We start from the raw sequence: 230,686 nt of genomic DNA on the forward strand, positions 1-230,686 counted from the left end.
CCCACGGCGAGTGGTGTGGGGTGCTCGGGATTCGTCACGTCATAGAGATTCATGCCGCCGAAACCTGCTTTGTCCTTGCACTTCTCGTTGTTGGTGACGAGCACGTCGCCGGTAAAGGCTGGCGTATCGAGTTGAAGGGTCTGGACACCCTCGCCCGGGTAGCTGCCCTCCTTGGACTGGATAAACGCGACCTCCTTCGGCTTCGCGGGGTCCTTGATATCCACGACGTGCACCCCGTTGTAGGTGCACGATACGACGCCCCACGCAGCAAGGTAGGCATAATCCTTAAAGACGCCCACGTCGGCGATCTTTTCAGGCACCGCGTTCTTCATCTTCAGTTTGGAGATTACGTTGACATTGGACTGTGTTGCCGGCAGATGACCGGCCGTTCCACCGTGCTGGTGGGCGTCGCGAGCGCCGTCGGCGGTCGATAGCGAGCCGTCGTCCCCGGGTCGGGCCGATGCAACGGATGTTGTGGCGAGGATCAACGCTGCGACGGACACCAGCGTCAGTCCAGCGCGAATGGCAGGTGATTTGACCATGACACTCCTTCGGTGCGGAATTTTGAATCGAACGTTCGAACCGTAGTCCGCCCTTACACACTTTGGCAAGGAAGTACAAATCGAACAGGGTGTGGCCGCCATGGCGATGCGGTGCGCATGCGTCGCCATGGCCCACCCCTCGCGGTGGATTTCGAACCGAATTCTCTGTCGGGCGATGAACTGCGCCTCGCGGAAATCACTCCTCGCCGCGGGCCGTGTGCATCGAGCGCGATGGGGACGCTTTTGGGGGTCTTGGCTATGGACGGGAGGGTTTATAGCGGGTGATTCTCTACGATCCGACGAGCATCATGCAGGCGCTTCGTTTTGCTCGAGCGTGGCTTCCGGTCGACGATGTGTGCTCGCTGCCGTGCGTACGGCTGGATGCCCTGAACGGGCGCGGCCGGTAGACCGCGGGGTTACGTGCGCCGGGACTCGTGGTGCCAGCGGCACAGGGTTTCGATCCATTCCTCTGACCAGTCGATCGTGCCCGGGGTACGGCCGCAGCGCTCATAGGTGATTGGTGAGCGCGTCTGTGCTCGGGACACAGCTTCGCGGGTTGCGGGGGAGGGGCTGTCACGCTGTCGGCGGGTTCGAGTGTGACTCGGAACTCACCGAATTTCTGCCGGACGCGATTGTTAATCGCAAGCGTGGGTCAACGGACAGCAGGATGGCCGAGATCGCGACCAGCACCCGTGGGGGAAGGTCCTCTCCTCGACACCTTCGTTACCCTGGCCGACACACTCGACGCCGACTATGATGTCGTCTACCTCTTGCACACCCTGGTTGAGAAATGCGCCGCCCTGCTGGAGGCTTCGGTGGCGGGCATCATCCTGTCGGCCGGTGACGGCGAGCTGGAAGTCATGGCGTCGACCAACGAACGCAGCCGCTTAGTCGAAATTCTGCAGTTGCGAGCCGGGAGCGGCCCGTGCGTTGAAAGTTTCACCTCCGGGCTGGCCGTCGCCGTTCCCGACATCGACAGCACGGGCGATAAATGGCCCAAGTTTCGCCAGGGGGCACTCGCCCAGGGCTTCGCCTCGATGCACGCCGTACCGCTGCGCCTGCGGGCAACGACCATCGGCTCACTCAATCTGTTCTGGGATCGCACCGGCGGGTTGAGTACGGCGGACACCAACACGGTGCAGGCACTCGCGGATGTCGCGACCATCGGCATCCTGCAGGAGCGCGCTATTCGCGAAAGCGACATCGTGCGCCAGCAACTTCAGCACGCGCTGAGCAGTCGAGTGTTGATCGAACAGGCCAAGGGCGTCGTGGCGTACACCCACGGGGTGCACATGGGCGATGCCTTCGACAAGATTCGCGAGTATGCCCGTTATAACGGTCTTCCGCTGGCCGATGTGGCCGACCGCATCATCAATCGCGTACTGATCCTCTAGCGTTCCAGCGTAAGCCGCGACTAGTTGCGAACTAGTCGAGACTTACCTCCTGTTTAAGCTGGGCGGGCATATACTGCTTTTGGCCGCCCCGGACCCTGGCAGCACACGCACTAAACGTGAGCTTGCGAGGGAGATCATGAAACGTATATTTCACCCCGGTGGGTCAGTGATTACCGGCAGCGATCTGGCTGATGCGGTCTTGCTGTATGCCGAGGCACTGTGTAACCGTCGACAAGTCGACGTCGTTGACATACCGGTCATGGGCGACGGCGGCATTCTCCTTCGTGCTCAGTTTTTGATCGGTTCCGCGAGTCAGCTGGTCAGCGTCACCGCCGACAGTCTGTCGCCAGAACTGGTCGAACCGGAAACCACGGACTTTCTGCACCGCAAGGCCCAAACCGGAGCCATGATTCCGGCGGCGTGGACCCGAGAGGAGTCGGCTGCCGCGCAGTTCGACGAGTTCGACTACTGACCTATCTTTTGCGGACCCGACGCATCGGGTTGCGTCGTGTCCGCGAAACCTTGGCACCGGTCGCCCGGTAGGCTGGACGGGTGCCATTCTCGCTCGCCGACGTTACCCGCGTCGCCCATACCCTCTGGCCCCCGGGCGGTGCCGAAGCGTGGGATGCACCGGGGCTGGTCAGTGGCGATCCGAACGGACCGATTCGCAGCATCCACTTGGCCGTCGATACCGTCGCCGACACGGTCGACGAGGCCATTGCGGCCGGCGTCGACCTGTTGCTGACGCATCATCCGTTGCTGCTGCGCGGTGTCACGAGCATCGCCGAGGACACCTACAAGGGCGCACTGCTCAGCCGGCTGATTCGCGCCGACTGTGCCCTGCTGGCCGCCCACACCAACGCAGACGTGGTCGCTGACGGCGTGTCCGACGTGATCGCCAATCGGCTGGGGCTGATCGACGCACTGCCCATCACGAGTGGCGCTGTGCCGGGCACCGGCATCGGACGGGTTGGTCGTCTGCCGAAACCGACCACGCTCGGACACCTGGCACACACCGTGCTGGCCCTATTGCCGGCCACGGCTTCCGGGGTTCGCGTCGCTGGCGACTATGCGGCCCCGATCACGACGGTTGCTCTCTGTGGCGGTGCCGGTGATTCCCTGCTTCGCAATCCGCAGGTGCTGGCAGCGGATGTCTACATAACCTCCGATCTGCGCCATCACCCGGCGCAGGAGGCGCGCGAGCAGGCGCTCTGCGTCGGCGGACCTGCCCTCATCGACGTCGCACATTGGGCCAGCGAATGGCTCTGGCTGGAGCCGGCGGCCGTGCAGTTGCGGGCGACCCTGCCGGGGGTGTCGGTCACGGTGAGTGAGTTGAACACCGACCCGTGGGATTTTTCCGTCGTACACTAATTCTTTTTTCTTTCGTCAGTACAACTCAATTCCAGCGTTAGGTCAGGACATCGTGAAGGCATCACCACTCCAGCAGAAAGAACTTCTGCGGCTTCAGGCCCTCGACATCAAAGTTCTTCAGCTCAGCCACCAGTCAAAATCACTCGCGGCGCACACTGAGCTTGCCGCGCTCAACCGGGAGGCTGAGGCCAGCCGTATGAAGCTGCTCGGCCGGTCCGGCGAGCTCGACGATGTGTGCACCGAATTGGGACGCATCGAGAGCGACGTTGAGGTCGTCGAGAAGCGCATTGCCCGCGATACCGACCGCCTGCAGCACACCTCATCGATCAAGGACATCCAGGCCCTGGACTCGGAGGTGGCCTCACTCAAGAAGCGCCTGTTCGATCTCGAGGAGATTGAGATTGCCGTGCTTGAGCGCCAGGAGGAGCACGAGGCGGCCGTCGCCGTGGTGGAGCAGGAACGCGACGCCATCGCCGAGCGGGTCGCCGCGACCGAAGCCGTTCGGGATGAGTCGCTGGTCGACCTCACCCGTCAGCTCGGCGAGTTGACCCGTGATCGCGCGACGATCGCGGCTACCATTCCCGATGACCTCGCTGCCCTGTACGAGCGCCTGCGCATCAGCGGCCACGGCAACGCCGCGGCGCTGCTGCGTGCCCGTACCTGCAGCGGATGCACGATGACCCTGACCGGGAGCGACCTCGCTGATGCCCGTCAGTCTCCGGCGGACGAGGTCATCTTCTGCCCCGACTGTGGCGCCGTGCTGGTGCGCACCGAAGAGTCCGGAATCTAGCGCCGGTTCGCACGTTGCCTGCCCGCCCGGTAGGCTTTGTTCTCGGAATGGGTCGGCAAGACGGTCGCGTCATTCGGGAGATCTTCGGGTCAAGCGGGTGCCGAGGAACGTCCGGGCTCCATAGAGCAGGATGGTGGGTAACACCCACCCGGGGTAACCCGCGAGACAGTGCCACAGAAAGTAGACCGCCACCAGCGCGAGCTGGGGGTAAGGGTGAAACGGTGGTGTAAGAGACCACCAGAGGCCAGGGTGACCTGGTCGGCTCGGTAAACCTCGTCCGGAGCAAGGTCAGACAGAAAGCGTTGAGGCGGCTCGCCGAGCTTTCGGGTAGACCGCTAGAGGGCTGCGGCAACGTAGTCACGAGATAGATGGCCGTCGACGGTGTGCAAGCACCTGGACAGAACCCGGCGTACTAGCCGGCCCATTCCACTTCATTTACCCCGCGGTCCAGTGATAGAGCTTCTCCGGCCGCCCGGCGTGACCATATTTTTGGGTGATGCCGGCACGTTCGGCGGCGACCAGGAATTCAAGATATCTGCGGGCGCTCACCCGAGCCAGACCCAGGTTTTGGGCCACGTCGCTGGCCGAGATGCCCACGGTGACGCGCTTGAGCGTGGCCACGACGGCGTCGAGCGTCACCTCGGACAGCCCCTTGGACAGCGCCAATCCGGCCGGCCCAGGGGCACTGGCTGGCGGCGCGACCGTGCCGGGTTGCAGCATCCGGTCTATTCGAGCCTGGTCGAGCATCGATGCTGTTACGGCGGCGTGTTCGTGCAGGTCCAGCCGATGTTGAACGTACTGGTCGAGTCGCTCGAGCAGCACGGTCGAGGTGAACGGTTTGACCAGGTAGTGCATGACCCCACCGGCCATCGCCGCCCGCACGGTGTCGAGCTCCCTGGCAGCGGTGATGGCAATGATATCGACCGGGTCGCCGGGAAGATTACGCGCGGCCCGCAGCACCTCGATGCCGGATATGCCGGGCAGATGGATGTCCAACAGCACCAGGTCTGGCTTCAGCCTCGTGATCAGATCGAGGCCGTCGGTGCCGGTATATGCGACGCCGACGATCTCGAACCCACCGTGAGCGAGCAGAAAACCGGTGTGAATTCCCGCGACTTCACGGTCATCGTCGATGACTACCGTGCGGATAAGAGCCGTGCGAACGGGAGCCGTACGAATGAGTGTCATGAGGCGGTTCCAATGGGGTTGGGCGAAGATGGTACGGCGGCGAGGAGCACGGTGAAGGTTGCTCCGCCGTGCTGCGACGGCTTGGAGGTGACGAATCCGGTGCGGCGCACGGCTACGCGCTGCACGAGCGCCAAGCCGAAACCGCGTGCTCCGGGGCGACTGGCGTCCCGGGTGGACTGGCCGGCTTCAAATATTCGCACGCGGTCCTTCTCCTTGATTCCGGGGCCGTCATCGGAGACGACGATGGTGGCACCGGTGCTGTCTTCGCTGAGGCGAACGTGGATGGTGCCGTCGGCACCGATCGCCTCCATCGCATTATCGATGAGATTGCCGAGTACAGTGACCGGATCCGTCGTTCCATCGGGTGCCAGAGTAGAATTTTCTTCAATTACCAGATTGATGCCCTTCTCCGCTGCGATGGTGCTCTTGGCCATAAGCAAACTCGCCACGTCGGGGTCGGTGATGCCGGGGGAGAGCGCTCGGGAGAGCACGGAACCACCGTGCCCGGCGCGAGTGATGAAATCCACCACCTGTTCGGTGCGCCCCAATTCGATCAACCCCGAAATGACATGCATCTTGTTGGCGAATTCGTGGGCCTGGGCGCGTAAAGCCTGCGTCACATCCCTGGCGCCATCCAGGTCCTGCAGAAGCTGGTGCAGCTCGGTCCGGTCCCGCAGAATCAATACCCGGCCGACCAGTCGACCGTCGACGGCGGCATCGTTGGACCGCGCCAGCAGAACGCGTTCACCGACGAGCACGGTCTCATCGCTTTCCCCGCTCTCGGCCAGCATCCTGGCCAGTTCCGCACCGACCACGTCCGACGCCGGACGCCCCACCGAGTCATCGTCCGCGCCGAGAAGTCTGCGAGCCTCGTCGTTGACCAGCGCGACGGAACCGGCGGCATCCACCGCGACGAGGCCCTCGCCGATACCGTGCAGCATCGCCTCGCGGGTCTCCAGCAGGGAGGCGATCTCTTCGGGCTCCAGCCGGTGGATCCGGCGCCACACCATCCGAGAGATCATCGTGGCCCCGGCTGTTCCCACGAGGGCAGCCCCGACGAGCCAGATCACCAGTTCGGGCAGTACCTTGTATAGGTCGGCGCGCAGCGTCTGCTCCAGAATTCCCACCGAGGCCATGCCGATGATGACTCCGGACTCGTCGTAGATGGGTAGTTTGACCCGCCAGGTTTCCCCGAGCGTGCCGGTCTGCGTGCCGAGATAGGTCGCACCAGACAGCGCAATCGACGGATCGGTCGAGGTTACGCGGCCGATCATGGCCGGGTTTGGATGCGAATAGCGCACGCCGGTGTCGTCGGTAACGACGACGTAGGTCACATTGGCGGCCTCGGAGATCAGCTCGGCAATGGGCTGAATGGTGGCGCTGGGATCACTGTCGTCAAAGGCATCCACGATCGCGGGCAGCTCGGCCACCGACTGCGCCACTCCCACCATACGGGCTTGATAGGCATCACGAATCTGCTGCTCCTGCAGGCGGATGGCGACCGACCCGGCAACGAGGACAACGATGAGAACAATAAAGAGTTGCAGAAAGAACAACTGTGTTCTCAGCGACATCGACTGAATCATTTTCCCATTCTCCCACCTGGCCAGACGTTGCAGTCCGACGGGCGCTGTCCGTAATGACCAATACGCGCACTATGACCGAATTCTTCCGCGGGCCGACGGAGCTCCATACGCTGGGGCACAGCGTAGCCATACGCATCACAGTGAAGTGAATAGAGGAAGACAGCATGAAACAAGGCTCAATGACGCGTCGAACCGGTTTGATCGTGACGGCAGCAGCATCCGTTCTGCTCCTCGCCGGGTGCAGCACCCCGGCAGCGACCAGCGGCGGCAGCGATGAGGCTGCAGCCGGCATCGACAAGCTCAACATCATCGTTCCAGCCGACCCGGGCGGCGGCTGGGACCAGACCGGTCGGGCCATCGAAAAGGACCTGCAGGCCAACGACCTCGTGACGAGCGCCTCCGTCGTCAACGTCGGCGGCGCCGGCGGCACCAACGGGCTCGCCGCCATGAAGACCGAGAAGGACATCAACACCCTCATGGTCATGGGCTATGTCATGGTCGGTGCCGTCGAAACGAACAGCGCGGCCAACCGCATCGAAGACACCACCCCGATCGCCCGCCTGACCGACGAACCGCTCGTCGTGGTCGTTCCGGCGGATTCCCCATACGACACCATTGGCGATCTGCTCGACGACATCGGCGAGACCGGCCAGGCCGTCTCGATCACCGGCGGATCGGCCGGCGGTGCCGACCATATTCTGGCCGGCATGATGCTCAAGGAACAGGGCATCGGCGCTGACAAGCTCAACTACATCCCCTACTCGGGCGGCGGAGAGTCCCTGGCCGCGCTGCTCGGCAACAAGGTCAACGCCGGCATCTCCGGCGTCGGCGAGTATGCCGAGCAGGTCAAGGCCGGCAAGCTACGGGCCCTGGCCGTGTCGGGATCGGATGCTGCCCCGCAGCTTCCCGACACCGAAACACTGACCGAGCAGGGAATCGACGTTGTGCTGACGAACTGGCGCGGAGTGGTCGCCCCCGGATCCATCGATGCCGCACAGGCGAAGATCCTCACCACGCTGATGGAAGACCTGCACGCCACCGACACCTGGCAGACCACCCTCACCGATAACAACTGGGCGGATGCCTTCATGATCGGCGACGAGTTCGCCGAGTTTCTGACCGCAGACATCGCGACGGTGAAGGTCACGCTGAAAGACATCGGTCTGCTGTAACCCGATGACCGTTCCCACACCCGAGACGCTGGGCGGGGGTGGCCCGCACTGGGCTGCTCCAGCCCGGCCCGTCGGAGAAATAGTTTTCGCTTGCGTCATTCTCAGCTTGGGAGTCGTCGGCTTTGTGGCCGGCGCCGACATTCGCACGCCGCCATCAGCCAGCGACATCGGTCCGCGCGCGTTCCCCTTCGTGGTCTCCGGACTGCTCGTCGTGATCGGTGTCGGACTGATCTTTCAACTGCTGCGCGGACACGTCGGCGTGGCCGAAGAGGGCGAAGACGTCGATCCGAGCATCAAAACCGACTGGCTCACCGTCGTGAAACTGGTTGGCTTCGTCATCGTTCATATCGTGCTGATCGTGCCGCTCGGCTGGCCCGTCGCGGCCGCCGTGTTGTTCTTCGGTGCGGCCTGGTCGCTCGGCGCAAAGCCCTGGTGGCGGAACGCCCTGACCGGCATAGCCCTCGCGTTGATTCTGCAATTCGTGTTCGCGGGCCTCCTCGGCGTGTCCCTGCCGGCCGGTTTCCTCCTGGAAGGGGTGGCCATCTTCAATGGATAACTTCATCAACCTGATGAATGGCTTCAGCGTCGCGATGCAGCCGATGTATCTGCTCTACGCCCTCGGCGGGGTCTTCATCGGCACCGCCATCGGCGTGCTGCCGGGCATCGGCCCGGCCATGACCATCGCCCTGCTGATGCCGATCACCTACAGCCTCGAACCGACCGCGGCTATCATCGTCTTCGCCGGCATCTACTACGGCGGCATGTATGGCGGGTCAACGACATCGATCCTGCTCAACACCCCGGGGGAGTCGGCGTCGATCGTGACGGCCCTCGAGGGCAACAAAATGGCCAAGGCCGGGCGGGGCGCTGCGGCTCTCGCCACGGCAGCTCTCGGATCGTTCGTCGCGGGAACCCTCGCGACGGTGCTGCTGAGCTTCCTGGCACCGTTTGTGGCCGAGTTCGCCATCCAAATCGGGCCGGTGGAGTACGTGGCTCTGATGCTTGTCGCCTTCCTCACGGTAGGAGCCTTGCTCGGGGCATCCGCTTTGCGGGGGCTGGCCTCACTGGCCCTCGGTCTGTTCATTGCGCTGATCGGCGTCGACGCCCTCACTGGTCAGCAGCGCTACACCTTCGGTAATCCGTTTCTGGCCGACGGTATCGACGTTGTGCTCGTCGCCGTTGGCCTGTTCGCCGTCGGCGAGGCCATGTACGTGGCGTCTCGGCTGCGGCACGGTCCGGTCAAGGTGATTCCGGTCACCGGCGGCTGGACGACCTGGATGAAGAAGGACGACTGGAAGCGGTCCTGGAAGCCGTGGCTGCGCGGCACCTTCATCGGCTTTCCGATCGGTACGATTCCCGCCGGGGGAGCGGATGTCGCCACCTTCCTCTCGTATGCGGCCGAACGTCGCCTGGCCAAGGGCAAGAACAAGAAGCAGTTCGGCAAGGGTGCCATCGAGGGTGTTGCCGGCCCGGAATCGGCTAACAACGCGGCGGCGGCCGGAGTTCTGGTGCCGTTGCTGACCCTGGGAATTCCGACGACGGCCACGGCCGCGATGATGCTCGTCGCATTCCAGCGCTATCAGATTCAACCGGGGCCGTTGCTCTTTGAAACCCAGGGCGCACTGGTCTGGACGCTCATTGCCAGCCTGTACGTCGGCAACCTGATGCTGCTGATCCTCAACCTGCCGCTGGTGGGTATCTGGGTCAAGATTCTGCAGATCCCGCGCCCGTACCTGTATGCAGGAATTCTGGTGTTCGCCGGGCTGGGTGCCTTCTCACTTAATTTCACGCCGGTCGACGTGGGCATTCTGCTCGTCGTTGGCGTGCTGGGCTTCTTCATGCGGCGTTACGGCTATCCGATCGCGCCGATGGTGGTCGGGCTCATTCTCGGCCCGATCTTTGAAAACCAGCTGCGTCGGTCGCTCGCGATTTCGCAGGGGGATCCAACGGCGCTCATCGCGTCACCGATCGCGGCCACCATCTACGTGTCGCTGATCGTGATCTTCGCCCTGTCGTATTGGATGAAGCGTCGCCAGCGTGCGATGGAGTCTGAGCGAGTTTCCGAGGACGACCCCGTCGACGAACGGATGGCTCGGTAGCGTTCGTCTAACCCAAACGTCAGCAGGACCGGCACCACAAAAGTGATGTCGGTCCTGCTGACGTTGAGCGGTGCGCCTCAGCAGGTGCGAATCAGCCGGGGAACCTGGCAGCGAGGGCGGCCGCACCGAGGATGCCGGCGTTGTTGCGGTGCACGGCCGGAATGATCCTGGTTTTCAGGCGCAGCAGCGGCAGAAAGTCCTCGTGATGTTTGGAGACGCCGCCGCCGACGATGAACAGGTCGGGAGTGAACAACAGTTCCAGGGTTGAGTAGTACTTCTGCAGGCGTGACGCCCACTTGTCCCAGCTGAGGTTCTCGCGTTCCTTGGCCGAGTACGCCGCCCGGGTCTCATAGTCGTGACCGTCGATTTGCAGGTGGCCGAGTTCAGTGTTCGGAACCAGCACACCGTCATTGAGTAGCGCCGAACCGATTCCGGTGCCGAGCGTGGTCAGCAGTACGACGCCGGCAACGTCCTTCGCCGCCCCGAACTGCGCTTCAGCGTATCCCGCGGCATCCGCGTCGTTGACGAAGTGGATGGGGAGCCCCAGGCTCTTTTCGAACAATGCCTCAGCGGCCAGGCCGATCCACTTCGACGACACGTTCGCCGCCGACATGGTGTGCCCGTTCTTGACAACCGCGGGAAAACAGATGCCGACCGGCAGGTCGCCGACTCCCTGGGACACCGTCCCGAGCAGCGTGCGCGTGGTTTCAATGATGTCCTGCGGTCGGCCACCCTTGGGTGTCGGCAGCTTCACCCGCTCCGAGAGCAGGTCACCGGTCGACAGATCGACGACGGCTCCCTTGATTCCGGTGCCACCGATGTCGATGCCGATTGCCGTCGTTGCAGTCATGTAGTGAACCTATCTGGTCGAAAGAGCGGTCAGGGCAGGGTCAGAATTTCGGCGCCACGTTCGGTCACCACGAGGGTGTGTTCGAACTGCGCCGTGATGCTGCGGTCGCGGGTGAGGACCGTCCAGTCGTCATCCCAGATGTCCCAGTCGCTCGTGCCGAGGGTGAGCATCGGCTCAATGGTGAAGACCATGCCGACCTCCATCACGGTGTCGTACTGCGGGGCGTCATAGTGCGGAATGATCAGGCCGGAGTGGAAGGCGTCGCCGACGCCGTGCCCGGTATAGTCGCGCACGACGCCGTAGTTGAAGCGTTTCGCGTAGGACTCGATCGTGCGACCGATCACATTGACCTGCCGACCGGGAGCGACGGCCTTGATGCCGCGGGCCAGTGCCTCGCGAGTGCGCTCGACCAGCAGGGTGACCTCTTCGCGGGCTTCGCCGACGATGAAGGTGACGTTGGTATCGCCGTGCACGCCATTCTTGAACGCGGTGATATCGATGTTCACGATGTCACCGTTTTCCAGCACCGTGTTGTCTGGGATTCCGTGACAGATGACCTCGTTCACCGAGCTGCACAGCGATTTCGGGTAGCCGCGGTAGCCGAGCGTCGAGGGGTAGGCGTCGTTGGCGACCATGTAGTCGTGACCGATTTGGTCGAGTTCCCCGGTCGTCACGCCGGGAACGATTGCCCGGCCGACAGCGGCGATGGCCTCGGCGGCGATGCGGCCCGACTCACGAATGAGCTCGATCTTCTCGGCCGAGTAGACGTCGGAGCCGGTGAACGGGCTCGGGCCGATCTTGCCGACGTACTCCGGGCGAACGATGTGGGAGGGAACGGAACGGGTCGCTGACACCGTTCCCGGGATGAGGTGACCGATTGAATCCTTAGGCATAGGATCAAGCTTATGGCCGAGGACAAAGAACACGCATTCTGGTACAACATGCGCACCGGCGAGGTCGAGCACGGCCTGCAGTCGACGTCGCTGGATCGGGTCGGTCCGTTCAATACCCGCGAGGACGCCTCCCACGCCCTGGAGAAGCTGCGGGCGAACAGCGCCAAGTGGTCTGAGGACGACGCGCGAGACGCTCGCTAACGGCCCGAAGGCGCGTTACTCATAGCTGTGCTCTGGAGCCGGGTAGGCGCCGGAGGCGACATCGGCGGTGAACCGTTGCACGGCATCCGTCAGCACCGCTCGCACGTCAGCATACTGGCGCACAAATTTTGGTACCCGGCCGCTGGTCATGCCAGCGAAATCGGTCCAGACCAGCAATTGACCGTCAACGGATGGTCCGGCACCGACCCCGATAGTCGGGATCGACAGGCGTTCGGTCACCTGGGCAGCGACCGAGGCCGGGACCATTTCGAGGACCACGGCAAAGGCACCGGCCTCCTGAACGGCGAGGGCGTCGATAATGAGTGCTTCGGCCGCTTCGCCGCGGCCCTGGATAATGTGACCGCCAAGCCCGTGCTCGCTCTGCGGGGTGAAGCCGATATGCCCCATCACCGGGATACCGGCCGACACGATGCGCCGAATCTGTTTGTGGCTGCGCACCCCACCCTCGAGCTTGACCGCGTGCGCTTGGGATTCCTTCATGAACCGCACCGCCGTGGCCAGGGCCTGATCCGGACCGCTCTCGTAGGACCCGAACGGCATGTCCGCGACGACGAGCGCGCGGGTGACCGCGCGCGCCACGGCGCGGGTCAACGGAATGAGCTCGTCAACGGTGACCGGCAGGGTGGTCTCGTAACCGAAGACGTTATTGCCGGCCGAATCACCGACCAGGAGAAAATCGATACCGGCCTCATCGAAAATCTGTGCGGTGAGCATGTCGTAGCTGGTCAGGCCGGTAATCGGGATGCCTTGCAGCTTCGCGGTCTGGAAATGTCTGGTGCGTACCCGCTTGGGGCCGTCGGGGGCGTGTCCATACGGCTGTTGAACCGGGACATCGGCGGGAGGGACCATGGGCTCTGGCACTGTCAACTCTGGCATGCGACAAGTTTAGTCAGGCAAGCAATCGTCCTAGGAGCCAGTAACCTAGGCATTAGTTATTAAAGTTGGAGCAATCAGAAAGAGCGTGAATGGACAAGCAGCGCGACTTCGTTCTTCGGACCATCGAGGAGCGAGGAATCAAGTTCGTTCGACTCTGGTTCACCGATGTCGTCGGCACCCTGAAATCGGTCGCCATCGCGCCCGCCGAGGTTGAAGGTGCCTTCAACGAAGGCCTCGGTTTCGATGGCTCCGCCATCGAAGGTCTCACCCGTTCTTTCGAAGCGGATGTCCTGGCTCACCCGGATCCCACCACGTTCCAGATTCTGCCGTGGCGCGGCGAGGTCGACCCGACCGCCCGCATGTTCTGCGACATCACCACGCCGGACGGGCAGCCCGCCGTGGCCGACCCGCGCAACGTGCTCAAGCGCACCCTGGCCAAGGCAGCCGACCGCGGCTTCACGTTTTACACCCACCCCGAGGTGGAGTTCTACCTGCTCAAGTCCTCGAAGTACGGCAAGAACGGGCCGATCCCGGTCGACTCGGCTGGCTACTTCGACAACGTTCCCGGCGGCACCGCGCACGACTTCCGTCGCCGGTCCGTGCGCATGCTCGAAGACCTGGGTATCTCGGTGGAGTTCAGCCACCACGAAGCGGGACCCGGCCAGAACGAGATCGACCTGCGATACGCCGATGCGCTGACCACCGCCGATAACATCATGACCTTCCGCACCGTGGTCAAGGAAGTCGCCATTGAGCAGGGCGTTTACGCGACGTTCATGCCCAAGCCCATGTCTGAGCACCCCGGATCAGGCATGCACACCCACATGTCGTTGTTTGAGGGCGACGCGAACGCGTTCTACGAGGCTGGTGCCAAGTACCAGCTGTCCAAGATCGGCCGCCAATTCATCGCCGGACTGCTGAAGCACGCGCCGGAGATCACCGCGGTGACCAACCAGTTCGTCAACTCCTACAAGCGGCTGTGGGGCGGCGACGAGGCCCCGAGCTTTGTCTGCTGGGGCCACAACAACCGTTCGGCCCTCGTGCGAGTACCGCTGTACAAGCCGAACAAGGGCCAGAGCGCTCGCGTCGAGTACCGCGCGATCGACTCAGCGGCCAACCCCTACCTCGCCTACTCGCTCATGCTGGCTGCCGGCCTCAAGGGCATCGAGGAGGGCTACGAGTTGCCGCCCGAAGCCGAGGACAACGTCTGGAGCCTGAGCGACACGGAGCGCCGTGCCCTCGGCTACACTCAGCTGCCGGCGAGCCTGGACCATGCCATTCAGTTCATGGAGGAGTCCGAACTCGTCGCGGAGACGCTCGGGGAACAGGTCTTCAACTACGTACTGCTGAACAAGCGCCAGGAATGGCGCGACTACCGGTCGCAGGTCACTCCGTTCGAGCTGCAGAAAAATCTGGAGATGCTCTAACTCGCAACCCTGTCGATGATCGAAGGAATCACCCGCGATGGAGCGTTTGTATTTAACACTGACCGAGCTTGTTCGGGTCGGCTTCGTGGACCTCACCGAGGTGCGCAGTCGGCTCGACGAGGTCGCGCATCTCGGTGCGAGCAGCCCACACAGCGCGTCCGAGGCGACCGACCGGTTGACCGACACGCGCCAGCTGCTTCCGCTCCTGACGAAAACGGCCAGTCCGGATGCTGCGCTGGTCGCGCTGGTCGCGCTGCTCCGGCAGGGGTCCGCTGAACTGTTCGATCTGCTGCAGTCGCCCGCTTCGGCCGGGCGTCTGGTCCGGGTGCTCGGGGCGTCGAGCGGCCTCGCCGAATTCTTCCTGCGACACCCGAACGAATTGTCCGTCCTCAAGGTACCGCTGGCCGTGCTGCCCAACGTCGATGACCTGGTGCGCGACCTGTTGGACTCGGTGGGCGCGAGCGACGGATTCTCCCGCCTGGTGGACGAGGAGGCCTGGATCGCCCTTCGGGTGCGATACCGCCGCCGGCTGGCACAACTCGCGGCCTTCGACCTCGAACAGGATGACCCCGTGGCCGGGCTCGACGGCGTGGCCCGCACCCTGTCCGATCTCGCGACGGCGGCTCTCGAGGCCGCCCTCGCTGTCGCGCGGACCATGTGCAGCGGCGAGTCGGCCGGCCGCGGCGTGTTCCCCACCGAACAGGTGCGCGCGACCCGGCTGACGATTATCGGTATGGGCAAGGCCGGCGCGAGTGAACTCAACTACGTCAGTGATGTCGACGTCATCTTCGTCGCCGACGGTGATGACACGGTCGGGCTGGAAAACTCCCGCGCCGTCGAAATAGCGACCCGGCTGGCCGTACTCATCATGCGTGCACTCAACGAGTCAGCTGTCGAACCGGAACTCTGGGAGGTCGATCCCAACCTGCGGCCAGAGGGCAAGAACGGTGCGCTCGTGCGTTCGATCGAATCCCACCTCGCCTACTACGATCGCTGGGCCAAGAGTTGGGAGTTCCAGGCCCTGCTCAAGGCGCGCACGCTCGCGGGGGACCGCGAGCTCGGGGGGCGCTACATCGACGCCGTCACACCCAAGGTCTGGAACAGCGCCAGCCGCGAGAATTTCGTCGAGTCCGTGCAGCGGATGCGGGAACGCGTCACCGACAATATTCCCGACGATGAGGTCGATGTGCAGCTCAAGCTCGGGCCCGGAGGCCTGCGCGATATCGAGTTCACGGTGCAGCTGCTGCAGCTCGTGCACGGCCAGACTGATCCGGAGGTGCGCCAGGCCGGCACCCTCCCCGCCCTGACCGCACTGGCCACGGCCGGCTACGTCGGGCGGGCCGAAGCGACCGAATTCGCCCAGGACTACCGCGTGCTGCGCCTGATGGAGCACCGGCTGCAGCTGCAGAAGCTGCGCCGCACCCACCTGGTTCCCCGGGACGAGGCGAACCTGCGGGTGCTGGCCCGGTCGACCGGTCTGGCGACGAGCGCTGCCGGGCTGACCATCCGCTGGTCGGAGACCAAGCACCGCGTGCGCGGCCTGCACGAGCGGTTGTTTTACCGTCCGCTGCTCTCGGCGGTGGCGTCACTGCCGGCCGAGGGTCTGAATCTGACCAGTGCGCAGGCCGAGGCTCGGCTGGCCGCGATTGGTTTCCTTAACACCAAGGGCGCCCTAGCCCACATCGCGGCGCTCTCGGGTGGGGTCTCGCGACGCGCGGCAATCCAGCGTCATCTGCTGCCCGTCCTGCTGCAGTGGCTGTCCCAGGGGGCTGACCCCGATTATGGCTTTCTCGCGTTTCGGCGGCTCAGCGACAACCTCGGCTCGACCTACTGGTTCCTGCGCATGCTGCGCGACTCGTCCGGCGCTGCGGAGCGACTCACCCGCGTGCTGTCCGGCAGCCGCTACATCGGGGAACTGCTCGAGAAGATCCCCGAAGCGGTGGCCTGGTTGGAAGACGAGGACGACCTGCAGCCTCGTCCGCTCAAGGCCCTGCGGGACGAAACACGCGCGGTACTTGGCCGACACGAAAGTGCGGATGCCGCCAGTACCATCCTTCGGGCGGCGCGCCGGCGCGAGATGCTCCGCCTGGCCTTCGCCTCGCTCCTCGGCCAGATCAACCTCGACCAACTGGGTCAGGGCCTCACCGATGTCAATGCGACCTATATCCAAGGAGTGATCGCGGCCATTCGCGGGGGCGAACTCAGCGATGCGGCTGAGAGCGCAGCATCCGCTTCTCCCGATGGCATTGAATTTGCGGTAGTCGGAATGGGCCGCTTCGGTGGTGCTGAGCTCGGTTTCGGCTCCGACGCCGATGTCATGTATGTCTTTCGTGCCGGCACCCTCGTGGGTGAAGCCGCCAACGAGCGTGCCAGGTTTATCGTTCGTGAACTCAACCGGCTGAGCGACGACGCCCGCCTGCCGTTGGATCTGGACATCGGCCTGCGCCCGGAGGGCAGTAATGGGCCGGTGGTGCGGTCGCTTGAGTCGTACCAGGCCTACTACCGGCGCTGGTCGCTCACCTGGGAAGCCCAGGCGCTGCTGCGTGGCCGCGGAGTCGCCGGGGATGCCGCTCTGCTGCGCGACTTCGAGGCCGTGGCCGACGAGGTGCGGTATCCGAGCAATATCAGTGAGCAGGCCGTGCGTGAGGTCCGCCGCATCAAAGCGCGGGTCGAGAACGAGCGTCTGCCGCAGGGAGCCGACCCAAACCGACACCTCAAGCTGGGACGCGGGTCGCTCAGCGACGTCGAGTGGCTCGTGCAATTGCTGCAACTGCAGCACGCCGCGGCCATTCCAGCGCTCCGCACGACGTCGACGCTGCACGCGCTGACCGAAGCGGTGACCGCGGGTTTGATTCCGGCAGCGGATGCCGCGGTCTTGCGCAGCGCCTGGGTCTGCGCGTCCCGCGCGCGCTCGGCCATAACCCTGTGGACCAATCACACCTCGAACGTGCTCCCGACGGATCGCGCAGCCCTCGAAGGCATCGCCCGCGTGATGGAATACCCACCGGGGTCGGGTAATCAGCTGGAAGACGACTACCTCGCCGTCACGCGGCGCGCCCGCGCCGTGTTTGAGCGTTTGTTCTATGGCCCGGTGGAGCGCCCGGGCCCGACGGCCGGCTGAGCCTGCGCGGGGACGTCAGCTACGAAAAAAGGACCGCATCCGAGGATGCGGTCCTTTTCTCACACGTTGGGTTTAGACGCCGTAGTAGAGCTCGAACTCGAACGGGTGCGGGCGCTGAGCGAGCGGCTTGATCTCGTTTTCGCGCTTGTACTCGATCCAGGTCTCGATCAACTCAGGGGTGAAGACGTTTCCGGCCAGCAGAAAGTCGTGGTCCGCTTCGAGGGCCTGCAGGGCTTCTTCGAGCGAAGCCGGAACCTGGGGGATGTTCTTGGCTTCTTCGGGCGGTAGCTCGTAGAGGTCCTTGTCGACGGGCTCGTGCGGTTCGGTGCGGTTCTTGATCCCGTCGAGGCCGGCCATGAGCTGCGCGGCGAACGCGAGGTACGGGTTGCCGGAGGCATCGGGTGCACGGAACTCGAGGCGCTTGGCCTTCGGGTTGGTGCCGGTGATCGGGATGCGGATGGACGCCGACCGGTTGCCGGCCGAGTAGACCAGGTTGACCGGTGCTTCGAAGCCGGGAACGAGGCGGTGGTAGGAGTTCACCGTCGGGTTCGTGAACGCGAGCACGGCCGGGGCGTGCTTAAGCAGGCCTCCAATGTACCAACGGGCCACATCGGAGAGTCCGCCATAGCCGGCCTCATCGTAAAACAGCGGCTTGCCGTCGGCCCAGAGAGACTGGTGGGTGTGCATGCCGGAGCCGTTGTCGCCGAACAGCGGCTTGGGCATGAAGGTCGCCGTCTTGCCCCAGTCGTGCGCGGTGTTCTTGACGATGTACTTGAACTTGAGCAGGTCATCGGCCGCGTGCACCATGGTGTCGAACTTGTAGTTGATCTCCCCCTGGCCGCCGGTGCCGACCTCGTGGTGGCTGCGTTCGAGGATGAGGCCGGCTTCGATCAGCTTGAGGCAGATATCGTCGCGCATGTCGACGTGCTGGTCGACTGGGCTGACCGGAAAGTAGCCGCCCTTGAACGGCGTCTTGTTGGCGAGGTTTCCGCCTTCTTCTTTCTTGCCCGAGTTCCAGGCGCCTTCGCTGGAGTCGACGGAGTAGAAGCTGGTGTGCTGGTTAACTTCGTAACGCACGTCGTCGAAAATGTAGAACTCGGCTTCGGAGCCGAAGAATGCGGTGTCGCCGATGCCGGTGGAGGCTAGGTACTTCTCGGCCTTCTTGGCTACCTGGCGCGGGTCTTTGGAGTAGATCTCGCCGTTGCGCGGGTTGTAGATGTCAAACAGCATGATGAGCGTGCGCTCGGTGCGGAAGGCGTCGATGTACGCGGTCGACACATCGGGGATGAGCTGCATGTCGGATTCGTGGATCGACGCGAAACCGCGGATCGACGAGCCATCGAACATCTGGCCAACGGTGAAGAATTCTTCATCAACGGTGGATGCCGGGATGTTGAAGTGCTGCTGCACACCGGGAAGATCGGTGAAACGGATGTCAAGAAACTTGACGTCCGTGTCTTTGATGAATTTGAGCACTTCTGACGAATCGCGGAACATGCGGATAAACTCCAGACGACGTGGGCGTGGAAACAGCCGAATCGGACACATCGGCTTTATTGAGATTAGTAGCGCTGCGTTACTTGTCCGTGACGCTTATGTTTCACACATGTTACAGGGGAGCCTGCTCGGTAGACTCATCGGGTGCCAGACTCCAGCTTCCGCCCGAACACTTTTGGTCCAGTGCCACCGAGCAAATGGCCGGGGGAGCGCCTCGGGCTACCCCAGCACGGGCCGAGTTCGATCGGTCGGCCTGGACGGAGAATTCTGGGCTTCGCCATCGACTGGGCCATCGCGATCGCGGTGTCGGCGATCTTCTTCAACTATGATCCGGCCGCGAACCTGATCATCTTCGTCATCCTGCAGATCGTGTTCATTCCGACCATCGGGGCCAGTATCGGCCACCGGCTCGTTGGCCTGCGGCTCATCTCCATTCACGGCGGCTGGATCGGGCTGTGGCGGCCGGTGGTGCGCTCGCTGCTGCTCGGGATCGCGCTTCCCGCCCTGGTGTGGGATTCCGATCAGCGCGGCTTCCACGACAAGATCGCCGGAACGGCCCTCATTCGTCAGTAGCGATCCGGTCTGTGCCGCACAGTCCGAACAACCAAAAGAAGGGCCGCACGCGAAGCGTGGGCCCTTCTTTTGGTTCCCCGGAATCGGGTGAATCTGTCTGGAGTCAACCGCGCTGCGGTCGCGCCTTCATCGGGTCGACGCCCTTGGGAATGGGAAGCTTGGTGCCCATGGAATTCAGGCGGTTGTTGACCGCGAGAACTTCGGCCTTGGTCAGGGAGGGCTTGATCCGGGTCAGACGGCGGGCCAGCTTGTGCAGCGGCACGGCGTCGTCGTCGGGTCCGACCGAGATCACGGTCACGCCGACGTTGCCGCCGATGCGCACGATCTTTCGCTTTTCTTCGTCGAGCATGCGTGCGGTGCGCGTTTTCGGGCCCTCGCTGATCAGCACGACTCCACCGCGACCGACAGCGCGATAGACAGCATCCTGAGTCTTGCCGTTGACGGCGACCGGCATTTCACTGCCGACCCATCCCCGCTTGAGCGAGCTGCGCAGCACGGCACCGACGGCACCGGGCTGGCCCTCGATCTGCGAATAGGCGGCTTTCTCGGCCCGCCGCCCCAGAATGATGAGCATCGCCAGGATTCCGGCGAGCACGCCGGCGACGATCCACAGCACCATCGTGAAGACGTTGCTGCCGGGGATCAGCAGGGCCAGGGCCAGGCTGATCAGAACGGGGATGAGGAAGGCCAGAACCAGAATCCAGACGATATTCGAGTCATATCGTCTCGTCATCTGGAAAACCTGCCACATTTGCTTCAAGCGGCCGGGTTTCTTCGGTTTTTTGGGGGTCTTTTCCTTGCTGCGTGCCATGGGTATAAGACTACCCAGTCACTCGAATGCCGAGTGACCGAATTCGCCCCGTCCTCGCATCAGGAGACGGCCTGGGCGAACCCAAGTTGGGCATTCGCCAGCTGGCGCAGCTCGGCCGGAATCTCCCGGCCGGTCGCGACCATGGACTGGGCCCACAGCCGGCCAGCCCGATAGGACGACCGCACCAGCGGACCGGAGAGCACGCCGAGAAAGCCGATTTCTTTGGCCTCCTCGTTGAGTTCGACGAATTCCTCCGGGCGCACCCAGCGGGCGACCGGCAGGTGTCGGGCACTCGGCCGCAGGTACTGCGTGATGGTGATGATGTCGGTGCCGGCTTCGTACAGGTCGTGCAGGGCCTGGGTGATCTCCGCGCGTTCTTCACCCATTCCCAGGATGAGGTTGGACTTGGTGATCAGACCGGCATTGCGGCCCTGGGTAAGCACGTCGAGCGACCGGTCGTAGCGAAAGGCGGGGCGGATGCGCTTGAAGATGCGCGGCACGGTTTCGACGTTGTGCGCGAAAACTTCCGGTTGGGCTGAGAACACCTGCGCGAGATGCTCCGGGTTGCCGGAGAAGTCCGGCACCAGAATCTCGACGCCGGTACCGGGGCTCTGCTGGTGGATCTGGCGAATGGTCTCGGCGTAGAGCCAGGCCCCCTCGTCGGGCAGGTCGTCCCTGGCCACACCGGTCACGGTGGCATAGCGCAGGTTCATGGTGACAACCGATTCACCGACGCGGCGTGGCTCGTCGGTGTCGTAGTCGGCCGGCTTCCCGGTGTCGATCTGGCAGAAGTCACAGCGTCGCGTGCACTGGGAACCGCCGATCAAAAAAGTTGCTTCGCGGTCTTCCCAGCACTCGAAGATGTTGGGGCAGCCGGCTTCCTGGCAGACCGTGTGCAGGTTCTCGCTTTTCACGAGACTCTGCAGCTTCTGATATTCGGGGCCCATTTTGGCGACGGTCTTGATCCAGGCCGGCTTACGTTCGATCGGAGTTTCGGCGTTGCGAATTTCCAGGCGCAGGAGTTTGCGGCCTTCGGGTACTGCGTTCATGCGTTCGTCCTGACGTTGTCGAGGCTGAGGGGGTTAAGGCTGTCGGTGTCGGCTCCCAACGTGCGTTGAAAGCCAGCGGTGATGGGGTCGATCAGGTCACTCGGGTCTACGGTGCGGCCGAGGACGCGGGACATTGTGGTGACTCCGGCATCGCGAATTCCGCAGGCGATGATGCGGTCGTACGGATCGAGGGAGTTGCTGCAGTTGAGCGCGAAGCCGTGCATGGTGACGCCCTGGGCGACGCGGATGCCGATGGCGGCGATCTTGTCTTCGTGTCCGGCCGGTCCGACCCAGACGCCCGAACGTCCGGCGACCCGGACGGCGTCGATGCCGAAGCCGATCAGGACCTCGATCAGCATGCCCTCGAGAGATCGAACATAGCCGACGACGTCGACTGGTTCTGCCAGGTGCAGGATGGGGTAGCCGACCAGCTGCCCAGGTCCGTGCCAGGTGATTTTACCGCCGCGGTCGACGTCGATCACCGGGGTGTCGTCGACCGGGCGTTCCTCCGGCAGGGTGCGTTTACCCGCTGTGTACACGGCGGGATGCTCCAGGAGGAGGACGGTGTCCGGTCGCTCACGGGCGACGACGGAACGGTGGACTGCGCGTTGGAGCTCTAGGCCCTCAACATACGGCACGGAGTTGGCGCTTAGCCCCGCGACGACAAAGTCGAGCATTGGCCCAGTCTAGGGGGCTGCGGGGGAGTTGGGGCGAGCTGCAGACGTTTGTCAGTCTGGCTGTCGTCGGGTTTCTGCGCTCCTCCCCGCTTTCCTGGTTCGCCGGTTGTGCACCGGTGCGTGCCGGCCAGGTCTGTGCACCGGATTCCCGCGAGAACATGGTCTCGTGAAACGACGCAGATTAGCGCCCCCGGCTCCGGTCGATGACCCGATCCGATTCAGAGACGCGATCCGACTTGGTGACCCGATTCGCTTCGGCCCTCGGCCGCAGCTGGAGGTCGACGGAAATCGCGAGCCGGGGTCGGCAGCGCTGGAGAGCGAATGCGTCGTTGCCGGCTACCGACTGATTCGGTTGCTCGGCACGGGGGACCGCGCTGCAATCTATCTCGGACATTCCGGCAGCGGCGCCATGGTCGCCCTCAAGGTATTCCGTGCCGACACCGACTCGGCGAGCATCGAGAGCGACATCGCCGTCCTCACCTCGGCCGCAGCGCCGGGGCTCGTCCGGCTGCTCGATGTCGCGCAGCTCGGTGATGGTCGAATCTGCCTGATCCTAGAACGGCTCACCGGGGGGTCGTTGGCCCGCTATTTGATCGAACATCCCGTGCTGTCGCCGGGCGAAGCGGTGACCCTCCTCGCCCCCGTCGTGGTGGCCCTCAACGCGCTGCATTCTGCCGAGTTCGCACACGGCAGCCTCAGCCAGGCCACCGTACTGCTCGACGCGACCGGCCGCTCCGTGCTGACCGGATTCGGTGCGATCCGCCAGTTCAGCGACGCCCTACGAGAGCGGATGCCGCTCCTCCGCGCCGATTACACCCGGCTGGCGACCATCGGGCGGTGCGTCTGTGCTGGGCTCGCCGAGACTGACGCGCGCAGCCACGGCGGGGCAGAATTGATCCGGCGGTTCCACGAGGCGGTGGATCCGAGCGACGGTGCGGGTCGGTACGGTGCTGGTCAAACCAGTGTTGGGCCGTACGATGTTGGCCGGTACGGCGCAGAACCTGGCGCGTTCCTCGCATCGGAACCGACGGAATCGATCCTGGTGGATCTGGAACGCGCCCTGTTCGACTGGGCCGACGCGGAACCGCTGCGGGGCTTTCGACTCGTCACCGAACCGGATCCCGGCAGCGCCGGATCGGCTGACCCGTCGATCGGTGGCCAGGAGGTTGCGGAGCCCGCCCGGCGAATGGGAAACCTGCAGATCCGAGGCACGTTCAGCGAACGCGGCCACGCTACCGAACGGACTGCGCCGGGCCCGTACGCCCCGGAACTCGACGACCCCGCTCTGCACGACCCCGACCCGTATCCTTCTGCTGCGAATCCTTCTGCTCTCAATGCGGGCCTGAGACCGCCCTCCCGGGCCCTCGGCAACCTGGTGGCGCGGGTCGCCGGGTCTCGGAAACTCCTCAGCAGGCTGCTCAGCCGGCTGCTCAACAATCTGGTTGACGCACGTCCGGTCGAGGCAATCGGGCATGGCCTGCGTAAACGACTGCATGGTCGTCGAAGGCCTTTCCTGGTGGCGGGTCTGGGCGGTGTCAGCGTGCTGGTGCTGGCACTGACCGTGTTTCCGCTCTCCGGGCACTCCGGACGCACCGGTCCGGCCGCCGACGCGGTGGCCGCCGGACCGCCCGCAACGTCCGCGACACCGGATAATAGCGACCATTCCTCAGACCACAGCCAGGCCGGTGGTGCCGTCTCCGACCTTGAAACGCCGGACGCGGCTGCGATTGCGGGGGATGATCCGATTGCGGCCGTGGTGGCGCTGCTCGCCGGCCGGGCCGCCTGCCTCGCTGCGGCGTCCCTCGTCTGCCTGGTGGGCGTCGACCAGACCGGGTCGGCCGTGCTGGCTCTGGACAGCTACGACGCGCGTCAGCGGCAACAGGGCGGGTCAGGGCCGCAACTGCCGGACTACGTGGGCTACCTGCCGACCCTCGCGGAACGAACCGGCAACCTGGCCGTTGTCGCACTCGCCCCGGGCGCCGAGAACGAAAAAGGCCAGCCAGCCTCGGTCCTTGTGGTCAAGGGCGAGGGCGGCTGGCGTCTTCGTGAGATTTTCGACTACTGATTTGCTCAGCGTCGGCAGATCCTGGAGCTTAGATGCCGAGGTTGCCCTCGAACGCTCCAGCTTCCAGACGTGCCTTCATCGTGGTGAGGAAGCGGGCAGCATCCGCTCCGTCGATGATGCGGTGATCATAGGACAGCGCGAGGTACACACTCGAACGAATCGCGATCGCGTCGAGGCCGTCGGTCGTGACGACGAGCGGCTTCTTATACACGATGCCGGTGCCCAGGATGGCGCTCTGCGGCAGGAACACCACGGGAGTGTCGAACAGGGCCCCGCGCGAACCGGTGTTGGTCAGCGTGAACGTTCCGCCGCTGAGCTCGTCGGGCTTGAGCTTGTTGTCCCGGGTGCGGGCAGCGAGGTCCGCGATCTGGGCGGCAAAGCCGGCCAGATCGAGTTCGCCGGCGTTGCGCACGACTGGAGTCAGCAAGCCACGTTCTGTATCGACCGCGATGCTGATGTTTTCCTGGGCCGGGTAGACAATCGTGTCGCCCTCGATCGTGGCGTTCACGATCGGGATGGCACGAAGCGCCTCGGCTGCGGCCAGGGCGAAGAACGGCAGGAACGAGAGCTTGTTGCCGGTCTTCTCGGCGAACGCACCCTTGACCCGGTCGCGCAGCATGGCCACCCGGGTGACATCCACCTCGACCACGGTCGTGAGCTGAGCGGATGACTGCATCGAGATGACAGCACGCTCGGCGACGACCTTGCGCAGGCGCGACATCGGCTGGGTAGTTCCGCGCAGCGGTGAGACCTCCAGGACTGGGGCGGCCGCGGCCGGCCGCGCTGACGAAGCCTGCACGATGTCTTCCTTGCGGATTCGTCCGCCCACCCCGGTGCCGCTGATGGTCGACAGGTCGACACCGGCTTCGTTGGCGAGCTTGCGCACGATGGGGGTGACGTACCCGCTGGTCCCGGCGTGCGAACCACGAGCGACCGGGGCGTCCACAACCGCAGCGGGTGCTGCGGCAACGGGGGCGGGAACTGCAACCGGGGCCGGAGCGGCAACGGGGGCGGGTGCTGCAACCGGGGCGGGAGCGGGTGCGGCAACCGGTGCGGGTGCGGCAACCGGTGCGGGCGCTGCGACCGGCTCGGGGGCGGCAACAGGTGCTGCAACCGGCTCCGGTGCTGCAACCGGTTCTGCCACGGGGGCTGCGGTTGCCTCGACCGGTGCCTCGGCTGCCGGAGCGGCAGCGCCGGACCCGTCGCCGATCGTCACGAGGGGTGTTCCGACCTCGACGGTCTCGTCTTCCTGCACCAGGATGGCCTCAATGATGCCGGCGACCGGGGACGGAATTTCCGTGTCCACCTTGTCGGTCGATACCTCGAGCAGCGGCTCGTCGACCTCCACGCGGTCGCCCACGTTCTTGAGCCAGCGGGTGACCGTGCCCTCTGTAACACTCTCTCCGAGTGCCGGGAGGCTGACGGATTCGCTCATGCGCATGTCTCCTTCAAAACCGTTTGATTGTCTAAAAATGGGATAAGAATGGGATTTCGACTACATCGCGTGAAGCGGTTTGCCGGCGAGAGCCAGGAAGGCCTCACCCATCGCTTCATTCTGCGTCGGGTGGGCGTGCAGGAACGGAGCAATGTCCTCCGGGTACGCTTCCCAGTTCACAACGAGCTGGCCTTCGCCGATGAGTTCGCCGACGCGGGCACCGATCATGTGGATTCCCACGATGGGGCCGTCCTTGACTCGAACGAGCTTGACCGACCCGGCGGTACCGAGAATCGAACTCTTGCCGTTTCCGCCGAGGTTGTACTCGTAGGTCGAAATCTGGTCGGCACCGAACTTGTCGGCAGCCTTCGCTTCGCTGTAGCCGACGGATGCAACTTCGGGGTCGCAGTAGGTGACCTTGGGAATGTTGATGTCTTCGACGAGGATCGGATTCAGTCCGGCGATTTCCTCGGCGACGAAGATGCCCTGCTGGAAACCGCGGTGGGCCAGCTGCAGGCCGGGAACGATGTCGCCGACGGCGTAGACGCCGGGAATGTTCGTGGCGAGACGCTCATCGGTGATAACGAAGCCACGATCCATGGTGACGCCGACCTCGTCGAAGCCGAGTCCGGCCGTGACGGGGCCGCGGCCGACAGCGACGAGCAGAAGGTCGGCCTCAACCGTTGCCCCGTTTTCCAGGGTGACGACGACGCCGGAGTCGCTCTGCGTGACACTCTGAAAGCGGATGCCGAGGGAGTACTCGATGCCGCGCTTGCGGAATGCACGTTCCAGCTGCTTGGAGATGGACTCTTCCTCGTTCGGAACGAGGTGCGGGAGCGCTTCGATGATCGTGACGTCGGCGCCGAAGGACTTCCAGACGCTCGCGAACTCAGCACCGATGACGCCGCCGCCGAGCACGGCGACCTTTTTGGGCACGTAGTCCAGGGCGAGCGCGGTCTCGCTCGTGATGACGCGGCCGCCGATCTCGAGGCCGGGCAGCGAACGGGCGTAGGAGCCGGTCGCGAGAATGACGTTCTTGCCGACGATCGTGTCCTCACCAACCTGAACGGTCGTGGGGGAGACCAGGTGGCCTTCACCCTCGATCACGGTGATGCCGCGAGCCTTGACCAAGCCTTGGAGGCCCTTGTACTTGCTCGCGACGATGCCCTCGCGGAACGCGGTGACCGCTGCCATGTCAATGCCCTCAAACGCGGTCTTGACACCGTATTTGGCCGACTCGCGGCTGACATCGGCGACCTCAGCCGAGTGCAGGAGAGCCTTGGTCGGAATGCAGCCGACGTGCAAGCAGGTGCCGCCGAGTTTTCCCTTCTCGATCAGACCAACGGTGAATCCCAGCTGCACGGCGCGCAGCGCTGCTGCGTATCCACCGCTTCCGCCACCGAGAACGACAATGTCAAAATTCTGTTCCGACACTCAGCTACTCCCTCGCGCTTAACGCTTTGTCACGACGGCCGATGAAATTGTGCTGATCGGCCACGTGGTTTGACAAGCTTTTTCTTGCCCCTACGACTGTACTACGGGCGTGAAAAGTCCTCGGCCAGTCGGAGCAGGGCCCGGACGGATACCCCGGTCGGTCCGGCCGCGGTGAATCCCCACCCCGCTCCCGAGTTCTGCGCAGGCCCGGCGATGTCGAGGTGAGCCCAGGGGATCGTCGTTCCGGCGGCATCCGTTCCGATGAATTCCCGCAGAAACACGCCGGCCAGCAGCATGCCGCCGGCCGTGCTGCCGATCTTGGCGTTGGCGATGTCAGCCACATCGGAGTTGAGGGTGGCGCGCAGCTCATCGGGGAACGGCATCGGCCAGGCTGCCTCACCGACGGCGGCGCTGGCAGCGAGAACCCGCTGCACCAGGGCATCATCGCCCATGGTGCCGAAATACCGGGTGCCGAGAGCGACGACGGCTGCGCCGGTCAAGGTGGCGACGTCGATGATCGCGTCTGGCTGTTCTTCGGCAGCGGCGACCAGACCGTCGGCGAGTACGAGGCGACCCTCGGCATCCGTGTTAAGCACCTCGACGGTGCGTCCACCGCGCATGCGCAGCACATCGTTGGGACGGATGGCTGAACCGGAGGGCATGTTCTCAGCGATGCACATCCAAGCCGTGATTCGGACGGGCAGTTCCAGCCGCGCCGCGGCGAGTACGACGGCGAGCACCGTGGCCGCACCGGTCATGTCGTATTTCATCCCCACCATGGACGCCGGCGGCTTGAGCGAGAGTCCGCCGGAATCAAAGGTGATGCCCTTGCCGACGAGCGCGAGGTGTCTGTCGGCTCCGCTCGGTGTGTAGCTGAGCTTGACCAGGCGTGGCGGGCGGGTCGAGCCCGCACCGACTCCGGCAATGCCGCCGAAGCCGTCGGCGGCCAGCTGCTGCTCGTCCCAGACGGTGACGGCGATCGGGAGGCCGGTGGCGGCTTCGACCGCGGCCGCGGCGAGTGACTCGGGGTACAGGTCAAGCGGCGGCATGTTTACGAGGTCCTTGACCAGGCGGATCGCCTCGGCGCTCGCGCTGGCCCGCGCAATGGCGTTGGGTGCCGCGACCCCGGTGTGCACGACCACACTCGACGCCGGCAGCTTGGCCGCGGCGAGCGAGCTGTGTCGGTACGCGGTGTAGGAGTAGCCGCCGAGAGCTGCGCCCTCGAGCACGGCCTCGACCTGATCGGCATCGGTCAGCGAAATGGCGAAGGCGACGGCACCGACGCCGGTCAGCTGGCGAACCGCGGAACCGGCAGCGTGCCGTAAGGCGTCGGTGTCGACGGTGCGTCCGAGTCCAACGATCGCGATCGCGCGCGGCGAACCGTCATCAGTGACCAGGCGCACGACCTCATCGCGGGCGCCGGTCACGCCGAGCAGCGGAAACTGGGCTGTGATCGCGGCGTTCAGCGTGTCGCTTCCGGTCGCGATGAGGCGCGCACCGTCATCCGTTTGTTGGGCAGCGACGATGAGAATCGCGGCGGGAGAGTCGACGGCGGACTTGGTGGACAGGGACAGGGTGGGAACGGTCATACTTCGATGGTAGCCACCGGGTTCAGGATCGCCGGTGGCCGGCAGCGCCAGCGCGCGAGGTGTTCGCTCTCGGCACTCCGTCAGAAGCCACCCAAAAACGGCAGTGCGGATTAGAGTTAAGGAATGTTAGACCCTGCTGAGCTGTACGAACTGACCTCTGACGCCGATGGCGTTCCAGAGGGATTACACCTGGTCGCGGGGCTGACCGGCTTCGCGGATGCCGGTGGTGCGGTCGCGCAATTCACTGACTATCTCCTCACCACCCTCGAGCACACCGTTGTCGCGTCGTTCGACACCGACGCTCTGCTGGATTACCGAGCGCGACGCCCGATCATCTACTTCGATCAAGACCACCTGACCAACTATCAGCCGCCGTCACTGCGCCTGTATCTGGCTCGTGACGAAATCGGGCAGCCGTTCCTGTTCCTGGCCGGGTTCGAGCCCGACTTTCGCTGGGAACAATTCACGGCCGCCGTGATGCAGCTGGTGGACCGGTTCACCGTTACCTCGACCACTTGGGTACACGCCATCCCGATGCCGGTTCCGCACACCCGTCCGATCGGCGTCACGGTGAGCGGCAATCGCTCCGACCTGATCGAGAATCGGTCGGTGTGGCGGCCGCACACGCAGGTCGCGGCCAACGTGCTGCACCTGCTTGAATTTCGGCTGCAGGAGCGCGGTGCCGGGGCGGTTGGCTACGTTCTGCTGGTGCCGCACTACCTGGGCGACGCCGAGTTTCCCGCCGCAGCACTGAGCGCGTTGGAGAGTACGAGCGCGTCGACCGGGTTGATCTTCCCCACCGATCGTCTGCGCGAAGCCAACCGTGAATTCGTCGCCCGCATCGACGACCAGGTTCGGGATAACCCCGAACTGGCCAAGCTCGTTGGCACCCTGGAGCAACGCTATGACGCCTACATGGAGGGCAGCCCATTACGGTCGCCGCTGACCGATGAAGACGGCGAGCTGCCCTCCGCCGACGAAATCGCCGCCGAACTGGAGAATTTCCTGGCCCTGCGTCGCAGCCGCGACGACGGCCCGTCGGCTTAACGACGGGTTCCGGCGGGGGCGTTCCGAAACCGGGGCACGCGCAAGCGCGGTAAGTTGGGACAAGTGAACTCCCGTCGATCCACCCTGATCTTTGTCATCGGATCGTTCGCGTACCTGTCCGCCGTGCTGCAGCGCACCTCGATGGGGATTGCGGGAGTGGCGGCCACCGAGCGTTTCGGCGGCTCGGCTGCCGTGCTCTCGAGCCTCGCCGTTGTGCAACTCCTGGTCTATGCCGCGGCACAGATCCCGGTCGGAGTTCTGATCGATCGTTTTGGGCCGCGGGTGCTCATGATCACCGGCACGGCACTCATGGTGATCGGGCAGATCACCCTCGCGCTCGCACCGGACATCACCCTTGCCGTCGTTGGGCGTATTCTCGTGGGCGCCGGCGATGCGACCATCTTCATCTCCATGATTCGCCTCATCAGCTCGTGGTTCAGCGGACGCATCGTTCCGCTGCTGTCCCAATGGATGGGCAATATCGGCCAGCTCGGCCAGGTTCTATCCGCGGTCCCCCTGGCCTGGCTGCTGCACACGAGCGGATGGGTGCCGGCTTTTCTCTCGGCCGCCTCCGTCGCCGTCATCGCCCTGATCGTGGTCGTCATCTTTGTGCGGGACCGCCCCAGCGACCTGACCGAGCAGGTCAGGGCGAACAGCCTGGCCATCGCGCTGACCCAGCTGCGGCACAGTTTCAAACGTCCAGGCACCCAGCTCGGGTTCTGGTCGCACTATGTGACGCAGTCCGCCGGCACCGTGTTCAGCCTGCTTTGGGGCTATCCGTTCATGGTTTTCGGCCTCGGCTACGAACCGGCCTTCGCTGCCGCCATGCTGACAGTGCTGGTCGGGGCCGGGCTCGTGTTCGGGCCCATTCTCGGCCTGCTGACGGCACGTCATCCCCTGCGCCGCAGCAATATCGTGCTGGGAATAGTCGCGGGCATAGCCGCCGCCTGGGCGCTCGTTCTACTCTGGCCGGGTATTCCGCCACTCTGGACTATTGTGCTTTTGCTCGTGGTACTCGGCATCGGCGGGCCAGGTTCGCTCATCGGCTTTGATTTTGCCCGCACCTTCAACCCGCAACGCAGTCTCGGTTCGGCAAACGGTGTGGTCAACGTCGGCGGGTTTACCGCGAGTTTCGTCACGATGTATCTGGTGGGGCTGCTGCTCGACCTGCAAAACGGATGGAAGGTCGCCGGGGGAGCGGCCAGCGACCTGTACGCCCTCGATGCCTTCCGGGTGGCGTTCTCGGTGCAATACCTCGTGGTCGGCATCGGAGTCGTATTTCTGCTGCACGCCCGCCGCCGCACCCGTCGCCAGCTCTCCCGCGATGAGGGAATAGAGGTGGCGCCCATCTGGGTTGCACTATCACGCGCCTGGAAACGGCGTAACGACTGATCGTAGTGCGTGGCGTGGCTTGTCGTCCAGACAAACCGTGCAATAATAATTCTAGGACCCGTTCTGGTCCAGGGCATCTCTACACCGTGTGGTACTTACAGTGTTGATTTGGGCAACCCTGGGCTTGACATGGGTCCAAGTTCTGCCCAAAAACGCATCTGGCGCCGTCACCGGTCGCACAGAAGCAGGTAAGACTCCGCATGAGAGGTGCTCCAATGGCAACCACCGTAAAGACCGAGGCGACCGACGAGGCGCCCACGACGACGGTCAAGAAGACCGTCACCAAGACTCCAGCAGCCAAGGCCGCCGCGACGAAGAAGTCCGCGGCCACCGCAGCTGGCGTCGACAAGCCTGCTCCCAAGAAGCGCGTCACCAAGGCCAAGGTCGTCAAGAAAGACGATGAAGCCGACGTCGACACCGCGCCGGACGGCGAGGAAGACGACTCAGACGACGAAGGTACCAAGCGCCCGGCTTCGACCGAGCCACTGCCGAGCGGCGCCCTCGTGCTGTCGCTGGTTGACGACGACGATGAGGTTCCGGTCTACTCGAGTGCCATCACCGGCGCGACGGCCGACCCGGTCAAGGACTACCTCAAGCAAATCGGTAAGGTCGCCTTGCTGAACGCTGCCGAAGAGGTCGAACTGGCCATGCGCATCGAGGCCGGCCTGTTCGCTGAGGACAAGCTGTCGGTCATGACCGATGTCGAGAAGAAAAACGCGCTCGGCCGCGAGTTGCAGTGGGTTGCCAAGGACGGCGCCCGCGCCAAGAGCCATCTGCTCGGTGCCAACCTCCGCCTCGTTGTCTCGCTGGCTAAGCGCTACACCGGTCGCGGCATGCAGTTTCTCGACCTGATCCAGGAGGGCAACCTGGGGCTCATCCGCGCCGTCGAGAAGTTCGACTACACCAAGGGCTTCAAGTTCAGCACCTACGCCACCTGGTGGATTCGTCAGGCGATCACCCGCGCAATGGCCGACCAGGCCCGCACCATCCGTATTCCGGTGCACATGGTCGAGGTCATCAACAAGCTCGCCCGGGTGCAGCGGCAGATGCTGCAAGACCTCGGCCGTGAACCCACGCCCGAAGAACTCAGCCGCGAACTCGATATGACGCCGGAAAAGGTCGTCGAGGTACAGAAATACGGTCGCGAGCCGATCTCCCTGCACACCCCGCTCGGTGAGGATGGCGACAGCGAGTTCGGCGACCTCATCGAAGACACCGAGGCCGTTGTACCAGCGGATGCCGTCGGTTTCACGATGCTGCAGAAGCAGCTCGAGAGCCTGCTCGATTCGCTCTCCGAGCGCGAAGCCGGCGTCATTCGAATGCGCTTCGGCCTCGGCGACGGCATGCCCAAGACACTGGACCAGATCGGCGACACCTTCGGTGTCACGCGTGAACGCATCCGTCAGATCGAGTCCAAGACGATGGCCAAGCTGCGCCACCCGTCCCGGTCGCAGTCCCTACGCGACTACCTCGAGTAAAGAGTGGCGTTGACACGGCGGTCCCGGATCGTGACTCTGCTCTCGTGAAGTCGGTGAAGTACGCTCCGGCGATTCTGATTGGTCGAGCGGTTCGGGTTCTAGCCCGGTGGCGCAAACCGGGTGGTGGCTCGGCCATCCCCGGCGTCGTCGTCAACCGCATCGCGCCTCGTTTTTTGGCCGACACCCTCAACGGCTTTCCGCTCGGTCTGGTCATCGTGACCGGTTCGAGTGGCAAGTCGACGACGACCAAGATGCTCGTCGCCATTCTGCGCGCGCACGGCCTGACCGTGTTCACCAACCAGTCGACGGCCAATATCAGCCAGGGTTTGACCAGCGCACTGCTTGAACGGGTCACCCTGACCGGGCGCATCGCCGGTGACGTTGCCGTTCTCGAAATGGACGAAGGGCACGGTGCCTTGATCGCCGGTTCGCTGAGCCCGCGCGTTGTCGCCCTCACCAACGTCATGGTCGACCAGATCGACCGGTTCCACGACTCAGAGATGGTCGCGGCCCTGCTCGGCAAGATCGCTGCCCGCGCCACTGAAACCGTGGTTCTCAATGCCGACGACCGCTACCTCGCCGACGTCGGCTCCAGGCTCGAACCGAGCATACGGGTGTCCAGCTACGGCGTCACCGCCGACGTTCTCACGCTGCACCCCCGTGGCCTGGGCTACGCCGACACCGCCGAATCGCGTCTGCCCGCTGGAATGGGACTCCAAGTGACCGGAATGGCGGGGCGAACTGCCGAAGTGGAATTCCCTTCCAACGGCGGCAGCCACAGCATTGCACTGCCGGCCCGCGGCATCCACTACGCCGTTGATGCTCTGACCGCGCTCGGCGCCGCCGAGGCCACGCTGGGGGAGACTTTCAACCCGGCGACCGCCTGTGCCGCACTCTCGGCTATGCCGGCCGTCTTCGGTCGCGGCGAAGTCGTCACCGTCGGCGGTAAAATGATCGAATTCGTGCTCGTGCAAAACCCGTCGAGCTTTCAGCTCAACGTGGACAGCCTCGAGGCCGGCACGGAGCAGATCATCGTGATCATCGGCTCCGATGTGCGGGATCCCTCCTATTTCTGGCCGGTCGATACCTCGGGGCTCGGCCACGTGCTGATCGCCTCCGGACTGAAGGCGCACGACATCGCCCTGCAGCTGGCCTACGACGGCGTGTCGGTCGATCGCATCGAACCCGACGTCCCGACCGCGCTGGATGCCTTCCTGGCACTGCCGGATCCCGTGTCCGGGGTGAAAACGATCATCTTCTCGGCTGACGGCATGCGGCGCACCCGCGCCCACCTCGGCCTCGTCTCCAACGTTGAGGAATCGTAAATGACCGCCACGTCGATTGAGCGCCCCTTCACGGTGGTCTCGCTGCTGCCCCGTCTCCTCGACACCAACGGCGATGCCGGCAATGCTCGCGTGTTCGCCCAGCGCGCCCGGTGGAGCGGCCGCGAAGCGAGAGTCGTCGACGTGCATACCCGGGCCGACCTGCCCGAACACGTCGACGCGGTGTCGATCGGATCGGGAACGGATGCTGCGCTGCTGCCCGCGAGGGATGCCCTGCGCACCTTGCTGGGAGACCTGCGAGTCTGGTCCAATTCCGGCGTGCCCATTCTGGCCGTGGGCACCGGCTGGGAGCTGATCAGCTGGGGGATAGACCTCGCTGGCGGAAGCGTAATCGAGGGACTCGGACTGGTCGCGGGCCACGCCGTTCCCCGCACGAAACGCGCCACCGACGACATCATCGTGTCGTCAAAGTTTGGGCGGCTGATCGGGTTCGAGAACCACGCCCGCGACTATGTCGGCGCTGAGGCGAGCCCGCTGGGCCGGGTGCTCCATGGCACAGGCAATGCGGATGCTCCGCCGAGCGGACCGCAGATTGAAGGCCTGACCATGGGTGAGGTGTTCTGCACCCACCTGCACGGTCCCGTTCTGGCCAGAAACCCCGGGCTGGCCGATCACCTGCTCGAGGCGGCATTCCGTCGCCGCGGTCTCGCCTATTCCCGCGGCGCTGTGGCCGAGCCCGTCGATGAGACGGCACGCACCGCGCGCAACCAGGTTGCGCTGAGGCTCGGGCAGCCGACCGAATAGCAGCCGGCCGTTAACGAGGAAACCGCACCCGAGACTGGCCTGAGCCAGCCGCGCGCGCGGCATCCGTTCTTTCGTCAGCTCGAGCCGAACGAGATTATTGACCAGCTAGGAACGCTGGTCTTCGAGCAGACGACTTGACTCGTCGTGCCAGCTCTCGGCAATGCTCGCGAGCTTCTCCTGGTGCTTACGGCCGTGGTGAGCACAGAACAGCAACTCACTGTTCTTCACGACGACGCGAATGTAGGCCTGGGCACCACAGGCATCGCAGCGGTCGGCTGCGGTGAGCTGGTGGGGGGCGCCCTGCTTGTTCTCAGCACCGTTGTCTACAGCACCATTTTCGGTGGCGATCTGGGACATATTCTCCTCCTCCAGACTTTGTTGCTTGAACCCTTTGACTAATGTAAACACGGCCTGGCTGGGTTTACGCGGTGATTGGGTGGTATTTCGCTCACCGCGTAGCCGTGTTGCTCAGTTGTGACCCGTGCGAGACGCGAGGGGCGGCAGGCGTTGCGCGAAGGCACCCCGGTTGGCCCCGGTATTCTTGGTTGTTGTGAGTTCTGACTATTCTGCGCGCCACCTATCCGTCCTCGAAGGACTGGAGGCAGTGCGCAAACGCCCCGGCATGTACATCGGCTCGACCGACTCTCGCGGTCTGATGCACTGCCTGTGGGAGATCATCGACAACTCGGTTGACGAGGCCCTCGGTGGCCACGGCGCGAGCATCAATATCGAGCTGCACCCCGATCAGAGCGTCGAGGTGCGCGACACGGCCCGCGGTATCCCGGTCGATATCGAACCCAAGACCGGCCTGACCGGCGTCGAGGTCGTCTTCACCAAACTGCATGCCGGCGGCAAGTTCGGCAGCGGATCCTATGCCGCGTCGGGCGGATTGCACGGGGTCGGAGCATCCGTCGTCAACGCTCTGTCCGAACGTCTCGATGTCGAGGTCGACCGGGACGGCAAGACCTGGGCCATGTCCTTCCACCGCGGAGAGCCCGGCCTGTTCGCCGACACGGGGGAGAAAAGTCCGGACGCCCCGTTCACTCCGTTTGAGAACCAGAGCGAGCTGCGGGTGATCGGCAAGGTCAAGCGCGGCGTCACCGGAACCCGCATCCGCTATTGGGCCGACCGGCAGATTTTCACCAAAGGTGCAGCCTTTCAGACCGACGAGGTGCTGAACCGGGCCCGGCAGACGGCGTTCCTGGTTCCGGGCCTGGCGATCGAGGTCGCCGACCGGCGCACCGACGAGCAGGTGGTCAGCCTGTTCCAGTTCGATGGCGGGATCAGCGAATTCGTCGAGCATCTTGCGACGGATGCCCCGATCACCGACACCTGGCGGCTGACCGGCAGCGGCACCTTCAGCGAAACCGTACCGGTGCTCACCGACGGGGGCGCCATGGTGCCCACCGAACTCGTGCGCGATTGCGAGGTGGATATCGCCCTGCGCTGGGGGACCGGCTACGACACGATCGTGCAGAGTTTCGTGAACATCATCGCCACGCCGAAGGGAGGCACGCACCAGGCCGGTTTCGACGCCGGGCTGCTTAAATTTCTGCGCGGTCAGCTGGAGCTGAATGCCCGCCGGCTCAAGGTCGGCAGCGACAAGCTCGACAAGGACGACGTGATGGCCGGCCTCACCGCCGTGCTCACCGTGCGTCTGCCCGAACCGCAGTTCGAGGGCCAGACGAAAGAGGTGCTCGGCACGCCGGCCGTGCGTGCGATCGTTGCCAGCGTTGTCGCCAAGGCCATGGCGGAGCGCTATGCCTCGGCGAAACGTGACGACAAAACCCAGTCAGCGCTGTTGCTCGACAAGATCGTCGCCGAAATGAAGTCGCGCATCTCCGCCAGGGCGCACAAGGAAACCCAGCGGCGTAAGAACGCCCTGGAGAGTTCCTCCCTGCCGGCCAAGCTGGTCGATTGCCGCAGCAACGACGTGTCCACGAGTGAGCTGTTCATCGTCGAGGGCGACTCAGCGCTCGGCACCGCCAAGCTCGCGCGCGACAGTGAGCATCAGGCGTTGCTGCCGATCCGCGGCAAGATTCTGAACGTGCAGAAGGCATCCGTTTCGGACATGCTCTCCAACACCGAGTGTGCCTCGATCATCCAGGTGATCGGTGCCGGCTCCGGGCGCAGCTTCGACCTGTCGGCGGCGCGCTACGGCAAAGTCATCATCATGAGCGACGCCGATGTCGACGGCGCCCATATTCGCACCCTGCTGCTCACCCTGTTCTTTCGCTACATGCGCCCGATGATCACCGAGGGCCGCGTGTTCGCTGCGGTGCCGCCGCTGCACCGGGTGGTCGTGATGAACCCGGGCAGCAAGCCCAACGAGACCATCTATACCTATTCCGAAACCGAGTTGCACGCGGTGTTGACGGCGCTCGAGAAGAAGAATCGCCGCTACCAAGACCCGATCCAGCGCTATAAGGGCCTCGGCGAAATGGATGCCGACCAGCTCGCGACAACGACCATGGAACGCGCCCACCGCACCCTGCGCCGGGTGCGCGTCGACGATGCCGAGGCGGCCGGCAAGGTGTTCGAACTGCTCATGGGTAACGATGTGGCCCCGCGCAAGGAGTTCATCATCGACAGCTCCGACAAGCTCTCCCGCGATCGCATCGACGTCTAGACGGACACCCGCTTTGGCTCAGAGCCCAGTCCATGGACGCGCACCGGGGGCTAATTCAGGACGTCCTTCCGGTCGCCGAAATACTACCGCGTGTTTGTGGGCCCGGAGAGTGGCGGCGGTTCGTTCTTCCTGAACTCGCAACGAATCGGGCCGGATCCGCTCCACGACTACGCCCGTCGAGCCTATATTTCGGAGCCAATGGCTCCGATGATGGCGTCAAGCATGACCCCGGATGCGTCTCGGCGGGATCCGGACTCGGGGAGGGCACGGGGAGTACCGTCCGGACCGACGGCCCGCGCCGGCGCTGGCCCGACCCAGGCGACGGCGAGCGTATCTTCGCCCTTCAGGAAACGCTGGGCACGCACACCTCCGGTGGCTCGCCCCTTGGCCGGGTACTCAGAGAAGTCGCTCAGCTTGGCACTGCCGGGGTCGGTCCCAGGCAGGGTCTGACTGCTCGCCGCGACCGTCGCGACGATCGCCGTGGCGACGTCATCGGTCGAAAGGCTCGTGAAGAAGACGACCGTCTCACCCGGCGTCAGCTTGATGCCGGCCATGCCGCCGGCTGCCCGGCCCTGTGGACGCACACCGGAGGCGGTGAAGCGCAAGAGTTGGGCGTCGGAGGTGATGAAGACGAGGTCGTCGTCCTCGCCGCCCTGGACCGCGCCGACCACTTCGTCCTTAGGTTTAAGCGCGACGATCTCGAAGTCGGGCTTGTTGGCCCAGTCCCCGGGAGTGACGCGCTTCACGATACCCTGGCGGGTGGCGAGTGCAATCGCCCGATCGGAGTCGAGGGAGACGATGCCGAGTACGTGTTCCTTCTTATCGGACAGCACGAGGTACTCGCTGATTCGCACCCCGGCGGCGAGTTGAATCGACGTCGGCGGCATCACGGGCAGATCAACGGGGGAGAAGCGGATGAGGCGACCCCGGTTGGTCACCGCGCCCACCTCGGTGCGGCTCGTCGTGTCCAGCGTGGAGAGCACGGCGTCGTGCTTGCTACGTCGCTGGGGCGGCTGGATTCGCTGCGGAAGTGAATCGTCGACCGCGACCAGGTCGACCCGGGCGATGCGACCGGTCACGCTCAGGAAAATGCGGGTAGCGATGTCCTGCACCTCGAGCACGGCCGCCTGGCGTTTGGCGGCGGCGACCGAGAGGCCGGCGATGCTCGGCTTGGCCTCGGTCAGTACCGTGCGGCGCGGGGTACCGAATTTTTCGGCGACGGCACCGAGCTCCTCAGAGACCAGAGTGCGGATGGCGGCCTTGGAGGACAGTAGTTTTTCCAGCTTGGCGATCTCCGCGAGCAACTGGTCGCGTTCGGCTTCGAGTTCGATGCGAGAGAATTTGGTGAGGCGGCGCAGCCGAAGTTCCAGAATGTACTCAGCCTGGATCTGGCTCAGGTCGAACACGTCGATGAGTTTGGCGCGCGCCTGCTCGGTGTCGTCGCTCGCGCGAATCACCTGGATGACCTCGTCGATGTCGAGAATGGCCACGAGCAGGCCGAGCACGAGGTGCAGGCGTTCCTTGCGGCGGGCCAGCCGGTAAGCGGAGCGGCGGGTGACGACCTCGATGCGGTGATTGACGTAGACGTGCAGCAATTCGAGCAGGCCGAGGGTCTGCGGGGCTCCGTTGACGAGGGCGACTGCGTTGATATTGAACGAGTCTTCGAGCGGGGTGTAGCGGTAGAGCTGCTCGAGCACGGCGTCGGGGCTGAACCCGGTCTTGATGCCGATTACGAGACGAAGCCCCTTGGTTCGGTCGGTCAGGTCGGTGACGTCGGAGATGCCGCTGAGCTTCTTCGAGTTGACGCCGTCCTTGATCTTCTCGATCACCTTTTCCGGGCCGACCAGATAGGGGAGTTCGGTCACGACGAGCCCGGTCTTGCGGGCGCTGATCGACTCGACCGAGACGCGCGCCCGGGTCTTGAAGCTGCCACGGCCGGTGCTGTAGGCATCCTTGATGCCAGCCAGACCGACTATCGTGCCGCCGGTGGGCAGGTCGGGCCCCGGCACGAACTCCATCACGTCGTCCAGGGTCGCGTTCGGGTGCGCGAGCAAATGCCGGGCCGCTCCGACAACCTCGATCAGATTGTGCGGTGCCATGTTGGTCGCCATGCCGACGGCGATGCCGCTCGTGCCGTTGACCAGCAGGTTGGGGTAGGCAGCCGGCAACACATCGGGCTGGGTCAGCTGGTTGTCGTAGTTGGGCACGAAGTCGACGACGTCTTCGTCGAGGTTCTCGGTCATGGCGAGGGCCGGGGCCGCCAGACGGGCTTCGGTGTAGCGGGGAGCAGCCGGCCCGTCGTCGAGAGAACCGAAGTTGCCGTGTCCGTCGATCAGCGGCACCCGAAGCGAGAATGACTGGGCCATGCGCACGAGGGCGTCATAGATGGCGGTGTCGCCGTGCGGGTGCAGCTTGCCCATCACCTCACCGACAACACGGGCGCTCTTCACGTGCCCCTTGTCGGGACGCAATCCCATTTCGTTCATCTGGTACAGGATGCGTCGCTGCACCGGCTTGAGACCGTCCCTGGCGTCGGGCAGGGCGCGCGAGTAGATCACCGAATAGGCGTATTCGAGGAAGGACCCCTGCATCTCGACCGAGACATCGACGTCCTCGATGCGTTCGGTGCTGGCTGTGCTGGCGGCGGGTGTGGTGCTGTCTGAGCGGCTCATTCGCGAATTCTGCTTCAAGCGTGCGGCGGCGACCGAGCGATCCGGTCGGGCTGCACTACGTCTGGGGCGCTCTCGGGAGCGCTGGAGGGCGCGGGTTCGTCCCTGTGAAAGAATAGAACCCGATGCTCACCATGCTACCGGCCCGCCAATTCAGTGCCCTGCGCCTGGCCGATGTTCTCACCAGTTCCCTCGATGCCGTCTGTGCCAGACCGAATTCGCTCGGGTTGCCCGCGGTGCGCAAAGCGGTCGTGATTCTGGCGGACGGCCTCGGCGTCAGCTCGATCCGTGCTCGGGCCGGGCACGCCCGTTTTCTGGCTTCCCGCCTCAACAAATCCAGCATCATCGACGGAGTCTTCCCGGCAACGACCGTGGCGGGGATAGCGACCCTGACCACCGGGGTGGAACCGGGCCAGCACGGTCTGGTCGGCTACCAGGTGCTCGATGCGGCTCGCGACCGGGTCGTCAACCAGCTGACCGGCTGGGACGCGGGTATGCAGCCCGCGACCTGGCAGCGGGCCCGCACCGTCTTCGACCGGGCCGCCGCCGACAACGTGCCCAGCTTCGCCATCGGCCCGAAAAAGTTTTTTGACTCCGGCTTCACCCAGGCGGTATTGCGCGGGGCTCAGTACGTGCCCGCCGAGAAGGTGGCCGATCGTTTTGCCGCTGCGCGCAGCATCCTGAATGAGAACCCCGCCGCCCTGATCTACCTGTACGTCGCTGAACTTGACGTTGTCGCCCACGCGCACGGCTGGGAGTCGGACCGCTGGTTGGCCGTGCTCGAGAACCTCGACTCGGAGGTGACCCGGTTCGCGGCGACTCTGCGCTCCGATGAGGGGCTGCTCCTCACCGCAGACCACGGCGTGATCGACGTGCCGAGCACCAAACACGTTCTGTTCGACACCGAGCCGGCACTCGTCGCCGGGGTTCGCCACGTGGCGGGGGACCCGCGCTGCGTGCAGCTCTACCTCGAACCGGAGCAGTCCGCGGTCGACGCTGACTCACTCGCGGATGCCTGGCGGCAGTCGCAGGGGGATCGCGCCTGGGTCTACACCCGCGCTGAGGCGGTGGCGGCCGGCCTCTACGGGCGCGTGGCCGACGAGGTGCTGCCGCGCATTGGCGATGTGCTCATTGCCGCCCGCAAGGGGATCGCGTACTACGATTCCCGGCCGGCGAACCAGAAGGCGCGCAACATGATCGGGCAGCACGGTTCCCTCACCGATGAGGAAGTGCGCGTGCCGCTGATTCGTGCGGGTGCCTTCGAACGATAGCGAAGACATTCCGGCGCCCCGGCTGGGGCGCCGGAGCGGTTAGACCGGGTACTGACGGCGCTTGACCTGCGGCTTGGGCAGACGCATCGGCCGCAGCTGCAGCGCGCGCATGGCTGCATACCAGCGGATGCGCTCGGCCTTGTCCTCGCCGAATTTGGCCTCGATCTTCTTGGTGAGAATGAAGCCGAGTGCGACGCAGTCGATGACGGCGAGGATGAAGAATGCCCAGAGCGCGAAGATCGCGTAGACGTCAATGCTCGGAATCGTCGTGAGCAGGATCACCAGGAACATGATCGGGATCATCAGTTCGCCGACGTTGAACCGCGCGTCGACGTAGTCCCGGGCGTAGCGCTTCTGCGGACCGCGTTCGCGCAGCGGCAGATACTTGTCGACTCCGGCAGCCATGCCGGCCCGAGCGACATCCCGAGTTGCTGTGGATTTGGCGCGCGCCTGCTTGGCGGCGAGCTTGCGGTCGTCCGGCACCAGCGGGCGCTTGTTGGCCGCTTCCTGCTTCTTGCGGGTGGGGGTCGCCTGACCCTTGCCGGAAGTGGGCGCGAGACCGAGGCGCGCTGCGGTCTCGTCTGCGCTTTCAATCGACGGCTGGGCGTCGGGGTTTACGGGAGTCTTAGCCACATCAAATCCTTGCAATTGGGTGCTTTAAGATTACCCGTATGACTGGTAACCCACAGACAAATTCCCCAACCACGGGCTCCGCCGCACACTCGGAAGCGGATTCGGGGGCGCAAAACGCCCTCCGCACCGCCGTCGAACAGGGGCTCCCCACCACGATCGCCGACCTGTGCGCGTTGGTGCGCATCCCGTCGGTATCCTGGGCCGCTTTCGACCGTGCCCATGTCGCCGCCAGCGCCGACGCCGTAGTGGCTCTCGTGCGCCACCTCGACGTGTTCGAGTCCGTCGACATCGTGCAGGCAGGTATACCGGGCGGGACCGAAGTCGGCCAGCCAGCCATTCTCGCCTCTCGTCCGGCGCGCAACGGCCGGCCGACCGTGCTCCTCTACGCTCACCATGACGTTCAGCCTCCCGGCAAGGACGAAGACTGGGAGTCCGACCCGTTCACCCCGACCGTCCGCGGCGACCGGCTCTACGGGCGCGGTGCCGCCGACGACAAGGCCGGGGTGATGGCGCACATCGCCTCCATTCGAGCTCTCGTCGCCGCTGTCGGCCGCGACTTCGATCTGGGGCTCGCGCTGTTCATCGAGGGAGAAGAAGAGTTCGGCAGCCGCTCGTTCGCCACGTTCCTGGATGAGAACCGCGAGGCCCTGCGCGGCGATGTGATCGTCGTGGCCGATTCCAACAACTGGGACGTGAACACGCCCGCCATCACGACTGCACTACGCGGAAACGTCACCCTGCGGTTGACCGTGCGCACGCTCGAGCATGCTTCGCACTCCGGCATGTTCGGCGGAGCAATCCCGGACGCCATGCTGGCGATGATCAAACTGCTCGCGACGCTGTACGGCGATGACGGTTCGGTTGCCGTCGCCGGACTGACCAGCATCGACGTGCCCACCCCCGACTACTCCGAGGAACAGCTGCGCGCCGAGACCGGGCTCCTGCCCGGCGTCAGCCCGATCGGACACGGTTCCATTCTCAGTCGAATCTGGTCGCAGCCGGCTCTCACCGTCACCGGCATCGACGCCCCGAGCGTCGACAACGCGTCGAACACGCTCACACCGAGCGTCAGCGTTCGAATCAGCACGCGCATCGCCCCCGGGCAGTCCGCGGTCGAGGCCGCGGTCGCCATCGAAACGCACCTGCGTGAGCACGCCCCCTTCGGCGCGTCAGTCGAGATCGACGATATCGACACCGGCGAACCCTTCCTGGTCGACACCAGCGGCTGGGCCGTGACCGAAGCGCGAACGGCCATGACGGATGCCTGGGGCACGCCGCCGGTGGACATTGGCGTCGGCGGTTCGATACCGTTCATCGCCGACTTGGTGCGCGTTTTCCCGGCCGCGCAGATTCTCGTGACTGGGGTAGAAGACCCTGACTCCCGCGCCCACAGCCCGAATGAATCCCTGCACCTGGGAGTTTTCAAACGGGCCGTACTGAGTGAAGCGTTCCTGCTCGGTCGCCTGAATGAGCGCACCGGTCATTGACCTCGAGAACCCCGCTCAGGGAAGTATGAGAGCGTGGGAATGCCCAGGTCGACTTTCTGGTTGTCCCAGATAGCATTGTCTAGACCAAAACCTGCGTGCGAAGCAGTCACTGCGCGAACCAAGGAGAAGCATGACCGACACCATGACCCCGACTATCAGCTCCGCTGACATAGCGACGCCTAGCGCCGCGCACGGCATCGCCCTCACCGAGGTCGCGGCACTCAAGGTGCGCAGCCTGCTGACCCAGGAAGGCCGCGAAGACCTCCGTCTGCGCGTCGCCGTGCAGCCCGGCGGATGCTCCGGCCTGATCTACCAGCTGTACTTCGACGAGCGGGTTCTCGAAGGCGATGCCGTCGTCGACTTCGACGGTGTCGAGGTCGTCGTGGACAAGATGAGCGTCCCGTACCTCGATGGTGCCTCGATCAACTTTGAGGACACGATCGAGAAGCAGGGGTTCACCATTGACAACCCGAACGCCGGCGGCAGCTGCGCCTGCGGCGATTCCTTCAGCTAAGCATCCGCTTTAGAAAACCTGCAGGGCAGGAACATTATCACCCGATAATGTTCCTGCCTTTTTTTGCTTCCAGCCCGTCATTCCCCAGCCGTTTTCCCGTCGACTCGCCTGATTTAGCCAGCCATCAGCGGTGGCGCTGCAGAAAACCTCGCCGCCACGACCCGAGGGTGCACGTCGGGCACGTTCTCGCGGAGTAGGCTGGGATGGATCAAAACACTTCCTGAGAAGTGTCCTCGAATCTCCCGAAAGGTCCCCGGTGCGCAATAACCACCGCCTTCGTTGGGCTGCTATTCCGCTCGCAGCGACGTTAGCCGTTGTACTGGCCGGATGCACGCAGGCCCAGCTCCACGGCTTCCTGCCCGGCTTTACTGAAGAGGGTGAAGCGCCGGTCAGCAATCAGACCGATCGCGTCGCCGGACTGTGGACCACGGGGTGGATCGTTCTCCTCGTCGTCGGCCTCATCACCTGGGGGCTGATCATCTGGACGATCGTGGTCTACCGCCGCCGGAAGGGCCAGACCGGACTCCCGGTTCAGCTGCGCTACAACATGCCGATCGAGATTTTCTACACGGTCGTGCCGCTCATCCTGGTCGTCGGATTCTTCGCATTCACGGTTCGAGACCAGATCGCCATTGAGACCCGATTCGAGACCCCCGACGTCAAGATCGAGGTGCAGGCCAAGCAGTGGGCCTGGGACTTCAACTATGTCGACGAAGACGTCTATTCACCGGGCATTCAGGGCCAGCCGGATCCTGACGGTGAACGCGGTTCACTCATAGAGTCTGAACTTCCCGTCCTGGTTCTGCCGGTCGACCAGAAGGTTGAAATCGCTCTCGAATCTCGCGATGTCATCCACTCCTTCTGGGTCATCGATTTCCTGTACAAGAAGGACGTCGTTCCCGGTAAGACCAACTACATGTCGGTCATCCCCGAACGCATCGGTACCTTCAAGGGCAAGTGCGCCGAGCTGTGCGGCGAGTACCACTCGCTCATGCTCTTCAACGTCGAGGTCGTCTCTCAGGAGGACTACGACACCTACATCCAGACTCTGCGTTCCGCGGGCAACGTCGGCCAGCTCGACAACAATTACGACCGCAATCAGAATCAGCCGGGCACGAGTGCCCCGACGGCTCCGGAGGGCAACTAAACCATGAGCACGACCATCGCACCAGTCGAGTCACGTCCGGCACTGCCGGTCTCTCCGTCTGCGGAGCCCAAGGGAAATATCCTCGTTCGGTGGATCACCTCCACCGACCACAAAGTCATCGGGTACATGTACCTGATCACGTCGTTCATCTACTTCTGCCTCGGCGGCGTCATGGCACTCATCATTCGCGCCCAGCTGTTCGCCCCCGGACTCGACGTCGTGCAGACGAAGGAGCAGTACAACCAGCTGTTCACGATGCACGGCACAATCATGTTGCTGATGTTCGCGACACCGCTGTTCTTCGGATTCGCCAACTTCCTCGTTCCGCTGCAGATCGGCGCTCCCGACGTTGCGTTCCCGCGTCTCAACGCGCTCGCGTACTGGTTCTTCAACTTCGGCAGCCTCATCGCCGTTGCCGGGTTCCTGACCCCGCAGGGTGCTGCGTCCTTCGGATGGTTCGCCTACCAGCCGCTCGCCAGCACGACATTCTCACCGGGAATCGGCGGCAACCTGTGGATGGTCGGGCTGGGCCTGTCGGGCTTCGGTACCATTCTCGGCTCGGTCAACTTCATCACCACAATTATCACCATGCGCGCCCCTGGAATGACGATGTGGCGGATGCCCGTCTTCACCTGGAACACGCTCATCACGGCTCTGCTCGCCTTGATGGTGTTCCCGGTGCTTGCCGCAGCCATGCTCGCCGCCGCATCCGACCGGATCTTCGGCTCGCACATCTACGACTCGGCCAACGGTGGTGCCATACTCTGGCAACACTTGTTCTGGTTTTTTGGACACCCCGAGGTGTACATCATCGCCCTGCCGTTCTTCGGCATCGTGTCTGAAGTCTTCCCGGTGTTCAGCCGCAAGCCGATGTTCGGGTACAAGACGCTGATCTACGCGACCATCTCCATCGCCGCGCTGTCCATCTCGGTCTGGGCGCACCACATGTACGTCACCGGCTCGGTGCTGCTACCGTTCTTCTCGCTCATGACCATGCTCATCGCGGTCCCCACCGGGGTGAAAATCTTCAACTGGATCGGCACCATGTGGCGAGGGTCGCTGACCTTCGAGACGCCCATGATCTGGGCCATCGGCTTTCTCGTCACGTTCACCTTCGGTGGTCTCACCGGCGTGATCCTGGCCTCGCCGCCGCTCGACTTCCACGTATCCGACACCTACTTCGTCGTCGCCCACTTCCACTACGTGGTCTTCGGTACCGTCGTATTCGCCATGTTCAGCGGGTTCTACTTCTGGTGGCCCAAGTGGACCGGCAAGATGCTCAACGAGAGTCTCGGCAAGTGGCACTTCTGGTTGCTGTTCATCGGCTTCCACACCACATTCCTGATCCAGCACTGGCTCGGAGTTATGGGAATGCCGCGTCGGTACGCCACCTACTCGCCGGAGGATGGTTTCACCTGGATGAACCAGGTATCAACCATTGGCGCCATGATCCTCGCCGTGTCCATGATCCCGTTCTTCCTGAACGTGTACATCACGGCCCGCAAGGCGCCCCTGGTCACGGTCAACGACCCGTGGGGCTACGGCTCCTCGCTCGAGTGGGCCACGTCTTGCCCGCCGCCGCGACACAACTTCACCTCCATTCCCCGCATTCGGTCCGAACGCCCGGCCTTCGACCTCAACCACCCCGAAGCTGGCATCCCCGTCGGAATCGGACCCGGCAAGGATGCGCCCGATGCGCCCGTCTACGACATCGACTCGAATCAGGTGAAATAAGTGAAGACCAACGTCAACCTGCTCTGGGTGCTCACCGTCTTCTTCGGAATCGTCACGGTTGTGTACGTCGGCTGGAGCCTGCTCGATCCCTTCCACGGCCAGATTGAGTGGGCCGGCACGTTCATGCTCGCCCTGTCCACGCTGCTCGTGGCCTTCGTCGCGTTCTACCTGGACAAGGTGCACGCCGCTCAGGGTGGGGAGCTTCCCGAGGACCGTCTCGATGGCAACATCGACGACGGGGATCCCGAGATGGGCTTCTTCAGCCCGTGGAGCTGGTGGCCGATTTTTCTGGCCGCCGCCACGGCGCTGGTCTTCCTCGGTCTCGCCGTGGGTTTCTGGGTCTCCTTCATTGGACTCGGCCTGGGTCTGATCTCCCTAACCGGATGGGTGTACGAGTACTACCGCGGCGTGTTCGCCCGCTAAACACACAACACCAACCGATACCGATCTGCCGCTGCTGGCAGGTCGGTATCGTCGTTTAACGTTCGGCCAGGCCGTGTCAGGGCAGGTGCGTGTTGGAGTCAGACTGTGACAGCGCCGGGCAGTGTCCGGGTCGGGTGTGCCAGCGCAGGTCTGTGTCCCGGTCGGGCTGTCTCAGCGCGGGTCCGTGGCGCGGCGCCGAAACCCGAAGATGTCGAAGGCGATCGTCACGTCCTGCACCGAAGCTGGGACCGGCTCAGGGCCCGTCGGTGCAGCGTGGTGCGACGACGGGCCCATGCCGATGAGCGAGGCCACCTCGGCCACTGAGAGCGCTACGGTTTCTTCGAGGTGCTGGGCGCTCTCCAGGGCGAACCAGGCCGCGAGGCTGACTTCGAGGTGCGCGGCCTTGTCGGCCTGTATCTCCACGGCCAGGCCGGCCCGCCGGAGCTCTCGCAAATGCGTCGGTCGGGGGACCACCACGAGCAGCAGCCCGCCGGGTCGGAGAACGCGATGGAATTCCGCAGCATTGCGGGGCGCGAACACGTTGAGGATGACATCGACCGCAGCGTCCTGCACGGGCAGCGGGGACCAGACATCCGCTACCAGCCCGTCAATGCGGTCATGCGAGCGGATGGTTCGGCTCACCGCAGTGGGGGAGAGGTCCATGCCAAGCGCCCGAACGTCCTCGCCTAGGGGCAATGCCTCGCGCAGATAGTAGCCGGTACCGCAGCCTACGTCCAGAATACGGCGGGGATGCTCGGGGGAAATGACGACGCGAATGGCGGCCTGGAGCGGCTCGTACCAGCCGGCCGCGAGAAAACTGTCGCGGGCATCGAGCATGGCTGCGCTGTCGCCGATGAACTTGGGCGGGCCGGTGAGGAGGTTGATGAAACCGCGCTTGTTGACGTCAAAGGAATGCCCCGTGCCGCATCCCAATCGGAGTGCGCCCGTCGGAGCGAGGGGCAGAAAGCAGTTCGGGCACCGAAGCCACTCCGATAACGTCTGGAGTGACATCGATGCCCGATCTGTGGTGGTGCCTGAAGAGCGCTACTTATCGGTGATCGCCGCCTGGTGTTCCTGGTCGGTGATCGCTGCGGGGTGGTCGCTGTGAGCGCGATTCAGCTCGGTCTGCGTGACCGGAGTGATCCGGTCTTCGAAGAACCACCGGGACAGTCCGGCGCGAACCTTCTCGGCGGGGCCGATCTTGCCCTGGGCGTTGGGCCGAAGCATGAGCGGCTTGAAGTCGCTGTAACTCACCAGTTTCCAGCGCTCGTACTCATCGACCGGCTGGTGCACTTCGACGAACTCGCCGCCGGGCAGTCGAACGATCCGGCCTGACTCGTAGCCGTGCAGCACGATCTCGCGGTCCTTCTTCTGCAACGCGAGGCAGACGCGCTTGGCGATGAAGAAAGCCAGAATCGGTCCCAGCAACGTTGTGGCCTGGAGGGTGTGGATAACACCTTCCATGGTGAGGTGGAAATGCGTGGCCATGATGTCCGACGACGCTGCAGCCCAGAGTGAGGCGTAGAACGTGACGCCGGCAGCACCGATAGCGGTGCGGGTCGGGGCGTTGCGCGGACGATCCAACACGTGGTGCTCGCGCTTGTCCCCGGTGATCCAGGCTTCGATGAACGGGTAGACCATGACGGTGACGATGAACAGTCCAACCACGGCCAGTACGACCACGATGTTGAGCGAGTAGGTGTGGTTCAGCCACACGACCTCCCACCCCGGCGGAATCAGGCGCATGGCGCCGTCAGCGAAACCGATATACCAGTCCGGCTGAGTACCGGCAGACACCGGTGACGGGTCATACGGACCATAATTCCAGATCGGGTTGATCGTGAACAGGGACGCGATCAGCATGACGACGCCGAAGACGATGAAGAAGAACCCACCGGCCTTGGCAGCGTACACGGGGAGCACCGGATATCCGACCACATTCTGGTTGGTGTGTCCGGCCGCCGGGTACTGGGTGTGCTTGTGCACGACGACGAAGAGGAGGTGCATCGCGATCAACGCGACGATGATCGCCGGCAGCAACAGGATGTGCAGCGAGTACAGCCGTCCAACTATATCGGTGCCGGGGAATTCTCCGCCGAAGAGCAAGAAGGAGGTCCAGGTTCCGATAACCGGGATGCCCTTGACCAGACCGTCGATGATGCGCAGACCGTTACCGGAGAGCAGGTCGTCAGGGAGGGAGTAGCCAGTGAATCCTTCGGCCATGGCGAGGATGAACAGGATGAACCCGATGACCCAGTTGAGCTCGCGCGGCTTGCGGAACGCACCGGTGAAGTAGATCCGCAGCATGTGCAGCCCGATGGCGGCGACAAACAGAAGAGCTGCCCAGTGGTGTACCTGGCGCATGAGCAGGCCACCACGAATGTCAAACGAAATGTCCATGGTCGACGACATCGCTACCGACATCGGGATGCCCTTGAGCGGCGCGTAGGAGCCGTCATAGACGACCTCCGCCATGGAAGCCTGGAAGAAGAAGGTCAGGAAAGACCCGGACAGCAGGATGATAACGAAGCTGTAGAGCGCAACTTCGCCGAGGAGGAAGGACCAGTGGTCAGGGAAGATCTTGCGACCAAGTTCTTTGACCGCGCCAGAGATGCTTGTGCGCTCGTCGATGTAGTTGGCGGCCGTGGCGGTGAAGCCACCGGCCTTCTTCGCCCCGACGGTTTGATCCCCAGCGGATTCGCGGGTGTTTACGGTTGTCATGCTCGCTCCCAGAAACTCGGGCCGACTGGTTCAGTGAAATCGCTCTGCGCGATCAGGTAGCCCTCAGCGTCCACGGCAATCGGGAGCTGGGGTAGTGCCCGCTTCGCCGGTCCGAAGATGACCTTGCAGTGGTTCTCAACGTCGAACTGCGACTGGTGACACGGGCAGAGCAGGTGGTGGGTGTGCTGTTCATACAGTGCCACCGGGCATCCTACGTGGGTGCAAATCTTTGAGTACGCCACGATGCCCTGGTAGGACCAGGTCTTGCGATCCTCTGATTCTACCAGGTCCGCTGGGTCCATACGAATTAGCAGGACGGCTGCCTTGGCCTTTTCTTCCAGGCGACCATGCTCCATCTCGGACAGCCCTTCCGGAATGACGTGGAAGGACGATCCCAACGTGACATCCGAGGCCTTGATCGGTGTGCCGCTCGGGTCCATGGTCAGGCGGACGCCCTTTTTCCACATGGTTTCGTTTAGGAGGTCGACGGGGTTCTGGTCCATCGGACCGAGCCCGCGGAACAGGACAACGGCAGGCAGCGGGAAGACGACGAGCGCGCCGATCAGGCTGTTACGAATGAGCGTGCGACGACCGAAGCCGGATTCTTCATTTGCCTGCTGAAATATCTCCACGGCGCGGGCCCGAACGGGTTCGGTTCCACGAACCGGATGGCGTTCGTCAACGCCTTCATGATCACTCATGAGGGCCTTGCCCCAGTGCACAGCACCGATACCGATGGCGAGTAACGCGAGGCTGAGCCCAAGACCGATGAACAGGTTGTTCAGGCGTACGGATCCCGGATCTTCCGGGACGATGGGAAAGGCCATGTAGGCGGCGATCGCGAAAACACTACCCACGATGGAAACGTAGAACAACGTGTAGACAGCGCGCTCCGCCTTGCGCTCTTCCTTGTGGTCAAGGTCGGTGATGCGCGGACGATGCGGTGGGAACCCCGGGTTGACCAGGGAATCCCGTGTGACGACGGCGGTGCTTGCGGCGATTGGAGCAAGCGAGTCGCCAGGCGAGTCGGCGGCGGTTACGTCCTCCGCGCCGTTATCGTCCTTGACCATTGTTCTCCTTTGTGGGCTGTGAAAATACTCTGCGCGCTCGTGCTGCGCGGCGTTCGGGTGAAACGGGGGAACTGGTCAAGACCGATTCCCGGTCATCAGTTGGATTTTGCGGTGATCCACACGGTCAGGGCCACGATTGCGCCCAGCCCGAAGATCCAGATGAAGAGGCCCTCAGCCACCGGCCCCAGGGAACCGAGTGCTAAGCCGCCCGGAGACGGGTTGTCCTCGACGTACTTGAGGTAGGTGATGATGTCGCGCTTATCTTCCGGCGTGATGTTCATGTCGTTGAAGACGGGCATGTTCTGTGGGCCGGTGATCATGGCCTCGTAGATGTGCTGCGCCGACACGTTCTCGATCGCGGGGGCGAACTTACCCTCGGTCAGGGCGCCGCCAGCGCCGGCCACGTTGTGGCACATCGCGCAGTTGATGCGGAACAGCTCTGCGCCGTTTGCCGCATCGCCAGCAGCAGCGTCGAGCAATTCAGCCGCTGGAATTGCGGGGCCGGGGGCCAGCGAAGCGACATAGGCCGCGAGAGCTGCGATTTGCTCAGACGTGAACTGTACCGGCTTCTTCTGTGCCTGCGGGCCCTGCATCTGCATGGGCATCCGTCCGGTGCCGACTTGGAAGTCGACCGAGGCTGCGCCGACTCCGATCAGGCTGGGGCCTTCTGCGGAACCCTGGGCGCTCAGTCCATGGCAGGTTGCACAGTTTGCGGCGAAGAGCTTCTGGCCCTCAGCGATGGTCTGCTGGGAGGAAGCATCAGTTGTCGCAACGGCGGTGCTGGTACTGAAGGCCGCATAGGCGCCTCCGGTGAACAGCAATCCGATGGCGATGAGGGCAACGCTGGCGAGCGGGTGGCGACGTCCGGTTTTGCGTGGTCGGCGTGCTCGAGTCTTTTTGATCGTGGTCATGCTGAAGTAGTCCGCTCCCGTTTCTCAGTAAGAACTTCTATTTAAGAACGTAGATGACCAGGAAGAGCCCGATCCAGACGACGTCGACGAAGTGCCAGTAGTACGAAACCACGATGGCGCTGGTGGCTTCCTTGTGTCCGAAGTTCTTGACCGCGAAACCGCGCCCAATAACCAAAAGGAAGGCGATCAGGCCCGCCGTCACGTGAATTCCGTGGAAGCCGGTCGTGATGTAGAAGGCTGAACCGTAGGCGTTGGAGGAGAGTGAGATTCCCTCGGACACCAGGGTGGCGTATTCGAACACCTGGCCGGTGACGAAGATCGCGCCGAGGGCGTAGGTGAGGAAGAACCACTCGACCATGCCCCACTCGCTCGGCTTCCAGCCGGTCGACCGGGCCTGCAGCCGCTCGGCGGCAAACACCCCGAACTGACAGGTCACCGACGAAGACACCAACACGAGCGTGTTGATCAACGCAAAGGTGAAATTGTGCTTGTCCGCCTCGAAGAGCCAGAGCTCGGAAGAGGTCGAACGAAGTGTGAAGTAGATGGCGAAGAGCCCCGCGAAGAACATCACTTCGCTGCCCAACCACACAATGGTGCCCACAGCCACGCTGTTAGGCCGGTTCACAACGGGCGCACTCGCCGTCTGAGTAATTGAGGTGCTGGTCACCCCTCCATTATGGCCGATATTCCCCCAGGTTTTTCTCAATCTGCCATGCAAGTGACCTTTTATGCCCGATGGAGTGGTTCTTTTCCCGGGTGGTTTCGTTGTGAATTCGGGCGAGTCGGCCCCGTTCTCCTAAGATCGAAAACATGCTCGAATCGCAGACTTGGCCAAAGATTTTAGATTCCCTCCTGTCCGGTCGGGACCTGAGCGTGGCAGACGCCGCATGGAGCATGGAACGGATCATGCTCGGCGAGGCCAGCCCCTCCCAACTCGGAGCCTTCCTGGTCGCTTTGCGAGCCAAGGGGGAGACCGTCGATGAGATCGTCGGTTTTCGGGATGCTGTGCTGGAGCATGCCATTGAACTCCCCGTCAATCCGATGGCGCTCGACATCGTCGGAACCGGCGGCGACCAGTTCGGCACGGTCAACATTTCGACCATGGCATCGATCGTCTGTGCGGCGGCCGGCGTGCCGGTCGTCAAACACGGAAACCGGGCGGCCAGCTCAGCTTCCGGGTCGTCAGACGTACTCGGTGAACTCGGCATTGACCTGTCGCGAGACGCCGCTCGGGTGGCGCAGGTCTTTGAGGAGACCGGAATTACCTTCGCCTTTGCGGCGGCCTTTCACCCGGGCTTTAGGCACGCAGCCCTCACCCGGAGCGAATTGGGCATCCCCACCGTGTTCAACTACCTCGGCCCCCTGTGCAATCCGGCCAGGCCGGAGGCATCCGCTGTCGGTGTGGCGAACCTGGATCGGGTCCCCCTCTTCGTCGGCGTGTTTCAGACCCGCGGTGCGACCGCTCTTGTATTTCGCGGTGACGACGGGCTCGACGAGCTGACCACGACCGGGCACAGCCACATTTGGGAGGTCTCCCGCGGCCTCGTGACCGAACATGACATTGACCCGCGTGACCTCGGCATTGAGCGGGCGCAGATCAGCGACCTGGTTGGTGGCTCCCCACGGCACAACGCCGATGTCGTGCATTCCGTGCTTGCCGGCGGTCAGGGACCGATTCGGGACATCGTGCTGCTCAACGCCGCAGCCGGACTCGTCGCCTTCGACCTCGCCAACGATCCCGCTCAGGTGCAGGTTGCGATTTTGGATCGTTTTCGCAGCAAGCTGGTCGTGGCTGCCGAAGCGATTGACTCCGGTGCGGCCACGGCCAAATTGTCCGCCTGGGTGGCGGCGACCCGGATCTGACCCCGGCCTCCGTACACTCGGTCGCCCGCTACAACACGTCCTCGTCGACCCAACCGAACGTCTTGGTGACGGCCTTCTTCCAGTTGCGCAGCTGACGGTTGCGTTCTTCGTCGTTCATCTGGGGCGTCCAGCGGCTGTCCTCCTGCCAGTTTGTGCGCAGTTCGTCGAGTCCGCTCCAATACCCGACGGCGAGGCCGGCCGCGTAGGCGGCACCCAGGGCGGTCGTCTCGGCGACGACGGGACGCACCACGGGAACGCCGAGGATATCGGCCTGAAATTGCATGAGGGTGTTGTTGGCGATCATGCCACCGTCGACCTTGATCTCGGTCAGGGGGACACCGGAGTCGGCATTGACCGCGTCAATCACCTCCCGAGTCTGAAATGCTGTCGCCTCGAGCGCCGCCCGGGCGATGTGCCCCTTGTTCACGAACCGGGTCAGGCCGACCAGAGCGCCGCGCGCGTCGGATCGCCAGTATGGCGCGAACAGCCCCGAAAATGCCGGCACGAAATAGGCGCCACCGTTGTCCTCGACCGTTTTGGCGAGATCTTCGATTTCGGCCGCCGAGCCGATCAGGCCGAGGTTGTCCCGCATCCACTGCACGAGAGAACCGGTGACGGCGATGGACCCCTCGAGGGCATAGTGCGGCGCCGCATCGCCCAGCTGGTATCCGAGGGTCGTGAGCAGACCGTTCTTGGAGTGCACGATTTCGGTGCCGGTGTTGAAGATCAGAAAGTTTCCGGTGCCGTAGGTGTTCTTGGCCTCGCCCTGGTCGAACGCGGCCTGGCCGAAGGTCGCGGCCTGCTGGTCACCGAGGATACCCGCGACGGGAACTTCCCGGAGCAGGCTTGAGCCATGGGCCGTTCCGTAGACCTCCGATGAGGAACGAATCGACGGCAGCATTGATTTTGGCACGTCGAAGATGGCCAGGATCTCGTCGTCCCACTGCAGAGTTTCGAGGTCCATGAACAGAGTGCGGCTCGCGTTGGTGACGTCGGTGGCGTGGACGCCGCCGTCGACCCCACCGGTCAGGTTCCAGAGGACCCAGGAGTCGGTGGTGCCGAACAAGAGATCACCGGCATCCGCTTTCGCGCGGGCGCCCTCGACGTTTTCGAGGATCCAGACGATTTTGGTGCCGGAGAAGTAGGTGGCCAGGGGCAGGCCTACCTTGTGCTTGAATCGTTCCACGCCGCCGTCGGCGGCCAGGCGGTCGACAATGGGCTGGGTGCGGGTGTCCTGCCAGACGATGGCGTTGTACACCGGAATGCCGGTCGTCTTGTCCCAGACCACGGTGGTTTCGCGCTGGTTGGTGATGCCGATGGCTTTGATATCGTGGCGGGTGAGATTGGCTTTGGACAAGGCCTGGCCGATCACCTCGCGGGTGTTGTCCCAGATTTCTTTCGGGTCGTGTTCAACCCAGCCGGCCTGCGGAAAGATCTGTTCGTGCTCCAACTGCCCGGTTGACACGATGGATCCACCCTTGTCGAAAATGATGGCGCGGGAACTGGTCGTTCCCTGGTCGATCGCGAGAATGTAGTCAGTCATTGGGATGTGTCCTCCTTGTGGATGGTGCGCGAGGTACCGGTAGGTGCTCCCGAACGCGTCGGCTCCCGGAGGACCGACACGCTCGAGTGCGTTAGCTGACGAGGGGGAGCAGAGCCAGTGCAGCCCAGCCGGCTAGCAGCCCGCCGATGATCGGGCCAACGACGGGTACCCAGGAATAGGCCCAGTCCGAGCTGCCCTTGCCCCTAATCGGCAGGATGAAGTGGGCGATGCGCGGGCCGAGGTCACGGGCGGGGTTGATGGCATACCCGGTTGGCCCACCTAGGGAAGCGCCAATGGCGATAACGAGGATGGCGACGGGAAGCGCGCCGAGAGCCGCCAGGCCGCCGCTGGCTCCCTGGCGATCACCGCCAAAGGCGATGACAACGAAGACCAGCACGAAGGTGCCGATAATTTCGGTGACCAGGTTCCAACCGTACGAGCGGATGGCCGGCCCGGTTGAGAAAACCCCGAGTTTGTTGGCCGGGTCGGGTTCGGCGTCGAAGTGCTGCTTATACGCGAGCCAGCAGGCGATGGCGCCGAGAATTGCGCCGATCATTTGGGCCCCAATGTAGGCCATAACAGACAGGGCATTGACGGGAACGCCCATGCCGAATTCCTGGGCACCATTCGCGACGAGACCCAGGGTAACGGCAGGATTGAGGTGCGCCCCCGAGCGGTAGGCCACGATGACGCCGGCGAACACCGCAAAGCCCCAGCCGAAGGTCACCATGAGGAACCCACCACCGAGCCCCTTGTTTTTGGCCAAAGCCACGTTGGCGACGACGCCGGTTCCGAGCAGAACCAGCATCGCTGTGCCCACAACTTCCGAGACGAAAACAGCTCCGATATTTTCCACGAGAACCTTCCTGATCAGGCCGGGGATGCCGAAGCTACCCCTCTACGGTGAGCGGATGGAATCAACATAGCGCGGGGCGTCGCGGAGGGGAATAGGCTGCTCGAGTTCGTTCGAGCCCTGTGCGATCGTGGTCGGGTCGCGTATGTTGGTCGTGGGAAAATGCGCGTGGGGCGCAGCGTCCGATCGATCCGTGGCAGCACCGAGCGAATGGCAGGTCATGAAGAAACTCATCAACAATCCGAAGAACGTCGTCAACGAGGCCGTCGCCGGATTCGAGGCCGCGCACGCCGATATTGTGCGCGTCTCACCCGATCCGCTCTTCATTGTGAGAGCGGATGCCCCCGTGCGCGGCAAGGTGGGACTCGTCAGCGGCGGCGGCAGTGGACACGAACCTCTGCACGGCGGATTCGTGGGTGTCGGGATGCTCGATGCCGCCGTTCCCGGGCCGGTCTTCACATCCCCGACGCCGGATCCCATCCTCGCCGCGACCCAGGCCGTGGATGGCGGAGTGGGGGTGCTGCACATCGTAAAGAACTACACCGGGGACGTGCTGAATTTCGAGACCGCAGCCGATCTCGCATCCGCTGAAGGAATTGAGGTTCGCACGGTCATCGTCAATGATGACGTCGCGGTGAAGGACTCGCTCTATACTGCGGGACGCCGCGGTGTGGCCGGAACGGTGCTGGTCGAGAAGATCACCGGGGCCGCTGCAGAACGCGGCGATGACCTGGCTGCTGTCGTTGCCGTGGCCGAAAAGGTCAATTCTCGGGTACGCACGATGGGGGTGGCGTTGACGCCGTGCGTGGTGCCGCACGCCGGCGAGCCGAGCTTCGTGCTCGCTGACGACGAGATCGAGATCGGCATCGGAATCCACGGTGAGCCCGGCCGGGAACGCATCAAGCTCGAGCCGGCCGATGCCATCGTCGACCGCCTGCTCATGCCCATTTTGGAGGACCTGCCGTTGGCCAGCGGCGACCAGGTGCTGCTGTTGGTCAACGGCATGGGCGGCACGCCGCTGGTGGAGCTATACATCGTGTTCCGGCGCGCGGTCGAAGTGCTGCGCGAGCGGGGCATCACGGTGTCGCGTAGCCTCGTCGGCAACTACACGACGAGCCTCGAAATGGCGGGGGCGTCGATTTCCGTGCTGCAGCTGGATGCAGAGCTGACCGCCCTCTGGGATGCACCGGTGCAGACGGCCGCGCTACGGTGGGGACGATAGAAGGAGGCGCCGATGAGCCCGGACGCAAGAACAGACTCGGACCTGGATACCGCTTGGACCGTGCGGTGGATTCGGCGCAGTGCAGAGGTGTTGGCCGCCGAGCGCGCCGCGTTGAACACGCTCGATCGTGACATCGGAGACGGCGATCACGGCGAAAACATGAATCGCGGTTTTCAGGCGGTCCTGCCCAAACTCGACGGTCTGGCTGACGATGCGAACCCGAGTACCGTACTCAAGTTACTCGCCACCACGCTCATCTCCACCGTCGGCGGAGCCGCCGGGCCACTGTACGGCACCGCGTTTCTGAAGGCCGCCGGCGCAACTGCTTCCGTGGGCACTCTCGACGGTATGGCCCTTGTCGCCCTCTTGACGGCGGCCCGGGACGGCATCGTCCTGCGCGGCAAGGCCGGGGCGGGAGACAAAACCATGATCGACGCCTGGAGCCCGGCCGTCGATGCGGCCCAGGCCGCGCAGTCGGCGGGCGGGAGCGCACCGGCCGTGCTGACAGCGGCAGCGGATGCCGCAGCGCGGGGCGCCCGGGACACCGAACCGCTCGTGGCGCGGAAGGGCCGAGCGAGCTACCTCGGTGAGCGGGCGATCGGTCACCGGGATCCGGGCGCACAGTCGACGGCGCTCCTGCTACGCGCCGCGGCCGACGCGACCCGGGTGGCGGAGTGAGCGTGCCGGCATCCGCTGACCGGGTTGGCCTGGTTTTCGTCTCGCACAGCGCAAAGATCGCGGCGGGGCTGGTTGAACTAGCCCGTCAGATGGCACCGACCGTGCGACTCGTCGCTGCCGGTGGCACCGACGAGGGCGCAATCGGAACGAGCTTCGATATGATCACGACGGCACTGGCCGAGGCGGATGGTGGCGCCGGTGTGGTGATTTTGTGCGACCTTGGCTCGGCCATTCTGACCGCGGAAACGGCCCGCGATTTTCTCGACCAGGCGGAGCAGGATCAGGTACGGATTGTGGATGCTCCGCTGGTCGAAGGTGGAGTTGCGGCGGCGGTCGCCGCGGAAATCGGGGGAGACCTCGACGCCGTCGTGGCAGCCGCGCGCACGGCACTTCAGGCGGCCTACGCGGGCGAGCTTAGTGCCGATGCCGGGTCCGCAGATCCAGCCGAGGCTGGGGAGATCTCCCGCACCGTGATCCTGGTGAACAGGGACGGTCTGCACGCTCGTCCGGCGGCGGAATTCGTGACCCTCGCGAGCACCTTCGCGGTGCCCCTCACTGTGAACGGCACGGACGCGACGAGCCTGCTCAGCATCATGTCGCTCGGACTGGCCCGGGGGAGTAGCGTGCACCTGGCCTCGACCGACCCCGCGGCCGGGCCCGCAATCAGCGCCCTCGCGGCGCTGCTGGAATCCGGATTCGGCGAGGCCTAGCTCGCCCTGCACGTTTCGCCTACCATCTGCGTGCCTTTTTGTCTAATCGGGCGTATCGTAATGGCATGATTAAGGATAGGAAGACCCCACGCCGCCCGGAACAGTGGGGTGCGACCGATTTCCGGTCGTGCCCGATCTGCGGTCATGCGATGCGTGAACACACCATCGACCACTCGTCGCGAAACACGGTGGTCAATTGTCCAGTGCCCCACCCCGGGGCCTGGGATCGTGACGCGTTCGAACCGGTTAATGAATTCGGCATGGTCATGCACCATGCGCACGCCTGATCCGCAATTCTGATTGCGCGGCCAGCTCGCTGTCACTGGCTCAGTGCCGGCGAACGGATGCGGGAACTTCCGTTCCATGCGCCGTCAACGGTGAGGCAGATGGTGCGCCCCATCCGGTCACCACCGGGACCACTCCGGCCCAGACCGCGTGGTTTTCGCCATCGTCGACGGCCTCGCTCGGTGCACCACTGCGCGTCTTCATGCTCACCTCGGTGAGGGGTATGCACAGCACGATGGTCGCTGCCAGTTCGCGGCGCGTCATCGGGCGCACCTCTTCACTTCGGCCGGGCATGAGCCGTTCGGAGAGAACGAGCAGCGCTCGCTCCTTCTCTTTCGGCGGAACCACAGTCGGGACGCCGTAGATCACCACGCTGCGATAGTTCATGCTGCTGTCGAAGAGACTGCGCGCGTAGACCAGGCCGTCGAGTGCGGTGACACTGAGCCCGAGGCCCGACCCGGCTGCCGCGAGGCGCAACAGCCCTCCGCCAGTCGAACCATGGATGAGCACACTGTCACCGTCGCGGGCAAAGGCCAGGGGAATGATCAGCGGGTTTCCCTCGACGACGAGAGCGACATGGGCGAGGATCTGACCGTCGAGCAGGGCATACAGCGCGGCGCGGTCGACGATCTGCTGGTCGGCCAGCCGGCCTACCCGGGTGCGATCGGTGATGGGCAAGGTGGCGGTCGAAGTAGTCATTCCAACATCGTGGGTGGAGAACTGGCATAATCAAAGATCCACTTGCATTCGATACCGTTAGTCCAGTTTGGCGCCTGGGGCGCCCGTGACGGACCAGGGAGGCCGAGCCATGCCGTTCACCCCACCGATCACGCTCATCCGCGGCGGGACCGATTCGCTCAGCGCCCAGATCGTCGCTCAGCTGCGCAGCAGCATCCTGCTGGGGGAGATGCGTTCCGGCGAGAGCGTGCCGTCCAGCCGAGCGCTTGCTCATCGGCTTGGCGTGTCGCGGGGGAGCGTGGTCACGGCCTACGAGCAGCTCAACGGCGAGGGATATTTGGTCAGCACCCAGGGAGCGCCGACGCGCGTGGCCGTTCTGCTGCACGGGGAAACCCTCGCGGCGCCAGCGCGACCGATGGTGGAAGCGGGTCAGCAGTATCCGCTTGATGTGCTGGATTTGACACCGGGATACCCGTCGACCCGAAGATTGTCGGGGCGGGCCTGGACGGCCGCGTGGCGCCTAGCCGCCGCGAGACCCATTCCACAGACCGAACCACCCTTGCAGGGCACCCTGGCCCTGCGCACGGAAATCGCCGACCACCTGAGGCATGCCAGGGGAGTGCGGTGTGAGGCCGAGGACATCGTCGTCACGGCTGGCACGAGTGAAGCACTCGCTCTCGTGGTCCTGGCGCTGCGGGAACACCTGGAGTCCGGTGCAGGAAAGGATTCCGCTCGAGCACCGGTCGTCGCCGTGGAAACACCCGGCTATCCCGCTGCAACCCGGGCTTTGCAGCGCCTGGGCGCGATCCTGGTGCCGATTTCGGTCGAGGCCGACGGGCTGCCGATGAGCGCACTGCACGCGCTGACGGTTCCGCCCCAAGCGGTGCTGGTCACGCCCAGCCATCAGTATCCGCTCGGTGGCCGGCTCTCAGTGGATGCCCGCCTCCGCCTGCTGGACTGGGCGCGCCGCACGGACGCCTGGATCATCGAAGACGACTACGACAGCGAATTTCGGCATGTCGGACCACCCCTGCCGGCCCTCGCCTCGCTCGACAACGATGGCCGGGTCGTGCTCGTCGGAAGCTTTTCCAAGATTTTGACGCCGTGGTTGCGCCTCGGCTATCTGGTCATGCCCGCACGCGCAGCCGTGCGCCGGGCGGTGCTGGCGGTGCGTCACGACCTGCCCGGCCCGGTATCCGGCGTCGTGCAGGATGCCGCCGCCGAGCTCCTGGCGTCGGGGGCTGTACGCCGTCACATCGCCGCCACGCGCCGCGACTATGCCCATCGCCGAAGCCTGGTCCTGGACGCCCTGTCCGGCCGCCCGAGCACGACACTGTCCGCCCTGGATGGTGGGCTGCATGCGGTGCTCGGCTTGCAGAACCCGGCGCGGTCGACCGCGGCGATTTCGGAGCTGGCGGCCCGGGGGATCAGGGTCGCCGACCTTCGGGACTATTCAGCCGGGCCCGGTGCAGCGGATGCCCCGGCCGGTCTGGTGTTCGGATACGCCGCCGTCAGCGACACGGCCCTGGTGCGTGCCCTCGACCACATTCGCGCCGTGACCGCGGTGGATGCCGTTCCGGGCTGATCAGTGGGGACCTCGACCCGCCCTACTGGGTCTCGATGGGTGCCTGCGCGATCACGGTCCTGGCCGGCGCCCGCATCGTCAAAATGGCGGATGCTCCGAGGGTGAGCGCGACCCGCGGGCTGGTCGGCGGTATCTCGGTGATGTTCTGGGCCGTTGCCACCTGGCTCATCCCAGTACTGATCGCCGTGGGAATGTGGCGTCACTTCAAGCGTCACGTTCCACTGCGCTACCAAGCAACGCTGTGGAGCATCGCCTTTCCGGTCGGAATGTACGCGGTCGCTGGAATCTACCTCGGCCGGACCGACACGCTGCCACTCGTCGGACAGATCGGGACCGTCACACTCTGGGCGGCACTGGGAGTCTGGCTCATCATCTTTACCACGATGGCGCGCCAACCACTTTGGGGGCGTCGGATCCGGCGGGATGCCCGACGGCAGGAGACCGTTCCGCGGTAGCTCCGACGCGGTTTGAGGGTTCGCAGAATCCTTCTGTTGACATATTCGCCGGTATCGGCTGTGGAACCCGGCGAGGACGCGTGGTCGCAGGCCCGACACAAGTCATATCCCGCACGGCCCCGAGGGACAATTTGTCTCATAACCGATGGGTGATTTCAAGTGTTGGAAGCAACAGGGGCTATTTCCTCCTTCACGACGAGGTCGCGACCTTGTGCCCCTATAACTCGATTACGTCGGCATGATCCGCGCTCTCGGCGCGCAGGCCATCCCCTCGGCCGCGGATATCTGAACATCCTCGATCCCGGCAAAGCAACCGCGTCTGCTGCGTAGAAGAAAAACAGATCAGATTGTCTCAATAATGTGACGAGCGTACGGCTGGAGAAACTCTTATTTTGAGACAGTCCCTAGTCTGGTGTCCGAGGAGTCGAAAGCGGGAGCCAGCACGCCGCGCTTTTACGGAAGACCGCAGGATCCAGGCGCGACGATCCTTCGGGGATTGCCCCTAGCAGCGGTACGCCCAGCGACTCGAAATACCGGCGATTGTCGATCTCAATTTCAGACGGGTCGTTCGGCCACGACCCGATGATGAGACCCGCGACGGGGATGCCACGATTCCGAAGCGCTTCCAATGTCAGTTCGGTGTGGTTGAGTGTGCCGAGGCCGCTTCGGCAGACCACGATGGCCGCGGCATCTTGTCCGAACGACGCGGCAAGGTCGGCGAGTGTGTGACCGAACGGGTCGAGCCGTACGAGAAGGCCGCCCGCGCCCTCGACGACAACCCGGTCGTGGCTTTGGGTCAGTTGGTGGATGCGGTCTTCGTGCTCGCCGAGCGGGGGCAGTATCGCGAATTCACGGGCCGCTGCGGCGACTGGGGCCATCGGTGCCGAAAGTCGGATGCCTTCGGTGACGGAGCGTACGCCGGAGAGTCGGGCGACCTCATCCATGTCACCCGGTTCGCCCGGCATGACACCGGTCTGTGTGGGCTTGTCGACGGCTACGCTCAGGGTGCTCTTCGGAGGGCTTGGAAGCGCGGCTAGTGCGCACGCGAGGGCGGCGGCGGTGATCGTTTTGCCCACATCCGTGTCGGTCCCGGTGACGAAGAGGATGGGGGTTTCGGTGGCGAGCGTCATGCGGGCTCCAGCTGCGCCATGACCGTCGTTGGCGTCTGGAACGAAAGCAGTCGAATCCATTCGGGGTCCGGCCCCGCGAGCACGAGCGTGGGGAACGCTCGCGCGGTTTCCTCGAGCACGGTGATTGTTTCGAGTTCTGCGAGTTTGGCGCCAAGGCACCGATGGAGCCCGTGGCCGAACGCGAGCGAGTAGGCGGTGGGCGCGGTGCCGGCCGGATGATGTCCGCTGAGCTCGAGCAGGATTTCCGCACCGGCGGGCAGGTTTACTCCCCCCAGCATGCTGTCCGTGGCCACCGCGCGACGCCAAGTGTGGACGGACGACTCGGAGGCGAGCACTCCTCGTACGAACGTGGCGGCCGATGCGCCCTGCGCCAGCTCGTGCCACAACGTCCGATTCTGGAGCGCGCGGTAGAACGCAATGTTGATCAGCTGCGCCGTCGTCTCCTGCCCAGCGATCACGAGGAAGTAGCCGAGGGAGCATATTTCGGGCGTGCTCAGCCCTGCGGCGTCGAGCACGCCGAACAGCGAACCGTCCCCCTCGCTCGCAACGACGGTTTCGCGGAGCCACGCATAGAATTCAGCCGCGCTGGTGGCGAGCAAGACTTGGCGTTCCTCGTCGGGCCAGCCCCAGAATAATTCGAGAGAGTCCCGGCTCCACCGTTGGAGCAGCATTAGGTCGGGACAGTCGAACCCCGTCAGCTCCTGCATAATAACGGGCGGGATGCGGCGGCCGATGATATCCGCGAGGTCGATCGGTCCGCTTTCCAGTGCCTTGGCGGCGGTTTGGCAGCGCTGTCGGGTCAGCTTTGTCACGCGCGGGCCGATTGCGGCGACCTTGGCTGGAGTGAAAAACGCGGCGACCATTTTTCGGACGGCGCGATGCCGGTCGCCGGTTGCGGAGGCGAGCACCGGTGGCAGGGCGAAGCGCGCGCGGCTGAGCACGCGCAAGGCCGCCATGCTGAGGGGAACCACGGTCGTAAGGGCGTTCGTCGGCACGAACTCGTCGACGCGGCGGAACACTTCCCGCACCTCGCCGGGATCGCTTACGACGTGATATTTCGTGGGGGGTGTGCTCGCATCCGTTGGGAGAGCCGCCGCGTTCGAGGGCATCATGTTCGCGCCCGGAGCATCGAGGTCATGCGGGCGGTTGCCCAGAGCAGCCGGTCGGGGTCGGTGTTTGCGTGCGCCGTTAGTCTTAACCGAGAGATTCCATCCGGAACGCTGGGTGGGCGGAAGCAGCCGACGAGTATGCCCTCGTCGCGCAGCTGCTCTGTCACCTTCACTGCGATGTCGGGCGATCCGACGCGGATCGACTGCACGGGACCGGCTGCACGATCCACTCCGCAGGACGAGGCGATCAGGCTTGCGATGCGATGGAGGGCATCCAATCGGACCGGCTCCGCGAGGATGATGTGGCAGGCAGCGGCGGCCGCGGCCGCTGGCGCCGGGGCGAGTCCGGTGTCGAAGATGAAACTGCGGGCGGTGTTGACGAGGTGTTCGCGCAGCAGCTCCGATCCGAGCACGGCGCCGCCCTGCGCTCCCAACGCTTTGGAGAGCGTGGCGGTCACGACGACGTGCTCTGCTCCCGCGAGGCCGGCGGCATATACGCCTCCCCTCCCTGCTCCGAGCACTCCGACTCCGTGGGCTTCGTCCACGACGAGCAGTGCATCGTGCGTGGCGCAGATCATAGCGGTGTCGAGAAGGTTCGGGGCGTCTCCAAGCACGGAATATATGGATTCGATGACGACGATCGCTCGGGTCTGGGTTCGTTTGGCCAACAGGTCGTTGAGCACGGCAAGGTTCGAGTGGGGGATCGTTGTGATCGGAGAGCGCGACAGCCGGGCTGCATCGACGAGGGACGCGTGGATGTGTTCGTCGATGAGGATGAGGGTGTCCGGTCCGCCGAGAGCGGTCAGGATGCCGAGGTTGGCTGCATAGCCGCTGGAGAAGGTGAGTGCCGCGGGCTGCCCGGTTAGTTCGGCTAGCGCCAGTTCGAGGTCATTGTGAATTGGAAGCGTGCCGGTCACCACGCGGGACGCGCGCGCCCCCGTGCCGTACCGTTCGGTTGCCGCGATCGCGGCGGCCTTCAACCGCGAATCGGTCGACAGGCCGAGGTAGTCGTTGGATGCGAGGTCGAGGGGACGATCAAGCGCTCCCGTTCCAGCATCTTCGTCCGTGCCCGGTGTGATCCGGGTGGCGCGCACGGTTCCGCGGCGGTCGCGCACCCGTGCCGCATCGATAAGCCGGTCTTGCATTGTTCCCATCAGCCGTGCACCTGAGCGATGGCTCCACCGATGGCTTCAGCAATGTTGGTGATGTCCTGCGAGCTGCTCACGTAGGGCGGCATTGTGTAGACGAGATTGCGGAACGGCCTCAGCCACACTCCCCGTTCGAGCGCCGCACGGGTGACTGCGACCACATCGACGGGGCCGTCGAGTTCAATAACACCGACCGCGCCGAGGACGCGCACCTCTCGTACGAAACTGTACGAGGCGGCGGGTGCAAGCGTTGTGGCCAGAGCGGCACCGATCCGTGAGACCTGTAATTCCCAACCGTTCAGCAATCCGAGCGACGCGCTTGCCACGGCGCAGGCGAGCGGATTGGCCATGAACGTCGGACCGTGCAGGAGCACGCCCGGCGCGGATTGCTCGACCATCGTCGCCACCTCGGCCGTGCACAGCATCGCTGCGAGCGTGAGATAGCCGCCGGTGAGCGCCTTTCCCACACACATCACATCGGGAGCGATGCCGGCCCATTCGGTGGCAAATAACTTGCCGGTTCGGCCGAATCCGGTCGCGATCTCGTCGAAAATCAGCAGGATTCCCTGTTGGGTTGCTGCCCGCCGCAGAGCTTTCAGGCACCGTGGCGCGTACACATACATGCCTCCCGCGCCTTGCAGGATCGGTTCTACAATGATGCCGGCGATCTCGGCGCTGTGCCTGAGGATCGTCTCCTCCATCGCCTCCACCCAGGCGTCGACGGCGACATCGTCGGTGACGAGCTGGCCACCGATAAGGGTGGCTTTGGGTGGCCGCTGAAGGAACAGCTGAGCTGGCACCAGGTTTGGGAATGCGGAGTGCATTCCGTCTATCGGGTCGCAGACGCTCATCGCCCCTACGGTGTCCCCGTGGTAGCCGCCCTGAAGCGCCAAGAATTGCTGGCGGCGAGGACGGCCAGCAGACGCTTGATATTGGACGGCCAGTTTGAGGGCGACCTCCACCGAGACGGATCCGGAATCGGCGAAGAACACGTGCGCGAGCGGCTCGGGTGCGAGGCGCACCAGTTGTTCGGCCAGTCGCACCGCGGGCTCATGGGTGAGTCCGCCAAACATCACATGGCTGAATTGATCGATCTGTTTCCGGAGTGCCTCGTCGAGGACGGGATTCCGGTAGCCATGGATGGCGCTCCACCAGGAGCTCATGCCGTCGACTGCCTCGAAACGTGTGCCGTCCTCCGCCCTGAGGTGCAATCGCACCCCGGATGCGCCGGTGACCTCGTACGGTGCCGGACCGTTGAGCGCTGCGTATGGGTGCCAGACCAAACCGCGATCACGCTCCACGAGGGACCGCACAGCCGCACGGGTCTCAGGCATTGGGCGCGACGTGCGTGCCGGCTCCCCGCTGACGGAGAGTGACCCCGGAATGGTGATCCGTGCTGGGTGTGGCACCCAGAACGTGGAAGCCGGCGTCGGCGATCATTGCGAGATCTGCCTGAGCCTCCTGGCCTTCGCTGGTCAGGTAGTCGCCGAGAAAGAGAGAATTGGCGACCTGTAGTGCGAGCGGTTGAAGCGAGCGCAGGTGCATCTCGCGACCGCCGGCCATTCGTAATTCGGTGCTGGGGCAGGCAAAGCGGACCAACGCGAGGATGCGCAGGCAGGTGCCGGGAGTGAGCAGCCAGGTGCCTTCAAGCGGCGTGCCATCGAACGGCATCAGGAAGTTCACCGGGATCGATTCGCTGCCGAGGTCGCGCAGCGCGAACACCGCATCGATCAGCTCGACGTCGGATTCGCCCATGCCGACGATCAACCCGGAGCACGGCGAAAGTCCCGCATCTTTGGCATGCCCCACCGTCCGTACCCGGTCTTCGTATTCGTGGGTAGTGCAGATGTCGGCGTAGCGAGATTCGCTGGTGTTGAGGTTGTGATTGTACGCGTCAACCCCGGCGGCCTGCAGCTTCTCGGCCTGCCCTTGCTTGAGGATACCGAGACAGGCGCAGACTTCCACCTGCGGATGCTCCTCTTTCAGACGGTCGACCATGTCGGCAACCCGAGCGACGTCATGGTTGCTCGGTCCTTTGCCACTGGCGACAAGACAGACTCTGGATGCGCCCGCCCGAATCCCGACGGTCGCCTGCTCGACAGCCTCCTCGGGCTTCAGCCAGCTGTACTTCAAGATCTGCGCCGCTGAACCCAGTCGCTGAGAACAATAGTGGCAATCCTCCGGGCACAGCCCGGATTTCAGGTTCACGAGATAGTTCACCTTGACCATGTTGCCGAAGTGGGCACGACGGAGCAGTGAACCGGCGGCCATCAACTCCATCAACTCGTCGTCGTTGCTGCGAAGGATGGCGACAGCGTCAGCGCGGGTAAGCGTACCGCCGTTCAGTTGCTGGGCGGCAATTATTCCAAATTTATTGAACACCGTTCAAGGATACACTAGGACGAGCGGTATTTATCGCCTGGATCGTGCCCGTGAAGGTGCATTAAGACCCACTCACCCCGACGGAGGATTCAAATGGCACTGTCGCGGGAACAGATCGTCGACGCCGCGATGACGATCCTGCGCAGCTACGGCCTCGCCTCTCTGTCCATGCGCAACCTTGCCAAAAACCTCGGGGTGCAACCCGGAGCTCTCTACTGGCACGTCAAGAGCAAGCAAGACCTGCTGGTGCTGCTCGCCGAGCGCATACTCGCAACGACGCCGGCATGGACGGACCAAGTGGGGGCGCGTTCCGACCGTGCCGACGCGCGTCAGGCTGCGCTGGATATTCGCACAGCATTGACGTCCGTCAAAGACGGAGCCGAAGTGGTCTCGGTGGCCCAAGCTCTTAATCCGAGGCAACTGGCGCCACTGCAGCGATTGCGTGACACGCTGCCCGCCAATCTAACTCTGAGGCAGGCCGAGTGGGGCGTTCGAGCGCTCACCCACTACATCCTTGGCGCCGTGGCTGAGGAGCAGACCCACGCCGAGCTGATCTTGGCCGGCGTTGCTGCCAACGAAGAGTCGACCACCTACACGACCGAAGCATTCATCTTCGGAGTGGACGCGTTCCTGCGCGGCCTCGGCGCCACCGCCCCGCCCCACCCTGCACCGTGATCTACCTCGCAACCGAGGATCAACGCGCTGATCCAAGAGGACAGCTACACGCCGACGGTTAAAATTGAGATCCTCCAGTTTCTGGACTCACTCGGCCTGACGGCCTCCGATTCCGCGTCTTTCGCCTTCCTCCGACAAATACGCGACCGGCTTGTTGCGCGCCACCGCGCGGCCGCCACCCGTCCGGCGAGCACGGACGTCATCGCGGTCGTCGAGGCGGAGAGCCGGATCGCTGTGAAGCGATTTACGGATACGGCCGTGGCACCACTCAGGGTGGACCCGCCTACCCGCACGTCATGCTTCGACGGTAACGACGACCGCGGGATCGACGTCGGGCTGGTGACGAAACCGACGCACTCGATCCTTGCGGTTCATCCGCATGTCGATGACCAGGATGCCCCCGGCCGCTTGGTCTTCGGCCACGACCGGCCTGAATACACGGTGCAGCTCGCGTCCGGAACGAGAATTGTCGTGCTGGTCAACCATTTCAAAAGCGAAGGGTATGGACGACAACCGGACAATGACGCAAAGCGGCGTCAACAGACAACTAGCGTTCTGCGTCATAAATTCATTGATTAAATGCTATGAGTTATGTCACGAACTGGACGCCCAAAGACTGAGCTGATTCTGACCGATGAGGAACGGGAGTAGCTTCTGCGCTGGTCACGGCGACCGACGTCGGCGCAGGCGTTGGCGTTGCGGTCCCGGATCATCCTTGGCTGCGCTGGGGGGCTGGATAACACGTCGGTTGCCGCGCAGATGGGTTGTTCAACGAACATTGTCAGTGAGTGGTGTGCCCGTTTTCTCGCGTCTCAGTTGGATGGGTTGATGGATGGCCACGGCCCGGGTGCCCGGCTTCGATCAGCGCGGACCAGGTCGCGGAAGTGGTTGTAGCGACGTTGGAGTCCACGCCGAAAGACGCGTCGCACTCGTCACGAGCCAAGATGGCCGAGCGAAGTGGCCTGTTCAAGTCCACGATCGGACGTGTTTGGAAGGCATTCGAGGTCAAACCACACCGGCAGATCGGGTTCAAGCTGTCCAAAGATCCGCAGTTTGTGGAAAAGGTCTATGACGTTGTCGGCCTGTACTTGAACCCGCCGGAAGCGGCCGTTGTCTACTGCGTGGACGAGAAGACGCAGGTCCAAGCGTTAGCGAGATGGCAGCCAGCGTTTCCAATGATGCCGGGCATGCCCGAGAAACGCACCCACGACTACATGCGTCATGGCACGACCAGCCTCTTCGCCGCCTTCAACACCGCTGACTGCAGCGTCATCTCCAGCACCCATCGCCCGCGCCACTCGATCGAATTCCAGAAGTTCCTGAACAAGATTAACGCCGACGTCCCAGACGATTTGGCCGTCCATCTGGTCTGTGACAACTACAGCACTCACAAAAGTCCCACGATCAAGCGCTGACTCGAAGCCCACCCCCGTTTCACCATGCACTTCACCCCGACGTATTCGACTTGGATCGACCAGGTAGAACGCTTCTTCGCCTATGTCACCGCCGATCTCCTCCAGTGCTAAGACCACCGGAGCGTTCAAGCACTCGAAGCTGACGTCCGCAACTGGGTGAAAACATGGAACGAAAACCCGGAGCCCTTCATCTGGACCAAATCCGCAGTTCAAATCCTCGAATCCCTCAAACAACTTCTACAACGAACTTCCGACGCAGGACACTAGGGTTGCGGAGATCTAAGGTGCCCTTCGCACACGGGGCGAAGAGAAAATCGTGGTCCTCGGGATCTGTCCGTCTGGCCGCTCGCATCCCCGACGAAATTCTCCCTAATCGTGGGCACGGTCAAGGTGCCGCTTCCTCTTGCCAAGTCGGGGATGCGCCCGTGTATCGAGACATCGCACGCAATGTCGGCATGATCGATCAGCACGACCGGTCCTACCCAGCGCCGGTCTTAGGCAGGATCACCGAGAGTCCGGCCCGCTCCCCTCCGCTGCCCATAGATTCATGCTCGGTTGGCTCGATCCGTTGATGTCAAGCGGTTCAACTTCGGATTGCAAAGTGGTTTCGGCTCCTCAAGCCTGTGGTGGCAACGTGATTGAATCCTCGGCCGACCAGGCGATACAGGTACCACGCCGCGACGCCGATGGCTAGTGACGAGACCATTCCGAACCAAGGGGTACTGGCCTCCCAAGTCGGGTAGACGACCCAGTGGGTGAGGTAGATGAACAGGGATGCGCTGGCCAGTAGTCGAACGGCCGGAACGAGGGTGCGGGGCATCCGCAGCCGTTCCACCCAGATCAGCAACAGTATTCCGGCCACCACAACTGCTTCGCGTGCTGGATCCCCAAAAAATCCGATCGTGGCGACGATCGCCGCTGACGATGCCGCCACACGCTTCCAATTATTGTCGGCCCGGGCGATGACCCAGCCGAGCACGAGAGACCAGAGCACGGTGAACGGGGTGTATCGTTCAATTCCTTCTGCCTCGAGGCCGACGAGTGCGAATCGGGTCGTGACGGCTGCCGCGAACAGGGCGATCGGGAACGTCCACGGGTGCCGTCGTTCGAGGCGGTCGATTGGGCGAATTAGGAACATTGCCGCAAAGCCGAGCATGGTCCAGACGGCGACCTCGAGAAACCAGAATTGCCATTGCTCGTTCCACTTGCCGTCGCCGGGGACGAGGTGGTTGACCAGCAGCGCTGTGGTCCAGGTGTACTTGCCGGTGAGCACGGCGACGGCCCCTATCCACAACGTGGCCGGAATCGCGATCTGGGCTGCGCTTCTGAGCAGGCGGCGAACGCGCGTGGCCCCTGCAACGTCGGCGAGCTGAAACCTGGCCAGGTTGTATCCGGCGACGGCGAGCAGCAGGTGCGCGCCGCCCTGCACAGTGATCAGGTCGGCATGGGTGCCGACGATCAGCACGATTGCGAGTGCGCGGAGAACGGCGGGAGTCTCGACCCGGGGAAAGCGGGCCTTCCACGCTCCGACTGTCGCCGCTCCACGCTTCGCTGTTTCGCCCACGGCCGTGCTGTCAGCCTGTGGGGGAGGGCCGTCGGCCGAAGACGCGAGGTTCCGGGCCGATTGTGCTGGCCAATCCCGCGGCAACGCGCCGAGGAGATCCTCCAGCCGTAGGGCCACCTCGACGTAGCTCAACGAATCCCCGCCGAGCCCGGCGAAAGTGTCGTCGATGGTCGCGTCTGGGCGCCCGAGGAGCACGATGAACAGGTTACGGATCATGTCGGAGGTTGCGACCTGCCCGGGGTTCGCTGCTGTCGACGCCGTCTGGGCGTCGATCATCTGGGCATAACGCATGAGCGAGGCAAGGTCGGGCTTGCCGCTGGCTGTGCGAGGAAACTCGCTAACCGTGTAGACGTGTATAGCGTGCGTGGGGATTCCGAGTAGCACAGCGGTGCGGGTTCGTGCCCTGTCGACGTACCGGGCCGCACGGATGAATACGAGCAAGCGTTCTCCGGTGCTTGCCGTACGGGCTTCGATTCCTTCCTCGGCGAGGAGGCGTTGGACGGAATCGAGGTCGACCCGGAGTCCATACACCTTCACGAATCGGTTTAGCCGTCCGACGACCTCGAACATGCCGTCCTCGCGGTGCCGGGCGAGATCGCCGGTGCGAAGCTCGTGGACCGTGCGCCCCAATGCGAAGTCGGCCGGTGTCTCTGCGTAGCCGAGCATGACGTTGGGGCCTTCGTAGACGAGTTCGCCGATCTCCGCTCCCGCCTCGGCATCGATGCGCAGGTGACCTCCAGGAATGGGGCGGCCGATGCTGCCGGCGGCGTGGTCGGCGAGCTCCGCGGGGACGTACGCCATCCGCGCAGTGGCCTCTGTCTGCCCGTACATCACGAAGAATTCGAACCCGCGACGCTCACCGAGGCGTGCGAAGCGGCGCACCGCTTCTGGGGCGAGGCGGCCGCCGGCCTGGGTGAGGTAGCGGATGCTCGCTGGCAACCGATCCGTGAAATTACCCGCCTCGAGAAGCTCGAAGGTGTAGGGCACGCCGGCGAAAGAAGTGATCCGATGCATCCCGGCCTCGTCCCAGAACGCCGCGTCGGCCACCGATCGCTCGGTGAGGACGACGCTCGCTCCCGACACGAGGTGGCTGTTCAGGACCGAGAGGCCGTAGCAGTAGTGCATCGGCAGCGTGGTTGCTGCCCGGTCTGCAGGCGTGAGACGCAGGTACGCCGCAATGGCTTGTGCGTTGCTCAGCAGGTTTTGCCGGGACAACCGAACGAGCTTCGGCGACCCGGTGGACCCGGAGGTGCTCACCAGCATGGCTAGGTCGTCGGAGAAGCTGTGCGTGGATCCAGGCCGTATCTCCCGCAGGGCCGGGCCGTCCCCGTCGCGGAGGGTAATGACGTCAGGGTCGAACCGTTCAGCCAGTGACGCGCGATGAGTCCGTGATGCTTCATCGTCACCCGGTGCGACCAGAAGCACCGGGTGGCCACCTTCCAGAGCTGCAAGGTAGGTAACGATCGGCTCAACGGCATTTGCTGCCTCCAGCATCACGAGTCGGCGGATACTACCAAGCTCGAGACGGCGTATGGCAACCATCTTGGCTAGCTGGGCGTAGCTGAGGTCTCCACTACCGGTGACGAATGCGACGTCGTCGTCTGAGCCATTAAGGAGGGTCAGTCGTGGTGCGGGCATGGTGTGGAGCACGAGAATACTTTCGAACGGTGCGCAGGGGCTGGTTAGGTAAGGGTACCCTACATTGTAACAAACCGCTCAGACCGCGAAAGTTCAACTCGCCACTGAACCCGTGTCCACAAACGGGGGCCAGGCTAAAGTGATTGACCTCCAGCTGATGCGATCTTGGATCGTGCTGCGAATTCCTCTCCGTAATCGCGGACGGTATGCGGCGATGGTGGTTGCTTGGAATAATGACTCCCATCAAGAAAAACTGGGTAACTTGGTTATCAGTTCTTGTCTATGGGGCCTGGTCTTGCGCGATAGGCAGGTCTAGCCCAACTTCCGAGCTTTATTGAGTCATTGACGGTATGAGCACCACCCAACCGTGCGGTGGTGGATCTCTTGGGGGAAGTGCCAGGACTGAGCTTCAGGGATATGGATCCGTTCCTCTGCTGGTGTGTGAGAGTGGTCCGGGCTCTAGTCAACGCGAACCAGCTTGAGTCGGCCGAGCGCGTCGCAGCAGTCCTGTTCGGCACCACCGCGAGTGTCGATCAGTTCGCCCCGTCGCAACCACTTCCACCGTCTGGGTGCAAGAGTGAGGTTAGCCAGGTAGTCCAGGGCAAACATCACCCAAGTGGCGGTGATTACGGTTTCGGCAACGAGGTCAGCAGGGCCGCGGAGGTCGCCGATGACTGCCCATGTGTAGGCGACGAGAAATATCACTGCGGCGGCCGTCAGCGGCCATTCAGAAAGGCGCTGCCAGCGAGATTGGGTCATTCCTTCATGATGTCAGCGCGCGTACCCATCGACGACCAGTCTCGTGGAGAGCCAGCGCTTGTCAGGCTCTGGGCCGGTCGAAAACGCATCAACCTGGCCGCCCACGTTGTTGGGCCTGCGAACGAGAGTGACGTTCGTCAGTCACGTTCTCGGTCACGGGTGTGTATCCCCAAACGGTCGGCGACCTCACCGCGAAGCGTGCTGAGTTCGAGAATAGATGCGATGCAGCGAGGGCTGTAGTTGTGCCGATCAGCACTTCTCAGCGGCACTCTGGCGGAACCGACTGGACCCAGGCACTACACCGAAGACAATCGTGTCCGACACCGGCGGCGCACCCGTTGAGAGCTCACGAAGTTCAGGCGGCGGAAGACTTCTTGACATCGCGGAGCGCGAGTCCAAGACGGTCTGCGACCTCGACCTTGGGCGTTCCGAGTTCGAGCATGGAGGTGATCACTGCCGCAGCGGCCGTGCGGGCAGCCGTGCTCTGCTTCGCTGCACGGTCCTGAATAGTAAAACCAAGTGCAGGGATCGGTAGGGCAGGCATCGAGGCTCCGGGCGAGTTGCGGCGTAAGGGGCGTCTCGACGGGCGCGGCGGAGGTACTCGGATTAGCGGAGTGACGTGGACTGACCATGCGATTTTTCCTTCAGATGGCGCAAGTTCAGAGTCAGGCTAGCCCGCAGACAGGGCTCCAGTCGAGCCCGTCCCGCGACGCAGCACAGCGTCTTTCGAGCTGGGCGGAGGCATTCCCGGTTCGGGATAGTCAGCCATTGCTCGAGCTCAAGGTCCAGGAAGACAGTGTGCCTGACGTCGGTGTCGGTGGCCCGCGATACCGTGGTGAGATGACACGTAATGTGCGCCCGTCCACCCGTTTTGTCCTCGTCGGCTCGTGGGAAGAATGTGCGGCCTGGGCCAGCCGTGCCCAACTGGATCTCAAGGAATGGGCCCACCTCGAGCCAGTCGGTGTTGGCCCTGCCTTGCGGGTGTTCGAACTGCGCGACGAGATCGACCAGTTGGCTGAGCGTTTAGCAGCGGAGCGGAGGGGACGGGTCATGGCCGTCCTCGAGGTCCACGAAGACGACACCGACCTCGCTCACCGGGTCCATGTACCGGGTGGCCTTGGTTTTGATGCTCAGGTCGACTGGTTTCTCGCCGATATGCTCGGTCGTGACGCCGCCGATAGTCGGGTGACTCGATCCGAGGGCGAGACGACGGACGGGCTCCGCTTCTGGAGTGGCATGATCGGCCGGCATATGTACACGATCACGACGACTCACACCGCTGACAAATAGATGGTGAAGGCCACGCGCGGGCATGGACAATTGCTGTCCTCGGTCGGTCGGTCGGTCTGAGATGAGATGAGATTCTCCTCTGCCAAGTCGCCACAGATTTTCGGAAGGATTCAGTCATGTCGCGTGTCGTCCGCCGCCCGGTACCCCTGTTCATGGACGTTGACGGTTCGCTCCTCGCCTATACGGCAGACACGGGTGAAGCCGATCCTCGGCTTCGAACCGGCCGGCTTGACCTGGATTTCCCCGATGACCTGTCGTACCCGACCAGAATCTGGTTCGACCCTGAGGTCGTGGCGGGCCTCAACAAGCTCGTCAATGAGGGGCTTGTCCAACTAATTTGGGCGAGCACATGGGATCACGCGGCGAATCGGCTGCTTGTACCGGCCGTCGGTCTGCTCGAGGCGCCGTACGACGTTGCCGAGATCGGGACTCGGTGCGGGGACCAGATGGTTGCAGGTATCTGGGTGAAGGCCCTGGCCGTAGGCCGGTGGCTGCGAGAGAACGGACTCCAAAATGCTCCCATCGTCATGGTCGACGACTTGCTGACCAGCCACGCGAGCGGGTTCATGAGTCCGCAGCGGCGGAGCATCGAGGTCGTGGGCGGGGATCAGAACTTGTTCATTGCGACGCAATCGGAGCAAGGGCTGCATGTCTCACAGGTGGCGGAGATCCGTTCTTTCACTGAGCGAATCGCGCAGGGAACCTTCTCCTAGAATGCGCTGGATTCCCGGTGGCGGCCCACCAGGCCCTCCACCTGAGCCAGGGGCGTGCTCGCCTCGGCAGCGCGGCACCAACGAAAACACCAACGGCTTACTCCGCCAACACCTACCCCAGAGCACCGACCTCAACCTGACGAACACTACACGACCCGAGAAACACTGACGCTCACGCCAAGAACTATTCAGTCTTCGTCAGGCCTGACGGCGTCGATCTCACGCCATTGTATGACGTGAGTAGTTTCATCCCGTACGCCGGCCGCCCGGACGACGATCGCCGCAGAACGGACACTGAATTCCGCAAGACGAACCTCTCGATGCACTTTGCAGCTGATTATCCAGCTGGCCAGCAATCCTGGTTCGAGTGGGGCGCCATCGCCCGAGAAGCCGGCCTCAGCCGTGTTTTGGTCACTGACTGGGCGAGCGCGGTCACGGATTCCCTGCCACAACTGATCACCGCCGCTGCGTCGTCGTTGCCATCGCACCTTCAAACTGACATCGTCGCGCGGTTCGTCGAGCGCACGTCGATTCGCGCAGGTCACGTGGTCGCGGCGATCGCTCACTGAGCCCGGAAAATGAGGCCGAACCCGAGCCCGCAAGTGGGCAGAAAAAAGGCCACTCCCCGAGTTGATCACGAGTAAGTTTTCTAGGGAGTGGCGGTGGTGGCCCCGATCGGCGTCGATCCTGTGACCTTTCGAGTAAGAGTACGGCTCTATCAGGGGTTTCTGCGGGCTGCCGGCATCTTCGATTAACCCTGATCAAGGGTGCTTTCTCCTGCTATCAGCTTTAGTCCTTTATCATCAAATCTGCGGAATAGATGCGGAGTTCGACGGCAGTCTCGGGCGCGCGCACTCGGTCTGGCAGATTGTCCGACCGTGCGCCGATGGATGTGGGTAGTGAGGTCGTGACATGTCGAATTGGACACAACCGACGGACGCCTCTCAAGCCTGGCGCATGGGCTCGTGGCAACGCTTCGGCCTGTAGGTTTCGCCGCTAATGCGGCATGCCGGCATTTAACTGTCACCCGACCGAGATAAGCGTGCGCCTCAAGAGTTATCCGCTGATTGGTTCGGGAGCGTGGCGTCGCGGGTTGACGTTCTGGTGATTAGCACTCTTCGTGTTCTTGTCTAAAGCCACGAGAGTTGACATGGCGTCATGAAACGGCGCGGGACTGGCTGCGGCATGCGCGGGCGGATCAGTTGGAGCCTAGCTAGCGTATTTCATCAAACCTTCACACGCTCGGGGTCCGAAGCTTCATGCGCCATCTGCATGCTGGTGTGTAGACACCAACCTGGTGGCTAAACGTGAAGGGTGTTGGGAATGATGAAATTCAATCGGAAGAACATGACCGTTGGGATAGCGGGATTCGGGCTTGTCGGAGCACTTGTCAGTGGCGGTGTGGTCGCAGCGCAGGCGGCTACCGGTGGGGGGACGATTCCCCAGCCGCTGTCGACGACCTCGTCAACAGTTGGTGACCGCCAGTCCGGCCACATGGTCGGCATGGTATTCGGACAGAGTTCGCCCATGACCGCGGTCGTGGGTTACCTCGGCCTGAGCCAGACGGAGCTGCAGGACCGGCTGCAGTCGGGTAAGTCCGTCGCGGACATCGCCAGAGCCCAGGGCAAATCGGTTTCTGGACTCGAGGATGCGATAATCTCGGAGCTTAAGACCAATCTCGACTCCAACAGCACTCTGTCATCTGATGAAAAGGTGGCAGCTGTGGAACAGATGACGAACTCCATGGACATGATGCTGAACGCGACCCACACTCCGGGTGAAGGGATGGGGATGGGGATGGGTAGTGGCTTGGGAATGGGTATGCGCGCGGGTTCGGGCTCAGGGATGGGAATGGCAATGACCACGACGACGCTCTGACGGTGAGCAGGTCGTGGCATCTCCCGGGTCGGCATTCCCTCGGGAATGTGCAGCGATCTGAACGTCCCCTGAGCAGCCCGCCGGTACCGCGGCTGCCTCAATGTAGAAAATGAATGAAAAAACCTGAAGGAGCAGAAGAAATGATGTGGGGAAACGGATACAACATGTCGTGGGGGTGGCCGGTGGGGCTGCTCATGCTCGTCGCAGTCATCTTTCTCGTTGTTTGGGTCGTGCGAGCTTTTGCTGGCGGAACGCGTCGCGGTGGGCCGCGAGGAGGCGCTCCGGTAGCTCGAGGACAAGGCGCTCGGAGTCAAGCGCGTCAAATCCTCGATGATCGCTTCGCGAAGGGTGAATTGAACGAAACGGAATACCGGGAGCGGTTGGAAGTGCTCGAAGATAGGACCTGAGGGGATTCTTCCTCAAGGAGTCCCTTCGGCGTACTGCAGAGTCGGTGCCGCCGGGCGGCGATAATCAGAGGACAGGTGTGAGCAATGCAGAAGGTCCTGGTCGTTGACGACGAGCCGCAGATCAGGACAGTCCTGCGCGGCTACCTGGAAGCGGAAGGTTATAACGTAGCGGAGGCTGGGGACGGCGCTGAGGCGCTTGTGGCACTCCGCGAAGACCCTCCCGCTCTCGTGCTCCTGGACGTGATGCTGCCGGGGATCGACGGACTGGAGGTCCTCCGGCAGTTGCGCAGCTTCAGCGACGCGTACGTGATCCTCGTCACAGCCAGGGCGGAGGAGGTTGACAAGCTCGTGGGACTCGGTGTGGGTGCGGACGACTATGTGACGAAGCCGTTTAGCCCGCGTGAAGTGACGGCTCGGGTCAAGGCGATGCTGCGTCGTGACAATCGGGGCGACCGGACCGACGGAGACTCTCTGCTTCGCTTCGACGGATTATCCATCAAACCGGACCACCGCGAGGTTGAGGCGAATGGAATGTTAGTGGCGCTGTCGAGCCTGGAGTTTGACCTTCTCGCAACATTCGCCGCCGAGCCCGGGCGAGTGTTTTCGCGGGTGCAACTGCTTGAGAAAGTCTGGGGCTACGACTTTTATGGCGACGAGCGAGTCGTCGACGTCCACATCCGCAGTTTGCGCGCGCATCTCGGCGACGACGCCAGTGATCCACATCTGATCGCCACCGTGCGTGGCGTGGGCTATAAGTTCGTGGCTCAGCCCCGATGAAGATGCGCCTATCGTTGCGCCTGTTCATCTCCTACGCCGCGATCGCTGTGGTCGGCGGCGTGGTGGCCTATCTGACGATCTCACTGCTTGCTCCTCGACTGTTCGAAGAGCGGTTGGGGATGATGATGAACGGCGCGGGCACCGTAATGCCCATGGAGACTATGGACCCGACAAGCGTGCGCTCCGCTTTCCTATCCGCGCTCACTACCTCGCTAATCGTCGGCGTGCTGGCCAGCGTCATCGCCGCCGGTTTCGTGGCGGCGGCAGTCACCGGGCGTTTATTGCGCCCCCTCAACGCTGTGCGGGCCGCAACTAAGCTGATCGCTGCAGGAAAGTACGGAGGCAGGGTTCCCGTCCCCTCCGAGCCGGAACTTGCTGCGCTGGCCACCGACGTCAACACGCTGGCCCAGGCTTTGGCCGATACGGAGTCTCGGCGAACACGATTGCTCGGTGAGGTTGCGCATGAGATGCGAACCCCACTGACCGTCCTGGACGGCTACGTCGAGGGGCTGATTGATGGCGTGTTCACCGCCAACCTCGACACGTTCGCCTCCCTCAGTGAGGAACTCCGCCGCCTGCACCGCCTCTCCGACGACCTCTCCAGCCTGTCGCGCGCTCAAGAACAGCGACTCGACCTGCATCCAATCGATGCGGACCTGGCTGACCTTGCTCGCCGCACGGCGGCACGGCTCTCGCCGCAATTCGAAGATTCGGGCGTGGCATTGACACTTAACGTCGACACGCCGCTGCCCGTACACGTGGACCCGGACCGGATCACCCAGGTCCTGACCAACCTTTTCGGCAACGCCCTACTCGCCACTCCGGCGGGCGGTGCCGTTATGATCACGGCGCATGGCGCCGGCGGCCGCGGTGAGGTCGTCGTGATCGACACGGGAGTGGGCCTGGCCGAGGAAGACACAGACCGTGTCTTCGAGCGGTTCTACAGAGTGCCAGGACAGGCCCGCCGCTCCGCCGGATCGGGGATCGGTCTCACTATCGCTCGCGAAATAGCGCGTGCGCACGGCGGTGACGTGACGGCCTCGTCGGCAGGGACAGGGCAGGGGGCCAGTTTCACGGTCGTGGTACCCCTACGTTCCGCCGACAGATCAGGCTGAAACTGAAACGTCAATCTCTCCTCCATCATCGAAGACGGTGATCATTGTGCTCGTGGGCTGTCGCGGGAGGTGCAGTCGCTTGAGCAGCAGCGCGTTGACGACGATGGCACTGGAGCCGGCATGGGGGCGTAGAGGCTACTGACAAGGTGCCGATCGATCATGTGCTCGATGTCGGCATACATGCCGAGACTTCTTTCACGTTGTCGTTGCCGCTGTCGCAGCTGGTGGTGAAGAAGGAGACGCCAAGATCAGGAAACATCAATCGCAATCGCGCTACTTGTTTGTTCGTAACCTCGCTGCCCAGTTGCGCTCGTTCAAAGGGGAGCCGTGCTCCGGTGACCGTGCAGACACGAATCGCCGTCGGCGATGTTTTGGAACCTACTGCGGCGGAAAGCGCTACGCCGTCAACGCACGTTAGCGCCTAGTGCTTCATCGTCGACGAGTCGCCAGAAACCATCGGGAGGTCGAGCTTTGTTCCCGGGGACGGTTCGACGGTTTGCGTTGAGAAGCTGATTCCATTCGGTGTGGATCCGACCGGGATACGTGCCACGACGGTGAGCGACTTCAGGTCGAGGACGGCGACCTTTCAAGAAGCGTGGCGTCTACCGTGGTCGTACCCCGTCACTGGGCATGGCTCGTGCGGCTGAGTTGCGGGAGAAGGCTGCTGCGGGCGTGCCGAAGTCTGTGCTTGCTCGAGAGTTTGGGGTCAGCCGGGAAACCGTCTATGTCTACCTTCGTGCGGGGGACTGAGCGGGCTGTAGAGGATTCGGTGCGGTTTAGAGGTGGATTCCTGCGGTGTCGGTCAGTTCGGTCCAGCGCGTTCGATGGTCGGTGTCTTCCCGGATCGCTGGGGCGGGGGCGTAGACGTCTGCCTCGGATAGGGCGGTCAGGTTGAGCCCGGTGAGGTCGATGATGTCCACGATGGGTACTTGGTAGGTGCGGTACGGTCCCAGCGGCGGGGGAGTGCCGTACATGAGGGCGTGAGCGCGGACCGTGTCAAGGTCGATGTCGTCTAACTGTGGGCTTTGGTCGAGGACGAATCCGGCAGCGTGCAGAACGGTGGAGCCCTTTGTGTTCGTTGTCCATGCCGCGATCTTCCAGAACGCTTGCGGGATCTTCACGCCGCGGTATATCGGATCCTGGGCTGAGAGTACGGGAGCGGTGAAGACGCTGATGCGGTTACCGTTGGTGCGTGCGTAAGTGAGGACGTGGTCCTCGAGGCCGAGCCAGAGTTGTTTCGATTGGTTAAAGGCTCCGGCTTGGGGGGCGGCGTTGGTGTAGGCGAAGGTATCGTAATTCGCTCGCCGGGCTGTCGTTGTGTCGCCCCAGACAGGGTCCAGGCGCCGGACGAGGTGCCCGCGGTCGAGATCGTTTCTGGCGTAGACGCCCTCCCCGGCCTGTTCGTAGAGCGGGATCCGCGAGTCGAGATGCCAGCTGTCGCCTCGGTCAACGGTGACGAGGTGATCCCCGTCGATGTTGACACCGGTCGCGATCGCGAGGCGCCGCGCAGGGTCGAGGAGCACGGTGAAATGTGTGTAGAGCAGTTCACGAATCAGGATCCCTGCAGGAGGGGCAGGGAGCGGCAGAGGGAGCTGGAGGAAATCGGCGTTGTATCCAGCAGGATAAAGTAATGCGGCGTTCATGGTGATAGTCAAACAGCCAGAGCCGACAATTAGGGATTTCGGATCTAATATGGCGGCGCTGCTGGGAAGATCCCGTTCTCTGGTGTCTTGTGTTGGCTACAGAAACGATGTGCCTGAACTGGGGGTGCTGCTGTTCCTTGTGGGCTGCCTAAGCTTGAGAGAAGGCCTTGGCTCTCAAGGAGCTGTATGAATAAAGTGATCGTGACATTACGACGCCGATTTGCGCGATGGCCGGGTTTCGTTCTTGTCAGCGTGAATCGGCGCGGTCAGCTACCCGCCGTTCTCGTGGATCCGGTGGATTGCACGGGGCGGGTCATTCACGGTCTGTGGCTGGGCGACAGCGTCGACGACGGGCCTGATGGCACGACGTACTGCAAAGTGAAACGGGTCGCGCGGAGACGCTGACCAGCAGTGAATCGACCGCAATGCTCAAAGCCACAGGTGTCAAGGTCCGCGCTATGACGTTCGAAGCTGTTGAGCTCGAAGCTGAATTCGACGGGCGCACAGTCTGTTCCGCCGACCGTCTGCCGCGCATGAAACTGTCATGACAGCGAGAATCTTCGATCTCAGTGCTTTCTTCCGAGATCTTCACACTGGTCTTTGGCAGGACATTCGCCAGCATCCCTGCCGATGAAAGTCAGGCAGGGAAGCTGTTGACGCTTGCTGGTGGCGGCGAAACGCGCTCCGCGGGCATCGTCACCGATGCCGGAAATCACCGGAAACCGGGCCACGCGTAGTGGGTGTCCTGCGTCCCCTTGCGTTCCAGCTGGACGGCATTGTTGGCGGGTTTTCGCCCTTATCCGCACCGCGCTTTTAATTTAACGAATGGGGTCAAGAACGAGGACGCCGTCGCGCGGATCCGCGAAATCACCGGTGGCGGGGTGAACTACGCCCTCGACACGACCGGCAACAAATTCGTCTTCGCCCAGATGACTAAGTCTCTCGGCATCCTTGGACATGGTGCCCTCGTCGCCGCGGCGGCACCTGGCACCGAATCACCGATTGATATCGGCCGCCTGCTGCTGACGGGGCTGAAGATCAACATGGTGATCGAGGGTGATTCCGTGCCGCAAACATTTATTCCGCAGCTGATCTCGCTTTATGAGGCTGGGGTGTTCCCGTTCGACAAGCTCGTCAAGAAGTATGACTTCGCTGACCTCAACGAGGCCCTTGCTGATAGTGAGAGCGGCGTGACGCTCTAGCCCGTCGTTATCTTCTAAATCTGCGTGTGGTGCCTGTCCTGCTCATCTGCGGTAGGTGACACCGGCTCGTGCGGCGGCTTTGGGCCGCGCCGGTCACTTTCCTGCTCCGGCTTTCAGACCTGGACGCCGTCAATTGTGAAGGCACCACCGATGAGTGGGCAGTTGGTGTTAACGGTGCGGAGCAGCCCGCGCGCGGGAATCCTTTCGAGGGAGCCATCTCGGTTTTTAGCGTTCGCGTCAAGGGGGGACTGAGCTAAGCGGGTGGGAGGGACCGCGTTCGCGAGTGCAGTCTCTCCCGTCCGCTCGCCTATGTGGCTTTGTCGAGCCCCGGGTTTGGTGAAGGGTCGGTGAGACCCGCGCATGCCGGTCCGCTCCGCGAGACGATCGCAAGTGTCAGGAAAAGCCATGGCCGCCTCGACGTCATGCAGCGCTCAGACAACGAAGAGCGTCAGCGGATCCTTCACGCCGAAACCGTTCCGGAGTTCCGCCACGCCCCGATACGGCTACTCGATCCGCAGTCTCAGGTGAAGAGGCTCACGCCACCTGGACCAACCAACAGTCCCACGACGATGAGCACAATACCCCAGAGAACCTGTCGTCGAAATAGCGCGAAAATGCCTGCAATAACAAGGATTACTGCAATGATCCAGAGAATTGTTGCCATGGTGCTGCTCCATTTCATTCAGCGCCGACGGGCCGTGCGCCCATAGCGGTTTTCGATCAGTTGAATCGAACGTACCCCCTGCTCGGTCTCTCACCACTGTGTTTTATCCAGAATGTCGTGGAGGTGAGACGCTGTCATCATGTGTTAGCGGCCATGCGAAACGACCAAGAGAACCCAAGCACGGTCCCGTCCCGCTGAGGGGATGCTCCTATTGATGTCAAGGGACTTTTTGTGCCGGATTGGGTTGTTGAGTTTTGTCGTCGAGCTATGCGCTGAAGGCGACTTCCAGATTGGTGTCAGCACGTTGTCCAATTTCGAGTCGGCGTAGGCGTTGGTAGGGCACGTCGAGTTGTTTGGCCGCCTCAGTGAGGACGATGCCGACGGTTTGACGGCGTTGTCGAAGCCGCGGTCCGATAGGTAGCCCGCCTGGTGGGATTCTGGGTGAGCAATGCGAATATTTCGTTGGCGACGTGGCGTTTGAGGCAGCGGACGATGTCGCGGTCGGAGAGGCCTTCGGCGGTCCGCCGGGCGATGTAGGCCATAGTCCAGGGTTCCTTGTGGCGTTTACGAAGCAGCACGATACGGTGCAAGGCTGCGTTGGCCTGCCGGTCACCACCGCGAGAAGGACGGAAGCGCTGCCGTGTTCCGGAGGATGCTGGTATCGGTGCGACGCCGCATAGGGCTGCGAATTGAGCCTTGGTAGTAATGCGATTTGGATTGTCACCGGCGGTGGCGAGCAGGTGCGCGGCAACGAACGGGCCGACGCAGCTTGCGGCCAGGAGAGCTGGGTTCTGACGTGTGGCAAGCAAGCGGAGTTGGTGATCGATATGAGCAATGTCTGCCGTTAGCGCCTGGTGGCGTTGCGCGAGACGTTTCGCGGATGCTCGAGCTATCAGCTCCGGAGTGGTCCCCAGCGCCGGACGTGTGCGCGCGAGAGCGACCGCCAGTTTGTCGCCGTCAAAGCGACGAAAATCCTGTCGGACTGCCTCGGGCGCGCTGACCAATAGTGCGTGGATCTGATTGATGCTCGCGGTGCGTGCCTTGCTGGCTGAGGAGCGTTCCGCGAGCAAGATCCGAATCGATTCAACATCGCCGTCGCGTTGTCGGACACGGCGTAATCGAAAGTGGACATCCCCTCCGAAAATTCCACAGCTCCGTACCGGTCTGCTGCGGGAGTGTTTTTCTTGTCGGATGTTTCCCAGCGCCTCGCCAGCCTTCGCGCTTAACCTGCGGGGCGAGCGGATCCCGACTCTCCGTTGCCGCAGAAGAGACTTAGACGATGCCGAGAACGATTTTTCCGTGGAACGCATCACGGCTGGCGTCGGTTCGTCGTCGTCTTCAACCTCCGCGATTCCTCCAGGTCACCAAGATCGCTGTTGCTGTGGCGATTGCCTGGACGCTGTCCCCTTTCCTCCCTGGAGACGCTCAGGAATTGCGGTACTACGCGCCGCTGGGCGCACTTCTGAGCATGCACCCCACGCTTATGCGTTCGCTTCGCAGCGCTTTACAAACCCTCGCTGGGCTCGCCGTGGGAATCGCCCTCGCCGGGGCCGTGCTCCTCCTGAGCGAGCCCAGCGTGTGGACGATCTCGCTGGTTATCGGCCTTGGCTCCCTTATCGGAGGAATGCGATGGCTTGGTGTGGGCGGAGAACAAGTACCCCTGACGGCTCTTTTCGTTCTCATCATCGGCGGCCCGGAAGCCGATGATTACTCGGTCGGTTATCTCGCCCAAGTCTGTCTGGGAATAGTGGTCGGACTTTTGGTCAACCTGCTAATTTTGCCGCCGCTCACCATCGGCACAGCTGTCGAGCGGTTGACCAGTTTTCGAGGCACCCTCGCCACACACCTCAGCGATATCGGCGTGGCCTTGGTCGAGAGTTGGCCTCCGGAGCGTGAACTCTGGGCGACCAGGGGCAACGCACTCACCGACGCGGCCCGAGACGTCCGGTCGGCTGTGCAACACGCCGACGAGAGTCGTAAGGGTAACCCTCGCGCTCGGTTCAACCGCAGAAATCTTGTTGTTGACTATGAGGACCTCGCGGCTCTGGAGAACGTCACTTTTCACGTGCGCAACCTGACTGAGGTTTTTGCGGGCATGATCTGGGGTAAACCGATTCCCCTTGAGCTGCCGCCCGAGTTGCGGCCGGTTCTGAGCGATGCCCTGCACGCGGTCGCGGAAACTTTGCGTGCCACGGACGACGGCCCGCGTGATAGCGCACCCTTTGATAACGCCGTAGCGGCAGTCGAAGCGATTCTGCACGGCATGCAAGAGTTGGGTGCCGGGGCGACATCGCTCAGCCCCACGGCCGCGATCGTCATCGATCTGAAGCGCATTCTGGTCGCGCTTCGCCCTGGGACCGAGAGGGATTCTGAAGGGTCTCCCTCGCCCGTCGTTTAGCCCGTCCCATCGCATGTTCACGCTGCTGAGGTTCCGCGCACAGGTACCTTCTCGGTCCTGCAAGTTTTTCCTTACGCGGGTTGACCTTGGATTAGCCTTCGGTACGGTGAATGGGGTTGCAGAAACTCTTTCATCCGTTGAATTCGCATTAGGAGGTCATCATGCCCAACGCCATCGAGACTGTCGACGTCAACGTTCCCGTTACCGTCGCGTACAACCAGTGGACAAAATTCGAGGAGTTTCCAAAGTTTCTGAGTTTTGTTGAATCCATCACGCAAGTAACCGACACTCTCACCGAGTGGAAGGTTAAAATTGGCGGCGTGGAGCGCACGTTTGAGGCTCGGATAACTGAGCAGCACCCCGACGAGCGTGTTGCCTGGAACAGTACCGGCGGCCAGGTCGATCACGCGGGAGTTGTCACGTTCCATAAGTTGGCTGCGAACGAGACGCGTGTGACGGTTCAGCTTGATTGGGAGGCGACAGGGCTGCTTGAGAAGGCGGGGGCCGCTCTCGGTATCGACAACCACGCCATTAAGAAAGACCTCACGAACTTTAAGGAGTTCATCGAGGCGAAGGGAACCGACGATGTCGGATGGCGTGGAGATGTGCAGGCCTGACGCTGCGGGAAGACCAACGTACGACTCGTGATGGTCCGTCCGGACACCGCACATTGGAGTCCGGCCACTTGGGGTGACGGGACGCTCGAAGCGCTTGGCAGCGCTATCAGAGATATGCGACAGTATGGAACAAGCGGGGATTGCTTTAAAATCTCACCGCCTAATGGGCCAGGCGGTTCAGCTGACGGGTTCTGCACAACTTTGGACTCTTCATCGCTATGCCTTTGCTCGCAAACTCCGAAGTCGTCGTCATTCTTCGATCGGCGCAGTTGCATAGTTGCATAGCAATGTATTTATGCGAGCGGAATTTGTCAAGGCGAATGAGGCCAGTGGGAGTTTAGGCGGCTAGTTCGAGCCCGTCGTTCTCGGTCGGTTTGGCGGCTGGTTTGTTGATCCATGCCGTCGCGGGAATGGTCAGGATCTGTGGTGCTTGGCTGGTGCTGAATCGCTCGGGGAAGCGTGCCCTGGCCACGTCCAGCGTCGCTGCCCGTGCTACGGCCTTCGCCTCGGCGAGTCCGTAGTGAACGTCGGCTGGCGTATTGAGGCCGATCCCGGAATGGCGATGCGCGTGGTTGTAACCATCCACGAACGCGGCCATGAACGTCTTCGCGTCGGCGAGGGAGCCGAAGCGTTCGGGGAACATCGGCGCGAATTTCAGGGTCTTGAACCACGCCTCGCTGTAGGGATTATCGTTACTCACCCGCGGCCTCGAATGCGACTTGGTGACCTCCAGATCCGACAACAATGCTGCGACGGTCTTGGACGTCATCGACGTGCCGCGGTCGGCGTGAACGACCTGAGGGACGCCGTGAATGCCGAAGATTTCCTTCATCATCTCCACCGCCAGCTCGCCTGATTCCGACGCGTGAACATACGCGCCGACGATGTAGCGGGAGTAAATATCGATCATCACGTAAGCATCGAAGTACTTCCCCTTGACCGGGCCAGCGAGTTTCGTAATATCCCAGCTGAGTACCTGGCCTGGGGCCGTCGCGATTAATTCGGGGATCGCCCGAGCCGGGTGGCGTGCCTGGCGGCGGCGGTCCTTGACCTGCTGGTTCTCGTTCAACACCCGATACATCGTTGAAATGGAGCACAAGTACGTGCCGGCGTCGAGCAGCTGGGCGTAAATCTGGATCGGCGGCAGATCCACGAACGAGTCCGAATTGACGACGGCGAGAATCTGCCGGCGGTCGGCATCATCAATCTTGTTCGCCGGGATCGACGACGGCCCGGCCACCGAGATGCGTGGTTTCCTGGTGGCGGTCGCTCGAGGGATCCCGACCAGGTCGGCCGCGACGCGAGTCGAGATTCCTCGGCTGGCCAGTTCACGGTAGGCGGTCATTACGGCAACGCGCGCGGTGTTTCGTCCCGCGAGCTCTTCGAAAGACTTTCGAGTAGCTCGTGCATTTTTGACATGATCTCCAACGCCACCGCCGTCGTTTCCAGCCGCTGCTCGGTCTTGCTCAGCTGGCGGCGCAACCGGGCGATTTCCGCTTGCTCCGGCGTTAACCGGCCAATCTTCTCCCCGGGTTTCTTCCCCGCAAGGACACCCGCGTCACGCAGCTTTCGCCACTCCGTGATCTGCGAGGAGTACAGCCCTTCGGTGCGCAGATACGCGCCGCCCTCGTGGTCCTTGATAGCCGCGTCATACGCGGCCAGGTGGGCAAGCTTTTGTGCTGGGCTGAACGACCTTCTCGAGGTCGGACCACCAGCTCGGGGTCCGGTACTACTCATATAACTATCGTCGCGCACGGCGATCACAGACGGGCTGGACATGGTGCTGATTCCTGATTCTCGCCCTACGTCACACGGCGGACTTGCTGTTAGCTACTGGCCTCACCCAACCCTGACGGTAATGATGAGAAGAGTCTTGAGGCTGCGTGACCCTAACCCTGACTGACGTCCCAAAGGATTGTCTTCTACGTGATCTGTCCGCGGCCTCAAGGCTGCTCACGGTGCGCTGACCAGGCGGACATGACTTTATAGGAGCCTGAAGCGAATTCCCATTACCGTCTTGTCTGCCCACCTGGCCAACGTGCCCATCTTTCACCCAGATGGACGCAATGGAAAGGCAACTTCATCATGGCAACAGAGATACCGAATATCATCGTCGGCGTCGACACGCACGCCGATACGCACTACGTCGCCATCATCGACGAGCACGGCAAACATCTCGCTGCTGAAGAATTCTTGGCGGTCGGATCTGGCTATCGGAAGATTCTCTCGTTCATCACCCACTCCGGTCTGGTCATCGGTGTGGGCGTCGAAGGGACCGACAGTTATGGGGCTGAACTGAGTCGAGTTCTGAGGTCAGCAGGGCTGCCTGTCCGCGAGGTCAACCGACCCAACCGTCAAGCGCGGCGCCTACGCGGGAAATCAGATCCTTTGGACGCCTACCAAGCATCGGAATCAGTCTTAGCGGAACGAGGCATCTCGACGCCGAAAACCAAAGACGGCCCCCTCGAATGCCTCCGCGTCCTCCGCGCCGCTCGCAGCTCAGCGATGAAGGCCCGCACCATCGCCATCAACCAGATCAAAGGGGTCCTCGTCTCCGCTCCCGAGCCCGTGCGCAGCAGGTTTCGTGCGCTGACCAACGCGCAACTCGTCCCGGCGTTGGAGCGCTCCCGTCCAATGGGAAACCTCACCGATCCTGACACCGCGACGGCCCTCACTTTGAAGAAACTCGCCGCTCGATACCGATTTCTCGAGCGGGAGATTCTTGACACTGATGCAGGGCTGGCAGAGATTCTCCGAGACTGCGCGCCGCTGTTGCGGGACGTCCCCGGCGTTGGCATAGAAGTAGCGAGCCAACTCCTCGTCACCGTGGGCGACAACCCCGAACGCATCGCCACTGAAGCGCAGTTTGCGGCCCTTGTCGGCGTCGCCCCCATACCAGCCTCATCCGGCAAGACCAGCCGGCACCGGCTCAGCCGCGGCGGCGACAGAGCCGCCAACGCGGCAATCCACCACGTCGTTGTCTCACGCCTTGCGACCGACTCCCGGACGAGAGAATATGCGGCTCGACGAACCGCTCAAGGCAAGACCAAAAAGGAAATCATGCGCTGCCTGAAACGATACGTCGCCCGGGAGCTCTACCGTCAGCTCACTAACCCGCAAGCCGCGCCTTCGATCACCGATCTGCGCACCGCCCGCGAGGAACTCCACATCACCCTCCGAGAGGCGGGAGGACACCTCAACACCTGGCCTGGCACCCTCTCCCGAATCGAACGAGGACTCAGCCGAGACGACAACCTCGCCGGTCAACTCCGAGATTGGCTCCACGAGCAAAAGGAAGCCCAAAAAATCAATTGACAGCTATAGGAGCATCACGTAGGGTCGCGCTGGGCGACTCGATCGTACGATCATTGGATGAAGCGGCGGCGTTTCACGCCGCAGTGGTCGCCAACCGGGTCGCATACCTCGACGCGGAGTTGAGACGGTTGCAAAATCGTGTCGCTCAACGTGAGGAACGGCAGCGGGATTTCTCAGATCATCAGTCCACCGCTCTTCAGTTGCTCCGCTCCGGTGGTGCCCTCGAAGACTTCGCTGTAATGCAGCAAAAACTCGGAACGACTCAGGCTTCGGTCGCTGAGATAGATGGCCGAATTCGGCTGCTACGTGAGTTGCGAGACCGTAAGGCCAAGGTAAAGTCTGACGAGCTCGACCTGATCGCGAGAACTTCGGCCGACCTTGACGAACGCTTCGATCGCCGCGCGGGGATCATATTTTGGTTCGGGCAAATCCTCGAACAGATGTACGGTGAGCAAGCTGACCTAAAGGTCGTGCTTGGACGTACAGGGATCCAATTCCGAACAAGACTGCCGCGCGCAGGTTCCAGCGGCGTGGATAAGATGGCGATCTTTGCTTACGACTTGGCAATTACTGAGGACCTCAGCGCACAGAGTCGTGGTCCCAGGTTCCTGATTCACGACAGCACGATGTTCGACGGAGTGGATGAGCGCCAAGTCGCGCAAGCAATTTCGATCGCAGCAGAGTCCTCGACCGCGTGGGCCTTTCAGTACTTAGTAACCCTCAACAGCGATGCGGTACCGATCGCAGAATTGGCCGAGGTCACGTCCCGCCGGGTGGTGTAATTCATCGTCACCGTGCGGGTCAGCTGATTTGATTATGCGGCAATGAGCTCGGGAACGGGAATCACCCCCGTCAGGGCGCTGGCGTCGGGGAGGGTGAGGGCGGCGTTGAAGGCGGTCAGCTGGCGCATGGAGTCCTCGGAGAGGTAGCGGCGGGAGCCTGCCTCCCACTCATCGTGTTGCTCGACCAGCACGGCGCCTGCGAGGCGGAGCAGAGCGGCTGGGTTGGGGAACACACCGACGACATCGGTCCTGCGCTTGATTTCCTTATTTAGGCGCTCGAGTGGGTTTGTGGACCACACCTGTCGCCAGTGTTTGGGCGGGAATCCGCAGAAGGCGAGGATGTCGGCGCGGGCGTCATGGAGCATCTTGGCGACTTTCGGGTGAGAGCGTTCGAGCATGCGGGTGACCTCGTCAAACTGGGCCTGAACGTGCGTCGCGTCGGGCTGGGCAAAGATGGTGCGGATGACCGCGGCGACCATGTCCTGGCTGGCGCGCGGGACAATGGAGAGAACATTTCTCATGAAGTGGACCCTGCAGCGTTGCCAAGCAGCACCCTGAAAAACAGTGCTGATGGCCTTCTTCAACCCCGAGTGAGCGTCGGTAGATGACGAGTTTGACGCCGTCCAGCCCACGGGCTTTCAAAGACCGCAGGAACTCGGTCCAGAAGATCTCATTCTCGCTGTCGCCGACGTCAAAACCAAGGACCTCGCGCCGGCCGTCAGCGGCCACGCCGATGGCGACGACCATCGCTTGGGAAATGACGCGGTGGTTGACGCGGGCCTTGCAGTACGTGGCGTCGAGGAACACGTAGGCGTAGCCCGTCACGCCGAGATCACGGCCACGGAACGTGGCCACTTCCCCGTCGAGATCCGCGCAAATCCGGGATACTTCGGACTTGGAGATGCCCGTGTCGGCGCCGAGGGCTTTGACCAGGTCGTCGACTTTCCTCGTCGAGACGCCGTGGAGGTAAGCCTCCATAACCACGGCGAACAGGGCCTGGTCAACGCGTCGGCGACGCTCGAGGAGAGCGGGAAAGAACGACCCTTGCCGCAGCTTGGGGATCTTGAGATTCAGGTCGCCGGCCGTCGTCGTGAGGACGCGCGGGCGGGTGCCGTTGCGCTGGTTGGTGCGATCCTCGGAGCGTTCGAAACGGCCGGCGCCGATGTGCGCGGTGGCCTCAGCGTCGATGAGTTCTTGGTAAAGCGTTTCGGTCACCGTTCGGATTCGGTCGGTGACATTGGTGAGCTTGAGTTCCGAGAGGAGCGCAAGCAAGGCAGACTGGTCTAAAGCCATCGTGTGATGTGTCTTTCTGTGAGGAACTTTGAACGGTTCTCACTGACCATCGCACGGTGGCTCTTTACGTTGTTAATCCAACGATCGAACCCCGGGAATTACACCACTCAGGGGGACGTGACCTTGGCCGATCGCGATGCGTTTGATGAAAGCGTTATTCTCACGCTTTCTGACGCCGACGAATCTGGAGGCCTACTTGGCGTCCGCCTGCACCCCGACGATTTGGGCGGAAGCGCAGCTGTGGGCGCGCAAGAAGAACCGGAAACGACCTAGTTGCGAGCTGAGTTCGGTTTGGCCCGGATTCCGCTTGACAGTTGCCCGGACGGTACAACAGTGTTGTCTGCCAAAAATCGAGGCGAAAGTGTCTTGCAACTGATCTGTCTCAAAACCTACGGGCAGTCTCAAGGGGTCGTAGCAGCACCGTCTTTCAAGGTGGTTTCGCATGATTCTGAGTTCTTCGTCGGCAGCCGGCGTCCGGCGTCCGGCTTGCGGGCTCGCCGTGGAGGCTTATTCGCGCGAACGGCACCGTGCTATCCGAGCGGCCTTGCGGGAGCGTTCAGGCGCCCGGGAATGGCAGTATTTCGGATCGTCCGGCGATAGTAGCTAGATGTCCAGTTCCTCAAGTGCTGCTTGGTAGGCCTCGTTGTAGGTGGGGAATTGGGCGATTTGGTCGCGCAGGATTTCGATTGGGATCTGTGTGCGGATGGCGAGGGCGGCATGATGTATCCACTCGCCGGCCATCGGGCCCACAGCCCAAGCGCCAATGAGAGTCTTGCTGTCGGTGTCGGCGAGGAGTCCGAGGAATCCGCGAGGGTCTTGTTCGTAGGTCCAGGGGCGAGCGATGGCGCTGGCAAGGTCAAGCTCTGTTGCGACGGTCCGTATACCGTGCTGGTCGGCCTGTTCTTTTGTGAGTCCTGCGGCCGCAATTTCGGGATCTCCAAATACGACGCGGGGGATGCCGCCGTAGGACGCGGCGTGCAGTTTGCCAAGAATGGCGTCTGCTGCGATCCGTCCCTGATATTTAGCCACGTGGGTGAAGGGCATTATGCCGGTGACGTCTCCGATGGCCCACACGTTCTCGGCCGCACGACAGTATTCGTCCACCTGCACCTGCCCGTGATCGCCCAGAGCGATACCAGCGTTTTCGAAGCCGAGGTTTTTGGTACGAGGGGTGCGTCCGGTTGCGAAAATGACAACGTCGGCCGTCACTTCTGTGCCGTCATCAAGTTCAATTACGCTCTGGTCGCCGGTGCGGTGGGCCCGGCGGGCGGTCACGCCCAGACGGATATCGATGCCGGACTCCGTCAGGTACTTATGGGTCAGCTCCCCGACCCTGGGCTCTTCGCGTTCCAGGAGCCGGTCGCCGCGGTGCACGAGTGTGACTTTCACTCCGAAGCGGGAGAGGAAGGTGCTGGTCTCGGTCCCGACGGCGCTACCGCCGATGATCACCGCACTCTTTGGCAGGGTCTTGGTCGTGTACGTTTCTCGGTTCGTCCACGCAGTGATCTGATCGAGACCGTCAAGATCGGGGATGACTGCCTCCGAGCCGGTCGCGATAATGATGTGCTCTGCGGTCAGTTCGCGGTCCTCGACGTGGATCCGGCCGGGACCCGTGATCCGGGCTTCGCCCTTAATCACGACGGCACCGTGACGGGCATACCCGTCGACTTGTGCTCTGTCGTCGAGATTCCGGATCATGTATTCACGGTACTTACTGGCCTCAGACCAGTCCAGTTCCGCTCCGGATACCCCGGCTGCCCGTTGGACTTCCGTGCGGGCTTCAGCTGGCCGCAACAACGTCTTGGATGGGATGCAGGCCCAGTAGGCGCATTCACCGCCGATCAATTCCCGCTCGATGACCGCGACCTTCTTACCGGCCTTGAGCAGGCGGCTCGCGGCCACCTCCCCGCCGGGCCCCATGCCTAACACCGCAACATCAAAATGTTCGCTCATAATGTTCTCCTTAATCTCAGAGGTCTACATCAGATTCTGCTCGTGGAGCTCTAACGGAGACTTCAGTGGATTGGTGGCCGTGCCGGTGCGGCACTGCGGTCTTAGCAGCAGCCGTGCGCTCCGTTGTCAGGTTGGGCGGACCGCTGCGGTGTCGTATCTTTGAGCATTGTTTCGGCAATGGAGGTACCGAGCCGGTAAGCCTCGTCGACGGGTATCACGGAGCCGTCGGGGTGGCTGTCAAGCCAAGGCTTGGCTTCTTCAAGTGATGCGAAGAAGTGGACCTGGTTACAGAATGCTGAACGCACCGAGCTCATGTCTTCCGGATTGACCAGCGAGACCACGGCCGTGGCTGGCTCAACGCTCGTCACCCCGGTAGCGTCAACGCTGACGCGAACTGGAATTCCAGTTGCCCCGTACGTCGATTCGATTCTTGCGGATGTTCCGAGGGCGGCTGGCAGAATCAACGTATCCAGCGCGCACCACGTGTAGAGCTGTTCACCGTTGACCTCGAGGCGGTGCGGGGTGGACCGAAGAGTCAGGCCCTGCCCGATAATTCGACCGGACCCGTCGTACTCCGTATCGGGCACGGCTGCCAGAGCACCCTTAACGTCTTCGGCGGGTCGGCCGGACGCAGTCACTAAGTCCGCTATATCTACTGCATCGCCCTCCGCCAGCAGCTTCATGAGCGGCAGCCAAAGCCAGGCTTCTAGTCCTGCGTCGCCGGAGGTGAGTCGTTCTGTGACCTGATGGGTTTCATTCGTCATGAGAAGTGCCTTTCTTTGTGAGGTCGAGGTGGTTAGGCGGCGCAGCAGGAAAGCTTGGAGACGTCCGTGTTGTAGGACTGGCAGGCAATCTTGATGCCTTCGGCCATGGTCAGGTAGGGGCTCCACATGGTGGCGACTTGATCGACGGTCATCCCGGCTTCCAGGATGTAGACGCCGGCCGCGGCGAGGTCACCGGCGTCTTTGGCGACGGCAGTGATCCCCACGATCCGCCGCGTTTGGACGTCGGCGACGATCTTGATGAAGCCGCGGGTATCCCGGTTGACCAGGGCCCGGGGGACGTATTCCAACGGCAACACTCGGCACTCACAGCGGATGCCGGCCGCATTGGCTTCCTTGTCGGTCATACCTACCGCGGCCAGAGCGGGGCTGGTGAAAGTGACCCGGGGGAGGTGATGGTAGTCGACCACACGTCCGGCATCGGTGAACGCGTTATCCACCACCAGGGATCCATGGGAGGCGGCCACATACACGAACTGCGGGTGTCCGGTCACGTCCCCGGCACCCCAGATTCGCGGGTTCGAGCTGGCCAACATGCCGTTGACCACAATTTCGCCCTTCTCTCCCACGTTGACGCCGACCGCGCCCAGGTTCAGCCCCTCCGTCACGGGGCGTCGCCCTGTAGCGACGAGGAGTTTGCTGGCACGGAACTCTTCCCGCCCGCCTCCCGTCGTGGCCACAGCGACAACCTCGCCGGTGGACTCGTCAAGGTGCACGGCGGACACGGTGGCCCGGCGGATGACCCGCATACCCTCGTCCGCGAAGACGCTCATCAGGGTGCGGGACGCTTCCGGCTCCTCCGCCGAAGCCAGCCGGGAGCGGACCAGCATTGTCACCGTGGAGCCCAGTCGTGAGAAAAGCTGCGCCTGTTCCAACGCGACGTATCCACCGCCCAAGACCAGCAGCGACTCGGGTACCTCGTCAAGTTCCATGGCCGTCGTGGAAGTCAGGTAGCCCACCTCTTCCAGGCCCTTGATCGGAGGTGCCCACGGGGTCGACCCGGTTGCCACCAGGTAGTGGTCGGCGCGCACGGTTTCTACGGACCCATCGAAGCCGGTGACTTCCAACACCGGCTCATCAGCAGAACCCGCGAACACGGCAGTACCTTGGCGCAGTTCCCAGCCGTACTCACCGATCAGGTCCAGGTACTTACCGGTGCGCATCGTGTCCACCAGAGAACGCTTGCCACCAATCAGCTCCGACATATTGACGGCGTCAGCGGAGGTAGAGATCCCCGGGAACCGTCCGGAATCCAGTGCGACGTGGCGCGCCTCGGCCGCCGCTAGCAGGGCTTTAGACGGAACGCAGCCCGTGTTCACGCAGGTCCCACCGACGGTTCCGCGCTCGATCATCACCACCCGTTTACCCAAATTCGTCGCTCGAATGGCGGCAGCGAACGCGCCCCCACCAGAACCGATGATCGCCAAGTCAAAATCAGACGCTGCTGTTTCAGACGTTGTTGCTTTAGACATGAATCCTCCGGAAAAGCTGTGGACGCCCGAACCTGTCTTGAACAAGAACGTGCATGATTTTTTGGTGCTGAGCCCAGTCTGCACCTTCCCCTACACTGGAAGGTCAAGTGTGGAAGTTCCCGCCATTGAAATGAGAGGTACAGAGTGCGCATTGGTGAAGCGGCCGCGGCCGTTGGCATGACAACCAAAACCCTGAGATTTTACGAAGACCGGGGACTGCTCCCCGCCGCTCAACGAGCGGCCAACGGGTACCGGTCCTATGGGGACGAAACAGTGACGCGGCTAGATTTCATTCGCCGGAGTCGGGGCGCGGGGCTGACCCTGGCCCAAATCAGTGACATCTTGCACATCCGTGACGCCGGCCAGGCTCCCTGCACGCATGTGAGCGACCTTCTGGCCAAGCAACTGACGGATCTGGACTGGCAGATCGCCGAGCTGGTCGCCCTGAGATCCACCGTCGCCCGATTCCATGACACCGCCGCCGCCGCCGATCCCGCCGCGTGCGACTCCGAACGAATCTGCGGCTACCTCTGAAACGTTCTCAGCCCAGAGGCTAGACGCGCCGCGGCGCCAGGGGCGGCGGGGCGGTAAGCGGGTATGTGTGTGGCACCTTGAATGAAGTCCACGAGGACGGCTTGATCGACTACCACCTTGTGACTTGCCGGGTGATCGTGACGGTTTGATTCACGTCCACCAGCATCGTTAGTCATCTGACTCTTTGGCGTCAGCGGTGGAATCACAGCCATGACCACGCCCACGAGGACTAACAGCCCGATAAGCCAAAACGTGCGGCTATTTTCTCGCTCCTAAGAAATCGCCGCGGGTGCCGACCGGCTCACGACCGATCCTCGCTGACGCGACTTGCAGACTCTTGAGAACGCGGCGGGCGCTGCGGCTCACAGCAGTCCTCCCCGGAAAAACCCTTCCCGCCTGCCCTACGGCGAAGAACTGAAATCACGAGCACGCTGACAAGAATTCCCGCCGCGACGATGAACCAAGGGTTACCCAGCACGGCACCGACGGCGCCGAGCGCCCCGGCGACGCCCAATGTCAATATCAAACCGCAACACACTACGTGCAGCAGAACAAAACCTGCCACGATCGGCAGGGCCTTGCTCCGGCGGTTGGAATCAGTAGACAAGATTGTTTCTCTCTCCGAACGCATCAGCATCCTGATGGATTTGGGGCCGCAGTCGGATGAAACCGGCACGAAATCGAGTTTCCACCTTCCCCTTGGTGGAAGGTCAAGTCGGAGTTACTCGGCCACGCCGCAAGTGTCCAGCAAGGATCGTCTTCCGTTGAGACCACCGCGACCGCCACGACGCCGGCGAGTGTCTACCAGCAGCTGCGCGGCCACCTGACCGAGCTGAAACTCGCCGACTCCGGCGACGCGCTGCCGCGGGTCCTCGACTAGGCCCATGCCAAGGGCTGGGGCCTCACCCACACTCTGGAGCGTCTCCTCGCCGTCGAGGTTATCGCCACCGAAGCCCACCGCCTCGCCGGCCGAATTCGAGATTTACACCACTCCACGGGACGTACCGTACGTGTTTCAGATTCCAGAAATGAATGCGGAACCACCATCAGCCCGCGTCACCTTCTACCGAGCAGGGTCGGTGGTGTCCTTGGTCTCAGCGTCAGCCAGCAACTCATTCGTGCGGACAGACGGCGGTGCATCGGAATGCGTTGGGGCGCAGCAGTCGTCTTCTCGTGGGCCGACTGGGTCGGCTCCGGGATGGGCAAGATTCATATCGGAATCACCGGCGGTTCTCGACCTTCGTTTCCGCCACCAAATCAACGCCGTCATCAGCAGCAGCGCGACCAGCACTGGCACGAACCAGAGATACGCGGACTGCACCAGCGCCGACGCCTGGGCCGAGGCATCCATGACCCAGAGGGCCACAGTATTGACGGCAGGGAGGTCTTTAAGCCCTTCAACGTTGGTTGCCACGAGGTATGCTCCGGACAGGACTAGCAGGACACCGGAGAGGCGCTCCATGAACGGCAAGACGCGGCGCAGTCGAGCGGATAAGACTGACCCTGCGATTGCGGTCGACACTGACAAGGCCGTCAGCAGCGTGGCCGAACCGGCGCCGTAGGCGGCCAGAACTGCGACCATGCCGGCGAAGTTTTCAGTCGACAGGGCCTGTCCGACGACTGCGAGCAGAATGGCCAAGGTGCAAGCGACCGATGCCACAGCGTATCCTGCACCAAACGCGACGAGCCTCGTCGTGACGTTCCCGCTATCCGTTCGCAGCGCCGCCAAGCGAGACAGTTTGCTCACCGCTATGCGGCGACCCGCCAGAACCGCGACACCCGACACGATGAGGACGAGGCCGATCCCTGCCGCGGCAAATGGCACGAAAGCGAGTATCGAGCGCAGGCCGAGCGCGACGAGCAGCGCGGCGGAGACCAGAACTCCCGCGAACCCAACGCTTACCGCCCCACCAGCGGCCAAGCCGCGCCATAATCGATTCGCCATAGATGCTTTCGAGCGCTCAACGTCGTTGCCAAGCTGGCTACCCAGAAATGCCGGTAGCAAGCCGAATCCGCACGGGTTCAACGGCGAAACCAGACCGGCACCGAATGCGAAGGCGAGAATGACCATCATTTGCGCGCACCCGCTTCGATCAGTGCCGCGCTCATCGACTCCACCTCGACCGGTCCGCGGTCGGTGATCCGGCCGGAGCCGTCCACGATCGTTACGCTGGCACCCATCGAAAATGCGTCGAAGCGTTGTGTCAGGGTGCTCTCAGGGTCGAGGGCGAGCTCGAAGGCAGGGCTGCCCGCTTGCCGCATGAATTCCTCCAACCTGGCCCTATCAGCCAGCGGGTCTGAGGCGATGGCTAGCACGTCCAGGCCCTCGAAGCGTTCTTGAAGCTCACCGATCTTACGTGTGTCATCGATGCAGGTCGGGCACAGGTCGACGAAGGTGAGAATGGCCGGTTGGCCCGACGGCACCTGAAATGTGTCGCCGGACAAAGTGTCAACGTCGAATGCTGGCGCCTCGTTTCCGACCTCTAACCGGCCCGAAGCAGATTCGTCATCTAGCGTCGCACCCGTGCTCGACGTGTCTGCAGGGCCGTTCAGGCCGGTGATCGCAAGCGTGCCGAGCAGCGCGGCGGGCACCAGAATTGCCAACAAGATGATCACGCGGGATCCCCGATTTGTTGCCCTGCGCTGAGATGATGGGGCCCGCTTTGGCGTGCGCCCGGTCGGCGCCGTGCTCGCTGTGCGTTTCTGATTCATGAATGTCTCAATCGCGATTGGTCCTTCGAGAATTGGATCTGTGTTGAAGCCAAACCGGCGATGGGCGAGGCTAGCAGCATAAAAGGATGGAGCGAACGAGATGGTCGAGCCCGCGACTCAGACACCCTCATAGGGACGTGAAAACCGTCTCGCTCGCGAGCATTCCTTCTGCCGCCTTGCTAGTCATTGTCCACCTTCCCCTATGGGGGAAGGTCAATACTTCCCGCTATAACAACGTTGTTCCCTGCGGCCAAGAGGCGTCTGCCCGACTTCACCGTAGGGGCGTTCGCCCAGCATCGCTACATCACAGTGTTCAGTCATGTTCTGGCGCCTCAGCAGCAGCTGTGGGATGGGTCATCGCTGGAACGGTTGGCAGCCGTCTCGGCAAGCATCCTCTCGGCCATCGAAGCACCGAGCGCGAACGCTTCCGCGACAGAAATGGTCGGTCCGCCCTCGTGGCCGGCAATCCACGGTTCGGTTTCCTCGAGAAGGGCGAAGAAGTGAACCTGGTCGCAGAAGGATGAGCGAACGGAACTCATGTCGTCCGGGGCGACCAGGGACACCACTGCGGTGGTGGGCTCGACGCTGCGCACGCCGGAGCTGTCGACGGTCACCCGAACCGGCGTTCCGGTGCGGTAGCGGGATTCGATGACCGCGGACGTCCCGAGGATCGTGGGAACGATGAGGATGTCCAGCGCACACTAGGTGTAGAGCTGTTCCCCGGCGATCTCGAAGCGGTGCCGTCCAAGACGAACTCGACACCAACAGCTACTCGATCGGCGTCAAAGTCCCCGATCAAGAGATGAAAGCCCTGGAAACCAACGGCACCCTCACCCGACACCAGTTCCATCCCGAGTGGAACTACACACTAAATCCGATAGAAAAAGAACCGCCCGAAACGCACTAAGTTAATTCATCACAGGCTCTAATTCCGCTGTCCAAGATCTCCGCAGCAGCCCACAACCCCGCTCAAACGCATGTCACCAACCTGATGGCTTGGTACCTCTAGCGGGGTGTTCTCGCGGTGCTGCGACCACGGGGGTTTGACGATTTCATGTTCATAATTACTAAGATGAATAGTACACCTTTGGTGTCGGAGAAATGCAGAGTGAGAGAAAGCGTGATCAGCATGATGGGATACGGAAACGAAATGATGGGCTGGATGGGCCTCTGGGTGATTCTGGGGCTCATACTTCTGGTGGCAGTGGTGGCCATGTTGGCTGCCTGGATCGTCAGGCGCAGCCTTGCGGCACCGGCCGGGGTGCCACGAGGCGGGCATGAGGCTGGCGACGTCCTGCGCAGGCGCTACGCGTCGGGAGAGATCGATGATGAAGAGTTCAGGCGCCGTCTCGCAGTTCTGGAGGGGCCGTAGCGCCGTCACGCCCTCGGGGTGAACATTCGCGACCAGGGGACACCGCACTCACGTTCTCTAACACGTTCGGCATCACCTGCCCCTCCGTCATCGATGCGGACAGCGGTGCTGTTCAGCTCGCCTTCAGCGGGGTGGTCGCACCCAACGCGGTGCCCACCACCCTCGTCGTCGACACGGTGGGGAGGGTCGCCGCGGGTGCTCGGACGCATCTCCGACGCGAGCTTCCTCGATGCCCTGATCAAGACAGCGCTCGAGGAGAGCGACCAATGAAACCGTCATGGTCCGGCGATCCAGCCGTCCCCCTGCACCTGACCCAGGAAGCATGTTCGGCTTATGAACCTTCTCGCCAGCATCCCGAGCCCCGACATCAGCTTCATCCAACTGGGGCCGTTCCGGGTCCACTTCTACGCGCTGTTCATTCTCAGCGGCATCGTCGTGGCCATCGCTCTCACCTCCAGCCGGCTCAGCCGACGCGGTGGGCAACCGGGACTCGTCCTCGACATCGCCCTCTGGACCGTGCCACTCGGCATCGTCGGTGGACGGCTTTACCACGTCGTCACTCACCCCAATGACTACTTCTTCGCCGGCGCTGACCTCTGGAAGATCCTCTATGTGTGGGAGGGTGGCCTGGCGATTTTCGGCGCCGTGCTGTTCGGGAGCGTCGGCGCGTACATCGCCTGCCAGAGGTCAGGGTTGCGTTTTCTGTCCTTCGCCGACGCGCTGGCCCTCGGGATGCTCCTCGCGCAGGCACCGGTCGTGGCCGGCCCCGCGGCGAGCCCTCCTGCCGCGCGGTCCGAGGATCAACGATGGTCGCGCAGGGGCTGTAGTGTCGCGCCCACTCGACCATTACGATTCCCGCCCGGCTGCGTTCGCTGATGGTGTCATCCAGCCGCCGCTCGGATTCCTTGGTTGGCTGCGCTGGTTCTCGCGTCAGCTCACGAGCATGCGCACGGCGCTGTTCCTGCTCCTGCTGCTCGCGATCGCGGCGGTCCCCGGGTCGCTCGTGCCCCAGCGCGGCGCCGATCCGAACGGCGTCACCCAGTACTTCGCCAACCACCCCGACCTCGCGCCGGCGCTCGACAAGATCCAAGCTTTCGACGTCTACTCCTCGGCGTGGTTCTCCGCGATCTACCTGCTGCTCTTTGTGTCCCTGATCGGCTGCGTGATCCCGCGCACCCGGCACCACCTGCAGGCGCTCCGGGCCAAGCCGCCGAAGACCCCGGCTCGCCTGGGCAGGCTGACCGGGTTTACCACCCGCGAGGCCCCGGTCGGCACGGATGCCGCGGCGGCGGTCGCTTCCGCCCGCGGGCTCCTCAAATCCGGCGGTTACCGTGTCGCGCTGTTCGAATCGGGCCGGGAGGTCTCGGTTTCCGCCGAGAGAGGGTACCTGCGCGAAACCGGCAACCTGGTCTTCCATGTCGCGCTGATCGGGATACTGATCGTGAGCGGATTCGGCAGCGGTTTCGGGTTCAGCGGGCAGCGGGTCCTTGTCGAGGGCCAGACCTTCGTGAACACGCTGCTGGCGTATGACTCGTTCAACCCCGGACGCTTCTTCGACGATGCCGGCCTCGACCCGTACAGGGCTGCCCTCGACAGCTTCGACGTCGAGTACGAGATGCAGAATCTGAACGCCTACGGCCAGCCGGTGGACTACACCGCTGGGGTCACGGTCACGCTTCAGGGCCAGGTGGCCCGGTCCGATGAGGTGAAAGTCAACGCCCCGCTCCGCGCCGGAGGAACGGACATCTTCCTGCTCGGCAACGGCTACGCACCCACCATCACGGTGAAAGACCCGAAGGGGAACGTTGTTTTCACCGATTCCATCCCCTTCCTGCCCCAGGACTCGAACCTCACCTCCCTCGGAGTCGTGGAGGTTCCGGACGGGCTCAAAAAGCAGCTCGGCCTGATCGGTTTCTTCTATCCGACCCAGGCCCAGGCAAAGTCCGGGGCTTACTTCTCCTCATACCCCGACCTCGAATATCCGCTGCTCACACTTAATGTGTTCTCCGGCGACCTCGGACTCGACAAGGGCGTGCCGGCATCCGTCTACGCGCTCAAAACCGACAAGATGATTCAGCTGACCGGCGGCGACACGGGGGTCAAGTCGCTCGAGCTGAAGCCGGGCGAGATGCGACAGCTCCCGGAAGGGCTCGGCACGGTCAGCTTCGACAATGCCGACCCGGGCGCGAAAGCCAGCGACTTCTGCGGCTCCGTCCTGCGGTTTGCCTCCTTGGATGTCAACAACGACCCGGCGCAGGGCTGGGTGCTGCTGTTCTCGGTGCTCGCGCTGCTGGGGCTGCTCACTTCCCTGTTTATCCCGCGCCGCCGCGTCTGGGTGAAGACGATTCGGCAGGCCGACGGGTCGGTGCGCCTCGAGTACGCCGGACTCGCCCGCGGCGACGACCCGGCCCTCGAAGCAGCGGTTTCCACCCTCGCCGATCGCCACAGCGCGGCGCTGGCACCCACCACGTCGTTCGCCCAGACAACCAAACAGAATTAGAGACATATCCCAATGAATCTCAATGAACTCTCAATCTTGAGCCTGTACTCGGCCATGGGCGTCTACGCGCTCGCCTTCATCGCCTTCGCGATCGACCTGGCCAGACGCTCCTCGGCTGTCGGCGACGTTCAGGGCGCCGCGCAACTCGCGGCCGAATCCGCAGGCTCCGACGCGGCGGCATCCGGCGGCACGATCACCCTGTCTCGGATCAGCGCGCGGATCGCGAACGACGCTGCCACCCCCTATGGCCGGTCGGCCAGCCTCCGCGTTGGGGTCTCGCTCACCGTTCTCGCTTGGGCTCTGCACCTGGCCGCAACGGTTTTGCGCGGTATTGCCGCCGAGCGCGTGCCCTGGGCGAACATGTACGAGTTCGCGATGACTGGAACCCTGCTCATCATGACGGTGTTCCTGATCGTGCTCACCCGGGCTGACCTGCGCTTCCTCGGCACCTTCGTCACCGGACTGGTTCTGGTGCTGCTGGGGATCGCCGCGCTCAGGTACTACGTCGAGGTCGCCCCGCTGCCGCCGGCGCTCCAGTCCGCATGGCTGGTCATCCATGTGTTCGTCGCCTCGCTCGGCACCGGTTTCTTCGCGCTCGGCTTCGCCCTGTCGACCGTGCAGCTGCTGCAGTTCAGGCGGGAATCCCTCGTCGCCGGCACGAAGGCGGCCCGGCTGCGTTTCGTGGCCACGCTGCCGTCCGCGGCGACGCTCGAGAACTTCGCCTACCGGGTCAACATCATTGGCTTCATACTCTGGACCTTCACCCTCATGGCCGGGTCGGTCTGGGCCGAGCAGTCGTGGGGCCGCTACTGGGGCTGGGACACGAAGGAGGTCTGGACGTTTATCATCTGGGTCATCTACGCCGGCTACATTCACGCGCGGGCGACCCGCGGATGGCGCGGCTCGCGCTCGGCGTGGCTGGCGATTATCGGCTTCAGCGCCGTCCTATTCAACTTCGGCATCGTGAACGTCTTCTTCAAGGGCCTCCACTCGTACTCCGGCCTGTAACCCCAGGAACACCAACCAATTAGGGGGGAAAAGTGAAACACCCACGTGGAGTCGCGGCTACCCAGGCCGCTAAACCGACGCTGAGCGCGGAAGAGCTGGCCAGGACTGGCGGAGGCGGCGCTGCGTGCGCATCGGACAGGCGCCTGATGCTCTCGTCGCCCTCGTTCACTGGCTCGCGCATATCGAGGCATTCGGACCACAACAGCCTCCGCTCTGGCTGGACCTTGTAGCCGGCTCCGTCACCCCACTATCGGAGTCGGCCTAATATTCTGTTTCGTCATGCGTGCGATTATTCATTCCGCCCGAAACGAGCGGAAGACCTATGCCCGGATCGAGACCGATGAATGCTCCAAGCTCCAGGTCAAGAAGGATTCCCGCACCGATGGGTGAAGACTTCGCCAACGTCTTCCTGAACGGCCAGCTCCTCATTGCCATCCCGATCGCGAATGACGGACCCCTCCTGTTACAGGATCGTCAAGCTGCTGTCCACCGGGCACGGTGGCATCGTCCCCGCGGCGGAGGCCGGGGCGACAGCGAAGAACAACGGCAGCGCCAGCAACGCGCCAACTCCCATTGTTGCCAAGACAATCCTCCCGGTACCGAGGGGACGGGCCGGGGCGACAAGGCGCCGGACGCGGCCCAGGGCGGACTCGCCGCCGGCCCCGAGTGCGGCCACCGGGGTCATGCCGTGCTCCGCCAAGCGCACCAGCGCGGTGGCTACGGTCAACCGATCACTGCTTCGGGCAGCAGTGTCGTCGGCGAGCATCTCCACCAGCCGCCCCAGGGCGCTGCGGGCTTCGCGGAAGGCGGCAACTCCGGGGAAGGCGTGCTGCAGCGCGTCGGCCACAGCGAGAATCAAGTGATGGCGTCCGTGCAGGTGCGCCCGTTCGTGGGCCAGAACTGCGACGAGTTGTTTGTGGTCCAAAGCGGCCAAGGTGGCACTGGTCAGGACGACCTGGCGGTTCCGGCCTGGCAGGCAGTAAGCGGCAGCAGATGAGTGCTCGACGACCAGCGCGTCGTACTCATCGTGAGGCTGGGCGATCATGGCCAGGGCTTGCAGCTGCACGCTCCTCTTTTGGGCTGCGTGGGCCAAGCCCGCAACCAGGCAGTATGTGACTCGGGCGAGAACGGCGAGAACGGCGACGGCACCGGTGGCACTGACAGTGGCGCCGCCCGGCGTGGAGTACTGCTCACGAAGGGCCATCGCGCACGCGTGGATCAGTGCGGCCAGGTCCGTGGTCCAAGGAATCGCCGGAAGTGCCAGGGCAGAGCCGGCGAGTAAAACTGTCGACAGCAGTGAAATGCTCAGGGCTTGCCACGCCGCAATGCCAATCTTCGGGGATCGTTCCAGCCAAGTGCTCCGGCGCAACAGCACCGGCCCTAGCACGGCCAGGATCACGGCAAAGATGATCAGTGCGGCTGGCGCGATCATTGACTCGCGCCTCGACCATCCTTGAGTTGTTCGTCCAGCGCATCGCGGAGACGCGCCACTTCCGCGGGCGGCATTTGTTCGAGGAAGTGCAAGAGCGTCACCGTTGTGTCGCTACCGGCGAGTACGTCACCCATGAACGCCGCAGTGTGCTGCTCACGGGTCACAGCGGGACGATACAAGTAGGCGCGTCCGTCCTTCTCGCGAGTCAGGACACCTTTACGGTGCAGGTTGTCCATGACAGTCATCACTGTCGTATAGGCCAACGTTCGCTCGCGTTGAAGATCCTCCAAGACCTCGCGCACGGCAACAGGGTGATCCCGGGACCACAAACGGTCCATGATCAGTTTTTCCAGTTTGCCTAATGGGCCTGCCATGAGCTGTTCCTCTCTGCGCTTGTGTCCGACGCGCTCGTGTCCGACCGATATGGCCGGTTTCAACTATTGTTCATAGTAGCGCACGCAGGGTCGGCTGTAGGTTTTTTATAGCGCCGGTGGCCATTCAACCTTGGCTACCGCCAGAGCAGGGCGCGCCGGGTTCGGGCGTTTGAGGGCCCTGCAGGTACGCCTGCAAAAACACCGGCAAACGCGGATCGTTTGCACTGTCCAGCTTCAGTTGCTTCCCCCATGCGGTGGCTACCACCGGCGACGGGAGGTCGGGATATGGGCTTAACAGCTCGTACGGGTGCGATGCCGCTTCTTGAGCGAGGGCGTCAATTTCTTTTTGGGGCAGGTCGGCTCGGTACGTGACCCAGACCGCGCCGTGTTCCAGTGAGTGCAGGGCTTCCCCGGTGTTGACCGGGTCCGTGTAGATCCCGCAGTTGACCAGCTGCGGGGCATGGTCTCCGCCCACGGGAGGATTCTGCGGGTATGCGACTTCGCTGGAGGTGTGGTTGCGGCTCAGGCCGTCGAAGCTTTGCACCCCGTCGATCGGTTTGTCTGCGGCCGCACTGATCTGAGACTTGGTCTCCTGGTTCACTACGAATACGGACACTACCGTGACGATTAGGGCCAGGATGACCACGGAGCTGGTGCCGTAGATCCAGAAGTTTCTGCGGCGTTCCTCCCGTTTTTGTTTCGCTTGCACCGCCGCCACGATTGCCGATCGGTCCAGGTTCCGCTGTTTGCGCGCATGTCCCATGCTGACGCTCCGTCCTGCTGTTGTTGTTGCCGAATTGCCGCTCGGCTATCGAAATCCGGGGCTGACTGCCTCTTTTCAGGCATCCGTAGTGGCGGCCGGCTTGCCGCGGGACAGGTGGCGGCGGATTTTTTTCTCTGACAGCCGTCCATAGCTGAACAGGTCTCCGTCGAGCAGGATTCCCGGAGCGAACACCACGCCGTGTCGGGCCGCGAGTTCGCGCCCATCCTCGGTGTCGAGCCCTACCTCTCGAACCTGCACGGGGTAGTCCAGGGCCAGCCGGGAGAGTACCTCTTTGGCCTGTACGCATGAGGCGCAGTTCGTCTGGGTCAGGATGGTGATGTTGGTCATTTGCCAGCCCGTCCGGCTTCTAGGTCAGACAGGATCGTTTCCACCGGAAGGTACATGGTGTATTTCGGGGATCCACCGTAGTCGGCGCGCCACTGGATGCGGCCGTCCGGTCCGACGAGGATGAAGCTGTGCCCGTTGCGGGAGTCGCCCATCATGCCGTATTTATTGGTCTGGTACGTGCGGGAGATGTCGAGCTTGGTGTCAGCGAGGGCGGTGGCGGTGAGCTGGTCATCGGCCATCTTCTGGGCGATCAGATCCACCGGTCCGCTGGTGATGGTCAGCAGTTGGTCGATGCCGGCTGCCTGCAGTTGGGCTTGGGAACCGTCCAGGTCCTTGATCTGGTCCCAGCACGGCTGGCATCCGATACCTTCATGGAAGTAGAGAAGAACGGTCTTGCCGCGATAGTCGCTGAGGTTGACCGTCTCGCCGGAGGTCGAGGGCAGGGAGAATGCGGGGGCCTCGTCACCCGGTGCAGGGCTGCCGACCGTGTAGCCAGCGTCCGAGGTGCCTCCCGATTCTGCCGGGGTGGTGGGCTGGGAACCCAGGATGGCAAAGAAGACGGCCGCCAGCACGGCCACAACGCCGGCCACGATAGCCGCCCGGATCAGTCCGGTGCGCTTGGACCGATTCGGCGGGCGGACGGGCGGCCGTCGGGGTGTCGTTGATGCCATTACTCTGACTCCTTCATGTGCGAATGGCCCGGCGCCGCAGGAGGCGCGCCCGGGGTTAATGTCTGTTGTGATACGTGGTTGTTGTCCGGATGCGGAACGCAGGTGGGGCAGGAATCTCCCTCGGTCGCATCGCTCGGGTGCCGGGGTGCCGGCTTCCCGCGGCGGACCGCCAGCCAGAGCAGAGCCGCCAGGGCCGCGAACACCACAAGGGTGGAAACCCATCCGGGCACGAAGCCCAGGAATTGTTGAATGTTGGCTGCGGCGTGGTCCAGGGCGGCCGAGACCTCAACCTGCCACCCGTCGGTGGCCATCCCGGGCCCCTGGACAGCGATGACAACAGTGAGAATGCCCATGGCGATCATCAGGCCACCGGAGAGCAACGTCACCAGGGGCAGGCGCCACTTTGCGCCGGGCCACAACGGGACGGTGCGGGCGGAAAGCAGGCGGCTGGCACCCCAGTTTTTCTTATCCCACACCAGGGCCAGAATGCACAGGGGCGCTACCATCCCGAACACGTACGCGATACCCACGGCGACGGCGGCTGGAAAAGAAGAGGTCGCGCCCGACAGTACTGCCACGCCGGCAAGGACCGGTGCGCAGCAGGCGCTGGCGGCACCGGAGAACACGCCCAACCCGTACACGGACCCGATACCCTTGCCACCGCCCCGCCCGGACGGCATCGGCAACATCATCTTCCAACCGACCAAGGTGGCGACCCCGACAGCCACCATCGCCAGCCCGACGATGCTGAAAATCCAGAGGTGATACTCGATCAAGGCCCGGCTGATGACCGCGGCACCCAAACCAATGGGAAGAATGATTGTTGCGACGCCAGCCGCGAAGACGAGGGTCATGCCGAGGATCTGGCTGCGACGGCGGAAACTGGATGCGAAGAAGGCTGGCAGCATGACCGACACGCAGCAGGGGGCCATCAAAGCCACCATGCCGCCGAGAAACGACGCCAGGATCGTGGTGGAGAGCAAAACCTGCTCCATGAACCAGCTCCAATCAGGAATAACGGGACCACAACTAAACTACTATTACGCATAGTATTACAGGTTGGTTCCGAATCTCCACACGGCGCCCCAGGTGACGGTCAGGCCATGAACACGCATATGCCACGGTGAACTCGTCCAAGGCTGCCAGCTACGACGATCCCGAATGGCATCGACTTCGGCGATAGACAAAGTTCGCCTACTAAGACATATAGTACATACATGTCTGTATCCCCGCATCTGAGTGTGCCTCTTGGCCATAAGGTCCCGGTTCCGGCGTCTTCGCCTCGGAGCACCGGTCATCGCTGGGCGAACTTATGGGCGACGCGTCTGGGGCACGGACCGTTTCCGTTTTGGGCAAAGGGGAAAGGAGCATGATGAGGCGATCCGGGTCAACGACGGCGTTGGGGGCTGGTCGTGGGAGGAGATTGGCGGTCGTAGCGGGGGCGATCGCGGTCACGATCTTGTTGAGTGCGTGTTCAAATGATGAGCTTGCGCAGCAATATCGGGCTGGCAGCGGCAAGGGCTACATTTCGGGCAATGGAGCGGTCACTGAGATCGCCGAAGCGGATCGGCAAGGTCCCGTCGAGTTTTCCAGCACCCTCGGATCCGGTGCCACGACGACATCCGAGGACTACCGTGGACAGGTTTTGGTCGTCAATTTCTGGTACGCCGGTTGCCCGCCCTGCCGTGCCGAAGCGGGAGACCTGCAAGCGGTGTGGACAAAGTACCAAGATCAGGGCGTCAGCTTTGTTGGGGTGAACATCCGCGATCAGAACGCCGCCACCGCACGCGCGTTTGAGAACACATTCGGCATCACGTACCCGTCCATCATGGACGCCGCGAGTGGCACGATGACTCTCGCGTTCAGCGGAGTCGTGGGGCCCAATGCGGTGCCCACCACTCTCGTCATCGACAAGCAAGGGCGGGTCTCGGCACGCGTCCTTGGCCGCATCAGCGAGGGCAGCATCCTCGAGGCCCTCATTAAGACTGCTTTAGCGGAGAGCGAGCAATGACGACGTCACAGCCACGCGAAAGCGTTCGGCGCCCGAATACGATCCAGGAGAGCACGTCCAGCAGATGAACATTTTCGCCAGCATCCCCAGCCCCGATATCAGCTCCATCCAACTCGGGCCCTTCACCCTTCACTTCTACGCCCTATTCATTCTGAGCGGCATCATCGCCGCCGTCAGTCTCACGTCTCGGCGGCTCACCCGCCGCGGTGGGCAGCCGGGCATTGTCCTTGACATCGCCCTCTGGACTGTGCCATTTGGCATTGTCGGTGGCCGGCTGTACCACGTTGTCACGCACCCGAACGATTATTTCTTCCCGGGTGCTGACCTGTGGAAGATCCTCTTCGTGTGGGAGGGTGGCTTGGCCATTTTCGGTGCGGTTCTCTTTGGTGGACTCGGCGCTTTCATCACCTGCCGGCGCGCCGGGCTGCGCTTTCTTTCGTTCGCCGACGCACTGGCGCCCGGGATGCTGCTCGCGCAAGCGCTCGGGCGCCTCGGCAACTACTTCAACCAAGAACTCTATGGCGCACCAACCACTCTCCCGTGGGGCCTGCAAATCGACCCCATGATGAGCCCGGCGTTTCCAGCTGGATTGCCCGCTGACACCCTCTTCCACCCGCTATTTCTCTATGAGATGCTCTGGAACCTTGCCGGCGTCATTATCATTCTGCTCGCCGACCGCCAGTTCAACCTTCGCTGGGGCAGGGCCCTCGGCCTCTTACTGATCATTTACGGCACGGGCCGCACCTGGCTCGAGTCCCTCCGGATCGACCCGACGGAGTTCCTTCTCTACGGGCTGAAGATCAACATGGTCACGGCCATGCTGATCGCTCTGATCGGGCTGGTCCTCATCGTGGTGCAGTCACGGCGGCATCCCGAGGTAGAGGCAAGCCTCTACCTACCCGGCCGGGAATGGTCACCCGAGAGCACGCCGGTCGGCCAACGTCCAGACAGGGCGGGCGGGGCAGACGGCTCCGATGATGCAGCGTCCACGGGGCGATCCCACGATCACTCCTAACTTCACGGCACCCCGCCGGCAGCGTCCACGATGACGTCCACGTTTCAGCTGCGCTCTTTCCGGTCTCTCGGCCCCACCCCTTCAGGAGGACTCAAGTGAAACACCCACGCGAACTAATAGCCCCCGCAGTCTCCGGATCGACGCCCAGCGCCGAGGAACGAGCGCGTCAGAAGTACCGGCGCAAGCGGCGATTCGTCCGTATCGGACAGGTGCTCATGCTCGCGGGCGTTGTGGTGGGCATCGTGCACTGGCTCACACACCTTGAAGCGTTCGGACCGGAACAGCCTGCGCTCTGGCTGGATCTCGTTGCCGGATATCCGATGGCGGCGGTTTTGCTCATCGTCGGAGGAATCGTGGCTGGAAAAAAATAACCATGGGCATGAAAAACACTTGGTTCACCGAGAGGAAAGTACGCGCGCCGTTGGAAGCTGAACGAGCGGGGAATGTGCGCGACGATGGGTGAAGATTTCGCGCAGATCGTCGTCAGCGGGCAGCTACTGATTGCGATCCCCATCGCTTTGCTAGCCGGTTTGGTGTCCTTTGCGTCACCCTGTGTGCTTCCTTTGGTTCCCGGTTACCTGGCGTATGTCGGAGGGATGGCCGGTCCGGATCCTGTCCGTGCCCGCCGTCGCCTCATCGCTGGAGTCAGCCTGTTCGTGTTGGGCTTTGCCGTGGTGTTTATCTCCTACGGCGCCCTCTTTGGCGCATTCGGCTGGTGGCTCGTTCGTTGGCAGGATCTCATCACCCGCATCATGGGCGTCTTCGTCATAGTGATGGGTCTGGCCTTTCTCGGCACGTTTTCGTTCTTCCAACGCACCCGGAAGCTGCCTCTTCGACCCACGACTGGCCTGACCGGTGCGCCCGTGCTGGGCGTTGTGTTCGGCTTGGGCTGGACCCCGTGCATAGGCCCGACGCTGGCCGCCGTTCTGTCCCTCAGCCTGGGCACTGGGTCTCCGTGGCGGGGAGCGCTGCTCGGTCTGTTCTACTGCCTGGGGCTCGGCATCCCGTTCCTGCTGGTGGCCCTCGGCCTGAACTGGATGACCAGCGCGATCGCCTGGCTGAAGCGCCACACCCGCGCAATCAACATCATCGGAGGATCTATGCTCATCCTGATCGGCGTACTTATGGTCACCGGCCTGTGGACGATGTGGATCTACAGCATGCAAGCACTGATCGGCGGATTCGTGCTTCCCATCTGAATGTCAGCACGCTTTGTCCTTCCCTGTTGACAGGCACCAAAGTCACTTACTACTATTATTGGTAGTAGATAAAGAAGGAGGCGCCCATGCGCTCACGTACGAAGATTGTTACCGTTTTAGCCGCTGGACTTCTCACCGTCGGTGCCACTGCCCCCGCCTACGCCGCCGTCGAAGACGGGGCCCCGGACACAAGCTCGGCATCGACGGAGCGGGTCGCAACCCACGGCCAGGATGGGATGCCCGACATGGGCCGAATGCACGAGCAGATGATGAACGGCATGTCGGAGACAGCCAGCATGGAAGACATGATGCAGAGTGTGCCGGGAATGGCGAAGATGCACGAGCAGATGATGGCCGATCACCCCGCCGACAAGTCGCCCTCGGCCGACGCTCGTGAGAACCGCGGAGAGTAACGATGACCCAGACACTTTATACCCTGGCCCTGCTGGCGTGCCCGGTCGGTATGGGGCTGATGATGTGGTTCATGATGCGCGGCATGAAGCATGGCAATGAGAGCGATGCCCCGTCGTCGCCATCGCCGTCGCCTGCCGCCGACGCCGAGCTGACCAAGCTGCGCGCCGAGGTGGACCAGCTGCGCGCGGGCCAGCGCGATTCCGGGCAGAACCCGTCGGCTCTGCCTGCAACGGAGGCAGGATCCCGATGACCGAACTCGGCCTCGCCACGGTAGTTTTACTGGCTTCGCTGGCGTTAACGTACTTCTTCTGCATACGTCCCATGCGCCAGGGTCGGTGTGCGATGGCGCCGAAGGCCCAGGCCGAACAAGCTCGCTCGACGGTTGACGATGAGGGTGAAATCGCGCGACTTCGCGTAGAGGTAGCAGCACTGCGAGCCGAAACCCTCACCCGCAACTCCGACTCACCGGTGTAACTGGCAGTCGATCGGTGGGTCGGATCGAAAGGAAGCGCCCGTGGACACATGCCGCCACATGGATGCTCGCCCGCGTTGACCCGGGCGAGCATCCTTGTGGCATATGCGTGGCGCCCACGGAACCTGCTTGTAAAGCAGCTTGGCTACAACGTCGTCGGGGCCGCCTCTGACAGAGTCCGCTCGGGTTTCAAACACTTAGACCTGAAGGCGGGGAATTCGCCGATGTTACCGCGCGTTTACTGCACTGAGATTAACCACGCCATCAATACCCCACCGCACGATCCAGGAGAACACCGTGTCCACCGTTACGACAACTATCAGCGTTTCCGGCATGACGTGCAGCCACTGCGTGGCCTCCGTCACTGAGGAACTTGAGACGCTGGATGGAGTGAGCAGTGTCGTCGTCGAATTGAACAACGGCGGGATTTCCACGGCCACCATCACCTCCGAGAAAGCCCTTCCCCCGTCGCAGATCGGTGAAGCCGTTGCCGAGGCCGGCTATGTGGTTGTAACCAGCGAGGCCTAGCAATGACGACTGACACTGAAACAAGCACGAACAACCGGGTCATTGAGCTCGACATCGAAGGAATGACCTGCGCTTCGTGCGTAGCACGCATCGAGCGTAAGCTCGGCAGGCTTGATGGCGTGGAGGCGAGCGTGAACCTTCCCCTCGAGTCGGCCGCCGTCACTGTTCCCGCAGGGATTACCGACCAGCAAATCATCGACACCGTCCATGCAACCGGTTACACCGCGCGACTAAAAACACTCGGACACACCGAGGTCCCCGTCCCCGGCACCCCCCAGGAGGACCGGCCGTCCAACGATAACGGACTACTCCGCCGTGGCGGGAAGCTCGATACGTTATTGCTCCGCCTTGTGGTGGCCGTTGTCCTGACGGTCCCGATCACTCTCATTGCTATGATCCCACTCTTACATTTCCCGAACTGGGGGTGGGTCGTCGGAGCGTTGACGCTGCCCGTGTGGGCGTGGTCGGCCTGGCCTTTCCACCGTGCTGCGGCAATCAATGCCCGCCACTTGGCGTCCACCATGGACACCCTGGTATCGATCGGTATCACCGCCGCGTTCCTCTTCTCCACCTACACGCTAGTAAGTAGTCCGGAACTTGCTGCGGACCCGGCACGTGCAGGCGAGTTGCCGCTGTACTACGAGGTGACCGCCATCGTCGCCACATTCCTGCTACTGGGCCGCTATTTGGAGCGTCGCGCCAAAGAGAAGGCCGGTGACGCACTCAAGGCGCTCCTAGGGCTTGGCGCCAAGGAGGCCACCGTAATCCGCGACGGGGTTGAACTTATGGTTCCGATAGACGACCTCGTGCAGGGCGACGTATTCGTCGTGCGTCCGGGGGAGAAGATCGCCACGGATGGTGTAATTACCGACGGCACCAGCGCTGTAGACGCTTCCCTGATCACCGGCGAATCCCTCCCCGTGGACGTCGCGCCCGGGGACGCTGTCGTCGGCGCCACCATTAATACCAACGGTCGGCTACTCGTTCGCGCGACCAGGGTCGGCAGCGAGACCACGCTAGCTCAGATGGGTCGGCTGGTCAGCCAGGCCCAGAGTGGTAAAGCGCACATCGCCCGGCTGGCGGACCGGATCAGTGCCGTGTTCGTGCCGATCGTCTTGGGAATCGCCGTACTGTCCTTCATCGTCTGGGCTGCGGTAGTGGGCGATGTTCAGGGCGGATTCGTAGCGGCCGTCACGGTGCTCATCATCGCCTGCCCCTGCGCCCTGGGACTGGCCACACCCACAGCTATGCTCACCGGATCGGGCCGGGCAGCTCAGCTGGGCATCCTGATCAAGGGCCCGCAGATCCTCGAGGACACCCGCACCGTAAACACCGTTTTGCTGGACAAGACCGGCACAGTCACTACCGGCAAGCTCGCCGTGAGTAGGATCATCAACCTTGGTTCCCTCGGGGAAGACGCGGGTCTGCATGTGGCTGGCTCGGTCGAAGCAGCCAGCGAACATCCGATTGCCCATGCCATCGCGGCCGCGGCCGCGGCACGTGCTCCGCTCTCCTCCGTAACTGATTTCCGAAGCGCGGCTGGCGGAGGCGTGCGCGGAATTGTTGACGGTGCCGTGGTGGTGGCCGGCAGAGCTCACTGGCTGGAGGACAACGGCATTATTCCCAGCGCCGCGCATACAGCCAGGCTGCGCGAGGAGCAGACCTCCGGGGCCACGGCCATTTGGGTGGCGGTGAACGGCAACGTCGAATGCATCATCAACTTGCAGGATTCGGTCAAAGCAGGGTCCGCGGTCGCTATCGCCAAACTTAAGGAGCTGGGCCTGCGGCCGATCCTGCTCACCGGAGACAATGCCACTGTCGCGGCGACGGTCGCGGCCACTGTGGGCATTGCCCCCGAGGATGTCTTCGCGGACGTCCTCCCGGAGGGCAAGGTCGACACCGTCAGGAAGCTACAGGCTTCCGGCGCCATCGTCGCGATGGTGGGCGACGGCGTCAACGACGCGGCCGCCCTGGCCCAAGCCGATCTCGGTATCGCCATGGGTTCGGGTACGGACGTGGCCATCGAGGCCGCCGACCTGACCGTCATGGGCAACGATCTTGCCCAGGTCGTCACCGCCATCCAACTTTCCCGTAAGACGCTCTCTACGATCAAGGCCAATCTGTTCTGGGCCTTCTTCTACAACGCCATCGGCATACCCGTTGCGGCCCTGGGCCTGCTCAACCCGATCGTCGCAGGTGCCGCTATGGCCTTCAGCTCGGTGTTGGTTGTCGGCAACTCGCTACGGCTGAGGAGATTCGGCAAATAGCCTTCGCACGATCATTCGTGCGGATGCCGGCGTCCCACCCGTCGCCGTCTCCACGGCCGACGCGGTCGATGAGCTCACAGGCCGTAGCGAGCCGGACACCGGAGGAAGGGACACGTCGCCGTAAGGCGGGTCAACAGTGAACCAGCTGAGGAGACGTCTCCCGCCCGGCCGGGACAGATGGAGCACAACCCGCTGCAGTCAGAGAGGACAAGAAATATCAGCGAGACCCTCATCGCCCGCCCACACGAGCGCACGCAGTATGGCAGCACCCGTCCAAAAATTGACGAGCAGCAGTACCCATACCGGCAGGACAGCGGCGGGCCGGAAGCGTCGCCGGGCGTTATCTTAAGCCTGCCGCTGTGGGCATCCCTTTTCCTTGCCGCCGGTTCGGGTGCCATCCTCGACGCTGGCTTCCCAGATCGTGACTGGTGGATCCTCGCGCCGGTCGGCGTCGCCCTCATACTCGTGTCGCTGATCGGTCGCGGACCGTGGACGGGACTGTTGGTCGGCCTTGTCGCCGGCTTCTCGTTCTGGGCGATCCATATCAGCTGGATCTCGTTGTATCTCGGTCCGGTGCCGTGGCTGGCTTTGGCCGGTTTGGAAACCATTTTCTTTGGAATCGGGTTGTCCCTCGTCGCCGTCGTGCTGCGGTGGGGACCTCGGGTCTGGCCGACCCCGTTCGGGCGGCTGGGCATGGTCCCCGTTGTTGTGGCTGGCCTCTGGACGGCGAGGGAGGCGATCTCCGCGGTCTGGCCGTATGGCGGGTTCGCGTGGGGCCGGGTTGCGATTTCGCAATCGGAGAGCCCGTTCAACTCGCTCGTCGCCTGGGTCGGTATGTCCGGCCTGAGTTTCATCATGGTGTGGCTGAGCGCGCTCGTGGTTCAACTGTTGCGTGAAGGTCAGGTTGGTCTCTTCACGCGGTGGGGGATCGTGGTCGGGTCTGTCGCACTTCTGGTGGTGTTCCCGGCGTGGCCCACCATTCAGACGGGCACGACCCGGTTAGCGGCGGTGCAGGGTGCGTCGAACGCTGGTCTCTTCGCGGAGTACGCGCCTGGGCAGATTCTCACCGACCATACCTCGGCGACTCTGCCGCTCATCGGCGAGAGCGTCGACTTTGTGGTCTGGCCAGAGAATAGCAGCGATCTAGACCCGACCCGCTCGGCCGATGCCGCAAAGGTCGTGGATTATGTTGGCCGTGAGATGAAGGCGCCGCTCATTATTGGGACCATCACCGAGCGTGACGGGAAGTATTACAACAGCTCTCTGCTCTGGAAAGCGGGGGAGGGCGCGGTCGACGTGTACGACAAAGTGCATCCTGTACCGTTCGCCGAATATATGCCGGATCGAGCGTTCTGGCGCCCTTTCGCGCCTGACCTCATCGACTTGGTCTCACGCGACTACGAGATCGGCACACGCGGCATCGCATTCGATATCAACGGCATCAACGCCGGAATCGCCATCTGCTTCGACATTGCCGACGACCAGCTCATTCGCGAAATGATCGATAGCAAGGCGGAGATTATCCTCGCGCAAACGAACAATGCCGATTTCGGGCGGACCGACGAGAGCGTCCAACAACTCGCGATCGCCAGGATCCGGGCGATCGAGGCCGGCCGCACCGTCGTCAATATTTCCACCGTCGGATCCAGCGCGATCATTGCTCCGGACGGGAACACCATTGACAGTTTGCCTACCTGGGAGCCGGACGCGATGGTTCAAACGGTACCCCTGAGCGACACCATCACGCCGGCCATAACAATCGGCCGCGGAATCGAATGGCTCGTGTCAGGGCTCGGACTTGCCGGCTTTGCGTTCAGCTATCTCAGCGCCGTAACGGCCCGGCGCTGGCGGGCGACGAGAAAATAAGCGCCGATCCTATGCTCACCCGTGTTTCTCGCCCAAAAAGGGAGGCGTCCCTCGTGGACCTTCCTCGGGCTCCGCACCGGTGCGGCGACCGCGCCGGCCCATCGAATCAGTATTGATCCACGGAGCGCGAAACCGCGCAGGGTTTGCGGTCATCGTGGTTTGCCATTTTCGATTTCGTCGGGCGCCTTGGTTGAGGGTGTGCGTGTCCGATAGGGGTATCGCGTGCGCACGATCATGATTGCGAGGACGGCCGAGTGGAGGATGCCGATGCTCAGCGCGACTACGCCACCGGTTTGCTGGTCCTGAAGGGGATCCACTCCCCACGGCCCGGCCATGGCGCCATACCAGTCCGGCAAGAGGAGCTGGGTGCTCGTCAGTAGAAGAATTCCCAAGACGGTGTAGGTCGCTAAGACCGCCGCTATCGCAGATAATCGCGCGGAGAATGACGTGGATGGTAGTGCGGGCGGTCGAATGGCTGAGGTGGCGACCAGCGTGCCGACGAAAAGGAGGTACACAATCGTCCACTGATGCCCGATGTGATCGGTAATGCCCCATCCCAGCAGAAGCGGGTAGTAGAAAGCCACGAGTGACGCCAAGAGGATGCCGGCGGCGGCGAACGGGGTGGTCGCGAAGGTGATCAGACGCGAACCGGCGATCACCGTGATCCATTCTCGGCCGCCGCGGCTTCCGTCAGTGCGGCTTCGGATTGTTTGACTGGCCAAAACCAGCGGGGCCGCTAAGACGAGAAATAGTGGAATGATCGCGATCAGCATCATCTGGGCGATCGTCTGTGCGCTGAAAAGGAATTCGCGGTAGGCGTTGACGCCGCCGTTGCTCACATAGAGAAGAGCAAGGACGCCGACAAGCCAAAACACTGTTCGGTGTCGGGGCCAATTTTCCCCGCGTTGATGCAACCGTCGCACGCCCGCCAGATAGACGAAGATTCCGGCGCAGCACAACAGAACCCAGATCGGATCGAACCTCATTTCCAGCAGGTAGTGCCAGAGGGTCGGGTCGGCGGGAAGCGGATAATCGACGATCTTTTCAGCCAACGTCGCGTAGGCGGTCGGGACGTCAGGACTGGGATCATCGGTCCTGGTCAGGGCGGCAGCGAGACCTGAGGCGATACCCAAAACGAGCAGCTCCCCTGCGACAAGGGCCCAGAAGTATCTGACACTTCGCGCCTGGTCGGACGCCATCCGCGAAATGAGCCAGCGGCGTTGGACGAAACCAGCCACACCCAGAAGCGAGAGCGCCGCAATCTTGGCAACAACCAGAAGCCCATAAGGCGACCAGAGATTCTCGAACGTGCCGACTAATATCGCTGCCTGAAGGAAACCGGACGCGGCAAGAACAATGAAAAAGATCAGGGCAAGGGTTGAAAACCGTCTCACCACCACTACCAAGCGCTCAGCCTTCATCGCTGGGCGTAGAACTACGAGCGCCATCAGGCCGCCCATCCATACTGCAGCGGAAATGATGTGCAAGCCCAGGGCAGCCATCGCGGGGCCTTGCGCTGCTCCGAAATTCGGGTGGCTGTTAAAGGTCAGCGGCACAAGGCCCACGACCGCCAACACGGTCACCCACGCCACTGCACTGACATTGGCAACGAGTAAACACAGGACGGTGACGGCTGCCGCGATCAGCGTGGTCATTAGCCACGTCTGCCCCAGTCCCACCGTGGTCAGGAAATAACCAAACTGGGGGCCGAAGGAGTCATCAAAGAGCGACACGCCAGGTGCAACATCCAGATAAGCCAGGATGGCTGAGGCCACCGAGGCCATGGTCCAAACCGCTGCTGATACGGCGGCAAAATTCAGGGCTTTCCGGTACTCCAGCGTTCTCGGGCTCAAGCCGATACAGGTGAGAACCAGAGTCCCAATGGCACCTGCGGCAGCGAGACTAAATATCAGCTTGACTACGGGCAACGCCCATAACACCATCCCGACGGATTCACCCGGCAGGGGCAGATGTGCAGGTACGTGCGTCAGGAAGCTCGGCAGAAGAGAGAGCGGAAAAGTCCCTGTGGGAATGGCCATTCCAATCAGTGCTGACATTAGGCACGCCTAATACATCTCGGGCGTTCAACGACGTTGATTCGGCTCACTGCCAGATCAGGACCAGTTAACCAGCGCTTTCCCTGCGGGTGCTGGTGCCCACGTGGCGCGACGTACGGGCTACGCATCAGGAAAATACTCCTCAATAGTGGACGGCATACGACGCCGACACTCAAGCGCTTTGAAAGAAACAACTCATGAACTATAAAGCCTAGTAGTTTATTACTGGCCGACTCGTCGCGCCCTAGTTGTAAACACGAAACGGAAATTCTCGCAATTGTGTCTCAGATAGCTCGAGCGAGTCCTGGGAAGCACCGCGATCGTGAAGCTGCAACGAAATGCTCCCTCGGGGGAGAATGAAGTTCTACGTTCTCTCAGCAGCGTTGGCTTAGAGTCCGATACAGATGCGTTCGAAGGATGCAGGCCTCTTAGACGCCCGGCCGGACCGGTAGCTCCCGTATTTTCCAAAACTCAACCTTAGATGGAAGCCAAATGAAGAGTGTCAGAGCCGGCATAGTAGCGGCAGCTGCTACCGCAGCAACGTTGGTCTTGACGGGCTGTGTTGCCGCGACAGAGCCAGCTGAAAGCACCAAAAGCGAGAGCTTCAGCTTTGAGCACATTCACGAGCTGGTCGTCGATCAGGGGGACGGCACTCTCCTCGTGGCCACTCACGAGGGCCTGTATGGACTCGAAGTTGGCGATGAGGGAGTTTCCGCCACCACGGGGCCGCTCGGAGAGTTGGACTTCGATCCAATGGGGTTCACGATCGCTGACGACGTCGCTTACGCATCAGGGCACCCGGGCCCGAAGACGCCCGACACCTTCGGAACCCCCAACCTGGGCCTCATCACCAGTACAGACCGCGGCGAGACTTGGGTAAACGCCTCCCTAACCGGCGAAACGGACTTCCACAGTCTGGCTGTTAGTGCCGGCTCAGGAGACGCTAAAGTTTTCGGGCTCGACTCCAGTCAGGGGTTGCTGCGGCGAAGCTTGGATGGTGGAAAAACGTGGACGGATGGCGCAGCGCTTGCAGCGCGCGACATCGCTAGTATCGACTCCGAGGTTTACGCCACGACCACTGAGGGTTTGGTCGTCAGTAGCGACGATGGAGCTTCATTCAGCGTTGACCCCGACGCCCCCAAGCTCTACCTTCTCGCCAACGATGCCAGTGGCCAACTGGCCGGCATAGACACATCGGGCGTTATCTGGACTCGCGGGACCGACGGCACATGGGTGGTGGGAGAGAAAATAACGGGGACACCGGAAGCAATGGCCATTGACGGAAAACGCATCTTCGTCGCGGACGAGCGAGGGATCGCTTTCACCGACGACGCGGGCGTCACTTGGACTGTCCTTTCGCCAGCCTAAATGCGCGCTACCTGCCCGATCCCAGTGCACCCCTGCACGAGTTGACGGCTGGCGCTAACCAACCGCAGCGGCCTAACGCTGGGAACATTTCCCAAAACGGCGGTTGACCAAACAGTACAGCGCCCGGTACATAGTCATCAACTGCTGACTATTACAACTCGCATCGACGTGATGAACCGGCTCGGTCGCGCAATGGCCGACCCGACGCGGTCGCGCATTCTTATGACCCTGCTGAACGGGCCAAGCTACCCGGCCGTGCTCTCCCGCGACCTCGGCCTCAGCCGGTCAAACGTGTCCAACAGCCTCACCTGCTTGCGTGATTGCGGCATCGTTGTGGCAGAACCGGAGGGTCGACAAACGCGCTACGAAATCGCTGACCCTCACCTTGGGCGGGCTCTCACCGCGCTGGTCGACGTGACGCTGACCGTTGACGAAAGCGCACCCTGCGTCGACCCAGCCTGTTCGATCGCCGGATGCTGCGCCGGTGGGTCTACCCGTCGGAGGCGCCGACGGATGGTTTTGACTCGCTCCTGGCGTCTGCCTCGGAGTCATTCGATGAGGTGGGGCGTGCACTGAGTGAGGGGCTCATTGACGGTACGACTTACGATGCGATCTTGGATCGTGCTGCGGATTCCTCTCAGTAGTGGCTGTTGATAGGGGCGTTTGACGCCCATCGCGCGACTGTGCGCGCGCTGGCCAAGCCGGGTCAGGCGCTCGCGCCGGATGGCCCTGACCATCGATGCAGATGGTTTCAAGCATGCGTTGCTTCGGGCTGCGATCGATGATGGCAGTTATGAAGCGTTTCTGAAACCTGCCCTCGTGAAGGATTGCGAGGCGGCTGGGGAGAGGAACTTCCTGCTGGAGTTGGCGTCGCTCGTTCACGAAGAATCGTCCGAGCTCGCGAAGCGGTGTCGAGGAGAATCGACACGGTTCTGTCGTCGGAGGTCTCGGCTTTGGGGCTAGGGAAGCAACTCGAGGCAGCAGGTTACGGCGTGGACGTGGTGGACGTGGAAGTTCCCTATGAGCTTTCCGAATCCCGCATTGCGAAGCGGTGGCAACGAGGGTCTCGGGGGCAGGTGGGTCCCGAGCGAATATGCGCGGTCGGTTTTTGATGGCACGGATGGTCGTTTGGGACGTGATCGAAACGTTCGTTGGCAACAAGCAGTCTCTGGAGTCGACGTGTGAGCAAGACCAATTCAGTGGGCAATGGGAGAGCTGGCAATTGAGAGGATGCCGCCGGCGACGATACCGAGAATAAGAACCGATGCTGCTCCCGTGACGGCGAAGCCAGCTGCCCAGCGGCGTCGTACACGTGCTGCGGCAGCGGCCGGTGACGAAGTCGACGGGGAAAACGGAGGCGCAGGAGCGCGGGAAAACATTGGTGCCAGCCAGCGCAGGTAGTAGAACAGGCTCGCCATGCTATTGATCACGGCGATGACCGCGAGCCAGACGAGGCCGCCGTCCCAGGCGGCGGCGAGTGTGGTGAGTTTGCCGATGAAGACGATGGTCGGGGGTGTTCCGACGAGGCCGAGCAGGCTCACGATGAGGGCGCCGGCGAGCCAGGGGTGGGTCCTGGCGGCCCCGCGATAGTCGGTGAGGGTGCGGCGAGTGGGAAATGCCGCGACTACCGCGAAGGCGGTGAGGTTGGTGGCGGTGTAGCCTGCGAGATAGAGCAGCAGCGATGGCAGGGCGAGGTCGCTGCGCCCGGCGACCGCGAGCGGCAGCATGAGGTAGCCGACCTGGCTCACGGTTGACCAGCCGAGCAGCCGGCGAACGTCGTCTTGCCAGAATGCGGCCAGGTTTCCGAGCGTCATGCTTGCAGCGGCGAGAAGCCCGACCAACAGTGGCCAGTCGATGCTTGCCGGGATGATGTCGAGGAGCCGGTAGGCGGCAATGAGGGCGCCGATTTTCGGAACAGTGGTGAGGAAGGCTGCGACAGCCGTGCCGGACGCCTGCGTCGCGTCCGGAATCCAGAAGTGTCCCGGCACACCGCCAGCCTTGAACATCAGTCCTCCGAGCACCCCGACGACGCCCATGGCCACGGCAGCAGCTGGGGCATCGACTAGAGCGGGCCCTAGCTGGCGATACGAGGTGCCTCCGCCAACTCCGAACAGCACGGTGACGCCCAGCATCATCATGATTCCGAGCAAGGCTCCGAGCAGATACGTTTTCATCGCCGCCTCGGCGGCACCAGGGGAACGACTCATTCCGATCAGGGCATATAACGGGATGGAGGTGAGGAGGTACCCGGTGATGAGGATGAGGAGGTCGCTCGCGCCGGACAGTAGCATGGCGCCGAGGGCGGCGAGAAGCAGCAGGGCGTACGTCTCGCTTTCCCGACGCGTACCACTGAGCTCCTCAATTCCGAGCACGATGACGAAGATCGTTGCCAGGGCAATGATTATTCGGCCGAAACCGGAGCCGATGTCCACGGCGAAGCTCGCTTCGAAAATCGTCGTCGACGGCTGCATCATCCCGACTGCGGCGGCGAGGGCACTCGCCATCAGCGCCAGAATGGCGATCCACCGGGTCGCTAACTGATGCTTCCGAGGGAGGAATGACCCGGCGAGGAGCGCGACGATCGCCCCGGCGAGAACGAAAACTTCTGGAAAAAGGGAGAGAGTGTCCAGTGCTACGTTCACGAGCAGCTACCGGCTGACCAGGTTGACGACGACGGATGCTGCGGGTTCGATGATGTCGAGTAGGAATCGCGGGAACACCCCGATGACTACCGAGAGAACCAGCAGCGAGCCGATGGAGAGTGTCTCGTTTGAGTTCAGGTCGCTAAAGCCGGTGGATAACCCGCGCGTTTTGCCCGTGAGCAGGCGCTGTGACGCGAGGAGAAACAGTGCCGCGGTGATCAGGATGCCGGGGAGTGCGAGCAGGCTCAGCGGTACGGTTCCAATGCTGCCGGCGAAAATCTGGAATTCGGCGATGAATCCGCTGAAGCCGGGCAGTCCGAGGGACGCGAATGCGGCGACGGCGAAGAATGCCGCGTACCGGGGTGCCGGTGCCGCGAGCCCGCCGAAAGCGTTGAGATCGTAGCTCTTTCGTCGTTCGTACAGCACGCCAGCGAGGAGGAAAAGCGCGCTGGTGATCAGTCCATGGCTGACCATCTGCACGACAGCACCGGTGACGGCGAGCTGTCGCGCCTCGGCAGAGCTGTCGCTGACGACGCCAGCGGCACCGACGGCCAGAACGATGTAGCCCATGTGGTTGACCGACGTGTAGGCAATCATCCGTTTAACGTCGGTCTGGGCCAGGGCAACGAGCGCGCCATAGAGCACCGACACAATGCCGACGACGACGATGATCCAGGCCCAGGATCGCCACGCGTCGGGAAGCAAGGGCATGGCGATGCGCACGAAACCGTAGGTGCCCATTTTCAGCAGCACGCCGGCCAGCACGGCAGAGCCGATGGCGGGGGCATCGGTGTGAGCCGGCGGTAGCCAGGTGTGGAACGGAAACGTGGGTGTCTTGATCGCGAGGCCAATGAGGATGGCGGCCAGTACGAAACCCCCCGCAACGGGGTTGTTCTGGAAGGGAGCAGACTGGGCGAGCTCGACCATATCGAAGGTGTGCGGGTCGGCGCCAAGATACAAGCCGATGAAACCGAGCAGCAGGGCCAGAGACCCAAGGAACGTGTACAGGAAAAACTTCAGCGCCGAGCGCGCGGCGTTACCATGGCCCCAACCGGCGATGACGAAGTACATGCCGACGAGTGACAGATCGAAAAAGACGAAGAACAAGATCAGGTCCTGCGCGGCGAACACACCGAGGCAGGCCGACTGGAGAAACAGAAAGAGAGCGGCCTGCGGCCTGGGCCGGTCGCTCTCCCTGAGGGCATAGACCGCGCAGGCGGCGAAGATCACGGCGGTGAGAGTGAGCAACGGAAGGGACAGACCGTCCACTCCGAGGTGGTAACTACTGCCAACACTCGGCATCCACTGCAGCCGTTCCTCGTACACGAGGTCACCCGGTTTCGGGCTGTCAAAGCCGATCCACATTCCGACCAGCAGCGCGAGATCGATGAGAGCGATCCCCAGCCAGGCCCACCGGGCGACCCGGTCAGAAACCCAGGGCACGACAACGAGGATCACCGCGGCCAGTACCGGCAGGAAGACGACAAGACTGAGCATGGATTACCTCATAGCGGGAAGAAGGAGAACGAGAAGGAGGATGACGGCGATAGCGAGAGCACCGGTGATTTGCGCGTAATACTGATGCAATTGGCCCGTTTGGGGACGCCGGGCGATCACTCCGAACCGGCGCGCGGTACCGGCGATAGCCTCAACTGCCGCATCCACACCGTCGGTGTCTGCCCAGGCCGCAGCGGAACCGGTGACGATACTGCCGCGCGCCGCCGCAGTCACGGCCGCATCGAGCCCGTGGTCATCGAACCAGCCGAGTCGACGGGCGCCGCGCAGCGCTGTACGCGCCGCTGTGTGGATTCCGCGATCAAGCACTGCGTCATCGAAATGGGCGAGTCGTTGGCTCACAAGAAGCACCGGGTCAACGAACAGGACCCGGGTCGCCCGCTCGAGCCCCAACCAGTTCGCGGCCCAGGAAGGCCGAGGCATCCGCTTCCAGGCCACCAAACCGAGCACGAGAAGTGCCAGTATGGCCGAGCCGACCAGTTCGAGCACTCCGGGCCGCGGATCTGATTCTGCTCCAAGCACACCCCGTACCCAGTCGCCGACCGGCGGCAGGGCGAGCACCCCCAAGAGCGCCGCGCCCGCCGCCAGGACGGTAAGCGGTACCCGTTCCCAGGCGCCGATGTGCCGCGTGCCGCGCTGCTCGGTGTCGTACTCGTCGCGAGCATTCGCCAGCGGGTGGCTCCAGACGATGATGAGAGCCTTGCCCGCATATGCCGCGGCGAGTGCGGCGGCGGCCAAGCCCACGACATACAGGGCCGTACTGGTTTCCAAGGCACCGGCCAGGAGCTGATCCTTCGTCGCCCACAGGGCCAGAGGGGCTATTCCGGCCAGGGACAGGGCGCCGACGGCGAACGTCACTCCGACCAGCGGCCATCGGCGAGCGGCGCCCCGGAGCGCTGGCAGTTGCTTGGTACCGAGCGCCGCGAGCCAGGCGCCCGCCGCGAGGAACAGGAGCGCTTTCGTTGAAGCGTGAGCGATGAGGTGGGTCGTCCCGCCCGCCGCGGAACCGACGCCGGCAGCCAGCACCACGAAACCGAGCTGCGCTGCAGTGGATGCCGCGAGGAGCTGTTTCAGGTCCTGCTGGGCGACGGCGACCGCGCCGAGCAGCAGAGCGGTCAGGGCCCCCACCCACGCTGTCGTCGTCGCAGCCCAGCCGGTGACCTCCAGCAGCGGAGCGAGTCGCAGCAGGAGGTAGCCGCCCATCGCCACCATCGCCGCCGAATGCAGGAGGGCGCTGACCGGGCTTGGGCCTTCCATCGCCCGGGAGAGCCAGAAGCTGAAGGGCAGTTGGGCTGCCTTGCCGAATGCGGCCATCAGGATTCCCGCGGCGATGAGGTGACGCCAGGGAGAGGGAGCCGCAGCCAGGTCGGCGAGTCCCAACCCGGCGCCGCCCGCCAAGGCGGCTCCTGCCGCAAGGTAGAGGCCGAGGTCGCCCAGCCGTGTCGTGATGAACGCGGTCAGCCCGGCGGAGACTCGATTGGTCTCCCGCCAGTGGAAGCCAATCAGTGCGTAGGACATGGCGCCCATGATCTCCCAAGCGAACAGCAGAGTAGGGATTGTCGTGGCGGTGGCCGTCATCGCCACGGCCGCTGCAAAGATGAGCATCAGTCCGTGGAAGCGCGCCGGCGATTCCGTTCCCTCAGCCGCGGCGAAGACCAGGACCATGAGGGTGATAACTGCGACCGTCGGCACGATCAGGGCCGAGAGTCCGTTGACCGCGAGCCCGAATGGGGCACCGGCCAAGAATGGGATTTCGACGGACGGGTGGGAGGAAGCGACGACGAACGCCGCCACCACCGTGAGGCCTGCGGTGCCAAGCGACACCGGAACGGCGACAAGATTGGCGCGCCGCCCCGTGACGCAGAGTGCAATTCCCGCCAGAGCAGGCAGGCCGACGAGAAGCCACAGCGCAGTCACGCTCAACGCGTTTACTGTTGCGGCGCTCATCCGGCGAGGTCCGTTGCCGAGTCAGTCATATCTGATCCCCGGGAACGATGCAGAAGAGTGGCAACGGCGAACCCCATCGCCATTTCCACGGTCATCGCCGCGATCACCACGAGCAGGAGAACCTGCCCGTCTGGGATCGGTGTCAGGAACCACCAAAAAGCGGCGACTGCGAGGATGACGCCGTTGAGCATGAGCTCCAGCCCCATCATCACCATGACAACGACCTGCTGGGAGAGTGCGCCGTAGAGTCCGACGCAGAACAATGCCGCGGCGGCCACAAGGACGAACTGCAAGGTCATCGCCCCAACCCGCCCTGCTGTGGGTCGTTAGGAGCGGAACGATCGAGCTCGTCGCCCCACCGATCGTAGCGGCCCCGGAGGTTCGCGAGTACGAGGGCAGCGACGATCGTTGCGAACAGGATCGGACTCACGGTGAGCATCACGAGCATCTTGGACCCCATGATTGCCTCGCCGAGGGATGCGGTCAGGTCGGCGGCCGGTGAACCGTTGCGTGCGGGCCAGGGGATGAGTAGTGCGCCACCGGCGAGCAGGAGGAAGGTTCCCACGGCGAGGATCGCCGACCATCGTTTGTTGTGGACCATGCTCATGGGCATGAGGGCAGGGTTCATTCCCATGAACATGATCATGTAGATCGCCATGATGGCCATCTCCATCACCATCATGAGAATCGTAATGACGCCGATGTAGTCAAGATTAAACATCAGCAACATCACGCCGACGGCGACGAAGGACACAGCCAGGGCGTAGGCTGACCGCGCCATGGAGTCGACGCGGAAGACGGCGATTCCCGAGGCGAGAGCAATTATCGCCAGCGCGGAGAAAACAATGATCGACAGCATGCTCAGCCTCTTACCGCGACGATGACGGAGACAATGAGCGTCTGCAGCAGAACGGCCGGCAGCACGATTATCCAGGCGACTTCAGCGAGGCGTTCGGGACGCACAGCTGGCATACGATGCCGCAGGGTGACGAACGCCGCAAGCAACAGCAAGGTTTTAACGAGCGTCCACAGCCAACTCGGCAGCAGCGGACCGGCCCCACCGCCGAGAAAGAGGGCAACGGCGAAAGCCGCGCCTGTCGTGAGCAGAGTGTAGCGTCCCGCGAGAATCAGCAGCCGGTCCACGCCGGATACCTCGGTCAGGATCCCTCCAGCGATGTCTCCGCTCGCGGATGTCGCAAAGGGTCCCCAGTTGGAAAAGGCGACGACGCTCAGGCAGAAGACGACGAAGGCGATCGGCATCCAAACAACGAACCACAGCTCCTGTTGCGCGGCAACTACATCGCTCACCCGCAGGCTATGCGCTGCGACGGCGGGGGTCACCAATGCGAACATCAGTGGCAACTCATAGGAGACGGCCTGAGCAAGAAACCGGTAGCCGCCCACCAGCGAGTGAGCGCTATTGGCACCCCAGCCGATCAGCCACACGAGCGCCCACACCAAGACGTCCATTGTGTTGAACCAAACAACCCCGACCGGTATATCAGCCAGAACCCACGGACCCAGCGGGATCACCGCCGTCTTCAGCAACGCGATCACCACGAGGCCAGCGCAGCCGATGCGCCAGAGCAGCACATCGGCCGCGACGGTCGTGCGACGTCGCTGCCGCATCAGGCGGGCGATTTCGAACACCGGACTGGCCGCTCCCGAACGAAATGACCGGCCCTCGGCCCGGGCGACGAGGATCCCATTGAGCGCGGCTCCGGCCAGGGCGAGAACGCCGAGTGCGGCCGGAGCAAGCAGAGCCCAGACAGGATTCACCTCGACGATGTCAATCATGTTTCGTCACTCGTGTGCGCGACTGTGGAGTCTGGGTGACGGGGCCGTTTCGATTGCCAGAGCGGCAATGATGAGCCGCGCGGTTGCGACATCCGTTCCGTTGAGCAGTCGCGGGATCTCGCTTAGCCGGCTGCGCTGCAACGTCAGGAGGTCCTGCGGCTCGTTTGCTCCGTCAGCGTTGTCGTCTCGGGCAATGCGTCGAGCCTCGTCGAGCCAGCCGATGAGGCGGCCGCGCACCGTCTCGGATCCGCTCTGCCCCATTTCACCTTCCGCGTGGGTCAGTGTGTCACCGACCGTGATGCCTTTCAGTGTCCAACGCAGAGTCCAGGAGCGGCTGATGCTCTGCGCAAGTTTGTCGAGGTCGGGTGCCGCGTCGAGCGGTGCCGTGCCCGATGCCACGGCGTCGCGAATCCTTCGGGCGCGGCCTGCCGCGAGCGACCACCCGGCCAGAGCAAGCACCGACGCCGCGGCATCAGAACGACGAATGACCGCCCGTCGTCGTTCGTCGTCCGCCAACCGGCGGCGCTCATCCGGGACACGGCCGTCCGCACTCGGATGCGCCGCGGGAAGGATTTCTGCCTGGGCGCTGACGATCACATCACCTTGGAGCACGCAGCGCACAACGAGACCGGCCGGCCAGTGGGGGAGTACCGGGCCAAGGGGAACGTGAAGCACATCCATTTCGAGGCCGTCGCGATCGGGTGCGCTGGTCGCCAGAGGAATCCCTCCCGGCGTCGGCATGTCCATGTCCATGTCCATGTCCATATCATGCTCGGTCGATTCGCCGCTGCCATCATGCGCCGCGTGCTCGGTGTGCGCGATCTCGTCATGTGGTTCTGTCGGCTGGCGCGAGCGGGCTCGCGCATCGCTGTGTTGTCTGGCGTCATCGAGGAGCTCATCCACGGCACGGTCTAAAGTCGAGGCGACGTCGCTTGCGGTGATCACTGCCGTTCGCACCCGTGGACCGGGAAGCTGCGACCAGAGGCGGGCGCACACGCACTCGAGTTCCTGTCCCGGTTCCCCGCAGACCAGCAGAACGTCAGCATCCGCCGGGGATATCGCCGGTGTCCAGCCCCGACGGGCTAGCTCCGCCTCAACGCGCATTCGGATCTCGCCCCAGCCGGGAACTTCCAGCACCAGCACGTGCACTCTGCGGGTGGCGCGTCCTGCCACGCTGCTTCTTAAACCCACCGCAACGCACCCTCGCGCCAGGCCCAGACGACACCGACCATGAGCACACCAAGAAAGACGAACATCTCCACGACGGCGCCGATTCCATCTTTTGCCACGACCAGTGCCCATGGATACATGAAGAGCATCTCCACGTCAAAGGCCAGAAAGAGCAGGGTCAACGGGTACCACCTGGCGTGGTACCTGGAAAGCGCATGTTCCTCTGGCTCCCAGCCGGAAAGGAACGGCAACCGCTCAAGTGGGTCGCGGGCCACCGCGGTGTACCGCGCCACCAAGTAGAGGCCGCCCACTGTCAGCAGCGCGACTGCGAGAAGAACGGCAATGCTGATATAGGTGGACACACGCCTCCCTCTCACCACTCCTCAGCCTCGCGGCCTTTTTAGATCGATGCGTTACCAGCCTAGTCCGAGTGAGCCGATGCGGATATTTCGGACAGATCAGCCGGATGCGAGCCGGATCACCAAGCGTCCGGAACGTTCGGGCGAGACTCTCGGCCTCGGTGGCCTCGATCGGCGTGCGATCGGAGGGTGAGCAGCAGATCTTGGTGGTGCCCTGGGGTGCGGTCCCAATCGTTGCGGGTGTGGTCGACATGCCGCTAGTGCCCCTCATAAATTGAAAACCATCAATGAAGTGGCCAGACTCTATATCGACGCCGATCGATTTATGGTTGGTGTAGGTCACGTGACCACATCCACGTTACGGAGCAGAATGACATCTCTTCCCCCGTCCCCAGTCGACCCGCTCGACTCGGCACCGCCGATCGTTTTCTGCCGGTCTGGATCCTCGCCGCTATGGGTCTCGGCCTCTTCCTCGCCGTCGCGGCACCGGGTCTTGGGGAAGCGCTGCACGCTTTCTCCATCGGATCGATCAGTGTTCCGATCGCAATCGGCCTTCTCGTCATGATGTATCCGGTATTGGCCAAGGTGCGCTATTCGGACGCTCGCGCTGTGGCCGGAGATAAGCGCCTGCTCGTCTCGTCGCTGGTGCTGAACTGGGTGCTAGGCCCGGCGCTCATGTTCGCGCTGGCCTGGATCTTCCTGCCTGATCTGCCCGAATACCGCACAGGCCTGATCATCATCGGACTCGCCCGCTGCATCGCCATGGTCCTCATTTGGAACGACCTCGCCTGCGGCGACCGCGAAGCCGCAGCGTTCCTCGTCGCCATCAATAGTGTCTTCCAGGTCATCGCGTTCGCCGCTCTGGGTTGGTTCTACCTCCAGATCCTGCCGGCTTGGTTGGGGCTGTCCACCACGAGTGCGGAATTTTCATTCTGGGCGATCACCGCGAGTGTTCTGGTCTTCCTCGGAATTCCGCTTTTGGCTGGCTATCTCTCCCGCCGTATCGGGGAGGCCACTCGTGGCCGCGACTGGTATGAAAGCCGCTTCCTGCCCAAGGTCGGCCCGTTCGCGCTCTACGGGCTGCTGTTCACCATCGTCATGCTCTTTACCCTCCAAGGCCAACAGGTCATTGACCGCCCATTGGACGTAGCCCGCATCGCGTTGCCCTTGCTGGTGTACTTTCTGGTGATTTTCCTCGTCGGGTTTCTCGTCGGCAAATTCATCGGTATGAGCTATGAGCGCACCGCAACTCTGGCGTTCACGGCGGCTGGCAACAACTTTGAGCTGGCCATCGCCGTCGCCATCGGAACGTTCGGCGCCACTAGCGGCCAGGCACTCGCCGGCATCGTCGGACCCCTGATCGAGGTCCCCGCACTCGTTGCCCTGGTCTATGTCGCTCTCTGGCTCCGACGCAAACTTTTCCGCTCGCCAACACCCCCGGCATCCGCGCCGAATCTGGTCGAGGTCACCGCGCACGTCTAACTCCCATTTCCGGCACCACTGCGTCAAGAAAGATCGACTATGACTGAAACATTGCTAGCAAGCGGCGAGACAGACATTCACAATGTCATCGTGGTCGGATCGGGCCCCGCAGGCTACACGGCTGCCATCCATCTTGCCCGGGCAGGGCTGAACCCCCTCGTCCTGACCAGCGCTGTCGAAGCCGGCGGCGCGCTTGTCAACACCACTGAGCTCGAAAACTTCCCCGGATTCACTACCGGCATTCTGGGGCCGGACTTGATGGAAAACATGCGCGCCCAGGCCGAACGGTTCGGTGCCCGCCTCATCTCTGACGATGCCACCCGTTTGGATCTGGCCGGCGACATCAAGGTAGTCGTCGCGGGGGACGGATCCGAATACCGCGCGCGTGCCGTCGTGCTGGCGATGGGATCTGCCTATCGCAAGCTCGGCGTACCCGGAGAGGAACGGCGGATTCAACCGGTCGTCGCAACGATGGGCTTTTCTGGCTCTGATAATAGTCGTTGCATGGCTTGAGCGGGTGTGCTGCCGCCGAGCGTTTTGCGGGGTCGATTGTTGAGTTCGGTGGCGACTTCGAGTAGCCGCTCGGGCGAATGGACGGATAAGTCGGTGCCTTTGGGGAAATATTGGCGCAGCAGCCCGTTGGTGTTCTCGTTGGTGCCTCGTTGCCACGGCGAATGCGGATCACAGAAGTAGATAGCCATAGTCGTGGCCAGCGTGATCTGCCGGTGCTGGGCCAGCTCGGTTCCCTGATCCCACGTCAGAGTCTTAACCAAGTGCGCGGGGAGAGACTTGATGGCGGCCAACAGCCCATCGCGAACTGTGATCGCGCCGTGGTCACCGGGGAGGTGGACCAGCATCGTGAACCGTGTCTGACGCTCCACCAACGTAGCGATCGCCGACCGGCAGTGTGATCCCAAGATCAGATCCCCTTCCCAATGCCCAGGCACGGCGCGGTCCTCCACCTCCGCCGGCCGCTCGCTGATCATCGTCATGTCCGGGATCTTGCCCGAGTTCTTCGCAGCAGGCCGTCTCGGACGCCTGATGGCGCGGCCGGTGCGCAAATGCTGATGCAGATCACCGCGCAAGTCACCCCGGCCACCTTCGTAAAGCGCCTGGTAGATGGCTTCCGGGCTGACCCGCATCTCCTGCCGATCGGGAAACACCACAGACAAATGATCACTGATCTGTTCCGGACTCCACTTCAGGCACAACTTTTTCTGCACCAAGAAGGCAAGCTCTGGATGGTCGAATTTGCTGGCCTTGGGACGACGGCCGCGGAGCTCGGCCTGCTTCTGCGCCGCATACGGGGCATACTTCGTCCGTGCCTGCGGGCCAGTCTTGGACCCGCCTCGAGCGAGCTCTCGACTGATCGTGGCAGCAGACCGGCCCACCAGAGCAGCGATCGCCCGCACACCGGTGCCACCCAGATGCAAGTCCGCGATCTGCAGTCGTTCCTCCAAGGACAAGTACCGCCCAGACCTCTCTGCCTCAGGAAGAGGGATCCGCCCACCCGTTGCTTGACGCCAACGCCGTCCAGTTCGTCGATTCACCCCGACAGCATCGCACGCTGCAGTCAGCGTCGAGCCTTGACTCATCAACACCCAAAACCGCGCCTGTTTCTCCACCAACTCATACTTCGACCACACGTACAACACCTCACAAAAATCGAGTGTTGCGACGACCGGTTGAATCCGCCAACGCCTTACCGGTCACGGAGTGTCCTGGTGCGCAACGTGCGACGGCTTCTTCTTCCGCAACCAGAACGTGGTCGTGGTCGGTGGTGGCGACTCCGCGCTCGAGGAGGCTATGTTCCTCACTCGATTCGCTGACACCGTCACCATGGTGCACCGACGGGACGCCCTCCGCGGATCAAAGATCATGCAAGAACGAGCCCTCGCCAACCCGAAGATCAAAATGCAGTGGAACAGCGAGATCGTCGAAGCCCACGGTGACGCGAGCCTAAGCTCCATAAGCATCCGCGACACGACCACAGGAACGGTGTCAACGCTGGACGCAACCGGGCTGTTCATCGCCATCGGTCACGACCCGCGCAGTGAACTCGTCGTAAATCAACTCGACCTCGACAGCGACCGCTACGTCGTCGCGCAGCATCCGACCACCCACACGTCGCTGGACGGGGTCTTCGCCTGCGGTGACCTCGTGGATCACCGCTATCGACAGGCCATCACCGCCGCTGGTACCGGATGCTCAGCCGCGCTCGACGCCGAGCACTTCCTGGCCGCCTCCGGACAAGCCACATATTCCGCGCACCAGCCCTATCCGGTGCACGCCTAACCGCTGGCTCACAGAAATTTGGCCAGTGTCATCGACACGGCCGACCCGCTGAAGGCTACAAACCCGCTGAAGGCTACAAAGAAGTACCATCGCAACTCGGCACGGTCAGAACCGCCAGATTTCGGGGGAGTGCGCGTAGGAGGTTCGGCTTGCGGGCGCCTCCCGAGCGCGGGACCGGTGTGATCTTCGAACTTGGCCTCTGGTGAGTTCGCTAGCTACCGGCAGTAGAGACTGCGGCGACCTTTAGCGCCTCTGCGGCTTCTTTCACGCGGCCAGGCAGTTCTGTAGTCTTACCTCCGCCCCGTGCTTTGAAGCGTCGCGGTGGAAAAAACCTACGCAAAAGTCGCGAGGGTCGACGCCCGATGCTATCGGGGCACCAAAGATTCCTTATTGTCCGCAACAGGTTCCATCCGTTGCTGGAGCCCGCGATGCTTCGGCTCAAGTTGTCGGACTTGTGGACTGTCAGGGAGCGAGACCCCGCATGGTTAAGTTGTCCAGGGCCTGGTCTTGAGCGAGGAAAATACCAGCGATGTTCTCCGCCAAATTGCTTTGTTGGGCGCTGGTGAGCGCATCCCAACGTGGCCGCCGCCCGCCAGTAGCAGCCGCCTGCTGATCCGCCAGGCACCGAGCTGTCTCGTTGACGAGGTTCACACGAAACACGGGCCAGCCATCGCGCCAGTTTGCTTCACTCATTCTTTTCTGCACTTCTCAAATTCTTCCTGGACCTCTCAAGTAAATCCCGTGTACATCTGTCGATTTTCGCCACTGAATGCTCACCGCCAATCTGAGGCTTCGGCTATCGGAACACGTCTTCGGCATCGTCACCGTACGCTGAAAGTCAACCGATCTAGCTGGTGTCATCGCGAGCGAATCTCAAATAGATCTCCGGCGAAGTGTCATTCGGCGGCTGAGGTCCTTTGCAGTCCGAGCGAGTCCGCCGTGAGCCGTATTCGAACTCGCTAAGCACACCTAGGGGAAAAGGGCGGCCAGACTTTTCACGTTCGTCGCTATGGAACTGGCGTGCCATTGCGAAGTATGAACTTTATCTCAAGTGTTTTCGGGTCGAGGATCGCCTGGCTGACTCTGTCATTTCCATTCATGTCAAGGACGACTGAACGTACACGCAGAGGAGTTGGCGTGGAGAACTCCTCAATTTGGTCTCTGTGCAAGTGATAGTGACCACCGAATGTGATTTGCGGGCGAGTCTGAACGACTGCTCGACGGAACATCTCGTTGCTTTGCCTCGCGTATTCCATGATCTCTGTGGGCACTCGTGGGTCAGTATCCCGAACGTACATGAGGGGCGATTCGTGGCCGACCAGAACATCGACGGGCTTCGTGCCAAGTGCTGTGAGGTCGTCTTCGCTGATTTGTTCCGCCGACCACCAGTCCACATTTTGGGATCGGAGGTCGCGGTCTGTGCTGTTCCCGCCGCCGAGCGCAGCAAGAACGTGGCTCTTCCCTACTTGAGTTCGAAATCCGCGAGGCAAGTGAGCGACATTCCAATTCACCCATCGGTAGCCGTTCTCGTCTATCGGATAGCCAAGAATTCGAGGATGGTAATCGTGGTTACCATCAACGAAATAAAATGTCTGCCCGTTCCGCGTAAGGGCCCGCGACAAGTCCCGCAAAGACACTTGCCAATTCTCGCCGGGCCAAATTACTCCGAAGTCTTCAAGCTGAATCACGGTTCTGATTCCATGATCTGCAAAAATTCGCAAGACCTGAAGCGCGTGTATCAAGTCACCATGGATGTCGCCCATGACGCCGATGAGATCAGCGTCCTCAAGCGAGACACGATCCTCAACACCGGTAGGGGAGGACGATGAACGGAGGTTCTTCGGGAAAGGCATGGGATGGAAACCGCCCGGAGGCACCTCCAGGGTGAAACCTCTTTTGCTCATGATGCCGAGTTCATAGGTCGGTAATGTCCATTCGAATTAATGCTTGAAGACAAGCTCCAAAATTTAGCTGCTATTTGGCTCGTTGAGCTGCTCCATGAGTTGCCCGAACGGAACATCGATTGCGCGCGCAATTGCGAACCACGTCGCAAGGGTTCCGATACGGTTGCCCACTTCAAGGTTGATGACCCCCGTGCGGCTGAGCCCTGAACGTTCAGCGAGGGCTTCATAGGTGAGTCCTAGTTCAGCCCGCCGTCTTCCAAGAGCATTGCGCAGAGCATCGAAATTTGGTTCAAATTCCACCTTGGCATGAAGATTGGGTACGGGCGTAAGGCTCTTCTTGGGGATCGACACTACTTAATTGGAGAGTCAACAAGTGTTAACCACAGTACACAACTGTTGACTATCGTGGAAATATCAGTTCGGTCATGTCTGATTGCTGCTTGTCCGCACGACTCCCTAGGTTGCCCTCATCTGCTGCCTCTGGCGCTCGATTCATGAGGAAGCGCCTGTTCACGGCAATGACCCATTTCCTGAGCACCGACAGCCACTGAAGTCCCACATGCTGCACGCTGACCATGGGGGGGGTTTTTTGGGGTCGGGGCCGAATCGCCCATATCGTCGCGAGAACGGGAACTAATATCCTTATCGACCAGGGCTTGGGCACTTGCATCCAGCCCCGGTCACTTGGCCCATCCATGGACTGGAGGTGGGAGCAGATCGCGCTTGGCGTGACTAACCAGTCCAGCCAAGCAGGTAGATAAGATACGAAGCGACGAGAGCGCCAGCGATGCTCCCCACCCAAATCCCCAATGGACGAAAATGATGCAGAAATCTCGGGTGATCTAAACGCCCTACTCGTGGATCGTCCGCGTTCCGACGCGCAGACTTTACGGCGGCTTCAGCTACGGAAATAAGGTTGTCGAGAATGGATGCGTCGTCCGCGCTTATCTCGATCTTGGATCCCCCGTCGGCAGCGGAAAGGAGCATAGTCAAGGTCTCGAACAGCGCGACATCGATGCTGAAAGCCGCTGTGCGCCAGACGGGCGACGTCAGGCCAATCGCAAATGCGGTCGGATCCTCGTACTCTCGGGAGATATCGGAGGAGATCACGCCGTGGAATGTAGTACGAAACGGCAGAGCATAAGGACTCCGCGATTCCAAAACGCTCTCATCAGACCTGTCTCCGAACATTCCTTTAGTGAATTCACCGGCTTGCACGGAGCTCTGCGACAGGAAGGACCGGAGGAGGACATCGATAGTTTGTGCGGGCAATCGTCGACTGGGAAAGGTCAGCTCACGAGTGGACACCCCCGTTAGCGTAGCCGTATTCCAACCCATCGCCCTTTAAGGCGCCACTCGCCCCTATGAGGAGTTATCTGGTGCCAGCGCCACCACGATATAACGGCTGTCAGTAGGAAACATTGGACTCCGCACAACGAAGCCGCATCGAACAGAAACGGGGGGAGACTGCTGAACCTATAGACGGAAGTCGCCTATGGCCGAGACACGCGCAGTTGAAACTGGCGGCCATGAGCCGATGACGACGCGGCTTGGGGCCGGCTACAAGCAATTGGCTGCACTCCATGCCCAACCTTCGCGTTACGATTTCATTGCACTCGGACGTCCGTCCATCCCTCCATGCGTCCGAGTGACTCGCTGAATGAGGGTCATCTGATGCCAGTAGAACGGAGCCAACATGAAGCACCCGTACCGCATCGCCCGTCAACAACATCTGGGCGATTTCCTCGATGACCTACAGGCCGCAGGCTTGATCGCCTGGGTTTGGAGTTACAGCGGCTCCAGTGCGGAGTACACGATTACTGAGTCTGGCCAGGAGCCGCGGCTTTATGGAACGCGAGATGCCGAGCGACTGGCGAGTCGATACGCTGCGACGACGCGGAGAATCTGGTTGCCAGTGCCTAGCCCGGGCGGACAAGCGCAGTTGAGCGAGACACTTGAATTGACCGCCGCTAGGCAACGGGATCTTGCGGACGCCACCGAAAGCAACAGTTAGTTCGACTCTCTGTCGGGCTTAGAAGTCGCAATCAGTCGCTCCCACCGTTCGGGCTTGACCAGTGCCACTGATCCCTGACGCTGCCCTCGGTCCATTCCGACCACAACTGCTGCGACAACAGAGGTCGCTCCGTGGATTACCGAGCGCTCGTTTGCGGAGAGATCAAACGGGGCAGCGCCGATGAACGCGCTCGCTTCCGCATAGGTCAGTTCCTGCTACAGAGTCTCGGCCGCGACGCGGATGCGGTCGGTGACATCGGTGAGTTTAAGTTCTCTCAGTCGAGGCAACGCTCAAAGCGGGGAAACACACCACACAGTGGGACGTAACCTTCTGAACGGCTCGGAGTCGGTTTCGCGATGGTGAGCACCGCTGGCTACCGCTCGCCCTCGAACGGGTCAACGACTGAGTGCACGCCGTGCTCCGCGCACACGAACGCGACCCTGAAGCCGTCGTCCGCCTCGAAGGGCTCCGGCTGGCCGTCAACGGCGCACTGAGGGCAGGTGCGGTGCTGCTCGTTCCCGAGCGTCGATCCTGGGTCACTGCTCATGTCAGGTAAACCTTTGGGCCGCGCATCGGGAGGGGCTTCCCCGGCGGATTCGGATGCCGCGGGTTGCCAGGCTTGGTGAGGCTGTCGAAGGTGAACACTCGGACCCTGAGCCGCCCGAGCAGAGCAAGGACGTCGAGCCTCGCGCGACGAAGCGTCGGATGCGGCGCGTTCCCCCAGCCACCCAGCACCTCGGGCGCCCCATGCTTCGCGAGTACCCGCTCAATCGCGGCACAGTTTTCCGCAGACAGACTAGCGTCGAAGTCCGACACAGCGCTCGGCTTAGGCGATCGCTCTGGATACACAGGTTCAGCATCACCCACCCTGCATAACGGTCCTGCTGGCTCGCCTCAACGAGCCTCCTTACGGTCTTGTCCGCCTCCCTCTTCCTCGCGTGGGAAGGATTCATGCAGATCGCGATAAGCGGGGGCTAGCGATCGATGCGCCTGCCGTTTGGCCGAGGGCGAATCGGAAGTTATTCTCCTCGGGTACAGGATCCCAGAGGTCGGGCTCGTGTCCGGTCGGGTACGCGATCACGACGGGACCTCCTCAGTCTTCGCAGCCTGTCGCCTCGGAGCAATGCGTTAGTGCGTGTGCCGGCTCCAGGAGAGACCGCAAACTATGCATGTAATTTGCGCCTGAAACTTGAAGTCGGCCTGCGAGTCCACTTCGTTTGTACCGTAAAGGTGAACGGGCGCAGCGGAGTGCGCGCGAGACGTAATCCTCCACGCCTCCTCGAGGGCACCGGGGGCGTCCGAGACCGCGCGTTTCAAAACCTCGGAGAGCGTGGCGTACTGAGTTTCGGAGAGGTTGAAAACCATCGCATAAGCAGTTTCCTGTCCCTCGATTGCCGAAGCCGGGCGGGGCCAATCGTGCAGACGCCACGCAAGCCCGCAGGTCATGCATGCTGTGGTGTCTTTGAGCTCATTCCTCGAGGCGATGCCCCAAGCGGAGAACTCATGTTCTCGAGCGTCGTAGTTTGCGAGATTCATCTTGCTCCACACTTCCGAAAGTGCGCGATCGTCGCGTTTGAGGTACCACATATCAAACAGTGCCTTGTACTGTGCCTTCGTAAAGCGAACGACCAACGTTCGCCCCTGCGTCTGGCCCTGTACCTTTGGAGGCTGGCTCTGGGTTCGGCTGAAAAACATGTGGGCTCCAACTGTTTGACTCGCTACCTTCGGTGGACGTATCCAAGTACATGGCACCAGAACTTGGCGACGCGTCGCGGTTCTGCGCAGTCAAAGGTGACCCGGAACTCCTTGACCGACATCATCGGCCAAGCATAGTGATTCGTTCCGTGGATCGAACCGGCGGTGATGCCCGGTAGGTCCGCGTCGGGCGTGCAGTAGCCGGACGGCTCCCGGCACTCGTCTTGCACGACGTGGGGGAGCGGCTGCTGATCGCGTCCAGGGTTCGCAAGGGAACCCTCACCGGACGCTCCAACTGACCCGGCGGTCGTCAGCAATGGTCCGCTAGCCTCAAGGAACCGACAGTGCCGTCGATTGTCGGAGAGATACGTCCGACATCAAAGAGCAGAAAACAGTGAGGGAACTTCGTGGCAATACCTGATGGATACGACCTGAGGGAGAGAATCAGCAAAACGTCGTCAGCTCAGGTCTGGACTTCACAGAACACCTCTAGCCAAGTGGTTGTGCTGAAGATCGCCGCCGATGTGCCCCAGGTACAGAAGCGTTTTGAGCGCGAGCTCTTAGCCATGGTTGCGAATGCGAACAGGCACGTGATGCCGATTCTCGACTACGACGCTTCGCGCGGCTGGTATGCCATGCCGCACGCATCGCATTCGCTGTTCGAGACAAAAGTACCCTGCTCGGTACAAGACTGTGTCGAAATTCTCGACGCTGTTGCCGGAGGACTCAGACCTCTCCATGCTCAAGACCAGGTGCACCGCGACCTGAAGCCGCACAATATTTTGTGGCTCGACGGTGAGGACGCCCGCTGGGTCGTCGCCGACTTTGGTATCGTGCGTAATCCTTTAGGCCTAACAACATCCAAACTGACTCACGCCGGAGGTTTGACGGGGAGCACCGGGTGGGCGGCGCCGGAGCAATACAGCGATGCCCACGACGCGACGATCACCGCAGACGTTTACAGCCTCGGGGCAATCGCATCCTGGCTGCTGACCGGGCAGCCGCCTGCGTACGGACATGTAACTATGCCTCTGGACCCTCGTCTTGGCGCTGCTATTCGCAGGGCGACGAGGCCACATGGACCGGACCGGTTTGCGAACTTGGACGACTTTGTGAAGGCCTTCACCGTGGCGACACAGCCGTTCGTCGATACGTTCGAGGCGTTGACCCAGCGAGGAGAGTGGGTGGAAGTGAGCGCGTATACCGGGCAGGCGGGGGAACACGCGCGCGCGATCCGTGCGCTCCCGAGGGCTTCGCAGTCCGACGTGAATGACTGGGCTGCGGCCGATAGCGCAGGAATGGTCGATGCGGTGGTGGATCTCTTGGGGGAAGTGCCAGGACTGAGCTTCAGGGATATGGATCCGTTCCTCTGCTGGTGTGTGAGAGTGGTCCGGGCTCTAGTCAACGCGAACCAGCTTGAGTCGGCCGAGCGCGTCGCAGCAGTCCTGTTCGGCACCACCGCGAGTGTCGATCAGTTCGCCCCGTCGCGCACGATCCTTAACTGGCTTGCTGTGCTGCCGCGCCTTGCGGGCGAGGCGATGGAGCGCGCCCTGCACTCGTCAGAGACGTGGGAGTTCTTCCAGGAAAAGGCGCGCAACCAATTTGAGAAGTACACCGACACCGATCTGATCGCGAAACTGCGTCAAAACTGAAGCGCGATCTGTTCATGGTGATTCTTGACCCCATAAAGCAGGCAACCGACATTTATAACGACGAGTCGCAGCCCTCTCTACTCAGGCCAGATACCGTCCATGATCGGGTTCAGCGTTTGGACTGCGCGTCGCATGGCTTTCTCGAGCAGCTCCACATGCCGGGTCTGATTTCCGTAGAACGCAACGAACGCCTGCACGGTTCCATAGGTCGCGGCGGTGAGCGTACCTACGATCTGCATCACCACCGGTCTCGGCGCAGCCATGCCGTTTACGTCCCCGTTGCTGCCCGTGGTGATGAATTGGTTGATGCCTAGTCGATGCGCATGCGCAATCGACGACAAGGCTGAATACTGCATCCGTCCATCGCTTTTATCCATCGCTGCATTGAGCATTGCCGCGACCATCTCTGCCAGAGCGACTCGTGCGGGTGAGGGCAGTTGCAGTCGCTTTAACTCATCGGCATAGAACCTGCGATTGGCTGCAGGATCGACAGTATCTCCGTCGCGTGTGCGGATGGGTTCGCCAAGGAGTTCCGCGAAGCGCAGGTCGGATCTGAGCAAGCTGATCGTGCGATATATGAAGTCAGACTCACTGTCTCGAGCGAGCAGATGCCAGGTTCGTGCAAGGGATTCCAATGATCCCCTGGCGACCGTGGCCAGTGCGGTCGATCTGACAGTCGGAGTTCGAATGAGGGAGACGAAGCCCCGAGCATGGTCCATGGCAGACATGTTCGCGTACTGCATCGTGATTAAGCCATCGATGGCGTGGCCGGCCTCCGATCCGCGCCAAAGCAGGTGCGCAGCAGATCCGGCCGGGGGTGCGTTATTGGCCGTCTCGACGGTGATCTTCTCGGCTGTTGTCGTGAGGAGCAGGAGTGCACGACTGATACTCTGAACGTCCCCGCCCACGAGTTCCGCCGGGCCGCTCGCGCCGGGAGTCGACGGCAATCGTCTAAGAGGGGATTCATCTTGATTCTCTACATCAACCACGATGCGACTCTACGGTGAAGTCCGGCACGGCCTAACATCCGCGGATCGCCAGTGCGTAAGCCAGTTTCTCGATGGGCCTTCGGTTTTCGCTGAAATCAACAAACACTTGCCGCCTGCGATGCCCTAATATCCCGCCCGGAAAAATTCCCGAAAGAGTTACCCACGTGCGACAACGCTGAGAAAGGGGAAGAGAAAGGGGTTCTCGTCATTGTGAACTTGGCTTCTCCTTGGCGTAGCGCGGGTTCTTGTCAATGACGTAACTCGACCAAGGAACAGTGGCTGCTGAGCCGTGCTTGCTCATGATCTGCTTGCTGTATCCGAGCATTCTCGACAATGAAGTTGGGTCGATTTCCTCGACGAGCCCGCGGATAGTTCTATTCCGAACGCCCTGAATGTCTATGCCCATGCTATCTCGGAGCTGATGCAGGAGGGTTTCGGGAGCCTTGTGTCTTCCGGCTCTGGAGCCGGGGAAGAGCCAGTTCGACTCTGTGTTCACTGTGCCAGCGGAGTCGCGCATATTCAGATACGTGAGGAATAGGGGGATTAGGGCATCCGGAATTGGCGCAGGGTGCGCCCCGATCTTGATGGTGATGCCTGTCGGGCGAACCTTGAGTTGATCGATAGTCATCATGCAGAGGCGCCCGATGGGGATGCCGAAGAGAAGGAATATCAAGCCAGCGACTCGAGTGGATTCGTTGACGTTGACGGCCTCCATGACAGTCTTTATGTGTTCCATGCGTTGCTTCTGCGTCATCATTGGCATCGTTTGTGCGAGCCGAACGGGGACGTCGAGGCCTGTGATGGTCATTTCCCGAGCGAGGTATCGGACAAAGTTCCGAATGTGCTTCCTCGTAGAGGGACCGCTCGATAGGTATTCGTCGATGTGAACTTGGCCCAGGGTTGCACTCGTCTGGCCGTGGGCATCGAGCACCCAACTGAGGAATTTTCCTGCCTCGGTGATCTCCTGTTTGGCGCTCCGTACGGCATAGTTCATGTTCTTGGTTTCGGACGATTCGGCTAAAAGCCGACTGAGGTGGTGCCACCTTCCAAAGCGTTCAATTTGGGAATGGATTTCGGGCGTTGCCTCGAGCTGTTGGAGTCGCTCGCCCAGCCATTGTTGAAACATCGCCAGCTGGCGATCGTCTTGTGCTGGAAGTATTCCGTTGTGAGTCAGGATCGCTCGGAGGTGCTCCACTGATGCGGTCTTGGGTAACGCGTCGAACGCTTCGTGGGACAAGGCAATTTCTCGATTCCCCATGCGACGCAGCAACTCCGCAGAGACGCCTCCGTTGCTGTGGAGCCAGGTGTGGATGCTCGCCGGGCGATCGACCGCTGTGAGTATCGAAACCAGCCGTTTCAAACGGAGATCAGGCGGATCATTTGGCCTAAGAAGTTCAACAAGCTCGGATTCGACGACGCAGACGATGCAGTGGCCACCACGGAATCGTTCGCGTTCGCGACCGCACTTGTCACAGGTCAGTCTTGTTTTGATTCCGGCGCAGTCGGAGCAGATATCGTCACCCGATTCGAGACGGCCGGGGAGCATGCGATGCCGGTCGCAGAGAGGACACACTCCGAAGGTGTGCACCGCATCGCTGAAGCAGATCCCGCAAATGCTGCCGTCCGGCCACCGGACACGGATCTTCCCGGTTTCGCGGCCGCATCGGCCGCACGTGTATCCCGCGGTCGTGGTTCGAGGCCGCCCACGCGGCTTGAACTCAGTCATCCTCGGGCCGGCGGATCCGTGCCCGGACGGGACGGTAGGCATCCATCAGAGGCACCTCTGCTCCATCACCGGCAACTTTGCGTCTCTGGGTTCTGACGTCAGCGCTGGTGAAGGTGACCAGTTCATTCATCTCGACTGCGAATACGTCGCAGAGTGCGACAAGGACCTGAAATGCGATGCGATCCGGATTGTGGGCAACTATCCGATTGATCTGCGATTCGGATAGCGTGATTCCGCGATCGCGGAGTGGATCTACGAGATCACGACTGGATCGGATTCCGGCCCTGGCCATGAGTTCGCGGACGTGGAACTTGTACTCGATTTGGCGTTTCATCGTGACGCCTTTCCCAGATGTCTTGCCGGTTTGACCATTAGCTTGCCTTTGCTCTTGAGGACGTCTTTGGTTAGGACTCGCTCCATCTCTCTGGCGGCGTAGTCCGCAGAGGGGAGTGTGTAGATAGAGGTAGTGGATTCGTTTGCGTGCCCGATCTGCAGCGAAATGAACTTCGAGTCGTAGCCGTACACGGTGATCATGTGTGTCGTGTAGGAGCGGCGGAGGCCGTGAATGTCTAGCCCCGGTTCAAGTCCGAGAGCGTTCGCAAAGCCGATGAATCGCCTGTATAGGCTCCCCTCCGCGACAAGTCCTCCGGTCGATGTGGGAAATAGGTGGGTTATGGGCTGGCCGTAGCGTGGGAGTCCGAACTCAACCCATTCAGCGACTGCCTCTGCCGCCCAGTCGACCAATGTTTGAACGGTTCTCTGCTTTTTGGGGGCGCCTTTGTTCGCCTTGCCGTTGCGAACCCTCAGCAGCCCATAGTCACCAAAGTACGGGGCTCTAATGTTGGGGGAGAAGTCGACCAAGTCAAGCTTTCGAAGTTCGTCGTGGCGTAGCCCCCAGCCGTAACAAACTTTGAGAGCCGTGACGTCTCGCCAAGCGGCGAGTCCTCCTTTGACCTTCGAGTTGATGATTCGGGCAACTTCGTCGTCGGCGAAATCGAAGAACTGCTGCAGTTCCGCGAGGTCAAACGCTCGTTTCTCTGGTGCCATCGTCGCGAACTGAGTGTGCCGGGCCTTATTGAGGTCCGTAATGATCTGCGACATGGAAGACCCGAACAAGCGCCCGCAGGTTTCGTTCCAGGGATAGCTGTCACTCGTGGCGTAATCGCAAAATAGCGAGATGTCGCTCTGATAGGCGCGAATCGTTTCCTGTACGAGGCCTTTGACATTGACGAGGTGGGAGAAGTACTCATCTGCGTCCGTCGGCATCCATTCCCACGGGAATTTCCCAGTGAAGTCGCAGAAGTCGAGGACGCGATTGATCCGGCGGGTGATTGTCTGCGCGACGAAATTCTTCGTGTACTGCTGGCGTTTCCAGCCAGTCAATACCTCCGCGAGAAAGGAGTCCTTGTCCGGCCCGCGATCGGGCAGCGGCAGGAAGGAGAGACCTCCCATTTTGTCTACCATCATGCCGCCCGAACTGTCTGCATGTTTTGCAGACTATCTGCATAATATGCAGATGACAATAGGAATGTCCCGGTCAGATGCATTGTTCGCTACGCCGAAACTGTGTGGACTGCAACGGCCTGCATCCAGGCGTGATCCCGCGGCTTGGGTAGTAAAATCCCTGATCAAGAGCAGTTTGATTTTTAGAGTGCGTGGATACACGATTCATAGCTATGAGCATAATCCGCGGATGACTACGTTACTACTTGACATAATGTATATTATCAGTCACATTCGCGAGAGTGGTCGAGAGGGGTGTCGACCCGCCGAACTGCGGGCCGGACATCCCTCCGGTAGCCGGATCAGGCGCCGACGTAGGCTGCCAGGTGCTCGCCGGTCAGCGTCGAATGCCCGGCCACGAGATCGGCGGGCGTTCCCTCAAAGACGATTCGGCCGCCGTCGCGCCCGGCGCCGGGGCCCAGGTCGATGATCCAGTCGGCGTGCGCCATGACGGCCTGGTGGTGCTCAATCACGATGACGGACTTACCGGAGTCAACCAGCCGATCCAGCAGTCCGAGCAGATTCTCAACGTCGGCAAGGTGCAGGCCGGCGGTCGGCTCGTCCAGAACGTAGACATCGCCCTTGTCGGCCATTTGCGTGGCGAGCTTAAGCCGCTGCCGCTCACCGCCGGAGAGTGTCGGCAGCGGCTGGCCGAGGCTGAGGTAGCCGAGGCCGACGTCGGCGAGCCGGCCGAGAATTGCGTGCGCCGCCGGAATGCGTGACTCCCCCGCACCGAAGAACTGCTCGGCCTCGGTCACCGACATCGCCAGCACCTCACTGATGTCGCGCCCATTGAGGTGGTAGTCCAGGACGGATGCCTGAAACCGCTTGCCCTCACAGACCTCACAGGGGATGGCGACACCCGCCATGATTCCCAGGTCGGTGTAGATGACGCCGGCGCCGTTGCAGTTGGGGCAGGCGCCCTCGGAATTGGAACTGAACAACGACGGCTTCACGCCGTTGGCCTTCGCGAATGCCTTGCGGATCGGCTCGAGCATGCCGGTGTACGTCGCCGGGTTGCTGCGCCGCGACCCCTTGATCGTGCCCTGGTCGACGGTCACCACACCGTCCCGGCCCGAGACCGATCCGGTGATCAGCGAACTCTTACCGGACCCGGCCACACCGGTGAGCACGGTCAGCACACCGAGCGGAATGTCGACATCGACGCTCTGTAGGTTATGGACGCTGGCGCCGCGAACCGGCAGGACACCCGACGATGCACGTACGGTCGACTTGACGGCGGCCCGGTCATCCAGATGCCGGCCGGTCAACGTGCCGCTGGTTCGAAGCCCGGCGAAAGAGCCCTCGAAGACCACCTCGCCGCCGTCCGAACCAGCACCCGGCCCGAGGTCGATGACGTGGTCGGCGATCGTGATCATCTCCGGCTTGTGCTCCACCACCAACACCGTGTTGCCCTTGTCGCGCAGCTGGACGAGCAGGGTGTTCATGCGCTGGATGTCGTGCGGGTGCAGTCCGATGGTCGGTTCGTCGAAGACATAGGTCACGTCGGTAAGTGAAGATCCGAGATGACGGATCATCTTGGTACGCTGCGACTCGCCGCCGGAGAGCGTGCCAGAGGCCCGGTCCAGGGACAGATAACCCAGCCCGATCTGCACGAAGGACTTCAGCAGGAGTTCCAACGCGGTAAGCAGCGGCGCGACGGACGAGTCGTTCAGGCCACGAACCCACTCGGCGAGGTCGCTGATCTGCATCGCACAGGCATCCGCGATGCTGATTTCGTTGATCGTCGACGATCGCGCGCCCTCGTTCAGTCGGGTGCCGTTGCAGTCGGGGCAAACGGTGAAGGTCACCGCACGCTCCACGAACGCTCGAATGTGCGGCTGCAGCGAGTCAACATCCTTGGTGAGCATCGGCTTTTGGATCTTGGGAATCAGGCCTTCGTAGGTGAGGTTGATGCCCTCGATCTTGATCTTGGTCGACTCCTTGTGGAGGAAGTCGGCGAGTTCCTTCGTGGTGAAGTCCTTGATCGCTTTGTTGGGGTCGAAGAAGCCGCAGCCATTGAAGATGCGGCCAAACCAGCCGTCCATGCTGTAGCCGGGGATGGTCAGTGCGCCCTCGTTCAGGGACTTGGTGTCGTCGTAGAGTGCGCGGAGGTCGATATCGGTGACCGATCCCCGACCCTCGCAGCGGGAACACATGCCCCCGGTGATGCTGAAGCTGCGGCGTTCCTTGACGGTCTGTCCCCCGCGTTCGATCGAAACGGCGCCCGCTCCACTGATCGAGGCGACGTTGAACGAATACGCCTGGGGTGAGCCGAGGTGCGGGTCGCCGAGTCGGCTGAACAGGATGCGCAACAGGGCGTTGGCGTCGGTGGCGGTGCCGACGGTGGAGCGCGCGTTGGCCCCCATCCGCTCCTGGTCGACGATAATGGCCGTCGTCAGCCCGTCGAGCACATCGACGTCGGGCCTGGCCAGGGTCGGCATGAAGCCCTGCACGAAGGTGCTGTACGTTTCGTTGATCATGCGTTGCGACTCGGCAGCAATGGTGCCGAACACTAGTGAGCTCTTGCCCGAGCCGGACACGCCCGTGAACACGGTCAGCCGGCGCTTGGGAATCTCCACGCTGACGTTCTTGAGATTGTTTTCCCGAGCGCCCTGCACGCGGATCAGGTCGTGGCTGTCTGCAACCTGCATCTCCGATTCCGGGTTCGCCGTGTTCGTGGTCATGCTATTCGCCCGTAAACCCGATCGTGTCGCCCACGTAGCGGGTGTTGCCGACCGGAACCGGCTCAACCGCAGCGGCTACGACCTCGGCCGCGAACTCGCTGACGTTGTACAAGCGACCGGCCGCTTCCTTGCGGGCGCTGAGGGCACCGGGGTTGGACCGCTCGAGCAGTGTCGCCGTGATGGTGCCCTCGATCATGTCGCCGGAGACCACGACAAAGCCGATGCCGGATTCCTCGAGCTGCGGAATCACCGCGCGCAGGGCATCCTCACCGGCACGCTTGCTGCGAGCCACCTGCTCATACTCCGGCATGGTCGGCGTGGTTTTGATGAAGTGCGCCTGGTGGCTGGTGACGTACACGACCCGGGAGTCATCACCGAGCAGCGGGACCGCTTCGTTGAGCAGGTTCACCTGGGCATCGTGGTTCAACGTCATGGCGTAGTCGGCGGCCATGCCACTCTCCATGCCGCCCGAGGCGTTCATCACCAGAATATCGAGGCCGCCGAATTCGGTGCGAATGGTCTCGAACATCGCGGCGACCGAGGCCGGGTCGGTCAGGTCGGCACCGACCGTGATGGCCGAACCGCCGGCAGCCCGAATGGCGTCGGCGAGTTTGTTCGCGCGTGCCTCCTTATTGCGGTAGTTAATGACGACCCTGGCGCCGGCTTCGGCGAAGTACCCGACAGTATCGGCACCGATACCGCGGGAGGAGCCGGTGACGAGTACACGCTTGCCCTCGAGTGATCCTGCTGCAAGTGGATTGGTCACGAGTGCTCCTTTTAGTTTCATGCACGCCGGTAGTCATGCACGTTAGTCATTCACGTCGAATTTAGGTGAGGCCGGCATCGACTGCCACACACTCGCCTGTTGACCTTATCAACAAGCACCGGTCGCTCCCCCGGCGTGTTGTCGGTGGCACCTGCTAGTTTCAGAGGAAATGGATTGGGGAAAGTGGCACCCATGGTCGACCTGACTGATTATCTCTGGATTCTGTGGCTCGTCTTCATTCTCGTCGCCGTCACGATCGAGCTCCTGAGCCTGGAATTCACCTTCCTGATGATTTCCATCGGCAGTCTGGGCGGCCTGGCCGCCAATCTGCTCGGTCTGGAGTGGTGGCTGCAAATCGTGGTCGCCGCCGGCCTTTCGGTTCTGCTCCTGCTCACCATCCGGCCGTTCCTGCTGCGTGCCCTGCGCAGGGGCGGCGATCCGGCCTTGAGCAATATCGACGCCCTGATCGGCATGACCGGTCGCGTCGTCGCGACGGTAACCCAGACCGGCGGGCTCGTCAAACTGGCCAACGGTGAAACCTGGACCGCGCGCCTGGTCGGACCGGCCGGCACCACCGACAACGGATCCGTTGATCCCGGACAGGCGATCACCGTGCACCTCATCGAAGGCTCCACCGCCGTCGTCATCTCCGCCGAAAGGACCCAGAATCATGCTTGACCCCGCAGCCTTCATTGGACAGATCTTCGTGTTCGCCCTGCTCGCCGTTTTGGCGGTGTTTGTCATCGTCATTTTGGTGCGCGCCATTCGCATCATTCCGCAGGGCAACGCCGGCGTGGTCGAGCGCCTCGGCAAGTATCACAAGACCCTGCTGCCCGGTCTGAACCTGCTCGTGCCGTTCGTCGACCGGGTGCGTCCCCTCCTCGACATTCGCGAGCAGGTCGTGTCCTTTCCCCCGCAGCCGGTCATCACCGAGGACAACCTCGTCGTCTCGATCGATACCGTCGTCTATTTTCAGGTGACGGATGCCCGGGCGGCCACCTATGAGATCAACAACTACCTCGGCGCGGTCGAGCAGCTCACCACGACCACCCTGCGTAACGTCGTCGGTGGCCTGAACCTCGAAGAGGCCCTCACCAGCCGGGACAATATCAACAGCCAGCTCCGCATCGTGCTCGACGAAGCCACCGGCAAGTGGGGCATTCGCGTCGGCCGAGTTGAACTCAAGGCCATTGAACCGCCGCACTCCATTCAGGACTCGATGGAAAAGCAGATGCGCGCCGAACGTGACCGCCGTGCGCTCATCCTCACCGCTGAGGGAACCAAACAGTCCGCGATCCTCACCGCCGAGGGCGCCCGCCAGGCGGCCATTCTCGAGGCCGAGGGCGACGCCAAGGCTGCCGTCCTGCGCGCCCAGGGTGAGGCCGAAGCGATCACGACCGTATTCAAGGCCATCCACGATGGCGACCCCGACCCCAAGCTGCTGGCGTACCAATACCTGTTGACCCTGCCCAAGCTCGCCGAGGGAAGCGCCAACAAGCTCTGGATCGTTCCGAGTGAACTCACCGAGGCGATGAAGGGAATCGGCAGCGCGTTCGGTACTCAACAAAACGGTGCTCAACACAGCGGTCCCCAACAAAACGGCGCACAACTAAACGGTGCCCAGACTGCTGGTGCGAACCCTGCGGATGCTGCCGGCGCGACCGCACCGGCAGCATCCGCTCCCCCGGTTTCGCCGCAGGGCTAGCCGGTGGCCGAAAATGCCCAGTCGGTGTTTCTCAGCGGGACGCCGCCCCGGGTGTTCGCGCATCGGGGCCTGACCCAGGCCGCCCCGGAAAACACGCTGCTAGCCTTCGTGAAGGCGCTCGCGACCGGGGCCACGCACCTCGAGACCGACGTGCAGGTATCACTCGACGGTGTCGCGGTGCTCAGCCACGACCCCGACCTCACGCGGCTGGGTCGGGATGTGCGCATTGATCAGCTGACCATGGTCGAGCTCAAACGCATCAGTCTGGGCGAGGGCCAGGGGTTCACGTCGCTCAGCGATGCTCTGGAAGCTTTTCCGGACGCCCTGTTCAACATTGATATGAAAAGGGATGCTGCGGCTGAGCCGACCGCGCGGGCGATTCTCGATCAGCGGGCCTCTGAGCGAGTGCTCGTGACCTCGTTCAACGAACCACGGCGGCGGCACGCTCTCAGCCTTCTCCCCGGCGTGGTGTCGTCGGCGTCATCGTCACTCGTGGCCCAGGCCGTCGCCGCGACGAATCTGGGGCTGACCGCCCTGGTTCGACGCACCCTGCAGGGGTGCGTCGCTGTGCAGGTGCCCGAACGGCTCGGACCGGTGCGCATAGTCACTCCCCGATTTATCGCGATGATGCATCGGGTCGATGTCGAGGTGCATGTGTGGACCGTGAACGATCCGATCGACATGATTCGACTCCTCGACAGCGGAGTTGACGGCCTCGTCACGGACCGTGCAGATCTGGCCGTGGCCGCCATTACTCGCCGAACCTGAGAGTTACCTCCCAGCACGGGGGGAGTGGGAAGGTTAACGCCCAGCTTGATGGTTTAGAACTGTGAAGGCATCGTGATCGATCTGTGATTACGAGCGAGAGGAGACCACACTATGGCTGACCGCAGTTTGCGTGGCATGAGATTGGGCGCACAAAGCCTGCAGAGCGAAGAAGGCGTCACCTTCTCCCCCCGAGTGGGCCACACCTACCGGTGTGAAACATGCGGGCGCGAGACGGTAATGATTTTCTCGGCCGAAGCCGAGGCTCCGGACGAATGGGAATGCAAGTACTGCGCACGGACGGCGACTCGGCTCGTCGACTCCATGCCCGTAATCGTTGACCACTCCGACGAGAAAATTCCTCGGACCCACTGGGATATGTTGCTGGAGCGTCGCACCAGGGACGAACTCGAAGAGTTGCTCGAAGAGCGCCTTTCGGTGTTGCGACTGCGCCGTGGTGGCCAGCAGAAGATCGGTGCCTAACCGCTCAAAATCCCAGCACGACCCCGCACCAATGTGTTTGTACCCCCGTACTCGCACCCGTGGTGGCGGGGTCGTCGTTGGTTAACCCGGATTTTACCGGCGGTGTCGCCGGGCCGCGCCCAGGCAGAGCGCCAGACCGGCCAGGCCCAGACCCGACAGCAACCACTCAGTTCCCCGACCGGCCACCATCGCCGGCGTGATGGTGTCACTGAGCGGCACCGTCTGCACCATGGCGCCCGCAGTGAAGGTGGGCAGGCTGTCGAGGGTGTCGCCGTTGGGTGTAATGATGGCGCTCGACCCGACCGTCGAGATGTTCACGACGGTGCGACCGGTTTGGATCGCACGCAGCCGGGCGATGGCGAGCTGCTGCACGCTTTCATCGGTGTGCCCGAAGTCGGCATTGTTGGTCTGGGCCAGAATCAGCTGCGCCCCGCTGTCGATCATCTCCTGCACGAGCTGGTCATCGGCGATGTCGAAGCAGATTGCGATGCCGGCCAGCACACCGTCGATGTCGAAGACATTGTCGCGGGTACCGATACCGTAGTCGCGTCCGATCAGATCAATCAGCTCCGGCGCGAACGGACGCCAGAATGCTCGATCCGGCATATATTCGGCAAACGGCACCGGATGCACCTTGTCGTAGACGTCGACGGCCCCGCGTCCGGCCTCCCAGAGCAGAGAACTGTTGAAATAGGTGTCTTCGGGCTGGGTGATCGTGCCCGTGATGAGCGGAGCATCCATTTCGGTGCTGATGTAGTCGAGTACCTGCGCCGCCGCCGCCGAGCGGGTCGGGTCGATGTCGCTCGCGTTCTCCGGCCAGACCACAAAGTCCACGCTCTCGCCGATCAACGGCAGGGTGGCCGAAGTGTGGTCCTGCAGAATCTGACCGGGTGAAAACTCCGCAAACAGACCGGCGTCGGCGTTGCCCTGCACCGCTGCCAGCCGGGTCGTGCCGCTGGGCAGCGTCGGCCACGCGGGGATGGCGAGCACGAGGGCGACCGCGCCGACCGCCACGGCTGCCCTCAGGGTGTGGGCCAGGTCGGGCTCCCGCAATAGTTGTACGGCGAGGGCGCTCAGCCAGACCAGGATGAAACTCAGGCCGGACAGTCCCACCCAGGCGACGAGCGCGCCGAACGGACTCTCCGATTGGGAGAGCGCGACTCGGCCCCAGGCGAATCCGCCGTAGGGCCAGACCGCGCTGATCGCTTCCCTGGCCGTCCAGAGCCCGGCCACGATGACCGGAACCAGTCCGACGCGGCCCCAGACGCTCGGCCAGAGGCGCGGCCCGTGGCGCAGAACGAGCGCGGTGAGGCCGAGGCCGAGGCCGAAGAACAGGCTTTGCAAGCCACCGAGCGCGAACCACGGCACGAGTCCGAGATACAGAGTGATCCAGTAGATGTGGATCAGCCAGAAGGACAGCCCGGCGACCAGCCCGACCAGCAACCCGGTACCGAGGCTTCGACCGAGCAGCGCCACGAGCATGAGCGCCACGCCGACCGGGGCGAGAAACCACCAGTCTCGGTCCGGAAATCCGGCGTCGAGGATGGCGCCGGCACCGGCCGCCACCAGAACGGATGCCCACAGTGGCAGGCTGAACGCACTCTCACTCCCCCCCATGGCTGGTTCAGGCCACCGAGGAGTACGCGACGATGCCGCGACGGATCGAGTCCATGGCTTCGCGCGCGATCGGCCCAACGCGATCGTTACCGGCGATACTGCGCTGGTCAACCTGCACGAGCTGGTCGAGGAGGTCGATGGTCTGTTTGGTCCAGCGCACGAAATCTCCCGCGGCCATTTCGGCTTCGTAGAGCACATCGGCGAGCGACGCGCCGCGGGCCCATTTCCACATGGCCAGGCTGAGGCCGACCGCCAGCGGATTGCTGCCGGGCAGTTTGTGGTCGCGTTCGAGGTCGTCGATGCGGCTCCACAGGTCTTGCGTCTCGTCCAGTGCCGGTCGGAACGGCCCCTTGGGCAGGTAGCGGGCATCGATCAGCCCCTCCTCGCGGCGCGGCTCGAACACCAGAGCGCAGGCCATGGCGGCCAAACTGGCGGCATCGAGGTCCTTCCACAGGCCGCGGCGCAGAGATTCGGCGACGAGCAGGTCCCGCTCGGCATAAATGCGGCGCAGGATACGTCCGCTTTCGCTCAACGCGATCGTTCCGAGCGCGTCGGATTCGAGGTAGCCGTAACCGAGCAGAACGTCGGTCACCCGGTCGAAAACCCGCGCGATGGCGCCGGTGCGCTGAGAGATCTGTTGGTTGAGGGCATCCGTTTGCCGCTTGAGCTTGAACCAGCGCTCAGCCCAGCGGGAGTGCGCCTCGCGGTCGGGGCAGTGGTGACAGCCGTGGGCGCGCATCTGCTTGCGCAGGCTGGCCACCTCACGCTGCCGCTTGTCGCGCTCCCCCCGGAGTGAGTTGTCGGCCTTGGCACCTTCACGCTCGACCTCGGTCAACCGTCGTCGAATGGACGAGTACTCCTCGAAATTGCCGAGGTGGCAGGTCATGCTGGTCTTGAACCCGGCCAGGGACTCTTCCTGCTGACGTACGGAGCGCGCGAGGTCGACGACTGCCCGATCGGCCTGGAACTGGGCGAAGGAGGATTCGAGGATACCTCGGGTACGGGCGACGCCGAACTGATCAATCAGGTTGACGGCCATGTTGTAGGTCGGCTTGAAACTCGAATTCAGCGGATAGGTACGACGGGAGGCCAGCGACGCGACGGCCTGCGGGTCCAGACCCTGGGCCCACTGGATGACGGAGTGACCGAGCGTGTCGATGCCGCGACGGCCGGCCCGCCCGGTCAGCTGGGTGTATTCCCCCGGCGTGATCGGCACCCGGGCTTCACCGTTGAACTTCTCGAGCTTGTCGAGGACCACGGTGCGCGCCGGCATATTGATGCCGAGGGCAAGGGTTTCGGTCGCGAAGACGGCCTTGACCAACTTCTTCTGAAACAGCTCCTCGACCACCTCCTTGAACGCGGGCAGCAGGCCGGCATGGTGGGCGGCTACTCCGCGTTCGAGCCCGTCGAGCCACTCGAAGTAGCCGAGCACACCGAGGTCTTCGTCGAGCAGGGTGCGACAGCGGTCGTCGACAATCTGGCGGATTTCGTCGCGTTCGTGTTCCTGCGTCAGGCGCACACCGGAGCGGAGCACCTGACGCACCGCCTGGTCGCAACCGACCCGACTGAAGATGAAGAAGATGGCCGGCAACAGATGTTTACCGTCGAGCATGCGCACGATGTCGCCGCGGTCCATGCGGCCGGCATCAAACTGCGGGCGTTGCTTGTCGTGTCCGCGATATCCGCCGGACGGGCCGTTCTGCCGTCCCGAACCCCGACCGCCGGCCGAACGCCCGCCGGCATGGGCCAACCGCACGAGCTCTGGGTTGACTCGATGGGTGCCGATCAGTCCGGAGGAATCGAACAGGTCGAGCATGTTGTTCTTGACCAGCACGTGCTGTTCGAGCGGAACCGGGCGTTCCTCTGAGACGACGACGTCGGTTTCTCCGCGTACCGCCTGCAGCCAGTCCCCGAACTCTTCGGCATTGGACACGGTCGCGCTCAGTGACACCATGCGCACCGACTGCGGGAGGTGGATGATGACTTCTTCCCAGACCGCCCCGCGAAATCGGTCGGCGAGGTAGTGCACCTCGTCCATAACGACGAACGCGAGGTCGGCCAGCAGGTCGGAGTCGGCGTAGAGCATATTGCGCAGCACCTCGGTCGTCATGACCACGATGCGTGCACCGGGGTTGACGTTGCTGTCGCCGGTGAGCAGCCCAACCTGCTCCGGCCCGTATTCGGCGACGAACTCCTGAAACTTCTGGTTGCTGAGTGCCTTCATCGGCGCGGTATAGAACACCTTGGCGCGCGGGCGCTGCATGGCCAGGTAGATCGCGAACTCGGCCACGATGGTCTTGCCGGCGCCGGTGGGCGCGGCCACGAGCACGCTGTTGCCGGCCTCCAGGCAGGCGCAGGCCTCACGTTGGAACGGGTCGAGGTCGAATTTCAGAGCGCCTTCGAAGGCCTGTAGTTTCGGCTGGCTGGCGCGGGTGCGCGCGGCCGAATATCGTTCGGCCGGCGATTGCGTGTGCATCACGTGATCCTTAACACTTGCGACAAAATAATTTCTAGCTGGCACCGAGGCCGAGGTCCTTCTCGAACGCGAGCACTTTTCTAGCCGCGCGTCGATCGTGCAGCCACGCGATCCCGTAGGCGGCAAAGTACAACATGACCATGGGGATCGCCAGCAGGAACATCGACACGACATCGGCCGCGGGGGTGGCGATCGCGGTGAACAGCACGATGACCAGAATGGCGATCCGCCAGGATTTGATGATGGATGCAGCACTGATGACACCGGCAAAGTTCAAAAGCACGATGAACACCGGCAGGACGAAGGCGATCCCGATGGCAACGACGAGCTTGAGCACGAAGTCGAAGTACCCTTGGGCGTTGATGAATGCGGAGTCCTCGGTCGGGGCGAAACTCGTCATGAGTTCGACCACGTGCGGCAGCACGACCCAGCCGGCCGCGCATCCCGCCAGGAACAACGGGATGGCGGTGAACAGAAAACCGAAGGTGTACTTCTTCTCCGTGCGCGTCAGGCCTGGTACGAGGAACGCGAACACCTGGTACAGCCAGACCGGGCTGGACACGATCAGGCCGACGTACAGAGAAATCTTCAGCTTGAGGTCGAAGGCGCTGGTGATGTCGGGGTAGTTGATCTGTGCGTTGCGATGTTGGGCGTTGATGATGGCGTAGATCGGTTCGCGCAGCTGGTCCCAGACGAAATCCGAGAGAAACCAACCGGCAATCGCACCGATCAGTAGGCCAGCGGCGGCTAGGTAGAGGCGCTTACGCAACTCGACCAGATGCTGGCCGAGCGACATTTTGCCTTCAACGGGCGTACGCCGACGCGTGCGTACCGCCACGGTAGCTAGGGCTTCGCGGCCGGGTCGGTCGGACCCGCGGATTTCGCGGCGTCATCGCCCGACTGGGTCGGTGCGTTGGGATCGGGGTCGACGCTGTCGCTCTTGATTTCGCTCTTGAAAATCTTCATCGACTGGCCGAGGCTGCGGGCGAGTCCGGGCAGTTTGGGCGCACCGAAGAGAAGCAGTACGACAACGAGGATGATCAGGAAATGCCATCCGGTCAGGTTTTGCAGCATGAGGGTGTGTCCTCTTGTCTTAGCGGGTAACGTAGCGGGCGTTTCGCATCAGTTTACCCCGCACGATCCGGCCGTCGCGACGCACCTGCCGCCGATGGACGCGTTCCGCTTCGCGCTGCTCGACCTCGTGGCGCAGCGCCGCAAGATCCGTGAAGACGGCCGGTCTGAACTGCTCCGGCCTCGGGCTGACATCCACGTTCAGTGCGGTGATCTGATCGCCCAGGGCTTCGAAGGCACGCAGCGCACCGAAGGATTTTCGGTAGAGCCGCACACCGGACCACACCAGCAGGGCAAGGAAACCCAGCGTCAGCGGGCTCCAGATGAGCAGCCAGGACCACCAGGGCATCCGCTACTCCTCGCTGGCCGGGGAATCGGTGTACTGCGCGACGCCGGCCGCCGCCCACTCGGCGACGACACGGCGTGATTCGGCCGGTTCGAGTACAGTGACGATCCCGGCCAATCCCGCGACCAGTCGTTTGAGGGCGTGGGAGTGGGCGACCCGCAGGGTGGTGCGCGTACGACCCCCGGTACCGACCGGAACCGACCGTTCGGGGCGATAGTCGGCGAGCAACGGCAATGCCGCGTTTTCGAGTTCGAGTCGCACGTCCAGGTCGCCGCTGGAGGCCTGGAACAGGGTATCGGGCAACAGAATATCCGCGGCGTGCGTGCTGCGTGCTCTGCTGGTCGTGCGCGGGTCGCTGATGCGATCGAGACGGAAGGTGCGCACCGCTTCGCGGAGATGGCACCAGCCGCGCAGATACCAGTCGTTGTCAACAGATTCGATGCGCAGCGGATCGACGAGACGGTGTTCCTGAGCACCGCGGGCGTTTAGGTAGTCGAACTCGACCTGCATCCCCGACGTGAGAGCTGCCTGGAGGAGCGCACGTGTCGCCCCGCCATCGCGCCGCGCGACGGCGAGTTGGGTCGGCGGAGCCGACGCGCCGCGGGTCAATTTGGCCATCAGCGATGCAATCGCATCTGTATCAGCATTGTCGGGTAGGGCCGAGAGGTATTGCAGGCCGGCGATGAGCGCTGCAGCCTCCCGGGCCGAGAACCTGGGCGAATCGTCGATGGCGACCTGATGGGTGAGGACGATGCAGTCGTTCAGCTCGAATTCATCCCAGAGGATGTCGAAGAGATCGCCGTGCAAATACTGACGGGTTTCTCCGGGAATTCCGGATAAGGCGATGAGACTGACCAGGGAGCGCACACGCTCAGGGGGCAGGTCGAAATGCTCGGCGACCTCCGTGACGGTCACCCGACCCTGCTCGATCAGGTACGGAACCAGCGAAAGCAGGAGAGTGAGCTGGTCGCTGGCGATTCGCGATTGCGCGGCCATCGTGGCGGGGTGCGTTTTGGGTTGCGTCAGGCGACGGCGCGGCGCCGCTCCGGCTGCCCCGACCGGCAGGTCGAGCGAATGAGCATCGCGAACAGCGAGCAATCGGCTGGTTACGGCCGTGCGCAGTGCGGGAGGACCAACGACGAATACTTCCGGCCCGAAGGCGGCCAATTCGTCGGCGAGAACGTGCAGGTCGGTGAAATGTACGACGCGCTCCGGGCTGGACGCCGGGTCAGTTGCCGGGATTCCCGACTGACGCGCGCCGAGGCGCACTGCCGCGTCGGTGCCCGGCTGCACCAGGACGTGCGCGACGTTGCTCGCCCACAGTTCTTCCAATTCGGCCAGGGCGCGGGCACTGTCGGCGGCAGTGCCGGCGGACGTGTCGTTGGCAGCGTCGGTGACCGGGGACGGGAACGCCGCCGGTACGACCGTGACCGCTCCCACGATGCGCGAGAGGAGGAAGGTGCGCGGAGCATGAGCGACTTCATCGGTCGCGTAGAGGTGCCAGCGCCCCTCATGCTGCACGAGCGCCCGGGGGACGACCACGCGACGGAGCGGTTTCCTCTTGCCCGGTTTGAGGTAGAGAAAGGCCACTACCTCGGTGCGATCCAGCGCTTTGCTGAGCGGGTCAAAGCTATGGTCCCGCGTGCGCAGCAACGGTGCGTAGCCGAGCACAGGTTCGCTCGAGTCGACGCCGAGCGAATTCAACTTGATCAGGGCGCGACGGGATTCACCGGACAGCGATCCTTCACGCCAGACCGTGCCGGCGAGTTTGAGCAGCGACACTTCGTCGGGAGTGAAGGTCACATCGGCCGGGAGGTCGTACAGCCCTTTCGGTATGCGATAGCGCAAGTGATGGTTGCTGCCCGGATCGTCCGGCGTCTCGATCGTCTCGAGGGGAATGCCCAGTTCCCGAATGTCGTCCTTGTCGCGCTCAAATTGGCGCTCCAGACTGTCATTGGGTCCAGCGATCAGGAATCGCTGCCGATAGCCCTGAACGTTGGCGAGGATATCCGCCTTGGTCAGCCCGGATTCCGTCGCTACGAGCGCCAGGACCAGACTGAACAGACGTTCCGGAGCGGTGACCGGGCGCGGTTTGGGCGCGTCGCCGCGTTCGTCTGGGTCGACCGGGGAAGGCACGAGGTCACTCCCCTGTTTAGTTGATGCCGAGGATGTCGAAGACGAAGATGAGCGTGGAATCGGCCGGAACTGCGCCCGACGCGGTCTTGCCGTAGGCCTGTGTGGGCGGAATGACGGCGACGATCTGCGACCCGACGGTTTGCCCGGTGAGAGCCGCTGCCATGCCGGGGATGAGCTCAGTGGGAACGAACTCGACCGGGCTGCCGTTCGCCCAGCTGGAATCAAAGACCCTCTTCTCTTTCCAGAGCACTCCGGTGTAGTTCAAGGTGACCGTCGAATCTTCCAGGACCTTGGCCCCGGTGCCCTTCTTGAGAACCCCGATTTCAAGTTCAGTGGGCGCATCGCCGGACGGCACCACGATGCCGGGCGTGCCGTCGGCGTCCAGGACGACCGCGGGAAGACCGTTGGCGACCGGCTGGTTTGCGCCGTCGGCGCGAGGCAGGAAGGCCTTCACGATGTCGACCACGAGCACGAGGGAGTCCGTCGCCGCGACCTGGAACTGTTCGTTGCCGCCGGCTGGTCCGAAGGCGTCCTCGGGTGCGATGACGATCGCGACCCGTGCCCCGACCTGGGCGCAGAGCAGACCGTCGACGAATCCAGGAAGGGTGCTCTCGTTGAGGATGATCGGGACGGCCGTTGAGCCGTCGAAAGCACTCTGCTGGATCGCAGCACCGGTCGTTCCGTTGTAGAGGTTGAACTCTGCGGTGATCTTCTGTCCGGGAACGATCTTGTCCCCCGAACCCGCAATTACCTCGGTGCGCTGGGTGGACGCGGACTTGAGGGGCGTCGGAAAAGTGACCTCCGGTGCCGAACCAAAGTCGCCGGAAACTTTCACCAGCTCGGAGGCGGCACCCGCGGAGACCGGTGCGTCACAGGAGGCCTGGGCCGTGCCGGGGCTGGCACAGGCGGTCAATGCCGCCATCACGAGTCCGGCGGTGGCGATCAGCGCGGATGCTTTGCGCACAAGTCCTTCTTTCGATACGGGGTTGCTGCAGCACTGGGCGCTGCGCTGGATGCTGTGGGGTCGATCTGTGACCGGGTGGCGCGGCCGAGGCCTCGTACGTAGCACAACCGAAACGGGCCGGGCCCTATCCTAACCGGCGTCGAGGTCTCGAGCTTTGGAGAGGTCTGCGCTGGTCCCGGCGATCCGCACGCGTTTGCGCATGACCTTGGCACTGACATTGCGCTCACCGAGCGCCCCGGGCGTCCACGCCTCGACGTCGGCGTCACTGAAGTCGGTCTTCGACGGTCGTCGTTTCAGTTCGGGCAGAATCGTGTCGGGAGCGAGCCGTCTGGCGGTGATGAGAAAGCCGGTGTGCCCGATCATGCGATGGTCTGGGCGGACGGCGAGTCCCTCGACGTGCCAGCCACGAATCATGGTCTCGCTGGAGTCCGGGTTGGTGTACAAACCGGTACCACGAATGGCTTCGGCCACGCGAGACAGCTGCGTCACCGTGGCAACGTAGCAGAGCAGGACCCCGCCGGGCTTGAGGGCGTCAGAAACCGAGCCAAGGCACTCCCACGGTGCCAGCATGTCCAGGACGACCCGGTCAACGCTCTGCGCCGGCAGGGTCTCCGGCAGGGTTTCGGCGAGGTCACCGAGCGTGATGGTCCAGTTCTCCGGATCGTTGCCGAGGAACGTGGCGATATTGTCCCGGGCGACGTCGGCGAATTCTTCCCGCCGTTCGAAGGAAGCGAGCCGACCGGCCGGACCGATCGCCCGCAGCAGCCAGAGCGAGAGCGCTCCCGAACCGACCCCGGCTTCGACGACAGTGGCACCGGGAAAGATATCGGCCTGGGCCAAAATCTGTGCAGCATCCTTGGGATAGATGATGGCCGCGCCGCGCGGCATGCTCATCACGAAGTCCACCAGCAGGGGGCGCAGCGCAAGATGCTCGACCCCGACGTTGTTGGTGACGACCGATCCGTCGGGCTGTCCGATGATGTCGTCGTGCGCGAGAATTCCGCGATGCGTGTGAAAGGTCAGGCCAGCCTGGAGCGAAATGGTGTTCATTCGCCCCTTCGGTCCGGTGAGTTGCACGCGGTCGCCGACGCGAAAGAGTCCACTGTTTTGGATTACCTGGTTGTTGCTCATGCGAGTGGTGCGCTTTCGTGTCGGGCAGCCCGGGTGGGGGAGAGAAGATGAACGGGTTCGGAAAGTTCAGCGGTGGAGAAACGATAGAGCGCTGCCAGATCATCAATCGTGCGACCGACCAGCGTCGACCAGCGGGTGTAGTCGTCGCTTTCCGGCAGGTCGATCTGGTGGGGCACAGCGATGGTGATGGCACCGGCGGCCACAGCCGAGGCGACGCCGGGAACGGAATCCTCAATGGCGATGCACCGGCGCGGATCGACGCCGAGCCGTTCGGCGGCCATGAGGTAGGGGTCAGGGTGCGGCTTGCTGTTGGCGACCATATCGCCGGCGATAACCAGGTCAAACGCGGGAAAATCGATCAGGTCGATGATCTGCCGAGCCATGCGCTCGACCGACATCGTCACGAGCGCGGTCGGCACTCCGGCCGCCTTCAACTCCTGCAGCAGTTCACGAGAACCGGGGCGCCAAGGAATTCCATGCTCGGCCAGCTGCTGCTGCACCCGGTCGGTGAGGCGAGCCACAATGGCGTCTGGCGTAAGATCCACCCCGCGGGACTGCAGAATCGCCGCAGAGTTCCACAGTCCGGAGCCGACCAGCAGCATGCCATCGTCGTGCGTCCAGACGCCGCCGAATTCAGCGACCAGCTCCGTTTCCGCACGCATCCAGTACGGTTCGGTGTCGACGATGGTCCCGTCCATGTCCCAGAGGACGGCGGCGGGCAGGGAAACGGGCGCGGAGGGCGGCACAGGAGAAACATTCACGGGGTTCAAGTCTAGGGCCACCGCCTATCCTTGACTGAGGCGCTCCACCGGGAGGCCGAAAGAATTGAGGACATACACGGTGACTGACGGTATTGGGTTTCTGGGCGGGCGGCTTCTCGTCGTTGCTTTCGAGGGCTGGAATGATGCCGGCGAAGCTGCGACCGGGGCGGTACGTGCACTCAAGGACCTCCTCGACGTCGAGGTCATTACCGAGGTCGATCCGGAACTGTACTTTGACTACCAGTTCAACCGACCGACCGTGTCGACCAATGAAGACGGCGTGCGTGCCATCGGATGGCCGAGCGCGATCATGTACGGACCGACGGCCGCCGGCCCGGTCAGCGTTCCGCTGGCCGAGGACGCCGAGTTGCGGGTCAGTGGTACGAATGCCGGCAACATCTACCTGCTCATCGGTACCGAACCGTCACGAAGTTGGAAGAGTTTTGCGGCGGAGATTCTCGACGCTGCCCTCGCCGCCGATGTCAGCGGTGTGGTGTTTCTGGGAGCGATGCTCGCCGACGTTCCGCACACCCGACCCATTTCCATCTTCGTGTCGAGCGACAATTCGAAGGTGCGCGGCGAATTGCAGATCGAACGAAGCAACTACGAGGGGCCCGTCGGCATTCTCAGCGTGCTGTCGGACGCCGCCGAGACGGCGGGCATTCCGACGCTGTCGATTTGGGCATCCGTTCCCCACTACGTGCACAACGCGCCGTCCCCCAAGGCGATGCTGGCCCTGATCGACAAGCTGGAAGAAGTGATCGACGTCGTGATCCCCCGTGGTGCGCTCGTCACCGAGGCGGCCGAATGGGAAACCGGGATCGATGTGCTGGCCGGTGAGGATGAAGAGATGGCCGCCTACATCGCCCAGCTCGAGCAGGCCCGCGATACCGTCGACTCCCCCGAAGCGAGCGGCGAAGCCATCGCGCAGGAGTTCGAGAAATACCTGCGTAAACGCGGCACTGACGGACGCGATGGACGCGCTGACGGTCGACCCGACGGGCCGGGCAGCCGGCCAGAGGGCCCGCGGCAGTAGGTTCTAGAGCTCCACGCCGAGCAGGGCATGGACGGCGCGATGGACGAGTTCAGGGGCGTCCACGGTGTCGGCTGCAGCGTGGTCGAGAATGCGCAGCGCCTCTGGCGTGTCCAGATCGTGTCGGAGAGCCAGACGAAGCGACTGCACGATTGCTGTCGCTGAACCGGACGCACCGGCGCCGAACGTGGCGCCGGCACCGAAGGCCGCCGACCAGCGGGCCAAACGCTCCACCCCTTCGTCGAGCAGGGAAGACGTCCACTCCCAGTCGGTGCGATAGTGACGGTCGAGCAGGGCAAGACGAATGGCCCGGGGATCGATGCCCCTGGCCCGCAGGCGCGACACCAGCACGAGGTTTCCGAGCGACTTGCTCATCTTCTCCCCCCGGTAGGCGACCATGCCGGTGTGGCTGTAGACGCCGGCGAGCGGATGCCCGGACAGCCCTTCCGCGTGTCCGGCGCTCATGTCGTGGTGCGGGAAGATCAGGTCGGATCCGCCGCCCTGCACGGTGAAGTCGGTGCCGAGTTCCTTCAGGGCGATGACCGAGCACTCGATGTGCCAGCCGGGTCGCCCCGCACCGACGAGGGATTCCCAGGCCGGTTCTCCGGCCCGGGCGGCCCGCCAGAGCAGCGGATCGAGACGGTCGCGCTTGCCCAATCGGTCGGGGTCTCCCCCGCGCTCAGCGAACAGTCGGAGCATGCTCACGAGGTCGAGGTTGCTCTCCTCGCCGAGCGTCCAGCCCGTGTTCGCTTGCGCTGCTGCGATATCGAAGTAGAGATCGGCGGCGATCTGCCCGTCAGCACCGGCCACGGCATCGTCGGTCGGCACGGGGTAGGCCAGCCCGGCATCGCGAAGCGCGGCGACCGCCTCAGCGATCTCGTCGATGACCTCGGTCACGGCGACGAAATCGTTCGGTGGAATGATGCTGAGCGCTTGCATATCGGTGCGGAACAGCTCCACCTGCGATTCGGCGAGGTCGCGCCAGTCCATGCCGGTGGCCGTCGCCCGCTCCAGGAGCGGGTCGTCGACATCCGTCACATTCTGGGCATAGTGCACCCGGAAGCCGGCGTCGATCCAGACCCGCTGCAGGGTATCGAAGGCCAGGTAGGTGTTGGCGTGACCAATGTGCGTCGCGTCGTAGGGCGTGATGCCGCAGACGTACAGACGGGCCGCATCCCGCGGCTGCGCCAGCACCAGGCTGTCCGTTTTGGTGTCGTGGAGCCAGGGAGCACTGGATTCCCCGGGGACAGAGACAATTTCGGGTCGTTCCCATGCGCGCATACAACCACCCTAGCTTTCAACGGGCGGTCACCTTGCGAGCGGGCTAGGCGGAGATGACGTTCGTGCCGAGGAGCACGAACAGCACGATGCCGAGCACGATGCGGTAGATCACGAACGGCAGGAAGCTGCGCTTGGAGATGTAGTTCATGAAGAACGCGATCACGGCGAGGGCCACGAAGAAGGCGATGACGGTGGCCACGAGCGTTTCCAGAGGGCCGAAGATTTCGGGCGTGCAGTTGGCTGCGCCGGCCAGACACGGCTCGGCGATGGACTTGTAGATCTGGAAGAAGCCGCTGCCGAGCACCGCCGGAATGGCCAGTAGGAAGGCATAACGGGCGGCGGCAGCGCGCTCATAGCCGAGAAACAGTCCGGCCGTGATGGTTCCGCCGGAGCGCGACACCCCAGGGATGAGGGCGAGGGCCTGGGCGAATCCGAAGATGACGCCGTGCCCGACCGTGATGTCCTGCAGCCTGCGCCGTTTGGCTCCGACATGATCGGCGATTCCGAGCAGAATGCCGAAGACGATGAGCATGGTCGCGGTGATCCACAGCGACCGCAGCACGGTCTCGATCTGGTCCTGGAACAGCAGTCCGAGGATGATGATCGGCAGCGAGCCGAGAATGATGAGCCAGCCCATGCGGGCATCCGGATCTGTGCGGGGAACGCTGCCCCCGAGCGATCTGGCCCATTGGCCGATGATGCGCACGATGTCGCGCCAGAAAAAGATCACCACGGCCGCCTCGGTGCCGATCTGGGAGATGGCGGTGAAGCGTGCACCTGGATCTTCGCCGGTGCCCAGAAACTGGCCGACGATGGCGATGTGCGCGCTCGAGGATACCGGGAGGAACTCGGTCAGGCCCTGGACCAGACCCAGGATGATCGCATTCAGAAAGTCCACACGCTTCGCTTTCTCAGAAAATTCAGTGGATGCCCGGTCCGACCTGGATCCACGGCTTGCTAGTAGCTGGAGAGCAGGTCGGTCAAAACCCGCCTGCCAAACACTAATGCGTCGAGGGGCACTCGTTCATCCACGCCGTGGAACAATGCCGGGAAATCGAGGTCGGCCGGCAGCCGCAGCGGGGCAAACCCGTAGCCCTTAATGCCAAGCGTGCTCAGTGCCTTGTTGTCCGTTCCGGCAGACAGCAGGTACGGCAGCACCGGCGCTCCTGGATCGTGGCGCTCCAGGGTGCTCACGACGGCTTCGATCAGCGGACCGCTGAACTCGGTCTCGAGGCCGATATCGCGGTGCATCGTTACAATTTCGATGTCACTCCCCACAATTTCTTGAATTTGGGCGAGGACGAGGTCTTCCTCGCCCGGCAGCGAGCGGATGTCGATCAGCGCCTCGGCCGCATCCGGGATCACATTGTGCTTATACCCGGCGGTGAGGCCGGTCGGGTTGGCGGTCGTGCGCAGGCTGGCCTGGATGAAGCCGGAGGCGGTGCCGGTCGCCAGGGCGAGCTCGTCGGGGCCGACCCGCTGCGGATCCACGTCGAGAATACGTGCGATCTCGCCGAGCAGCTGTTCGGTCGTGTCGGTGAGCCGAATCGGCCACTCATGACGCCCCAGTTTTGCCACGGCCTCGGCGAGCCGGGTGATCGCGTTGTTCGGATGCATGCGGGAGCCGTGCCCGGCCTCGCCGCGGGCCACCAGCTTGACCCAGATGAGGGCTTTTTCCCCGGTTTGCAGCAGGTAGGCGCGTTGGCCGCCGAGGGTGATGGAGTACCCGCCGACCTCGCTGATCGCCTCGGTCGCACCGTCGAACAGGTGCGGGTGTTCGTTCACCAGAAAATGGGAACCGAGCACACCGCCGGCCTCTTCGTCGGCGAAGAAGGCGATGACCAGGTCGCGCTCCGGCGCACCGCCGGAGCCGATCACGTCCTGCAGGGAGGCCAAAATCATGGCGTCCATGTTCTTCATATCGACCGCGCCGCGCCCCCAGAGCAAGCCGTCCTTGATGACGCCGGCGAAGGGGTCGACACTCCAGTTCGCCGGGTCGGCCGGCACCACGTCGAGGTGCCCATGCACGACCAGGGCCGGGCGGGAGGTATCGCGACCCTGCACCCGCGCCACCACACTGGTGCGGCCAGGTTCGGAATCGAACAGTTCGGGCACGAGGCCCAGGGCTCGCAGCTTCTCGGCAACGTACTCGGCGGCATCCGTTTCACCGTTTGAACGACCCTCACCATAATTTGTGGTGTCGAAACGGATGAGATCGCGCGCGATTTCGGCGGTCAGATCGAGTTTCGCAGCGGCCGTTCCGGGTGACGCACCCGCTGAATCAGCGAAACTTGCGGCCGGAATCGTGTTCGGGGAGGAAGCCATAACCACACGCTACCCGTCACCAACGGGCGCAGTGACACAACGGGCGTTCTAAACCGTGCTAAGTTATTACCTCGGCAGCCGGTTCATCCGGAGGCCGTTTCACCCAGTCCGGGTGGCGGAATTGGTAGACGCGCTGGCTTGAGGTGCCAGTGCCCGTTAAGGGCGTGTGGGTTCAATTCCCATCTCGGACACGGAGATTTCTTTCAAGAAATCAACGAGGACTGGTTGAGACAGTTCACAAGGCCGGATCCCCTGGATCCGGCCTTGTCTCGTTAAGATTCATAGCAGTGACGAGAGTCGGTTAGGACAGGATGTCCCTAGTCACGAATCGGCTGTAGGCCAAAGCCCCGAAAACGGCCAGGTAGCAAAACTGCACGATCGCGTTCTGGCCGAACGAACCCAGGTCGAGCGGTTGCCGGAGCAGATCGGCGAAGCCGAGCCAGTAGTGGCTGAACAGCCACGGGTGCAGCCAGTCGAGCTGCGGGATGACGTCAAGTATCTGCGCGATCACCGAGACCACGATTGTTGCCGCCATGGCTCCGACGGGCACATCGGTGAGGGTGGAGATGAATAGTCCGATCATGGACAGTCCGAGCAGCGACACCGTGACGTACGCGGCCACCAGCAGGGACCGCAACAGCGATTCGGGCACGCTGATGGTGTCGCCGGAGAGCAACGTCACTGGCCCGACCGGGAACAGTGCCGCACCGATGAGTGCGCCGGACACGGTCAGCGTCAGCGTCGCGACGAGGCAGAACAGGGCAGCGCCGGCGTATTTGACCAACAGCAGCCGTACGCGGCCGGCTGGGGCCACCAAGAGGTAGCGCAGGGTGCCGAGGCCCGCCTCCCCCGCGATGGTGTCTCCGGCGACGACTCCGATGGTTAGTGGCAGAAACAGGGGAATGGCGACCACCATGGCGGTGAAGCCGACGAACAGGCCGTTCTGGGTGACCCGGTCGAGGAACGGCGGGCCCTCCCCCGGGTCCAGCGTCGACGAGGACAGACGCACGGCCACGGCGAGCAAAATCGGGATGAGCGCCACCGCGATGAGCATGGCCCAGGTACGACGACGACGAAACAGTACGGAGATCTCCGAGCCGAGCAGATCCCAGCCGCCCCCGCGCGCGGGTAGAACGCGCTCCGGCGTCTGCGGCAGGACTTCACTGGACGACATCAAAACCTTCCCCGGTCAGTGCGACGAAACGTTCTTCCAGGCTGGGTTCCACGATGGCGAAACCACGGATGCGCACGCCACCGGCCACGAGAGCCGTCACGATGGCCTCCGGCTGCCAGTTGGTGTCCCCGAGCGGCGCAACGACGACCGCGTCGGCGGCATCGCTCGTGGCGTGTGCTGGCGCGAGCCCGAGGTGGGTGAGCACCCGGAGCGCGCCGGCGGCGTCCGGTGTGCGCAGGTGGACCCGTGATTCGCCCACCTGCCGCAGCTGGGCCAGGGTGCCCTGCGCGACGAGGCTGCCCGCACTCATCACGGCGGCGTGCGTGCACATCTGCTCGACTTCGGCGAGCAGATGGCTGGAGACGAACACGGTCGTGCCTTCGGCGGCCAGCGAGCGCACGAGGCTGCGCACTTCACGCATGCCCTGCGGGTCGAGGCCGTTGGTGGGCTCATCGAGCACCAGCAGCTCGCGTGGGAGGATGAGGGCGTTGGCGATGCCGAGCCTTTGTTTCATGCCCAGTGAATAGGCGTGCACCTTCTTATCGGCAGCGTGGGAGAGGCCGACCCGTTCGAGAGCACCCTGAACTCGGGCCCGACGGGTACCGCGTGGGGCGAACCGATCGGCGGCATCGAGGCGCCGCAGGTTTGCCGCCCCGGACAGAAACGGGTAAAAAGCCGGACCTTCAACGAGGGCGCCGACGCGGGGCAGCACCTCGCGCAGTCGGGCGGGCATGGACTGACCGAGCACGCTGATCGTCCCGCTCGTCGCCTGGCTGAGCCCGAGGAGCATGCGAATGCTCGTCGTTTTGCCCGATCCATTGGGCCCGAGAAAGCCGAATACCGAGCCGCGCGGCACCATGAGGTCGATGCCGTTCACCGCCGTTTGCGACCCGAATTTTTTGGTGAGCCCCCGGGTCTCAATCGCCAGGCCGTGACCCTGGCTTCCGGCTGTCACGGTGCCGGTCACCGTGCCGTGCGCAGGATGCCGGTCCCGGACACCGTTGTCACTCCGCGGCGGCCTGGAGCGCGGCGAGCGGAACCGCGCCGGCGAACACCCGCCCGTCGTTGCTCAGGAACACCGTGACGAGGGAGGTGGTCACGGCACGGCCACCGTCGACGGCCGTGGTCAGCTGGTCAAGCATGGGGTTTGCGGTCCACTCGGCCGGCACGGCCGCTGCCGGCACCTCGACGATGGTGGACCAGCCGGCACCCATCAGGACGGGAACCTCGCCCGCTGCTGGGCTGTGATCGCCCGGCAGGTCGCCGGTATCACGATCCGTCGGAGCCGGCAGGGCCTGTTCCGTCACGGTGGCAGTGGCCGGGGGCTTGAAGTCGAACCGGCCGGCATCCGGGGCCGCGAAGTCGATGGCGGTGAACCCGACCCGGAATGCCGGCGCGCTCTGGCCCTGGGCCAGTACGGTCACCTGCAGCGGCAGCCCGGTTTCGGAGTCAACGGCGATAGAAACGGATGCGACGAGCGTTTCGGTCGTTTTTGGCGTGAGGACCAACTTGTACACGCTGCGCCCGGCGACTCGGGCGTCGGTGCCGACCGAGACCGTCGTGCTCGGGTCGAGCTCGCTCAGGAAACGCTTGGCGAGCTGTGCCGGCGTCGCGAGGTCCGTGGGCAGCTGTGACTGCAGTTCGGCGGACTTCGCCTGGGCGGTGGCTTCGAGGTCAAGGCTCAGGTGGGTCGCCGCGTTCGTGCTGGAGTCATACAGCCAGATGTCGCCGCCGTTGTGCACAACATCACGTTCGGCCATGCGGTCTTTGATCTGCACCCGGGACTGGCTTTCGCCGCCGACATACACTCGAAATTCGTGCGAGCCGCTCAGCAATTCGAGGGCCGTGGTCACTCCCAAAGGAATAACGCTGTCGTTGCCTTCGGGCAGAGCTCCCGTCATGGATTCGCTCATGCCCGCGCTGAGGTCTAGTGACGGAAGGCCCAGGTCCGCTGATTGTTCAACGGTTCCCGAGAAAGCGGACACCGTGCTGTCGTTCACCAGAAGAAGAACCTGCTCCGGTGTCTTGTCCGGCAGATCGACGGTGGCACCGGCCTGGAGCGGCACAGCAATGACGGCAGCGACGACGACTGCCGGAACGACGAACGCCGGGAGCCAGCGGAGAGAATTTCGAGACACGAGCTTCATACCGCGATCGTACGCCCCGTACGCCGCACTCAACCGGTGGGGTCAGCGTATTTACAGGTGCCCGGACTCGCTGCTATCGCGGGGCGGTTCGCTCCGGCTCGGTGCCTCATCGGTGATGCCGATGAACTGACTGCCGATGCCGTCGCACTCGGTGCGTCCGAGGCCGTCGGCCGGATCGGGCAGTTCATCCGCCCCGTGGTTCGAGCAGGTGATGTAGGTGAAGGTCGGCCACCACTTCTTGGGCCGCACGGCCTCGGTGTAGCCACAGATGGTGCAGGTGAGCTGCACCCAGACCGGCTTCTTTCCGGTGCGATTCGCGCGCGACTGCAGCAACCAGGCCGGCGGTTCGGCCTCCAGCCTGGCCAGCTGAGCTTCGCTCAGGCGCGACGGAATGCCGTGGCGGGTGGCCATTTCCAGGGGGATATCCAGGCGCAGTGCTACTTCTCGTCGCGTAATCATCTCGAACAACGATAGGCGCTTTTTAGGGGCCGCGCGGAGCATCCGTTCGCAGCAGGTGCGCGTCACTATGGGAGAATGACCCAATGCCAAACACTCCGTCCCCGCTGGGGCTGCTCCTGGACGTGGACGGGCCGATTGCGAGCCCGATCACCCGCACGATCAGTACGCCGAGCATTGTGACCGACCTGATCACCCTGGCCGGCGCGCACGTGCCGATCGCCTTCATCACCGGGCGGTCTGCCGATTTCATTCGCGAGCAGGTCGTCGCGCCGCTCGTGGCCGCGGGGCTGCCCGAGAATTTTCGCATGTACGGGGTGTGTGAAAAGGGTGCTGTTTGGTTTTCGATCGGGTCAGACGGCATGGGCACAGTCGTGGTTGATCGGGCCGTCGCCCTACCGCTGGCCGTCACCGACGAAGTGCGCCAACTGGTCGCCGACTCATTCGCCGCCGAGATGTTCTTCGACGAGACCAAGCAGGCGATGATCTCGGTCGAGCAGCGCACCGATGTCAGCCGGGAGGCCTTTCAGACCCGCCAATCCGCGTTCAATGACGCCGCTTTCGCCATTATGGTCAGGCACGGGCTCGGCGTTCGATTCGAGGATCGCGAAAGCGCCGATGCCTCGGGGCAGATTCCGTTTCGGCTGGACGCCACCATCATTTCGACCGATATCGAATCGGTCACCCTGGACAAGGACCATGCGGCCAAGCGGGCACTCGCTTTCTTTGCCGAGAGCGGTCCGCTTCCCCGGTTGTGGCGGTCGGTGGGTGATTCGCGCAGCGACTACCGCATGGCCGACCACCTGCATGAGGCCGGCTACGACGTGTCGCACGTCGACGTGCGCCCGGCCGATGGAATTCTCGACCGGCCGTATCCGGTCATCGTCATCGGTGATCAGATTCACGATGAAGCCGGGGCGACTTTTCTGCGTTACTGGGTCGACAAGTTGGCGCTGCCCGCCTGATCGTCACGAATTAACGAACCGGATGCCGTTCTGCAGCGTGCTGCGCAGCTCGAATACCTTCTCGAAGCTGCCCCGTTCCATGCCGATCAGTCCCTCGCGCAGCACGCCGACCAGTCGTGACCGCGGAATGCCGATGATCATCGGGCGGCGGCCGCGCTTCGGCAGCGATACCGCTTCGTCGAGTGTGCCGTCGGGGAGCACGATAATGAGGGCGGTGAAACGCACCTTGAGGGCACGCGTAATCGATTTGGCGGCGTCTTCGAACTGATGGATCGGGCGGTCGTCGGGGTCGAGATCGTCACCGACCAGTTCGCCGCGGCGCAGCTGCACCGGGCCGCCCCAGTCTTCGGAGAGGATGCCGAACAGGCCGGCCGGGCCGAGGATGACGTGGTCGAGTTTGTCGGTCTGCGGGCCGGTATCGATGTCGTGCCAGGCGGTGAATCCGATGCCGAGGTTGGCCACGAGTTGGGCGGTGGCCTCCTCGGCGAGGGCCTTGGCGAGGCAGTGCCGCACGAGACGGGGGGCGCTGCGGATCAGGGCTGGCGCGTACGGATCGTCGATGACGGTACCGCGGCCGGCCCATTCGCGCACGAGATCCAGGTATCTCAGGCGTGCCTGGCCGCCGGGGTGACCGTGCATGCGGGTTTTCAGGCTGGATTTCGTGGCCGGGCCACGGGCGGCGGGGGCGGCGTAGGCATCCGCTTCTGGATCGGTGTCACCGAAGCGACGGCGATCGTAGGCCGCCCGGTGATCGGGAGTACCGATGCGTTCCCACGCCAGCTGAACGGCATGAAACCGGGTCGCGCTGCCTCCGACGTCGGGGTGAGTTTGGCGCAGGAGGAGCCGGTAGGCACGGCGCAACTCGTCGTTGGTCGCCGTCGGGCTCACGCCGAGCACCTCGTAGGGGGTGGATGCGGCCGGGCTGTCATGCATCCTGAACGATACCTTTCTGCGGGTGCGAGCAGATCGTCTCAGAGACAATCAGAGGGTCCACCGTATCGCGGGAATCTGACATCCCGCCGAGGGCGACGGTCTCACAGCAGCGAGGGTTCAGCGTGGCTGCTAGTCGCGCAGCAGGTGGAACGGGATCGCCATGGAGAGTGACACGCAGAGAATTCCGGCTATGAAGGTCGGTCCCATCAGCGACGTGACGGAGAACGCCAGACCGAACAGCCAGAGGCCGAGGACGAAGATCGCGAACGCGGCGATGAAGGCGACAATGTGCATGGGAAACCCTTTCACGGCAGTGCCCGGTGTTTTCGCCCAGCAACTGGTTTGAACGTACTTATTCGAGCGTACCGGCTGGGGCCGATCGGAATTACAGGGAATCGCCGGCGAACGCGTCGAGCGGCTCGATCAGTTCGGGTCCATTGCCGACGATCGGGGCGACCGCGTAGAAGTTCAGTGTTTCCACAACCTCATGGGATGCGGCGACGGCAGCATCGACGAGCGTCTGGTCGCCGTCCGTGGCCGGATCCAGCCACTGGTCCCACCACTCCTCGGGCAGGGGAACCGGGGTGCGGTCGTGAATCTGCGTGAGCGGGCCCAGAGCACCCGTTGTCAGGATTGTGGCGGACAGCACCCACCGCGCTGGGTCGTCGTCGGCGGCCGCCGGATTCTTCCACCAGGCGTACAAGCCGGCGAAGGCGAGCGGAAGGCCGTCGTCCGAGTGGATGAAGTACGGCTTCTTCGTAGTTCCGTCGGTGTGCCACTCGTAATAGCCGGTGGCCGGCACGAGCGCACGCCGGGAACGCACGGACGTTTTGAAGGTCGGTTTCTCGGCGGCGGTCTCGGCTCGCGCATTGAAGGTCGGGAACTTCGAGGTGGGCTCGGTGGCGAAGGACGGAATCAGGGACCAGCGCGCCGATTCCAGCCTGCGCACGGCCGGATCGGTGCGCGCCGACTCGAGCACGATGGGGATCTGCTCCGTTGGCCGAATATTCCACGAGGGTTCCGGCAGGTTCTCTCCCTCATGCTCGACGTCGAACATGGCAGCCAGATCGGGCGCCGTATCGGTAATGATGAATCGACCACACATGTCTCCAGAATACCGTTGCTTGCCTAACGTATTAGCGAGCATCAGCTAGCGTCGATGCAATGGACGATCGATACAGCGCAGACGTGCTCTCCCCCGGCTGGCGCGAGGCCGGTCGCATCATTATTCCGACCCAGGAAGCGACCAGGGACCTCGTGGTGGAAGAGGTCGCGACCGGGTTCTGCGGGGCCGTCATTCGGGTCGAGAAGAAGATCGTCACTCTGGAAGACCGCCACGGCAAGCTGCGCCTGTTTCCGCTCGGCTCGGGGTTTCTCATCGACGGTAAACCGGTCACACTGATAGCTCCGACCATGGCGGCAGTACTCGGCCGGGTGCGCACCGCCTCGGGCTCAACGGCGGTTCCGGATGCCCCGGCGCGCGTCGCGCGGGCCAGCCGGATCTTCGTTGAGGGCCGGCACGACGCCGAACTCGTGGAGAAGGTCTGGGGTGCCGACCTGCGCATCGAGGGCGTCGTCGTCGAGTACATCGAGGGCGTGGACAACCTGGACGAGATTCTGCGCGCGTTCCGACCGGGTGCCGGGCGCCGCGTCGGCGTGCTCGTCGACCACCTCGTGCCGGGGTCGAAGGAGAGTCGCATTGCGGAGGCTGTGGCGCGCGGGCCGTTTGCGGCGAACGTGCTGGTGGTGGGGCATCCATTTGTGGACGTGTGGCAGTCGGTGAAACCGGCTCGCGTCGGCTTCGCCGCCTGGCCCGAGATACCGCGGAGCATCGAGTGGAAGCACGGAATCTGCGCGGCGCTCGGCTGGCCGCACGAGGAGCAGGCCGATATTGCCAGGGCCTGGCAGCGTATCCTCGGCCAGGTACGCACGTTTGCCGATCTGGAGCCGCAACTTCTCGGCCGGGTGGAACACCTGATCGACTTTGTAACAGCGGAATGACGGTTTTCGCGTCGCTTTCGGCAATCTCGCATTCGCGGTCATTCCCAGTGGTGGACCCGGAGTTCACCCCTTTTCCGCAGCAAACGACACGCTTTCCGGTAAAAAAGACGCTGAATTCCGAAACCATCCAGACTTGTGGGCTAGTGTTGGACTCGAAGTTGTAGTGCTTGCACGTCTTAAACGCACTGATCGTGATTCATCTGGATCACAGTTAGTGCGCCACATTCCTTTCGGAAGCGGACGACGAATACCGCGACGAACGGTCCCGACAGTCGGGGCCGGTCTAACACTCCTGGAGGAGTTTTACAAATGGCAACAGGTACCGTGAAATGGTTCAACGCTGAAAAGGGCTTCGGCTTTATCGCACCCGACGACGGAAGCGCCGATGTTTTCGCGCACTACTCCGCGATCGCGTCGAATGGCTACAAGTCCCTCGATGAGAACCAGAAGGTCGAGTTCGAGGTAACCCAGGGCCCCAAGGGTCCTCAGGCCGAGAACATCCGCGCCCTCTAAATAGAGCTTGCGAAGAACGCCTCCCGCTCACGCGGGGGGCGTTCTTGTTTTAATCCTCGTGGCTGACCGGCCTACTTCACCAGGTCCTGCCACCCATCACCGTCGACATACTCGAAGATCAGGTTGGTCTCGGTGTGGGCGACGGCCGGATGCTCCGCGAGATGTTCCAGCACAAAGTCGCGCAGGTGCGAGGCATCCGCTGCAGCCACATGCAGCAGGTAGTCGTCGGCACCGGCCGTGTGGAAGAGCCCGATCACACCGGGCCAGTGCGGGGCGGCATTCCGAAAGTCATCGATCTGCACCCGGGCATGTTTGGCCAGCCGCACCGAGATGAGCGCCTGCAGGCTGGCTCCGAGCGCAGCCAGGTCGATATTGGCCCGGTAGCCACGGATATGGCCGAGCTGCTGCAACCGACGCAGTCGCAGCGATACTGTGGACTCGGCCACTCCGATCTCGCTGGCCAGGGCCGCACCGGAGGCCCGAGCATTGACCGACAGTGCGCGCAGCAGTGCACGGTCGACCCGGTCAAGTTCCGGCTTCTTCGATTCCATCAGCAGACTCCCTTATTTCTAGCAAGCTTATGCGATTCGGATCTGTGATTTGCAAGGGTCTGCATAGTAACTTGCGTTCAAGGGCAGAACCTGTTTCTGTTAGCTCATGTTGCCACCGCTGTCACATATCGAAACCGTTGCCGTACACGCCGGAATGGACGGTCTCACCGAGGCCGGAACGCACGTTCCGGGCATCGATCTGTCCACCACCAATCCGCTGCGCGGAGTGGAGTCTGGCGGGGATTCCTACGAAAACCTCGCCACCGGCGGCACGCCGGAACCCGGCGATTCCGCCGTCTACCAGCGACTGTGGCAGCCGGGCGTCGCCCGGTTCGAGAACGCACTGTCGGCCCTTGAACGGACCGCCGGCACCGTTGCCTTCGCCACCGGAATGGCGGCCCTGACCGCGACCCTTATTGCCACCGTGACGGCCGACAAACCGCACATTGTGGCGCTGCGTCCCCTGTATGGCGGTACCGATCATGTTCTCGCGAACGGGCTGCTCGGCACGACGGTCACCTGGACCGACCTGGCCGGCGTTGGTGCGGCCATCCGCTCAGATACCGGTCTGGTCATTCTGGAGTCACCGGCCAACCCGACGCTTGAGTTGACCGACATCCGGGCGGTGGCGGATGCTGCCGGTTCGGTTCCCGTGCTGGTGGACAACACCTTTGCGACGCCCGTGTTGCAGCGCCCGGTCGAGTCGGGCGCCACGCTCGTGCTGCACAGTGCGACCAAGTTTCTCGGCGGTCACGGCGATGCTATGGGCGGCACGGTGTCCGGGCCGGCCGAGTGGATGGTGCGGCTGCGACAGGTGCGCGCGCTGACCGGCGGCCTGCTGCAGCCGTTCAACGCATACCTGCTGCATCGCGGGCTGCGCACCCTGCCGATTCGGGTGCGCGCCCAACAGACGAATGCTGGCGAGATTGCTGACCGGCTCAGCGCCCATCCGGCGCTGACCCGGGTGCTCTACCCCGGGCTGCCCGGCCAGGACCCGCACGGGCTGATCGGCAGGCAGAGCGCCGGGGCCGGGTCCCTGATCGCGCTTGATCTCGGCTCCTTTGCCGCCGCCGTGCGCTTCACCGAGGCGCTGCGACTGATCACCCACGCGGTGTCACTCGGCGGGGTCGATTCGCTCGTGCAGCATCCGGCCTCGCTCACCCACCGACCGGTGGCGGCTGATGCACGACCGGGCGCCGGCATCGTGCGGCTGTCGATCGGGCTCGAGCACGTCGACGATTTGATGGACGACATCCTCACCGCCCTGCTGGTCGCCCACGTGCCGGTGGGAGCAGTCGCGACGGCCTAGCTGCGGCCGAGGCGGCGGCGCAGCAGATCGATCCGCATCTGCAGCTGGGTCACGCTGGCCTGGGCGACGGCGGGCCCGCCGCAGATCCGACGCATCTCCGCGTGGATCATGCCGTGCGGTTCATTGGCGAGCTTGGACCACATGCCCACGAGGCTCGACAGCAGGGTGCGCTGTTCCTTTAGGGTTCGGTACAGGGGCGGCGGCTCGAGCGGGGCGATCTCCCCCGTCACCGGGTCCTTGCGCTTGTCGGTTGAACGTTTGGACTGCCGTGACTGGCGTTGACGCAGCAGCTCCGACACCTGTTCCGGTTCGAGCAGGCCGGGGATGCCGATGAAGTCGAATTCCTCGTCAGTGCCCGGTTCGGCGAGCTCGCCGAATTCGTCGCCGTCGAACATGACCATGTCGAAGGTGGCCTGCGAGTCTAGGGCCTGCCAGGTGAAGTCGTCCAGGCCGAGGTCGTCTGACGCCTTGTCTTCCTTGTTCGCCGCGGCGACCATGGCATCTTCGGGGTTGTACATGCCGTCGTCGCCGTCGTCACGATTGCTGCGATCGAGGGCGTGATCGCGTTCCAGCTCGAGCGCGTTGGCGAGGCTGAGCAGCCCGGGCACGTTGGGCAGAAAAATGGATGCCGTTTCGCCGCGTCGGCGCGCGCGCACGAACCGGCCGATCGCCTGGGCGAAGTACAGCGGTGTGGCCGCGCTGGTCGCATAGACACCGACGGCAAGCCGCGGCACGTCGACGCCCTCCGACACCATGCGCACGGCGACCATCCATCGACGGGTGTTCTTGGAGAACTCGTCGATCCGGTCGCTCGCTTCCTTCTCGTCGGACAGCACGATGGTGACCGGTTCACCGCAGATGTCCTCGAGGATGACGGCGTAGGCGCGTGCGGTGGTCTGGTCCGTGGCAATGACGAGGCCTCCGGCATCCGGAATGCCGCGCCGCACCTCGGTCAGTCGGGAGTTCGCGGCGCGCAGCACCGAGGGAATCCACTGCCCGCTGGGCTCGAGCGCGGTGCGCCAGGCCTGGCTCGTGATGTCCTTGGCGTTGCCCTCGCCGAGCTTGGCTTCCATCTCGTCGCCGGCCCGGGTACGCCACTTCATGTGCCCGGCGTAGACCATGAACATCACCGGGCGCACAACACCGTCGGCGAGGGCCCGACCGTAACCGTAGGCATAGTCGCTCTGCGACATACGGATGCCGTGTTTGTCGGGCAGGTAGCTGACGAACGGGATCGGCGAGGTGTCCGAGCGAAACGGGGTGCCGGTGAGTGAGAGGCGCCGGGTGGCCGGGCCGAAGGCCTCACGAATCGCGTCGCCCCAGCTGAGGGCATCTCCCCCGTGGTGAATCTCGTCGAGGATGACCAGGGTGCGGCTGGACTCGGTGAGCTGCTTGTGCAGGGCGGCTCGGGCAGCCACCTGGGCATAGGTGACGACGACGCCGTGATAGTGGCTGCCGTAACTGCGGTCGGCGTTCTTGAACATGGGATCGAGACGGATGCCGGCGCGCGCCGCAGCATCCGCCCACTGGTTTTTGAGATGCTCGGTCGGCGCGACAACGGTGATGCGGTCGATTGTGCGCCGGGAGCGGAGTTCAGCGGCCAGGCGCAGGGCGAACGTGGTCTTTCCGGCTCCCGGCGTTGCCGCGGCGAGAAAGTCGCGTGGCTCGTGCACGAAGTAGGCCTCGAGCGCCTCGGCCTGCCAGGCGCGCAGCTTGCCGGCGGTACCCCAGGCCGCGCGTTCGGGGAAGGACGGCGACAGGTGTTCGGCTGCACTCGTTCCCTGCGCGGGACCGAAAACCGATGGAGTATTCACTTCTTACAAATCTACCAAAGACCACCGACGTTCGTCGCCGACGGCACCGTTTGCACCAATGACTCAGGGTTCAGACACAATGGTTTAATGACGAAGCAACAGCATCCATGGTCGCGCTACGTCGCGCTCGGCGATTCGTTCACCGAGGGCATCGGTGACCCGGAAGAGCAGAGCCCTGGTGGGCACCGGGGCTGGGCCGACCGGGTCGCCGAGGTACTGAGCGAAGGGACCGATGATTTCGCCTATGCCAACCTGGCCGTGCGCGGCAAACTCATCCGGCAGATCGCCGACGAACAGATCGAGCCAGCGCTGGCCCTGCGCCCGGACCTGATCACGATTTCAGCCGGTGGCAACGACGTCATTCGCCCCGGAACTGACCCGGATTTCATCGCGGCCCGCTGCGATGAGGTGGTTTCCGGGCTCCGCCGGGACGGCGCGACGGTCGTGCTGTTCACCGGAGCCGACGTGGGATTCTCTCCCGTGTTTCGTAGCATTCGCGGCAAGGTCGCGATCTACAACGAGAACATCCGGGCCATTGCTACGAAGTATGACTGCATCGTGGCCGACATGTGGCAGCTCACCGAAATTCAGGATCCGCGCATGTGGGCGACCGACCGGCTGCACCTCAACGCCCTCGGGCACCACACCGTGGCGCGCATGGTGTTGCAAACCCTCAACGTGAAGAACTCGCTCGAGCCGAGCGAGCCGGAGCCCATGCCCGGAACCACCTGGCGGCAGGCCCGCACCGAAGATTTTGTCTGGGCGCGGGAGTACCTCGTGCCGTGGGTGCTGCGCCGGGTGCGCCACCAGTCCTCCGGCGATCACGTACTGCCCAAACGTCCCAAAGCCGGCCCCTCCACGCTCCCCCGCGTCTGACCCGCATTTCGGTCGGGGCCCGGGCCCCGTCCACTAGACGGGGCAGGTCATGGCCGGGCGGGTGGGCAGCCGGGCGGGTCAGCCGGCGGCGAGTTCGCCCGGGTGGCCCATACGCCAGGCCGGGCCGGGATCGGTAACGCTGTCCTGCAGTTCAAGCGGCACCGTCACCGGAGATCCCGTGCCGATCGTGAACGACAACTCGCCGACGTCGTCGCCGGCCCGGCCCAGCTGCAAATCGGTCGCCGTCGCGTAACCCGAAATAGGTGAGTCTGACCACACCAAAGCGGATGCCGCCCGCGCGGCGACGATATCGCTCACGTCACCCCACTGGGTCCTATAGCTGCCGTACACGGTGCCAGCGTCGGCCAGGACGACGTCGTGGAACCCGGGCTGCACACTCTGGATCAGCGCGGCAATCGCCGAATTGAGTTCGGAGTGGGTGTCGCCACCCAGCATCACGCCTACGAGCGTGACCGTGTTGTCGCCGACGGTGAAATCGGTGGAAAAAAGCAGGCAGGCGCCGGCGACATCCGTTGTCCCGGTCTTGATACCGTCGACGCCGTCGCGACCGAGCAACTTGTTGGTGTTGGTGACCGTGCCAATGACCGGCAGCACCGCCGAGGGCAGGGCGACTATTTCGGCCAGGGCCGGGTGACCCACGACGAGCTTTCCGATCTCGACGAGGTTGGCCGGGGTGCTCACGCTCGACGACGAGATGCCGCTCGTGTCGGCGACGCTGGTCTGGCTGAGTGAGTTGTCGGCCAGCCAGGTTTTCGCTGCCGCCAGGTAGCCGTCGGTCGAGCCGAACGCCCACACCGCGAGAGACGCCGCATAGTTGTTGGCCGAGGGCAGCAGCATCGCTTCAAAAGCCTGCCGCTGGGTTAGTTCCATTCCGGCGACCACGGGCGCGACCGACCCATTTTCGGCGATCACCTCGTAGTAGATATCGACGTCGGCGTCGGTGAACGTGATCGCGGGGCCGTCCTCCCCCGCGCCCAGCGGTTTGGCATCGAGGATGACGAGGGCGGTGACCATCTTGGTGATGCTCGCGATCGGCACCGTGCCCTGTTCGCCGCTCGAGGCCAGCACGCCGGGAAAACCGACCGCGCCGATCGCACTTTCACCGAAGGTCGGCCAGACCAAAGCTGCGGCTGGTTGGGTCAGTGCCGCCGGCTGCACGATCGTGGCAGCGCTCTCCGGAACGGGAGCCAGGGTGGTGGCGCCGACATAGCCGACGCCGCCCAGCACCACGAGCAGAACGCTGGCGACGGCGAATCGACGCCGTCGGAGGATGACACGCCGGGAGGGAGACATCCGCTCAGCCTAACTTCTTCGTCGCGCTCAGCGGGTCGGCGCGCTCACGCACGCGTGCGCAGCGCGTACAGCGCGACCGCGCTCGCGGAGGCGACGTTGAGGGAGTCGACGCCGTGCAGCATCGGAATGGTCACGACCGTGTCGGCGGCTTCGAGCGCGTGCTGGCTGAGCCCGTCACCTTCGGCCCCGAGAATGATCGCGAGCCGCTCGGGCGGCGCCTCGGCAAACACGTCGAGGGGAACCGCATTGTCGGCCAGCGCCAGCGCGGCGAGGTGAAAACCGGCGGCGTGCAGCAGCGGGGTGGCCACGCTCCATTCCGGGAGGCGGGTCCATGGCACCTGCAACACCGTGCCCATGCTCACGCGCACGCTGCGCCGGTAGAGCGGGTCGGCGCAGCGCGGAGTGATCAGCACGGCATCGGCGCCGAGCCCGGCCACGGAGCGAAAGATGGCCCCGACGTTGGTGTGGTCGACGATGTCTTCGAGGATCACGATGCGACGGGCCTGGGTGAGAAGCGCCTCGACCGGCTCGAGCACCGGCCGGTGCATCGCGGCGAGGGCACCGCGATGCAGGTTGTACCCGGTCAGCTGTTCCAGCACGCTCGCGTCGCCGACATAAACCGGAACGTCGGGCCAGTCGGCGAGCAATCGCTCGGCGTCGGGCATCCACTGTTCCTGAATAAGGAGGGAGCGCGGGCGATGACCCGCCCGGAGAGCACGAGCAATGACCTTGGGTGACTCGGCGATATAGAGGCCGCCGGCCGGCTCCAGCACTCGTCGCAGTGCGACGTCGGTCAAACGCGAATAGTCGGCCAGACCCGGGCTGGACAGGTCGGTAATGCGGGTGATCTGCACGGAAAAGTGCCTTTCAGAAGGGGTATTGAGCTCAAGCCTGACAGGTCGGTAGTCAAACGGGAAAACAGACGAGTTTAGAATCAAGGGACCAACATCTTTTGCTGCCCGTCTCTGCCCGAAAGGAACGCCGATGACTGCCGACTCGGTCGTGCCCAGCGACACGGTCCTGGTGGACGCGCTCGAGCCCACCGACGCCCCCGGCGCCGCCGCCGCGCTCACCTCGACGGTCGCCCTCGATTCCGAGCGGGCAGTGGATGCCGTCGCCACGCTCCTGCGCGGCAAACGTGCCGCCGTGCTCACCGGCGCCGGCCTCAGCACCGATTCGGGAATTCCCGATTATCGCGGGGAAGGCGCGCCGAAGCGCACGCCGATGACCTTTCAGACCTTTGTCGCCGACGAACGATCCCGCAAACGCTATTGGGCCGGCAGTCACCTGGGCTGGAGCGTGTTTCGACGGGCCGAACCCAACCTCGGACACCGTTCTCTCGTGCATCTGGAAAGCGCCGGCGCCATTGCCGGGGTCATCACCCAAAACGTCGACGGACTGCATACCCGGGCCGGATCGCGCCATGTCGTCGAACTGCACGGGTCCCTCGACCGGGTCGTCTGCCTGGACTGCGGGCAGGCATTCGGCCGGGATAGCATCGCTGCCCGGCTGGAGGCCGACAACCCGGTTCTGCGTGATTCGGACAGCATCCGAATCGCTCCGGACGGCGATGCCGACGTCGGCAACATCGACGACTTCGTGGTGCCGGCCTGCACGGTCTGTGGCGGCATGCTCAAGCCCAGGGTGGTCTTTTTCGGTGAACTCGTGCCGACGGAAACGTTTCTGGAGGCATCCGCTTTGATTCAGGCTGCGGATGCCCTGATCGTTGCCGGGTCGTCGCTCGCGGTGAATTCGGGCATCCGTCTGGTCGAACAGGCCAGGCGCCGCAAGCTGCCGATCATCGTGATCAACCGTGGGGCGACCAAGGGCGACGGGCGAGCCCTGCACAAGCTCGAGGCCGGAACCAGTGAAACCCTCGCCGCACTGGCTGACCGGCTGCTGGGCTGACCGCGCTTGTGCGCGGCCCTGGGAATCACCGGTGAATCGGGGCAATCACTCGTGACCAGGTTCTCCATTGTGCGTCATGGCCAGACCGACTGGAATTTGAACCAGCGGATCCAGGGCCGCACCGACATTCCCCTCAACGCCACCGGGCGCGCCGAAGCCGTCGCCGCCGCTGAGCGTCTGCAGAGCAGGCAGTGGGATGCAATCGTGACCAGCCCTTTGATGCGCGCTGCGGAATCGGCCAGAATTATTGCCGCGGAGCTCGGGTTGGAGGAACCCGAGGTGGTTCCCGCCCTGACCGAACGTCACCACGGCGCCATCGAGGGCCTCACCTTCGTCGAACGTCAGCACCGCTTTCCTGACGGTGTGGCCGTTCCCGGACTCGAGACCCGCCGCGATGTCATTGACCGGGTGCTCGCTGCGCTATCAGCACTTGCCGCCGGGCATACTGGCCAATCCGTTCTTGTGTTGAGTCACGGCGGCATCATCGGAACGCTGCTGCGTCACCTCACGGACGGCGACCGCCCTCGGCACGGCGAGTACATCGCCAATGGGTCCGTGCACGATTTCGCCTGGGCGGACGATCAGCTGCTGCTGACCCACTTCGATGCGGCGATGCGCGAGCCGGGCGACCGCGGCTCGTCGCCGGTGCTGTGACGCCTCCGGCTGATCTGCGGGCGCCTTTAGGGCGCTGAAATTGGTACCTCGTGTTCAGTGGAATGCCTCAGTGGAGGTGCCACTGTTCGCCCCTTCGTTTTCGCCAGCGGCGAGCACCATAGGGCCAAAGTTGGCACCTCACGCGTGGCCGCACGCCCTGCACGCGTGACCTGCGCCGCTACTCAAATTTGTCGGCGTTGACCCTGGCCGCTGGAACGGCATCGCCGGCCGGGGATCCGCGGCGAATGCTCACGCTGACCACCGCGGCGATGATGCAGAGGCCGGCGGCGCCGATCCAGGCGACCGTGTAGTGCCCGGTTTCGTCGCGCACGATCCCGGCGGCGACCGACGCGATTCCAGCGCCGATCTGATGCGCGGCGAACACCCAGCCGAAGACGAGGGGACCGCGATCGCCGAACAGCTCCCGACAGAGCGCGATCGTCGGCGGAACGGTGGCGACCCAGTCCAGGCCATAGATGACGATGAAGATCACCATGCTGGGGTGCACGGTTGCCGACAGAAGAAATGGTAATGCGAGCAGCGACAGGCCCCGAAAGGCGTAGTATCCGGCGAGCAGAATTCTCGGGTTGTACCGGTCGGTCAGCCAGCCAGAGGCGATCGTTCCGATAATGTCGAAGATTCCGACCACGGCCAGCAATCCGGCTGCGGTGGTCTCCGGCATGCCGTGGTCGTGCGCCGAGGGGATGAAATGGGTGCCGATCAGGCCATTCGTCGTCGCCCCGCAAATAGCGAATCCGGCGGCTAGAGCCCAAAATGTGCGATGCTGGCTGGCAAACTTCAGGGCGCTGAGGGCTTCGACCGCCGGGTTTCGTTTCGGCGTCGCGACAACGTTCAAGGGAGCGGATGCCGCCGGTCCTGCAGCTCCGTCGGCCCGTTCGGGCAGTTCCGGCGTGCCGTAGGGCGTGGTGCCGAGGTCGGCCGGAGAGTTGCGCATCCAGATGAGCACGATCGGCACCACCACGATCGCGCCGAGTGCGATCAGTAGCGACGCGCTTCGCCAACCGGTCGTGACGGCGAGCTGGGCGATGAAGGGGAGAAAGATGAGCTGGCCGGTGGCGCTTCCGGCCGTGAGCACCCCGGCGATCAAGCCGCGCCGCTTCACGAACCAGGTTTGGCTGATGACGGCCGCGAACACGAGCGCCATCGACCCCGTTCCGGTGCCGATCAGCACACCCCAGGTGAGCATGAGGTGCCACGGTGACGTGGCGAAGGTACTGAGCGCACTTCCCACCGCGACGATAAAGAGCGCACTCGTCGTCACTCCGCGAATGCCGAATCGCTGCATCAGGGCAGCGGCGAACGGCGCGGTCAGACCGAACAACAGCAGGTTCACCCCAACGGCCGCCGCCAGTTCACCGCGCGACCAGGAGAATTCCTCCTCGATCGGCACCATGAGCACTCCGGGGGCCGCACGGAATCCGGCCGCACCGACGAGCGCAAGAAAGGCCACGGCGGCGATGATCCAGGCTGGGTGGATGCCGCGGGGCCACAGCAGGGAGCGACCCGACCCGGTTTCCGTGCTGGGGCGACGCTGGCCGAATCGTGTCATCGTTTGAGAATAGCGAATTGCCGCGCGACTCCTCGCTCGATTCACGGCATTAGGTCACGGACCGCGAACGGCTATGCCGGGGGCGCGGTACCTTCCAATACCTTGAGCAGGGTTCGGGCCGACTCGGCCCAGGTGAAGCGGGCCGCCAGATCGACTGACTGAGCGGACCGGGTCGCCCACTCTCCCGGATCGGCCAGGCGGCGAATCGCCGTGGCTATGCTGTTCGCGTTGCGAGGGTCAAAATACAGGGCGGCGTCCCCGCCGATCTCCCGAAAAATGGGAATGTCGCTGACCACGACGGGGATGCCGAGGCTCATCGCCTCGACCAGGGGAATTCCGAAGCCCTCATCGAACGAGGCGGTCACTAGTGCGGTCGCCGAGCGCAACAGCCGGTGGTACGCGTCATCGCTGACCCCATCGTGAAAGACCAGGCGCGCCTGCGGGGCGCGGCGGCTCAGCCGGGAACGTTCGGCTGCGGACACCCGGCTGAGCAGGTGCAGCTCGTATTCCGGCAGGTCGGCCATGGCCAGAACTAGGGTGTCGAGGTTCTTGTACGGCATGAACGAGCCCATGTAGACCAGACGGGTGGTCTCCGGAATGCTGCGATGACGCACCGCCCCCAGAACGGGATCGGCGGCGTTGGCCACCACCGTGACCGGTCGCCGGGTGAGCCGGTGCTCTGTGATCAGCGTCCGGGTGGTCTCGGACACGGTCACGACGCCGTCGGCACCGTTGAGCAGCATCCGCTGTGGCCACCAGGATAGGTGGTAGGCGCGCCAGAGCAGACGGATAAACGCGGGCAGGTCACGCGGTGGTGTGCGGTTGCGATAATAAATGAGGTCGTGCACGGTGAGAAACAGCCGATACTTGCGGCCCCACGAGCCCATGGTCTGCATCGGACTGAACACCACGTCGGGCTTCAACCGGTTGACCGACAGCGCGATCAACGGTTCGAGCAGACTGGTCGGTGCCCGCACAAGCTGCCACGGCAAGGCCGGCAGCATCGCCAGTTGCCGATGGTCGCTGATCAGCATGGTGAGCGGATGCAGCCGGCCGAGTTCGGTCACCAAACCGGCGGTGTATCGGCTGATGCCGTCGTGCTGATCCAGCCGGATGTACCGGCAGTCGACCACGATTCTCACTCCGATCGCTCCTCGGCAAGAAATTCACGAATGTAGGTGGCCGCCGGCTTCGGCGTTTCATAGTGGATGAGGTGACCCACGTTGTCGACGACGCGCAAGGTCGCGTTCGGGAACAAGCTCTGCAGCCGATATTGCGCGGCGAGCGGCGTGATGTCGTCGCGGTCGGCCGCGATCAGCAGCGTCGGTTGCCGAATGCGTGCCGCAAATTCGCTCACGTCGTGGCTGACCGAAGCGGTAAACGCCGCCATGACCACCTGACGGTTTGCGAAGGCGCTGAAGTATCGATCGTGCTGGTTATGGATCCAGCGCCGCAACGCCGGGTCCCGCGTTTTCGCCATGCTCACGCTCATGACGCGCACAATCGCCCGGTTCTGCAGCAGGGCGTAGCCCCACCGCTCCGGAAAGGAGGCTGAGGCCCAGTAGTAGAAGACGGCCAGACGGGTCAGAATTCCACGCGGTCCGGACAATGCCGGGGCGGCGATCGGGTTGACCAGAACGACGTCGTCGGCGGCCAGACCCTCGGCGACGGCCGCGGCGACCACGATCGACCCGAAGGAATGCCCGAGCACGACCAGACGCCCCGTGGGGGCCAGTACCTTCAGAAATTCACGCAGCCAACGGGCGTATCCGGCCAGGGAATGGTCCCCGTCGGGGAGCGGCTCCGACCGGCCAAATCCGGGCAGGTCCGGTGCGATGATGCGCAGGGCGGGAGCTGCGGAATCCGTTTCGACGGCCCTGGGCAATTCACCGGCACCGAGCAGCTCAGCCACGACCAGTTGCAGTCCGTGGTGATCGCCGCGAAACCCGTGCACGATCACGAGGGTGGCCGGTGCGGCGGGGTCGCCGTATTCCCAGTATTGGGTGGCGCTGCTTCGCCCATTGGCACCGAGAACGGATGCCGTGAGTTCGCGCACCGTCAGGCCAGCCAGGACTTTGTCGTAGGGAAAAGAAACGATCACCGGCCCTAGTTTAGGCGGGAGACTTGCGCAAAGCTGGAACCGTACCGGGTCGGCCGTTCTAGACTCAAACCACGACGCGGATCGAGATAGAGCCCTTTGCCGGGACGGAAGGACAGCCGTGAGTTTCACCGCCCCCATTCAGTTACCCGGATTGGCACTCGATCCGCTCTGGTATCGCCGCGCCGTCTTCTACGAGGTGATGGTTCGCTCCTTCGTGGACAGCAACGCCGATGGATCCGGCGATCTCTCCGGGCTGGTATCGAAGCTCGACTACCTGCAGTGGCTCGGAATCGACGCCCTGTGGATTCCGCCGTTCTTCAACTCTCCGTTGAAAGACGGCGGTTACGACGTGGCCGACTACCGCACGATTTTGCCGGAGTTCGGTACCCTCGAGGAATTCAAGGATCTCGTCACCAAGGCGCACGAACGTAATATGCGGATCGTGATCGATTTTCCGCTTAACCACACCTCGGACCAGCACGAATGGTTTCAGCAGTCCCGTGAAGACCCGGACGGGCCCTACGGCGACTTCTATGTCTGGAGTGACACCGACGAGCGGTATCCCAACATTCGCATTATCTTCACCGACACCGAGGAATCGAACTGGGCGTTCGACCCGGTACGTCGGCAGTTCTTTTTTCACCGCTTCTTCTCGCACCAGCCCGACCTTAACTTTGAAAACCCGGCCGTGCAGGAGGCGATCTTCGACGTCATCCGCTTCTGGCTCGACCTCGGCGTCGACGGCTTTCGACTCGACGCGATTCCCTACCTGTTCGAGTCCGAAGAGGGCAACGGTGAGGGCGAGCCGCCGACTCACGAGTTCGTCAAGCGTCTGCGGGCCATGGTCGACCGCGACTATCCTGGCCGAGTCATGATCGCCGAGGCCAACCAATGGCCCCGCGAGGTCGCCGCCTTCTTCGGCACCGAGGAAGAACCGGAATGCCACATGGCGTTCGACTTTCCGGTCATGCCACGCATTTTCTATTCTTTACGTTCCCAGCAGGCCAACGAACTGGTGCGAGTGCTCTCCGAAACGACCGACATCCCGGAGGGCGCTGGCTGGGGCGTATTCCTGCGCAACCACGACGAGCTCACCCTCGAAATGGTCAGCGAGGAATACCGGCAGGCTATGTACGGCTGGTACGCCTACGACCCGCGGATGCGCGCCAATATCGGCATCCGCAGACGGCTCGCCCCGCTGCTCGACAATTCGCGGGCCGAGCTGGAACTGGCCCACGCCCTGCTGTTTGCCCTGCCCGGCAGCCCGTTTCTGTACTACGGCGATGAGATCGGCATGGGCGACAACATCTGGCTGCCCGACCGGGACAGTTCACGCACGCCCATGCAGTGGACCCCCGACCGCAATGCCGGTTTTTCGGATGCCGATCCGGGCAAGCTATTTCTGCCCATTGTGCAGTCCCTCGTCTACAACTTCACCCAGACCAACGTGGAGTCGCAGCTGGCCCAGTCCGGGTCGCTCCTGCACTGGATTCGCAACGTGATCCACGTGCGCAAGGCACACCAGACCTTCGGACTCGGCGCGATCCGCGTGCTCAATACCAACCACGAATCGGTGTTGGTGTTCACCCGCAGCTACGCCGGCTCCGGCTCCGGCTCGATGTTCGGCGACCAGCCGGAAACCGTGCTGTGCGTGTTCAGTTTCTCGCACAACCCGGTCGCGTTCACGATCGACGACGTCGACATGGCCGGAACGCGGTTGTACGACCTGTTCGGTGGAGCAGTCTTTCCCAGCTTCAACGACGAGGGATCGCTCACGCTCACCCTGGGTGCGCAGAGCTTCTACTGGCTGCACTGCGGTTGACACGCAATTAAACGAATGCTGCGGCAGATAAACGGATGCTGCGAGCTCGGCAAAAGCTCATCCGCTGTCCTTGTTGCCGCAACCGATGGCACGTATCCTTAAGACTAGCAAGCTGTCGTCCTAGGTCTGGAGGCCGGTCGATCGTGCCGAAATTGTCCAGCTCAGATTGTGGCGTCGAAGACGTGGCGCTGTGCGCCAAATTTCTCGACGCGTTGCCGGTCACCGGTGCTGCGGTTTCGGTGTTTGGCGGGGCCGTTCCTGAAACGGTCGTCTGCGCCACCGATGGGCTGGCCGCTCGCCTCGATGAGCTTCAGTTCGATTTGGGCGAGGGCCCCCGGTGGGAGGCGGCGCGCACGCGCATTCCCGTGCTCGAACCTCGGGTGCGCGAGGGTGAGCATCCGCTCTGGCCGGTCTTTTTCGCGGCACTTTTGGACACCGAGGTGGAGGCGCTCTACGTTTTTCCACTCACCCTCGGCGCGCTCGATGTGGGCATCGTCGAGCTCTACAGCACCACCTCCGGCGCGCTGGATCGCACCGACCGGGCGAAAGCACTGCTCCTGGCCAACCAAACCGCCTGGAACCTGTTGGATCGGCTGCTTCGGGTCAAGGAATCCACCGCGTCAGCGACGATCACGGAGGCTTCTCCCCTGTCGAGGCGGGAAATTCATCAGGCCACCGGCATGGTGCTCGTGCAGATGAATGTCACGCCGACGGATGCGCTGCTTCTCCTGCGCGGGCACGCGTTTGCGCACGGCAAAACCGTGCGCACGATCGCCGGTGACGTGGTTGCGCGGCGGTTACAGTTCACGCCGGAAACCGAGTAAAAAAACAGGAAAGGTCATAGAATTAACCCATGGTCACTCAGACTCGCGCCTCGATGGTGAGCGCCGCCTTCGTGAAGTTGACGGACACTCTGGTGGGCGAATATGACGTTCTCGACGTGCTGCACACCCTCGTCGAGAAGTGCGTTGAGTTGCTCGACGCCTCAGCTGCCGGCCTCCTGCTAGCCGATCCGAGCGGCGAGCTGCAGGTCGTCGCCTCAACCAGCGAGGAAAGTTATCTCGTCGAAGTTTTGCAACAGCAGGCCGGGGCCGGGCCGTGCGTTGATTGTTACCTCACCGGCGAGGTCGTCACCATGGGCGATATCGCCGCTTCCGGCGATACCTACCCCGATTTCAAGGCGGCCGCGCTGTCCCAGGGTTTCCGCTCGGTGCACGCCATTCCCATGCGGGTACGTAACCGGGCGATCGGCGCTCTCAATCTGTTCCGTACCGAGACCGGCGATGTCACACCCGAAGACGCTGCTATTGGTCAGGCCATGGCTGACGTTGCAACGATCAGCATTCTGCAGGAACGCACCGTGCGCGAAGACGCCGTGGTCAACGAACAGCTGCAACGTGCCCTCAACAGCCGCATCGTGATTGAACAGGCCAAGGGGGTCATCGCCCAGCTCAGCACCGTCGACATGGACGAAGCCTTCAAGAGATTGCGAGCGGATGCCCGCGCCCGCAACCACACCATGCGCGAGAGCGCCGAGAATGTCATCAACCGTCGCATTCGGCTCTAACGAATTCCACGCCGATAGCCAAACCCACTCCGGGACGCGACCGCGTTGGTTGCTGGCAACAGACAATGCGGCGCCGAAGTCCAGCATCGTGCCTCGCGTACCGACCGCCTACGCCGGACGTGAGCCACCCGCAACTCCTAGGTCGATCTCAGCGCTCGCGGCCAGTTCTCTTGCCGGAGAGTGGCGCCGCAGAAGTGTGTCGGTGGTCGGCCCTAGGGTTGAAGTATGAGCACCTGGAGCGATCACCTCGCCGTATTCGACCTTGAGACCACCGGCATCGACGTAGAATCCTGCCGAATCGTGTCGGCCACCGTCGCAGTCCTCGACGCGAGCGGCACCGCCGTTGAGCGCATCGACTGGCTCGTCGATCCGGGCATTGAGATTCCCGCCGGTGCCACCAACGTGCACGGCATCACGACCGAGCACGCCGTGCAACATGGGCGCGTCGCCACCGAAGCCGTCGCCGAGATCGTTGCGGCACTTCGCGCACACCTGGCCGACGGACTGCCCATCGTCGCCTACAACGCCCCGTACGACCTCACCCTGCTCGATCGTGAAGCCGTGCGCTACGGCATCGCCCCGCTCGTCTCCCCCAGCCCGGTGGTCGACCCCCTCGTCATTGACAAGGCCGTCGATAAGTACCGCAAGGGGAAGCGCACCCTCGAGGCGACGAGCGCGTTCTACGGTGTCAGCCTCGATGACGCGCACGATGCCGGAGCGGATGCGATCGCCGCCGGCCGGGTCGCCCAGGCGATTCACCGCGCACACCGTGTGGCCCTGCCGACCACCCTCGATGAGATGCACGCCCTGCAGGTTACTTGGTATCGCCAGCAGGCCGAAAGCTTTCAGGAATACATGCGCCGCGGCCGCGATCCCGAATTTTTGGCCGATACCGCCTGGCCCCAGCGCTAACTAAGACCAGCGCTGAGCAACAAACTCTAGATAAAAAAAGCGACCAGCCGAGGCTGGTCGCTTTTTCGTTGGAACTAAAAACCAGGTGCTATTTGCCGAAACCCTTGTAGCGCGAGTTGAACTTCTCCACGCGTCCGGCGGAGTCCATGATGCGCTGCTTGCCCGTGTAGAACGGGTGCGACTCGGAGGAGATTTCCACGTCGATGACCGGGTACGTGGTTCCGTCTTCCCACTCGATGGTCTTCTTGCTGGAGACCGTCGAACGAGTCAGGAAGGTCGCACCGGAGGCGAGGTCGCGAAAGACCACGGGAGCGTACTCGGGGTGGATGTCAGACTTCATGAGAATTTCCTTTTGCACTTCTGGTGAACAGACTTGTAACTGGTCACAGTGCTGTTCGAATGTTGGGCCCGCAGCCCCAGGAGGCGACAAGCTGGTTGGCCAAATGGCCAGCCACTAACTTTAGCAGAACACCGTGGCTTTGGAGCGCTGGGCGTGCGGCGAAAGCAACCGCCCTAGATCGATCGTGCCGCGTAGCGTCCGTCCGTCTCGGTGAGCTCAATCTTGAGACCGAAGGTCTCGCTGAGCGCCGTGGCAGTGAGCGCCTCAGCGATCGGGCCGGCGGCGACGATCTTGCCCTCCGACAACAGCAGTACGTGCGTGAATCCGAGGGGAATTTCTTCGACGTGATGGGTCACCATGATGATGGCCGGAGAGTTTGTCTCGCGGGCAAAACCACTCAGCAGCTGCAGCAGGGATTCCCGGGCGCCGAGGTCCAGGCTCGCGGCGGGCTCGTCGAGCAGCAAAATCTCCGGATCGGTCATGACCGAGCGGGCGATTTGCACCCGCTTCTGCTCGCCGTCACTGAGGGTGCCGAACTTGCGATCGGCGAGGTGGTCGAGGTTCCATTCCTGCAGAACGCGCTGGGCACGGCGTTCATCGATGGTTTCATATTCTTCGTTCCAGCGGCCGGTCACCGAGTACGCGGCCGTCATGACAACGTCGATGACCTTTTCGTTGCCGGGAACCTTGCGCGCCATGGCGGTCGAAGCGAAGCCGATGCGGGGCCGCAGCTCGAAGACATCCGTTCCACCGAGGGTCTCATCGAGCACCTCGGCCTGCCCGGTCGACGGGTGCATGAAGGCGGCGGCGATCTGTAACAGGGTGGTCTTGCCGGCACCGTTGGGGCCGAGAATCACCCAGCGTTGGTCGTCGTCGACGCTCCAATTCACTGAGTCGAGGATGGCGGTGCCACCCCGGACGACGGAGACGTCGGTGAAATGCAAAACGTTGACCATACAGCCATGTTATCGGGCGCCGCGCTTGCCGACAGACCGTGCGAACATGCCTCGGCGCGTCGCAGTGGGACGCGCCGAGGCAGCAGATACGGCCAGCTCAGAGCAGGGCGGCGTAGATCTCCCGAGTGCGGGTGGCGATCTGAGCCCACCCGAATACTTGCTCGGCACGAACCCGCCCGGCGCGCCCCATCTCGGCCGCGCGGTCCGGATCGCTCACCACCTCGGTCAGGGTGCGGGCCAGGTCGGCGACGAACTGTTCGGGGTGCAGGGGCGTTCCGGTGCCGTCGGTGAACTGTTCGATCGGCACGAGACGCCCGGTCTCGCCGTCAGCGACGACCTCGGGGATTCCACCGGTTGCAGTACCGACCACGGCAAGGCCGCAGGCCATGGCCTCGAGATTGACGATTCCGAGGGGCTCGTAAATGGACGGGCAGACGAACACCGTGCCCTGCGTCAGTACCGCGGCGAGCTCGTGCTGGGCCAGCAGCCGGTTGATCCAGACCACGCCGGAGCGTTCCTGCTGAAGGGATTCGACACCGGCCGTAACCTCGGCAAGAATTCCGGGCGTGTCGGGCGCGCCCGCGCACAGCACCAATTGCACCTCCGGCGGCAGCAATTGCGCCGCACGCAACAGGTAGGGCAGGCCCTTCTGTCGGGTGATGCGCCCCACGAAGACGACGGAGGGGCGGTCGGGGTCTATTCCCAGGCCGCGCACAAAATCGTCATCCCTGGTCGGTTTCCACCGCTCGAGATCGATACCGTTGTATACAGTGTGCACCCGGCTGGCGTCGAGTGCGGGGTAGCTGCGCAGGATATCGCGACGCATGCCGTCGCTGACGGCGATCACAGCATCCGCTGCTTCAAAGGCGGTTTTCTCGATCCAGCTCGACACCCGATAGCCGCCGCCGAGCTGCTCGGCCTTCCACGGCCGCAATGGCTCCAGGCTGTGCGCCGTGACCACGTGCGGGATGCCGTGCAGCATTTGGGCGAGGTGCCCGGCTGCATTCGCGTACCAGGTGTGAGAGTGCACCAGATCGGCGCCATCGGCGTCCTGCGCCATCTGCAGGTCAACCCCGAGGGTGCCCAGGGTCGCATTGGCGTCGGCCAATTGCGCGGGAACGTCGTAGGCGAACGTGTGGAGGTCGTCACGCGGCGCGCCGAAGCACCGAACGGACACCTCGATGTCGTGTCGGAGCGCTCGCACCAGTTCGGTCACGTGCACACCGGCTCCCCCATAGATTTCCGGGGGGTATTCCTTGGTCATCAGATCCACTCGCATGGAGCAAAGGTAGCGCAGGGCGACACGGCGCACAGCCATGTTGCTAGTCGGCTTGCCGGGGAGGCCCTACTCTGTACACATGAAGGCCAAGAAGATCTTTGGAATCGTGCTCGCGGGTGGTGAGGGAAAACGGCTGATGCCGTTGACCGAAGACCGGGCGAAGCCTGCCGTCCCCTTTGGCGGGCATTACCGCCTGGTGGATTTTGCCCTCTCCAATCTGATCAACTCGGGTGTGACCCAGATCGTCGTGCTGACGCAGTACAAGTCACACAGCCTGGACCGCCACGTGTCGCAGACCTGGCATGTCTCCGGTGGGTTATTCAACTCGTACATCGCCTCGGTGCCGGCGCAGCAGCGCCTCGGCAAGCGCTGGTTCAGCGGCTCCGCCGACGCCATTCTGCAGAGCCTCAACCTCATTCACGATGAAAAGCCCGACATTGTCGTCGTGGTCGGTGCAGACCACGTCTACCGCATGGACTTCAGTCAGATGATCGACGCCCACATCGCGTCGGGGCTGTCCGCCACCGTCGCGGCCATCCGTCAGCCGATCGGTCTCGCCGACCAGTTCGGCGTTATCGAAGTGGATGCCGCCACCCCGGATCGAATCTCTGACTTTCGCGAAAAGCCCAAAGATTCCGTCGGACTCGCCGATGCCCCGCACGAGGTATTCGCCTCGATGGGCAACTACGTCTTCAACACCGATGCCCTGATCGAGGCCGTGCTGCGTGACGGTGAGCGCACCGACTCCAGCCACGACATGGGCGGCGACATTATTCCCGATTTCGTCTCGCGTGGCGACGCCGGCGTCTATGACCTGAAGCGAAACGAAGTACCCGGGTCGACCGATCGCGACCGCTACTACTGGCGCGACGTGGGAACGATCGACTCGTTCTTTGAGGCGCACCAGGACCTCATTTCGGCCCTGCCTGTGTTCAACCTGTACAACCAGAAATGGCCGATTTTCAGCATGCAGTTGAATTCGCCGCCGGCCAAGTTCGTGCGCGACGGCCAGGGCGCCCTCGGCACCATGATCGACTCGATCGTGTCGCTGGGCTGTGTCATCTCCGGCGCTCACATCGAGCGCAGCGTGCTCGGCCCCTGGACGTCGATCGGCTCCGCCTGCGAGGTCGTGGACTCCATCATCTTCGACCGGGTGCAGATTCGGCCCGGCGCCATCGTGCGGCGCGCCGTCCTTGACAAGGAAGTCATCGTCGAAGCTGGCGCCACCGTCGGTGTCGACCGGGATCGTGACCTGGCGCGGGGCTTCAGCGTGACCGAATCCGGAATCACCGTCGTCGGTAAGGGCGTGCTGGTTACTCCGTGATCCTTAGCTGCGCAGCACGCTTTCTCGTCGTTCTCGACGCCGACTCCACCCTCATTCAAGACGAGGTGATTGAGCTGCTCGCGGATGCCGCAGGCGTGCGCGAGCGCGTCGCCGAGGTGACCGACCGTGCCATGCGCGGTGAGCTCGACTTTGCCGAGAGCCTGCGCGAGCGGGTGTTGACCCTGGCGGGGCTGCCCGAGAGCGTTTTTGCCGACGTGGGGCGACGCATCCGCCCGACCGACGGCGTGCACGAGCTGATCGCGGGCATTCATGCCGGCGGTGGCGTGATCGGGGTGGTGTCCGGCGGCTTTCATGAGCTGCTCGACCCGCTGGCCGCCGAGCTGGGGCTTGATCATTGGCGGGCTAATCGGCTTGAGGTACAGGCCGGCCACCTGACCGGTCGCGTTATCGGACCGATCATCGACGCCGAGGCCAAGGCTGTCGCCCTGCGCGAATGGGCCGCACAGGAGCAGCTCGCGCTCGCGCAGACCATTGCGGTCGGGGACGGTGCCAACGACTTGCGCATGATGGACGCGGCCGGACTCGCCGTCGCGTTCAACGCGAAACCGCGGGTGAAACGTGAGGCCGACCTGGTAATCGACCTGTGCAACCTCAGCCAGGTGCTGCCGCTTCTCGGCCTGCGCGGCTGAACGGACAGCTGCAAAAGGACGGTCAGTGCCCCATGCCGAGGCCGCCGTCGACGGGAATGACCGCACCGGAAATGTAGCCGGCATCATCGCCGGCCAGCCAGCTGACGACGCGCGCAACCTCGCTCGGCGTGGCGAACCGACCGGCCGGAATATTGCGTTTGTATTCGGCCTGCTGCGCTTCGGGCAGGGCAGCGGTCATATCGGTTTCGATGAAGCCGGGAGCGACCACGTTCGCGGTGATTCCGCGGGCACCGAGTTCGCGGGTGACCGAGCGGGCCAGGCCGATCAGGCCGCTCTTCGACGCCGAGTAATTCACCTGCCCGGCCGAGCCGTACAGGCCGACGACGCTGGAGATCAGCACGATGCGCCCGAATCGGGCCTTGAGCATGCCCTTGCTCGCGCGCTTGACCACGCGAAAGGCACCACTGAGGTTGGTGTCGATGACGGCGGTGAAATCATCCTCTGACATGCGCATGAGTAGGGTATCGCGGGTGATTCCGGCATTGGCCACGACAACCTCGACCGGGCCGTAGGTCGCTTCGATCTCAGTGAAGGCGGCGTCAATGGATGCGGCGTCTGTCACATCGGCCCACACGGTGAGGCTGCCGGACGGTCCATGACCGGAGCGGGACGTCACGGCAACCCGATGTCCCTGGGCCAGAAACTCTTCAGCGATGGCGAAGCCGATTCCACGGTTACCGCCGGTGACGAGCACTGTTCGAGTCGTTGTCATGATGTTCCTGTCCTGGTGCGCTGGGTATCGTAAATCGGGTTCAAGGAAACACCCGGCAAATTCAAGTTTAAGGCGTGCCACAAAGTAGCCGGGCAGACGTAGTCTTGAAGAGGTGGAGTTTCCACCGTAGACGAACCCGATGGACCTATGAAGCAGCAGTCGATCACCTCCCTCCCCGCCTCCCCCGAGGTTGAACGCCGCAACCGAATGATCAAATACTCGATTGCTATGGGAGTGCGTGTCATCTGCATTGTGCTCATGCTCTTCGTACAAGGTTGGTGGCTCGTGGTCTGCGCGCTCGGCGCCATTCTGCTGCCGTACTTTGCCGTCGTGGTCGCGAACGTGAAAATTTCCCCTCCGGCAGCACAAGTGCTCCGGCCCGGCGGCGTCGAGCTCTACCGCGGCAACGACGAGGTCAAGTGAGTGCTGACGCGGTTGCTGGCGGAAGTCCGATGATAGGTCTGGGTCGACCACTGGAATCATCGACTTGTTCGCGGGCGGACTGCCGCGCTGCAGGAAGGTGGCGGCTGGACTGGCGCAACCCGAGCATCCACTCTGCTGATCGGGTGAAAACCTGGCTGGCCTGCGACGAACACGTGGACTACCTGCGCGAATTCCTGGCCGCACGGGACTTTCCGCTGACGGTGAGCGCACTCGAGACGTGCACGCCGGACTCCCCCGGAGACCAGCGATGACGGGCTGGAAGTTCGCCTTCAGCCGCCGCTGGGCCGGATATCTCGTGCTGACCATGCTGTTCGCCGCGGTCTGCGCCGGGCTGGGGTTCTGGCAGCTGGCCCGCCGCGATGAGGCACTGACCGAGCTGTTCAAGATCGATTCCAACTTCGACTCGAACCCGGTGCCCGTCGCCGAGGCTCTTGAAGACCTGGCCGCCTTCGACGAATCGCAAAAGTGGATGCCGGTGGAACTGACCGGAACCTACCTCACCGCTGACGAGATGCTCGCGCGCAACCGCCCGCTCAACGTGAACCCGGGCTTCGAAGTACTGACCCCGTTGCTGCTTACCGACGGCACGATCTTTATCGTCGACCGCGGCTGGCTGCCCACCGGGCAGGAACAGGATGCTCCTGACACCGTTCCGGCGGCGCCCTCCGGAACGGTCACCGTGGTGGCCCGGCTCAAGGCCAGCGAACCCGATCTGCCCGGCCGCACGGCCAGCGGCAACCAGGTCGCGACCATCAACCTCACTACCATCGCCGAACGACTCAATGCCCCGACCTATACCGGCGCGTACGGCCTGATGGACACCGAGAGCCCCGCGGCGACCGAGAAGCGCCCGGCCGCCGTGCTGAAACCGATCCGCGATGAGGGCCCGCACCTGTCCTATGCGTTCCAGTGGTTCGTATTCGGGCTGCTCGCCTTCATCGGACTCGGCTGGGCCCTGCGCGAAGAATACCGCGCCGTCAATGCTGAGGACCCCGAGGAGCGCGAACGCGCCGAGGAACGCGCCCGCAAGCGCGCGGCGAAGCCACGCAATGATGCCGAGATTGAAGACGAGCTGCTCGACCGGCAACGGGGCTAGCCACCTCAACTCTCGAGCTTGCGCACTTCGCTGGTCGAGCCCGCCGAGACGGCTCCTCAGGCGACGGCGCGGTGGTGCTGCCGAGCCTCGGTCACCTCGTCGAGGAGACCGCGGTACACCCGAACCAGCGACGCAGCCGAACGGTTCCAATCCAGACCGAGGGCATGCTTGCGAGCCGCCAGCGACAGTTCGCGTGCCAGGGTCGGATCGGTCAGGATCTGCGCCATCGCGTCGGCCCAGACCCGCGGATCACGGGATTCCAGGACCAGTCCGGTGATCCCATCGACAACCGCTTCACGCAGGCCACCGGCGGCCGAAGCGACGACGGGAACACCGCTCGCGGCCGCTTCGAGTGCCACCAGACCGTACGTTTCCGAGTGCGAAGGCACGAGCACCAGGCGGGCACCGCGAAACAGTTCAGCCAGGTGCGCATGGGACTGCGGCCCAACAAAGCGGATGCCGGACAGACCGGCCCGTTCGGCGAGCTGTCGGAGCTCCTCAACGTATCCGGAGTAGTCGACCGAGGCATCACCGGCAACAACTAGGTCGGGACGCAGGCCCGCCGGCAGTGCCGCAATGGCCTGAATCGCCAGATCAAGGCCCTTCAGTGGCTGCAGACGCGCGGCGACGACGGCGTAACCGCGGTCGGCCGCGCTGCCGGCGGGCTGGCGTTTGGGTGAGAACAGGTTGCTGTCCACCCCCGGAAGCACGATGTTGGTTCGGCTCGCCGAGCCGCCGAGCCGCCCGGAAATCGTGGCGGCCTCCGCCGCACTGATCGCCACCAGCGCGTCGGACTCCCGCGCCAGCCGCGCTTCTCCGCGCATCCGTCCCGGTGATTCGGCGCGTTCTCCGGCCGAAAGCGGGGACGCATCATCCGCTGCAATGCTATGGAAACTCTGAACGTGCGGGACGCGCCAGTTGCGGGCGACGGGAAGCGCTGCCATGCCGGAAAACCAGTGATGCGAGTGGATGATGTCGACCGGCTCGAGCGCGTTGAGCCGGTCGGAGAACTCATCGATATAGTTCTCGTGCGTGCCCTTGGACAGCGCTCGGGCGGGCCCGGCGGCCAGAAACCGCAGCGTGAGGCCCTCGGCGAGCTGTTGCGTTTCGGGCTGATCCGCCGCTGACCGCCGAGTCAGAATCGTCACACGGTGTCCGAGGGCGGCCAGCTGCTCAGCCTGATGCCGCACGACGACGTTCATACCGCCCGCATCGCCGGAGCCAGGGTCCGTGCCCGGCGAGGTATGCAGGCAGACCAGCGCGATGCGCAGTGGCGTTCTCATCGATATCACGCTCTAGTCCTTTTGCCTGGGTCACCGACAGGTGACCGGGTCACGGAATTGGTTAAGACAGCTCGATCAGGTCGAGGTAGTCCTTGTTCCAGTGGTCCTCTGTGCCCTCGGGCATGATCAGGACGCGCTCGGGGTTGAGCGCCTGCACGGCGCCCTCATCGTGGCTGACCAGAACGACGGCGCCGGCGTAGTGGGCGAGGGCGTCGAGGATCTCTTCGCGGCTGGCCGGGTCGAGGTTGTTAGTGGGCTCATCGAGCAGCAGCACGTTGGCACCGGAGACCACGATCATGGCCAGGGCCAGACGGGTCTTCTCGCCGCCGGAGAGTACGCCGGCCGCCTTGTTCGAGTCATCGCCGGTGAACAGGAACGAACCGAGCACCCGACGTGCTTCCATCTCAGTGATGCTTGGCGAGGAAGAGACCATGTTCTCGAGTACCGAACGCTTCACGTCGATGGTTTCATGTTCCTGGGCGTAGTAACCGATGCGCAAACCGTGACCGGGTTCGATCGAACCGGTGTCGGATTCGTCGACGCCGGCGAGCATGCGCAGCAGGGTGGTCTTTCCGGCACCGTTGAGGCCAAGGATGACGACCTTGGATCCGCGGTCGATCGCGAGGTCGACGGCGGTGAAGATTTCGAGGGAACCATAGCTCTTCGAGAGGTCCTTGGCCATGAGCGGTGTGCGACCACACGGTGCTGGCTCGGGGAAGCGCAGTTTGGCAACGCGTTCAACGGCACGCACGGCGTCGAGGCCGGAGAGCAGCTTCTCGGCCCGGGCAACCATTTGGTGGGCTGCGGCGGCCTTGCTGGCTTTGGCCCCGAACTTCGCGGCCTGCAGCTGCAGGGTCGACGCCTTTTTCTCAGCGTTTGAGCGTTCCTTCTTGCGGCGGTCGGCATCCGCTGTGCGCTGGAGGAGGTAGTTCTTCCAATTCATGTTGTAGATGTCGATCATCATGCGGTTCGCATCGAGGTAGAAGACCCGGTTGACCGTTTCGCCGACGAGTTCGATGTCGTGGCTGATGATGATGCAGCCGCCCTTGTAGTTCTTGACGAACTCGCGCAGCCACGCCACCGAGTCGGCGTCGAGGTGGTTGGTGGGCTCGTCAAGGATCATCATCTCGGCGGCCGAGAACAGGATGCGAGCGAGTTCGATGCGACGACGCTGGCCACCGGAGAGGGTGCTCAAAGCCTGGTCGAGAATATGGTCCGGCAGTTTCAGGTTGCTGGCAATCGATGCGGCTTCGGCTTCGGCGGCGTAGCCGCCAAGCCCGTTGAACTCATCGGTCAGACGCCCGTACTTCTTCATGGCGGCGGCGGCGATCTTGGGATCGGGATCGGCCATGGCCATGCTGGACTCCTGCATGCCCAGGGCAATGGTGCCGAGGCCGCGGGCGTCCAGAATGCGCGTGCGGGCAAGCATGCTCGGGTCGCCCGCGCGCGGGTCCTGCGGCAGGTAGCCGATCTCGCCGGAGTGGCTGATCGAACCCTTGGTCGGGTTTGTCTCCCCGGCGAGGGTCTTCGTCAGCGTCGTCTTGCCGGCACCGTTACGGCCGACGAGGCCGATCTTGTCGCCGCTCGCGACGCGGAAGTTGACGCCCTCCATGAGCACGCGGGCTCCAACGCGGATTTCGAGATCTTGCACGTTGAGCACAGCAATAGTCCATTCGAAGTGTTTGTACGGGTGTGAAGTGTGGGTGGGCCAGAGCGGTCCAACTCACTAGTATATTTGCCCTCAGGCTGTGCTCGGCACACGGCGCCTACAGTAGGGACGCCAGGAGCGACTTTTCCAGCCAATTCAGGTACGCCTCAGTCGACCAGCCGAGGGACAGCACGAGGGTACGAAACGTGTGCGGGTGGGCCAGCGCCCACATCGTCGCGGCCGCCTCGTGGTCGCTGATGCCACCGCGCAGTCCGCGCTTTTCCCGAAGCGCAGCCGCTACTTCGCCGAAGCCGTGCAGCCGGGCAGCGTCCCGCTTCTGCTCGAACTCCCCCACGTCCGGATCGACAACGGCCGCTTCGCTGACAATGCGCAGAATGCCCGAGGTGCGCTCATTCACGAGCGCACTTGACCGGGCCAGAATGCGAATGACCTCGGTCGCCGTTCGCGCCTCGGCAATGCGTTCGCGTGTGGCCCCCGATAGCAACGCCGGTGCCCCCGGTTCCGCGGCCACTCGATCAAGAACCGCCGCGAGTAATTCCGCCTTCGACCCCACGGAGTTGTAGATGGTCTGCACCACCACGCCAGCCTCCGCCGCGATCGCCGCAACCGAGGTGCCCACGTATCCGCGCTCGAGCATGAGGCGCCCCGCCGCCATAACAATCTCCGCCCGCGTACTCGCCGCCTGTGCCGCCCGCCGCCTCACGGCCCCGCTTTCCCCTGTATCCATACAATTAGTATACCGTTCTACTGAATAGAAACCTTTTCTAAAGGGAATGTTTTGCGGCTCCCGCTGGACAGAGACCAAAGGCCCCACCTGCGGTGCAGGCGGGGCCTTCAAGATAGAACTAGAGCTACATAGCGAAGCCGAGAGCTCGCATCATGTCGCGACCATCGTCGGTGATCTTCTCCGGACCCCACGGCGGCATCCAGACCCAGTTGATGCGGAACTGGTCGACGACGCCATCGAGAGCCTCCGCCGTCTGCTCCTCGATCACATCGGTCAGCGGGCAGCCGGCCGAGGTGAGCGTCATGTGTACAATGAGCGCGTCATTCTCGTCGTCCCAGCCGAGGTCATAGATGAGTCCGAGGTCGACGACGTTGATGCCGAGCTCCGGGTCCATGACGTCCTTGAGAGCCTCTTCGATTTCGTCGAAGCGGGCCGGACTGAGTGTTGAGACCATACCGCTAGCCTACGTTCGACGGGACGAGAAAGCGATCGTAACCTTCGTCCTCGAGGCGGTCGGCGAGCTCGGGGCCGCCCTGTTCGGCGATCCGACCGTTGACGAAGACGTGCACGAAGTCGGGGTGGATGTAGCGCAGGATGCGCGTGTAGTGCGTGATAAGCAGCAGTCCAAGGCCGGTGTTGGCCTTGGCCCGGTTAACGCCCTCGGAGACGATCTTGAGCGCGTCAACGTCGAGGCCGGAGTCGGTCTCGTCGAGCACGGCGAACTTGGGCTTGAGAAGTTCAAGCTGCAGGATCTCGTTGCGCTTCTTCTCTCCACCGGAGAAGCCCTCGTTGACGTTGCGCTCGGCGAAAGCCTTGTCCATGCGCAGGTTGGCCATCGACTGACGCACATCCTTGATCCAGGTGCGGATCGGCGGGGCCTCACCCTCGATGGCCGTCTTCGCGGTGCGGAGGAAGTTGGTGACGGTGACCCCGGGAATCTCGACCGGGTACTGCATGGCGAGGAAAAGACCGGCGCGCGCTCGGGCATCCACTGTCATTTTGAGTACTTCGACGCCGTCGAGCAGAATAGAGCCACTCTCGACGTGATACTTGGGGTGGCCAGCGATCGTGTAGGCGAGGGTGGACTTGCCGGAGCCGTTCGGGCCCATGATGGCGTGGATTTCGCCCTCGTTGATGGTGAGATTGACGCCGCGCAGAATCTGCTTGGTGCCATGGTCGGTCTCGACGCTGACGTGCAGGTCGATGATTTCAAGAACAGACATGAATGTCGTATCCCTTTCTAAATTCTAAGAATGAGCTGGCGAGGCGGTCGGTGATTGAGAAAAAATCAGACCGTGACGGTGACGGAAGGATCGACGAAGACGAAACCGTCGATGAGTTCAACGTTGTAAACCGGGACCGGGTCGTAGGCCGGCAGGGACAGCGGCTTGCCCGTGGTGAGGGAGAACATCGAGCCGTGGGCCCAGCACTCGAGTGTCTGGCCTTCCACGAATCCCTCGGACAGGGAGATGTCGCCGTGCGTGCAGGTGTCGCCGATGGCGAACACGTCGCCGGCTGCGTCACGCACGAGAGCGATGGCGACGCCATCGATTTCAATCTTGACGGCCTGGTTTACTTCGAGCTCATCGAGAGCGCAGATCTTCGTTGCGGCCATGCTTACTTGTCGTCCGTTCCAATAAGTTCGGCCTCGATTGCGAGTTGCAACCGTGCTTCGAGTTCGGGAGAACCAATCTGCTGCACGACCTCGGTGAGGAACCCGCGCACGACGAGCCGACGTGCTTCCTCCTCGCTGATGCCGCGAGACTGAAGGTAGAACAGCTGCTCGTCGTCGAACCGTCCGGTGGCACTGGCGTGACCGGCACCCACGATATCGCCGGTTTCGATCTCCAGGTTCGGGATGGAATCGGCGCGAGTGCCCTCGCTGAGCACGAGGTTGCGGTTCTGCTCGTAGCTGTCGGTTCCAGCGGCCTTGTTGCCGATCAGCACGTCGCCGATCCAGACCGTGCGGGCGTCCTGGCCCTGCAGCGCGCCCTTGTAGTTGACTCGGCTGCGGCTCTTCGGGGCATCGTGGAAGACGTACACCTGCTGCTCAAGGTGCTGGCCGGCATCAGCAAAGTAGAGCCCGAGGAGCAGCGCATCGGAGCCGGGACCGGCCAGACGCACGGACGGGTTGACCCGCACGATGCTGCCGCCGAGAGAAACCACGACGTGCTTCAGACGGGCGTCACGACCAATGGATGCGAAATGGTTGGCCAGGTGCACCGCCGAGTCGTCCCATTCCTGCACCGAGACGACCGTGAGGTTGGCGGACTCGCCGAGGATGATCTCAACGTTCTCGCTCAGCCGGGCGTCGCCGGTGTTCGCCAGAATGACCGTGGCCTGGCTGAACGGCTTGGCCTCGATGATGGTGTGGGCGCCGCGGGCGGACCTGCCCAGTGCGGATCGCGTGACCGTGATCTCCTTGGCTTCTTCACCGCTCACCGTGATGGCGAGGGCGTCGTCGAAGACGCCCCAGGCGTTCGCTGCGGCGCGTTCTTCCGGCAGACCGGCGGTGCCGATACGGGCATCCGTTCTGGGAACCCACTCGACAGAAACATCCGTTGAGGGAGTGGACTCGATCTGGTAGCGCGAGCCGTCGAGCGAACCGGCGGTGAGGTCGGTGAATTTCGAGACGGGCGAGTGCTTCCAGACGGCTTCGCGACCAGTGACGGTCTCGAAGTCAGCGACCTTGACGCTCTTGAAACGATCCGATCGGGTTTGTACCGGCACGTAGCCGAAACGTCCGTCGGAGTGTTTCTTGATTCCGTGCTGACCGGCCGGCAGAACCGACTCGGGCGCGGGTGTGGATGATTCGGGCACAGTTGTTGACGCGCTCTTCGAAAGCGCTGAAGCGGCGGACATTTAGCCGACGGATCCTTCCATGCCCATTTCAATGAGCTTGTTGAGTTCGAGGGCGTACTCCATCGGGAGCTCCCGGGCGATCGGTTCGATGAATCCGCGAACGATCATGGCCATGGCCTCGTCTTCGGGCATGCCGCGGCTCATCAGGTAGAAGAGCTGCTCGGCGCTGACCCGGGAGACGGTGGCCTCGTGACCGAGCTGCACGTCGTCGACGCGAATGTCGATGGACGGGTAGGTGTCGGAGCGCGACGAGGTATCGACGAGGAGTGCGTCGCAGCGCACGGTGTTGGCGGAGTGGTGCGCGGAGGCATCCATTCGAACCTCACCGCGGTATCCGCTGCGCCCGCCACCGCGAGCGATGGACTTGGAGACGATCGACGATTGCGTGTACGGAGCCATGTGGATCATCTTGGCGCCGGCATCCTGGTGCTGGCCGGGGCCAGCGAAAGCCACCGAGAGCGTCTCGCCCTTGGCGTGCTCGCCCATCAGGTAGATGGACGGGTACTTCATGGTGACCTTGGAACCGATGTTGCCGTCGATCCACTCCATCGTCGCGCCTTCGCCGGCTGTGGCCCGCTTGGTGACGAGGTTGTAGACGTTGTTCGACCAATTCTGGATGGTCGTGTACCGAACGCGGGCGTTCTTCTTCACGACGATCTCGACCACGGCGGAGTGCAGTGAATCGGACTTGTAGATCGGGGCCGTGCAGCCCTCGATGTAGTGAACGTAGCTGCCCTCGTCGGCGATGATCAGCGTGCGCTCGAACTGGCCCATGTTCTCGGTATTGATGCGGAAGTAGGCCTGGAGGGGAATTTCAACGTGCACGCCCGGGGGGACGTAGACGAAGGATCCGCCGGACCAGACGGCCGTGTTGAGCGCGGCGAACTTGTTGTCGCCGGAGGGAATGATGGTGCCGAAGTACTCCTCGAAGAACTCCGGGTGTTCCTTGAGCGCTGTGTCAGTGTCCATGAAGATGACGCCCTGAGCTTCGAGCTCTTCGTTGATCTGGTGGTAAACGACTTCAGACTCGTACTGGGCCGCGACACCGGAGACGAGGCGCTGACGCTCGGCCTCGGGGATACCGAGCTTCTCGTAGGTGTTCTTGATGTCGTCGGGCAGGTCTTCCCAGGTCTGGGCCTGCTTCTCCGTGGACCGCACGAAGTACTTGATGTTGTCGAAGTCGATCTCGGAGAGGTCGGCGCCCCAGGTGGGCATGGGCTTGCGTTCGAACAGCTGAAGTGCCTTCAGTCGTCGCTGCAGCATCCAATCCGGCTCGGATTTCAGGTTCGAGATGTCAGTGACAACCTCGGGAGAAATACCACGACGAGCGGATGCTCCGGCCTTGTCTGAGTCGGCCCACCCGAATTCGTAGGTGCCGATCCCCTCAAGGTCGGGACGGTCTAGCAGGACATCCGACATATTAACCTCTTCTCTACCCATCACAACCCGGATATTAGTCCGGTCATTCCCACGGTGCCTCCAACGGAGACGGGGGAACGGGTTGTCTGGACAGCTACGTTGCGTACCTAGAATATTCATGGAACATCGCGATGAACCCGAGCCATACGGCCCGAATTGAAATCCTACGATCGGATGACCGTGGGAAGGACTTCCATGAGATCCCAATTCTACAGGTTGATCAGCGGGATTCGCGTGCTTACGGGTCGATTCACATCTGAACCCGGCACGATGACAAGGCACGAGAACATGAGCAAGACAGAGAAAGCAGAATCGGTGAATCGGTGAATCGCAATAATCAGGGCTTGTCCAGTGCCATCGTCACACTGGTTCGGGTCGTCGCTCACCGAATTCACGTCTGGTTGCCCAGCACCATGGACGGACGTATCCGCGTGGCCGCGTGGCTGTCACTCGTGACGGAGATCCTGATCGTCGGCACCGGGGGTGCCGTACGCCTCACCGGTTCCGGACTGGGCTGCCCGACCTGGCCGACCTGCGTCGCCGGGTCGCTCGTGCCGACGCCGGAGATGGGGCTGCACGGCGTCATTGAATTCGGCAACCGCATGATGACCGGGTTGATCGGAATTATTGCGATCGCGGCCATCGTGCTGCTCTGGCGCTTACGCACGGAGCGCAAGGATCTGTTCATCCTCGCCGTGATTCTCGGTTTCGGCGTTCTCGCGCAGGCGCTGGTCGGCGGCGTCACCGTGCTGACCGGTCTCAACCCGTTCATCGTCGGTTTTCACTTCATGGCCTCGCTGATCATGGTGTGCATCGCCACCGTGCTGGTGCACCGGGTCTACCTCCCGTCGGGGCCGCGCGCCCTCGTCGTACCGGTCGGCTTCGCCGGGCTCGCCCATGCCACGAGTTTCGTGGTGGCACTGACCGTGGTGATGGGAGTCGTGACCACCGCCTCCGGACCGCATTCGGGTGACGCCGAGGCTGGTCGTACTGGGTTCAACGCTGAGTTGCTCGAGCACCTGCATGCCTGGCCGGGCTACGCGACGCTGGTCTTGACGATCGTGCTGCTCGCGGCATCCGTTCGAGGCAAGCTGCCCGTGCGTAAGTTCGTCGTCACGTTACTCGTGGTCGAGCTTGTCCAGATTGTGGTCGGCTTGCTGCAGGCAAACCTGGGCCTGCCGCCGGTGCTTGTCGGGCTGCACATGGTGCTCGCCTGCGTGCTCGCCGCGGCGATGACCGCCGTCGTGCTGAACCTCAAGGCTCCGAGCACCCTCACGGACCGGGTACCCGAAACGACGCGCGAGCGCGCTCGCAGCTAACTGAACACGATCGAGAGTCGCGAGACAACACCTTCGCCCCACGGACACGCCCTGGCACGGGCGAGACGACACATTCGGCCCTGTGAGCTGCTTTGAATTGGCCGAATACGTCATCTCACGCGCATGAAGGAGCCGAAGATGGCACCTCCCGGCGCAGCGCACATACCCCGATCGGGAATTGCCGCGCGGCACTCCCCCGACAGTGGCCGCCGGTGTATTCTCCAGACATGCACCTCGCGCCGGGAGCCAAGTCGAAGCCGCCAGACGACGCGGGGCGCCTCGCCCTGTTCGGTCCGCCGGTGTTCGGCTTCGTGCCGCAACGGCGCATTCAGGAACGCAGCTGGAGTTGGTACTGCAATCACGGCCGCACACTCGAAGCGCAGGCCCATTACTGGCTCGCCGATCCCGCGGGCAATTTCTGGTTCGAGGATTCGCCGGCCGGCCCGATCGGCATCGCCGAATTGCGCGGATTCGTCTTCACCGACGTGCCGGGTTCAACAAATCGAGGCGGAGACCCCATTCGTGATGCACTCAACCAGCACTTGCAATACATCGTGATGAACTATGCCAAGAATCCCTACGAGTTCGGGTCTGAACTCTGGGCCGGACGGCACACGCAGCAGCAGGCGGAGATCGAGCTCGCGCTGGCGCACCGATCGAACCTGATCGTCGACGACACGGCCCTGCCGGCCATCACCGTGACGGCCTCCGATTTCACAGGTACCGCGATGGCCCTGGCCGGACGCGTGGTCACGATCGTAATTCACTCGGCTGACGTCAGAAAAATTGACACCCGGCTCACTCGCCGGGTCTGATTACGCGCCGGGACTTGTTACTCGACGGGCCTGACTACTCGACGGGCCTGAGCTTTCAGACTAGAACGGCAGCAGCGGATCGACGCCGACGGCCACGAACAGCAGGGTCAGGTAGGCGATCGAGCCGTGGAAGACGCGCATTGGCGATACGTGCTCGTGCCGGATGGCCAGGCTGTACAGGCGGTGCGTCTCGTAGATGAACCAGCCGCCGGTGACGAGCGCGACGAAGGTGTACAGCAGCCCCATGTCGGCGATCGGGATCAGCAGCAGCGAGCAGGCGACGGTGGCCCAGGCGTACAGGATGACCTGCAGTCCCACCTGGGCGCGGCCACGCACCACGGCGAGCATCGGCACGCCGGCGGCCTGGTAGTCGGCGCGGTACTTCATCGACAATGGCCAGTAGTGCGGCGGCGTCCACAAGAAGATGATCATGAACAGAATGACCGGCGGCCACGACAGGTCGCCAGTCACGGCGGCCCAACCGATCAGCACGGGCATGCACCCGGCCACACCGCCCCAGACGATGTTCTGCGGGGTGCGACGCTTGAGAATGATCGTGTAAAAAACTACGTAGAGCAAAATGGCACCGAACGACAGTGCGGCGGCGAGCCAGTTGGTCAGCAGTCCCAGCCAGAGAATGGATGCCGCGCCTAACGCCCACGCAAAGATCAAGGCTTCCCGGTCACTCAGTTCACCGGTGACGAGCGGACGGTTCTTCGTGCGCTTCATCAGGCGGTCGATATCGCGATCGAGGTAGCAGTTGAACGCTCCAGCGGAACCAGCGCTGAGGGCTCCGCCCACGAGAGTCGCCAGGATCAGCCAGAGGCTGGGGATGCCCCGTTCGGCGAGCAGCATCGTGGGTGCGGTTACTACCAGGAGCAATTCGACGACTCGCGGTTTAGTCAGGGAGATATAAGCCTTGAGGGTGCGCTTCACTGTGCGCGGTCCGCTTAGGACCGGGGTCTTCAGGGCGACGTTCATTGTTCCTCTAACGCTAGGCAAGTCTTTTTAGTGTAGGTCACCCACTGCCCCTTCCCGACATTGGACATGTCACGTCATATAGAGCGTCCCGCCGCAATCTTCCCTATACTTATATTGCTCCCCACAGTGAATCAGTAGTTCGGCGAGCCCCCGGGTGGGAGATGGCAGCACCAGCAGGCCAACTCGCTGGGGGTGACATTCCACCTGCAGTCTCGCGTCAGGATGGCGCGGCCCCGCAGTGTGAGACGGTTGCCGACACTTGCACATCTATCAAAGGATGGGTTGAGCTCAACCCGCCTTCGCTTCAATGAAGGGTTACGTGACGTGGCAGCTTTCCAATGGGATTCCATTGACGATCAGGCGGTTAACACCGCACGCATTCTCGCGGCTGACGCCGTTGAAAAGGTGGGGAACGGGCATCCGGGCACCGCGATGAGCCTCGCTCCCGCCGCCTACCTGTTGTTTCAGAAGATCATGCGCCGGGACCCGGCCGACAACGACTGGCTCGGTCGCGACCGTTTCATTCTCTCGGTCGGCCACAGCTCGCTCACGCAGTACGTGCAGTTGTACCTCGGCGGCTACGGTCTCGAGCTTGAAGACCTCAAGTCCCTCCGCACCTGGGGATCCAAGACCCCCGGCCACCCGGAATACGGCCACACCGACGGTGTCGAGATCACGACCGGCCCCCTCGGCCAGGGACTGGCCTCCGCCGTCGGCTTCGCCTACGCCTCACGCTTCGAGCGTGGCCTGTTCGATCCGGATGCCGCTACCGGCGCCAGCCCGTTCGACCATTTCGTCTACGTCATCGCCGGCGACGGCGACCTGCAGGAAGGCATCACGAGCGAGGCATCCTCTCTCGCCGGCCACCAGCAGCTCGGCAACCTGATCGCGATCTACGACAGCAACCAGATCTCCATCGAAGACGACACCAATATCGCCTTCACCGAAGACGTCGCCGCGCGCTATGCCGCCTATGACTGGCACGTGCAGACGGTGGACTGGAAGAAGACGGGCTCCTACGTCGAAGACGTCGCCGAGCTCAACGCAGCCATCACGGCCGCCCAGAACGAAACCGGCAAGCCCAGCCTGATCATTCTCAAGACGATCATCGGCTGGCCGAGCCCGAAGAAGCAAAACACCGGCAAGATCCACGGCTCCGCGCTCGGCGCCGAAGAGCTCGCCGGCGTCAAGACCATTCTCGGCTTCGACCCGGAGAAGACCTTCGACGTCGCCCCCGCGGTCATCGCCCACACCCGACTGGCCCTCGATCGCGGCGTCACCGCGCACGCCGAGTGGACCGTGCAGTTCGATGCGTGGGCTGTAGCCAACCCCGAGCGCAAGATTCTGCTCGACCGCGTGCTCGCTGGCGATCTGCCCGACGGCGTCGACGAGGCCCTCCCGGTCTTTCCCGGCGGCACCGCGGTATCGACCCGCGCGGCGTCCGGCAAGGTGCTCACCGCCCTCGGCGGCGTCATCCCCGAACTGTGGGGCGGCTCAGCCGACCTTGCCGAATCCAACAACACCACTATCGGCGGCGCTGCCTCGTTTATTCCGAGTGAGCACTCCACCGGTGAATGGAGCGGCAACGAGTACGGACGGGTGCTGCACTTCGGCATTCGCGAGCATGCCATGGCCGCCATTCTCAACGGCATCGTGCTGCACGGCAACACCCGCCCGTTCGGCGGCACCTTCCTCATCTTCAGCGACTACATGCGCCCCGCGGTACGTCTGGCCGCACTGATGAAGGCTCCGTCGATCTTCGTCTGGACCCACGACTCCGTCGCCCTCGGCGAAGACGGCCCGACCCACCAGCCGATCGAACAACTCGCAACCCTGCGCGCCATTCCCGGACTCGACGTGGTTCGCCCCGGCGACGCCAACGAAACTGCCTGGGCCTGGAAGACCATTCTGGAACGCCGTAATGGTCCGGCCGGCATCGCGCTGACCCGCCAGAACATTCCGGTCTACGAGCGCGGTGAGGGCGCAGCATCCGCTGAAATATTCGCCTCGGCCAAGAACGTCGCCCGCGGCGCCTACGTGCTGGCCGAAGCGGCCGGTGGAACCCCGGACGTCATTTTGATCGGTACCGGTTCCGAGGTGCAGTTGGCCGTGGACGCCCGCGCCCAGCTCGCCCTCGAAGGCATCAACGCCCGCGTGGTCAGCGCACCCTGCCTGGAATGGTTCGAAGAGCAAAGCAGCGACTACCGCGAATCGGTGTTGCCCGCAGCCGTCACCGCACGGGTATCCGTCGAGGCCGGCCTCGCGCTGACCTGGCGCGGCTACGTCGGCGATGCCGGCCGCAGCATCTCAATCGAGCACTTCGGTGCATCCGCTGATTACCAGACGCTGTTCCGCGAATTCGGAATCACCACTGAAGCAGTCGTCGCCGCCGCCAAGGAATCAATTAGCGCAGCGTGACGTTGTCCCGTACGTATCGATCAGTACTGCGGGCCAACATCAGTTGCACCATGCCTCTCCACTGAACCGCTACAGTATCGCTGCCTGACGGCAGCATTTATAGGAGATTTTAGAAATGACTACCCCCTCCCCCCTCGCCCAGCTGTCCGCCGCCGGCGTCAGCATCTGGCTCGACGACCTGTCCCGCGAGCGCATCAAGTCCGGCGGTCTGCAGGACCTGATTAAGAACAGCAACGTCGTTGGCGTCACCACCAACCCGACCATCTTCGCCGGAGCCCTCGCCAAGGGCGAGGCCTACACCGAGCAGGTAGCGACCCTGGCCGCCGCTGGCACGAACGTCACCGACGCCGTCTTCGCCATCACCACGGACGACGTTGCCGCCGCCTGCGACATCTTCCGCCCGGTCTACGACGCGACCCAGGGCCAGGACGGCCGCGTCTCGATCGAGGTCGAGCCGAGCCTGGCCCGAAACGCCGCCGGCACGGTCGCCGAGGCCCAGCAGCTCTGGAAGAAGGTCAACCGCCCCAACGCGATGATCAAGATTCCCGCGACGGTCGAAGGGCTCGAAGCCATCACGGCGACCATCGCCTTGGGTATCAGCGTCAACGTCACCCTGATCTTCAGCCTCGAGCGTCACCGCCAGGTCATCAACGCCTACCTGGCTGGGCTCGAGCAGGCCAACGCTGCCGGCATCGACCTCTCCACCATTCACTCGGTTGCGTCGTTCTTCGTGTCGCGCGTTGACTCCGAGATCAACACCCGCCTCGAGGCCATCGGAACCCCCGAAGCCCTCGCTCTGAAGAGCAAGGCCGGCGTCGCCAACGCACAGCTTGCTTACCAGGTCTACGAGCAGGCATTCAGCAGTGAGCGTGCCCTCGGCCTGATCAAGGCCGGCGCCACCAAGCAGCGCCCGCTCTGGGCCTCGACCGGCGTCAAGGATGCCAGCTTGCCCGACACCCTGTATGTGACCGAACTGGTTGCCCCGGAGGTCGTCAACACGATGCCCGAGAAGACCATGATGGCTGCAGCGGACCACGGCGTCATCCCAGCCGACTCGGTCACCGGCTCTTACGCCGCCGCGAACGCCGTGCTCGACGCACTGGCCGCGCAGGGCGTGTCATACGACGACGTCACCCGTCTGCTCGAAGAAGAGGGTCTCTCCAAGTTCGAGGTGTCCTGGAACGAACTGCTCGACACCGTACAGACGGCCCTCACCGCCGCAGCGACCACCGCGGTCGTTTAATGAGCTTTCGTATCTCGGTGAGTGGCTCAGCGGCCGATGCCGTGCGCGCCACCGTACCGACGCTGGTGACGGATCTCGTCGCCTCCGGCATCACCGGCCTCAACCCGGCGCTGTGGGGGCCGGAGGCGGAAGCCGAGGCCGCACTGCGCCTCGGCTGGACCGAATCCGTCGTGGTGTCCAGGCCGCTCGTGGCCGAGATTCTGGAGTTGCGGGCCACCCTGCAGGCGCGCGGCGTCACCCAGATCGCCCTCGCCGGAATGGGCGGATCGTCGCTCGCCCCCGAGGTCATCACTCGCACGGCTGGCGTGAACCTCACCGTTCTCGACGCGACCGACCCCGGCCAGGTGCTCGCTGCCCTGAACGACAACCTCGTGGGCACCGCTCTCGTGGTTTCGTCGAAGAGCGGCTCGACCGTCGAAACCGACAGCCAGCGCCGCGTGTTTGAGCGTGCGTTTCGTGCCATTGGAATCGATCCAGCCGAACGCATCGTCGTGGTGACCGATCCAGGATCGCCACTCGAGGCATCCGCTCTCGCGGACGGTTATCGCGTCTTCAACGCCGATCCCAACGTGGGCGGTCGTTACTCCGCACTGACCGCGTTCGGCCTCGTACCCTCGGGCCTGGCGGGCGTTGACATCGGTGCGCTTCTCGACGAAGCAGAGTCCATCTCACTGGCCCTGGCCGTCGACTCCCCAGAGAACCCGGGGCTCGTGCTCGGAGCGGCGATCGCCGCGACCAGCCCGCGCCGCGACAAGCTCGCCATCGTCTCGGACGGCACCCACATTGTGGGCTTCGCCGACTGGGTCGAACAGCTCATCGCAGAATCGACCGGCAAGCTCGGCACCGGCATTTTGCCGGTTGTGCTCGAACTGGATGCCCCGGAATTGACCGAAGCGCTTCCCGATGTGCAACTCGTGCGGGTCGTCGCTGACGCCGGCACCGAGTTGTTCAGCGAAACCGGCGACGAGATCCGCGTCAGCGGAACCCTCGGTGCACAGTTTCTGGTCTGGGAATACGCGACCGTTGTCGCCGGGCGCCTGCTGGGTATCAACCCGTTCGACCAGCCAGACGTTGAATCCGCGAAGATCGCGACCCGCGGTCTGCTGGACGCCCGCCCCGCACCGGAACCCGCCGCGTTCATCGCTGACGGTATCGAAGTGCGCGGCACGCCACACATCATCGGTGCCGCTAGCGACCTCGCCTCGGCCGTTGATGCACTGCTCGAGGAGCTCGGCCCCAACGGTTATGTGGCCGTGCAGGCCTACGTCGACCGGCTGGCACTGCCCGAGCTGGCCGAGGTTCGCAATAAGCTCGCCGCGCTCTCCAAGCGCCCGGTGACCTTCGGCTGGGGACCGCGTTTTCTGCACTCCACCGGTCAGTTCCACAAGGGGGGAACGGCAACCGCCGTCTTCCTGCAGATTCTGGCCACGCCGGCCGAGGACCTCGACATTCCCGAGCGTCCGTTCACCTTTGGTGAGCTCATTCAGGCGCAGGCCAGCGGAGACGCGAGCGTGCTCGCCGAGCACGGCCGGCCCGTGCTGACACTGACGCTGACCCAGCCGAAGCAGAACATCAGCACGCTTTTCGACGCCCTAAGCTAACCAATCGGGGTTCCCCTCGGCGACCGGCCGCGAGGAACCCCACCCGCTTGCGCATCACCCCATTTTTTGTGTCCTTAATTTTCTGTACTGTCCCGTCAAAGGAGCTGCATGTCCCCGGTGGAAATTACCCCGGAGTTTAATCCGCTCAGGTCGCCGTCCGACTATCGTCTGAATCGAATCGCCGGGCCGTCCAGCCTCGTGATCTTCGGCGTCACCGGTGACCTCGCGCGCAAGAAACTCATGCCCGCGGTCTATGACCTCGCCAACCGGGGGCTGCTGCCGCCCGGCTTTGCCCTGGTGGGCTTCGCCCGCCGCGACTGGGACAACGAGGACTTCATGCAGGTTGTGCATGACGCCGTCAAGGAACACGCTCGCACCGACTTTCACGAAGATGTCTGGGCGCAGCTGGCCGAAGGCATCCGTTTCGTTTCGGGCACCTTTGACGATGACGAGGCGTTCGCTCGATTGACGCAAACCATTGACGAGCTGGACCGAGAACGCGGAACGATGGGCAACCATGCGTTCTACCTCGCCATTCCGCCAAAGGCGTTTCCCCTCGTCACCGAGCAGTTGCGCCGTTCCGGCCTGGCCGAGCAGAAGAACGGCCAGTGGCGACGTGTCGTCATCGAGAAACCGTTCGGGAGCGACCTGAAAACGGCCCGTGAGCTCAACGATGTCGTCGAGTCGGTCTTTCCACCCGACTCCGTCTTTCGCATCGACCACTACCTTGGCAAGGAGACGGTGCAGAATATTCTGGCGCTGCGATTCGCCAACGAGATGTTCGAACCGCTGTGGAACGCCAACCACGTCGAGCACGTGCAGATCACCATGGCCGAAGACATCGGTGTCGGCGGGCGGGCGGGCTACTACGACGGTATCGGCGCGGCTCGCGACGTGATTCAGAACCACCTACTGCAGCTGCTCGCGCTCACCGCCATGGAAGAGCCGATCTCCTTCGACGCCGCCGACCTGCGCGCGGAGAAAGAAAAGGTGCTCGCCTCGGTGCGGCTCCCCGCCGACCTCGGCCTCGGTACCGCCCGCGGGCAGTACGCCGGCGGCTGGCAGGGCGGCGAAAAGGTCGTCGGTTTTCTCGACGAAGACGGGATGAACCCGGACTCGGTCACCGAAACCTATGCTGCCATGCGCTTGACGATCGACACCCGACGTTGGGCTGGCGTTCCGTTCTATCTGCGCGCCGGCAAGCGCCTCGGACGTCGCGTGACCGAAATTGCCGTGGTCTTCAAGCGTGCCCCCCAATACCTGTTCGCGCCCGGCCAGACGGCCGAACTCGGACACAATGCCCTCGTGATTCGCGTGCAGCCGGACGAAGGCGTCACCATCCGGTTCGGCTCGAAGGTTCCGGGAGTGGTCATGCAGGTTCGCGACGTGACCATGGACTTCGGCTACGGGCACGCCTTCACCGAGGCCAGCCCTGAGGCCTACGAGCGACTCATCCTTGACGTCCTCCTGGGCGACCCGCCGTTGTTCCCCCGCCATGAAGAGGTCGAGCTGTCCTGGAAGATTCTGGACCCGGTGGAAGAATACTGGGCCACCCAGGGCCAGCCGGAACAATACCGCCCCGGTACCTGGGGCCCCACATCCGCTGACGACCTATTGGCCCGCGACGGCCGCACCTGGAGGCGACCATGATCGTCGATCTGCCCAACACGACCACCGCGAAGATCTCCAAGGCGCTCGTGCGCATCCGCGAGGAGGGTGGCGCGGTCGCCCTCGGGCGAGTGCTGACGCTGATCATCGCCTCCACCCTCGGACACGAAGAGGAAGCCATTGAAGCCGCCAACGATGCCTCGCGGGAACACCCCATGCGAGTCATCGTCGTGTCGACCCAGGACAACGATGAGACGGATGCGACTGCTCGCGTCGATGCGGAAATTCGCGTCGGCGGGGATGCCGGCGCGAGCGAGGTCATCGTTCTGCGCGTCTACGGTGATGCCGCGAACGATCCGGAAAGCCTGGTAACCGGCCTGCTCTTGTCGGATGCTCCCGTCGTCGCCTGGTGGCCGGGCACCGCGCCGGCTGTTCCCGGCGACTCGCCGCTCGGCCGCATCGCCTATCGGCGGATCACGGATTCGTCTGCCCAGCCGGACCCGCAAGCGGCACTGCACCAGCTGTGCGGCAGTTATCGTCCCGGCGACACCGACTTCGCCTGGACCCGACTGACACTCTGGCGCGCCCAGTTGGCGGCCGTTCTGGACCAGCCACCCTATGAGCCGATCATCGGCATCCAGGTGACCGGCGCCTCAGCCTCGCCCTCGACCACGCTGCTGGCTGCCTGGTTGCAGATGCAGCTGCAGGTGCCCGTGGACTGCATCCTGACGACGGGACCTCTGGCCAATGGTGTGCACGGTGTGCATCTAACGCGCGCGTCCGGGACCATTTCCCTCGAACGCGAGATTCCCGATATTGCCACCCTCACCCAGCCGGGCCAGCCGATGCAGGACCTGACGCTCAAGCGTCGCAGCCTGCGCGATTGCCTGGCCGACGAGCTACGCCGACTCGATCCCGATGAGCTGTATGGTGAGGTGATCACGCGCGGCCTGCCGCAACTCGATGACGTGGTGGCCCAAAGAATCGGAGCGTGACCGTGACCAATGAACGACGCGTACTGCTGCACCAGAACAAGCAAGCTCTGGCAGGGTCGGTCGCGGCACGCTTTCTGACCAACATGGTTGACGTTCTGCACGAACAGGACGAGGCGAACGTCGTGCTCACCGGGGGTTCCGTCGGCATCGCCGTTCTGGCCGCAATCAACGAATCGGCCGCCCGCGACACCATCGACTGGTCCCGGGTGAATTTTTGGTGGGGCGATGATCGCTGGCTGCCCCGCGCCGATCCGGAACGCAACGAGCTGCAGGCGCGCGAAGCACTTTTGGACCACATCTCGATGCCTGCGGAGAATATCCATTCTTTCGGAGCGTCCGACGACGCCAGCGCAGCAGGCACGGATGCGCTCGACAATGCGGCCGCTCACTACGCGGCAGAGCTAGTGGCTCGAGCCCCCGAGGGAGCCCAGTACCCTCGTTTTGACGTCACCTTTCTCGGAGTCGGACCCGATGGCCATATCGCGTCGCTCTTCCCGCACCGACCGGGTATCCGCGAGCGTGAAGCCAGCGTCATCGCCGTGCGTGATTCCCCCAAGCCCCCGGCCGACCGGCTGTCCCTGACTCGGCCCGTGATTAACTCGTCGGATCGCGTCTGGCTGGTGCTGGCCGGATCTGATAAGGCATCGGCGCTCGGACTGGCTCTCGCTGGAGCCAGCCGCGACGAGGTACCCGCTGCCGGGATCAAGGGCCGCTACCACACCGTGTTCTTCGTGGACAACGACGCAGCAGCCCAAGTGCCGGAAAGCCTGATCGCGGCTGCCTACTAGCAGCTTTCGGCGGGCATCCGCTGGATCGGATTCCCTGATGAGGCGTGGAAAACAACATAAGGCCGTCTGTCGATTTCTCGAGAGCCGGCCTTTTGCGTGGTGCAGATCAGTTCGTAGGTTTGATCAGTTCGTAGGCGACAGCTTGCCCCGACGAACACGCAACTGGTTGAGCGCTTCTTCAAGGAGCGACTCGGCCTCTTCTTCGGTACGACGCTCCTTGACATAGGCCAAGTGGGTCTTGTAGGGCTCGAGTTTCACGACCGACGGAGGATTCTCCTTGTCCCGGCCAGCGGGAAGCCCCGACGACGGGCAATCGATGGTTACCGGGATCTCTTCGTCGGGCAGGCTCGCAGCAAAGTACCGTACCGTCTCATTGCCCAAAGCATCCCAGTATGAGACCTTGATGCGGTCCGCGTGAAAACCGCGGTCCTGCTCGCCCATGGGCCCCGCGCCTACACGCGAGCCACGAATTGCGCTTCCGCCTGATGCCATCTTGTTCCTCCGTTGACTCGTGCAGTCGTGCGCTGCAGGTTCGAGCTGTGATTGGTGCTACTGCTGTAGAAAATGTGCCGTGAAAGCCTGTGCACGACAAAGTGCACCGGAAACCTCAGGGTAACTCCGCACTGGTCGAAAAGTTAAGCCCCTGTGTCAAACTTCGTGATCAATCCGAGAACGACGATGCAGGAGATCCAGAGCAGGCCCAGAATGATCGTGATCCGGTTGAGGTTTCGCTCGGCCACCCCCGACGCTCCCAGGTTGGAAGTCACACCGCCGCCGAACATGTCGGAGAGCCCACCACCCCGCCCCTTGTGCAACAAAATGAGCATGGTGAGCAGGAGGCTCGTAATACCGACGAGCACCTGCATGACGACCTGGAGAATCTCCACACGAAACCTTTCACAAACACGGTGGACGCAACTCTGGCGCCCAGACCATCGTAATTATACCCTTCAGCCCACAAGCGAGGCGGTTGCCACACGGGCAACCCCCTCGCTCACGACCGGGAGGGTGCGCGTCGGTTTAGAGACCGACGTGCTTTTGATAGCGGATAATGCTGGAGAACTCTGGAATATCCAGGCTCGCACCGCCGACCAGGGCACCGTCAACATTGGGTTCGCGCATGAACGCGGCGATGTTGCCGCTTTTGACCGAACCGCCATAGAGGATGCGGGTCTTGTCGGCGACGTCCTGCCCAAGCAGTTCGGTGAGAACGCCGCGTAGGGCTGCGGCGACCTGTTCGGCCTGTTCAGGCGTTGCCGCCTGTCCGGACCCAATGGCCCAAACCGGTTCGTACGCGACGACGATATCGGCGGCGTTGGTGACGCCGGCGAGGGCGGCACGCAGCTGAGCGACGGGAACGGCGCTTGGACCGTGGACGGCGAGGTCTTCAGCACTTTCGCCGACGCAGATCAGCGGCACGAGATTGTGCTTCAAGGCTGCGGTCACCTTCGCGGCGACCTGCTCATCGGACTCATTGTGCAGGGTGCGGCGTTCGGAGTGCCCGATGATGACGTACTGGCACTCCAGCTGAGCCAGGAACGCCCCGGAGATCTCGCCGGTGTAGGCTCCGGATTCCTGCGCCGAGACATCCTGCGCACCAAAGGCGAGCGGCAGCTTGTCGGCCGAAACCAGGGTCTGCACGCTGCGCAGGTCGGTGAACGGCGGAAAGACTGCCACCTCCACGGCGGCGAAATCATGATTGGCGTCCTTGAGATTCCAGGCGAGCTTCTGCACGAAGGCGATGGCCTGGAGGTGGTCCAGGTTCATCTTCCAGTTGCCCGCGATCAGCGGTGTGCGCCGAGGGTTGATGTTCACTGCCATCCGAGGACCTCCAGTCCTGGCAGGCGCTTACCTTCGAGGAACTCGAGGCTGGCACCGCCGCCGGTAGAAATATGACCAAATTGGTCGTCGTTGAAACCGAGAATACGCACGGCCGCGGCGGAATCGCCACCGCCGACCACGCTGAGGCCGGTGACCTCGGTGAGTGCGGCGGCCACGGTACGGGTGCCCTCCGCGAACGGTGCGAGTTCAAAAACGCCCATCGGGCCATTCCAGAACACCGTGTTCGATGCCCGAATTATTTCGGCAAACGCCAGAGCAGTGTCTGGTCCGATGTCGAGGCCGAGTCCGGCTGCGCCGAACGGGGTGTTCTCGATACCGTCGGCCGGTGTGATGACGTGTTCGGCATCTGCACCGAATTTCGAGGCGACAACGACATCGGTTGGGAGCACGATTTTGACGCCGAGGCGATCCGCCTCGGCCAGGTAACCGCGAACCGTGTCGATCTGATCGCTTTCGAGCAGGCTCGCGCCGACCTGGTGCCCCTGCGCGGCCAGGAATGTGAACAGCATTCCGCCGCCAATCAGCAGCGAGTTCACGCGCGGCAACAGGTGACCGATGACGCCGAGCTTGTCGCTCACCTTGGACCCGCCGAGGATGACCGTGTACGGCGCCTCTGGCTTTTCGGTGAGGTGATCAAGCACGTCGAGTTCGGCCGCGATGAGCAGTCCGGCAGCGCTCGGAAGGAGCGAGGCGAGATCGAACACGCTGGCCTGCTTGCGGTGGACAACGCCGAAGCCATCCGAAACGAGCGCGTCGCCGAGCAGCGCGAGCTGCTGGGCGAACGCGACGCGATCGGCATCCGTTTTGCTGGTTTCACCGGCGTTGAAGCGCAGGTTTTCCAGGACGACGATTTCACCGTTCTGCAGCGCTGCGACGGCCTCGGTGGCCGACGCGCCGACGGTGTCGGTGGCGAAGGCCACCGGAAGGGCCACCAGTTCGCTCAGGCGAGCAGCGACCGGCTTCAGGCTGTACTGGGGATCAACAGCCCCGTCGGGACGCCCGAGGTGAGAAACAATCACCACGCGGGCGCCCTGATCGACGAGGGCGTTGAGGGTGGGCAGTGACGCCCGCACTCGTCCGTCGTCGGTGATCTGCCCGTTTTTCAACGGAACATTCAGGTCGAAGCGGACAATAACCCGCTTGCCGGCGAGGGAACCAAGCGAGTCAATCGTGCGTAACGTCACCGGGGGCCGTTAGAGTCGCTCGGCGACGAACTCGGTGAGGTCAACGAGGCGGTTGGAGTAACCCCACTCGTTGTCGTACCAGGAAGCAACCTTGACCTGGTCGCCGATCACCTTGGTGAGGCCGGCGTCGAAGATCGAGGAGTGCGGGTCGCCGACGATGTCGCTGGAGACGATCGGGTCCTCGGTGTAGCTGAGGATGCCCTTGAGGGGGCCCTCTGCTGCGGCCTTGTAGGCAGCGTTCACTTCTTCGACCGTGACCGGTCGTGAAGCGGTGAGCGTGAGGTCGGTGATCGAGCCGGTCGGAACCGGAACGCGCAGGGCGTAACCGTCGAGCTTGCCGACACTCTCCGGGATGACCAGGCCTAGGGCCTTGGCGGCACCGGTCGACGTCGGGATAATGTTCAGCGCGGCGGCACGGGCACGACGGAGGTCACTGTGCGGGCCATCCTGCAGGTTCTGGTCTGCGGTGTACGCGTGGATCGTGGTCATGAGGCCACGCTCGATACCAAAGTTGTCGAGGAAGACCTTGACGAGCGGCGCAAGGCAGTTCGTGGTGCAGGACGCGTTCGAGATGATGTTGTGGATCGCGGCATCGTAGGTGTTTTCGTTCACACCGAGCACGAGCGTTGCAACGTCGGCACCGGTCGCCGGAGCGGAGACGATGACCTTCTTGGCGCCGGCCTCGATGTGCTTCTGGGCGTCAACAGCCTTGGTGAAGCGCCCGGTGGACTCGATGACGATCTCGACACCCAGGGCGGCCCAGGGCAGGTTGGCCGGGTCGCGCTCGGCGAGAACCTTGATGGGCTTGCCGTTAACGACGATGTTGTCACCGTCGACCTCGACGGTCGCGTTCAAGCGGCCGGCGACGGAGTCGTACTTGAGCAGGTGTGCGAGCGACGCAGGGTCGCTGAGGTCGTTGACGGCGACGATTTCGATGTCGCTGCCCTTCGCGAGGGCTGCGCGGAAGTAGTTACGGCCAATACGGCCGAATCCGTTGATGCCGATCTTTACGGACACAAATAACTCCTGTTAGAAAAGGGCGCCGACTGGCGCGATGAAAAGTGATGCGCTATTAGGTACTGGAGGAAAACAGCGGTGCCCCGCCCGCGCACCGAAATGCTGGGGTGGGGCACCGGCAGGCTATGAGAGTAGCAGCAGGCCGTTGGTCTTCTCGCGTGCGACGGTGAAACGCTCCTGAACGTTCGCCCAGTTGGCGATGTTCCAGAACGCCTTGACGTAGTCAGCGCGCACGTTGCGGTAGTCGAGGTAGTAGGCGTGCTCCCAGACATCGAGCATGAGTACCGGAACGGTACCAGCAGCGAAGTTGGACTGCTGGTCGAAGAACTGCTGGATGATCAGGCGCTGCCCAATGGAGTCCCAGGCTAGAACGGCCCAGCCGGAACCCTGCACGCCCAGAGCAGCGGCGGTGAAGTGCGCCTGGAACTTATCGAAGGAACCGAAGTTGTCATCGATCGCGGCGGCGAGTTCGCCGACCGGCTTGTCTCCACCGTTCGGGGAGAGATTGGTCCAGAAGATGGAGTGGTTGACGTGGCCGCCGAGGTTGAAGGCGAGGTCCTTCTGCAGCTTGTTCACGTTGGCGAGGCTTCCGCTGTCGCGGGCCTCGGCGAGCTGGGCCAGCGCGGTATTCGCGCCGGTGACATACGCCTGGTGGTGCTTGCCATGGTGAAGTTCCATGATGGTGCCGCTGATGCTGGGCTCGAGGGCCGAGTAGTCATAGTCAAGGGTGGGCAGGATATATTCAGCCATTACTTATCTCCTCTTCGATGGTGGTGCCACATCGGATGCGGCGACCTTGTAAGCACATTCAAGTGTACCTGCGCGGTTCCCACGCACAGAATTGATGACTTCACGCGTCATCCGGGTGAATGGAGTACGGAACGTCGGTCCCCTCGACACCGAGTTCAATCGCTTTCTTATCGGCCATGGCGAGCAGGCGGCGGATCCGGCCGGCGACGGCGTCTTTGGTCATCGGCGGATCGGCGTGATGACCGAGTTCATCGAGGCTGGAGTCACGAAAATTGAGGCGGAGATCGCCGGCGTAGCGCAGGTGTTTGGGGATATCTTCGCCCAGGATGTCCATGGCGCGCTGAACGCGGGCACAGGCGGCGACCGCGGCTTCGGCCGAACGGCGCAGGTTCGCGTCATCAAAGTTGACCAGCCGGTTGGCGGTGGCCCGTACTTCGCGGCGCTGGCGCAGCGTCTCCCAGTTGAGCACGGTGTTGGTGGCGCCCATGTGCACGAGCATCGCCCCAATGGCATCGCCGTCACGGATGACGACCCGGTGTACCCCGCGAACTTCGCGCGCCTTGGCCGCGACGCCGAGGCGTCCGGCAGCGCCGACCAATGCCATGGCGGCTTCGTTGCCGGGGCAGATGACCTCGAGGGCCGCCGAACGGCCCGGATCCGTCAGAGTGCCGTGGGCGAGGAAGGCTCCGCGCCAGACGGCGGCGATTTCTTCCTTCGAGCCGGTGGTGAGACGGTTGGGCAGACCTCGAATCGGGCGCCGACGAGCATCCAACAGGCCAGTCTGTCGTGCCAGTGTCTCCCCACCCTCGATGACCTGCACAAGGTAGTGGCTGGACTGGCGCAGGCCGGCGGCGGCAATGACCTGCAGGGCGCTGCGCACTCCGTAGAGCTCGGCGAGGTCCTTCCGCACCCGGCGAGCCAGGATGGCGGTGTCCAGTTCCGATTCGATCGCGATGCGGCTGCTGATCATGTGCAAACCTCCGGAGAACCGAAGAATAGTGGCCAGTTCGGCCGCGCGCACGGTGGTCTTGGAGACCTCCACGCGCGAAAGTTCGTCTTTAACGTCGGCGGTGAGTGCCAATCGCTTTTCCATTCTGTTGATCAGTTGCGTTAGGTCTGAGGGATAAGTGTGCGGTGGAGCAGCGGATGCTGCGCCCGGTCTCGCTTATTCGCGTCCGAGGTCGCGGTGCTTGATATTAACCACGACTCCGGGAAGTTTTTCGAGTCGGGACGCCAGTTCCCGGGCCATGGCGACGGAGCGATGTTTGCCTCCGGTGCAGCCGATACCGATCGTGGCATGGCGTTTGTTTTCCCGCTGGTACCCGGCCAAAACCGGTGCCAGGGCGGCCGCATAGTGGTCGATAAATTCGAGGGCACCATTTTGGGCAAGTACAAAGTCTCTCACTTCCGGATCGACACCGGTGTGCGCCCGCAGCTCTGGGATCCAAAACGGGTTCGGCAGGAAGCGGGCATCGGCCACCAGATCGACATCCGTCGGCAGGCCATACTTGAAGCCAAAGCTCATAATGGTGAGCTGCACGCCGGCCGATCCGGCTGCGGCGAATCGCTCAGTGATGGCCGTCGCCAGCTGGTGCACATTAAGGTCTGAGGTGTCGATGACCAGGTCGCTCGACTCCCGCACGGTCAGCAAGCGAGACCGCTCCGCCGAGATGCCATCCAGCAGGGTGCCATCACCCTGCAGAGGGTGCGGCCGACGTACCGATTCGAAGCGGCGCACGAGCGCGTCATCCCGCGCTTCGAGGAAGATCACCTGAACCTGCGTGTTACTGCGCAATTGCTGCACGGTTTCGAGAAAGTCACCGAACAGATCGCGGCCGCGAATGTCGACCACGGCGGCGATCTTGGGCAGGTTGGTACCGGCACGTTCGACCAGATCGACCAGGGGCCGCAGCATTTGCGGGGGCAGATTATCGACGACGTACCAGTCGAGATCCTCCAGCGCATTGGCGACGGTCGAGCGACCCGCCCCGGACATTCCCGTGACGATCAGCACTTCCTGCTTGTCGGGATCCGTAGTCATACGTTCAAAGCGCCTTAATGAAAAGTTGTGGGACTATCCAGCCTACCCAGCGGTGGGCGGTTCACGCGCGCAAATGGGAGTGGATCGCCTCGGCCAGCACCGGGCCGATGCCGCGAACATCTGCTATTTCCTGCACGGATGCGACCTTGAGCCGGGCCACCGAACCGAAATGCTGCAGCAGCACCTTGACCCGGGCGGGGCCGAGCCCGGCGATCTCCCCCAAGATCGAGGCTACGTCCTTCTTACGACGGATGCGCTGATGGGTGATGGCAAACCGGTGAGCTTCGTCGCGGATGCGCTGAATCAGGAACAGCGCGTCGCTGTTGCGCGGCAGAATTACCGGGTAGTCGGAGTCGGGCAGCCAGATTTCTTCGAGCCGCTTGGCGATGCCACACAGTTGAATTCCGGTCACGCCCGATTCAGCGAGTGCCCGTTTGGCTGCGGCGACCTGCGGCTGGCCGCCGTCGACGATGAGCAGGTTCGGCTGGTACTTGAATTTGGCCCGCTTCTGCTCGACCTGGGCGATGTCGCTCTGACCGGCGACTGCGGTCGGAGCTGGATCTGCGGCATCCGCTGCCCCAGATTCGGGTTTCAGGTAGGCGAGGCGGCGCGTGAGAATCTGGTAAATCGAGTCGGTGTCGTCGGTGGACACTGGAATGTTGAAGCGGCGGTATTCGTCTTTGCGGGGTAACCCGTCTTCGAAGACGACCATCGATGCGACGATGTTGGTGCCGCTGAGGTGGGACACGTCGTAGCATTCCATCCGCAGCGGCGCGGCCGGCATCTCCAGGGCTTCCTGAATGTCTTCGAGCGCCTTCGACCGTGCGACGAAGTCGGAGCTGCGCCGGGTTTTGTAGAGCATGAGGGCCTGTTTGGCGTTGTTGGTGGCCGTGACGAGGAGGGCGGCCTTCTCGCCGCGCTGCGCGGCCACCAGCCGCACCTTGTGCCCGGCCAGGTCGGCCAGCCAGGTCTCGAGGGCTTCCGCGTCGTCAGGCAGTTCGGGCAGTACGATCTCGCGCGGCGGCTTCGACTCGTTGTTGTAGGCCGTCTGCATCATGGAGTCGATGAGCTCGCTCCTGGTCACGTCGAGCTCCTTGTCGACCATCCAACCGCGCACACCGCGGATGCGACCGCCCCGCACGATGAACAGCTGCACGGCGGCGGCCAGCTCGTCCTGCTCGATGGCGAACAGGTCAATGTCGACGTTGTCCCGCAGCACGACGGCGCTCTTCTCGAGTACGGCGTTGAGCGCCCGCACCTGGTCGCGCCGTTTGCCGGCGACTTCGTACTGCTGCGCCGCTGCTGCGTCTTTCATCTCCTGGGTGAGCTCGTTGATGAGTTTCTTGTCGTGACTCCTCATGAAGCTGACGAACTCATTGACGATCTTGCGGTGATCCTCCATCGAGACCAGGCCGGAGCAGGGGCCGAAGCAGCGCCCGATCTGGCCGGCGAAACACGGCTTGCCGCTCTGCATGGCCCGTTTGTAGTTGGCGTTGTTGCAGGTGCGGATGGGGAAGGCCTTGAGCATGAGCTCGATGGTTTCGTGCACGGCCCACACCTTGGGGTACGGCCCGAAGTAGCGGGCGCCCTTGATATTCTCGGTGCGGGTGACGAGCGCGCGCGGCGCCTCATCGCCCAGGGTTACGGCGAGGTAGGGGTAAGATTTGTCGTCCTTGAACTGCACGTTGAACGGCGGATCGAACTCGTTGATCCACATCCACTCAAGCTGCAGGGCTTCAACCTCGGTGCCGACGACCGTCCACTCGACCCCGGTCGCGGTGGTGACCATGCGGCGGGTACGTTCATGCAGGCTGTACAGCGGCGCGAAGTAGTTGCTCAGCCGGGCCCGCAGGTTCTTGGCCTTGCCGACATAAAGAATGCGCCCGGTCGCATCGCGAAACCGGTAGACCCCGGGGGTCGTGGGAATCTCGCCCGTTTTCGGGCGATAGCTCAGGGCATCAGACATGGCCTCGCGGCCGCCTAGCCGGCAGCCAGGACCTCCTTCAGGAAGGAACCGGTGAAGCTCTTCTTGACCGTGGCGAGGTGCTCAGGGGTGCCGGTCGCGAGTACCTTGCCACCGCCGGAACCACCCTCTGGGCCGAGGTCGATCACCCAGTCGGCGGACTTGATGACGTCGAGGTTGTGCTCGATCACGATGACGGTGTTGCCCTTGTCTACGAGGCTGTTGAGCACGAGCAGCAGTTTACGCACGTCTTCGAAGTGCAGGCCCGTGGTCGGCTCGTCGAGCACGTATACGCTGCGACCGTTGGAACGGCGCTGCAGCTCGGTGGCGAGTTTCACCCGCTGGGCCTCGCCGCCGGAGAGGGTCGTGGCGCTCTGGCCGAGGCGCACATAGCCTAGTCCGACCTCGACCAGCGTCTTGAGAAAACGGTGGATCGACGAGATCGGCTCGAAGAAATCGGCCGCCTCGCTGATCGGCATGTCGAGTACCTCGGCGATGTTCTTGCCCTTATAGTGCACGGTGAGGGTGTCGCGGTTGTACCGGTCTCCCCCGCACACCTCGCAGGCCACGTACACGTCGGGCAGAAAGTTCATCTCGATCTTGATGGTGCCGTCGCCCGAGCAGGCTTCACAGCGGCCGCCCTTGACGTTGAAGCTGAACCGACCGGGCAGGTATCCGCGGGTCTTCGATTCGATGGTCTCGGAGAACAGGGTGCGGATCTTGTCGAACACGCCGGTGTAGGTGGCCGGGTTGGAGCGCGGGGTTCGGCCAATGGGTGCCTGGTCAACGTGGATGACCTTGTCGAGCTGCTCGAGACCGGTGACCCGGGTGTGCTTGCCGGGCAGCTTGCGGGCGCCGTTCAGCCGATTGGCGAGCACGCGGTAGAGGATGTCGTTGACCAGCGATGACTTGCCGGATCCGCTGACCCCGGTTACGGCGGTGAAGGTGCCGAGCGGGAACGTCACCGAGACCTTTTGCAGGTTGTTGGCCTCGGCACCGGTGACGCCGATGAGGCGCTCCGGGTCGATCGGGCGGCGGGTCGTCGGGGTGGCGATGGACTTGCGCCCGGCCAGGTAGTCGCCGGTGAGCGACTTCGTGTTGGCGAGCAGGCCCTCATAGGAGCCGGAGTGCACGACGTGTCCGCCGTTGACCCCGGCGCCGGGGCCGATGTCGACGATCCAGTCAGCGGTTTTGATGGTGTCTTCGTCGTGTTCGACCACGATGAGCGTGTTGCCGAGGTCGCGCAGGGTGACCAGCGTCTCGATCAGGCGACGGTTGTCGCGCTGGTGCAGGCCGATGCTGGGTTCGTCGAGCACGTAGAGCACCCCGGTGAGCCCGGAACCAATTTGAGTGGCCAAGCGGATGCGTTGTGCCTCACCGCCGGAGAGGGTCGCCGCAGCCCGGGCGAGGTTAAGGTAGTTGAGCCCGACTCGAATGAGAAAGTCGAGGCGCGCGCGAATCTCGCGCAGCACCTGGGCGGCGATGGCGGCCTCGCGGTCGGTGAGCGTGAGCTGGTCCATGAACTCGCGGGCGTCGCTCAAACTGAGCGCGCAGACATCCGCAATGCTCGCGTCGTGCACGAGCACGGCGAGCACCTCGGGCTTGAGCCTTGTGCCCTTGCAGACGTGGCAGTCGACCTCGCGCAGGTATTCCGACCAGCGCTGCCGCTGGGTGTCGCTCTCGGCCTGCAGGTACTGACGTTCGATGTAGGGCACGACACCCTCGAAGCCGGAGGTGTAGCTCATTTCACGCCCGTAGCGGTTCTTCCATTTGACCCGCACCTCGAAGTTATCGCCGCGCATGACGGCGTTCTGCACCTCGCTGGTCAGGTCACCCCAGGGGGTGTCGAGCGAGAAGTCGAGGTCGCGGGCGAGACCGTCGAGGAGCTTCTCGTAGTACTGGAACAGGCCCTTGCCCTGGGTGGTCCAGGGCAGTACAACACCCTCGGCGATACTCAAGTCCGGGTCGCCGAGCAGCAGGTCTTCGTCGACGGACATGCGGGTGCCGAGGCCGGAGCACTCCGGGCAGGCGCCGAACGGGGCGTTGAACGAGAACGTTCGTGGTTCAATTTCGGTCAGCTGCACCGGGTGGTTGTTCGGGCAGGAGAGCTTCTCGGAGTAGTTTTGCCAGGCCTTGTCGCCTTCCTCGTCGAGAAAGTTGATCTGCACGAGGCCATCGGTGAGCTTGAGCGCCGTTTCGAGCGAGTCGGTGAGGCGACTAAGCAGTTCGGGGCCGGCGACCAGACGGTCGACAACGACGGAAATGTCGTGCTTCTGCTGCTTCTTGAGCGTGGGCGGTTCGCTCAGCTGAATCTGGGTGCCGTCGACGATCGCGCGGGAGTAACCGCCACCGGAGAGCTCCTGGAAGAGGTCGACAAACTCGCCCTTCTTCTGCGAAATGACCGGGCTGACCACCTGGTAGCGGATGCCCGCCTTCAGTTCCATGAGCTGGTCGGCGATCTGCTGCACGGTCTGCGACTGGATGATCTCGCCACAGATCGCGCAGTGCGGCACGCCGATACGGGCCCAGAGCAGGCGCATGTAGTCGTAGATCTCGGTGATCGTGCCGACCGTGGACCGCGGGTTGCGGTTGGTGGATTTCTGGTCGATCGAGACCGCGGGGCTCAAACCCTCGATGAAGTCCACGTCGGGGCGGTCAACCTGCCCGAGGAACTGCCGAGCGTAGGCCGAGAGTGACTCCACGTAGCGACGCTGGCCCTCGGCGAAGATGGTGTCGAAGGCGAGCGACGACTTTCCCGAACCGGAGAGACCGGTGAAGACCACGAGCGAATCGCGCGGAATCTCCAGATCTACGTTGTGAAGGTTGTGTACGCGGGCTCCGCGCACACTGAGTTTGGGACCTGTTTCTACCTTGGTAATCGACACTCATTGAGTCTATGCAACGCCGCTGACAGTGCCTGACAGCAAGCATCGCCGAGAGCGAACACCGGCACAACTCAATATTATTTTGGAGTATGTATATACTCGGTGACTAATAGCCGTTTGAATTGCCGGAGGTCGTATGTCTGTTCGCCAGAGTCTGCTCGCCATCCTGAACCAGGGGCCGTGCTACGGCTACCAGTTGCGGGCCGAATTCGACCGTCGCACCGGGTCGACCTGGCCGCTCAACGTCGGCCAGATCTACAACACCCTCGACCGGCTGGAGCGCGACGGTCTGGTGCAGAAGGCCGATATCGACGCCGACGGTCAGAATTACGTCGAGATAACGGATGCCGGACGCGCGGAAGTCGCCGGCTGGCTCGGCTCCCCCGTGGTGCGCACAATGGCCACCCGTGACGAGCTCGCCATCAAGCTCGCGATCGCCATAACGCTGCCCGGCGTCGACATCGCCCAGGTGATTCAGGTACAGCGCACCGCCACCATGCGCACCCTGCAGGAACTGACCCGCACCAAGAACGCGACCGCCGACCCGGAATCATCCGAGCAGCTGGCCTGGCTGCTCGTGATCGACTCGCTCATCTTCGCCGCCGAGGCTGAAGCTCGCTGGCTCGACCACTCGGAGCACCGGCTGACCAAAGCACGCGCGGCCGGCCTGGCCGCTCCGCTGCCGCTCAACACCGAGGTGCCCAAGCGCGGTCGCCCGGCCAAGACTGCGGCGGCCAACGCATGACCGGCTCCGACATTCTCTTGCAGCTCGACGGCATCTCGATGCAGTACGGCCGCGGCGAGACCGCGATCACCGCGCTTGCGGGAGTCGACCTGTCGGTGCGCCGCGGC

The 230,686-nt window shown here is 63.3% G+C and carries 215 protein-coding genes, 1 tRNA gene, 1 other RNA gene and 7 pseudogenes (2 of these 224 cut by a window edge); 100 read left to right on the top strand and 124 right to left on the bottom strand.

Features of this window, described 5'->3' with window-relative positions:
* Positions 1-542, bottom strand: partial view of a PA domain-containing protein gene (locus tag E3T31_RS11490; protein ID WP_134468821.1) — the 5' portion only. The gene continues 1,330 nt to the left of window position 1, outside the view; 542 of the gene's 1,872 nt are visible here — the first part of the coding sequence; the start codon lies at positions 540-542; its stop codon lies beyond the left edge, outside the window.
* A 692-nt stretch (positions 543-1,234) separates the two neighbouring features.
* On the opposite strand from E3T31_RS11490, the gene E3T31_RS11495 reads away from it, so the two are divergent.
* The 5 genes from E3T31_RS11495 to rnpB all read left to right on the top strand — a co-directional run bounded on the left by E3T31_RS11495 (position 1,235) and on the right by rnpB (position 4,525).
* Positions 1,235-1,936: a GAF and ANTAR domain-containing protein gene (locus tag E3T31_RS11495; RefSeq protein WP_134468822.1), complete on the top strand. Its 702-nt coding sequence runs from the start codon at positions 1,235-1,237 to the stop codon at positions 1,934-1,936.
* Positions 1,937-2,072: 136 nt separating this feature from the next.
* On the top strand, positions 2,073-2,408 hold the full coding sequence (locus E3T31_RS11500; protein WP_134443923.1) for a hypothetical protein: 336 nt from the start codon (positions 2,073-2,075) through the stop codon (positions 2,406-2,408).
* An 80-nt stretch (positions 2,409-2,488) separates the two neighbouring features.
* Positions 2,489-3,307, top strand: a complete 819-nt coding sequence (locus E3T31_RS11505; protein ID WP_134468823.1) for a Nif3-like dinuclear metal center hexameric protein — start codon at positions 2,489-2,491, stop codon at positions 3,305-3,307.
* A 52-nt stretch (positions 3,308-3,359) separates the two neighbouring features.
* Positions 3,360-4,097, top strand: coding sequence for a zinc ribbon domain-containing protein (locus E3T31_RS11510; RefSeq protein WP_134468824.1), 738 nt, complete (start codon positions 3,360-3,362; stop codon positions 4,095-4,097).
* Positions 4,098-4,145: 48 nt separating this feature from the next.
* Positions 4,146-4,525: RNase P RNA component class A (gene rnpB, locus E3T31_RS11515), an RNA gene on the top strand.
* A 7-nt stretch (positions 4,526-4,532) separates the two neighbouring features.
* Here the strand turns inward: rnpB and E3T31_RS11520 are convergent.
* Both E3T31_RS11520 and E3T31_RS11525 read right to left on the bottom strand, forming a co-directional pair.
* Positions 4,533-5,285: a response regulator gene (locus E3T31_RS11520; protein ID WP_134468825.1), complete on the bottom strand. Its 753-nt coding sequence runs from the start codon at positions 5,283-5,285 to the stop codon at positions 4,533-4,535.
* A complete protein-coding gene (locus tag E3T31_RS11525; protein ID WP_241977856.1) occupies positions 5,282-6,859 on the bottom strand; it encodes a sensor histidine kinase in 1,578 nt (525 codons plus the stop codon). The genes E3T31_RS11520 and E3T31_RS11525 overlap by 4 nt, the downstream gene beginning before the upstream one ends.
* A gap of 176 nt (positions 6,860-7,035) precedes the next feature.
* Here E3T31_RS11525 and E3T31_RS11530 point away from each other — a divergent pair, with 176 nt between their 5' ends.
* From E3T31_RS11530 to E3T31_RS11540, 3 genes are read left to right on the top strand one after another with little or no spacing between them, the layout of a single operon-like run.
* A complete protein-coding gene (locus E3T31_RS11530; RefSeq protein WP_134468827.1) occupies positions 7,036-8,043 on the top strand; it encodes a tripartite tricarboxylate transporter substrate binding protein in 1,008 nt (335 codons plus the stop codon).
* Between the two features lie 4 nt (positions 8,044-8,047).
* The gene (locus tag E3T31_RS11535; RefSeq protein WP_134468828.1) at positions 8,048-8,599 is read left to right on the top strand and encodes a tripartite tricarboxylate transporter TctB family protein; all 552 of its coding nucleotides are present in this window, start codon (positions 8,048-8,050) and stop codon (positions 8,597-8,599) included.
* Positions 8,592-10,142: a tripartite tricarboxylate transporter permease gene (locus E3T31_RS11540; protein ID WP_134468829.1), complete on the top strand. Its 1,551-nt coding sequence runs from the start codon at positions 8,592-8,594 to the stop codon at positions 10,140-10,142. The genes E3T31_RS11535 and E3T31_RS11540 overlap by 8 nt, the downstream gene beginning before the upstream one ends.
* Before the next feature lie 91 nt (positions 10,143-10,233).
* On the opposite strand, the gene ppgK is transcribed toward E3T31_RS11540, so the two are convergent.
* Positions 10,234-10,992 (bottom strand): polyphosphate--glucose phosphotransferase, encoded by a 759-nt coding sequence (ppgK, locus tag E3T31_RS11545; RefSeq protein ID WP_134468830.1) that lies wholly within the window; start codon positions 10,990-10,992, stop codon positions 10,234-10,236.
* Positions 10,993-11,021: 29 nt separating this feature from the next.
* Positions 11,022-11,885 (bottom strand): type I methionyl aminopeptidase, encoded by an 864-nt coding sequence (gene map, locus E3T31_RS11550; protein WP_134468831.1) that lies wholly within the window; start codon positions 11,883-11,885, stop codon positions 11,022-11,024.
* Positions 11,886-11,897: 12 nt separating this feature from the next.
* Between map and E3T31_RS11555 the strand changes: the two genes are divergently transcribed.
* Complete coding sequence (locus E3T31_RS11555; protein ID WP_092448646.1) at positions 11,898-12,086, top strand: SPOR domain-containing protein; 189 nt, start codon at positions 11,898-11,900, stop codon at positions 12,084-12,086.
* Positions 12,087-12,101: 15 nt separating this feature from the next.
* Here E3T31_RS11555 and panB read toward each other — a convergent pair whose 3' ends face one another.
* Positions 12,102-12,983, bottom strand: a complete 882-nt coding sequence (gene panB, locus E3T31_RS11560) for a 3-methyl-2-oxobutanoate hydroxymethyltransferase (RefSeq protein WP_174844876.1) — start codon at positions 12,981-12,983, stop codon at positions 12,102-12,104.
* An 89-nt stretch (positions 12,984-13,072) separates the two neighbouring features.
* Here panB and E3T31_RS11565 point away from each other — a divergent pair, with 89 nt between their 5' ends.
* Both E3T31_RS11565 and E3T31_RS11570 read left to right on the top strand, forming a co-directional pair.
* Positions 13,073-14,410 (top strand): glutamine synthetase family protein, encoded by a 1,338-nt coding sequence (locus E3T31_RS11565; protein WP_092108031.1) that lies wholly within the window; start codon positions 13,073-13,075, stop codon positions 14,408-14,410.
* Positions 14,411-14,447: 37 nt separating this feature from the next.
* Entirely contained in the window at positions 14,448-17,531 is a 3,084-nt protein-coding gene (locus tag E3T31_RS11570) for a bifunctional [glutamine synthetase] adenylyltransferase/[glutamine synthetase]-adenylyl-L-tyrosine phosphorylase (protein ID WP_134468832.1), read from the top strand.
* 72 nt (positions 17,532-17,603) lie between these two features.
* Here the strand turns inward: E3T31_RS11570 and glnA are convergent, their stop codons facing one another.
* Positions 17,604-19,028, bottom strand: coding sequence for a type I glutamate--ammonia ligase (gene glnA / locus E3T31_RS11575; protein ID WP_092448643.1), 1,425 nt, complete (start codon positions 19,026-19,028; stop codon positions 17,604-17,606).
* A 144-nt stretch (positions 19,029-19,172) separates the two neighbouring features.
* Here glnA and E3T31_RS11580 point away from each other — a divergent pair, with 144 nt between their 5' ends.
* The gene (locus tag E3T31_RS11580) at positions 19,173-19,601 is read left to right on the top strand and encodes an RDD family protein (RefSeq protein WP_134468833.1); all 429 of its coding nucleotides are present in this window, start codon (positions 19,173-19,175) and stop codon (positions 19,599-19,601) included.
* A 103-nt stretch (positions 19,602-19,704) separates the two neighbouring features.
* Here E3T31_RS11580 and E3T31_RS11585 read toward each other — a convergent pair whose 3' ends face one another.
* From E3T31_RS11585 to lipB, 3 genes are read right to left on the bottom strand one after another with little or no spacing between them, the layout of a single operon-like run.
* Positions 19,705-20,412 (bottom strand): DUF4191 domain-containing protein, encoded by a 708-nt coding sequence (locus E3T31_RS11585; protein ID WP_134468834.1) that lies wholly within the window; start codon positions 20,410-20,412, stop codon positions 19,705-19,707.
* A 59-nt stretch (positions 20,413-20,471) separates the two neighbouring features.
* Positions 20,472-21,461 carry a lipoyl synthase gene (lipA, locus tag E3T31_RS11590; protein ID WP_134468835.1) on the bottom strand — a complete coding sequence of 330 codons (990 nt, stop codon included), beginning with the start codon at positions 21,459-21,461 and terminating at the stop codon, positions 20,472-20,474.
* Entirely contained in the window at positions 21,458-22,138 is a 681-nt protein-coding gene (gene lipB / locus E3T31_RS11595; RefSeq protein ID WP_134468836.1) for a lipoyl(octanoyl) transferase LipB, read from the bottom strand. The genes lipA and lipB overlap by 4 nt, the downstream gene beginning before the upstream one ends.
* Positions 22,139-22,304: 166 nt before the next feature.
* Here lipB and E3T31_RS11600 point away from each other — a divergent pair, with 166 nt between their 5' ends.
* Positions 22,305-24,203: a protein kinase gene (locus E3T31_RS11600; protein WP_166788485.1), complete on the top strand. Its 1,899-nt coding sequence runs from the start codon at positions 22,305-22,307 to the stop codon at positions 24,201-24,203.
* A gap of 28 nt (positions 24,204-24,231) precedes the next feature.
* On the opposite strand, the gene E3T31_RS11605 is transcribed toward E3T31_RS11600, so the two are convergent.
* From E3T31_RS11605 to E3T31_RS11615, 3 genes are all read right to left on the bottom strand, one after another.
* A complete protein-coding gene (locus E3T31_RS11605) occupies positions 24,232-25,638 on the bottom strand; it encodes a 2-oxo acid dehydrogenase subunit E2 (protein WP_134468838.1) in 1,407 nt (468 codons plus the stop codon).
* A 60-nt stretch (positions 25,639-25,698) separates the two neighbouring features.
* Positions 25,699-27,072, bottom strand: coding sequence for a dihydrolipoyl dehydrogenase (gene lpdA / locus E3T31_RS11610; RefSeq protein WP_134468839.1), 1,374 nt, complete (start codon positions 27,070-27,072; stop codon positions 25,699-25,701).
* A gap of 101 nt (positions 27,073-27,173) precedes the next feature.
* Entirely contained in the window at positions 27,174-28,661 is a 1,488-nt protein-coding gene (locus tag E3T31_RS11615; RefSeq protein ID WP_134468840.1) for a leucyl aminopeptidase, read from the bottom strand.
* 123 nt (positions 28,662-28,784) lie between these two features.
* Between E3T31_RS11615 and E3T31_RS11620 the strand changes: the two genes are divergently transcribed.
* The 5 genes from E3T31_RS11620 (at position 28,785) to E3T31_RS11640 (ending at position 34,665) form a co-directional block, all read left to right on the top strand.
* Positions 28,785-29,708: a proteasome assembly chaperone family protein gene (locus E3T31_RS11620; protein WP_134468841.1), complete on the top strand. Its 924-nt coding sequence runs from the start codon at positions 28,785-28,787 to the stop codon at positions 29,706-29,708.
* 63 nt (positions 29,709-29,771) lie between these two features.
* Positions 29,772-31,100 carry a nitrate/nitrite transporter gene (locus E3T31_RS11625; RefSeq protein WP_134468842.1) on the top strand — a complete coding sequence of 443 codons (1,329 nt, stop codon included), beginning with the start codon at positions 29,772-29,774 and terminating at the stop codon, positions 31,098-31,100.
* 200 nt (positions 31,101-31,300) lie between these two features.
* Positions 31,301-32,578: an RNA polymerase sigma factor gene (locus E3T31_RS11630; protein ID WP_134468843.1), complete on the top strand. Its 1,278-nt coding sequence runs from the start codon at positions 31,301-31,303 to the stop codon at positions 32,576-32,578.
* Between the two features lie 44 nt (positions 32,579-32,622).
* On the top strand, positions 32,623-33,903 hold the full coding sequence (locus E3T31_RS11635; RefSeq protein WP_166788486.1) for a MurT ligase domain-containing protein: 1,281 nt from the start codon (positions 32,623-32,625) through the stop codon (positions 33,901-33,903).
* The gene (locus E3T31_RS11640) at positions 33,904-34,665 is read left to right on the top strand and encodes a type 1 glutamine amidotransferase (protein WP_134468845.1); all 762 of its coding nucleotides are present in this window, start codon (positions 33,904-33,906) and stop codon (positions 34,663-34,665) included.
* 105 nt (positions 34,666-34,770) lie between these two features.
* Here E3T31_RS11640 and E3T31_RS11645 read toward each other — a convergent pair whose 3' ends face one another.
* Positions 34,771-35,022, bottom strand: coding sequence for a hypothetical protein (locus E3T31_RS11645; protein ID WP_166787589.1), 252 nt, complete (start codon positions 35,020-35,022; stop codon positions 34,771-34,773).
* A 193-nt stretch (positions 35,023-35,215) separates the two neighbouring features.
* Between E3T31_RS11645 and E3T31_RS11650 the strand changes: the two genes are divergently transcribed.
* Positions 35,216-37,294, top strand: a complete 2,079-nt coding sequence (locus E3T31_RS11650; RefSeq protein ID WP_134468846.1) for a type IIA DNA topoisomerase subunit B — start codon at positions 35,216-35,218, stop codon at positions 37,292-37,294.
* Positions 37,295-37,476: 182 nt separating this feature from the next.
* Here E3T31_RS11650 and E3T31_RS11655 read toward each other — a convergent pair whose 3' ends face one another.
* Positions 37,477-39,966: a DNA topoisomerase (ATP-hydrolyzing) subunit A gene (locus E3T31_RS11655; protein ID WP_134468847.1), complete on the bottom strand. Its 2,490-nt coding sequence runs from the start codon at positions 39,964-39,966 to the stop codon at positions 37,477-37,479.
* Between the two features lie 122 nt (positions 39,967-40,088).
* Between E3T31_RS11655 and E3T31_RS11660 the strand changes: the two genes are divergently transcribed.
* Positions 40,089-41,234, top strand: a complete 1,146-nt coding sequence (locus E3T31_RS11660; protein WP_241977860.1) for an alkaline phosphatase family protein — start codon at positions 40,089-40,091, stop codon at positions 41,232-41,234.
* Between the two features lie 39 nt (positions 41,235-41,273).
* Here E3T31_RS11660 and E3T31_RS11665 read toward each other — a convergent pair whose 3' ends face one another.
* The gene (locus tag E3T31_RS11665) at positions 41,274-41,867 is read right to left on the bottom strand and encodes a DUF3043 domain-containing protein (RefSeq protein WP_134468848.1); all 594 of its coding nucleotides are present in this window, start codon (positions 41,865-41,867) and stop codon (positions 41,274-41,276) included.
* A 38-nt stretch (positions 41,868-41,905) separates the two neighbouring features.
* Between E3T31_RS11665 and E3T31_RS11670 the strand changes: the two genes are divergently transcribed.
* The 5 genes from E3T31_RS11670 (at position 41,906) to E3T31_RS11690 (ending at position 47,172) form a co-directional block, all read left to right on the top strand.
* Positions 41,906-43,354, top strand: a complete 1,449-nt coding sequence (locus E3T31_RS11670; protein WP_134468849.1) for a dipeptidase — start codon at positions 41,906-41,908, stop codon at positions 43,352-43,354.
* 130 nt (positions 43,355-43,484) lie between these two features.
* The gene (gene erpA, locus E3T31_RS11675) at positions 43,485-43,868 is read left to right on the top strand and encodes an iron-sulfur cluster insertion protein ErpA (RefSeq protein ID WP_134468850.1); all 384 of its coding nucleotides are present in this window, start codon (positions 43,485-43,487) and stop codon (positions 43,866-43,868) included.
* Between the two features lie 256 nt (positions 43,869-44,124).
* Positions 44,125-45,015: a cytochrome c oxidase subunit II gene (gene coxB / locus E3T31_RS11680; RefSeq protein ID WP_134468851.1), complete on the top strand. Its 891-nt coding sequence runs from the start codon at positions 44,125-44,127 to the stop codon at positions 45,013-45,015.
* A gap of 3 nt (positions 45,016-45,018) precedes the next feature.
* Positions 45,019-46,749 carry a cytochrome c oxidase subunit I gene (gene ctaD / locus E3T31_RS11685; RefSeq protein ID WP_092448624.1) on the top strand — a complete coding sequence of 577 codons (1,731 nt, stop codon included), beginning with the start codon at positions 45,019-45,021 and terminating at the stop codon, positions 46,747-46,749.
* On the top strand, positions 46,750-47,172 hold the full coding sequence (locus E3T31_RS11690) for a cytochrome c oxidase subunit 4 (RefSeq protein WP_134468852.1): 423 nt from the start codon (positions 46,750-46,752) through the stop codon (positions 47,170-47,172).
* A 171-nt stretch (positions 47,173-47,343) separates the two neighbouring features.
* Here the strand turns inward: E3T31_RS11690 and E3T31_RS11695 are convergent, their stop codons facing one another.
* The 5 genes from E3T31_RS11695 to E3T31_RS11715 form a co-directional block, all read right to left on the bottom strand.
* Positions 47,344-48,183 carry a methyltransferase domain-containing protein gene (locus tag E3T31_RS11695; protein ID WP_134468853.1) on the bottom strand — a complete coding sequence of 280 codons (840 nt, stop codon included), beginning with the start codon at positions 48,181-48,183 and terminating at the stop codon, positions 47,344-47,346.
* Positions 48,184-48,216: 33 nt separating this feature from the next.
* Positions 48,217-49,893 (bottom strand): ubiquinol-cytochrome c reductase cytochrome b subunit, encoded by a 1,677-nt coding sequence (locus tag E3T31_RS11700; RefSeq protein WP_134468854.1) that lies wholly within the window; start codon positions 49,891-49,893, stop codon positions 48,217-48,219.
* A complete protein-coding gene (locus tag E3T31_RS11705; protein WP_134468855.1) occupies positions 49,890-50,963 on the bottom strand; it encodes a ubiquinol-cytochrome c reductase iron-sulfur subunit in 1,074 nt (357 codons plus the stop codon). Before E3T31_RS11705 ends, E3T31_RS11700 begins: the two co-directional genes overlap by 4 nt.
* 95 nt (positions 50,964-51,058) lie before the next feature.
* Entirely contained in the window at positions 51,059-51,874 is an 816-nt protein-coding gene (locus tag E3T31_RS11710) for a cytochrome c (RefSeq protein ID WP_134468856.1), read from the bottom strand.
* A 37-nt stretch (positions 51,875-51,911) separates the two neighbouring features.
* Entirely contained in the window at positions 51,912-52,541 is a 630-nt protein-coding gene (locus E3T31_RS11715) for a heme-copper oxidase subunit III (protein WP_233195253.1), read from the bottom strand.
* A gap of 143 nt (positions 52,542-52,684) precedes the next feature.
* On the opposite strand from E3T31_RS11715, the gene trpD reads away from it, so the two are divergent.
* On the top strand, positions 52,685-53,737 hold the full coding sequence (trpD, locus tag E3T31_RS11720; RefSeq protein WP_134468858.1) for an anthranilate phosphoribosyltransferase: 1,053 nt from the start codon (positions 52,685-52,687) through the stop codon (positions 53,735-53,737).
* Between the two features lie 28 nt (positions 53,738-53,765).
* Here the strand turns inward: trpD and glpK are convergent, their stop codons facing one another.
* Both glpK and E3T31_RS11730 read right to left on the bottom strand, forming a co-directional pair.
* The gene (gene glpK, locus E3T31_RS11725) at positions 53,766-55,280 is read right to left on the bottom strand and encodes a glycerol kinase GlpK (protein WP_134468859.1); all 1,515 of its coding nucleotides are present in this window, start codon (positions 55,278-55,280) and stop codon (positions 53,766-53,768) included.
* 91 nt (positions 55,281-55,371) lie between these two features.
* Complete coding sequence (locus E3T31_RS11730; RefSeq protein WP_241977941.1) at positions 55,372-56,088, bottom strand: MIP/aquaporin family protein; 717 nt, start codon at positions 56,086-56,088, stop codon at positions 55,372-55,374.
* A gap of 265 nt (positions 56,089-56,353) precedes the next feature.
* On the opposite strand from E3T31_RS11730, the gene dhaK reads away from it, so the two are divergent.
* From dhaK to dhaM, 3 genes are read left to right on the top strand one after another with little or no spacing between them, the layout of a single operon-like run.
* Positions 56,354-57,355 (top strand): dihydroxyacetone kinase subunit DhaK, encoded by a 1,002-nt coding sequence (gene dhaK / locus E3T31_RS11735; RefSeq protein ID WP_134468861.1) that lies wholly within the window; start codon positions 56,354-56,356, stop codon positions 57,353-57,355.
* A gap of 12 nt (positions 57,356-57,367) precedes the next feature.
* The gene (gene dhaL / locus E3T31_RS11740) at positions 57,368-58,033 is read left to right on the top strand and encodes a dihydroxyacetone kinase subunit DhaL (RefSeq protein ID WP_134468862.1); all 666 of its coding nucleotides are present in this window, start codon (positions 57,368-57,370) and stop codon (positions 58,031-58,033) included.
* Entirely contained in the window at positions 58,030-58,743 is a 714-nt protein-coding gene (gene dhaM / locus E3T31_RS11745; protein ID WP_134468863.1) for a dihydroxyacetone kinase phosphoryl donor subunit DhaM, read from the top strand. The genes dhaL and dhaM overlap by 4 nt, the downstream gene beginning before the upstream one ends.
* A gap of 327 nt (positions 58,744-59,070) precedes the next feature.
* Here the strand turns inward: dhaM and E3T31_RS11750 are convergent, their stop codons facing one another.
* On the bottom strand, positions 59,071-59,727 hold the full coding sequence (locus E3T31_RS11750; protein WP_198417010.1) for a pyridoxamine 5'-phosphate oxidase family protein: 657 nt from the start codon (positions 59,725-59,727) through the stop codon (positions 59,071-59,073).
* Positions 59,728-59,836: 109 nt separating this feature from the next.
* On the opposite strand from E3T31_RS11750, the gene E3T31_RS11755 reads away from it, so the two are divergent.
* Positions 59,837-61,291 carry a PLP-dependent aminotransferase family protein gene (locus tag E3T31_RS11755; RefSeq protein WP_134468864.1) on the top strand — a complete coding sequence of 485 codons (1,455 nt, stop codon included), beginning with the start codon at positions 59,837-59,839 and terminating at the stop codon, positions 61,289-61,291.
* Between the two features lie 35 nt (positions 61,292-61,326).
* The gene (locus tag E3T31_RS11760) at positions 61,327-61,746 is read left to right on the top strand and encodes a hypothetical protein (RefSeq protein WP_134468865.1); all 420 of its coding nucleotides are present in this window, start codon (positions 61,327-61,329) and stop codon (positions 61,744-61,746) included.
* 404 nt (positions 61,747-62,150) lie between these two features.
* On the opposite strand, the gene bioD is transcribed toward E3T31_RS11760, so the two are convergent.
* The 5 genes from bioD to bioB are packed head-to-tail and all read right to left on the bottom strand — an operon-like array spanning position 62,151 to position 67,515.
* Positions 62,151-62,876: a dethiobiotin synthase gene (gene bioD, locus E3T31_RS11765; RefSeq protein WP_134468866.1), complete on the bottom strand. Its 726-nt coding sequence runs from the start codon at positions 62,874-62,876 to the stop codon at positions 62,151-62,153.
* Positions 62,873-63,988, bottom strand: coding sequence for a cytochrome P450 (locus tag E3T31_RS11770; protein ID WP_241977862.1), 1,116 nt, complete (start codon positions 63,986-63,988; stop codon positions 62,873-62,875). Before E3T31_RS11770 ends, bioD begins: the two co-directional genes overlap by 4 nt.
* Positions 63,985-65,130 (bottom strand): 8-amino-7-oxononanoate synthase, encoded by a 1,146-nt coding sequence (locus E3T31_RS11775; protein WP_134469296.1) that lies wholly within the window; start codon positions 65,128-65,130, stop codon positions 63,985-63,987. Before E3T31_RS11775 ends, E3T31_RS11770 begins: the two co-directional genes overlap by 4 nt.
* A gap of 8 nt (positions 65,131-65,138) precedes the next feature.
* Positions 65,139-66,467, bottom strand: a complete 1,329-nt coding sequence (gene bioA / locus E3T31_RS11780) for an adenosylmethionine--8-amino-7-oxononanoate transaminase (protein ID WP_134468867.1) — start codon at positions 66,465-66,467, stop codon at positions 65,139-65,141.
* Positions 66,460-67,515: a biotin synthase BioB gene (gene bioB, locus E3T31_RS11785; RefSeq protein WP_134468868.1), complete on the bottom strand. Its 1,056-nt coding sequence runs from the start codon at positions 67,513-67,515 to the stop codon at positions 66,460-66,462. The genes bioA and bioB overlap by 8 nt, the downstream gene beginning before the upstream one ends.
* 93 nt (positions 67,516-67,608) lie before the next feature.
* Here bioB and E3T31_RS11790 point away from each other — a divergent pair, with 93 nt between their 5' ends.
* The gene (locus tag E3T31_RS11790; RefSeq protein WP_134468869.1) at positions 67,609-68,190 is read left to right on the top strand and encodes a TetR family transcriptional regulator; all 582 of its coding nucleotides are present in this window, start codon (positions 67,609-67,611) and stop codon (positions 68,188-68,190) included.
* A 294-nt stretch (positions 68,191-68,484) separates the two neighbouring features.
* Here E3T31_RS11790 and E3T31_RS11795 read toward each other — a convergent pair whose 3' ends face one another.
* Positions 68,485-68,676 (bottom strand): hypothetical protein, encoded by a 192-nt coding sequence (locus E3T31_RS11795; RefSeq protein ID WP_134468870.1) that lies wholly within the window; start codon positions 68,674-68,676, stop codon positions 68,485-68,487.
* Positions 68,677-68,844: 168 nt separating this feature from the next.
* On the opposite strand from E3T31_RS11795, the pseudogene E3T31_RS11800 reads away from it, so the two are divergent.
* Positions 68,845-69,872: pseudogene (locus E3T31_RS11800) on the top strand (IS630 family transposase).
* Between the two features lie 316 nt (positions 69,873-70,188).
* Here E3T31_RS11800 and E3T31_RS11805 read toward each other — a convergent pair.
* The 3 genes from E3T31_RS11805 to E3T31_RS11815 form a co-directional block, all read right to left on the bottom strand.
* Entirely contained in the window at positions 70,189-72,819 is a 2,631-nt protein-coding gene (locus tag E3T31_RS11805) for an AMP-binding protein (protein ID WP_134468871.1), read from the bottom strand.
* Positions 72,820-73,266: 447 nt separating this feature from the next.
* Complete coding sequence (locus tag E3T31_RS11810) at positions 73,267-73,566, bottom strand: hypothetical protein (RefSeq protein WP_134468872.1); 300 nt, start codon at positions 73,564-73,566, stop codon at positions 73,267-73,269.
* A gap of 355 nt (positions 73,567-73,921) precedes the next feature.
* Positions 73,922-74,110: a hypothetical protein gene (locus tag E3T31_RS11815; RefSeq protein WP_134468873.1), complete on the bottom strand. Its 189-nt coding sequence runs from the start codon at positions 74,108-74,110 to the stop codon at positions 73,922-73,924.
* Between the two features lie 296 nt (positions 74,111-74,406).
* On the opposite strand from E3T31_RS11815, the gene E3T31_RS11820 reads away from it, so the two are divergent.
* From E3T31_RS11820 to E3T31_RS11855, 7 genes and pseudogenes are all read left to right on the top strand, one after another.
* Entirely contained in the window at positions 74,407-74,856 is a 450-nt protein-coding gene (locus tag E3T31_RS11820; protein ID WP_134468874.1) for a hypothetical protein, read from the top strand.
* A 116-nt stretch (positions 74,857-74,972) separates the two neighbouring features.
* On the top strand, positions 74,973-75,569 hold the full coding sequence (locus E3T31_RS11825; protein WP_134468875.1) for an HAD domain-containing protein: 597 nt from the start codon (positions 74,973-74,975) through the stop codon (positions 75,567-75,569).
* A 218-nt stretch (positions 75,570-75,787) separates the two neighbouring features.
* A pseudogene (locus tag E3T31_RS11830) lies at positions 75,788-76,138 on the top strand (hypothetical protein); the annotation flags it as partial.
* 754 nt (positions 76,139-76,892) lie between these two features.
* A complete protein-coding gene (locus tag E3T31_RS11835; protein ID WP_134468877.1) occupies positions 76,893-77,447 on the top strand; it encodes a hypothetical protein in 555 nt (184 codons plus the stop codon).
* Between the two features lie 491 nt (positions 77,448-77,938).
* A complete protein-coding gene (locus E3T31_RS11845; RefSeq protein ID WP_134468878.1) occupies positions 77,939-78,631 on the top strand; it encodes a response regulator in 693 nt (230 codons plus the stop codon).
* 14 nt (positions 78,632-78,645) lie between these two features.
* Positions 78,646-79,746: a cell wall metabolism sensor histidine kinase WalK gene (locus E3T31_RS11850; protein WP_241977864.1), complete on the top strand. Its 1,101-nt coding sequence runs from the start codon at positions 78,646-78,648 to the stop codon at positions 79,744-79,746.
* Positions 79,747-80,334: 588 nt separating this feature from the next.
* Positions 80,335-80,496, top strand: a pseudogene (locus E3T31_RS11855) (helix-turn-helix domain-containing protein); the annotation flags it as partial.
* Positions 80,497-80,522: 26 nt separating this feature from the next.
* Here E3T31_RS11855 and E3T31_RS11860 read toward each other — a convergent pair.
* Positions 80,523-81,389 (bottom strand): DNA/RNA non-specific endonuclease, encoded by an 867-nt coding sequence (locus E3T31_RS11860; RefSeq protein ID WP_134468881.1) that lies wholly within the window; start codon positions 81,387-81,389, stop codon positions 80,523-80,525.
* A 569-nt stretch (positions 81,390-81,958) separates the two neighbouring features.
* Here E3T31_RS11860 and E3T31_RS17850 point away from each other — a divergent pair.
* Together E3T31_RS17850 and E3T31_RS11865 are read left to right on the top strand one after the other, a co-directional pair.
* Positions 81,959-82,126 carry a hypothetical protein gene (locus E3T31_RS17850; RefSeq protein WP_166788487.1) on the top strand — a complete coding sequence of 56 codons (168 nt, stop codon included), beginning with the start codon at positions 81,959-81,961 and terminating at the stop codon, positions 82,124-82,126.
* Positions 82,127-82,168: 42 nt separating this feature from the next.
* Complete coding sequence (locus tag E3T31_RS11865) at positions 82,169-82,591, top strand: zinc-binding dehydrogenase (RefSeq protein WP_241977865.1); 423 nt, start codon at positions 82,169-82,171, stop codon at positions 82,589-82,591.
* Positions 82,592-83,111: 520 nt separating this feature from the next.
* Here the strand turns inward: E3T31_RS11865 and E3T31_RS17855 are convergent.
* Both E3T31_RS17855 and E3T31_RS11870 read right to left on the bottom strand, forming a co-directional pair.
* Positions 83,112-83,255, bottom strand: coding sequence for a GPGG-motif small membrane protein (locus E3T31_RS17855; protein WP_166788488.1), 144 nt, complete (start codon positions 83,253-83,255; stop codon positions 83,112-83,114).
* A 362-nt stretch (positions 83,256-83,617) separates the two neighbouring features.
* On the bottom strand, positions 83,618-84,325 hold the full coding sequence (locus tag E3T31_RS11870; RefSeq protein WP_166788489.1) for a transposase: 708 nt from the start codon (positions 84,323-84,325) through the stop codon (positions 83,618-83,620).
* A gap of 209 nt (positions 84,326-84,534) precedes the next feature.
* On the opposite strand from E3T31_RS11870, the gene E3T31_RS11875 reads away from it, so the two are divergent.
* Positions 84,535-85,653, top strand: coding sequence for an aromatic acid exporter family protein (locus E3T31_RS11875; protein WP_134468884.1), 1,119 nt, complete (start codon positions 84,535-84,537; stop codon positions 85,651-85,653).
* Between the two features lie 161 nt (positions 85,654-85,814).
* Complete coding sequence (locus E3T31_RS11880) at positions 85,815-86,270, top strand: SRPBCC family protein (protein WP_134468885.1); 456 nt, start codon at positions 85,815-85,817, stop codon at positions 86,268-86,270.
* 337 nt (positions 86,271-86,607) lie between these two features.
* Here the strand turns inward: E3T31_RS11880 and E3T31_RS11885 are convergent.
* Positions 86,608-88,007, bottom strand: a protein-coding gene (locus E3T31_RS11885; protein ID WP_134469300.1) for an IS3 family transposase whose coding sequence is annotated in 2 segments (ribosomal slippage) — positions 86,608-87,686 and positions 87,686-88,007 — 1,401 coding nt in all. Because the reading frame shifts where the segments join, the coding sequence is not laid out codon by codon here.
* Positions 88,008-88,355: 348 nt separating this feature from the next.
* Here E3T31_RS11885 and E3T31_RS11890 point away from each other — a divergent pair.
* Entirely contained in the window at positions 88,356-89,585 is a 1,230-nt protein-coding gene (locus E3T31_RS11890) for an IS110 family transposase (protein ID WP_134468886.1), read from the top strand.
* 53 nt (positions 89,586-89,638) lie between these two features.
* Complete coding sequence (locus E3T31_RS11895; protein ID WP_134468887.1) at positions 89,639-90,367, top strand: DUF2326 domain-containing protein; 729 nt, start codon at positions 89,639-89,641, stop codon at positions 90,365-90,367.
* Between the two features lie 32 nt (positions 90,368-90,399).
* Here E3T31_RS11895 and E3T31_RS11900 read toward each other — a convergent pair.
* From E3T31_RS11900 to merA, 4 genes and pseudogenes are all read right to left on the bottom strand, one after another.
* Positions 90,400-91,660: pseudogene (locus E3T31_RS11900) on the bottom strand (IS256 family transposase).
* Between the two features lie 603 nt (positions 91,661-92,263).
* A complete protein-coding gene (locus E3T31_RS11905; RefSeq protein ID WP_134468888.1) occupies positions 92,264-93,613 on the bottom strand; it encodes an NAD(P)/FAD-dependent oxidoreductase in 1,350 nt (449 codons plus the stop codon).
* A gap of 101 nt (positions 93,614-93,714) precedes the next feature.
* Complete coding sequence (gene merB, locus E3T31_RS11910) at positions 93,715-94,377, bottom strand: organomercurial lyase MerB (RefSeq protein ID WP_134468889.1); 663 nt, start codon at positions 94,375-94,377, stop codon at positions 93,715-93,717.
* A 32-nt stretch (positions 94,378-94,409) separates the two neighbouring features.
* Positions 94,410-95,867, bottom strand: a complete 1,458-nt coding sequence (gene merA, locus E3T31_RS11915; RefSeq protein WP_134469302.1) for a mercury(II) reductase — start codon at positions 95,865-95,867, stop codon at positions 94,410-94,412.
* Between the two features lie 144 nt (positions 95,868-96,011).
* Between merA and E3T31_RS11920 the strand changes: the two genes are divergently transcribed.
* Positions 96,012-96,401, top strand: a complete 390-nt coding sequence (locus tag E3T31_RS11920) for a heavy metal-responsive transcriptional regulator (RefSeq protein ID WP_134468890.1) — start codon at positions 96,012-96,014, stop codon at positions 96,399-96,401.
* Positions 96,402-96,702: 301 nt separating this feature from the next.
* On the opposite strand, the gene E3T31_RS11925 is transcribed toward E3T31_RS11920, so the two are convergent.
* From E3T31_RS11925 to merB (E3T31_RS11945), 4 genes are all read right to left on the bottom strand, one after another.
* Entirely contained in the window at positions 96,703-97,008 is a 306-nt protein-coding gene (locus tag E3T31_RS11925; protein ID WP_206750317.1) for a hypothetical protein, read from the bottom strand.
* A 456-nt stretch (positions 97,009-97,464) separates the two neighbouring features.
* Positions 97,465-98,475: a cytochrome c biogenesis CcdA family protein gene (locus E3T31_RS11935; RefSeq protein WP_134468892.1), complete on the bottom strand. Its 1,011-nt coding sequence runs from the start codon at positions 98,473-98,475 to the stop codon at positions 97,465-97,467.
* Entirely contained in the window at positions 98,472-98,993 is a 522-nt protein-coding gene (locus E3T31_RS11940) for a redoxin domain-containing protein (RefSeq protein WP_166788492.1), read from the bottom strand. Before E3T31_RS11940 ends, E3T31_RS11935 begins: the two co-directional genes overlap by 4 nt.
* A gap of 452 nt (positions 98,994-99,445) precedes the next feature.
* Positions 99,446-99,808: an organomercurial lyase gene (merB, locus tag E3T31_RS11945; protein ID WP_370304603.1), complete on the bottom strand. Its 363-nt coding sequence runs from the start codon at positions 99,806-99,808 to the stop codon at positions 99,446-99,448.
* An 80-nt stretch (positions 99,809-99,888) separates the two neighbouring features.
* On the opposite strand from merB (E3T31_RS11945), the gene E3T31_RS18740 reads away from it, so the two are divergent.
* From E3T31_RS18740 to ccsB, 5 genes are all read left to right on the top strand, one after another.
* Entirely contained in the window at positions 99,889-100,020 is a 132-nt protein-coding gene (locus tag E3T31_RS18740) for a hypothetical protein (protein WP_134469304.1), read from the top strand.
* Between the two features lie 222 nt (positions 100,021-100,242).
* Positions 100,243-100,485: an SHOCT domain-containing protein gene (locus E3T31_RS11955; protein WP_241977945.1), complete on the top strand. Its 243-nt coding sequence runs from the start codon at positions 100,243-100,245 to the stop codon at positions 100,483-100,485.
* A gap of 333 nt (positions 100,486-100,818) precedes the next feature.
* Positions 100,819-101,361, top strand: coding sequence for a prolipoprotein diacylglyceryl transferase family protein (locus tag E3T31_RS11960; protein WP_134468894.1), 543 nt, complete (start codon positions 100,819-100,821; stop codon positions 101,359-101,361).
* Complete coding sequence (locus tag E3T31_RS11965; RefSeq protein WP_134468895.1) at positions 101,312-102,985, top strand: cytochrome c biogenesis protein ResB; 1,674 nt, start codon at positions 101,312-101,314, stop codon at positions 102,983-102,985. The genes E3T31_RS11960 and E3T31_RS11965 overlap by 50 nt, the downstream gene beginning before the upstream one ends.
* A 12-nt stretch (positions 102,986-102,997) precedes the next feature.
* On the top strand, positions 102,998-103,993 hold the full coding sequence (ccsB, locus tag E3T31_RS11970) for a c-type cytochrome biogenesis protein CcsB (protein ID WP_134468896.1): 996 nt from the start codon (positions 102,998-103,000) through the stop codon (positions 103,991-103,993).
* Positions 103,994-104,456: 463 nt separating this feature from the next.
* On the opposite strand, the gene E3T31_RS11975 is transcribed toward ccsB, so the two are convergent.
* The 6 genes from E3T31_RS11975 to E3T31_RS12000 all read right to left on the bottom strand — a co-directional run bounded on the left by E3T31_RS11975 (position 104,457) and on the right by E3T31_RS12000 (position 108,576).
* The gene (locus tag E3T31_RS11975) at positions 104,457-105,425 is read right to left on the bottom strand and encodes a M56 family metallopeptidase (protein WP_134468897.1); all 969 of its coding nucleotides are present in this window, start codon (positions 105,423-105,425) and stop codon (positions 104,457-104,459) included.
* Complete coding sequence (locus E3T31_RS11980; RefSeq protein ID WP_134468898.1) at positions 105,422-105,799, bottom strand: BlaI/MecI/CopY family transcriptional regulator; 378 nt, start codon at positions 105,797-105,799, stop codon at positions 105,422-105,424. Before E3T31_RS11980 ends, E3T31_RS11975 begins: the two co-directional genes overlap by 4 nt.
* Positions 105,800-105,923: 124 nt before the next feature.
* Entirely contained in the window at positions 105,924-106,562 is a 639-nt protein-coding gene (locus tag E3T31_RS11985) for a DUF3105 domain-containing protein (RefSeq protein ID WP_134468899.1), read from the bottom strand.
* A 75-nt stretch (positions 106,563-106,637) separates the two neighbouring features.
* Entirely contained in the window at positions 106,638-106,910 is a 273-nt protein-coding gene (locus E3T31_RS11990) for a thioredoxin family protein (protein WP_134468900.1), read from the bottom strand.
* A complete protein-coding gene (locus tag E3T31_RS11995; protein ID WP_134468901.1) occupies positions 106,907-107,581 on the bottom strand; it encodes a peroxiredoxin in 675 nt (224 codons plus the stop codon). The genes E3T31_RS11990 and E3T31_RS11995 overlap by 4 nt, the downstream gene beginning before the upstream one ends.
* Positions 107,581-108,576 carry a cytochrome c biogenesis CcdA family protein gene (locus E3T31_RS12000; RefSeq protein WP_134468902.1) on the bottom strand — a complete coding sequence of 332 codons (996 nt, stop codon included), beginning with the start codon at positions 108,574-108,576 and terminating at the stop codon, positions 107,581-107,583. The genes E3T31_RS11995 and E3T31_RS12000 overlap by 1 nt, the downstream gene beginning before the upstream one ends.
* A 428-nt stretch (positions 108,577-109,004) precedes the next feature.
* Here E3T31_RS12000 and E3T31_RS12005 point away from each other — a divergent pair, with 428 nt between their 5' ends.
* The 10 genes from E3T31_RS12005 to lnt (E3T31_RS12050) all read left to right on the top strand — a co-directional run bounded on the left by E3T31_RS12005 (position 109,005) and on the right by lnt (E3T31_RS12050) (position 117,353).
* On the top strand, positions 109,005-109,592 hold the full coding sequence (locus tag E3T31_RS12005) for a TlpA disulfide reductase family protein (RefSeq protein WP_241977868.1): 588 nt from the start codon (positions 109,005-109,007) through the stop codon (positions 109,590-109,592).
* A 64-nt stretch (positions 109,593-109,656) separates the two neighbouring features.
* Positions 109,657-110,607 (top strand): prolipoprotein diacylglyceryl transferase, encoded by a 951-nt coding sequence (gene lgt / locus E3T31_RS12010; RefSeq protein WP_134468904.1) that lies wholly within the window; start codon positions 109,657-109,659, stop codon positions 110,605-110,607.
* Between the two features lie 95 nt (positions 110,608-110,702).
* A complete protein-coding gene (locus E3T31_RS12015) occupies positions 110,703-110,978 on the top strand; it encodes a hypothetical protein (protein ID WP_241977870.1) in 276 nt (91 codons plus the stop codon).
* 72 nt (positions 110,979-111,050) lie between these two features.
* Positions 111,051-111,806, top strand: coding sequence for a cytochrome c biogenesis CcdA family protein (locus tag E3T31_RS12020; protein WP_370304523.1), 756 nt, complete (start codon positions 111,051-111,053; stop codon positions 111,804-111,806).
* Positions 111,807-111,892: 86 nt separating this feature from the next.
* The gene (locus E3T31_RS12025) at positions 111,893-112,219 is read left to right on the top strand and encodes a hypothetical protein (protein ID WP_134468905.1); all 327 of its coding nucleotides are present in this window, start codon (positions 111,893-111,895) and stop codon (positions 112,217-112,219) included.
* A 2-nt stretch (positions 112,220-112,221) separates the two neighbouring features.
* Positions 112,222-112,470, top strand: a complete 249-nt coding sequence (locus tag E3T31_RS12030) for a DUF2933 domain-containing protein (RefSeq protein WP_134468906.1) — start codon at positions 112,222-112,224, stop codon at positions 112,468-112,470.
* Positions 112,467-112,694, top strand: coding sequence for a hypothetical protein (locus E3T31_RS12035; RefSeq protein WP_134468907.1), 228 nt, complete (start codon positions 112,467-112,469; stop codon positions 112,692-112,694). Before E3T31_RS12030 ends, E3T31_RS12035 begins: the two co-directional genes overlap by 4 nt.
* Positions 112,695-112,989: 295 nt before the next feature.
* A complete protein-coding gene (locus E3T31_RS12040; RefSeq protein ID WP_134468908.1) occupies positions 112,990-113,220 on the top strand; it encodes a heavy-metal-associated domain-containing protein in 231 nt (76 codons plus the stop codon).
* 2 nt (positions 113,221-113,222) lie between these two features.
* Positions 113,223-115,487 (top strand): cation-translocating P-type ATPase, encoded by a 2,265-nt coding sequence (locus E3T31_RS12045; RefSeq protein ID WP_134468909.1) that lies wholly within the window; start codon positions 113,223-113,225, stop codon positions 115,485-115,487.
* 177 nt (positions 115,488-115,664) lie between these two features.
* Entirely contained in the window at positions 115,665-117,353 is a 1,689-nt protein-coding gene (gene lnt, locus E3T31_RS12050) for an apolipoprotein N-acyltransferase (protein ID WP_134468910.1), read from the top strand.
* 149 nt (positions 117,354-117,502) lie between these two features.
* On the opposite strand, the gene E3T31_RS12055 is transcribed toward lnt (E3T31_RS12050), so the two are convergent.
* Entirely contained in the window at positions 117,503-119,410 is a 1,908-nt protein-coding gene (locus E3T31_RS12055) for a cytochrome c oxidase assembly protein (RefSeq protein ID WP_134468911.1), read from the bottom strand.
* Positions 119,411-119,902: 492 nt separating this feature from the next.
* Between E3T31_RS12055 and E3T31_RS12060 the strand changes: the two genes are divergently transcribed.
* Together E3T31_RS12060 and E3T31_RS12065 are read left to right on the top strand one after the other, a co-directional pair.
* Complete coding sequence (locus E3T31_RS12060; protein WP_134468912.1) at positions 119,903-120,778, top strand: F510_1955 family glycosylhydrolase; 876 nt, start codon at positions 119,903-119,905, stop codon at positions 120,776-120,778.
* Between the two features lie 141 nt (positions 120,779-120,919).
* Positions 120,920-121,270: pseudogene (locus tag E3T31_RS12065) on the top strand (ArsR/SmtB family transcription factor); the annotation flags it as partial.
* A 704-nt stretch (positions 121,271-121,974) separates the two neighbouring features.
* Here the strand turns inward: E3T31_RS12065 and E3T31_RS12070 are convergent.
* Genes E3T31_RS12070 through E3T31_RS12105 form a run of 8 tightly spaced genes read right to left on the bottom strand, consistent with a single transcriptional unit; the run spans position 121,975 to position 130,211 of the window.
* Positions 121,975-123,420 carry an NADH-quinone oxidoreductase subunit N gene (locus tag E3T31_RS12070; RefSeq protein WP_241977872.1) on the bottom strand — a complete coding sequence of 482 codons (1,446 nt, stop codon included), beginning with the start codon at positions 123,418-123,420 and terminating at the stop codon, positions 121,975-121,977.
* 6 nt (positions 123,421-123,426) lie between these two features.
* A complete protein-coding gene (locus E3T31_RS12075) occupies positions 123,427-124,917 on the bottom strand; it encodes a NuoM family protein (protein ID WP_134468913.1) in 1,491 nt (496 codons plus the stop codon).
* A 3-nt stretch (positions 124,918-124,920) separates the two neighbouring features.
* A complete protein-coding gene (locus E3T31_RS12080) occupies positions 124,921-126,882 on the bottom strand; it encodes a proton-conducting transporter membrane subunit (protein ID WP_134468914.1) in 1,962 nt (653 codons plus the stop codon).
* Complete coding sequence (nuoK, locus tag E3T31_RS12085) at positions 126,879-127,181, bottom strand: NADH-quinone oxidoreductase subunit NuoK (protein WP_134468915.1); 303 nt, start codon at positions 127,179-127,181, stop codon at positions 126,879-126,881. Before nuoK ends, E3T31_RS12080 begins: the two co-directional genes overlap by 4 nt.
* Positions 127,178-127,741 (bottom strand): NADH-quinone oxidoreductase subunit J, encoded by a 564-nt coding sequence (locus E3T31_RS12090; protein ID WP_134468916.1) that lies wholly within the window; start codon positions 127,739-127,741, stop codon positions 127,178-127,180. Before E3T31_RS12090 ends, nuoK begins: the two co-directional genes overlap by 4 nt.
* 2 nt (positions 127,742-127,743) lie before the next feature.
* Positions 127,744-128,679 (bottom strand): complex I subunit 1 family protein, encoded by a 936-nt coding sequence (locus E3T31_RS12095; protein ID WP_134468917.1) that lies wholly within the window; start codon positions 128,677-128,679, stop codon positions 127,744-127,746.
* Between the two features lie 6 nt (positions 128,680-128,685).
* Complete coding sequence (locus tag E3T31_RS12100; protein ID WP_134468918.1) at positions 128,686-129,852, bottom strand: hypothetical protein; 1,167 nt, start codon at positions 129,850-129,852, stop codon at positions 128,686-128,688.
* 8 nt (positions 129,853-129,860) lie between these two features.
* Positions 129,861-130,211, bottom strand: a complete 351-nt coding sequence (locus E3T31_RS12105) for an NADH-quinone oxidoreductase subunit A (RefSeq protein ID WP_241977873.1) — start codon at positions 130,209-130,211, stop codon at positions 129,861-129,863.
* 450 nt (positions 130,212-130,661) lie between these two features.
* Here E3T31_RS12105 and arsB point away from each other — a divergent pair, with 450 nt between their 5' ends.
* Positions 130,662-131,690 carry an ACR3 family arsenite efflux transporter gene (arsB, locus tag E3T31_RS12110; RefSeq protein ID WP_134468919.1) on the top strand — a complete coding sequence of 343 codons (1,029 nt, stop codon included), beginning with the start codon at positions 130,662-130,664 and terminating at the stop codon, positions 131,688-131,690.
* A 39-nt stretch (positions 131,691-131,729) separates the two neighbouring features.
* Positions 131,730-132,137 (top strand): annotated as a pseudogene (locus tag E3T31_RS12115) (NAD(P)/FAD-dependent oxidoreductase); the annotation flags it as partial.
* 5 nt (positions 132,138-132,142) lie between these two features.
* Here the strand turns inward: E3T31_RS12115 and E3T31_RS12120 are convergent.
* Positions 132,143-133,285, bottom strand: coding sequence for an IS30 family transposase (locus E3T31_RS12120; RefSeq protein WP_370304604.1), 1,143 nt, complete (start codon positions 133,283-133,285; stop codon positions 132,143-132,145).
* A 121-nt stretch (positions 133,286-133,406) separates the two neighbouring features.
* Here E3T31_RS12120 and E3T31_RS12125 point away from each other — a divergent pair, with 121 nt between their 5' ends.
* On the top strand, positions 133,407-133,985 hold the full coding sequence (locus E3T31_RS12125) for an NAD(P)/FAD-dependent oxidoreductase (protein ID WP_370304530.1): 579 nt from the start codon (positions 133,407-133,409) through the stop codon (positions 133,983-133,985).
* Positions 133,986-134,447: 462 nt separating this feature from the next.
* On the opposite strand, the gene E3T31_RS12130 is transcribed toward E3T31_RS12125, so the two are convergent.
* From E3T31_RS12130 to E3T31_RS12160, 8 genes and pseudogenes are all read right to left on the bottom strand, one after another.
* Positions 134,448-134,690: a hypothetical protein gene (locus E3T31_RS12130; protein WP_134468922.1), complete on the bottom strand. Its 243-nt coding sequence runs from the start codon at positions 134,688-134,690 to the stop codon at positions 134,448-134,450.
* A 302-nt stretch (positions 134,691-134,992) separates the two neighbouring features.
* The gene (locus tag E3T31_RS12135) at positions 134,993-135,889 is read right to left on the bottom strand and encodes a metallophosphoesterase (RefSeq protein WP_134468923.1); all 897 of its coding nucleotides are present in this window, start codon (positions 135,887-135,889) and stop codon (positions 134,993-134,995) included.
* Between the two features lie 63 nt (positions 135,890-135,952).
* A complete protein-coding gene (locus tag E3T31_RS12140; protein WP_198417012.1) occupies positions 135,953-136,240 on the bottom strand; it encodes a helix-turn-helix transcriptional regulator in 288 nt (95 codons plus the stop codon).
* 381 nt (positions 136,241-136,621) lie between these two features.
* Complete coding sequence (locus tag E3T31_RS12145) at positions 136,622-137,197, bottom strand: hypothetical protein (RefSeq protein WP_134468924.1); 576 nt, start codon at positions 137,195-137,197, stop codon at positions 136,622-136,624.
* Between the two features lie 1,079 nt (positions 137,198-138,276).
* Positions 138,277-138,450: a hypothetical protein gene (locus tag E3T31_RS17865; RefSeq protein ID WP_166788493.1), complete on the bottom strand. Its 174-nt coding sequence runs from the start codon at positions 138,448-138,450 to the stop codon at positions 138,277-138,279.
* Complete coding sequence (locus E3T31_RS18745) at positions 138,447-138,770, bottom strand: DUF1643 domain-containing protein (RefSeq protein ID WP_134468925.1); 324 nt, start codon at positions 138,768-138,770, stop codon at positions 138,447-138,449. Before E3T31_RS18745 ends, E3T31_RS17865 begins: the two co-directional genes overlap by 4 nt.
* Positions 138,719-138,868, bottom strand: a pseudogene (locus tag E3T31_RS18750) (DUF1643 domain-containing protein); the annotation flags it as partial. The gene E3T31_RS18745 and the pseudogene E3T31_RS18750, both read right to left, overlap by 52 nt.
* A gap of 163 nt (positions 138,869-139,031) precedes the next feature.
* Positions 139,032-139,598, bottom strand: coding sequence for a hypothetical protein (locus E3T31_RS12160; RefSeq protein ID WP_134468926.1), 567 nt, complete (start codon positions 139,596-139,598; stop codon positions 139,032-139,034).
* Between the two features lie 407 nt (positions 139,599-140,005).
* On the opposite strand from E3T31_RS12160, the gene E3T31_RS12170 reads away from it, so the two are divergent.
* Positions 140,006-141,250, top strand: a complete 1,245-nt coding sequence (locus E3T31_RS12170) for a serine/threonine-protein kinase (protein ID WP_134468927.1) — start codon at positions 140,006-140,008, stop codon at positions 141,248-141,250.
* Positions 141,251-141,327: 77 nt separating this feature from the next.
* Here E3T31_RS12170 and E3T31_RS12175 read toward each other — a convergent pair whose 3' ends face one another.
* The 6 genes from E3T31_RS12175 to E3T31_RS12200 all read right to left on the bottom strand — a co-directional run bounded on the left by E3T31_RS12175 (position 141,328) and on the right by E3T31_RS12200 (position 148,921).
* Positions 141,328-142,239 carry a hypothetical protein gene (locus tag E3T31_RS12175; RefSeq protein WP_134343941.1) on the bottom strand — a complete coding sequence of 304 codons (912 nt, stop codon included), beginning with the start codon at positions 142,237-142,239 and terminating at the stop codon, positions 141,328-141,330.
* A 205-nt stretch (positions 142,240-142,444) separates the two neighbouring features.
* Complete coding sequence (locus tag E3T31_RS12180) at positions 142,445-143,785, bottom strand: hypothetical protein (RefSeq protein ID WP_241977874.1); 1,341 nt, start codon at positions 143,783-143,785, stop codon at positions 142,445-142,447.
* A 172-nt stretch (positions 143,786-143,957) separates the two neighbouring features.
* Positions 143,958-144,299: a helix-turn-helix transcriptional regulator gene (locus E3T31_RS12185; protein WP_134468929.1), complete on the bottom strand. Its 342-nt coding sequence runs from the start codon at positions 144,297-144,299 to the stop codon at positions 143,958-143,960.
* On the bottom strand, positions 144,296-145,432 hold the full coding sequence (locus tag E3T31_RS12190) for a tyrosine-type recombinase/integrase (protein WP_198417013.1): 1,137 nt from the start codon (positions 145,430-145,432) through the stop codon (positions 144,296-144,298). The genes E3T31_RS12185 and E3T31_RS12190 overlap by 4 nt, the downstream gene beginning before the upstream one ends.
* Positions 145,433-145,770: 338 nt before the next feature.
* The gene (locus E3T31_RS12195) at positions 145,771-148,155 is read right to left on the bottom strand and encodes an excinuclease ABC subunit UvrA (RefSeq protein WP_134468930.1); all 2,385 of its coding nucleotides are present in this window, start codon (positions 148,153-148,155) and stop codon (positions 145,771-145,773) included.
* 1 nt (position 148,156) lies between these two features.
* Positions 148,157-148,921: an SDR family oxidoreductase gene (locus tag E3T31_RS12200; protein ID WP_134468931.1), complete on the bottom strand. Its 765-nt coding sequence runs from the start codon at positions 148,919-148,921 to the stop codon at positions 148,157-148,159.
* Positions 148,922-149,113: 192 nt separating this feature from the next.
* Between E3T31_RS12200 and E3T31_RS12205 the strand changes: the two genes are divergently transcribed.
* The 4 genes from E3T31_RS12205 (at position 149,114) to E3T31_RS12220 (ending at position 151,874) form a co-directional block, all read left to right on the top strand.
* Complete coding sequence (locus E3T31_RS12205; RefSeq protein WP_134468932.1) at positions 149,114-149,599, top strand: NfeD family protein; 486 nt, start codon at positions 149,114-149,116, stop codon at positions 149,597-149,599.
* Positions 149,592-150,626: an SPFH domain-containing protein gene (locus E3T31_RS12210; RefSeq protein WP_134468933.1), complete on the top strand. Its 1,035-nt coding sequence runs from the start codon at positions 149,592-149,594 to the stop codon at positions 150,624-150,626. Before E3T31_RS12205 ends, E3T31_RS12210 begins: the two co-directional genes overlap by 8 nt.
* A 3-nt stretch (positions 150,627-150,629) precedes the next feature.
* Positions 150,630-151,394, top strand: coding sequence for a glycerophosphodiester phosphodiesterase family protein (locus E3T31_RS12215; protein WP_241977875.1), 765 nt, complete (start codon positions 150,630-150,632; stop codon positions 151,392-151,394).
* A 111-nt stretch (positions 151,395-151,505) separates the two neighbouring features.
* Positions 151,506-151,874, top strand: coding sequence for an RNA polymerase-binding protein RbpA (locus tag E3T31_RS12220; protein WP_092448605.1), 369 nt, complete (start codon positions 151,506-151,508; stop codon positions 151,872-151,874).
* A 93-nt stretch (positions 151,875-151,967) separates the two neighbouring features.
* On the opposite strand, the gene lnt (E3T31_RS12225) is transcribed toward E3T31_RS12220, so the two are convergent.
* From lnt (E3T31_RS12225) to E3T31_RS12270, 9 genes are all read right to left on the bottom strand, one after another.
* A complete protein-coding gene (gene lnt / locus E3T31_RS12225; protein ID WP_134468934.1) occupies positions 151,968-153,491 on the bottom strand; it encodes an apolipoprotein N-acyltransferase in 1,524 nt (507 codons plus the stop codon).
* Positions 153,492-153,498: 7 nt separating this feature from the next.
* Positions 153,499-155,967 carry an RNA helicase gene (locus tag E3T31_RS12230; RefSeq protein ID WP_134468935.1) on the bottom strand — a complete coding sequence of 823 codons (2,469 nt, stop codon included), beginning with the start codon at positions 155,965-155,967 and terminating at the stop codon, positions 153,499-153,501.
* A gap of 34 nt (positions 155,968-156,001) precedes the next feature.
* Complete coding sequence (tatC, locus tag E3T31_RS12235) at positions 156,002-156,763, bottom strand: twin-arginine translocase subunit TatC (protein WP_134469326.1); 762 nt, start codon at positions 156,761-156,763, stop codon at positions 156,002-156,004.
* 47 nt (positions 156,764-156,810) lie between these two features.
* Entirely contained in the window at positions 156,811-157,041 is a 231-nt protein-coding gene (gene tatA / locus E3T31_RS18570; protein ID WP_134442043.1) for a twin-arginine translocase TatA/TatE family subunit, read from the bottom strand.
* Positions 157,042-157,060: 19 nt separating this feature from the next.
* The gene (locus tag E3T31_RS12245; protein ID WP_134468936.1) at positions 157,061-157,387 is read right to left on the bottom strand and encodes a hypothetical protein; all 327 of its coding nucleotides are present in this window, start codon (positions 157,385-157,387) and stop codon (positions 157,061-157,063) included.
* Positions 157,388-157,390: 3 nt separating this feature from the next.
* Entirely contained in the window at positions 157,391-159,520 is a 2,130-nt protein-coding gene (locus E3T31_RS18755; RefSeq protein WP_370304538.1) for a helix-turn-helix transcriptional regulator, read from the bottom strand.
* 16 nt (positions 159,521-159,536) lie between these two features.
* On the bottom strand, positions 159,537-160,484 hold the full coding sequence (locus tag E3T31_RS12260; RefSeq protein ID WP_134468937.1) for an FKBP-type peptidyl-prolyl cis-trans isomerase: 948 nt from the start codon (positions 160,482-160,484) through the stop codon (positions 159,537-159,539).
* 129 nt (positions 160,485-160,613) lie between these two features.
* Positions 160,614-161,615: a tRNA (adenine-N1)-methyltransferase gene (locus E3T31_RS12265; protein WP_092448598.1), complete on the bottom strand. Its 1,002-nt coding sequence runs from the start codon at positions 161,613-161,615 to the stop codon at positions 160,614-160,616.
* Positions 161,612-162,376 carry an HAD family phosphatase gene (locus tag E3T31_RS12270; protein WP_255454042.1) on the bottom strand — a complete coding sequence of 255 codons (765 nt, stop codon included), beginning with the start codon at positions 162,374-162,376 and terminating at the stop codon, positions 161,612-161,614. Before E3T31_RS12270 ends, E3T31_RS12265 begins: the two co-directional genes overlap by 4 nt.
* A 79-nt stretch (positions 162,377-162,455) precedes the next feature.
* On the opposite strand from E3T31_RS12270, the gene E3T31_RS12275 reads away from it, so the two are divergent.
* Positions 162,456-163,412, top strand: coding sequence for a proteasome assembly chaperone family protein (locus tag E3T31_RS12275; protein ID WP_092448597.1), 957 nt, complete (start codon positions 162,456-162,458; stop codon positions 163,410-163,412).
* Between the two features lie 3 nt (positions 163,413-163,415).
* Here E3T31_RS12275 and mshC read toward each other — a convergent pair whose 3' ends face one another.
* The 3 genes from mshC to E3T31_RS12290 are packed head-to-tail and all read right to left on the bottom strand — an operon-like array spanning position 163,416 to position 167,015.
* A complete protein-coding gene (gene mshC / locus E3T31_RS12280) occupies positions 163,416-164,690 on the bottom strand; it encodes a cysteine--1-D-myo-inosityl 2-amino-2-deoxy-alpha-D-glucopyranoside ligase (protein ID WP_134468938.1) in 1,275 nt (424 codons plus the stop codon).
* Positions 164,691-164,733: 43 nt separating this feature from the next.
* Entirely contained in the window at positions 164,734-165,588 is an 855-nt protein-coding gene (locus E3T31_RS12285; protein WP_134468939.1) for an undecaprenyl-diphosphate phosphatase, read from the bottom strand.
* A 59-nt stretch (positions 165,589-165,647) separates the two neighbouring features.
* The gene (locus tag E3T31_RS12290) at positions 165,648-167,015 is read right to left on the bottom strand and encodes a M20/M25/M40 family metallo-hydrolase (RefSeq protein WP_134468940.1); all 1,368 of its coding nucleotides are present in this window, start codon (positions 167,013-167,015) and stop codon (positions 165,648-165,650) included.
* Between the two features lie 106 nt (positions 167,016-167,121).
* Between E3T31_RS12290 and E3T31_RS12295 the strand changes: the two genes are divergently transcribed.
* Positions 167,122-167,206: transfer RNA gene (locus E3T31_RS12295), tRNA-Leu, on the top strand.
* Between the two features lie 110 nt (positions 167,207-167,316).
* Here the strand turns inward: E3T31_RS12295 and E3T31_RS12300 are convergent.
* From E3T31_RS12300 to E3T31_RS12315, 4 genes are read right to left on the bottom strand one after another with little or no spacing between them, the layout of a single operon-like run.
* Positions 167,317-168,189 carry an ABC transporter permease gene (locus tag E3T31_RS12300; RefSeq protein WP_134468941.1) on the bottom strand — a complete coding sequence of 291 codons (873 nt, stop codon included), beginning with the start codon at positions 168,187-168,189 and terminating at the stop codon, positions 167,317-167,319.
* A complete protein-coding gene (locus E3T31_RS12305) occupies positions 168,176-169,144 on the bottom strand; it encodes an ATP-binding cassette domain-containing protein (RefSeq protein WP_241977876.1) in 969 nt (322 codons plus the stop codon). The genes E3T31_RS12300 and E3T31_RS12305 overlap by 14 nt, the downstream gene beginning before the upstream one ends.
* Before the next feature lie 49 nt (positions 169,145-169,193).
* Positions 169,194-170,336, bottom strand: a complete 1,143-nt coding sequence (locus E3T31_RS12310; protein WP_134468942.1) for a DUF2092 domain-containing protein — start codon at positions 170,334-170,336, stop codon at positions 169,194-169,196.
* Between the two features lie 51 nt (positions 170,337-170,387).
* A complete protein-coding gene (locus E3T31_RS12315) occupies positions 170,388-170,795 on the bottom strand; it encodes a hypothetical protein (RefSeq protein ID WP_134468943.1) in 408 nt (135 codons plus the stop codon).
* 83 nt (positions 170,796-170,878) lie between these two features.
* On the opposite strand from E3T31_RS12315, the gene E3T31_RS12320 reads away from it, so the two are divergent.
* A complete protein-coding gene (locus E3T31_RS12320) occupies positions 170,879-171,757 on the top strand; it encodes a hypothetical protein (protein WP_134468944.1) in 879 nt (292 codons plus the stop codon).
* Positions 171,758-171,760: 3 nt separating this feature from the next.
* Here E3T31_RS12320 and E3T31_RS12325 read toward each other — a convergent pair whose 3' ends face one another.
* The 3 genes from E3T31_RS12325 to E3T31_RS12330 all read right to left on the bottom strand — a co-directional run bounded on the left by E3T31_RS12325 (position 171,761) and on the right by E3T31_RS12330 (position 173,795).
* Positions 171,761-172,690 (bottom strand): nuclease-related domain-containing protein, encoded by a 930-nt coding sequence (locus E3T31_RS12325; RefSeq protein WP_134468945.1) that lies wholly within the window; start codon positions 172,688-172,690, stop codon positions 171,761-171,763.
* A gap of 129 nt (positions 172,691-172,819) precedes the next feature.
* A complete protein-coding gene (locus E3T31_RS17870) occupies positions 172,820-172,984 on the bottom strand; it encodes a hypothetical protein (protein ID WP_166788496.1) in 165 nt (54 codons plus the stop codon).
* A gap of 91 nt (positions 172,985-173,075) precedes the next feature.
* On the bottom strand, positions 173,076-173,795 hold the full coding sequence (locus tag E3T31_RS12330) for an SOS response-associated peptidase (RefSeq protein ID WP_134468946.1): 720 nt from the start codon (positions 173,793-173,795) through the stop codon (positions 173,076-173,078).
* Between the two features lie 59 nt (positions 173,796-173,854).
* Here E3T31_RS12330 and E3T31_RS12335 point away from each other — a divergent pair, with 59 nt between their 5' ends.
* Together E3T31_RS12335 and E3T31_RS12340 are read left to right on the top strand one after the other, a co-directional pair.
* On the top strand, positions 173,855-174,691 hold the full coding sequence (locus E3T31_RS12335) for a DUF3097 domain-containing protein (RefSeq protein ID WP_134468947.1): 837 nt from the start codon (positions 173,855-173,857) through the stop codon (positions 174,689-174,691).
* 309 nt (positions 174,692-175,000) lie between these two features.
* Positions 175,001-175,204 carry a cold-shock protein gene (locus E3T31_RS12340; protein ID WP_035840308.1) on the top strand — a complete coding sequence of 68 codons (204 nt, stop codon included), beginning with the start codon at positions 175,001-175,003 and terminating at the stop codon, positions 175,202-175,204.
* 71 nt (positions 175,205-175,275) lie between these two features.
* Here the strand turns inward: E3T31_RS12340 and E3T31_RS12345 are convergent, their stop codons facing one another.
* A complete protein-coding gene (locus E3T31_RS12345; protein WP_092107921.1) occupies positions 175,276-175,755 on the bottom strand; it encodes an Lrp/AsnC family transcriptional regulator in 480 nt (159 codons plus the stop codon).
* A gap of 106 nt (positions 175,756-175,861) precedes the next feature.
* Between E3T31_RS12345 and E3T31_RS12350 the strand changes: the two genes are divergently transcribed.
* Positions 175,862-177,064, top strand: a complete 1,203-nt coding sequence (locus E3T31_RS12350; RefSeq protein ID WP_134468949.1) for a PLP-dependent aspartate aminotransferase family protein — start codon at positions 175,862-175,864, stop codon at positions 177,062-177,064.
* On the opposite strand, the gene E3T31_RS12355 is transcribed toward E3T31_RS12350, so the two are convergent.
* Complete coding sequence (locus E3T31_RS12355) at positions 177,061-178,878, bottom strand: DEAD/DEAH box helicase (RefSeq protein WP_134468950.1); 1,818 nt, start codon at positions 178,876-178,878, stop codon at positions 177,061-177,063. The two genes, E3T31_RS12350 and E3T31_RS12355, sit on opposite strands and share 4 nt — an antisense overlap.
* An 87-nt stretch (positions 178,879-178,965) precedes the next feature.
* Here E3T31_RS12355 and E3T31_RS12360 point away from each other — a divergent pair, with 87 nt between their 5' ends.
* A complete protein-coding gene (locus E3T31_RS12360; protein ID WP_134468951.1) occupies positions 178,966-179,754 on the top strand; it encodes an SGNH/GDSL hydrolase family protein in 789 nt (262 codons plus the stop codon).
* Between the two features lie 78 nt (positions 179,755-179,832).
* Here E3T31_RS12360 and E3T31_RS12365 read toward each other — a convergent pair whose 3' ends face one another.
* Together E3T31_RS12365 and E3T31_RS12370 are read right to left on the bottom strand one after the other, a co-directional pair.
* A complete protein-coding gene (locus tag E3T31_RS12365) occupies positions 179,833-181,068 on the bottom strand; it encodes a D-alanyl-D-alanine carboxypeptidase family protein (protein WP_134468952.1) in 1,236 nt (411 codons plus the stop codon).
* A 44-nt stretch (positions 181,069-181,112) separates the two neighbouring features.
* Positions 181,113-181,922, bottom strand: a complete 810-nt coding sequence (locus tag E3T31_RS12370) for an RNA methyltransferase (protein ID WP_134468953.1) — start codon at positions 181,920-181,922, stop codon at positions 181,113-181,115.
* Between the two features lie 130 nt (positions 181,923-182,052).
* On the opposite strand from E3T31_RS12370, the gene E3T31_RS12375 reads away from it, so the two are divergent.
* A complete protein-coding gene (locus E3T31_RS12375; protein ID WP_134468955.1) occupies positions 182,053-182,976 on the top strand; it encodes an NAD-dependent protein deacetylase in 924 nt (307 codons plus the stop codon).
* Positions 182,977-183,027: 51 nt separating this feature from the next.
* Complete coding sequence (locus tag E3T31_RS12380) at positions 183,028-183,630, top strand: histidine phosphatase family protein (RefSeq protein ID WP_166788497.1); 603 nt, start codon at positions 183,028-183,030, stop codon at positions 183,628-183,630.
* 178 nt (positions 183,631-183,808) lie between these two features.
* On the opposite strand, the gene E3T31_RS12385 is transcribed toward E3T31_RS12380, so the two are convergent.
* The 3 genes from E3T31_RS12385 to E3T31_RS12395 all read right to left on the bottom strand — a co-directional run bounded on the left by E3T31_RS12385 (position 183,809) and on the right by E3T31_RS12395 (position 187,301).
* The gene (locus E3T31_RS12385) at positions 183,809-185,200 is read right to left on the bottom strand and encodes an MFS transporter (RefSeq protein ID WP_134468957.1); all 1,392 of its coding nucleotides are present in this window, start codon (positions 185,198-185,200) and stop codon (positions 183,809-183,811) included.
* 71 nt (positions 185,201-185,271) lie between these two features.
* Positions 185,272-186,342 carry a glycosyltransferase family 1 protein gene (locus tag E3T31_RS12390; protein WP_134468959.1) on the bottom strand — a complete coding sequence of 357 codons (1,071 nt, stop codon included), beginning with the start codon at positions 186,340-186,342 and terminating at the stop codon, positions 185,272-185,274.
* Positions 186,339-187,301, bottom strand: coding sequence for an alpha/beta fold hydrolase (locus E3T31_RS12395; protein WP_370304547.1), 963 nt, complete (start codon positions 187,299-187,301; stop codon positions 186,339-186,341). Before E3T31_RS12395 ends, E3T31_RS12390 begins: the two co-directional genes overlap by 4 nt.
* 118 nt (positions 187,302-187,419) lie before the next feature.
* Between E3T31_RS12395 and treS the strand changes: the two genes are divergently transcribed.
* The 4 genes from treS to E3T31_RS12415 all read left to right on the top strand — a co-directional run bounded on the left by treS (position 187,420) and on the right by E3T31_RS12415 (position 191,602).
* Positions 187,420-189,123, top strand: a complete 1,704-nt coding sequence (gene treS, locus E3T31_RS12400) for a maltose alpha-D-glucosyltransferase (protein ID WP_134468961.1) — start codon at positions 187,420-187,422, stop codon at positions 189,121-189,123.
* Between the two features lie 143 nt (positions 189,124-189,266).
* Positions 189,267-189,947: a GAF and ANTAR domain-containing protein gene (locus E3T31_RS12405; protein ID WP_241977877.1), complete on the top strand. Its 681-nt coding sequence runs from the start codon at positions 189,267-189,269 to the stop codon at positions 189,945-189,947.
* 29 nt (positions 189,948-189,976) lie between these two features.
* Complete coding sequence (locus E3T31_RS12410; RefSeq protein WP_134468963.1) at positions 189,977-190,690, top strand: GAF and ANTAR domain-containing protein; 714 nt, start codon at positions 189,977-189,979, stop codon at positions 190,688-190,690.
* A gap of 225 nt (positions 190,691-190,915) precedes the next feature.
* Entirely contained in the window at positions 190,916-191,602 is a 687-nt protein-coding gene (locus E3T31_RS12415) for an exonuclease domain-containing protein (RefSeq protein WP_134468964.1), read from the top strand.
* A gap of 88 nt (positions 191,603-191,690) precedes the next feature.
* Here the strand turns inward: E3T31_RS12415 and E3T31_RS12420 are convergent, their stop codons facing one another.
* The 3 genes from E3T31_RS12420 to glgA all read right to left on the bottom strand — a co-directional run bounded on the left by E3T31_RS12420 (position 191,691) and on the right by glgA (position 194,177).
* Positions 191,691-191,942: a type B 50S ribosomal protein L31 gene (locus tag E3T31_RS12420; RefSeq protein WP_092448573.1), complete on the bottom strand. Its 252-nt coding sequence runs from the start codon at positions 191,940-191,942 to the stop codon at positions 191,691-191,693.
* 173 nt (positions 191,943-192,115) lie between these two features.
* Positions 192,116-192,898 carry an ABC transporter ATP-binding protein gene (locus E3T31_RS12425; RefSeq protein ID WP_134468965.1) on the bottom strand — a complete coding sequence of 261 codons (783 nt, stop codon included), beginning with the start codon at positions 192,896-192,898 and terminating at the stop codon, positions 192,116-192,118.
* Positions 192,899-192,995: 97 nt separating this feature from the next.
* Positions 192,996-194,177, bottom strand: coding sequence for a glycogen synthase (gene glgA / locus E3T31_RS12430; protein ID WP_134469336.1), 1,182 nt, complete (start codon positions 194,175-194,177; stop codon positions 192,996-192,998).
* 79 nt (positions 194,178-194,256) lie between these two features.
* On the opposite strand from glgA, the gene E3T31_RS12435 reads away from it, so the two are divergent.
* The gene (locus tag E3T31_RS12435) at positions 194,257-195,501 is read left to right on the top strand and encodes a glucose-1-phosphate adenylyltransferase (RefSeq protein ID WP_092448570.1); all 1,245 of its coding nucleotides are present in this window, start codon (positions 194,257-194,259) and stop codon (positions 195,499-195,501) included.
* Entirely contained in the window at positions 195,498-196,151 is a 654-nt protein-coding gene (serB, locus tag E3T31_RS12440; protein WP_134468966.1) for a phosphoserine phosphatase SerB, read from the top strand. Before E3T31_RS12435 ends, serB begins: the two co-directional genes overlap by 4 nt.
* A 22-nt stretch (positions 196,152-196,173) precedes the next feature.
* Here serB and E3T31_RS12445 read toward each other — a convergent pair whose 3' ends face one another.
* Positions 196,174-196,884: a beta-ketoacyl-ACP reductase gene (locus E3T31_RS12445; RefSeq protein WP_134468968.1), complete on the bottom strand. Its 711-nt coding sequence runs from the start codon at positions 196,882-196,884 to the stop codon at positions 196,174-196,176.
* Between the two features lie 147 nt (positions 196,885-197,031).
* Here E3T31_RS12445 and E3T31_RS12450 point away from each other — a divergent pair, with 147 nt between their 5' ends.
* From E3T31_RS12450 to E3T31_RS12460, 3 genes are all read left to right on the top strand, one after another.
* Positions 197,032-197,307, top strand: a complete 276-nt coding sequence (locus tag E3T31_RS12450; protein ID WP_134468970.1) for a DUF3099 domain-containing protein — start codon at positions 197,032-197,034, stop codon at positions 197,305-197,307.
* 143 nt (positions 197,308-197,450) lie between these two features.
* Complete coding sequence (locus E3T31_RS18760; RefSeq protein WP_370304551.1) at positions 197,451-197,579, top strand: hypothetical protein; 129 nt, start codon at positions 197,451-197,453, stop codon at positions 197,577-197,579.
* Positions 197,576-198,424, top strand: coding sequence for an SURF1 family protein (locus E3T31_RS12460; protein ID WP_134468974.1), 849 nt, complete (start codon positions 197,576-197,578; stop codon positions 198,422-198,424). Before E3T31_RS18760 ends, E3T31_RS12460 begins: the two co-directional genes overlap by 4 nt.
* Before the next feature lie 56 nt (positions 198,425-198,480).
* Here the strand turns inward: E3T31_RS12460 and E3T31_RS12465 are convergent, their stop codons facing one another.
* From E3T31_RS12465 to sufB, 8 genes are all read right to left on the bottom strand, one after another.
* Positions 198,481-199,707 (bottom strand): glycosyltransferase, encoded by a 1,227-nt coding sequence (locus E3T31_RS12465; protein WP_134469338.1) that lies wholly within the window; start codon positions 199,705-199,707, stop codon positions 198,481-198,483.
* A 61-nt stretch (positions 199,708-199,768) separates the two neighbouring features.
* A complete protein-coding gene (locus tag E3T31_RS12470; protein WP_134468975.1) occupies positions 199,769-201,367 on the bottom strand; it encodes an ABC-F family ATP-binding cassette domain-containing protein in 1,599 nt (532 codons plus the stop codon).
* Between the two features lie 106 nt (positions 201,368-201,473).
* Positions 201,474-202,031 (bottom strand): TetR/AcrR family transcriptional regulator, encoded by a 558-nt coding sequence (locus E3T31_RS12475; RefSeq protein WP_158251654.1) that lies wholly within the window; start codon positions 202,029-202,031, stop codon positions 201,474-201,476.
* Positions 202,032-202,227: 196 nt separating this feature from the next.
* Entirely contained in the window at positions 202,228-202,557 is a 330-nt protein-coding gene (locus E3T31_RS12480) for a metal-sulfur cluster assembly factor (RefSeq protein ID WP_092448561.1), read from the bottom strand.
* 4 nt (positions 202,558-202,561) lie between these two features.
* A complete protein-coding gene (gene sufC / locus E3T31_RS12485) occupies positions 202,562-203,326 on the bottom strand; it encodes a Fe-S cluster assembly ATPase SufC (protein WP_134468977.1) in 765 nt (254 codons plus the stop codon).
* Positions 203,327-203,391: 65 nt separating this feature from the next.
* Positions 203,392-203,718, bottom strand: a complete 327-nt coding sequence (locus E3T31_RS12490; RefSeq protein ID WP_134468978.1) for a non-heme iron oxygenase ferredoxin subunit — start codon at positions 203,716-203,718, stop codon at positions 203,392-203,394.
* A 2-nt stretch (positions 203,719-203,720) separates the two neighbouring features.
* On the bottom strand, positions 203,721-204,965 hold the full coding sequence (gene sufD, locus E3T31_RS12495) for a Fe-S cluster assembly protein SufD (protein ID WP_134468979.1): 1,245 nt from the start codon (positions 204,963-204,965) through the stop codon (positions 203,721-203,723).
* Complete coding sequence (gene sufB / locus E3T31_RS12500; RefSeq protein ID WP_092448558.1) at positions 204,966-206,384, bottom strand: Fe-S cluster assembly protein SufB; 1,419 nt, start codon at positions 206,382-206,384, stop codon at positions 204,966-204,968.
* Between the two features lie 323 nt (positions 206,385-206,707).
* Here sufB and E3T31_RS12505 point away from each other — a divergent pair, with 323 nt between their 5' ends.
* Positions 206,708-207,703 carry a heme A synthase gene (locus tag E3T31_RS12505; RefSeq protein WP_370304554.1) on the top strand — a complete coding sequence of 332 codons (996 nt, stop codon included), beginning with the start codon at positions 206,708-206,710 and terminating at the stop codon, positions 207,701-207,703.
* A gap of 212 nt (positions 207,704-207,915) precedes the next feature.
* Complete coding sequence (locus tag E3T31_RS12510) at positions 207,916-208,518, top strand: hypothetical protein (protein ID WP_134468980.1); 603 nt, start codon at positions 207,916-207,918, stop codon at positions 208,516-208,518.
* Between the two features lie 60 nt (positions 208,519-208,578).
* Here E3T31_RS12510 and E3T31_RS12515 read toward each other — a convergent pair whose 3' ends face one another.
* Positions 208,579-209,499 carry a heme o synthase gene (locus tag E3T31_RS12515; protein ID WP_134468981.1) on the bottom strand — a complete coding sequence of 307 codons (921 nt, stop codon included), beginning with the start codon at positions 209,497-209,499 and terminating at the stop codon, positions 208,579-208,581.
* A 324-nt stretch (positions 209,500-209,823) separates the two neighbouring features.
* Between E3T31_RS12515 and tkt the strand changes: the two genes are divergently transcribed.
* The 6 genes from tkt (at position 209,824) to pgl (ending at position 218,152) form a co-directional block, all read left to right on the top strand.
* Positions 209,824-211,917, top strand: a complete 2,094-nt coding sequence (gene tkt / locus E3T31_RS12520; protein WP_134468982.1) for a transketolase — start codon at positions 209,824-209,826, stop codon at positions 211,915-211,917.
* A 115-nt stretch (positions 211,918-212,032) separates the two neighbouring features.
* Positions 212,033-213,160 (top strand): transaldolase, encoded by a 1,128-nt coding sequence (gene tal / locus E3T31_RS12525; RefSeq protein WP_134468983.1) that lies wholly within the window; start codon positions 212,033-212,035, stop codon positions 213,158-213,160.
* On the top strand, positions 213,160-214,761 hold the full coding sequence (locus tag E3T31_RS12530; protein WP_134468984.1) for a glucose-6-phosphate isomerase: 1,602 nt from the start codon (positions 213,160-213,162) through the stop codon (positions 214,759-214,761). The genes tal and E3T31_RS12530 overlap by 1 nt, the downstream gene beginning before the upstream one ends.
* A 108-nt stretch (positions 214,762-214,869) precedes the next feature.
* Positions 214,870-216,411, top strand: coding sequence for a glucose-6-phosphate dehydrogenase (gene zwf / locus E3T31_RS12535; RefSeq protein ID WP_134468985.1), 1,542 nt, complete (start codon positions 214,870-214,872; stop codon positions 216,409-216,411).
* Positions 216,408-217,364: a glucose-6-phosphate dehydrogenase assembly protein OpcA gene (locus E3T31_RS12540; RefSeq protein ID WP_134468986.1), complete on the top strand. Its 957-nt coding sequence runs from the start codon at positions 216,408-216,410 to the stop codon at positions 217,362-217,364. Before zwf ends, E3T31_RS12540 begins: the two co-directional genes overlap by 4 nt.
* A 2-nt stretch (positions 217,365-217,366) precedes the next feature.
* On the top strand, positions 217,367-218,152 hold the full coding sequence (pgl, locus tag E3T31_RS12545) for a 6-phosphogluconolactonase (RefSeq protein WP_134469341.1): 786 nt from the start codon (positions 217,367-217,369) through the stop codon (positions 218,150-218,152).
* Positions 218,153-218,275: 123 nt separating this feature from the next.
* Here pgl and E3T31_RS12550 read toward each other — a convergent pair whose 3' ends face one another.
* The 10 genes from E3T31_RS12550 to uvrA all read right to left on the bottom strand — a co-directional run bounded on the left by E3T31_RS12550 (position 218,276) and on the right by uvrA (position 229,834).
* Positions 218,276-218,644, bottom strand: a complete 369-nt coding sequence (locus E3T31_RS12550) for an RNA polymerase-binding protein RbpA (protein ID WP_092107849.1) — start codon at positions 218,642-218,644, stop codon at positions 218,276-218,278.
* Between the two features lie 143 nt (positions 218,645-218,787).
* Positions 218,788-219,039, bottom strand: a complete 252-nt coding sequence (gene secG, locus E3T31_RS12555) for a preprotein translocase subunit SecG (protein ID WP_092107845.1) — start codon at positions 219,037-219,039, stop codon at positions 218,788-218,790.
* A 133-nt stretch (positions 219,040-219,172) separates the two neighbouring features.
* Entirely contained in the window at positions 219,173-219,973 is an 801-nt protein-coding gene (tpiA, locus tag E3T31_RS12560; protein WP_170851537.1) for a triose-phosphate isomerase, read from the bottom strand.
* The gene (gene pgk, locus E3T31_RS12565) at positions 219,964-221,178 is read right to left on the bottom strand and encodes a phosphoglycerate kinase (protein WP_134468987.1); all 1,215 of its coding nucleotides are present in this window, start codon (positions 221,176-221,178) and stop codon (positions 219,964-219,966) included. Before pgk ends, tpiA begins: the two co-directional genes overlap by 10 nt.
* A 9-nt stretch (positions 221,179-221,187) precedes the next feature.
* Positions 221,188-222,195: a type I glyceraldehyde-3-phosphate dehydrogenase gene (gene gap / locus E3T31_RS12570; protein WP_134468988.1), complete on the bottom strand. Its 1,008-nt coding sequence runs from the start codon at positions 222,193-222,195 to the stop codon at positions 221,188-221,190.
* A 123-nt stretch (positions 222,196-222,318) separates the two neighbouring features.
* Positions 222,319-222,945 carry a superoxide dismutase gene (locus E3T31_RS12575; RefSeq protein WP_134468989.1) on the bottom strand — a complete coding sequence of 209 codons (627 nt, stop codon included), beginning with the start codon at positions 222,943-222,945 and terminating at the stop codon, positions 222,319-222,321.
* Between the two features lie 100 nt (positions 222,946-223,045).
* Positions 223,046-224,026 carry a DNA-binding protein WhiA gene (gene whiA / locus E3T31_RS12580; RefSeq protein WP_134468990.1) on the bottom strand — a complete coding sequence of 327 codons (981 nt, stop codon included), beginning with the start codon at positions 224,024-224,026 and terminating at the stop codon, positions 223,046-223,048.
* An 84-nt stretch (positions 224,027-224,110) separates the two neighbouring features.
* Positions 224,111-224,986: an RNase adapter RapZ gene (rapZ, locus tag E3T31_RS12585; protein WP_134468991.1), complete on the bottom strand. Its 876-nt coding sequence runs from the start codon at positions 224,984-224,986 to the stop codon at positions 224,111-224,113.
* Positions 224,987-225,047: 61 nt separating this feature from the next.
* Entirely contained in the window at positions 225,048-226,952 is a 1,905-nt protein-coding gene (gene uvrC / locus E3T31_RS12590; protein ID WP_134468992.1) for an excinuclease ABC subunit UvrC, read from the bottom strand.
* 14 nt (positions 226,953-226,966) lie between these two features.
* Complete coding sequence (uvrA, locus tag E3T31_RS12595; protein ID WP_134468993.1) at positions 226,967-229,834, bottom strand: excinuclease ABC subunit UvrA; 2,868 nt, start codon at positions 229,832-229,834, stop codon at positions 226,967-226,969.
* 136 nt (positions 229,835-229,970) lie between these two features.
* Here uvrA and E3T31_RS12600 point away from each other — a divergent pair, with 136 nt between their 5' ends.
* Both E3T31_RS12600 and E3T31_RS12605 read left to right on the top strand, forming a co-directional pair.
* Positions 229,971-230,579, top strand: coding sequence for a PadR family transcriptional regulator (locus E3T31_RS12600; protein WP_134468994.1), 609 nt, complete (start codon positions 229,971-229,973; stop codon positions 230,577-230,579).
* A protein-coding gene (locus tag E3T31_RS12605) for an ABC transporter ATP-binding protein (RefSeq protein WP_134468995.1) crosses the window boundary here: on the top strand, positions 230,576-230,686 show its 5' end (the start). It continues 618 nt past the right edge of the window; the window shows 111 of its 729 coding nt (coding positions 1-111); its start codon is at positions 230,576-230,578; its stop codon lies beyond the right edge, outside the window. The genes E3T31_RS12600 and E3T31_RS12605 overlap by 4 nt, the downstream gene beginning before the upstream one ends.

It is taken from the genome of Cryobacterium sp. TMS1-13-1 (genome assembly GCF_004403125.1).
Classification (GTDB): Bacteria; Actinomycetota; Actinomycetes; order Actinomycetales; family Microbacteriaceae; genus Cryobacterium; species Cryobacterium levicorallinum.

Bases quoted from the DNA above. Each gene is read 5' to 3' on its own strand.
- E3T31_RS11500 (WP_134443923.1), top strand. From the start codon at position 2,073: ATGAAACGTATATTTCACCCCGGTGGGTCAGTGATTACCGGCAGCGAT.
- E3T31_RS11520 (WP_134468825.1), bottom strand. From the start codon at position 5,285: ATGACACTCATTCGTACGGCTCCCGTTCGCACGGCTCTTATCCGCACG.
- E3T31_RS11525 (WP_241977856.1), bottom strand. From the start codon at position 6,859: ATGTCGCTGAGAACACAGTTGTTCTTTCTGCAACTCTTTATTGTTCTC.
- E3T31_RS11530 (WP_134468827.1), top strand. From the start codon at position 7,036: ATGAAACAAGGCTCAATGACGCGTCGAACCGGTTTGATCGTGACGGCA.
- E3T31_RS11535 (WP_134468828.1), top strand. From the start codon at position 8,048: ATGACCGTTCCCACACCCGAGACGCTGGGCGGGGGTGGCCCGCACTGG.
- E3T31_RS11540 (WP_134468829.1), top strand. From the start codon at position 8,592: ATGGATAACTTCATCAACCTGATGAATGGCTTCAGCGTCGCGATGCAG.
- ppgK (WP_134468830.1), bottom strand. From the start codon at position 10,992: ATGACTGCAACGACGGCAATCGGCATCGACATCGGTGGCACCGGAATC.
- map (WP_134468831.1), bottom strand. From the start codon at position 11,885: ATGCCTAAGGATTCAATCGGTCACCTCATCCCGGGAACGGTGTCAGCG.
- E3T31_RS11555 (WP_092448646.1), top strand. From the start codon at position 11,898: ATGGCCGAGGACAAAGAACACGCATTCTGGTACAACATGCGCACCGGC.
- panB (WP_174844876.1), bottom strand. From the start codon at position 12,983: ATGCCAGAGTTGACAGTGCCAGAGCCCATGGTCCCTCCCGCCGATGTC.
- E3T31_RS11565 (WP_092108031.1), top strand. From the start codon at position 13,073: ATGGACAAGCAGCGCGACTTCGTTCTTCGGACCATCGAGGAGCGAGGA.
- E3T31_RS11570 (WP_134468832.1), top strand. From the start codon at position 14,448: ATGGAGCGTTTGTATTTAACACTGACCGAGCTTGTTCGGGTCGGCTTC.
- glnA (WP_092448643.1), bottom strand. From the start codon at position 19,028: ATGTTCCGCGATTCGTCAGAAGTGCTCAAATTCATCAAAGACACGGAC.
- E3T31_RS11585 (WP_134468834.1), bottom strand. From the start codon at position 20,412: ATGGCACGCAGCAAGGAAAAGACCCCCAAAAAACCGAAGAAACCCGGC.
- lipA (WP_134468835.1), bottom strand. From the start codon at position 21,461: ATGAACGCAGTACCCGAAGGCCGCAAACTCCTGCGCCTGGAAATTCGC.
- lipB (WP_134468836.1), bottom strand. From the start codon at position 22,138: ATGCTCGACTTTGTCGTCGCGGGGCTAAGCGCCAACTCCGTGCCGTAT.
- E3T31_RS11605 (WP_134468838.1), bottom strand. From the start codon at position 25,638: ATGAGCGAATCCGTCAGCCTCCCGGCACTCGGAGAGAGTGTTACAGAG.
- E3T31_RS11615 (WP_134468840.1), bottom strand. From the start codon at position 28,661: ATGACCGTTCCCACCCTGTCCCTGTCCACCAAGTCCGCCGTCGACTCT.
- E3T31_RS11620 (WP_134468841.1), top strand. From the start codon at position 28,785: ATGTTAGACCCTGCTGAGCTGTACGAACTGACCTCTGACGCCGATGGC.
- E3T31_RS11630 (WP_134468843.1), top strand. From the start codon at position 31,301: ATGAGAGGTGCTCCAATGGCAACCACCGTAAAGACCGAGGCGACCGAC.
- E3T31_RS11640 (WP_134468845.1), top strand. From the start codon at position 33,904: ATGACCGCCACGTCGATTGAGCGCCCCTTCACGGTGGTCTCGCTGCTG.
- E3T31_RS11645 (WP_166787589.1), bottom strand. From the start codon at position 35,022: ATGTCCCAGATCGCCACCGAAAATGGTGCTGTAGACAACGGTGCTGAG.
- E3T31_RS11655 (WP_134468847.1), bottom strand. From the start codon at position 39,966: ATGAGCCGCTCAGACAGCACCACACCCGCCGCCAGCACAGCCAGCACC.
- E3T31_RS11660 (WP_241977860.1), top strand. From the start codon at position 40,089: ATGCTCACCATGCTACCGGCCCGCCAATTCAGTGCCCTGCGCCTGGCC.
- E3T31_RS11670 (WP_134468849.1), top strand. From the start codon at position 41,906: ATGACTGGTAACCCACAGACAAATTCCCCAACCACGGGCTCCGCCGCA.
- erpA (WP_134468850.1), top strand. From the start codon at position 43,485: ATGACCGACACCATGACCCCGACTATCAGCTCCGCTGACATAGCGACG.
- ctaD (WP_092448624.1), top strand. From the start codon at position 45,019: ATGAGCACGACCATCGCACCAGTCGAGTCACGTCCGGCACTGCCGGTC.
- E3T31_RS11695 (WP_134468853.1), bottom strand. From the start codon at position 48,183: ATGTCACTCCAGACGTTATCGGAGTGGCTTCGGTGCCCGAACTGCTTT.
- E3T31_RS11700 (WP_134468854.1), bottom strand. From the start codon at position 49,893: ATGACAACCGTAAACACCCGCGAATCCGCTGGGGATCAAACCGTCGGG.
- E3T31_RS11705 (WP_134468855.1), bottom strand. From the start codon at position 50,963: ATGGTCAAGGACGATAACGGCGCGGAGGACGTAACCGCCGCCGACTCG.
- E3T31_RS11710 (WP_134468856.1), bottom strand. From the start codon at position 51,874: ATGACCACGATCAAAAAGACTCGAGCACGCCGACCACGCAAAACCGGA.
- trpD (WP_134468858.1), top strand. From the start codon at position 52,685: ATGCTCGAATCGCAGACTTGGCCAAAGATTTTAGATTCCCTCCTGTCC.
- glpK (WP_134468859.1), bottom strand. From the start codon at position 55,280: ATGACTGACTACATTCTCGCGATCGACCAGGGAACGACCAGTTCCCGC.
- E3T31_RS11730 (WP_241977941.1), bottom strand. From the start codon at position 56,088: ATGCTGGTTCTGCTCGGAACCGGCGTCGTCGCCAACGTGGCTTTGGCC.
- dhaK (WP_134468861.1), top strand. From the start codon at position 56,354: ATGAAGAAACTCATCAACAATCCGAAGAACGTCGTCAACGAGGCCGTC.
- dhaL (WP_134468862.1), top strand. From the start codon at position 57,368: ATGAGCCCGGACGCAAGAACAGACTCGGACCTGGATACCGCTTGGACC.
- E3T31_RS11750 (WP_198417010.1), bottom strand. From the start codon at position 59,727: ATGACTACTTCGACCGCCACCTTGCCCATCACCGATCGCACCCGGGTA.
- E3T31_RS11755 (WP_134468864.1), top strand. From the start codon at position 59,837: ATGCCGTTCACCCCACCGATCACGCTCATCCGCGGCGGGACCGATTCG.
- E3T31_RS11760 (WP_134468865.1), top strand. From the start codon at position 61,327: ATGGGTGCCTGCGCGATCACGGTCCTGGCCGGCGCCCGCATCGTCAAA.
- bioD (WP_134468866.1), bottom strand. From the start codon at position 62,876: ATGACGCTCGCCACCGAAACCCCCATCCTCTTCGTCACCGGGACCGAC.
- E3T31_RS11770 (WP_241977862.1), bottom strand. From the start codon at position 63,988: ATGATGCCCTCGAACGCGGCGGCTCTCCCAACGGATGCGAGCACACCC.
- E3T31_RS11775 (WP_134469296.1), bottom strand. From the start codon at position 65,130: ATGCAAGACCGGCTTATCGATGCGGCACGGGTGCGCGACCGCCGCGGA.
- bioA (WP_134468867.1), bottom strand. From the start codon at position 66,467: ATGCCTGAGACCCGTGCGGCTGTGCGGTCCCTCGTGGAGCGTGATCGC.
- E3T31_RS11790 (WP_134468869.1), top strand. From the start codon at position 67,609: ATGGCACTGTCGCGGGAACAGATCGTCGACGCCGCGATGACGATCCTG.
- E3T31_RS11795 (WP_134468870.1), bottom strand. From the start codon at position 68,676: ATGGTTGACCAGCACGACAATTCTCGTTCCGGACGCGAGCTGCACCGT.
- E3T31_RS11810 (WP_134468872.1), bottom strand. From the start codon at position 73,566: ATGACCCAATCTCGCTGGCAGCGCCTTTCTGAATGGCCGCTGACGGCC.
- E3T31_RS11815 (WP_134468873.1), bottom strand. From the start codon at position 74,110: ATGCCTGCCCTACCGATCCCTGCACTTGGTTTTACTATTCAGGACCGT.
- E3T31_RS11820 (WP_134468874.1), top strand. From the start codon at position 74,407: ATGACACGTAATGTGCGCCCGTCCACCCGTTTTGTCCTCGTCGGCTCG.
- E3T31_RS11825 (WP_134468875.1), top strand. From the start codon at position 74,973: ATGTCGCGTGTCGTCCGCCGCCCGGTACCCCTGTTCATGGACGTTGAC.
- E3T31_RS11835 (WP_134468877.1), top strand. From the start codon at position 76,893: ATGATGAAATTCAATCGGAAGAACATGACCGTTGGGATAGCGGGATTC.
- E3T31_RS11845 (WP_134468878.1), top strand. From the start codon at position 77,939: ATGCAGAAGGTCCTGGTCGTTGACGACGAGCCGCAGATCAGGACAGTC.
- E3T31_RS11860 (WP_134468881.1), bottom strand. From the start codon at position 81,389: ATGAACGCCGCATTACTTTATCCTGCTGGATACAACGCCGATTTCCTC.
- E3T31_RS17855 (WP_166788488.1), bottom strand. From the start codon at position 83,255: ATGGCAACAATTCTCTGGATCATTGCAGTAATCCTTGTTATTGCAGGC.
- E3T31_RS11875 (WP_134468884.1), top strand. From the start codon at position 84,535: ATGCCGAGAACGATTTTTCCGTGGAACGCATCACGGCTGGCGTCGGTT.
- E3T31_RS11880 (WP_134468885.1), top strand. From the start codon at position 85,815: ATGCCCAACGCCATCGAGACTGTCGACGTCAACGTTCCCGTTACCGTC.
- E3T31_RS11890 (WP_134468886.1), top strand. From the start codon at position 88,356: ATGGCAACAGAGATACCGAATATCATCGTCGGCGTCGACACGCACGCC.
- E3T31_RS11905 (WP_134468888.1), bottom strand. From the start codon at position 93,613: ATGAGCGAACATTTTGATGTTGCGGTGTTAGGCATGGGGCCCGGCGGG.
- merB (WP_134468889.1), bottom strand. From the start codon at position 94,377: ATGACGAATGAAACCCATCAGGTCACAGAACGACTCACCTCCGGCGAC.
- merA (WP_134469302.1), bottom strand. From the start codon at position 95,867: ATGTCTAAAGCAACAACGTCTGAAACAGCAGCGTCTGATTTTGACTTG.
- E3T31_RS11935 (WP_134468892.1), bottom strand. From the start codon at position 98,475: ATGATGGTCATTCTCGCCTTCGCATTCGGTGCCGGTCTGGTTTCGCCG.
- E3T31_RS11955 (WP_241977945.1), top strand. From the start codon at position 100,243: ATGATGGGATACGGAAACGAAATGATGGGCTGGATGGGCCTCTGGGTG.
- E3T31_RS11960 (WP_134468894.1), top strand. From the start codon at position 100,819: ATGAACCTTCTCGCCAGCATCCCGAGCCCCGACATCAGCTTCATCCAA.
- ccsB (WP_134468896.1), top strand. From the start codon at position 102,998: ATGAATCTCAATGAACTCTCAATCTTGAGCCTGTACTCGGCCATGGGC.
- E3T31_RS11975 (WP_134468897.1), bottom strand. From the start codon at position 105,425: ATGATCGCGCCAGCCGCACTGATCATCTTTGCCGTGATCCTGGCCGTG.
- E3T31_RS11980 (WP_134468898.1), bottom strand. From the start codon at position 105,799: ATGGCAGGCCCATTAGGCAAACTGGAAAAACTGATCATGGACCGTTTG.
- E3T31_RS11985 (WP_134468899.1), bottom strand. From the start codon at position 106,562: ATGGGACATGCGCGCAAACAGCGGAACCTGGACCGATCGGCAATCGTG.
- E3T31_RS11990 (WP_134468900.1), bottom strand. From the start codon at position 106,910: ATGACCAACATCACCATCCTGACCCAGACGAACTGCGCCTCATGCGTA.
- E3T31_RS11995 (WP_134468901.1), bottom strand. From the start codon at position 107,581: ATGGCATCAACGACACCCCGACGGCCGCCCGTCCGCCCGCCGAATCGG.
- E3T31_RS12000 (WP_134468902.1), bottom strand. From the start codon at position 108,576: ATGGAGCAGGTTTTGCTCTCCACCACGATCCTGGCGTCGTTTCTCGGC.
- lgt (WP_134468904.1), top strand. From the start codon at position 109,657: ATGAACATTTTCGCCAGCATCCCCAGCCCCGATATCAGCTCCATCCAA.
- E3T31_RS12020 (WP_370304523.1), top strand. From the start codon at position 111,051: ATGTGCGCGACGATGGGTGAAGATTTCGCGCAGATCGTCGTCAGCGGG.
- E3T31_RS12025 (WP_134468905.1), top strand. From the start codon at position 111,893: ATGCGCTCACGTACGAAGATTGTTACCGTTTTAGCCGCTGGACTTCTC.
- E3T31_RS12030 (WP_134468906.1), top strand. From the start codon at position 112,222: ATGACCCAGACACTTTATACCCTGGCCCTGCTGGCGTGCCCGGTCGGT.
- E3T31_RS12035 (WP_134468907.1), top strand. From the start codon at position 112,467: ATGACCGAACTCGGCCTCGCCACGGTAGTTTTACTGGCTTCGCTGGCG.
- E3T31_RS12045 (WP_134468909.1), top strand. From the start codon at position 113,223: ATGACGACTGACACTGAAACAAGCACGAACAACCGGGTCATTGAGCTC.
- lnt (WP_134468910.1), top strand. From the start codon at position 115,665: ATGGAGCACAACCCGCTGCAGTCAGAGAGGACAAGAAATATCAGCGAG.
- E3T31_RS12055 (WP_134468911.1), bottom strand. From the start codon at position 119,410: ATGTCAGCACTGATTGGAATGGCCATTCCCACAGGGACTTTTCCGCTC.
- E3T31_RS12060 (WP_134468912.1), top strand. From the start codon at position 119,903: ATGAAGAGTGTCAGAGCCGGCATAGTAGCGGCAGCTGCTACCGCAGCA.
- E3T31_RS12075 (WP_134468913.1), bottom strand. From the start codon at position 124,917: ATGCTCAGTCTTGTCGTCTTCCTGCCGGTACTGGCCGCGGTGATCCTC.
- E3T31_RS12080 (WP_134468914.1), bottom strand. From the start codon at position 126,882: ATGAGCGCCGCAACAGTAAACGCGTTGAGCGTGACTGCGCTGTGGCTT.
- nuoK (WP_134468915.1), bottom strand. From the start codon at position 127,181: ATGACCTTGCAGTTCGTCCTTGTGGCCGCCGCGGCATTGTTCTGCGTC.
- E3T31_RS12090 (WP_134468916.1), bottom strand. From the start codon at position 127,741: ATGCTGTCGATCATTGTTTTCTCCGCGCTGGCGATAATTGCTCTCGCC.
- E3T31_RS12095 (WP_134468917.1), bottom strand. From the start codon at position 128,679: ATGATTGACATCGTCGAGGTGAATCCTGTCTGGGCTCTGCTTGCTCCG.
- arsB (WP_134468919.1), top strand. From the start codon at position 130,662: ATGGGTCTCGGCCTCTTCCTCGCCGTCGCGGCACCGGGTCTTGGGGAA.
- E3T31_RS12120 (WP_370304604.1), bottom strand. From the start codon at position 133,285: ATGAGTCAAGGCTCGACGCTGACTGCAGCGTGCGATGCTGTCGGGGTG.
- E3T31_RS12135 (WP_134468923.1), bottom strand. From the start codon at position 135,889: ATGAGCAAAAGAGGTTTCACCCTGGAGGTGCCTCCGGGCGGTTTCCAT.
- E3T31_RS17865 (WP_166788493.1), bottom strand. From the start codon at position 138,450: ATGAGCAGTGACCCAGGATCGACGCTCGGGAACGAGCAGCACCGCACC.
- E3T31_RS12160 (WP_134468926.1), bottom strand. From the start codon at position 139,598: ATGTTTTTCAGCCGAACCCAGAGCCAGCCTCCAAAGGTACAGGGCCAG.
- E3T31_RS12180 (WP_241977874.1), bottom strand. From the start codon at position 143,785: ATGCTCCCCGGCCGTCTCGAATCGGGTGACGATATCTGCTCCGACTGC.
- E3T31_RS12185 (WP_134468929.1), bottom strand. From the start codon at position 144,299: ATGAAACGCCAAATCGAGTACAAGTTCCACGTCCGCGAACTCATGGCC.
- E3T31_RS12190 (WP_198417013.1), bottom strand. From the start codon at position 145,432: ATGATGGTAGACAAAATGGGAGGTCTCTCCTTCCTGCCGCTGCCCGAT.
- E3T31_RS12195 (WP_134468930.1), bottom strand. From the start codon at position 148,155: ATGACCACGAACACGGCGAACCCGGAATCGGAGATGCAGGTTGCAGAC.
- E3T31_RS12205 (WP_134468932.1), top strand. From the start codon at position 149,114: ATGGTCGACCTGACTGATTATCTCTGGATTCTGTGGCTCGTCTTCATT.
- E3T31_RS12210 (WP_134468933.1), top strand. From the start codon at position 149,592: ATGCTTGACCCCGCAGCCTTCATTGGACAGATCTTCGTGTTCGCCCTG.
- E3T31_RS12220 (WP_092448605.1), top strand. From the start codon at position 151,506: ATGGCTGACCGCAGTTTGCGTGGCATGAGATTGGGCGCACAAAGCCTG.
- lnt (WP_134468934.1), bottom strand. From the start codon at position 153,491: ATGGGGGGGAGTGAGAGTGCGTTCAGCCTGCCACTGTGGGCATCCGTT.
- E3T31_RS12230 (WP_134468935.1), bottom strand. From the start codon at position 155,967: ATGCACACGCAATCGCCGGCCGAACGATATTCGGCCGCGCGCACCCGC.
- tatC (WP_134469326.1), bottom strand. From the start codon at position 156,763: ATGTCGCTCGGCCAGCATCTGGTCGAGTTGCGTAAGCGCCTCTACCTA.
- tatA (WP_134442043.1), bottom strand. From the start codon at position 157,041: ATGCTGCAAAACCTGACCGGATGGCATTTCCTGATCATCCTCGTTGTC.
- E3T31_RS12245 (WP_134468936.1), bottom strand. From the start codon at position 157,387: ATGCCCTGGTGGTCCTGGCTGCTCATCTGGAGCCCGCTGACGCTGGGT.
- E3T31_RS12265 (WP_092448598.1), bottom strand. From the start codon at position 161,615: ATGAGCAACAACCAGGTAATCCAAAACAGTGGACTCTTTCGCGTCGGC.
- mshC (WP_134468938.1), bottom strand. From the start codon at position 164,690: ATGCGCGCATGGGAACGACCCGAAATTGTCTCTGTCCCCGGGGAATCC.
- E3T31_RS12290 (WP_134468940.1), bottom strand. From the start codon at position 167,015: ATGGCTTCCTCCCCGAACACGATTCCGGCCGCAAGTTTCGCTGATTCA.
- E3T31_RS12300 (WP_134468941.1), bottom strand. From the start codon at position 168,189: ATGTCGTCCAGTGAAGTCCTGCCGCAGACGCCGGAGCGCGTTCTACCC.
- E3T31_RS12310 (WP_134468942.1), bottom strand. From the start codon at position 170,336: ATGAAGCTCGTGTCTCGAAATTCTCTCCGCTGGCTCCCGGCGTTCGTC.
- E3T31_RS12315 (WP_134468943.1), bottom strand. From the start codon at position 170,795: ATGATTACGCGACGAGAAGTAGCACTGCGCCTGGATATCCCCCTGGAA.
- E3T31_RS12320 (WP_134468944.1), top strand. From the start codon at position 170,879: ATGCCAAACACTCCGTCCCCGCTGGGGCTGCTCCTGGACGTGGACGGG.
- E3T31_RS12325 (WP_134468945.1), bottom strand. From the start codon at position 172,690: ATGCATGACAGCCCGGCCGCATCCACCCCCTACGAGGTGCTCGGCGTG.
- E3T31_RS17870 (WP_166788496.1), bottom strand. From the start codon at position 172,984: ATGCACATTGTCGCCTTCATCGCCGCGTTCGCGATCTTCGTCCTCGGC.
- E3T31_RS12330 (WP_134468946.1), bottom strand. From the start codon at position 173,795: ATGTGTGGTCGATTCATCATTACCGATACGGCGCCCGATCTGGCTGCC.
- E3T31_RS12335 (WP_134468947.1), top strand. From the start codon at position 173,855: ATGGACGATCGATACAGCGCAGACGTGCTCTCCCCCGGCTGGCGCGAG.
- E3T31_RS12340 (WP_035840308.1), top strand. From the start codon at position 175,001: ATGGCAACAGGTACCGTGAAATGGTTCAACGCTGAAAAGGGCTTCGGC.
- E3T31_RS12345 (WP_092107921.1), bottom strand. From the start codon at position 175,755: ATGGAATCGAAGAAGCCGGAACTTGACCGGGTCGACCGTGCACTGCTG.
- E3T31_RS12350 (WP_134468949.1), top strand. From the start codon at position 175,862: ATGTTGCCACCGCTGTCACATATCGAAACCGTTGCCGTACACGCCGGA.
- E3T31_RS12360 (WP_134468951.1), top strand. From the start codon at position 178,966: ATGACGAAGCAACAGCATCCATGGTCGCGCTACGTCGCGCTCGGCGAT.
- E3T31_RS12365 (WP_134468952.1), bottom strand. From the start codon at position 181,068: ATGTCTCCCTCCCGGCGTGTCATCCTCCGACGGCGTCGATTCGCCGTC.
- E3T31_RS12375 (WP_134468955.1), top strand. From the start codon at position 182,053: ATGACTGCCGACTCGGTCGTGCCCAGCGACACGGTCCTGGTGGACGCG.
- E3T31_RS12385 (WP_134468957.1), bottom strand. From the start codon at position 185,200: ATGACACGATTCGGCCAGCGTCGCCCCAGCACGGAAACCGGGTCGGGT.
- E3T31_RS12410 (WP_134468963.1), top strand. From the start codon at position 189,977: ATGGTCACTCAGACTCGCGCCTCGATGGTGAGCGCCGCCTTCGTGAAG.
- E3T31_RS12415 (WP_134468964.1), top strand. From the start codon at position 190,916: ATGAGCACCTGGAGCGATCACCTCGCCGTATTCGACCTTGAGACCACC.
- E3T31_RS12420 (WP_092448573.1), bottom strand. From the start codon at position 191,942: ATGAAGTCTGACATCCACCCCGAGTACGCTCCCGTGGTCTTTCGCGAC.
- E3T31_RS12425 (WP_134468965.1), bottom strand. From the start codon at position 192,898: ATGGTCAACGTTTTGCATTTCACCGACGTCTCCGTCGTCCGGGGTGGC.
- glgA (WP_134469336.1), bottom strand. From the start codon at position 194,177: ATGCGAGTGGATCTGATGACCAAGGAATACCCCCCGGAAATCTATGGG.
- E3T31_RS12435 (WP_092448570.1), top strand. From the start codon at position 194,257: ATGAAGGCCAAGAAGATCTTTGGAATCGTGCTCGCGGGTGGTGAGGGA.
- E3T31_RS12445 (WP_134468968.1), bottom strand. From the start codon at position 196,884: ATGACAACGACTCGAACAGTGCTCGTCACCGGCGGTAACCGTGGAATC.
- E3T31_RS12450 (WP_134468970.1), top strand. From the start codon at position 197,032: ATGAAGCAGCAGTCGATCACCTCCCTCCCCGCCTCCCCCGAGGTTGAA.
- E3T31_RS12460 (WP_134468974.1), top strand. From the start codon at position 197,576: ATGACGGGCTGGAAGTTCGCCTTCAGCCGCCGCTGGGCCGGATATCTC.
- E3T31_RS12465 (WP_134469338.1), bottom strand. From the start codon at position 199,707: ATGAGAACGCCACTGCGCATCGCGCTGGTCTGCCTGCATACCTCGCCG.
- E3T31_RS12475 (WP_158251654.1), bottom strand. From the start codon at position 202,031: ATGGCGGCGGGGCGCCTCATGCTCGAGCGCGGATACGTGGGCACCTCG.
- E3T31_RS12480 (WP_092448561.1), bottom strand. From the start codon at position 202,557: ATGGTCTCAACACTCAGTCCGGCCCGCTTCGACGAAATCGAAGAGGCT.
- sufC (WP_134468977.1), bottom strand. From the start codon at position 203,326: ATGTCTGTTCTTGAAATCATCGACCTGCACGTCAGCGTCGAGACCGAC.
- E3T31_RS12490 (WP_134468978.1), bottom strand. From the start codon at position 203,718: ATGGCCGCAACGAAGATCTGCGCTCTCGATGAGCTCGAAGTAAACCAG.
- sufD (WP_134468979.1), bottom strand. From the start codon at position 204,965: ATGTCCGCCGCTTCAGCGCTTTCGAAGAGCGCGTCAACAACTGTGCCC.
- sufB (WP_092448558.1), bottom strand. From the start codon at position 206,384: ATGTCGGATGTCCTGCTAGACCGTCCCGACCTTGAGGGGATCGGCACC.
- E3T31_RS12515 (WP_134468981.1), bottom strand. From the start codon at position 209,499: ATGAACGTCGCCCTGAAGACCCCGGTCCTAAGCGGACCGCGCACAGTG.
- tal (WP_134468983.1), top strand. From the start codon at position 212,033: ATGACTACCCCCTCCCCCCTCGCCCAGCTGTCCGCCGCCGGCGTCAGC.
- E3T31_RS12530 (WP_134468984.1), top strand. From the start codon at position 213,160: ATGAGCTTTCGTATCTCGGTGAGTGGCTCAGCGGCCGATGCCGTGCGC.
- zwf (WP_134468985.1), top strand. From the start codon at position 214,870: ATGTCCCCGGTGGAAATTACCCCGGAGTTTAATCCGCTCAGGTCGCCG.
- E3T31_RS12540 (WP_134468986.1), top strand. From the start codon at position 216,408: ATGATCGTCGATCTGCCCAACACGACCACCGCGAAGATCTCCAAGGCG.
- E3T31_RS12550 (WP_092107849.1), bottom strand. From the start codon at position 218,644: ATGGCATCAGGCGGAAGCGCAATTCGTGGCTCGCGTGTAGGCGCGGGG.
- tpiA (WP_170851537.1), bottom strand. From the start codon at position 219,973: ATGGCAGTGAACATCAACCCTCGGCGCACACCGCTGATCGCGGGCAAC.
- E3T31_RS12575 (WP_134468989.1), bottom strand. From the start codon at position 222,945: ATGGCTGAATATATCCTGCCCACCCTTGACTATGACTACTCGGCCCTC.
- rapZ (WP_134468991.1), bottom strand. From the start codon at position 224,986: ATGACTACGGATCCCGACAAGCAGGAAGTGCTGATCGTCACGGGAATG.
- uvrC (WP_134468992.1), bottom strand. From the start codon at position 226,952: ATGTCTGATGCCCTGAGCTATCGCCCGAAAACGGGCGAGATTCCCACG.
- E3T31_RS12600 (WP_134468994.1), top strand. From the start codon at position 229,971: ATGTCTGTTCGCCAGAGTCTGCTCGCCATCCTGAACCAGGGGCCGTGC.